This is a genomic window from Streptomyces sp. NPDC031474 (assembly GCF_055581185.1).
Window position 1 is genome coordinate 1 of the sequence record NZ_JBVIJX010000013.1, and the last position, 230686, is coordinate 230686.

The window sequence follows — 230686 nt, forward strand, 5'->3', positions numbered from 1 at the left end:
ACGCCCGGTTACATTCCGAACCCGGAAGCTAAGCCTTACAGCGCCGATGGTACTGCAGGGGGGACCCTGTGGGAGAGTAGGACACCGCCGAACAATCATTCAAAAGGGTTGGGCTCTGAACTTCGGTTCGGTGCCCAACCCTTTTTTGTTTGTGGTCACTTGAAGTTCATGTTGCGCCCCCAGCATCCACGGCATGGGTACTGCTGCAATGCTCAGGGCTGCAGGCGTCGGAGTCGGTGACGAGGTCATCGTGCCGGCCTTCGGGAATGTGGAACTCGCCGGAGCGGTAACCCTGGCGGGTGCGTTGCCGGTGTTCGCCGACGTAGATCCGGTGACGTACTGCCTGGACCCCGTTGCCGTCGAAGCAGTCGTAACTCCGCGGACCGCGGCCGTCGTTGTCGTGCACCGCTTCGGTCGGCCGGCGGATGTCGGGCGGTTGCATGCCCTCGGGGAGCGGCACGGGCTGTTGGTGTTGGAGCAGGGAGAGTCCGAGGCCCCCTACGACGAGATCGCTCAGCGGCGGGAGCGGGCCGCTTATCTGGACGGGCGGTTGCGTGGGGTGCGGATGCCCGACGGTGGAGACGGACACACCTATCAGCAGTACGTCGTGCGGGTGCCGGGGAACGGCCGGCCCGATCGGGACGCGTTCGCACGCGCCTTGCGGGGCAGGGGAGTCGAGTGCCGGGTACCGGTGAAGACTCCGTTGCACCGGTTGCCCGAATTCAGGCGGTGTGTGTTCCTGCCGGAGACCGAACTGGCGTCGGACGAGACCCTCGCGTTGCCCGTGGACGCCTCGTTGACGAAGCGGGACATGCAACGGATCGTGTCGGCATGCAACACGCTCGGCGGACTGCTCCAGCCCGCCTTCTGAACGAGTTTGGGAACACCGGCTTGTTCGGGGTATGATCTATTCTGTTGCCGCGAGGGAAACCTCGAAAAGTAACTGGCCCCCTTAGCTCAGTCGGCAGAGCGTCTCCATGGTAAGGAGAAGGTCAACGGTTCGATTCCGTTAGGGGGCTCCGCAAAAAGAAAGCCTCCGCCCTCCGGGCGGGGGCTTTCTTCGTGTCCTGCTTCCCCTCACGCCATCCGCATCGCCAGGATCGCCATGTCGTCCGAGGGGGCGTCCGACGCGAAGCGTTCGACCGCGCGCATGATGCGGGCCGCGACCGCACCGGCGGTGAGGCCGGTACAGGTGGAGAGGACGTCGGCGAGACCGTCGTCGCCCAGCATGCGGGTGCCCTCACGGCGCTCCGTCACGCCGTCCGTGACGCAGAGCAGGACGTCGCCCCGGTCGAGGGTGACCGTCTGCTCGTAGAGCTCCAGGTCCTCCATGACGCCCAGGAGCGGCTGGGGTTCGGCTGCCGCCTCGACCGTGCCGTCCTGACGCAGACGCAGGGGGAGCGGGTGGCCGGCGCAGACCACCTTCAGCTCGGCGCTGCCGTCCTCCTGTGGGCGCATCTCGCCGTAGAGGAGGGTCAGGAAGCGGCTGCGGGCGCCCTCGTCGAGGATCGCCGAGTTCAGGCGTTCCAGGACGGCGGGGCCGCTGAGGCCCTCGCGGGCCAGCAACCGCAGCGCGTGGCGGGCCAGGCCCGTCACCGCCGCCGCGTTCGGGCCCGTGCCGCAGACGTCGCCGATGGCGAAGCCGTACGCGCCGTCGCTGATCGGGAAGACGTCGTAGAAGTCGCCGCCAACCTCGTTGCCCTCGCCGGCCGCGCGGTAGATGACCTCGACCTCGACGCCGTCGATCTTGGGGGTCTCCGGGGGCAGCAGGCTGCGCTGGAGGGACTGGCTGATGGCGGTGCGCTCGGAGTAGAGGCGGGCGTTGTCGAGGGCGAGCGCGGCGCGTCGGGACAGGTCCTCGGCCAGTTCCAGGATCTCCTGGCGGAAGTGTTCGTCGGTGGGCTTGCCCAGGGTCAGCATGCCGATGACGCGGTTGCGGGCGACCAGGGGGAGGACGACGGTCTCGCCGCCCACCGCCGACGCCGTCGCCAGGGTGGGGCCGATGCCCGAGGAGACCTGGTGGGTCGGGCCGCCGGTCAGGCCCAGGCTGCGCATGGAACTGCGCAGAGCCGCGTCGTGCGCGGCCTCCGCGGGGGCCGCCCAGACCCGGGCGCCGGGGGTGGGGACCGGGTCCGGCGGGGCGATCTTCGACAGCAACGACTTGATGCCGTCGATGAGTTCCTCGTCCTCGTGCAGGACGTACGACAGGTACGGGTCGGAGGCCTGATCGGCGATCGTGTAGACCGCGCACCAGGTCGCCAGGGTCGGGACCGTCATCTGGGCCATCAGGGCCAGGGTCTGGTCGCGGTCCAGGGTGCCCGCGAGGAGGTCGGAGGCCTCGACGAGGAAGCTCAGGGAGCCCCGGCGCAGTCGCTCCAACTCGCCCAGCCGGGCCGACTCCACGGCCAGCGCGATGCGGTCGGCCGCGAACTGAAGGCGCAGAGCCTCCTCGTTGGAGTAGCGGCCGGGAGCCTCGGCCGCGACGCCCAGGGAGCCCGTCAGACGGCCCTCGACCTTCAGCGGGACCGTGACGACCGAGCGCATGCCCGTGCCGCTCAGCAGGGGGAGGGCGCCGGGGACGGCCAGGAGGTCCTCGTGGACGGCCGGCATGCGGGCCGAGCCGTAGCGGCCGGGGCCCGCCTCCACGGGCACGCGCGCGAAGCGCTGGCGGGCGGAGGGCAGGCCGGTGGAGGCGCGGACCTCCAACTCCGTCTCGTCGTCGGTGGCCAGGAGGAGGAACGCGGAGTCGGCGTCGAGCATGTCGCGGGCGCGTTCCACCGTGCGCTGGAGGAGGCCGTCGAGGTCGTCCGGGGCCGGGGAGCCGATGAACACCTCGAAGGGGTCGGTGCTCTGGCCGTCGGAGCCGGTGGTCGTGTCGGAGGCCGGGACGCGCAACGGGGTCTGCAGGACCGCGCGTTCGTGGTCGCGGACGAGGAGACAGACCGTGGAGGGCTCGCCGTCGGTGTCGCGGACACGGAGATGTGAGGCGTAGACGGGCGTGACGCGGCCGTTGGCGCCGCGGATGCCGTAGCTGCCCTCCCAGCGGGAGAGTTGGAGGGCTTCCACGATGCCGGTGCTGGTGCCGGGGGTGTGCGGCCAGGCGGCGAGGTCGGTGAGGGGTTTGCCGATGACCTGGTCGGCCGGATAGCCGAAGAGTTCCTCGGCGTCCTCGTTCCACGCGGAGATGGCGCCCGCGCGGTCGATCTGGACGACCGCCACCCGCACCCGGCTGTCGGCGAGCGGGAGAAGGTCGGCCGGGAGGGACGGGCCGGCCGCGCGGGTGCCCACCGGGCGGTCCGGGAGCTCGAGTTGGAACCAGACCTGCTTGTGGGTGGGTGTGTACTCGACGCCCCAGCGGCCGGCGATGGCCGCGCACAGCTGGAGGCCGCGGCCGCCTTCGCGGTCGGGGCTGCCCATGGTGGCGAGGGATCCCTGGAGGGGGATCTCACGTTCGGGATACCGGTCGGCCACCTCGATGCGTACGCCGTCGTCGCTGCGCAGGCACAGGACGTCGGCGTGGGTGCCCGCGTGGACGACGGCGTTCGTCACCAGCTCACTGGTGAGAACCACGGCGTCGTCGACGATGTCGGCGAAGCCCCACCCCTGGAGGGTGTCGCGGACGAAGGAGCGGGCGGTCGCTACCGATCGCCCGACGGGCTCGAAGCTGGCGGCCGCGCGCGCGGTGATCACAGAACTCCTCGACCGGTTGTCGACGTGCGGGGATCCCTGGCCGCCCTGGTCGCACCGCTGCTGCGGTGGACGCATGCCTGAAGGCCGGGGGTCCGGGGGCTGTCCCCCCGGGATCAGTCCGGTGGTCATGTGTGCGGCCGCCCCTCCGATGCCCGCTCGTGCTCGTGCCACCGCCCAGGCCGGACGGACCGGCGCGGCTGGACAGCCGCATGCAAGGTTACTTACCTTCCCGGTCCCCGCGGATGCCGGTCACCAGTGTTTCCGCCCGAGCGTGTGCGGACGATGTGCGAAGCTGCCGAACTGTTATGGCCGGGTTCGGCAAGGGTGAAACACTGGGCAAGCTTCTTGTGAAGGTCCGGGCAGACTGGGTGTCTTCTGCGCACAGGGGGCAGCAGCCCCCGGGGCCCGCCTGGTTTCATCAGGCGGAAAACCCCAGCGGCGTGACGTATGGCGAGCAGCAGTACCCATGTACAGAGGTAACGGTCGACCCCTGCGGGAGGGACAAGTGGAGTCTGGTGCAGCGACGCGGGGCACTAAGACGCGCGCGAAAGGCGGACAGTCCCTGAGCAGGCAGCGCACACCACGCGGCGGGACCACCGTCGTGGACACGGCGGCCCTGGACCGGCTGCTGGTCGCTCTCGGGTCCATGCGGGACGGCAATTTCCGCAAGCGGCTCACGGTGTCCGGCGACGGCGTGATGTCGGAGATCGCGGCCGTGTTCAACGAGGTCGCGGATCGAAATCTCCACCTCACGGGTGAGTTGTCGCGGGTGCGACGCATGGTGGGACGTGAGGGAAAGCTCACCGAGCGGCTGGAGACGGGCGCCTGCGAAGGGTCCTGGGCGACCGCCATCGACAACTCGAACGCGCTGGTCGACGACCTCGTACGGCCTGTCTCCGAGGTCGGGCGGGTGCTGTCGGCGGTGGCGGAGGGTGATCTGTCGCCGCGGATGGAGCTTCGGACGCAGACGCCGGAGGGGACCGGGCATCCGCTGCGCGGGGAGTTCCTGAAGGTCGGGCGGACGGTGAACAACCTGGTCGACCAGTTGTCGACGTTCACCGACGAGGTCACCCGCGTGGCCAGCGAGGTCGGTACCGAGGGCAAGCTGGGCGGGCAGGCCCAGGTGCGCGGTATGTCGGGTTCGTGGAAGGACCTCACGGAGTCCGTCAACACGATGGCCTACCGGCTGACGGCGCAGGTGCGGGACATCGCGCTGGTGACGACGGCCGTGGCCAAGGGTGATCTGTCACGGAAGGTGACAGTTCACGTCGAGGGCGAGATGCTCGAGCTGAAGAACACCGTCAACACGATGGTGGACCAGCTCTCCGCGTTCTCCGTCGAGGTGACCCGGGTCGCGCGCGAGGTGGGGACCGAGGGCATCCTGGGCGGTCAGGCGCAGGTGTCCGGCGTGGACGGGGTGTGGAAAGAGCTCACCGATTCGGTGAACACCATGGCCGGCAACCTGACGGCCCAGGTGCGCGGGATCGCGGAGGTGACGACGGCGGTCGCCAACGGCGATCTGTCGCAGAAGGTGACGGTGTCGGCGCGCGGCGAGATCGCGCAGCTCGCCGACACGATCAACCAGATGACCGAGACGCTGCGGACCCTCGCGGACGAGGTCACTCGCGTGGCCAACGAGGTCGGCGCGGCGGGGCAGCTCGGCGGCCAGGCGAACGTGCCGGGTGCGGCGGGGACGTGGAAGGACCTGACGGACTCCGTCAACACGGTGTTCCGCAACCTCACCACTCAGGTACGGGACATCGCCGCGGTGACGACGGCCGTGGCCAGCGGCGATCTGTCGCAGAAGGTCACCGTGGACGTGGCCGGCGAGATGCTGGAGATGAAGAACACCGTCAACGGGATGGTCGACCAGCTGTCGGCCTTCGGTGCCGAGGTCACGCGCGTGGCGCGGGAGATCGGGGTCGAGGGTGAGCTGGGCGGTCAGGCCCAGGTGTCGGGTGTGGCCGGGACGTGGAAGGACCTGACGGATTCCGTCAACACGGCGTTCAGGAATCTCACCGGACAGGTGAGGAACATCGCGCAGGTCACCACGGCCGTGGCCAACGGCGACCTCTCGCAGAAGGTCACCGTCGACGTGTCCGGCGAGATGGCGCAGCTGAAGAACACCGTGAACACGATGGTGGACCAGCTGTCGTCGTTCGCCGACCAGGTGACGCGGATGGCCCGGGACGTGGGCACCGAGGGCAGGCTGGGCGGGCAGGCCCGGGTGGACGGTGTGTCGGGTACGTGGAAGGAACTCACCGACTCCGTCAACTTCATGGCCGGCAACCTCACCTCTCAGGTGAGGCAGATCGCCCAGGTGACGACCGCGGTGGCCCGGGGTGACCTCTCGCAGAAGATCGACGTCGACGCGCGCGGGGAGATCCTGGAGCTGAAGAACACCATCAACACGATGGTGGATCAGCTGTCCGCCTTCGCCGACCAGGTGACCCGGGTCGCCCGTGAGGTGGGCACGGACGGGCGGCTCGGCGGGCAGGCGCAGGTGCCCGGTGTGGCCGGTGTGTGGCGCGACCTGACCGACTCGGTGAACGGCATGGCCGGCAACCTCACCGCCCAGGTGCGCAACATCGCGCAGGTCGCCACCGCCGTGGCCCGCGGTGACCTGTCCCAGAAGATCACCGTGGACGCGCGCGGGGAGATCCTCGAGCTGAAGAACACGCTGAACACGATGGTGGACCAGCTGTCGTCGTTCGCCCAGGAGGTCACGCGAGTGGCCCGTGAGGTGGGTACGGAGGGGCAGCTCGGCGGCCAGGCCGAGGTGCAGGGCGTCTCCGGCACCTGGAAGGACCTCACGCAGTCCGTGAACTTCATGGCGAACAACCTGACCATCCAGGTGCGCCAGATCGCGGAGGTCACGACCGCCGTCGCCAAGGGCGACCTGTCGAAGAAGATCACGGTCGACGCCAAGGGCGAGATCCTGGAGCTCGTCACCACCGTGAACACGATGGTCGACCAGTTGTCGTCGTTCGCCGAGCAGGTGACCCGGGTGGCCCGTGAGGTGGGCACCGAGGGCATCCTGGGCGGCCAGGCGCACGTGCCGGGTATCACGGGCATCTGGAAGGACCTCAGCGGCAACGTCAACCTGATGGCCAAGAACCTGACCACGCAGGTGCGCAACATCTCGCAGGTCGCGGCGGCGGTGGCCAACGGCGATCTGACGCGGCAGGTGACGATCGAGGCGCGCGGTGAGGTCGCGCAGCTCGCCGACACCATCAACACCATGGTGAAGACGCTGAGTTCGTTCGCCGAGCAGGTCACCAAGGTGGCCCGTGAGGTGGGCACGGACGGCATCCTCGGCGGGCAGGCGCATGTGCCGGGTGTGGCGGGCACGTGGAAGGACCTCACCGAGTCGGTGAACCAGATGGCGTCCAACCTGACCGGCCAGGTGCGCAACATCGCCATGGTCACGACGGCCATCGCCAAGGGTGACCTGACGAAGAAGATCGACATCGACGCGCGCGGGGAGATCCTCGAACTGAAGACGACCATCAACACGATGGTCGACCAGCTGTCGTCATTCGCCGAGGAGGTCACGCGCGTTGCCCGCGAGGTGGGTACGGAGGGGCAGCTGGGCGGTCAGGCACGCGTGCGTGACGTCGACGGCACCTGGCGTGACCTGACCGAGTCCGTCAACGAGATGGCCGGGAACCTCACCCGTCAGGTGCGTGCCATCGCGCGCGTGGCGACCGCGGTGACCCGTGGCGACCTGAACCTGAAGATCGACGTGGACGCGTCCGGGGAGATCCAGGAACTCCAGGACTACATCAACAAGATGATCACCAACCTGCGCGACACCACGATCGCCAACAAGGAGCAGGACTGGCTCAAGGGCAACCTCGCGCGTGTGTCCGCTCTGATGCAGGGGCGGCGTGACCTGGCGGACGTGGCCTCGCTGATCATGAGCGAGCTGCCGCCTCTGGTGGCCGCGCAGCACGGCGCCTTCTTCCTGGCCATGCCGCCGACCGACGGCGACGCCGACCAGTACGAGCTGCGGATGCTGGGCTCGTACGGGTACTCGATGGGCTCCATGCCGACGTCGTTCCGGCCGGGTGAGGCGCTGGTCGGGACGGCCGCGGAGGAGAAGCGCACGATCCTCGTCGCGAACGCCCCGAGCGGCTATCTGAAGATCTCCTCGGGGCTCGGTGAGGCGCCGCCCGCACAGGTGATCGTGCTGCCGGTGCTGTTCGAGGGCAAGGTGCTCGGCGTGATCGAGCTGGCGTCGTTCACGAAGTTCACACAGATCCAGAAGGACTTCCTCAACCAGCTCGCCGAGATGATCGCGACGAGCGTCAACACCATCTCCGTCAACACCAAGACCGAGCTGCTGCTGAAGCAGTCGCAGGAGCTGACCGAGCAACTGCGGGAGCGGTCGGCCGAGTTGGAGCAGCGGCAGAAGGCCCTGCAGGCGTCCAACGCCGAACTGGAGGAGAAGGCCGAGCTGCTGGCGCAGCAGAACCGCGACATCGAGGTGAAGAACACCGAGATCGAGGAGGCGCGGCAGGTCCTGGAGGAGCGCGCCGAGCAACTCGCGGTGTCGATGCGCTACAAGAGCGAGTTCCTCGCCAACATGTCGCACGAGCTGCGTACGCCGCTCAACTCGCTGCTGATCCTGGCCAAGCTGCTCGCCGACAACGCGGAAGGCAACCTGTCGCCGAAGCAGGTCGAGTTCGCCGAGACGATCCACGGGGCGGGTTCCGATCTGCTCCAGCTGATCAACGACATCCTGGACCTGTCGAAGGTCGAGGCGGGCAAGATGGACGTGTCGCCGACGCGGATCGCACTGGTCCAGCTCGTCGACTACGTGGAGGCCACGTTCCGGCCGCTGACCGCGGAGAAGGGCCTTGATCTGTCGGTGCGGGTGTCGCCGGAGCTGCCCGCCACGCTGCACACCGACGAGCAGCGGCTGCTGCAGGTGCTGCGCAACCTGCTGTCCAACGCGGTGAAGTTCACCGACTCCGGGTCGGTGGAGCTGGTCATCCGGCCGGCCGGGGCGGATGTGCCGGTGGCGATCAAGGAGCAGCTGCTGGAGGCCGGTTCGCTCACCGATCCGGACGCCGCTCTGATCGCGTTCTCGGTGACGGACACCGGCATCGGGATCGCGGCCAGCAAGATGCGGGTGATCTTCGAGGCGTTCAAGCAGGCGGACGGCACCACCAGCCGCAAGTACGGCGGCACGGGCCTGGGGCTGTCCATCTCGCGGGAGATCGCACAGTTGCTCGGCGGTGAGATCTACGCACAGAGTGAGACGGGCCGTGGTTCGACGTTCACGCTGTATCTGCCGCTGCACCCGAGTGAGCTGCCGCCGCAGGGCTACCAGCAGGTCGTGCCGGCGCTGGAGGCCGGCGATCTGGTGGCCTCGGAGAACGGGGCGCTGGAGCTGTCGGAGCTGTCCGGCGTGGAGATCGAGACGCCGGCCGAGGTGAGGTCGTACCAGGACGCGCAGAACGGTCCGGCGGCCCTCTTCAGGCGTCGGCGCCGTCTGGTGAGCGGCGGCGAGCAGGTGGGGCGTCCTGAGCAGTGGCCGGCCCGCGGGCAGGAGGCGGGGGCCCGCGCGCGCGTGGGCATCCGGTTCGGCGGTGAGAAGGTGCTGATCGTCGACGACGACATCCGCAACGTGTTCGCGCTGACCAGCGTTCTGGAACAGCACGGCCTGTCGGTGCTGTACGCGGAGAACGGCCGGGAGGGCATCGAGGTCCTGGAGCAGCATGACGACGTGGCGGTCGTCCTGATGGACATCATGATGCCCGAGATGGACGGTTACGCGACGACGACGGCGATCCGGCGGATGCCGCAGTTCTCCGGGCTGCCGATCATCGCGCTGACGGCGAAGGCGATGAAGGGCGACCGGGAGAAGGCGATCGAGTCGGGTGCCTCCGACTACGTGACGAAGCCGGTCGACCCCGATCACCTGCTGTCGGTGATGCAGCAGTGGATGCGGGACGCGTGAGGGGAACCACGGCGTGACGGGAACCTTCGGCGTGCGCCCCGAGTCGCTGACTCAGGGTGGCGGTCGCCGTGTAGCGAGGCGGAATTCGGGGAACCTTCTGGTCTCCTGCTGCGTTCCTGCTACGTGCACAGTGACATCACGGTGACAGGGTGTGGCGACGGTCGGGGTGCGGCTACCATGACCGGCACAGGGAAGGGCGGCGCAAAGGAGTCGTCCCCAGGGGCGGCGCCCGGTGCACTGCCGGGGCGAGGAGGGCGGGCCATGGTGCAGAAGGCCAAGATCCTCCTGGTCGATGACCGGCCGGAGAATCTGCTGGCGCTGGAGGCGATCCTCTCTGCGCTCGATCAGACGCTGGTGCGGGCATCGTCCGGGGAAGAGGCGCTCAAAGCACTGCTGACGGACGACTTCGCGGTCATTCTGCTGGACGTCCAGATGCCGGGAATGGACGGCTTCGAGACGGCCGCGCACATCAAGCGGCGGGAGCGGACGAGGGACATCCCGATCATCTTCCTCACCGCGATCAACCACGGGCCGCACCACACCTTCCGCGGGTACGCGGCGGGCGCGGTGGACTACATCTCCAAGCCGTTCGACCCGTGGGTGCTGCGCGCGAAGGTTTCGGTGTTCGTCGAGCTGTACATGAAGAACTGCCAGCTGCGTGAGCAGGCGGCGCTGTTGCGGCTGCAGTTGGAGGGCGGTGGCGGCAAGAGCGCTGCGGGCGGCGCCAAGGAGCCGGCGGGGCTGCTCGCCGAGCTCTCCGCGCGGCTCGCGGCCGTCGAGGAGCAGGCGGAGGCGCTGTCCAAGCAGCTCGACGACGAGTCTGCGGACGCGGCGGCGGTGGCCACGGCGGCGCACCTGGAGCGCAAACTCACCGGTCTGCGCCGGGCGCTGGACGCCCTGGAGCCGGGCGCCGGCAGCGGTGCGGCCTCGGTGCCGTCCCAGAACTGAGCGGAACCGACGCAATCGACCGGCACCACGGAACGGAACTGGCGCGTGCGGCACATGGAGTTGTGCATGAGGACGCGTCAGTTCCCCTTCCGGCACAGTGGACGCGTCAGTTCCGTGCCCGCACGGGGGCGACACGAACGGGTGAAGCGGTAGGCACACGTGTCCGCTGTGGTCTCCACCGGTAACCTCACACCCATGGCCTCACGTCCCTCCGCAGCCAAGAAGCAGCCCGCCAAGAAGGCGGCTGCTCCCGCGAAGGCTCCGGCGAAGAAGGCCGCTGCGAAAAAGGCCCCGGCGAAGAAGGCGCCCGCCAAGAAAGCCGCGGCCAAGAAGCCCGCGCCCGCACCGGCTCCCAATCCCACCGGGGGCATCTACAGACTCGTACGCGCCATCTGGCTCGGGCTGGCGCACGCCGTCGGCGCCGTGTTCCGCGGCATAGGGAACGGTGCGAAGAACCTCGACCCGGCCCACCGCAAGGACGGCGTCGCGCTGCTGCTGTTCGGCGTCGCGCTGATCGTCGCCGCGGGCACCTGGGCCGATCTGCGTGGACCGGTCGGCGACCTCGTCGAGATCCTGGTGACCGGTGCCTTCGGCCGGCTCGACCTGCTGGTGCCGATCCTGCTGGCCGTCATCGCCGTGCGCTTCATCCGGCACCCCGAGAAGCCCGAGGCCAACGGCCGCATCGTGATCGGCCTGTCCGCGCTCGTCATCGGCGTGCTCGGCCAGGTCCACATCGCCTGCGGCGCGCCCGCCCGCAGCGACGGCATGCAGGCGATAAGGGACGCCGGCGGTCTCATCGGCTGGAGCGCGGCGACCCCGCTGACGTACACCATGGGCGAGGTCCTCGCCGTACCGCTGCTGGTGCTGCTCACGATCTTCGGGCTGCTGGTCGTCACGGCGACCCCGGTCAACGCCATCCCGCAGCGGCTGCGGCAGCTCGGGGTGCGGCTCGGCGTACTGCACGACCCGGCGGCCGACGAGTACGACGAGTTCGGCGACGACGACGCGCGCTACGACGAGCAGTGGCGCGAGGCGCTGCCCGGGCGCCCCCGGCGGCGCTCGAGCGCCCCCCAGTCCCCCGAACCCGACGACGCCGAGCAGGAGGCGCTCTCCCGGCGGCGCGGCCGCCCCCGGCGCTCCGCGGTGCCGCAGCCGGCCATGGACCGGCAGCTGGACGCCGTGGACATCGCCGCGGCGGCCGCGGCCGACCTCGACGGCGCCGTTCTGCACGGCATGCCGCCCTCGCCGATCGTCGCCGACCTCACCCAGGGCGTGAGCATCGGCGACCGGGAGCCGACGACGCCGACGCCCGTCCCGGCGCCGGCCTCCCGTCCCCGGCAGGAGAGGCTCAAGGTCGGCGGGGCGGTCCCCGACCTGACCAAGTCGGCACCGGAGGAGATGCGCGAGCTGCCGCCGCGCGCCGAGCAGCTCCAGCTCTCCGGCGACATCACCTACTCCCTGCCCTCGCTCGACCTCCTGGAGCGCGGCGGCCCCGGCAAGGCGCGCAGCGCCGCGAACGACGCAGTCGTCGCCTCGCTGACGAACGTCTTCACCGAGTTCAAGGTCGACGCCGCCGTGACCGGCTTCACCCGCGGGCCGACGGTCACGCGCTACGAGGTCGAGCTCGGCCCCGCCGTGAAGGTCGAGCGGATCACCGCGCTGGCGAAGAACATCGCGTACGCCGTCGCCAGTCCCGATGTGCGGATCATCAGCCCGATCCCGGGCAAGTCCGCCGTCGGCATCGAGATCCCGAACACCGACCGGGAGATGGTCAACCTGGGGGACGTGCTGCGGCTCGCGGACGCGGCCGAGGATGACCACCCGATGCTGGTGGCGCTCGGCAAGGACGTCGAGGGCGGCTACGTGATGGCCAACATGGCGAAGATGCCGCACGTCCTGGTCGCCGGAGCCACTGGTTCCGGCAAGTCGTCCTGCATCAACTGCCTGATCACGTCGATCATGGTCCGCGCGACCCCCGAGGACGTGCGGCTGGTACTGATCGACCCCAAGCGCGTCGAACTGACCGCCTACGAGGGCATCCCTCACCTGATCACGCCGATCATCACCAATCCGAAGCGGGCCGCCGAGGCGCTTCAGTGGGTCGTACGGGAGATGGATCTGCGGTACGACGACCTGGCGGCGTTCGGCTTCCGGCACATCGACGACTTCAACGAGGCCATAAGGAACGGCAAGGTCAAGCTGCCCGAGGGCAGTGAGCGCGAGCTTCAGCCGTACCCGTATCTGCTGGTGATCGTGGACGAGCTCGCCGACCTGATGATGGTCGCGCCGCGTGACGTCGAGGACTCGATCGTGCGCATCACACAACTCGCGCGCGCGGCCGGCATCCATCTGGTGCTCGCCACGCAGCGGCCGTCGGTCGACGTCGTCACCGGCCTGATCAAGGCGAACGTGCCGTCGCGGCTCGCCTTCGCCACCTCCTCGCTCGCCGACTCGCGGGTCATCCTGGACCAGCCGGGCGCCGAGAAGCTGATCGGCAAGGGCGACGGGCTGTTCCTGCCGATGGGCGCGAACAAGCCGACCCGTATGCAGGGCGCCTTCGTGACCGAGGCCGAGGTCGCGGCCGTCGTCCAGCACTGCAAGGACCAGATGGCGCCGGTCTTCCGCGACGACGTCACCGTCGGCACCAAGCAGAAGAAGGAGATCGACGAGGACATCGGCGACGATCTCGACCTGCTGTGCCAGGCGGCCGAGCTGGTGGTCTCCACCCAGTTCGGGTCGACGTCCATGCTCCAGCGCAAGCTGCGCGTGGGCTTCGCCAAGGCCGGCCGGCTGATGGACCTCATGGAGTCGCGGAACATCGTCGGGCCCAGCGAGGGCTCCAAGGCGCGTGACGTTCTCGTGAAGCCGGACGAGCTGGACGGCGTGCTCGCGGTGATCCGGGGGGAGTCTCAGGGGTAGACGTCAACGCGGCGAGCGGGGGCCGGTCGTGACTCACCCGTTAGAGAGCGGAGAGCAACCGTTTCCCTTTGACGTACGTCAAGTTGAGCGAGAGGACAGGTGTGGCTCCCGCCGGGGCCGTAACCGGCCCGTCATCGGCGTGTCCGGCCATACCGATGGCGTACAAAGTCGTACCGCCCGGTTGCCCCTCCCTTTGGCACCCCCCCTAGACTGAACTTCCAGCACAGGTGGCTACACGCTCGAAAGGCGCCCCCGTGTCCATCGGCAACTCCCCTGAAGACGAGCGTCCGTTCGAAGACCCGTCCGAGGAAGCCCCCTTCTCCATCGGCCGTGCCCTGCAGCAGGCCCGCATCGCGGCCGGGCTGACCGTCGACGACGTCAGCAGCGCCACCCGGGTCCGCATCGTCATCGTGCACGCCATCGAGTCAGACGACTTCGCTCCCTGTGGCGGAGACGTCTACGCGCGCGGGCACATCAGGACCCTGGCCAGGGCCGTCCACCTCGACCCCGCCCCGCTGATCGACCGGTACGACGCCACCCACGGCGGCCGGCCCGCGCCGACCCCGGCCGCGCCGCTGTTCGAGGCGGAACGTATCCGCCCCGAGCGACGCGGGCCGAACTGGACCGCGGCCATGGTCGCCGCGATCGTCGCCGTCGTCGGCTTCGTCGGCTTCACCGCGTTCAGGGGCGGCGACGACGGCGGGTCGAAGGAGCAGGTCGCCGACGGCGCCACCCCGGCGACAGCGAAGACCGCCTCGCCCACGCCGAAGACCGACAAGCCCGCCGGCACCACGCCGGCGCCCTCCGACAGCGCCATCGCCGCGGCCCCCCAGGACAAGGTGACCGTCCAGGTCAGCGCCGCCGACGGGCGCAGCTGGATCTCCGCCAAGGACCACAACGGCCGGCTGATCTTCGACGGCTTCCTCAAGCAGGGCGACTCGAAGACCTTCCAGGACAGCGAGAAGATCAGCCTCATCCTCGGCGACGCCGGAGCGATCGATCTGTTCGTCAACGGCAAGAAGCTCAACGACGACTTCCGGCCCGGCGCGGTGGAGCGTCTGACCTACACGAAGGGCGACCCGCAGGTCGGATGAACCGGGCGGGGCCTGGCGCATACGGGGTTGGTGATCTTCACCAACCCCGTCGACGTTGGCTGTCGGTGCGACAAAGTAGTCTTGAGCCCATGCCTGAACGCCGTACCGTCGCACTCGTCACCCTTGGCTGCGCCCGTAACGAGGTGGACTCGGAGGAGCTCGCAGGCCGTTTGGAGGCGGACGGCTGGCAGCTCGTGGAGGACGCCGAGGACGCCGACGTGGCCGTCGTCAACACCTGCGGCTTCGTCGACGCCGCCAAGAAGGACTCCGTCGACGCCCTGCTGGAGGCCAACGACCTCAAGGGGCACGGCAGAACCCAGGCCGTCGTGGCGGTGGGCTGCATGGCCGAGCGGTACGGCAAGGAACTCGCCGACGCTCTGCCCGAGGCCGACGGTGTGCTCGGCTTCGACGACTACGCCGACATCTCCGACCGCCTCCAGACCATCCTGAACGGCGGCATCCACGCCTCCCACACCCCGCGCGACCGGCGCAAGCTGCTGCCCATCAGCCCGGCCGAGCGGCAGGAGTCGGCCGCTGCGGTCGCGCTCCCGGGGCACGGCCCGACCGACCTCCCGGAGGGGCTCGCTCCGGCCTCCGGCCCGCGCGCACCCCTGCGCCGCCGGCTGGACGGCGCGCCCGTCGCCTCGGTCAAGCTCGCCTCAGGCTGCGACCGGCGCTGCTCCTTCTGCGCCATCCCGTCCTTCCGCGGCTCCTTCATCTCCCGCCGGCCGAGCGACGTGCTGAATGAGACGCGGTGGCTGGCCGAGCAGGGCGTCAAGGAGATCATGCTGGTCTCCGAGAACAACACGTCCTACGGCAAGGACCTCGGTGACATCCGGCTGCTGGAGTCGCTGCTGCCCGAGCTCGCGGAGGTCGACGGCCTGGAGCGGGTGCGCGTCAGCTACCTCCAGCCGGCCGAGATGCGGCCCGGCCTGATCGACGTGCTGACCTCCACGCCCAAGATCGCGCCCTACTTCGACCTGTCCTTCCAGCACTCCGCGCCCGGCGTGCTGCGAGCGATGCGCCGCTTCGGCGACACCGACCGCTTCCTGGAACTGCTCGACACCATCCGCGGCAAGGCGCCCCAGGCGGGCGTGCGCTCCAACTTCATCGTGGGCTTCCCCGGCGAGTCCGAGGCCGACCTGGCCGAGCTGGAGCGCTTCCTGAACGGTGCGCGGCTGGACGCGATCGGCGTCTTCGGCTATTCCGACGAGGAAGGCACCGAGGCCGCGACGTACGACGACAAGCTCGACGCGGACGTGGTCGCCGAGCGGCTCGCCCGGGTCTCCCGGCTCGCCGAGGAACTCGTCTCGCAGCGCGCCGAGGAGCGGCTGGGCGAGACCGTGCACGTCCTCGTGGAGTCGGTGGACGAGGAGGGCGTGTACGGCCGGGGCGCGCACCAGGCGCCGGAGACGGACGGCCAGGTGCTGCTCACATCGGGCGAAAGTCTGAGCGTCGGCCGTATGGTCGAGGCGAAGGTGGTCGGTACGGAGGGTGTCGACCTGGTGGCCGAGCCTCTGCAGGGTTCGCTCGGGTGTAGTGAGGAGGCGGGCAGATGACGGGTGTTCCGGCATCGGCTGCGGGCGGCTCCTCGCAGGCCAAGAGCAGCGCCGTGCCCGCAGGCCCGGTCTCCGGCACGGCCTCCGACGCGTCCGATGCCTCCGACGTCCCCGTTGTCGCCGTCGACGGCCAGGAGGCGGGCAGGCCCCCGCGGGGTGCGAAGCTGGCGGCCGCCGCCGTCAACCAGGCGAGCGTCTGGAACATCGCCAATCTGCTGACGATGCTTCGGCTGGTCCTGGTCCCCGGCTTCGTCGCGCTGATGCTGGCCGACGGCGGCTACGACCCGGCGTGGCGTTCGCTCGCCTGGGCGGCCTTCGCCGTCGCCATGATCACCGACCTGTTCGACGGGCACCTGGCACGGACGTACGACCTCGTCACCGACTTCGGGAAGATCGCCGACCCCATCGCCGACAAGGCGATCATGGGAGCGGCGCTGATCTGTCTCTCCTCGCTCGGCGACCTGCCGTGGTGGGTGACGATCGTGATCCTCGGCCGGGAACTCGGGATCACGCTGCTGCGTTTCCTGGTCATCCGGTACGGCGTCATCCCGGCGAGCCGGGGCGGCAAGCTCAAGACGCTCACCCAGGGCGTGGCCGTCGGGATGTACGTCCTGGCGCTGACGGGGTGGCTGGCCACCCTGAGGTGGTGGGTGATGGCCGCGGCGGTCGTGCTGACCGTGGTGACCGGACTCGACTACGTAAGACAGGCCATTGTGCTGCGCAGGCAGGGGATCGCCGAGCGTCGGGCCGCGTCGGAGGAGACGGAAGCGTGAATTCCACGGCCACCGACGTGGTGCGACTACTCACGGTGAACGGAGAGACGCTCGCCGTGGCCGAGTCGCTGACCGGTGGTCTGGTGGCGGCGGAGATCACATCGGTTCCGGGGGCGTCCAAGGTCTTCCGTGGTTCGGTCACCGCCTACGCCACCGGACTCAAGCACGAGCTGCTCGGCGTCGACGCCGGTCTGCTGGCCGCTCGCGGAGCGGTGGACGCGCAGGTGGCGGCAGAGATGGCGGCCGGCGTGCGCAAGGCGCTGGGCGCCGACTGGGGCGTCGCTACGACCGGGGTGGCCGGTCCCGATCCTCAGGACGGGCAGCCGGTCGGAACGGTCTTCGTGGCCGTGGACGGTCCGTTCGGGGCGGATTCCGGTTCCGCCGCTGGCGGAAAAGTGGAGGCCCTGCGGTTGAACGGCGACCGGGCGGAAATTCGTAGAGAGAGTGTACGGAGCGTACTCGCACTGCTTCTGACAGAGCTGGCGGGCGAACACACCGGGAACGAGCGGGCACAGGATACGGAACAGAACGGGGGGTTTTGATGTTTGCAGCCCTGAGTGAACACGACATCGCTCCCCGCACGGCCGCAGCGCAAGGCGGTACGGTGGGGCGTGAAGGATGCGGCTACGCGGTCCGAGGAGGGAGCCACCGATGATTCTGCTCCGTCGCCTGCTGGGTGACGTGCTGCGTCGGCAGCGCCAGCGCCAGGGCCGTACTCTGCGCGAAGTCTCCTCGTCCGCCCGAGTCTCACTCGGCTATCTCTCCGAGGTGGAGCGGGGGCAGAAGGAGGCTTCCTCCGAGCTGCTCTCCGCCATCTGCGACGCGCTGGACGTACGGATGTCCGAGCTCATGCGGGAAGTGAGCGACGAGCTCGCTCTCGCCGAGCTGGCCCAGTCTGCAGCGGCAACCCCCAGCGAGCCTGTGCCCACGTCGGTTCGTCCGATGCTGGGTTCCGTGTCGGTGACCGGTGTGCCACCGGAGCGGGTGACCATCAAGGCGCCCGCCGAGGCGGTGGACGTGGTCGCCGCGTGAGATTCACCCGCGGGGGCGTGTGAAGCCACGCAGGCACCTGTAGGCACGCAGGCAGGAATGTGTGAGGCCCCGGCCGGGGCTTCTCCGGGAAGACCGGAGGAGTGCGGTCGGGGTTTTCGCGTCCGTTTGCCGGTGTCGGGCGCTGAGGTCATGGTGGAGGGGCGCGGGGGGAGCCGCGGACGCGTGGGAGCCGTGGGGAGCCACGGATGCCATGGGGGCCGACCACCGGAGGTACGGATGTACGTCGTGAAGAGTCCTCTGTCCGACGCCGATCTGAAGACCGTCTCCGAGGCCCTGCAGGGCGCGCTCGTCGATCTGGTCGACCTGTCCCTCGTCGCCAAACAGGTCCACTGGAACGTCGTGGGGCCTCGCTTCCGGTCCGTGCACCTTCAGCTCGACGAGGTCGTGGACGTCGCCCGTGTCCACTCCGACACGGTGGCCGAGCGGGCCTCGGCGCTGGGCGTCTCGCCGGACGGGCGGGCCGCGACGGTGGCGGCAGGCAGCGGGATCGGTGCCGTGTCGGACGGCTGGGTCAAGGACACCGATGCGATCGGGACGCTGGTCGCCGCGCTGGGCGCGGTCATCACCCGGATGCGGGAACGGGTGGCGGCCACGGCTGAACCGGATCCTGTGAGCCAGGACATCTTCATCGGGATCACCGCGGACCTGGAGAAGCATCACTGGATGTTCCAGGCGGAGAACGTGTGAGACGCCTGTGAGATGCCTGAGAGGTGTGGGACGGCGGACCGGGGCACTTCTGGTGGTGTGGTTGGCGTGACGGCCACGGCGGGGCGAACAGCGGGACGGGGTGTCGTTCTGGGACTCGCACTGGGACTGGGTGCGATGTGGTGGTGGGCCGTGGTGAGGCTCGCCGTGACGTCCGACGCCGGGGTGCTGGAGGGGGCGGTGGCCGCCGGGGGGTGGGGGCTGAGCCTGCTGCCGGTGCACTGCGTGACCAAGGCGCGGGCGGCGGGGGCCCTCGTAGAAGGTCGGTGGAGGAGTGCTTGGCGGGCGGTGCGGCAGGAGGGGATGCGAAAGCCCGGAGGCGGAGGAGAGGCGGCGGGCGGTGGTGCACCAGGGCCGGAGCGAGGCCGAGGGCGTCAAGGCCGCTGAGGGACTGTCCGCCGGGAAAGGAGCCTGGGTGGGTGGTGAACGGCGCCCGAGCGGGCTGTGAGGGAGGCGGCTACCACGGCATGGCCACTCCGCCGTTCGGGCGGAGGATCTGGCCCGTGGTGAACGACGAGGCGTCCGAGGCCAGATGGAGGACGGCGTGCGCGATGTCCTCCGGTTCGCCGACCCGGCCCAGGGGTGACATGCGCGACATGAGCGCCTCGGTGTGCGCCTGTGCGCCGGCGTCGTGGCGGTCGGTCATGGGGGTGCGGATCCAGCCCGGGGCGACGGCGTTGACGCGGATGCCGTACCGGCCGACCTCGGTTGCGAGCGTCTTCGTCAACTGGACCACGGCGGCCTTGGCGACGCCGTAGCAGAGCAGCCCGGGGCCGCCGGTGTCCACGGCGCCCGAGGCCATGGTGACGATGCTGCCGCCGCTCTCGCGTGCCAGCATCAGGCGGGCCGCCTCCTGGCAGGCGTACAGCACGCCCTTGAAGTTGACGGCCAGGACCCGGTCCAGGTCCTCGTCGCGGGTCTCCAGGACCGGGCTGCTGTGCATGATCCCGGCGACCGCCGCCATGACGTCCAGCCGCTCGCAGGACTCGACGGCCTGCCGGATCTGGACGCGGTCGGTGACGTCGAGGTGGTGGGTGTGTGCGGTTCCGCCCTGGTCCTTGATCAGGGTCGCCGTCTCGTGCAGGCCCTGCGCGTCGCGGTCCGCGCCGTGCACGGTGGCGCCCGCCTGGGCGAGCAGTACGGCGCAGGCGCGGCCGATCCCGCTTGCGGCGCCGGTGACGAATGCGGTGCGTCCGGTGAGGTCGTACGCCTTCACGGCCATGAAAGGACGGTACGAGCGTTTCTGACGGTCCGTCAATTGGTTGGCGGTCAGCGGGTGGTGCGAGGACGGATGCGGTGGGTCGGTGGGGGGCCCGGAGCGGGGGCGGGGCCTGTCTGGCAGGTGGGACACCAGTAGGTCGGGCGCTCGCGGGAACCGTCGCCCTGGTCGGCCGCGCGCACCGGTGTGCCGCAGCGCAGACAGGGGCGGGGCGCGCGGCCGTACACAAACAGGTCCTGGCCGCGGCGTCCCGTCGTGCTGCGGACCGGGCGGTCGCGGTTGGTCTCCAGCAGCCTCTTCGCGAGGCCGGGCAGTTTCGCGGCGCGGTCGGCGGGGAGCGCGCCGACGGGGAGCCACGGGGTGGCGCCGAGGAGGAAGCAGAGTTCGCTCTTGTAGACATTGCCGATGCCGGCGAGGTTGCGCTGGTCGAGGAGAGCCTCGCCGAGGGGACGGGCGGGGTTCGTGAGGAGGTTGGCGAGGGCGCGCTCGGGGTCCCAGTCGGGGCCCAGCAGGTCGGGGCCGAGGTGGCCGACGGCTCGTTGTTCGTCGGTGGTGCGCAGGAGGTCGAGGACGGGCAGGCGGTAGCCGACAGCGGTGCGGTCGTGGGTGCCGAGGATCACCCGGATCTGGTGCGCGGGGCCGCCGGTCCAGCGCTGGTCGTTCGCGTACACCTTCCAGGAGCCGTCCATCCGCAGATGCGAGTGGAGTGTCAGGCCGCCTTCGATGCGGGTGAGGAGGTGTTTGCCGCGTGGGGTGACGTCCAGGACGGTGCGGCCGGTGAGGTCGACGGTCGCGTACTTGGGGACGCGGAGGTCGGACCGGGTCAGCACCTTGCCGGCGAGGGCGTCGTGCAGTCGCCTCGCGGCCTGCCAGACCGTGTCACCTTCGGGCATGGGTCAAGGGTGACATGCGGGATGGAGACGGTGGGGCCGGTGATGGGACAGGCGGTTGTTGTCATGCGCGCAGCCGTAGGCCCCGTGGGGTCGCGATGAAGCCCGCTCCTTCCAGGAGGGCGCCGATGGGGGAGGTGAGAGCCGAGGCGCCGTTGACCCGCTCCACCGTGACCGTGCCGAGGGAGCCCGCGCGCGCCGCCTCGGCGAGGGCCTCGGCGGCGGCGTGCAGGCGGGGGTCGTGGGCGGGCGTGTCCTCGCCGTCCGGGGTGGCGGGCCAGGCCAGCAGGGTCTTGCCGCCGCGCTCCATGTAGAGCGTCAGCTCACCGTCGACGAGCACCACCAGGGAGCCGGCCTTGCGGCCCGGTTTGTGCCCGGCGCCGCTCGGCGGCTCGGGCCAGCCCAGGGCTGCGCCGTACGCGTTCGCCGGGTCCGCGGCGGCGAGGACGACGGCGCGGGAGGCCCGGGACGTGGTGCGGTGGGGGCCGCGGCCGTGGGGGGCCTGGCCGCGGTCGGGACGGCCGGGGAAGCCCGAGCCGTTCGGGAAGCCGCCACCCCGGGGGCCGCCGGCGCCCGGGGTGGCGAAGTCCCGGGGGGAGACGTACCCATCCGGCGCGGTGGGGGCGTTCGGGGCGTCGAAGGGGGACGAGAACGCGGTGTCGAGGTCGGGAAGGTCCCATGCGTCGTCGGACGGGAGGCCTTCGGGGAAGGCGAAGTCGTCGGGCGTGCCGGTGCCGGTGCCGGTGCCTGCGCCTGCGCCTGTCTTCGTGGCCGTGTTCGGGCCGGGCAGGGGCTCGCCGCGGTCCCGGGCGGCTGCTACCGCGCGCAGACGGTCCACGGCGCCGTCCATGGCGAACTGTGCGGCGCCGAGGCCTTCCACGACGTAGCCGCGTCGGGCCTGACCGCTCTCCTCGAAGACCGACAGGATGCGGTACGTCGCCGAGAAGCCGCCCTCGACGCCCTCGGCGGCGACCGCGCCCCGGGTCACCACGCCGTGCCGGTCGAGGAGTGTGCGGGCGAGGGCATGCGCGCGGACGGTGGGGTCGGGCTCGTGGGCGGGGAGCAGCGACCAGCGGCCGGCGACGGTCGGCGGGCCGCTGCGGGAGGCGGGGCGCGCCGCGGCCGTCAGCGAACCGTAGCGGCCGCGCGGGATGGTGCGTTTGGCGCGGTGGGCCGTGGAGCCGGCCGTGCGGCCCGAGCCCAGCAGGGAGCGCATGGGGGCGAGGGTGTCGTTGGTGAGCCGACCGGACCAGGCCAGGTCCCAGACGGTGTCGGCGAGCTGGGGGTCGGTGGCGTCGGGGTGGGTGGTGGCGCGGACCTGGTCGGCGATCTGGCGGAAGAACAGGCCGTAGCCCCCGGAGAGGGCGTCCAGGACGGACTGGTGCAGTGCCGTCAGCTCCAGGGGGTGGGGCGGGGGCAGCAGCAGGGGCGCCGCGTCCGCCACGTACAGGGAGACCCAGCCGTCCTTGCCGGGGAGGGCGCCCGCTCCGGCCCAGATCACCTCTCCGGCCGCGGTGAGCTCGTCGAGCATCGCCGGGGTGTAGTCCCGCACCCGGGACGGCAGGACGAGCTTCTCCAGGGCCGAGGCGGGAACGGAGGCGCCCTGGAGCTGCTCGACGGCGCGCACCAGTCCGTCGATGCCGCGCAGGGAGTGGCCCGTGCCGATGTGCTGCCACTGCGGAAGGAACTGGGCGAGCGCGGGCGGCGGAACCGGCTCCAGCTCGTGCCGCAGGGCGGCCAGGGAGCGGCGGCGCAGCCTGCGCAGGACCGTCGCGTCGCACCACTCCTGGCCCATGCCGGCCGGGTGGAACTCGCCCTGGACGACGCGCCCGCTCGCCGCGAGCCGCTGCAGGGCGCCCTCGGTCACCGCCACGCCGAGGCCGAAGCGGGCGGCCGCGGTGGTGGAGGTGAACGGGCCGTGGGTACGGGCGTGGCGCGCGAGGAGGTCGCCGAGGGGATCCTTGACCGGCTCCGTGAACGCTTCCGGCACGCCTACCGGCAGTGCCGTGCCGAGTGCGTCACGCAGCCGGCCCGCGTCCTCGATCGCGGCCCAGTGGTCGACGCCCGCGATGCGTACCCGGATCGCGCGGCGGGCGGCGGCCAGCTCCCGCGCCCAGTGCGGTTCGGCGCCACGCTCGGCCAGCTCGGCGTCGGTGAGCGGGCCGAGGAGACGCAGGAGGTCCGCGACACCTTCGATGTCCTTGGCCCGGCGGTCCTCGGTCAGCCACTGGAGTTCCCGTTCCAGTTCGGTGAGGACCTCGGCGTCGAGCAGTTCGCGCAGTTCCGCCTGGCCGAGCAGCTCGGCCAGCAGGCGGGAGTCGAGGGAGAGTGCGGCGGCACGGCGCTCGGCGAGCGGGGAGTCCCCCTCGTAGAGGAACTGCGCGACGTAGCCGAACAGGAGGGAGCGGGCGAACGGGGACGGCTCCGGGGTGGTGACCTCGACCAGGCGCACCTTGCGGGACTCCAGGTCGCCCATCAGCTCCACGAGCCCGGGGACGTCGAAGACGTCCTGGAGGCACTCGCGGACAGCTTCCAGGACGATCGGGAACGAACCGAACTCGCTCGCCACCTGAAGCAGTTGGGCGGCGCGTTGGCGCTGCTGCCACAGCGGGGTCCGCTTGCCGGGGTTGCGGCGCGGCAGGAGCAGCGCGCGGGCGGCGCACTCGCGGAAGCGGGCCGCGAACAGGGCCGAGCCGCCGACCTGGTCGGTGACGATCTGGTCGACCTCGCCCTTGTCGAAGACGACGTCCGCCGCGCCGACGGGCGCCTGTTCGGCGTCGTACTCCGTGCCGGCCTTCGTCGGCTCCTGGTCGAGGAGGTCCAGGCCCATGAGGTCGGCGTCGGGCAGCCGCAGGACGATGCCGTCGTCGGCGTGCATCACCTGGGCGTCCATGCCGTAGCGCTCGGAGAGCTTGGCTCCCAGGGCCAGAGCCCAGGGGGCGTGCACCTGGGCGCCGAAGGGCGAGTGGACGACGACCCGCCAGTCGCCCAGCTCGTCGCGGAAGCGTTCGACGACGATCGTGCGGTCGTCCGGGACATGGCCGCAGGCCTGGCGCTGTTCGTCCAGGTAGGAGAGCACGTTGTCGGCCGCCCACGCGTCCAGACCGGCGGTGAGCAGGCGGAGCCGGGCGTCCTCCTTGGGCAGGGAGCCGACCTCGCGCAGGAACGCGCCCACCGCACGGCCGAGTTCGAGCGGGCGGCCCAGCTGGTCGCCCTTCCAGAAGGGCAGCCGGCCCGGGACGCCCGGGGCGGGAGAGACCAGGACGCGGTCGCGGGTGATGTCCTCGATGCGCCAGGAGCTGGTGCCGAGCGTGAAGACGTCGCCGACGCGCGACTCGTAGACCATCTCCTCGTCGAGTTCGCCGACCCGGCCGCCGCCCTTCTTGGGGTCCGCGCCGGCGAGGAAGACGCCGAAGAGGCCGCGGTCCGGGATCGTGCCGCCGGAGGTGACGGCCAGGCGCTGGGCGCCCGGGCGGCCGGTGATCGTGCCGGCGACCCGGTCCCACACCACGCGCGGGCGCAGCTCGGCGAACGCGTCGGACGGATAGCGGCCCGCGAGCATGTCCAGGACGGCCGTGAACGCGGACTCGGGGAGGGCGGCGAAGGGGGCGGCCCGGCGGACCGTGGCCAGCAGGTCGTCCACCTGCCACGTGTCCAGCGCCGTCATGGCGACGAGCTGCTGGGCGAGGACGTCCAGCGGGTTGGCGGGCACCCTGAGGGACTCGATCGAGCCGGTGCGCATCCGCTCGGTGACCACCGCCGCCTGCACGAGGTCGCCGCGGTACTTGGGGAACACGACGCCCGTGGAGACCGCGCCCACCTGGTGTCCCGCGCGGCCGACGCGCTGGAGGCCGGAGGCCACCGAGGGCGGGGACTCGACCTGGACCACCAGGTCGACGGCGCCCATGTCGATGCCCAGTTCGAGGCTCGAGGTGGCGACCACCGCGGGGAGACGGCCCGCCTTGAGGTCCTCCTCCACCAGGGCACGCTGCTCCTTGGAGACCGAGCCGTGGTGGGCGCGCGCGATGACGGGCGGGGCGCCCTGGGCCGCGCCCGAGCCGCCCATCAGCTCGGCGGGGGCGTGATGCTCGTCCAGCGGCTCGCCGGTGGCCCGCTCGTAGGCGATCTCGTTCAGGCGGTTGCACAGGCGCTCGGCCAGGCGGCGGGAGTTGGCGAAGACGATCGTGGAGCGGTGGGCCTGGACCAGATCCGCGATGCGCTCTTCCACGTGCGGCCAGATCGACGGCCGCTCCGCACCCTCGGAGCCGTCGGCGACCGGGGAACCGCCCAGCTCGCCCAGGTCCTCCACGGGGACGACGACCGAGAGGTCGAACTCCTTGCCGGACTTCGGCTGGACGATCTCCACCTTGCGGTGCGGGGACAGGTAGCGGGCGACCTCGTCGACCGGACGGACCGTCGCCGAGAGGCCGATGCGGCGGGCCGGCTTCGGCAGCAGCTCGTCGAGCCGCTCCAGAGTGAGCGCGAGATGCGCGCCGCGCTTGGTGCCGGCGACCGCGTGCACCTCGTCGAGGATCACGGTCTCGATGCCGGTCAGTGCGTCGCGCGTGGCCGACGTCAGCATCAGGAACAGGGACTCGGGGGTCGTGATCAGAATGTCCGGAGGGCGCGTGGACAGCGCGCGGCGCTCGGCGGGCGGAGTGTCGCCCGAGCGGATGCCGACCTTGACCTCCGGCTCGGGCAGGCCAAGGCGCACAGACTCCTGGCGGATGCCGGTCAGGGGGCTGCGCAGGTTGCGCTCCACGTCGACCGCGAGGGCCTTGAGAGGAGAGACGTACAGGACGCGGCAGCGCTTCTTCGGGTCCGCGGGCGGGGGCGTCGAGGCGAGCTGGTCCAGGGCGGCGAGGAAGGCGGCCAGGGTCTTGCCGGAGCCGGTCGGGGCGACCACCAGCACGTCCGCACCTTCGCCGATGGCCTGCCACGCGCCCGCCTGGGCCGCGGTGGGCGCGGAGAACGCCCCCGTGAACCAGCCGCGGGTCGCGGGGGAGAAGCCGTCGAGCGCTCGGTGCGCGGAGCTGACCATGCGTCCATCCTGCACCCCGCCACTGACAATGGCTCTGACCTGCGGTCTTCGGCCGGTGGTGGGGTGCGGGGCGGGAGACGGGGACGGGGCGGGGTGAGCCGGTCGTCGCGGAGAGCGGGGGCACGGCGGGTTGGGGCGAGCCGGCGCGCCACCGGCGGTATGCGGAGCTGCCCGGTGTCGATCTGCGGCGCGCCCGGTACGTCCGCAAGACCTCCGTGCGGCACACCCACGAATACTTCCGCCGGCCGCCGACCCCCTGCTGCGGGGGCTGGGACACGGTTGCTGCGACTCGACGGCGGGGCGCTGCCACAGCGTGAGCTGCGGACGGCCGGGGCGTGGATCGCCGCACGCGCGCGTGCCGTGCCATGCCGTGCCGGAGGAGCGCCTGGCCGACCCGCCTACGCTGCGAACAACTGGCCGGGACCCTGCCGACCAGCCGTTCGCACCGGGTCTTCTCGAGGGGCCTCTGGGCAGGCGGTTCGCCGCCCTGCTTCCCGTCGCCCTGCTTCCGTCGCACCGCTCGCCGCCCTCACGGCACGGCAGAGTCCGGGTCAGCCGATGGTGCGGCCGTAGGCCCTCAGGGTGCGCAGCGCCTCGATCGTCACCATGGGACGTGCCTCCAGGGCGGTGCCCGGCGCCCAGCGGCGCCATCGGATCGGCCAGCCGCCGTCCTTCTGCTGCTCGTCGGCGAGATGGTCCAGGCAGCGTGTCATCTCGTCATCGGTGAACCACGCGCGCGCGAGCGAGTGCGGCGTCCGCGCGAAGTCGTACGGGAAGTGGTGCTCGCCCGGCGCGTAGCCGGGCGCGACCGGGTACGCGTCCAGCTGGTCCGGGTCCAGCGCGGCGAGCCGCTGCGTGCGCACCAGGCGGCCCAGACGGTCGGCGGCCGCCTCCGCGCGCGGGCGGTCGGGAGCGGAGTCCAGGAAGGCCACCGCGGCCTCGACCTCGTACGGATGGGACCGCTCCAGGGAGTCCACCGCCTGCCAGCAGAAGTCGGTGGCCCTGAACAGCCAGGCGTGCCACACCTCGTTGCGGTGCAGCAGCCCCACCACCGGCCCCGTGGACAGCAGTTCGCTGGGCGGATCGTCCACGATCGGGATGAAGGGGGCCGCCGGATAGCCGCGCTGGCTGGGATGGATCGCCGGCAGCGCGCCGTCGGACGCGGAGACGGACGTGAGATAACGGCACACCCGCTCCACGCGCCGCCCGCCGAGGCGCCCGATGGCGTCCAGGACGCGCAACGCGCGCACGGTGTGCAGGGGCTGGCTGACGGGACCGCGCAGATCGGGCTCCAGCGCGTGGCCGTATCCGCCGTCGTCGTTGCGGTAGGCGTCGAGAGCGGTCTCGACGGGGTCGGCGGAGCCGTGGAGGAAGTCGTGCGCGAAGAGCCGCTGCTCCAGCACGCGCGCGGTGAGCCACACGAAGTGCTCGGCGCGGAAGAGCGGGGAGTGCGCCGGGGGCGTCGGGGGGAGTGGGGATGCTCCAGTTTCGGCCATGGTCAGACCGTAGGGCGGAAAGCGGTCTCAGCAGGCGGTCCCGGCAGGGGGCACCCCCGGGCGCGGGATACTGGTGTCATGCGGTTGACGGTCTTCTGGCAGCGGATGGACGAGCACTTCGGCGCGGGATACGCCGACACCTTCGCCCGCGATCATGTGATGGCGGAACTCGGCGGACGCACGGTGCACGAGGCGCTGGCGCATGGCTGGGAAGCCAAGGACGTGTGGCGCGTGGTGTGCGTGGTGATGAACGTTCCGCAGGAGATGCGCTGATCAGCCACGGAGATCGCAGGCGGCTGTCCGGTTGTCAGTGGCGTAGGCGAGACTTGGTCCGTGGCACCCACTGACGAGACCGGGCAGGTCGCCCGGCACGAATCCCCGCTCGGCACGACGCCGCCCACCGGGCCGCCCCCGGCCGACGGCGGCGCTGCTCAGGGTGCCCGCATGCCGGGCTGGCTTCCGCGCGCCATGGTGCTCGCGCTCGCTCTCGTCGCGGCGTTCCAACTGGGCACCTGGGCCTTCCACCAGCTCATCGGCCTGCTGCTCAACATCTTGATCGCGTTCTTCCTGGCTCTCGCCATAGAACCCGCGGTCAGCCGGATGGCTGCCCGCGGGATGCGCAGGGGGCTCGCCACCTTCCTGGTCTTCTTCGGCCTGCTGATCGTGGTCGCCGGTTTCTTCACGCTCCTCGGCTCGATGCTCGCGGGGCAGATCATCAAGATGATCGAGGGCTTCCCGCAGTACCTGGACTCCGTGATCAACTGGGTCAACACCACGTTCCACACCGACCTCAGGCGCGTGGACATCCAGGAGGGGCTGCTGCACTCCGACTGGCTGAGGAAGTACGCCCAGAACAGTGCCGCGGGTGTGCTGGACGTCTCCACGCAGGTCCTCGGCGGTCTCTTCCGGCTGCTGACGATCGCCCTGTTCTCGTTCTACTTCGCCGCCGACGGCCCCCGCCTGCGCCGCGGACTGTGCTCCGTCCTGCCGCCCGCCAAGCAGGCAGAGGTGCTGCGCGCGTGGGAGATCGCCGTCGACAAGACCGGCGGATACCTGTACTCGCGCGGGCTGATGGCGTTGATCTCCGGCGTCGCGCACTACGTACTGCTGGAGGCCCTCGGGATTCCGTACGCGCCCGTGCTCGCCGTCTGGGTGGGCGTGGTCTCGCAGTTCATCCCGACCATCGGCACGTATCTCGCCGGTGCCCTGCCCATGCTGATCGCCTTCACCGTCTCGCCCCTGTACGCCCTGTGGGTGCTGATCTTCGTCGTGGTCTACCAGCAGTTCGAGAACTACATGCTGCAGCCCAAGCTGACCGCGAAGACCGTCGACATCCACCCTGCCGTCGCCTTCGGCTCGGTCATCGCCGGCACCGCACTCCTGGGTGCCGTCGGCGCGCTGATCGCCATCCCGGCGGTCGCCACGCTCCAGGCCTTCCTGGGCGCCTACGTGAAGCGCTACGACGTCACCGACGACCCCCGCGTCCACGGTCACCGGGGCCGCGGCGAGGGGCCGGGACCGCTCACCCGCGCGCGGTCGCTGTGGGCGCGTCTACGGGACCGGGCGGGCAGCGGGTCGCGGGAAGGGTCCGGCTGACGGCCGAAGCGGGCGTCAGTACGTGAGGACGGCCCACACCCCGGCCGCGGCGACCGCGGCCACGTAACACCCCACCGCCGCGGCCACGATCCGCCACCGCACGGCCTCGCTCCAGGGCGTGCGGGCCAGCAGCCGGGCCAGCGCGGGCAGCACCAGAACGGCATGCAGGCCGACTCCGTGCAGGGGCTTGAGCGGCGCCGTCGAGTGGTACGCCGCCTCCTGGTGCCCCGTGCGGGTGAGCACCACACCGCGCGCGATCATCGCCGCCCCCGAGGCGAGCGCGACCAGCAGGATCGCGAAACCGGCGCGAACCGCGAGGGCCATCCCGGCCGGGCCCGTCGGCCGGCGTCGGAAGGACGCCACGGCGAACACGGTGAGCAGTACCACGAGGACGCCGCCGCCCACCGCGAGCATCATGGACACCGCCGTGTCGAAGGGCGTCTCCATGTTCAGATGCGAGGGCACTCTCCGCCACGCCTGGAGGGTGATGCCCCCGACCTCCATGACGCAGTCGGCGGCGAACACCCCGAGCAGCGCGGTCCGCAACCGCGGTCCGACCCGCACGTACGACGTGACCCAGGTGATCGCGATCAGCGTCGCCCCGAAGGACAGCCCGAACGTGACGGGCTTGCGCCAGGAGACGGGTCCGTCCCAGGGGCCGCCGTCGACGGCGAACACCACCAGGTGGACGAGGCCGGAGAGGACCAGCAGGAGCGCTGTCGTCCGGTAGAGGCGGTACAGCCGAGGGCTCGGACGGGCGGGTTCGGCTGCGCGGAGGGGCGTCGTGGTCGTCTGCTCGTGCATGCACCGAGCGTCTCGGCTGCGTCGTACGCCGTCGTCGTCCGGGCGAAGACATCCGCCGTACGCCCGGCGCAGCAGCCGTGAGCGCGGACCGTGAACGTAGCCTCGGAAGTGCCGCGTGGTGCGCTTGACACGAAAATCGAACATCCGTTCTTATGAAGGCTCCGGTGGGGCTCCCTACAGGGATTTCATCCCGATTGGGACGGATAAGTGCCTGAGTTATCCACAGGCCGGACCGGCGTCGGGGCGCATTGTCAGTGGCAGGCGTTAGCGTCTTTGACGTGAAGCGATCGACTCAAGCAAATCGGGTGGAACCCATGGCAGGAACCGACCGCGAGAAGGCTCTTGATGCCGCACTCGCACAGATTGAACGGCAGTTCGGCAAGGGCGCCGTGATGCGCCTCGGCGAGCGGCCGAACGAGCCCATCGAGGTCATCCCCACCGGGTCGACCGCACTCGACGTCGCCCTCGGTGTCGGCGGCCTGCCGCGCGGCCGCGTGGTGGAGGTGTACGGCCCGGAGTCCTCCGGCAAGACGACGCTGACGCTGCACGCCGTGGCGAACGCGCAGAAGGCGGGCGGCCAGGTCGCCTTCGTGGACGCGGAGCACGCCCTCGACCCCGAGTACGCGAAGAAGCTCGGCGTCGACATCGACAACCTCATCCTCTCCCAGCCCGACAACGGCGAGCAGGCCCTGGAGATCGTGGACATGCTGGTCCGCTCCGGCGCCCTCGACCTGATCGTCATCGACTCGGTCGCCGCGCTCGTCCCGCGCGCGGAGATCGAGGGCGAGATGGGCGACAGCCACGTCGGTCTGCAGGCCCGTCTGATGAGCCAGGCACTGCGGAAGATCACCAGCGCGCTCAACCAGTCCAAGACCACCGCGATCTTCATCAACCAGCTCCGCGAGAAGATCGGCGTGATGTTCGGCTCCCCCGAGACCACGACCGGTGGCCGCGCGCTGAAGTTCTACGCGTCGGTGCGGCTCGACATCCGTCGCATCGAGACGCTGAAGGACGGCACCGACGCCGTCGGCAACCGCACCCGCGTCAAGGTCGTCAAGAACAAGGTCGCGCCGCCCTTCAAGCAGGCCGAGTTCGACATCCTCTACGGCCAGGGCATCAGCCGCGAGGGCGGCCTGATCGACATGGGCGTGGAGAACGGCTTCGTCCGCAAGGCCGGCGCCTGGTACACGTACGAGGGCGACCAGCTCGGCCAGGGTAAGGAGAACGCCCGCAACTTCCTGAAGGACAACCCCGACCTCGCCAACGAGATCGAGAAGAAGATCAAGGAGAAGCTGGGCGTCGGCGTACGCCCGGAGGAGCCCGCCGCAGAGCCGGGCGCGGACGCAGCGGGGGCCGCGGTGGCCGCGGGCACGCCTGTGGACGACCCCGCCAAGGCGGTTCCGGCTTCCGCCGCCAAGGCAGCCAAGACTAAGGCCGCGGCTGCCAAGGGCTGATCCGTGACGCGACGAACGGACTGGGCCGAGTACGCCCACCCCGACACCCCCCGGGGGGCGGGGGGCGGGGGCGGGGCCGACGGCGGCCCTGCCCAAGGCGGCGACGGCTGGCCGGACAGCTGGTCGGACGGTGGCTCGTACTCGCCTGAGGGGGCGGAGGGCGAAGCCCGCGAGGTCCGGCCCCGTGGCGGCCGGGCGCGACGCGGTGGCGAGGACGGCCCACGTGGCGGGCGTGGGCGCCGTCGGCGCGGCTTCGGAGAACCGTCCGCCGAGGACGGAGGCTCCCCCTCCTCGTCGAGGGCCGAGCAGGGGGAGCCTTCAGGGGACCCGGCTGAGCGGGCACGGGCGATCTGCCTGCGCCTGCTCACCGGGACCCCGCGCACACGCAAGCAACTCGCCGACGCACTGCGCAAACGAGAGATCCCGGACGACGCGGCGGAGGAGGTGCTCTCGCGGTTCGAGGAGGTCGGGCTGATCAACGACAGTGCCTTCGCGGACGCCTGGGTGGAGTCACGGCATCACGGCAGGGGGCTGGCCCGGCGTGCGCTCGCCCAGGAGCTGCGGACCAAGGGGGTCGACGCGGCGCTGATCGAGGACGCCGTCGCCCAACTCGACTCCGAGCAGGAAGAGGAGACGGCGCGCGAACTCGTCGCCCGCAAGCTGCGCTCGACCCGAGGCCTCGACCGCGACAAACGACTGCGCCGCCTCGCCGGCATGCTCGCACGCAAGGGCTACCCCGAGGGCATGGCCCTACGGGTGGTCCGGCAGGCGCTGGAGGAGGAGGGCGAGGACACGGAGTTCCTGGAGGGGGACGGGGGCTGAGCCCATCGCAGGGCAAGCGGGGGGAGGGGTGGGAAGGGGGGAGGGGAGGGGGATAGAGAAACCGGTGGCAGCGCCGACCTCCCCGTCGAGGGGCGGTAGGGATAACCCCCCACTGAGGACGCCGGACCACCGCAGTGCACAAGCATCTGTGCACAGGCGACTGTGTACGCATGTCCCAGGAACCCGGCGTTGACGAGCCCTCAGAAGCGGAACCAGAAGCGGAACTCGAGAGGCCGACAGAGCCGAAGAACCCGCCCGTTGCCCCTGCGGCCCCCGCGGCTCCCGTCGAACTCGGCGATCTCGCCGCGCTCAAGGCGCTGGCCCAGCCACGCCGTCAGCGCATGCTCGAACATCTCACCCTGCACGGCCCGGCCACCTCGGCGACTCTCGCCCGAGCCCTCGGCCTGAACACCGGAGCCACCAGCTACCACCTGCGTGAGCTGGCCCGGTACGGCTTCGTCGAGGAGATGGCCGAGGCCGGTCGGGCGGAGCTGTCCGCGCACCGGGAGCGCTGGTGGCGGGCGGTCCCGGGCGACCTCAGGTTCCCGCCGCGCAGCCTTCAGAGTCCCGAACTGCGGCACGTCATGGACGAGCTGAACCACCATGCCTACGCAGCCGACCTGGACCTCTTCGAGCGGCTTCAGCGGGACGCGGGCGACGGCGACCCGTGGGCGGACGCATTCCCCTACTCGCGCGGCACCATCCGGCTCACCCTGCCCGAACTCCGCGAGTTCTTCGAGGAGTACATCGCCCTCCTCAACCGCTACAAGCGATCCGACGCCGATACCCCACCGGGCGCACGCACCCTGCTCACCCGCTTCCTGGCCTTCCCCGCCCCCGCGAGAGAGACGGATCCCTCATGATGCTGCGCTACGCCCTGAAGACCGTCCGCGCCCGCAAAGCGGGTTTCTTGGGCGCCTTCCTCGCGCTGTTGTGCGCGGCCGCCCTGATCACCGCGTGCGGCACCCTCCTGGAGACGGGGCTGCGGGGCACCATTCGTACCGAGCGTTACGCGGCCGCCCCGGTCGTGGGGTCAGCCGACCAGAACGTCCACCGGACGACCGTCAAGCACAAGAAGGGCAAGACAAAGGTCAAGCACAAGGCCAAACCCATCGCCGAGCGTGCGTGGCTCCCGGCCGACCTGGAGCGCAGGCTCGTCTCCGCACCCGGTGTCGCCCGTGTGGTCCCCGAACTCACTTTCCTCGCCGAGCCGTTGACACCTGGCGGCGGCCCGGTCGCCGACGGCGTGCCCGCCTACGGGCATGCCTGGGAGTCCGCGGTGCTGACGCCGTACCGGCTCACGGCGGGCGCCGGTCCCGCAGCCGCCACCGATGTGGTCGTCGACGGCGACCTCGCCGCACGCGCCCGCCTCGTACCCGGCGACCGGCTCACCGTCCAGTCGACGCAGGCCCCGCGCACCTACCGCGTCTCCGGTATCGCCGCCCCCGCCACTGCCGTACGCCACCAGAGGGCCCTGTTCTTCTCGGCCGCCGAGGCCCGCCGGCTCGCCGCACACCCCGGGCAGGTCACCGCGTTCGGGGTGCTGCCGAAGACGGGCGTCGGGGCCGGGCCCGCTCCGGCAGGCCGTCTCCACGGCGCTGCACGGCACCGGCGCCCAGGTCAGCGCCGGCGACGACCGAGGGCCCGTCGAGTTCCTGGACGCCGCCGCGGCCCGCACCAAGCTGATCAGCATGGGCGGAGCGATGGGCGGCACCTCGCTGCTCGTGGCGGTCCTCGTGGTCGTCGGGACCTTCGCTCTCTCCGTACAGCAGCGCGAACGCGAACTGGCCCTGCTGCGTGCCGTCGCCGCGACCTCCGGACAGATCCGCCGGCTGCTCGGGCGGGAGGCCCTGATCGTCGCGCTGGCCGCGGGCACGGCCGGAGCTCTGCTGGGGCTTCCCCTGGGGGCCTGGCTCCACGGCAGGTTCGTCGCCCTGGGAGCTGTGCCCGCCACGCTCCAGCACACCGTGAGCGTCTTCCCGCCGCTCGCCGCCGTCGCCGCGACCCTGTTCGGCGCCTGGGCCTCCGCACGCATCGCCTCCCGCCGGGTGGCCCGGATCCGCCCGGCCGAGGCGCTCGCCGAGGCCCGCACCGAACGGACCCGGCCCGCCTGGGGTCGGCTCCTCGCAGGTGTGCTGCTGCTCGCCGGTGGCGCCGTCCTCGTGGCCCTGCTCACTGTCCTGCGCACCGAGCCCGCTTCGACGCCCGTGACGTTCCTCGCTGTCGTCGTGCTGTCCACCTCCGTCGCTCTGCTCGGGCCGCTCCTGGTCAAGGCGGCCGCTGTTCTCCTGGCCGGACCGCTGCGGCTGACCGGTCCCGGTGGCCGGCTCGCCACCGCCAACCTGCGTGGCAACGCCGTCCGTATGGCCTCCGTCGTCACCCCTCTCACTCTGCTCATCGGCATGACCTGCACGGTGCTGTTCGTGCAGCCCACCCTCGGCGACGCGGCCCGCGCCCAGGCCCGCGACGGTGTCCGCGCCGACTGGGTCGTCGCCTCCCAGGGTCCCGGCGTCCCGGGCGACGCGGCACGACGGCTCCGGGCGCAGGACGACGTCGTCACCGAAGTGGTCCGTACGACCGTCCGGGTCGGCCTCGACAAGTACGCGGCCCAGGGCGTCACCCCGGCCGGGCTCGCCCGCACCTGGGACCCGGACGTCACCGCCGGCTCCCTCGGCGAACTCGCCGAAGACACCGTCGCCGTAAGTGAACTGGCCGCGGACCAGCTTCACTTGACGCCCGGCAGCACCCTGAAGCTCACGCTCGGCGATGGCACGCCCGCCACACTCACCGTCGCCGCCGTCTACGCCAGGGGCCTCGGCTTCGGAGACCTCACCTTCGCGCACGACCTTCTCGCCCGCCACGTCGACAACCCGCTCTCCTCCTCCCTCCTCGTCAGCACGGCCCGTACACAGACACAACTCTCGACTACGCTGCGTGAGTTCCCGGGACTCGCGGTGATTTCTCCGGCCACGGCCGACTCGCTGCAGGCCGAGCGGCAGCAGGCGAACGCCGAGGTCAACTTCCTGGCCATGGGGCTCGTCCTGGCGTTCACCGCCATCGCCGTGGTCAACACGCTCGCCATGTCGGTCTCCGAACGCGTCCGGGAGTTCGCGCTGCTGCGTCTCGCGGGGGCGACCCGGCGTCAGGTGCTGCGCATGCTGCGCACCGAGGCCCTGTCGGTGCTCCTGCTCGCCGCGACCCTCGGCACTGCGGTCGCGCTGGCCGTCCTGACCGCGTTCAGCGTCGGCATGACCGGACGGGCGGCCCCGGCGGTCGTACCGCTCGTGTACGCCACGGTGGTCGCGGGAGCCGGGCTCCTCGCGCTCGTCGCCACCGCTCTGCCGGGACGGGTGGCGCTCAGGGTTCGCGCGGTGACGGTGGCGACGGCCAAGGAATGACCCCGGCTACGGGGTCACCGGGAGCCCCGCCGCCTTCCACGCCTGGAAACCGCCGACGAGATCGGTCGTCCGGTGCAGCCCCAGCTGGTGCAGGGACGCGACGGCCAGGCTCGACGCGTAACCCTCGTTGCAGATCACGACGGCGCGCACGTCGTGGCTCGTGGCCTCGGGGAGGCGATGGCTGCCCTGGGGGTCGAGCCGCCACTCCAGTTCGTTGCGCTCCACGACCAGCGCCCCGGGTATCAGCCCGTCCCGCTCGCGCAGGGCCGCGTACCGGATGTCGACGAGCAGCGCGTCACCCGCGCGGGCGGCCTCGTACGCCTCCCGTGCCTCCACGCGCGCGTACCCCGCGCGTACCCGATCGAGCAGCTCGTCTATGCCGAGTGGCCGTTCGCCGTCCGGCCGCTCCTCCTGAGGGGTGTTCGCGCCGCTCACTGCCAGTCCTCCGGCCTCTCGACCTGCTCAAGCCGCAGCACCTGCCCGGTACGGCTGTAGCGGCGGATGCGCGGCAGCGGCGGGTAGTAGGCGTGGACGGAGACGGCGTGTTCCTCGGTGGACTCGTTGAGGACCTCGTGGACGTGGTGACGTCCGAAGGAGCGGCCCCGCCCGGCCGACAGGGTGCGCTCGCGGTCGATGCCGTCCGTCAGCTCCAGGGTCGTCCAGCCGTCGGTGGGCAGCCGCGCGGTGAGCGAGTACTCCTTCAGCTCGCCCCGCGCGGTGAGGAAGGCGCCCACCGAGTCGGCGTGGTCGTGCCAGCCGGTGCCGGTGCCGGGCGGCCAGCCGATCAGCCAGGCCTCGCTGCCGCCGGGCCCCTCCAGGCGCACCCAGGTGCGGCCCTCCGGGTCGAGGGGCAGCGAGGAGATCAGCTCGGTGTCGGCGGCCGTACGTCGGACGAAGTCGAGGAGGTCGGCCTGCGTGGGCGCGGCGACGGCGGTGGGCAGGGAGGGGGAGACAGACACGGACACCGTCCTGAGAAGGTTCGCGGGGAGCGCGCGGCCAGGAGAGAGCGCGGGGGCGCAGCGGCGGCGCGCGCCGGTGGGGAAGGGGGATGCGAAGTCAGCAGGACGGACGACACACGCAGCCCGCATAGCGGACGAGGTCCATATGGACCCTCCGCCACAGGCGCACATCGGTGTCGGTCACGATCGGGAGTACACCACGCCGGTGCAACCCGGTCAACTCACTGTCACCATGTGGACCACACGGTGACGGTGAGTACGTTCACTTGGCCGCTGAGCCCGCGGTGGCTCCCGCCGGGGAGGCCTCCTGCGCCTCCGGCGGCCCGCCCACCGCCGCCTCCGCCGCCGCGTACAGGTCGGCCGCGCGTACCCCGTTGAGAGCGGTGACCAGATGGCCGTCGGGCCGGATCAGCAGGACGGTGTGGGCGGCCGCGCCCGGGTAGGTCTCGGCGACGAGCAGCTCGGCCGGGCTCGGCAGGGCCGTCACCGCGGCCGCGAGCCGGGGCATGATGCCGGCGCCGACCCAGTGCCTGCGCTCCCACACGCCCGTGCCCGGCGCGATCAGCAGGACGAGCAGCGCGCCCCGGCCGAGCCGCTCCCGCAGGCGTACGAACGAGCCGTCCTCCGCCGTCACGCGCACATCCTCGGCCGGTGCGCCGGGCGGCGTCGTCACCGGTACCTCGGCCTCCAGGTGGCGGGGGGCGAGCGGGGAGTCGTCGTACCTGCCCGGCGCGCCCAGCGGGCCGCGTCCCAGGTGGCCGTCGGTGAGCAGCACGTCGTGGCCGCGGGCCGCGCCGGGGACGTACGCCCTGATGCCCCCGCCGCCGCGCAGCAGCGGCAGCGCCTGGTCGGCGGCGCGCAGCCGGGCGGCGACGGCGGCGCGCCGCTCCGCCTGGTAGCTGTCGAGCAGCGCCTCGTGCGTCCCGTGGTGCCAGGCCAGGGCCAGTTTCCAGGCGAGGTTGTCGGCGTCGCGCAGGCCCTCGTCGAGGCCCTGGGTGCCGAGCGCGCCGAGCAGGTGGGCGGCGTCCCCGGCAAGGAAGACGCGCCCCACGCGCCAGCGGCGGGCGAGCCGGTGGTGCACGGTGTGGACGCCGGTGTCGAGCAGTTCGTACGCGGGTGTGGGGCCCTCGCTCCAGCCCGCGAGGGTCTCGCGGATGCGGGCCACGAGCAGTTCGGGCGTGACGAGGTCCTTGCCGGGCGGCAGCAGCCAGTCCAGACGCCAGACGCCGTCCGGCAGTGGGCGTCCGGTGATCTCCCCGGCGGAGGGACCGGTCGTCCGCCACGGGGGCGTCCGATGGAGCAACGCCTCGTCGGCCCATGGAAGTTCCGTGCGCAGCGCGGCCACGGCGTGTCGCTCCACCGCCGTACGGCCGGGGAAGCGGATGTCGAGGAGTTTGCGGACCGTGGAGCGCGGGCCGTCGCAGCCGACCAGGTGGCTGCCGCGCCACCAGGTGCCGCTGGGGCCGCGGGTGTGCGCCGTGACACCGGACGGTTCCTGCTCGATGGTGTCCAGACGGCTGTCCACGGCGATCTTCACCAGTCGCTCGCCCGCGAGGGCGGCGCGCAGGGCGCTCGTGAGCACATGCTGGGCGATGTGCAGGGGTGCGGGGTCGGTCGTGTCGTCGAAGGCGATCCGGCGGGTCACCTGCTTGCGCCGCATCGACCGCCATCCGGCCCAGTGGACCCCGGCCTCGCCGAGGGACGTCCCGGTCAGCCGCTCCATCAGCGCGGCGGTGTCCTCGCGCAGCACGACGGTGCGCGCGAGCCGCGGTTCGTCCTTTCCGGGGCCCTCGTCGAGGACCACGGACGGGACCTGCTGGCGCGCCAGCGCCAGGGCGAGCGTGAGCCCCACCGGCCCCGCTCCGACGATGATCACCGGGTCCACGGCGTGCCGCCCCCTGCCCGCGACGGTGTCCTCAGGGATGTGAGTGAACAAAAGGTTGGAGCAGGGTGCACGATCACAGAACGTATGCAACCCATTGTCGTTGTTTGCGTCAAGTGACGAAAGGCAGCGGCGCGCACGCCACTGCCTCCGTACAGGTCACCTCACCTGAGCGCGCGTCAGATCATGCCGAGGCCCCACTGCCGAATCCGCCGCCGACCTCGGCCGCGTTGAGGTCGTCCACCTTCTCGACGCCGAGAACCGCGCCCGTGCTGCGCTTGCTGCGCCGCAGCCTCTTCTCCAGCCAGCTCGCGAAGCTGGTCAGGATGAAGTTCAGCACGATGAACATCGCCGCGACCACGATGAAGCTCGGGATGACGTTGGCGTAGTTTGCGGCGAGGGTGCCGCGCGAGTTGAGCAGCTCGGTGAAGCCGATCATCACACCGCCCAGCGCGGTGTCCTTCACGATGACCACGAGCTGGCTGACGATCGCCGGGAGCATCGCCGTGACCGCCTGCGGGAGCAGGATGCTGCTCATCGTCTGGCCCTTGCGCAGGCCGATCGCGTACGCGGCCTCCGTCTGCCCCTTGGGCAGGGAGAGGATGCCGGCCCGGACGACCTCGGCGAGGACCGAGGCGTTGTAGAGCACCAGGCCCGTGACGACCGCGTAGAGCGGCCGGTCCTCGCTGGTGACGTTCGTGGAGCGGGAGTAGAACTCGTTGGCGAACAGCATCAGGAGCAGCACCGGGATCGAGCGGAAGAACTCGACCACCGTTCCGGCGACGACGCGCACCCACCGGTGGTCGGACAGGCGTGCGATACCGAAGACGGCGCCCAGGGGGAGGGCGATCACCATGGAGAGGGCCGCGGCCTTCAGAGTGTTGGCGAGACCGGGGAGCAGGTACGTCGTCCAGGCCTCGGATTCGGTGAACGGCTTCCACAGGGCCGAGGTGAGCTGTTCCTTCTCGTCCATCTTCTGCCACACCCACCACGCGAACAGCGCGAGGAGGACGACGAAGACCACCGAGAAGATGACGTTCCGCCGCTTGGCGCGGGGGCCGGGGGTGTCGTAGAGGACCGAACTCATCGCTTCACCGCCAGTCGCTTGCTGAGCCAGCCCAGGATGAGGCCGGTCGGCAGGGTCAGTACCACGAATCCGAACGCGAAGACCGCGCCGATGAGCAGCGTCTGCGCCTCGTTCTCGATCATGGTCTTCATCAGGTAGGCGGCCTCGGCGACGCCGATGGCGGCCGCCACCGTGGTGTTCTTGGTCAGGGCGATCAGGACGTTGGCCAGCGGTCCGATGACCGAACGGAAGGCCTGCGGCAGCACGATGAGCGTGAGGGTCTGGCTGAAACTCAGCCCGATGGCCCGGGCCGCCTCCGCCTGTCCCAAGGGCACCGTGTTGATGCCGGAGCGGATCGCCTCGCACACGAAGGCCGCGGTGTAGGCGACCAGACCGAGCACGGCGAGCCGGAAGCCCTGGACCTTGAAGTCCTCGGCCCCCAGGGTCATACCGAAGACGTCGGCGAGGCCGAGCGAGCTGAACAGGATGATGACCGTCAGGGGGATGTTCCGGACGATGTTGACGTAGGCGGCGGCGAACCCGCGCATCAGCGGGACCGGGCTGACCCGCATCGCGGCCAGCAGGGTGCCCCAGATCAAGGAGCCCACGGCGGAGAGGGCGGTGAGCTTCACCGTCATCCAGAACGCCCCTAGGACGTCGTAACCTTCAAGAAAGTCGAACACGATCTCCCGCGCTTCCGGGTGGGTGGCGTATGAGGAGGGCGGGGCGCGCCGCCGCCGTGATCGCGACGGACGGCGGCGCACCGCGGGAACCCCGCATGGCTGGGCCGCGGGAGGCGGTTACTTGACGATGACGCCGATCTTCGGGGCCGGCTCGTTCTTGTAGTTCGCCGGGCCGAAGTTGGCCTCGACGGCCTTCTGCCAGGAGCCGTCGCTGACCATCTTCTCCAGCGCCTTGTTGATCTTGTCCACGGTCGCGGTGTCGCCCTTCTTGACGCCGATGCCGTAGTTCTCGTTGCTCAGCTTCAGGCCCGCGAGCTTGAACTTGCCCTTGTACTGCTCCTGCGAGGCGAAGCCGGCGAGGATCGAGTCGTCGGTGGTGACCGCGTCCACGGAGCCGTTTTGCAGGCCGGCGATGCACTCCGAGTAGGAGCTGACTTCCTTCAGGTTCGCCTTCGGGGCGATCGTGTCATGGATGTTCTGCGCCGAGGTCGAGCCGGTCACGGAACACAGGTTCTTTCCGTTGAGGTCCTCGGCCTTGCTGATCTTCGAGTCCGTCTTGAGCAGCAGGTCCTGGTGGGCCAGCAGGTACGGGCCGGCGAAGTCGACCTTCGCCTTGCGCTTGTCGTTGATCGAGTAGGTGGCCGCGATGAACTTCACGTCACCGCGCTCGAGGGCGTTCTCACGGTCGGCGCTCTTGGTCTCGACGAACTCGATCTTGTCCTTGTCGTAGCCGAGCTGCTTGGCCACGTACGTCGCGACGTCCACGTCGAAGCCGGCGAAAGACCCGTCGGGCTTCTTCAGGCCGAGACCGGGCTGGTCGTACTTGATGCCGATCTTGATCTTTCCGCCGCCGCTGCCGCCGCTGGAGCCGCTGCTGGAGCTGTCGTCCTTGTTGTCACCGCCGCACGCGGTGGCGGTCAGGGCGAGGACGAGCGCTACGGTCGAGGCGGCGGTGACCTTGCGAAGCTTCATGGTGACTTCCTTGAGAAGAGTGGTGAAGTACTGCGAGCGGGGGCTGAGTTCCGTCAGTGGTGAAGGATCTTCGACAGGAAGTCCTTGGCGCGGTCGCTGCGCGGATTGCTGAAGAACTGGTCGGGCGCAGCCTCTTCGACGATGCGTCCGTCCGCCATGAACACCACGCGGTTCGCAGCCGATCGTGCGAAACCCATCTCGTGGGTGACGACGATCATGGTCATGCCGTCCCGGGCCAGCTGCTGCATGACCTCGAGGACCTCGTTGATCATCTCGGGGTCCAGGGCCGACGTCGGCTCGTCGAACAGCATGACCTTCGGGTCCATCGCCAGCGCCCGCGCAATGGCGACGCGCTGCTGCTGGCCGCCCGACAGCTGCGCCGGATACTTGTCGGCCTGGGTGCCCACGCCGACCCGGTCCAGGAGGGCGCGCGCCTTGTCCTCGGCCTTCTTCTTGTCGGCCTTGCGGACCTTGATCTGGCCGAGCATCACGTTCTCGAGCACCGTCTTGTGCGCGAACAGGTTGAACGACTGGAAGACCATGCCGACGTCGGCGCGCAGCCGGGCCAGCTCCTTGCCCTCCTGGGGCAGCGGCTTGCCGTCGACCGTGATCGTGCCCTCGTCGATCGTCTCCAGGCGGTTGATGGTGCGGCACAGGGTCGACTTACCGGACCCGGAGGGTCCGATGACCACGACGACCTCGCCGCGCGCGATCGTCAGATCGATGTCCTGGAGAACGTGCAACGCGCCGAAGTGCTTGTTGACGCTCTTCAGGACGACCAGTTCACCGCTCGCGACCATGTCTTCCTTGGCCACCGATACTTCGGTCATCGCTCTGGGGCTCCGTCCTCCTCGGTTTCGGAGGACAGTAGTGACCTGCTGCGATCAGCGTCATTACATCTGAGGGGAATCTGAGCATCACGATCCGATAGCAATCGGACACGTGTCGTAGCACTTGTGACCTGCGCCCGTATCGGCCGGATAACGGAAGCCGCATGCAACCGGAACTCACTTGACGGCGTCCTCGTCCATCAGCGTGACTGCCATGATGCACGCACGCGTGTGCCCCGTTTTTTCACTCACGAGAACCGTACGCCCGTTTTAGTGAGTCAGACCGTATGCCCGATGAACCGGAGGAGGACGGGATGAGACTGCTGCTCGTCGAGGACGACAACCATGTCGCCGCCGCCCTGTCCGCGGTCCTGAAACGGCACGGTTTCGAGGTCACACACGCGCGCAGTGGCGAGGAGGCGCTACAGGCGCTCGTGCCGGAGGGGCCCGGCTTCGGGGTCGTGCTGCTCGACCTGGGACTGCCCGACCAGGACGGGTACGAGGTCTGCGGCAAGATCCGCAAGCGCACCGCCACCCCGGTGATCATGGTGACCGCCCGCTCCGACGTGCGCTCCCGTATCCACGGCCTCAACCTGGGCGCCGACGACTACGTGGTGAAGCCCTACGACACCGGGGAACTGCTCGCCCGGATCCACGCCGTCAGCCGCCGCACGGTCCACGAGGACCCGGCCGCGGGCGGCGAGGACGCGCTGCGCCTGGGCCCCGTGCAGATCGAGCTGCCCACGCGACGCGTCACGGTGGACGGTTCGGTGATCCAACTGACCCGCAAGGAGTTCGACCTCCTGGCGCTGCTCGCCCAGCGCCCCGGCGTGGTCTTCCGCCGGGAGCAGATCATCAGCGAGGTGTGGCGCACCAGCTGGGAGGGAACCGGGCGCACCCTGGAGGTGCATGTGGCCTCCCTGCGCGCCAAGCTGCGCATGCCCGCGCTGATCGAGACCGTGCGCGGCGTCGGCTACCGGCTCGTCGCCCCGGCCGCGTAGCGGGGACCGCTGTTGCGTACACGTCTCCTGCCGCTGCTCATCGTCCTGATGGCGGCCGTGCTGCTGGCCCTGGGCGTGCCCTTGGCCGTCAGCGTGGCGGGCGCCCAGCAGCAGAAGGTGGTCGTCGACCGCATCGACGACACCGCGCGCTTCGCGGCGCTCGCCCAGTTCGTCACCGCCTCCTCGGGCACGAGCGATTCCGCGGTGACGCCCACGAACGAGCGACGCGAGACGCTCGGCCGGGAGCTCGACAGTTACTACGACGTCTACGGCATTCGTGCCGGCGTCTTCTACGGCACCGACACCCCCATGGCTCATGCCCCGAGGGACTGGTACCTCCCCGAAACGGGTGAGGTGCGGGAAGCCTTCGAGGAGGCGCTGCTCAGCCGTCGCAGCCATGACCCGCAGCAGGTGTGGCCATGGCAGCGCAATCGGCTCGTCGTGGCGTCGCCGGTCATCCGGGACGGCGACGTCGTCGCGGTCGTCGTCACCGACTCGCCCACCGGAGCCATGCGGTCGCGCATCCTGCACGGCTGGCTGGTCATCGGCGCGGGCGAGGCCGCCGCGATGCTGCTGGCCATCGGCGCCGCCCTGCGGCTGACCGGCTGGGTGCTCAAGCCCGTGCGCGTGCTGGACGCCACCACCCACTCGATCGCGAGCGGCCGCCTGAAATCCCGGGTGGCGGTGGCCGGCGGGCCGCCCGAACTCCGGCGGCTGGCTGGATCGTTCAACGAGATGGCGGACAACGTCGAGGACGTACTGGAGCAGCAGCGCGCCTTCGTCGCCGACGCATCGCACCAACTGCGCAATCCGCTCGCCGCCCTGCTGCTGCGCATCGAACTGCTGGCCTACGAGCTCCCGGAGGGCAACGAGGAGATCGCGTCCGTCCAGAGCGAGGGCAAGCGCCTGGCCCAGGTCCTGGACGACCTGCTCGACCTGGCGCTGGCCGAGCATGCCGAGGCCGACCTGCGGGTCACCGACATCGGCGCGCTGGCCGCCGAACGCGTCGCCGCCTGGGCGCCCACCGCCGAGGCCAAGGGCGTCCGCCTGGTGGGCGACTGCCCGCCCACCACCGCGTGGGCCGACCCGGTGACGCTGTCCAGCGCACTGGACGCCGTGATCGACAATGCGGTGAAGTTCACCCCCGAGGGCAAGAGCGTCGAGGTCACGGTCGCGGCCGACGGCGAGACCTCGACCGTCGTCATCACCGACAACGGGCCCGGGCTGACCGATGAGGAACTCGCGCGCGTGGGCGACCGCTTCTGGCGCAGCGGCCGCCACCAGAACATCAAGGGTTCGGGCCTGGGCCTGTCCATCTCCAAGGCCCTGCTCGCGGCGGGCGGCGGCGGCCTGTCCTACGCACACCACGAGCCCAGTGGCCTGACGGCGACGGTGTCGGTGCCCAGGTCGCCGACGTCGTAGCGACGGGGCTGCGGCGCGGAGACGGCCTACGGCTCGGAGACGGCCTACGGCTTGACCGAGCGGTAGTAGCGGCGGGCGCCCTCGTGCAGCTTGAGCGGGTCGGTGTAGATGGCCGTGCGCAGATCGACCAGCTGGGCGGAGTGCACATGCGCGCCGATGCCGTCCCGGCTCTTGATCACGGTCCGGGTCAGCCATTCCGTGAGCCGCGGAGCCATGTTCGTACGCGTCATCAGCAGGTTGGACACCGCGATCGTCGCCACGGTGGAGCCGTTCTGGATGGTGGGGTAGGCCGACTCGGGCATGTTCGTGGCGCGGTAGTAGCCGGTGGAGTCGTCCTGGTCGTGCATCCGGGCGACGAGCTCGGGGCCGATCGGCACGAACCGGAAGGTGAAGCTGTCGGCCAGCGTCTCCAGGCCGGCCGTCGGCACCCCGCCGGACCAGAAGAACGCGTCGATCTTGCCCTGCTGCAGCTTTTCGGGGCCGGTGTCGATGCCCTCCGACTCGGCCTTGATGTCCTTCGACGGGTCCAGGCCCGCCGCCTGAAGCACCCGCTCGGCGATCAGCCGAACACCCGAGCGGGGCAGCCCCGTCGCCACGGTCCTGCCCCGCAGGTCCGCGACGGACCGGATGGCCGAGTCGCGCGGCACCACCAGCTGGACGTAGTCGTCGTACAGGCGGGCCACCCCGCGCAGTCGGGCGGCCGAGCCGGGGTGCTGCCGCTCGTACGTCTCCACGGCGTCGGCCGCGGCGATGGTGAAATCGGCCTGGCCGGCCGCCACGCGCGCGACGTTCTCCTGCGACCCGTTGCTCGTCGTCAGCTTCACGTCCAGGTCGGGCATGTCTCTGGCGAGCTCGGCGCGCAACCGGGCGCCGTACTCGTAGTAGACGCCGCTCGTCGTGCCCGTGCTGAAGGTGATCGACCCGTGCGGCGGCTCCTCGCCCAGCGGCTGCAGCCACCACAGCAACAGCCCGAGGACGACGGCACCGACGGCCGCGCCCTGCAGGGCACGGCGCCTGCCGACACGCGAGAACACCTTGGACATGGGCGCGATCCTGCCAGTCGGCACACCGTGCTGACCAGCGCATGGCCCGCGGACCGGTCGTGGACGGCCCGGACGGGATTGTCAGTGGGCGTCGTTACAGTCGGTGCATGAGCTCTTCCTCGCCCGCCGACCTGGTCCGTGAGTTCCACCGCGCCTTCGGCCTCGACGCCCGCAGTACGCCCACGGAGGTGGCGCCCGGCCTCGCCGCGCACCGCGGGGAGCTGCTCGCCGAAGAGGCCGCGGAGGTCGCCGAGGTGTCGGTGAGCGGCCCGCTGGACCGGCTCGCGCACGAGCTGGCCGACGTCGTCTACGTCGCGTACGGCACGGCCCTGGTGCACGGCATCGATCTCGACGCGGTGCTCGCCGAGATCCACCGTTCCAACATGACCAAGCTGGGCCCCGACGGCCAGGTCGCCCGCCGTGCCGACGGCAAGGTCCTCAAGGGGGAGCACTACGAGGCGCCGGACGTGTCCGCGGTGCTGCGCCGCCAGGGCTGGATACCCGGCGGCGCGGCCTGAAGCGGGGGCGGCGGGCGCCGTCCGGTGGCGCGCGTCACGCTCCGCGGTCCGCGCCCTGCCTTCGACGGGACGTCAGTCGCCCACCGGGGTCTGGTGCCGGGCCTCGGGCAGCGGCTCCGCCGTGCCGCCGTCGCGGGGCCTGCGGCGTCGAGCCCACCGAGCCGCCAGTGGCTCGGTGTAGCGGGCGGTGAGCGGGCCGAGGACGACCAGGATCAGGACGTAAGCCGTCGCCAGCGGTCCCAGGGACGGCTCGATTCCGGCGGTGACAGCGAGTCCGGCGATGACGATCGAGAACTCCCCGCGCGCCACCAGCGCACCGCCCGCCCGCCAGCGCCCCTTGACCGAGATCCCGGCCCGCCGCGCCGCCCAGTAACCGGTGGCGATCTTCGTCGCGGCGGTGACAGCCGCCAGCGCGAGGGCGGGCAGGAGGACGGGAGGGATGCTCGCCGGGTCGGTGTGCAGTCCGAAGAAGACGAAGAAGATGGCCGCGAACAGATCCCGCAGCGGGCTCAGCAGGGTGTGCGCGCCCTCCGCGGCTTCCCCGGACAGCGCGATGCCCACCAGGAACGCACCCACGGCCGCCGACACCTGCAGCTGCTGCGCCACACCGGCGACCAGGATCGTCAGCCCCAGCACGACGAGGAGCAGCTTCTCCGGGTCGTCGCTCGACACGAAACGGGAGATGACCCGGCCGTACCGCACCGCCGCGAACAGCACCAGTCCCGCGACGCCCAGCGCGATCGCCAGGGTCACACTGCCGGCCGCCAGCCCGACGCCGGCCACCAGGGCGGTGACGATGGGCAGGTAGACCGCCATGGCCAGGTCCTCCAGGACCAGCACGCTGAGGATCACCGGCGTCTCCCGGTTGCCGACCCGGCCCAGGTCGCCCAGCACCTTAGCGATCACCCCGGACGACGAGATCCAGGTGACGCCCGCGAGCACCACGGCCGCCACCGGCCCCCAGCCCAGCAGCAGCGCGGCGGCCGCACCCGGCACGGCGTTCAGGGCGCAGTCCACGAGCCCGGCCGGATAGTGGGCCTTGAGGTTGGAGACCAGATCGCTCGCCGTGTACTCCAGGCCGAGCATCAGCAGCAAAAGGATCACGCCGATCTCGGCGCCGGTGGCGACGAACTCCTCGCTCGCGCCGAGCGGCAGCAGCCCGCCCTCGCCGAAGGCAAGGCCGGCCAGCAGGTACAGCGGGATCGGCGAGAAGCTGAAGCGGGCGGCGAACCGGCCGAGCAGGCCGAGGCCCAGGATGATGGAACCGAACTCGATCAGCAGGACGGCGGAGTGCACTCGATCACTCCCGCCCGAGTATCGCCGCGGCCGCGTCCACGCCCTCGCGGGTGCCGATGACGATGAGGGTGTCTCCGCCCGCGAGACGGAAGTCCGGCGCCGGGGACGGAATCGCCTCGGCCCGCCGCAGCACCGCCACGATCGACGCGCCGGTCTCCGTGCGCATCCGGGTGTCGCCCAGCAGCCGCCCGTTCCAGCGCGAGGTCGCCGCCACCTCGACGCGCTCGGCGACCAGCCCCAGGTCCGTGGTGTAGAGCAGGCTCGCGCTGTGATGGGACGGCATCAGCGCGTCGATCAGCGAGCCCGCCTCGGTGCCGGTCAGGCGCAGCGACTGCGCGCAGGAGTCGGGATCGTCGGCCCGGTACACGCTGACGGTTCGGGTGCCGTCGCGGTGCGCCACCACCGACAGGTGGCGCTGCTCCCGCGTCACGAGGTCGTACTGGACCCCGATTCCTGGCAGCGGTGTCGTCCGGAGGCGTGGCGCAGACACGTTTCTTCCCCTTGCTGGTCGGGTGCCGGGAGTCGCCATGCTGCCATCCACCCGTACGGTGACGACATGGGTGTCGTGACGGATGGACAGGGCGGGCGGCGGCCGGAGAGGCTGGTCACGGCGGTAGGAGCCGGCGTCGGAGCGGCCGGAGCGGCCGGAGCGGCCGGAGCGGCCGGAACACTCGGAACAACAGGAACAACAGGAACAACAGGAACAACCGGAGCGGCCGGTACTGGGGGGACGGGAGGAAGGGGAGGAGCCGCGCACGTGTCGCTGTTCTGGCGGATCTTCGTCCTCAACGCCGCCGCTCTGGTCGTGGCGGCCGCGCTGCTGCTGGGCCCGGTCACCGTCTCCACGCCGATACTTCCGGGCGAGGTGCTCGTCGTCGTGGCCGGACTGGTCGCGCTGCTGACCGTCAACGCGGTCGTGCTGCGCGTCGGCCTGGCCCCGCTGGGACGACTGGGCCGGGCCATGGCCGACGCCGACCTGCTGCGTCCCGGGGCCCGTGCCGTGGTCTGCGGACCGGTCGAGACGGCCGAGCTGATCACCACGTACAACGCCATGCTGGACCGGCTGGAGGCGGAACGGGCCGCCAGCGCGGCCGGGGCCCTGTCCGCCCAGGAACGCGAGCGCCACCGCATCGCCCGCGAACTCCACGACGAGGTCGGCCAGACCCTCACCGCCGTGTTGCTCCAGCTCAAACGGGTCGCCGACCGGGCCCCGGAGGACCTGCGCGAGGACCTGAGCCAGGCGCAGGAGGCCACCCGGGCGGGCCTCGACGAGATCCGCCGCATCGCCCGCCGACTGCGCCCCGGCGTCCTCGACGAGCTCGGCCTGCTCAGCGCGCTGCGCTCACTGGCCGCAGAGTTCACCACCCCGGGACTGACGGTGCGCCACGACCTGCGCACCGGTCTGCCCCCGCTGACCGAGGAGACGGAACTCGTGCTCTACCGCGTGGCCCAGGAAGCCCTCACCAACACCGCCCGGCACTCCGGCGCCGACCGTGCCGAACTCCGGCTGAGCCCGGTCGCCGACGGCGTCGAACTCCTCGTACGGGACAACGGCAGGGGCCTGGACGCGGCGGCCGGGAAGGGCGCCGGCATCCGGGGGATGCGCGAACGGGCCCTGTTGATCGGGGCGACCCTCAGCGTCTCGTCGAGGGCGGACGTCAGCGGGGTCGCGACGGCCCGCGGGACGGCAGCTGGGACGGACGGGGCGTCGGCAGGCGGCACGGACGTACGGCTGCGGGCGGCGACGGGCGCCGACCGGGCGGACGCCACGCTCCCGGCCCCTCCCGGAGACCACGGATGACGGACGGCACCGCACCGACCTCGCCCACCGCACCGACGTCAGCCACCGCAGGGGCCTCGCCCACCGCACCGGCCTCGCACGGGTCACCCGCCGCGCCGACCCGTGTCCTCCTCGCCGACGATCACACACTCGTTCGTCGGGGCGTGCGGCTCATCTTGGACGGCGAGCCCGATCTGACGGTGGTCGCCGAGGCCGGGGACGGGGCCGAGGCGGTCGAGCGCGCCCGGGCGGGGGACATCGACCTGGCCGTCCTCGACGTGGCCATGCCCCGGATGACCGGTCTGCAGGCGGCCCGTGAACTCTCCCGCCGCCTCCCGGAGCTGCCCCTCCTCATCCTCACGATGTACGACAACGAGCAGTACTTCTTCGAGGCCCTCAAGGCCGGAGCGGGCGGGTACGTCCTGAAGTCGGTCGCCGACCGGGACCTGGTCGAGGCCTGCCGGGCCGTGGTGCGCGACGAGCCGTTCATCTACCCGGGCGCCGAGCGGGCCCTCGTCCGCTCCTACCTGGACCGACTGCACCGAGGCGACGGTGTGGAGGGCCTGCCCGAGCGACCTGTCACCGAACGCGAAGAGGAGATCCTCAAGCTCGTGGCGGAGGGCCACACCTCCAGGGAGATCGGAGCGTTGCTGTTCATCAGCGCCAAGACCGTCGAACGGCACCGCGCCAACCTCCTGCACAAGCTCGGCATGCGCGACCGCCTGGAGCTCACCCGCTACGCGATCCGCGCCGGACTCATCGACCCCTGAGAACGAGCCCGCGAAGCCGGGCGTGCGCTGAGTTCCGGCTGTCGCCCCTCCCCGCGACGAAGGGGAGGCGGGCGGTCTCCGGGGAGCGCCTACCCTTGAGCCATGACCAGCAGCAGCGACCGGAGCCTCGCAGTGGACGTTCACGCACCCAAGAGCTATGAAATCCGCACTTACGGGTGCCAGATGAACGTCCATGACTCCGAGCGATTGTCCGGGCTGCTCGAAGAGGCCGGCTATGTGCGCGCCCCCGAGGGGTCGGACGGCGACGCCGACGTCGTCGTGTTCAACACCTGCGCGGTCCGCGAGAACGCCGACAACCGGCTCTACGGCAACCTCGGCCGGCTCGCGCCGATGAAGTCGAAGCGTCCCGGGATGCAGATCGCGGTCGGCGGCTGCCTCGCGCAGAAGGACCGCGACACCATCGTCAAGAAGGCGCCCTGGGTGGACGTCGTCTTCGGCACGCACAACATCGGCAAGCTCCCGGTCCTGCTGGAACGTGCGCGCGTGCAGGAAGAGGCGCAGGTCGAGATCGCCGAGTCCCTGGAGGCGTTCCCCTCCACGCTGCCGACGCGGCGCGAGAGCGCCTACGCGGCCTGGGTGTCGATCTCCGTCGGCTGCAACAACACCTGCACCTTCTGCATCGTCCCGGCCCTGCGCGGCAAGGAGAAGGACCGTCGCACCGGCGACATCCTCGCCGAGATCGAGGCGCTGGTCGGCGAGGGTGTCTCGGAGATCACGCTGCTCGGCCAGAACGTCAACGCCTACGGCTCCGACATCGGCGACCGTGAGGTCTTCAGCAAGCTGCTGCGCGCGTGCGGCGCGATCGAGGGCCTGGAGCGTGTCCGCTTCACCTCCCCGCACCCGCGCGACTTCACCGACGACGTCATCGCCGCCATGGCCGAGACGCCCAATGTCATGCCGCAGCTGCACATGCCCCTGCAGTCGGGTTCGGACACGGTCCTGAAGGCGATGCGCCGGTCGTACCGGCAGGAGCGCTACCTCGGGATCATCGAGAAGGTCCGCTCCGCCATCCCGCACGCGGCGATCACCACCGACATCATCGTGGGCTTCCCCGGCGAGACCGAGGAGGACTTCGAGCAGACCCTTCACACGGTCCGCGAGGCCCGCTTCGCACAGGCGTTCACGTTCCAGTACTCCAAGCGCCCCGGCACCCCGGCCGCGACCATGGAGAACCAGATCCCCAAGGAGGTCGTGCAGGCGCGCTACGAGCGCCTCGTCGCCCTCCAGGAGGAGATCTCCTGGGAGGAGAACAAGAAGCAGGTCGGCCGGACCCTGGAGCTGATGGTGGCCGAGGGCGAGGGCCGCAAGGACGGCGCCACCCACCGCCTCTCCGGCCGCGCCCCCGACAACCGCCTGGTCCACTTCACCAAGCCGGAGCAGGAGGTGCGCCCGGGTGACGTGGTGACGGTCGAGATCACCTACGCCGCCCCGCACCACCTCCTCGCCGAGGGCGCCGTCCTGGACGTGCGCCGCACGCGCGCGGGGGACGCGTGGGAGAAGCGCACCGCGGAGAAGGCGGCGAAGCCGGCCGGCGTCCTGCTGGGGCTGCCCAAGATCGGGGTGCCCGCCCCGCTCCCGGTGGCCACGGGCAGCGGCTGCGGCTGCGACTGACGGCCGGCGCGACACCCGTCGGGGTGCCCCGCCGATCACGTGCGGGGCTACCCTGCCGATCATGCTTGTCGCCGCCGCAGTCTGCCCTTGTCCGCCCCTCCTGGTGCCCGAGGTCGCCGCGGGCGCCGCTCCCGAGCTGGACGCGGCGCGTACCGCCTGCTCCGACGCGCTGTCCGTGCTGGCGGCCGCCCGGCCGGACCGTCTCGTCGTCGTCGGGCCCGCCGAGCAGGCCGGGCGCGGACCGTACCCGCAGGGTGCGCGGGGCTCGTTCCGCGGCTTCGGGGTGGACCTCGCTGTACGGCTGGGCTGTGACGGCGGTGACGCACAGCCCGGACGCGATCTGCCGCCGTCCCTCGCCGTCGGCGCCTGGCTGCTGGAGCGCGCCGGCTGGGCGGCCGCCCCCGTGGAGGGACTGGGCGTGGGGGAACCGCTCGTGGCCGAGCGGTGCGTCGAGGTCGGACGGGAGATCGGCGCGATGCCAGGGCGGGTCGCGCTGCTGGTGATGGGCGACTCCAGCGCGTGCCGGACGCTGAAGGCGCCGGGCTACCTCGACGAGCGCGCGGCCCCCTTCGACGCGGAGGTCGCACGGGCGCTCGCCACGGCGGACGTGACGGCTCTCCAGGCACTGGACGCGGAGCTGGCGTACGAGCTCAAGGCGTCGGGCCGGGCGCCCTGGCAGGTGCTCGCGGGCGCCGCCGAGGACGCCGGGCTGACGGGCGCTCTGCTGTACGAGGACGCGCCGTACGGCGTCGGATACGTGGTCGCGGCCTGGTCGTAGCGGACGGGCCGGAGGGCGTGAAACGGCGGACGGCCGCGAGCGTCTCCGCTCCGCGGCCGTCCGCCGTTTCACGCGCGGTCAGGAAGCCGGTGGGGGCGGGGTCGGCGGAGTGAACGTGTCCCCGCCGCCCGCTGGGGGCTCGTCCTTGTGCGCGATCCGGTCCATGGCGCCCTTGGCCTTGTCGGTGCCCGTATGGATCTTGTTGCTGTACTTGCCCTTGGTCTTCTCGTCGACGACGTGCGCGGCCTTGTCGAGACCGTGCTGGATCTTGCCCCCGTGCTGTTGCGCGAGGTCCGAGACCTTGCCCTTGGCCGGGGCGAGCTTGGCCTTCAAATTGTCCAAAAGACCCATGGGTCACCTTCCCTCGCGGGTTCCCTACGTGCGGGCGCCTTCGCCGGCCTCGCTGTCGGCCGCTTCCTCGGCGGACTGCTGCCGGGGAATCTCGACGCCGTCGTCGGCGGCGGCCGGCTCCGCTGCCGGTTCCGCCGGTGCCGCCGTTCCGTCATCCTTGGCTTCGGTCGCCTCCTGCGTGACCTCTGCAGCCGGTTCCCCGTCGGTGCCGTCCTGCGGCGTACCGGCCGGCGCCTCGGCGGCGGTCGTCGCCTCTTCGGCAGCCGCGTCCTCCGTGACCTTCGACCTCCGGAAAAGTCGCGCCAAAACGCCCATATCCACTCCATACGGTACTCGTGCGGGCGAAATCCCGCGTTGGCCGGTGCGTCCGATTGCGCCACCGGGGCCGCCGCCCCTGTGAAGGGCGACGGGAATCTCGCAACGGGCAACGACTCCGGGCCGGTGCCGTCACGTAACTCGTTCGAGGGCGGGGGTCGAGGTTTGCGAGACTGGTGCAGTGAGCAGCGCACCCCCCGCCCCCCGCGTCATCGCCGTCGTCGGACCGACCGCGGCCGGAAAGTCCGATCTGGGCGTCTTCCTGGCCCAGCGACTCGGCGGCGAGGTCGTCAACGCCGACTCCATGCAGCTCTACCGAGGGATGGACATCGGCACCGCCAAGCTGACGCCCGAGGAGCGCGGCGGCGTCCCGCACCACCTCCTCGACGTCTGGGACGTCACGGTCACCGCCTCCGTCGCCGAGTACCAGAGGCTGGCCCGCGCGCGGATCGACGCCCTGCTCGCCGAGGGCCGGTGGCCGATTCTCGTCGGCGGCTCCGGGCTGTACGTCCGTGGCGCCGTCGACAACCTGGAGTTCCCCGGTACCGACCCCGAGGTCCGCGCCCGCCTCGAGGAAGAGCTCACGCTGCGCGGCTCGGGAGCGCTGCACGCCCGGCTGGCCGCCGCCGACCCCGAGGCCGCGCACGCGATCCTGCCCGGCAACGGCCGCCGGATCGTGCGGGCCCTGGAGGTGATCGAGATCACCGGCAAGCCCTTCACCGCCAACCTGCCGGGGCATGACTCCGTCTACGACACCGTCCAGATCGGGGTCGACGTGGCGCGCCCCGAACTCGATGAGCGCATCGCCCGCCGCGTCGACCGCATGTGGGACGCGGGACTCGTGGACGAGGTCCGCGCGCTGGAGGCGCAGGGCCTGCGCGAGGGGCGTACGGCCTCGCGCGCGCTCGGCTACCAGCAGGTCCTCACGGCCCTGGCCGGCGAGTGCACCGAGGCCGAGGCGCGCACGGAGACCGTGCGTGCCACCAAGCGCTTCGCGCGCCGTCAGGATTCGTGGTTCAGGCGCGATCCGCGGGTGCACTGGTTGAGTGGGGCTGCGGCTGATCTCACAGAACTTCCGGAGCTCGCGCTGGCGTTGGTGGAACGACCGGTTACAGCCTGATCACGTCATGGCATCGGGACGCCCAGGCCGTCATCCGGGCCTCCGGTGCCGTGCCATCATCGAGCTTCGATCGACAAGTGGAGTCCGAGTTGGGAGGGCGCGTGGCGATGGAGGCCGGCCCTCGCGACACCGCAGAAGGCACCGAGCACCGCACCGTCGAGGGCGCTGAACCGGAGCCCGAGGAGGTCCGTCTGAGCCCCGACGGGCCGGACGAGGACGACACCCAGGGCGGCGTGAGCGACGACGGGCCCGAGCCCGAGGAGATGTTCGCGAGCGGCCCCGAGGTCGAGGTCGAGCTGCGCCCGCAGCGACGGCTGCGGATCTGGCAGCTCGCGCCCATCGTGGCCCTGGCCGCGATCGGCTCGTTGATGTTCGCCTTCCCGCTCGCGTTCGACTTCGGCGACAGCGGGGCCATGATCGCCATGCTCGGGCTGCTGATCTGCTCCTGCGCGGCCGGCTGGGGAACGACGGCTGCCCGCCGTGTCGGTTACACGTGGCCCGGCCTGCCCCAGCGCGGCTCCGGGCGCCGGCCCGACTGGCGGGTCGTCCTCGCCTACGTCGTGATGGTCGCGGCGGTGGTCGCCCTGGCCGTCTGGCGGGTCGCCCGGCTGCGCTGACCGTCCCGCTCGCCCACCCCGTACGATCGAGGAATGAGCACGCGGATCGCCTTCCTCAAGGGTCACGGCACCGAGAACGACTTCGTGATCGTTCCGGACGCCGAGAACGCCATCGACCTCACCCCGGCCGCCGTCGCCGCCCTGTGCGACCGTCGCGCGGGCATCGGCGGCGACGGAGTGCTGCACGTCGTGCGCTCCGCCGCACACCCCGAGGCGAAGGACATGGCGGCCGAGGCGGAGTGGTTCATGGACTACCGCAACGGCGACGGCTCCGTCGCCGAGATGTGCGGCAACGGAGTCCGCGTCTTCGCCCGCTATCTCCAGCGGGCCGGGCTCGTCCCCGAGGGCGACCTCGCGGTCGCCACGCGCGGGGGCGTCAAGAGCGTGCACATCGCCAAGGACGGGGACGTCACGGTCGGCATGGGCAGGGCGCGGCTCCCCGAAGGGGACGTCACGGTGAGCGTCGGCCCGCGCAGTTGGCCCGCGCGCAACGTCAACATGGGCAACCCGCACGCCGTCGCCTTCGTGGACGACCTCGCCCACGCCGGCGACCTGTTCTCCCCGCCGCCCTTCGGCCCCGCCTCCGCCTACCCGGACGGCGTCAACGTCGAGTTCGTCGTGGACCGCGGCCCGCGGCACGTCGCCCTGCGCGTGCACGAGCGCGGGTCCGGCGAGACCCGCTCGTGCGGCACGGGCGCGTGCGCCGTCGCCGTGGCGGCCGCGCGCAGGGACGGCATCGACCCGGCGACCACCGGGACGCCGGTCACGTACACCGTCGACCTCCCCGGCGGCCGTCTGCTGATCACCGAGCGACCCGACGGGGAGATCGAGATGACCGGGCCCGCAGTGATCGTCGCCACAGGAGAGATCGATCCCGAGTGGCTGGAAACAGCCGCCCGCTGATCCCGACACGGCTTGGTATCGGAGGCCGGGAGGCTCCGCTGGCAGGCGGGAGCACGCCCCGGGGGCCGGTCGTGGGTTCGAATGCGCGACCGCCCCTCGGTCGGGTGGCTCAAAATCGTAAACCTCTGATCCATCGCTCGAATGGGTGATCCGTTTCACGCTCGGCGAGAGGCGGTCAGTCGCGCGTGATGGGCTCGGTAGCATCAAGCACCGGCCCGGACGGGGGACCGTACGCCAGTCCCCTGAGCCGTGTCCGCCCTGGGACACCCCGTCCGCCGGTCCACGCAGCCGGAGGTGCCCATGAGTGCGGAGGCCACGAACCCTGCGACCCCAGGCCCGGTAGTACCGGCCACGCCTCGCAGGCGCAGCCGTCCCCGGATCGACCTGCGCCGCCTGGTCGGGGCCGCGCTGCTCGGGCCCGCCTCCCGCGGCCGACTGCCCGACGCGATCGGTCACGTGGTCGAGGTCCACCGCGCCCACCATCCGCAGGCCGACCTGGAACCGCTGCACCGCGCCTATGTGCTCGCCGAGTCCTCGCACCGCGGCCAGATGCGCAAGAGCGGCGAGCCCTACATCACCCACCCGCTCGCCGTGACCCTGATCCTCGCCGAACTCGGCGCGGAGACCACGACCCTGACGGCCTCGCTGCTCCACGACACCGTCGAGGACACCGATGTGACGCTCGATCAGGTCGGTGAGCAGTTCGGCGCCGAGGTGCGCTATCTCGTCGACGGCGTCACGAAGCTGGAGAAGGTGGACTACGGGGCGGCCGCCGAGCCCGAGACCTTCCGCAAGATGCTCGTCGCCACCGGCAACGACGTCCGCGTCATGTCGATCAAACTCGCCGACCGGCTGCACAACATGCGCACCCTGGGGGTGATGCGACCCGAGAAGCAGGCGCGCATCGCCAAAGTGACCCGCGACGTCCTCATCCCGCTCGCCGAACGCCTGGGCGTTCAGGCGCTCAAGACCGAACTGGAGGACCTGGTCTTCGCGATCCTCCACCCCGAGGAGTACGAGCACACCCGCGAGCTGATCGTCGACAACGCCTCCCGCGCGGACGACCCCCTCGCCGAGTTCGCCGACGCGATGCGCACGGTCCTGCGCGACGCCGGCATCCAGGCCGAAGTCCTCATCCGGCCACGGCACTTCGTCTCCGTGCACCGCGCGGCCCGCAAGCGCGGCCGGATGCGGGGCGCCGACTTCGGCCGCCTGCTGGTGCTGGTGAACGAGGACGCCGACTGTTACGCCGTCCTCGGCGAACTGCACACCTGTATGACGCCGGTCGTCTCGGAGTTCAAGGACTTCATCGCCGTCCCGAAGTTCAACCTGTACCAGTCGCTGCACACCGCCGTCGCCCGCGAGGACGGCCAGGTCGCCGAAGTCCTCATCCGTACGCATCAGATGCACAAGGTCGCGGAGGCCGGCGTCGTCGCGCTCGGCAATCCCTACACGGCTCCCGCCGAGGAGCAGGCCCGGGAGGGAGCCCCCGCCGACGGGGAACGCGTCGATCCCACCCGGCCCGGCTGGCTCTCCCGCCTCCTCGACTGGCAGGAGGCCGCACCCGATCCCGACACCTTCTGGTCCACCCTGCGCGAGGACCTCGCCCAGGACCGCGAGATCACCGTCTTCCGCCCCGACGGCGGCACGCTCGGCCTGCCCGAGGGGGCGACCTGTGTCGACGCCGCGTACGCGCAGTACGGCGAGGACGCCCACGCCTGCATCGGCGCCCGTGTGAACGGCCGCCTGGCGACCCTCAGCACGGTCCTGCGGGACGGCGACACCGTCCAACTCCTCATGGGCCAGGACCCCGCCTCGGAGCCCTCCAGGGAGTGGCTGGACCACGCCCACACCCCCGCCGCCCGGATCGCCATCCAACGGTGGCTGGCGACGCACCCGGCCCCGGCCGAACACGAGCACCCCGAACCCGCAGCGGGCTCCGGGGCAGTGAGCGCTCCGAAGGCGGCCGAGCCGACCCCGCGGAGCCCGGCCGACGCGCTCGCGGCCGACGCGTCCGCCGCGCTGCCCGGCGCCGCGATCACCGTCGTGGACCGGCCCGACGCGAGCGTCCGGCTCGCCGGATGCTGTACGCCTGTGCCGCTCGACGAGATCACCGGCTTCGCCGTGCGCGGGGGAGTGGTGACCGTGCACCGCACCGAGTGCACCGCCGTGGCGCGCATGGCGAACGCGGGGCGCGAAGAGGTCGACGTGCGCTGGGGCGACACCACCGGATGCCGGGTCACCCTGGTCGCCGAATCGTTCGGCCGCCCCCATCTGCTCGCGGACCTCACCGAGGCGATGGCCTCGGAAGGCGCCGAGATCGTCTCCGCGACCGTCGAGCCCCCGAGCCAGCAGCGGGTGCGCCACACCTACACCGTCCAACTCCCGGACGCGGCACACCTGCCCACCCTCATCCGCGCCATGCGCAACGTGCCCGGCGTGTACGACGTGGACCGCGCACAGCACCACGCCTCGTCCTCCTCCTCGGGGACGATGTAGGCATCCCCACGCGCGCGTGCATGTGCCCCGCCGGATCCGCTCGCCGGCGTCACGCACGCGCGCGTGAGCAACCCGTTCGGGTGGGGCGGGCGCGCGTCGCCGACGCGGCGACCGTGCGCGCTGGTAGCGGTGGTGCATGCTGCTCACCCCCCGCGCCCGGACCCCGCGAGCCCCGTCCGCCCGACCCGGACGCTCCCGTCGGCTGAAATCCGCGCTGCTCGCCTCGGCCGTCTCCGTCTGCCTGGTCGCCGCGAGCGCTCCGGCGACCCCGCTCGGCGTCGGCGACCGCCTCTTCCCGGACCTGGGCAACCCCGGGTACGACGTCGCGTCCTACGACCTGTCCTTCACCTATTCCGGCGCCAACGACAAGCCACTCCAGGCGGTCACCACCATCGACGCCTGGACCACGACCGCCCTGGACCGGATCAACCTCGACTTCGCCCACGGCAAGGTCGACTCGGTCGAGGTCGACGGCGAACCCGCCGCCTTCGCCGGCGCCGGCGACGACCTGGTGGTCACCCCCAAGGACGCGCTGCCCCCGGGCAGCTGGATGCGGATCACCGTGCGGCACACCAGCGACCCCGTGAGCCCCGCCGACCGGGACGGCGGCTGGATCAGGACCACGGACGGTCTCGCCATGGCCAACCAGGCGGACGCCGCCCACCTGGTCTTCCCGTGCAACGACCACCCCTCCGACAAGGCGATGTTCACCGTCCGGATCACGGCGCCCAACGGCTACACGGCGGTGGCCAACGGGCTGCCGACCGGCATGGACCGGGTCGGCGGGGCGACCACCTGGACGTACCGCACGCAGCACCCCATGGCCACCGAGCTCGCCCAGGTGTCCATCGGCCGGTCCACGGTCGTGCACCGCGCGGGGCCGCACGCCCTGCCCGTCCGGGACGTCGTGCCCACCAAGGACCGCACGCTCCTCGAACCCTGGCTGAAGAAGACCCCCGACCAGATCGCCTGGATGGAGGGCAAGGTCGGCCCCTACCCCTTCGAGGCGTACGGCGTGCTCCTGGCCGAGGCCTCCACCGGGTTCGAACTCGAGACGCAGACCCTCTCCCTCTTCGAGAGAGACCTCTTCACCGAGCCCGGCTACCCCCAGTGGTACCTCGAGTCGATCATGGTGCATGAGCTGTCCCACCAGTGGTTCGGCGACAGCGTCAGCCCGCGCACCTGGTCGGACCTGTGGCTCAACGAAGGACACGCCACCTGGTACGAGGCGCTGTACGCGGAGGAGAAGGCGGGCCGCACGCTCCAGGCGCGCATGAAGGCGGCATACGGCGCCTCCGACCGCTGGCGCGCCGCGGGCGGCCCACCGGCGCTGCCCAAGGCGCCCAAGCCCGGTCAGAAGATCAGCATCTTCCGCCCCAACGTCTACGACGGTGCGGCCCTCGTCCTCTACGCCCTGCGCCAGGAGATCGGCCGGCCCGCGTTCGAGCACCTGGAGCGGGCGTGGGTGCACGATCACCGGGACTCCACTGCGACCACGGCCGACTTCGAGGGCCTCGCCGAAAAGATCTCCGGACGCGATCTCGCCGGCTTCTTCAAGCAATGGCTGTACGGCGAGAAGACCCCGCCGATGCCCGGCCACCCGGACTGGAAGTCGGCGGCACCGCTCGCGAAGGCCGACCCGAAGGCGGACTTGAAGACCGACTCGAAGACCGTCCCGAAAGCCGGCCTGGAAACCGCGCCGCATGCGGTCCCGAAGGCCCCGCGTACCGCGGAATAAGGCCGTGACGAGACGGGCCGTACCGTGCGACCATCGTGAGGTCGGCGCGGCACGGGCCCGGGAATCTCCCGGGGCACTCGTGCGTTGAGATGCATGAAGGCCGCCGATCCGGCATCCCCAACGACGTAAGGACCCAATGACCTCCTCTTCTTCCCCTTCCCAGGACACCAAGCGCATGGCGCACGCCTACCCCGAAGGTCTTCGGGCCGATGCCCTGATGGAAGAGGACGTCGCCTGGAGCCACGAGATCGACGGAGACCGGGACGGCGACCAGTTCGACCGCACCGAGCGCGCGGCCCTGCGCCGCGTGGCCGGCCTCTCCACCGAACTCGAGGACGTCACCGAGGTCGAGTACCGCCAGCTCCGCCTGGAGCGGGTCGTGCTCGTCGGCGTCTGGACCACGGGGACCGCACAGGACGCGGACAACTCCCTCGCGGAGCTGGCCGCCCTCGCGGAGACCGCGGGCGCCCTCGTCCTCGACGGCGTCATCCAGCGCCGCGACAAGCCCGACGCGGCCACCTACATCGGTTCCGGCAAGGCCGACGAGCTGCGCGACATCGTCCTCGAAACGGGCGCGGACACCGTCATCTGCGACGGTGAGCTCAGCCCGGGGCAGCTGATCCACCTCGAGGACGTCGTCAAGGTCAAGGTCATCGACCGTACGGCCCTGATCCTCGACATCTTCGCCCAGCACGCCAAGTCCCGAGAGGGCAAGGCGCAGGTCGCGCTCGCGCAGATGCAGTACATGCTGCCGAGGCTGCGCGGCTGGGGTCAGTCGCTGTCCCGTCAGATGGGCGGCGGCAAGGGCGGCGGCCTCGCCACCCGTGGCCCCGGTGAGACCAAGATCGAGACGGACCGGCGGCGGATCCGCGAGAAGATGGCGAAGATGCGCCGGGAGATCGCGGAGATGAAGACCGGCCGCGAGATCAAGCGCCAGGAGCGCAAGCGCCACAAGGTGCCGTCCGTCGCCATCGCGGGCTACACCAACGCCGGTAAGTCGTCCCTGCTCAACCGCCTCACGGGCGCGGGCGTCCTGGTCGAGAACGCCCTGTTCGCGACCCTGGACCCGACCGTGCGCCGGGCGGAGACGCCCAGCGGCCGGCTGTACACGCTGGCGGACACGGTCGGCTTCGTCCGGCACCTGCCGCACCACCTGGTCGAGGCGTTCCGCTCCACCATGGAGGAGGTCGGCGAGTCCGACCTGATCCTGCACGTGGTGGACGGCTCGCACCCCAACCCGGAGGAGCAGCTGGCCGCCGTGCGCGAGGTGGTCCGGGACGTCGGCGCCACCGGGGTGCCCGAGATCGTCGTCATCAACAAGGCGGACGCGGCCGACCCGCTGACGCTCCAGCGGCTGATGCGGATCGAGAAGCGTTCCATCGCCGTCTCGGCCCGCACCGGCCAGGGCATCGACGAGCTGCTCGCGCTGATCGACAACGAGCTGCCGCGGCCCTCGGTCGAGATCGAGGCGCTCGTGCCGTACACCCACGGCAAGCTGGTCGCCCGCGCCCACACCGAGGGCGAGGTGATCTCCGCGGAGCACACGGCGGAGGGCACCCTGCTGAAGGTACGGGTGCATGAGGAACTGGCGGCGGACCTCGCGCCGTACGTTCCGGCGCCGGCCGCCTGAGTCGTCAGAAGGCCCAACGCCCGAAGGCCCGCCCTCTGCTGATCGCAGTGATCGCAGGGGGCGGGCCTTCGGCGTGCACGGCTCACTTGCCGCCGTAGGTCTTGCTCATGTTCTGGTAGAGCGCCTCGGCCTCCCGGCCGAGCTGCGGGCCCGCCAGCCAGGTGTTGTCGGCCGGGCCGATCGAGGTGTTGGAGACCAGCTCGGTCTTGCCGTTGACCACCCGGAACCAGCCGCCGCCGGAGGAACCGCCGGTCATCGTGCAGCCGATGCGGTACATCGCCGGCAGCGAGGTGCTCAGCGAGAACCGCCCGGGCCGGTCGAGGCACTTGAACATCTTCAGCCCGTTGTAGGGCGGCGCAGCCGGGTAGCCCCAGGCACCCATCGTGTTCACCTCGGTCGCGGACGGCGCGGAGAAGTCCACGTCCAGCGCCCCGCCGACCGTCTCCTCCAGCGACTTGGCGCCCTGCTCCGGCGTCACGTGCAAGACGGCGTAGTCGTAGGCGGCACCCGCGCCGCCCGTCTCCGAGCCGCCGGCGATCCACTCGTTCGAGGTCGACGCCCAGTCCGCCCACCAGTTGCCGTAGGGGGAGATCTCCGCCGCCGTGGCGTTGCCGAGCTGCGCCTCGCTCTTGCCGAGGTCGTTGTAGGCCGGGACGAACACGAGGTTGCGGTACCAGCCGCCGGCGCCGCCGGCGTGTACGCAGTGACCGGCTGTCCAGACGAGGTTGGACTTGCCCGGGTGGTTCACGTCCTTGATGACCGTGCCCGAGCAGACCATCGCCCCCTCGGGCGAGTCGAAGAAGACCTTGCCGACCGGGGCCGCGTTCTCGTGATACGGCGTCTTCTCGGCCGCCGCCTGGACGGCCGCCGGCTCGGGGTCGCTGACGCCCTGGTCGGCGGCGGCGTCCTTGGTCGTGACCGTCTTGTTCGCCTCCTTCGCGGACTGCATCCGCTCCGGCTTCCACAGGCCCTCGATCACCGGGTTGACGAAGTCCTTGGCGGCGCTGAGCCACTTGTCCTTGTCCCAGTCCTGCCAGCCGCCGTCGGCCCACTTGTCGACGTCGATGCCGTGCTGCTTGAGCTTGCCGGCGATGTCGGCGGGAACCTTGACCTTGCCGTCACCGGGGCCGGTGTCGGCGGTCCGGGAGGTTCCGGCGCCGGCCTTGTCCTCGTCCGAGCCGTTGCAGGCGGTCGCCGTCAGTGCCAGGGCGGTGACGAGCCCGGCGGCGAGCAGAGTGCGCCGCCGGCCGTGCCGGTGCGCGATGGGCGTACGTGTGGAACGCATGGTGCGATGTCCCCCGTTGAAGCATGTGGATCCGTTGAAGCGTGTGGATCGTCGGAGCGTGGGATTCGACAGGGCCCATGGGACCCTGCCCTGTCATGTCATGCGCCTGTCATGGGGTCGCTCGAGTTCGTACGGCGACCACGCGCAGGCGACACCCCACTATGCCCGGGGAATTCGGGACGAACGGCGGTGGGATGGTGAAGGTTCCCGACAGGCACCCCACCGCCGATCCGGCTACTGACCGGCGAACTTGTCGCTCACCGAGTCGTACACACCCTTGGCCACGTCACCCAGCCGCGGTCCTGCGAGCCAACCGGCCTTCGCCGGGCCGATCGAGGTGTTGGACACCAGCGCGGGCTTGCCGTCCGACCCGGCCGCGACCCAGCCGCCGCCCGACGAGCCGCCGGTCATCGTGCAGCCGATGCGGTACATCGTCGGGTCCGAGGAGCTGATCGAGAACCGCCCCGGCTTGTCCTGGCACTGGTACAGCTTCTGCCCGTCGTAGGGCGCCGCTGCCGGATAGCCGGTCGCCGTGATGCTGTCGATCTTCGGCACCGCTGGGGCCTTGAAGTCCACCGGCAGCGCCGAACCGACCGTCTCCTCCAGGGACTTGCCGGAACCGCCCTCCTCCGGCGTCACATGGATGACGGCGTAGTCGTACGAGGCGCCGTGGCCGCCCGTCTGTCCGCCCTGCGCGATCCACTGGTCCGAAGTCTTCGTCCAGTCGCCCCACCAGACCCCGTACGGAGCGGCCTGCTCCTTGGTGGCCGTCTGCAACTGCTCGGCCGACAGGCCCTTGTCGTTGTACGACGGCACGAACACGAGGTTGCGGTACCAGCCGCCGCCCTTGCCGGCGTGCACGCAGTGGCCCGCCGTCCACACCAGGTTGGACTTGCCGGGGTGCGCCGGGTCCTGGACTACCGTCGCCGAGCACACCATCGTGCCCTCGGGGGAGTCGAAGAACACCTTGCCCGCCTCGGGGGCGTTGGCGTGGTACGTCGTCGGCACGGCCTTCGCGTCCACCGCCGCCGGCGTCGGGTCGGTCACGCCCTGGTCACCGGAGAGGTCGCCGTCGTCGACGGCCCGGTCCGGGTCCTCGGCCTTCCGCATCCGGTCCGGGTCCCACAGCCCCTTGATGATCGGGTTGATGTAGTCCTGCGCCTCCCGCAGCCAGTCGTCCTTGTCCCAGTTCTTCCAGGCGCCGTTCTTCCACTTGTCGAGGTCGATCCCGTGCTCTTTGAGCTTGTCCTTGATGTCGTCCGGGATCGTGATCTTTCCGTCGCCGGCGGCCGACGCGGTCGCGCCGGCCCGGCCGTCCGCGTCGGTGCCGCCCGAGTCGCAGGCGGTCGCCGTGAGTGCGAGCACCGAGGCGAGGGCCACGGCGCCCAGCACGGGGGAGGTTCTGCGGCGCGCGTTCCTCCTCCGACGAGCGGCGAACGACGGCCGTATGGATCGCATGGTCTGACTCCCCCTGCTGTCAACGAACTTGAAACACCGGCCGTTCCGCCCGGGGCGGAACTCATGGTGATCTCATGACGAGTTCAGGCGGGTCTCACGGCCAGGTGCGATGCCACCACACGATATGCGGTCGCTGTGGGGGACATCCGACGGAACGGCAACTGTTCGGTCACAGCAAGGATCTTGAGGCAACCCGTAACCAGGAGGGCTGTCCGGGGTTGGTAGCGGTGGGGGGTCCGCTGTCCGCGCCCGGCCCCCTGAACTGCGGGAGGACAGGGAGCCGTGGCCGTGACCGAGCCAGTGCCCGAGGAGGTCCCCTCGGGACGTTCCACCGGAGCGTTTTCCGCCGGAGCGTTCCCCGCCGGGACGGCCACTGCCGAGACGGCCGTCGTCGCCGCACCGTCGGGCGCGCGACCGGCGCACGAGGGCATCCTGCGGCGCCAGTCGGCACGCGAGTCGGCGGCGCGCACGTACGCGCGTGCCCTACCCATCGTGCCGGTGCGGGCACGCGGGCTGACCATCGAAGGCGCGGACGGCCGCCGCTACCTCGACTGCCTCTCGGGCGCCGGCACCCTCGCGCTCGGCCACAACCACCCCGTCGTGCTGGAGGCGATCCGCAGGGTCCTCGACTCGGGCGCGCCCCTGCACGTCCTCGACCTCGCCACGCCCGTCAAGGACGCTTTCATCACCGAGCTGTTCCACACCCTGCCGGCCGGTCTCGCCGACCACGCGCGCGTGCAGTTCTGTGGACCGGCTGGCACGGACGCCGTGGAGGCCGCCCTCAAACTGGTCCGCGCCGCCACCGGCCGCACCGGCGTCCTCGCCTTCACCGGCGCCTACCACGGGATGACCGCCGGCTCCCTCGAAGCGTCCGGGGGCGCCTTCGACGTACGGGTGGCCAGGCTGCCCTATCCGCAGGACTATCGCTGTCCGTTCGGCGTCGGCGGCGAACGCGGCGCCGAACTCGCCGCCCGCTGGACCGAGTCCGTCCTCGACGATCCCAAGTCGGGTGTACGGCGGCCCGCCGGGATGATCCTCGAACCCGTTCAGGGCGAGGGCGGCGTGATTCCCGCGCCGGACGCCTGGATGCGCCGTATGCGGCAGATCACGGCCGACCGCTCGATCCCGCTGATCGCCGACGAGGTCCAGACGGGCGTCGGGCGGACCGGCGCCTTCTGGGCGGTGGAGCACAGCGGGGTCACCCCTGACGTGATGGTCCTGTCCAAAGCCATCGGCGGCAGCCTGCCCCTCGCCGTCATCGTCTACCGCGACGACCTCGACGTCTGGGAACCAGGCGCGCACGCGGGCACGTTTCGCGGCAACCAACTCGCCATGGCCGCCGGCACGGCCACCCTCGCCTACGTCCGCGAGAACGGCCTCGCCGAACGCGCGGCCACCCTGGGCGCCCGCATGCTGGACGGGCTCCGCAGCCTGGCCCGGGAGTTCCCCGGTATGGGCGACGTGCGCGGCCGGGGGCTGATGATCGGGGTCGAGATGGTGGACCCCGAGGGGGAATGCGGGCCCGGAGGGATTGGCTCCCCGCTGGTCGCCGCTCGCGCCGATGACGGACTCGACGCGTTCACCGAAGTCGACGGTGCCGGTGCCGGTGCCGGGGTGGGTGCCGGTGCTGGTGCTGCCGTGCCCAGCACACCATCAAGTTCGATCTCTGCGCAGGCCGTTTGTCCTGCCGCTCCCGCGCTGGCCCTCGCCGTCCGGCGAGAGTGCCTGCGGCGCGGCCTGATCGTCGAACTCGGTGGGCGGCACGCCAGCGTCGTACGCCTGCTTCCCCCCTTGACCATCACCGACGAGCAGGTCGCGGCGGTACTCGACCGGCTGGCGGACGCGATGGCGGCGGTCTCCCGCGGCCAGGCCCACGGCCAGATCCGCGATACGGGTCCCGGCGACCACGCTCAGGCGCACCGGCAAGGCTGGCCCCGGCGGCAGCCCGGGCAGGTCCCCCGACAGGGCGACCCAGCCGAATCGGCGCACCCTGCCTGACCGCGGCCGGCCCCACCACGTCACGAGGAACGACCTTGACCACCTCCCCGCAGCCCGTCGACTCCGACTCCTCCACACCTTCGCTCCCGGCCCCCCGGCTGCAGGAGGAGACCCCCCGCGCCGAACCGCCGCGCCTGCCCGCCGCCGACCTCCCGGCCGATCTCCTGGAACACCCCGATCCCCGTACGGCGGCCCAGGCCGCGGCCGTGGAGAACCTGCTGCGTTGCTGGGTACGCGAGGCGGGCCTGACCGCCCCCGAAGACGGCACCCTCCGTGTCCCGCTGCCCGCCAGCGGCGTCACTCTGCTCGCCGCCGTCCACTACTGGTCCCCCACGGGCTGGCATCGCTTCGGCCTCGCGCGCCTGGCCGGCGCACCCGAGCAGTCCCCGCCCGCGGACGCCGTGACTCTCGCGGCCCTCCTGGCCCGCGAGACGCCCACGGGCGGCGGACCGTCCGCCGCAACCGCCGAAGCCGCGACGGCCCACCAGGCCCACGAAGGAGCTCTCCCGGCACCCGCTCCCACCACCACCAGCGGTGCAGGCGACGACCTCGTCGCGCGTGTGGCCGACTCCGTGCGCCGCACCGCGGTCTTCATCGGCGAGCGTCGGGACCGCCCCGCCGGCGGCCCCGACCTGTTCCTGACCGCCGAACAGGCGCTGGTGCTCGGGCATCCGCTGCACCCGACTCCGAAGAGCCGCGAAGGCCTCTCGGACGGCGAAGCGCACCGGTACTCGCCCGAGTCGCGAGGCGCCTTCCCCCTTCACTGGCTCGCTGTCGCTCCGACCGCGCTCGCCACCGACTCCGCCTGGACCGAAGCCGGCCGTCCCGTCCCCGCCGCCCGGCTGACGGCCCGACTCGCGGGGGCCGGCCTGCCGTCGCTGCCCGAGGGCTTCGCCGTGCTGCCGGTGCACCCCTGGCAACTGCGTGAGGTCCGCCACCGTCCCGAGGTCGAGGCTCTGTTCGGCGCCGGACTGCTCCAGGACCTCGGCGCGCACGGCCTTCCGTGGCATCCGACCTCCTCCGTACGCACCGTCCACCGGTCCGACGCCCCCGCGATGCTCAAACTGTCGCTGGGCCTGCGCATCACCAACTCCCGTCGCGAGAACCTCCGTAAGGAACTCCACCGCGGGGTCGAAGTGCACCGCCTCCTGCGCGCCGGCCTGTCCAAGCGGTGGCTGGCGACCCACCCCGGCTTCGACATCGTCCGGGACCCGGCCTGGCTCGCCGTCGACGGAACGGATGGCCTTCCGCTGACGGGCCTCGACGTGATGATCCGCCACAACCCGTTCGCCCCGGCCGACGACGTCTCCTGCGTCGCCGGACTCGTCGCACCCAGGCCTTATGCCCGCGGCACCGCGGAATGGGACGCCTCGACACCCGAGGCCCGTGCGGCCTCCCCGGACCGGGCTCACGCCCACCGCTCCCGGCTGGCCTCGATCGTCACCCACCTCGCCGCACGGACCGGTCGACCGCTGGGAACCGTCGCCGCAGAGTGGTTCCTGCGCTACCTGGAGCAGGTCGTCCGTCCCGTCCTGTGGCTCGACGGCGAGGCGGGGATCGCCCTGGAGGCGCACCAGCAGAACACGCTTCTCCTCCTGGACCCCGACGGCTGGCCCATGGGTGGCCGCTACCGTGACAACCAGGGCTACTACTTCCGTGAGTCCGGCCGCGCGGACCTCGACGCCCTGCTGCCCGGCATCGGCGAGCGCAGCGACACCTTCGTCTCCGACGAGGTCACCGACGAGCGGTTCGCCTACTACCTGGGAATCAACAACGTGTTCGGACTCATCGGCGCGTTCGGCTCCCAGCGGCTCGCCGACGAGCAACTGCTGCTCGCCGCCTTCCGGCGATTCCTCGCCGACGCTGCCTCCGGCCCCGAACCGCTGCGCAGTTCGCTGCCGGCCCGACTCCTCGACTCGCCCTCCCTGCGCTGCAAGGCCAACCTGCTGACCCGCCTGCACGGCCTCGACGAACTCGTCGGCCCGGTGGACACCCAGTCCGTCTACGTCACCATCGCCAACCCCCTGCGTACCTGAGCCGTCCGAGAGGAGCCCGCCGTGCCTCCCGTCGAGACCGACGCCGACCCCTGCCCGGCCCCTGCCCTCGGCATCAGCGACTGGGGGCCCATCGCCACCCCTGTGGGGGCGTTCCGCCTCGTCCCCGTACGGATCGAGCGGGACCTCTCCCTCGTCGGCCGGTGGATGAACGACCCCGCTGTCGCGGCGTTCTGGGAACTGGCCGGACCCGAGCCCGTGACCCGGCGACACCTGTGCCGCCAGCTCGCCGACGCCGGGCGCAGTGTCCCGTGCCTCGGCGTGCTGGAGGGCCGGCCGATGAGCTACTGGGAGATCTACCGGGCCGACCTCGACCCGCTGGCCCGGCACTACCCGGCCCGGCCGCACGACACCGGGATCCACCTCCTCATCGGCGGCGTCGCCGACCGCGGGCGAGGGCTCGGCAGCCTTCTGCTCAGAGCCGTCGCCGACCTCGTCCTCGACAGGAGACCCGCGTGTGCCCGCGTCGTCGCCGAACCCGACCTTCGCAACATTCCGTCCATCGCCACCTTCCTGAGCGCAGGCTTCCGGTACTTCGCCGAGGTCGACCTGCCCACCAAACGGGCCGCCCTCATGGTCCGGGACCGAGAACCGCCCGAGCTTTCGTGACACTGTGTAATCGTGCCCTCACCGCTGGAACGTCTCTCGCGCCCCTCCGGTTCCCACTCACGTCCAGCTCTTTCACCTCCGCTTTCACCTCCGCGTTCACCTCCACCGAGGAACCCACCGACTTGATCCCTGCTCTCCCGTCCGCCTCGACGACACGTTTGTCAGTGCCGCGCCGTAGGGTGGTCGCGCTATGACGAAGCCCTCTCTCCCCGAACTCCTGCATGCCGCCGTCACCGCCGTCGGCGGCACGGAGCGCCCCGGCCAGGTGACCATGGCCGAAGCCGTCGCCGAGGCGATCGACGAAGGCTCCCACCTGCTGGTCCAGGCCGGCACCGGCACCGGTAAGTCCCTCGGCTACCTCGTGCCCGCTCTCGCGCACGGGGAGCGTGTCGTGGTGGCGACCGCCACGCTGGCCCTGCAGCGCCAGCTCGTGGAGCGGGACCTGCCCCGTACGGTCGACGCGCTGCATCCCCTGCTGCGCCGGCGCCCGGAGTTCGCGATGCTCAAGGGCAGGTCGAACTACCTGTGTCTGCACCGACTGCACGAAGGCGTCCCGCAGGACGAGGAGGAGGGCCTCTTCGACCAGTTCGAGGCGGCCGCCCCCACCAGCAAACTCGGCCAGGACCTGCTGCGGCTGCGCGACTGGGCGGACGAGACCGAGTCCGGTGACCGCGACGACCTCACGCCCGGCGTGTCCGACCGGGCCTGGGCCCAGGTGTCGGTGTCCTCCCGGGAGTGTCTGGGCGCCACCAAGTGCGCCTACGGGGCCGAGTGCTTCGCCGAGATGGCCCGTGAGCGCGCCAAGCTGGCCGAGGTGGTCGTCACCAACCACGCGCTGCTCGCCATCGACGCCATCGAGGGCGCTCCCGTCCTCCCGCAACACGAGGTGCTGATCGTCGACGAGGCGCACGAACTGGTCTCGCGGGTCACCGGCGTCGCCACCGGCGAGCTCACTCCCGGCCAGGTCAACCGTGCCGTGCGCCGGGCGGCGAAGCTGGTCAACGAGAAGGCGGCGGACCAGCTGCAGACCGCGGCCGAGGGCTTCGAGCGGCTCATGGAGCTGGCGCTGCCCGGCCGCCTGGAGGAGATCCCCGAGGACCTCGCCTACGCCCTGATGGCGCTGCGCGACGCCGCGCGGACGGTCATCTCGGGCATCGGCGCGACCCGTGACAAGTCCGTCCAGGACGAGGACGCGGTCCGCAAGCAGGCACTGGCCTCGGTGGAGACGGTGCACGACGTGGCGGAGCGGATCACGAACGGCTCCGAGTGGGACGTGGTCTGGTACGAGCGGCACGACCGCTTCGGCGCCTCCCTGCGCGTCGCCCCCATGTCCGTGTCGGGCCTGCTGCGGGAGAAGCTCTTCGCGGACCGCTCCGTGACCCTGGCCTCGGCGACCCTGAAGCTGGGCGGGGACTTCAACGGTGTGGGCGCCTCGATGGGGCTGGCCCCGGAGGGCACGCAGGGCGAGGACGTACCGCAGTGGAAGGGCATCGACGTCGGCTCGCCCTTCGACTACCGCAAGCAGGGCATCCTGTACGTGGCCAAACACCTTTCGCGTCCCGCGCGGGACGGCGACCGCGCCGACATGCTGGACGAGCTGACCGACCTGATCCAGTCGGCCGGCGGGCGCACTCTCGGGCTTTTCTCCTCCATGCGGGCCGCGCAGCTCGCCGCCGAGGAACTGCGCACGCGTATCCCCGAGTTCCCGATCCTCCTCCAGGGCGAGGAGACCCTCGGTGAGCTGATCAAGAACTTCTCGGCGGACCCGAAGACCTGCCTGTTCGGCACGCTGTCGCTGTGGCAGGGCGTCGACGTCCCCGGCCCCAGCTGTCAGCTGGTGGTGATGGACAAGATCCCGTTCCCGCGCCCGGACGACCCCCTGATGAGCGCCCGCCAGAAGGCGGTGGAGGACGCCGGCGGCAACGGCTTCATGGCCGTCGCCGCCACGCACGCGGCGCTCCTCATGGCACAGGGCGCGGGCCGCCTCGTACGGGCGTCGGGGGACCGCGGCGTGGTCGCCGTACTGGACCAGCGACTGGCGACGGCCCGTTACGGGAGCTACCTGAAGGCGTCCCTGCCGGACTTCTGGTACACCACGGACCGCGACCAGGTCCGCAGGTCGCTCGCGGCGATCGACGCGACGGCCAAGCAGACGGAGGGGCAGTGAAGGCAGGGCCGCAATGACGGCAAGCCGCAGTGACCTGTAGACGCAGCGAAGGCGGGTGTCGTCCCGGTCAAAGGGACGGCACCCGCCTCCTCACAGGTCCCCCAGCACAACACAGGGCCCCGGAACCGGCGCAGGGATCCCGGGGCCCAGTCACAGGGGTGGACGGGGCAGGCCCGTCCACCGCCGCACTCAGACGCGGCGGAGTACTGCCACCACCTTGCCGAGGATGGTCGCGTCGTCACCGGGAATCGGTTCGTACGCCGCGTTGTGCGGGAGCAGCCACACATGGCCGTCCTCGCGCTTGAAGCGCTTGACGGTGGCCTCGCCGTCGAGCATCGCGGCCACGATGTCGCCGTTCTCGGCGACGGGCTGGCGGCGGACGGTGACCCAGTCGCCGTCGCAGATCGCGGCCTCGATCATGGAGTCGCCGACGACCTTCAGTACGAACAGTTCGCCGTCACCGACCAGTTGCCTGGGGAGCGGGAAGACGTCCTCGACCGACTCCTCGGCGAGGATCGGGCCACCGGCGGCGATCCGGCCGACCAGCGGGACGTATGAAGCGGCGGGTTTGCCGGCGGTGTCCGTGGGCTGCACGGAGGCGGCCTGGTCGGAGCCGCGCACCTCGTACGCGCGCGGGCGGTGCGGGTCGCGGCGCAGGAAGCCCTTCCGCTCCAGTGCCATCAACTGGTGCGCGACCGAGGAGGTGCTGGACAGGCCGACCGCCTGACCGATCTCCCGCATCGACGGCGGGTAGCCGCGCCGCTGCACGGAGTCCCTGATGACCTCGATCACTCGGCGCTGGCGGTCCGTGAGCCCCGAGCTGTCCGCGCGGATGCCTGGAGGTCGCCCCGGCAGCGAGCGCTTGTGCGCCTCGGGATTCATGGCTTCGTTCATCGCATGCACCGGCTCGAGTCGGCCCTGGGAGCGGTCCTGGGCAGTGATGGTGGCACTGTCTGCGGTGGTGGTCACGTCGGCCCCTCTCGGTTGTCTCCCTGCTGCACAACGGTAGTTGCTTTCGAAAGGTTGCGCCAAACACACGTTCGAGTGAAAAAGCCTGGATAGCCTGACTTGATCATGTGTCTGGGTGTATGGCTAACGCGGTCCCCGGCGGACGAAAAGGCTCGTCGTTGTACTCTTCACCGCCGGGGTCGATGACCTTGTGAGGCGGGGCCCAGTCTGCCACCCGGTCTTCCGTCGGCCGGGAACCGGCCCCGCTCTGCGCGAGAGTCGCACCTCTCCTCCTTGCGGTGCCCACGGTATCGCCGTAATTGCCGGGGCGATACGGCCGTACGCGCGCGTGCAGGGGTGGATTTCGCGTGCTCGGCGTGACGGCGGGATCGCGTGGGGTGAGCTCGGCGGGAGCGACACGCGATACAGCCTGGATGTATGAGCCAAGCCCCACATCTAGTGGTTGGATTGCATCAGCGGCCCAGAAGTTGTGGTCCCCGGTGTCTTCAGATGCTCATGGATCGCCTATGCTGGGGGCTGCTTCGAGGGGCCCATGAGGCCCGGCGAGGCCATTGAGTCTGCTGTGAGGAGGGTTGGAGTTCATGCACTGCCCCTTCTGCAGGCACCCCGACAGCCGTGTCGTCGACAGCCGTACGACGGACGACGGCACGTCGATCCGCAGGCGCCGCCAGTGCCCTGACTGCTCCCGTCGGTTCACGACCGTGGAGACGTGCTCGCTCATGGTGGTGAAGCGGTCCGGAGTGACGGAGCCCTTCAGTCGCACCAAGGTCATCAACGGCGTGCGCAAGGCATGCCAGGGACGGCCGGTCACCGAGGACGCGCTGGCTCAACTCGGCCAGCGGGTCGAGGAGGCGGTGCGGGCCACCGGAAGCGCCGAGTTGACCACCCACGACGTGGGGCTGGCCATACTCGGCCCGTTGCAGGAGCTCGACCTCGTCGCCTATCTGCGATTCGCCTCCGTCTACCGGGCGTTCGACTCGCTCGAGGACTTCGAGGCCGCGATCACGGAACTCAGGGACCAGACGGCACGCCCCACCGCGGACGACGACGACCGCGAGGGCGACACGGAGGCTGCCGCGGGGAGCCGGGAAGACGACGGCGGACGCGGAGGGACCGTACAGGTCCCCGAGCCCGCCCACGCCGCCGACTGACCGACGGGCCGAACCCGGACCACAGGATCCGGGGACGGCCGGGCGGGGCGGCGGACCAAGACCTGTTGTGGGCGGTAGCGCGTGGGTGCCCACAGCACAAGACAGAACACCGTGTCACGGGAACAACGTGGCATTTCAGGGCGTTTATGCCCGTACCAGGGAGGCGGCATGACAGAGACGGCGAGCGGTCCGGCACGAGGTTCCCGCGCCAAGGGCGCCAAGACCACGAAGGGCCTGCGTATCGAGCGCATCCACACCACCCCCGGCGTGCACCCGTACGACGAGGTGGCCTGGGAGCGCCGTGACGTCGTCATGACCAACTGGCGCGACGGCTCGGTCAATTTCGAGCAGCGTGGCGTCGAGTTCCCCGACTTCTGGTCGGTGAACGCGGTCAACATCGTCACCAGCAAGTACTTCCGCGGTGCCGTCGGCACCCCGCAGCGCGAGACCGGCCTCAAGCAGCTGATCGACCGCATCGTGAAGACGTATCGGCAGGCCGGCGAGGACCACAAGTACTTCGCCTCGCCCGCCGACGCCGAGATCTTCGAGCACGAGCTGGCGTACGCCCTCCTGCACCAGATCTTCAGCTTCAACAGCCCCGTCTGGTTCAACGTCGGCACCCCGCAGCCCCAGCAGGTCTCCGCCTGCTTCATCCTGGCCGTCGACGACTCCATGGAGTCGATCCTCGACTGGTACAAGGAAGAGGGCATGATCTTCAAGGGCGGCTCGGGCGCCGGTCTGAACCTGTCCCGCATCCGCTCCTCCAAGGAGCTCCTGTCCTCCGGCGGCAACGCCTCCGGCCCGGTCTCGTTCATGCGTGGCGCCGATGCCTCCGCCGGCACCATCAAGTCCGGTGGCGCCACCCGTCGGGCCGCCAAGATGGTCGTGCTCGACGTGGACCACCCGGACGTCGAGGACTTCATTGCCACCAAGGTGAAGGAAGAGGAGAAGATCCGCGCTCTGCGCGACGCGGGCTTCGACATGGACCTGGGCGGTGACGACATCACGTCCGTCCAGTACCAGAACGCCAACAACAGCGTCCGGGTGAACGACGAGTTCATGACGGCCGTCGAGAACGGCACCGAGTTCGGCCTCCGCGCCCGGATGACCGGCGAGATCATCGAGAAGGTCGACGCCAAGGCGCTGTTCCGCAAGCTCGCCGAGGCCGCGTGGGCCTGTGCCGACCCGGGCATCCAGTACGACGGTGTGATCAACAACTGGCACACCTGCCCCGAGTCCGGCCGGATCACCGCGTCGAACCCGTGCAGCGAGTACATGCACCTGGACAACACGTCCTGCAACCTCGCCTCGCTCAACCTGATGAAGTTCCTCAAGGACGACAGCAAGGGCAACCAGTCCTTCGAGGCCGACCGCTTCCAGAAGGTCGTCGAGCTCGTCATCACCGCGATGGACATCTCCATCTGCTTCGCGGACTTCCCGACCCAGAAGATCGGTGAGAACACACGCGCGTTCCGCCAGCTCGGCATCGGCTACGCCAACCTCGGCGCCCTGCTGATGGCAACCGGCCACGCCTACGACTCCGAGGGCGGCCGCGCGCTGGCCGGCGCCATCACCTCCCTGATGACCAGCACGGCCTACCGCCGCTCCGCCGAGCTCGCCGCGGTCGTCGGCCCGTACGACGGCTACGCCCGCAACGCCGACGCCCACAACCGCGTCATGAAGCAGCACTCCGACGCCAACGGCACGGCCGTGCGCATGGACGACCTGGACACCCCGGTCTGGGCCGCCGCCACGGAGGCCTGGCAGGACGTGCTGCGCCTCGGCGAGAAGAACGGTTTCCGTAACTCCCAGGCGTCCGTGCTCGCCCCGACCGGCACCATCGGTCTGGCGATGTCCTGCGACACCACGGGCGTCGAGCCCGACCTCGCCCTGGTCAAGTTCAAGAAGCTGGTCGGCGGCGGCTCGATGCAGATCGTCAACGGCACCGTCCCGCAGGCCCTGCGCCGCCTGGGCTACCAGGAGGAGCAGATCGAGGCGATCGTCGCCCACATCGCCGACAACGGCAACGTGATCGACGCCCCCGGCCTCAAGCCCGAGCACTACGAGGTGTTCGACTGCGCCATGGGCGAGCGCGCCATCTCCCCGATGGGCCACGTCCGCATGATGGCCGCGATCCAGCCCTGGATCTCCGGCGCCATCTCCAAGACGGTCAACATGCCGGAGACGGCGACCGTCGAGGAGGTCGAGGAGATCTACTTCGAGGCCTGGAAGCTCGGCGTCAAGGCGCTCGCGATCTACCGCGACAACTGCAAGGTCGGCCAGCCCCTCTCCGCGAAGACCAAGGAGAAGGAGAAGACCGAGATCACCGAGAAGGCCGAGGACACGATCCGCACCGCGGTCGAGAAGGTCATCGAGTACCGCCCGGTCCGCAAGCGCCTGCCCAAGGGCCGTCCCGGCATCACGACCTCGTTCACGGTCGGCGGCGCCGAGGGCTACATGACCGCCAACTCCTACCCGGACGACGGTCTCGGCGAGGTCTTCCTGAAGATGTCCAAGCAGGGCTCGACCCTCGCCGGGATGATGGACGCCTTCTCCATCGCGGTCTCCGTCGGCCTCCAGTACGGCGTGCCGCTGGAGACGTACGTCTCGAAGTTCACCAACATGCGCTTCGAGCCGGCCGGCATGACCGACGACCCGGACGTGCGGATGGCGCAGTCGATCGTCGACTACATCTTCCGCCGCCTGGCGCTCGACTTCCTGCCGTTCGAGACGCGTTCCGCGCTCGGCATTCACTCCGCCGAGGAGCGTCAGCGCCACCTGGAGACCGGTTCGTACGAGCCGACCCTCGAGGAGGAGGACGTGGACGTGGAGGGCCTCGCCCAGTCCGCCCCGCGCCCGACGGACCTGAAGGCCGTCGCCACCCCGAAGGCCGAGGTCGAGGCGGCCAAGCCCGCCCCGACGCAGGCCCACACCAGCGCCGAACTGGTGGAGATGCAGCTGGGCATCCAGGCCGACGCCCCGCTGTGCTTCTCCTGCGGGACGAAGATGCAGCGGGCCGGTTCCTGCTACATCTGCGAGGGCTGCGGTTCGACCAGCGGCTGCAGCTGATGCCGGACACCTGCTGGGGTTGAACCAGTGGGCGAGGGCGGTGGAACCGGTTGTCGGCTCCACCGCCCTCGGCGTCCCTAGGCTTCTCCAGGCGTGCTTCTGCGGGCGCTGCCGTCAGGACTGGCGTACCTGGCCCATGATCCTCGTGAACGTCGCCGGGTCGTCCTCGAAGCCCTGGACGCCGGCGTGGAACGACCACCCGTCGGTCTCTCGCACGAACTCCCCGACCGTCGCCGCGGTCGCCCCGAGAACACCGGCGAAGTCGTCCTCGTCCAGGACGTTGTAGCCCTCTCGAATCCGGAAGGCGGGGTTGAGCACGCTGACGAAGGTCCGGTGCTCCGGGTTCTGCTGGATGACGACGCCGACGACCACGCGCGCGTACCGCGCGTCCAGCCGGTCGAGTTCCAGCGTCATGACCTCGTCCCAGCCGAAGCCCTTGCCGTCCTTGCTGTCCCGGTTGAGGTAGATCGTGCCGTCGGGCGAACGACTGTCGAAGTGCACGACATAGGCAGGGGCGCCGCTGGAATCGCCCGCCAGGTACGTCGCGGCCACGATGTCCAGATCCGTGGGGGGCTGCCCCGCCGGACTCGGGTCCCACTTCAGCGCCATCTCGATCTTGCGGATTCCCTTGTTGAGGCCGCTCACGGACTCCCCTCCCCGTTTCCCCGTCTGCCGTCGCCCCGAACTGCCGGACCATCAGGGCCGGTTGTCCATCCTGCCACGCGCGCGTGCGCCGTCGCAGCGCTGCACCGATCCCAAGCGTGACCGACGCCACGCCCGGTGGCCTTACCATGGCGCGGTGCTGGTCAAGTGGATTCGCTGCACCGTGGTGGACCGCCGCGGTTTCGAACGGGGACAGCGAAAGTGGGCGGGGCTTCTGGGGGAGCCGGGGTTTCGGGGACAGGGCGGGGGCTGGAGCAGGGGGCGGCCCTCGGTCGCGCATGTCTTCGCCTTCTGGGAGAGCCGAGCCTTCTACGACTCCTTCATGGCGCGCTCCCACGACCGGCTGGCGGCGACGCAGTCGGGCACCTTCAAGGACGCTCAGGTGCGGCTGTTCGACTACCGCTTCGACGTCAAGACGGGCTTCGAGCCCCGTTTCACCGACTCCGACCTGCTGCGGGTGGCCCTGTGCCGGGTCCACGAGGAACGCGCCGAGCACTTCACCCTGATGCAGGAGAAGGTGTGGAACCCCGCCATGGCCGGCTCGCCCGGCATGATCCGAGGGCTGTTCGCCGAGGCGCCCGGGCACGAGTTCCTGGTGCTGTCGATGTGGCGCTCGGCGGCCGAACACGGAAAGTACCGCACCGAGCGCGTGGAGCGGCTCGCGCTGCGCGCCCAGACGGAGGCGGACATCTCCTCCCTCACCGGTGACATCGTGGAGCTCGAGTCGACCTGGACGGTTTGAAAACCTGCGGTGTTTTGCGCCTTCTGGTGCGGGATCTGTGTGACCTGCGCTGTATGGAGGCCGTACGAGTGCTCGATCGGCCGTGATCCGATCTAGGGTTTTGGCATGGCACGACCACGGCGCATCGTCCTTGTCCGGCACGGGGAGTCAACGGGCAATGTTGATGACACCGTCTACGAGCGTGAACCCGACCATGCACTGGCCCTGACCGAGCGGGGCCGGCGGCAGGCAGAGGCGACGGGAAAGAACCTGCGGGAGGTGTTCGGCCGCGAGCGGGTCAGTGTGTACGTCTCCCCATACCGGCGCACGCACGAGACGCTCCGTGCCTTCCACCTCGATCCCGACCTCATACGGGTACGTGAGGAGCCGCGGCTGCGCGAGCAGGACTGGGGGAACTGGCAGGACCGCGACGACGTACGACTGCAGAAGACGTACCGGGACGCCTACGGGCACTTCTTCTACCGCTTCGCCCAGGGCGAGAGCGGAGCCGACGTCTACGACCGGGTCGGCGGCTTCCTGGAGAGCTTGTTCCGAAGCTTCGAGGCCCCCGACCACCCGCCGAACGTGCTCCTGGTGACCCATGGCCTGGCGATGCGGCTGTTCTGCATGCGCTGGTTCCATTGGACGGTCGCCGAGTTCGAGTCCCTCGCGAATCCGGGGAACGCCGAGATGCGGATGCTCGTTCTCGGAGACGACGGCAGGTACACGCTCGACCGGCCCTTCAACCGCTGGCGAGACCCGGAACCGTACGGGATCACGGATAGAGTGGCAGAGCGATGACCGCTGACTCCTCTCCCGACGGGCGCCTGGGGCGCGCCCTGGCCAGCCTGCGTGGCCTCGCCGTGGGCGACGCGCTGGGCTCACAGTTCTTCGTGCCGGTGAACTACCCCCTGCTGCAGCGCCGTGAGCTGCCTCCCGGCCCGTGGCAGTGGACCGACGACACCGAGATGGCCTGCTCTGTCGTGGCCGTCCTGGCCGCCCACCACCGCATCGATCAGGACGCTCTGGCCCACGCCTTCGCAGAGCACCATGACTTCGACCGCGGGTACGGTCCGGCCGTCAACCGGCTGCTGAGACTGGTCAGGGAGGGCGCCGACTGGCGCGAGCTGTCCGCCGCCCTGTTCAACGGGCAGGGGTCCTGGGGCAACGGCGCCGCGATGCGGATCGCCCCCTTGGGCGCCTGGTACGCGGACGATCCCGAGCAGGCGACCCATCAGGCGGAGATCTCCGCCTACCCCACACATCAGCACCGGGAGGCCGTGGTCGGGGCCATGGCCGTCGCCGCGGCCGCCTCGCTGGCCGGTGCCTCCGGAGGTCCGCCCAGCGCCGAGGCGCTGTTGGACGGTGTGATCGCCCTCGTCCCGAAGAGCGCCGTCGGCGCGGGTCTCAGGCGCGCCAGGGACATGCTCGACTACGCCGACGCGTCCACCGTCGCGGCTGTGCTGGGCTGCGGGAGGCGCACGTCGGCCCATGACACCGTCCCCTTCGCCATCTGGTCGGCCGCCCGGGCACTTGGTGACTACGAGGCCGCGTTCTGGACGACCGCGCAGGTCGGCGGGGACGTGGACACGACCTGCGCCATCGTGGGCGGCGTTCTGGCCTCCGGCAAGTCGGGGACGCCTCCCGCGGCATGGGCGCAGCAGGTGGAAGCGCTGCCTGGGTGGGTGCCGGCGTCTGCGTGACCCGTGGGATGCGGGACGCGAGGTGTGGCGTGTGAGATGCGGGGCGCGGGGTGGGCAGTTTCCTGCGCAACTCTCGGTGTTCGGCGGGAACTCTGCGTGACCGCTCGTGCGTTCTTCCGACATCCGCTGTGCGAAGTGTGCGTGCGGAGGACGGGTGACGGTGGGAGCGACCTAGGGGGCGTAGGGCTTGGGCATGCGGTTCGTCTTGTTCGTGATCATGCTGGTGCTGCACAGGTGCCGGGCAGGCCGACCGGGCCGACCGGGGAGCGGTGGACGCGCCTGTGTCGTGCCAGGCGGAGACACTCCGAGGTCGGCCCGTGGGGCTCGCCCGTCAGCCGGCCGTGGGGCCCGCCGTACCGGACAGCGCTTCCAGGTCGCTCTTGCGGACGCGGATCACGAACCAGGCCGTCACAAGGGCGAGCGCGGCCATGGCGGCGGCCGGGACGAACGCGGTGGAGATGCCTTGGGCGAGTACGTCATGCCCCCAGGGGGCGGGCAGTTGGTGCGTCTTGGTGAACTCGGCCTTCTGCTCCGCGGATCCGTCGGCGAGGAACTTCGGCAGTTGCTTCTCCGCCTCGTCCTTGCTGGCCGTGCCGAAGACGGTCGTCAGGATGGACAGTCCGAGCGAACCGCCCACCTGCTGCGTGGCGTTGAGCAGGCCGGATGCCGCGCCCGCTTCGTGCTGGGCGACACCCGCGACCGCGGTGACCGTCACCGTCACGAAGTTCAGACCCATGCCGAAGCCGAAGATCACCATCGGTCCGAGCACTCCGCCGGCGTAGGTGCTGTCCGGGCTGATGAAGGCCTGCCAGGTGAGGCCGACGACCACCAGCGAGGTCCCGGTGACCATGAACGGCTTGGGGCCCAGGACCGGCAGGAACCGCTGCGACAGACCCGCGCCCGTCGCGATGGCGACCGTGACGGGGAGGAAGGCGAGACCGGCCTTGATCGGGCTGTAGCCCAGTACGTTCTGTACGAACAGGACGATGTAGAAGAACATGCCGAACATGGCCGCAGCGAGGCTCAGCATGATCACGTACGTACCGGAGCGGTTGCGGTCGGCGAACATCTTCAGCGGGGTGATCGGTTCCTTGGCCCGCATTTCCGTGAACACGAAGGCGACGAGCAGGACCAGCGCGGCGCCGAAGGCGCCGAGGGTGAGGCTGTCCCGCCAGCCTTCCTCCGCGGCCCGGATGAAGGCGTAGACCAGGGAGGCCATGCCGGTCGTCGAGGTCAGCGCGCCGGCGATGTCGAAGCGCCCGGGGTGCCGTTCCGACTCGCTTATGTACAGCGGCGCGAGGGTCGCGATGAGCACTCCGATGGGCACATTGACGAACAGCACCCAGCGCCAGTCGAGCCACTCGGTGAGCATGCCGCCAGCGAGCAGGCCGATGGCGCCGCCGCCCGCGGAGACGGCGGCGAAGACACCGAAGGCCCGGTTCCGCTCCGGACCCTCGGGGAACGTGGTGGTGATGAGCGCCAGCGAGGTGGGCGACGCGATGGCGCCTCCCACCCCCTGCAGGGCGCGCGCGGCCAGCAACTGCCAGGGCTCCTGGGCCAGTCCGCCCAGCAGCGAGGCGAAGGTGAAGAGCAGGATGCCGGCCATGAACACCCGGCGTCGGCCGAGGATGTCGCCGGCTCGGGCGCCGAGCAGCAGCAGACCGCCGAAGGTGAGCGTGTAGGCGCTGACCACCCAGGTGAGGTCGGTAGTGCTGAACTTGAGCGCCTCTTGAATGTGCGGCAGCGCGATGTTCACAATCGTCGCGTCGAGTACCACCATGAGTTGGCAGGCCGCGATGACGGTGAGCGCGATGCCGGGATGGCCCTCCCTGCGGGCTGCACCCGGTTTCTGGTCTTGGATCAACTGAGAGGTTGTCACGATGGGTCCCCCACAAGAGCGTTAGTGAACGCTGGCGTTCACTGGCCCGTCAACCGTAGTGAGTCCCTCATAGTGAACGCAAGCGTTCACTTGCGGCGTCGCCTTTCGGCGTGTCCCCCGTCGCGGCCGTGCACTGCCCCGCTCCACCCCGTAATCCCCGCTCCCTCTGCTCGCTGGAGACACTCAGATGGTTACTTCGCGCTGGACGGCCGCCCCTGCTCAGGCGACCTCCCCCCGTCGGCGCGGCGCCGTGCTCGAACGTGCGATCCTCGATGCCGCACTGGAGCAGTTGGGCACCGTCGGCTGGAACGCGCTCACGATGGAAGGCGTCGCGGCCGGCGCCCAGACCGGCAAGGCCGCCGTCTATCGCCGCTGGCCGTCCAAGGAGGACCTGGTCGCGGACGCCTTGCGGGCCGGGCTGCCCCGGCTGGATGCCGCGCCCGATCTGGGGAGCGTGCGTGAGGACCTGGTGGCGCTGTGCCGCGAGGCGCGTGACGCGATGTTCTCCCGGCCCGGTTCCGCACTGCGCTCGGTGATTCACGAATGCGATCCGGTCCAGGCGGAGCGCTTCCACACCGTCATCTTCGAGGGAGTGGTGGAGCCGACGGTCAAGCTCCTTCATGAGGTCATCAGCCGGGGGATCGATAGGGGCGAGGTGCGGCCCGACGCGGCGAACGGCTTCGTCTTCGACGCCATTCCAGCCATGATGATGTATCGATCGAAGATGTGCGCATGCGAATGGAATGATCGCGATCTCGAGGAGATGATCGACGGATTCATGCTGCCGCTGCTCCGACCGGACGCCCCTTGAGCGACTTGGCGATGCCCGGGTCACCGGCCCGTGAGGGGTCGGCGCCTACCGGGGTGTCGCGACGGGATCCCGTCGGCGTAATCTAAGGGCGCCATGCCGTACGAACCACCTACTCACACTGTCGAGCGCTCCCTGCGCGCCACGACCGGAGCGAAGGTCATCGCCGGTGTCGACGAGGTGGGCCGCGGTGCGTGGGCCGGGCCTGTCACCGTCTGCGCGGCGGTCACCGGACTCCGTCGACCCCCCATGGGCCTCACCGACTCCAAGCTGCTCACCGTCAAGCGGCGCACCGAGCTTGCCGAGGAACTGCTGAAGTGGGTGACGTCGTACGCCCTCGGGCACGCCTCTCCGGAGGAGATCGACGACCTGGGGATGACCGCCGCGCTGCGGCTCGCCGCTGGGCGGGCGCTGGAGGCCCTCCCGATCCGCCCGGACGCCGTGATCCTCGACGGGAAGCACGACTATCTCGGAGCGCCGTGGCAGGTCCGCACGGTGATCAAGGGCGACCGTTCGTGCGTGGCGGTCGCGGCGGCCTCGGTGATCGCCAAGGTCCGGCGCGACAAAATGATGGCCGAACTGGGTATCGACCATGCAGACTTCGGTTTTGCGGACAATGCCGGGTATCCGTCGCCCGTGCACAAGGCCGCACTGGAGGAGCGGGGCCCCACCCCGTACCACCGCTTGTCGTGGGCGTATCTTGATGCGCTGCCCCAGTGGCGGCACCTCAAGAAGGCCCGCAGTTGGGCGAACGGAAGCACTGCGGAGATCGAAGGCCAGCTCGGCTTCGACTTCTGACGATTCCGGCCGCACCGATGTGCCACCCGCTGGCGCGTGCCGCACCAACGTTTGATAAATAACAGCTCATGCCTCTCATTCCCGAGGAGCCTCAGATTCACGAGAGTGCCCAGGGTCCCCGCGCGACTCCGGCCAGCGGCCGCACCGCGCCGACCCCTCGACCTGTACCCGGACCCCGTCCCGCGGCTCCGTCGCGTCCCGGTCGTCCCGGACCCCTCCGGCCCACGCCGCCGGTGCAACGCGCACCGCGTGACGTGGCCGCCCAGCCCGGGCCCTCGGCCCCGGCCGCTCCTGCCGCCGCCGCGCCCGCTTCGGCGACCGCTCAGGTCCAGTTGATCCCGGCCTCGGCCGAGGGCGCGCTGGACGCCGCCGAGGAGGCCGTGGACCTCCTCCTGGAATCGGGCCGTGCGCCGGGGGACGTGCTGGTGATCACCACCGGCGAACAGCACCCCTGGGCCGCCCACGAACTGTCCTTCGGCGAGGCGCCCTACTGGGCGCAGCACGACGTGGGAGACGACGTCTTCTACGCCGACGCCGCCGTGGCGGGCCGAGCGGGCGTGCGTCCCGTCGTCGTGGTCGCCGTCAACGGCGGTGCCGACACCGTGGCCGCCACCGCTCTGCCGCTGGCCCTCACTCGGGCCGCCGCGCTGCTGATCGTCTGCGGCGACCCGCAGCAGATCAACGCGGTGCTGGGCGCGGGCGTCTGAGCAGGTTCCGGTAGGCCGGGAGGCTCCGGGGCCGACGGAGGCGTCGCTGTTGCGACGCCTCTGCGGTGTGCTCCGGGGCGGCTCCACCGGGCTCCGTCCGACAGGGCCCGCCGCCCCCGATGGAAGCGCCCTCGGCGGTGGCTACAGGGAGCGTGTCACAGCCCCTGCCGGCAGCCACGACGTACACATTCGGCGAGGGCCGTTCGGTCCACCGCGTGACGATGTACATCGGGTCGACGCGCGTCGGGTCGAGCTCTGTGGGGCCGACGTGTGTCGGGCCCTGAGCGGCCGTGCTCGGCGGCTTCCCGCCTCGTCGGGGCGGGGTTCCGCGCTTCTGCGCGGCGCTCGGGCGTTCAGGGACGGCGTTCAGGGCCGGACGCCTTAGCGGGCGGCCGCGCGCCGCAGTACGTCCGAGGCGGCGCCACCGGTCCGGGGCAGCAGCGGCGGGGCCTCGGACAGGGCGAACGGCTCCGGAGTCGAATCCGCGTGCGGCCGACGGCCTCCGCGCCCCTCTCCCAGGACCTGCCAGCCGTCCCGGGTCAGGGTGATGTAGGCCCCACAGCGCAACCCGTGCAGCGTGCACGCGTCACGCAGGCCCCACATCCAGGCCCCGTCCTCCTCCGTCCAACGGGCGTCGCCCTCACGGCAGTAGAGCAGCACGGCGGTGCGCACCGGCGTGCGCAGCCGCAGGTCGTGCGGGATGACCCGACGCAGCTGGGCGAGCAGGGCGTTGCGGAACATCCAGCCGTCGCTCGAGGCCTGGCGCCGGGTGAACGAGGCGCTGGCCCGCACTCGCTCGTCGGGGTCGAGCACGGCCACGATCGCGGTGGCCGGCCGTGGCCGGTGCCGCGAGTGCAGCCCGCTGACCACTTCCCGAGGGTTGCGCAGCAGCGGTATGCCGGCCGCGGCCCATTCGGCAGGCTCGAGCAGTCGGCTGGCGGATGTGGCGGACGTGGACGTCGACAACGATGCCGCCGAGGACGGAGCGAATCCGAAGGTCACGATCCTCCCTTCGGCTACGGCCCACACAGCGGGCGGGTCGGATTCGGGGGAGCGCGCACCGCAACAAAGCCCTACCGGACTACGGACGAGCCGTGCGGGGAGCGGACCTCAATTCTTCCTGTCGAACTTGGATGCGGCAACGAGCAATTGGGGCCACCGACCGTTATATGGCGGTGAGTGTCTTATATCCCTACCCCATGATTCCTGGGACGACGCGTGCGTCCACAGTCAACGTCCCGCCCGTCACTCTGAGGCAAGGGTTCGACGACCGTTCGTGAGCCTGTCGTCGGGTTGATCGAATTGGCCGATTGTCCGTGCCGTCCTGTTGCATGGGGGCATGGACGATCTGGAACTCCGCGCCGAAGCCGATGCCATCCTCGCCGAGCTCGTCGGCGCCCCTGGGGGGTCGGCGCGGCTGCGGGAGGACCAGTGGCATGCGGTGGCGGCTCTGGTGCGGGAGCGTCGACGGGCACTGGTGGTGCAGCGCACCGGCTGGGGCAAGTCGGCGGTGTACTTCGTCGCCACCGCTCTGCTGCGTCGGCGTGGCTCCGGCCCCACGGTGATCATCTCGCCGTTGCTGGCGCTGATGCGCAACCAGGTCGAGTCGGCGGCCCGCGCCGGCATCCGGGCGCACACGATCAACTCGGCCAACCCGGAGGAGTGGGAGACCGTCTACGAGGAGGTCGAGCGCGGCGAGACCGATGTTCTCCTCGTCAGTCCGGAACGCCTCAACGCCGTGGATTTTCGCGATCAGGTGCTGCCCAGGCTCGCGGCCACGACCGGACTGCTGGTGGTGGACGAGGCGCACTGCATTTCCGACTGGGGCCACGATTTCCGCCCCGACTACCGTCGGCTGCGGGCGATGCTCACCGAGCTCCCCGCCGGTGTGCCGGTACTGGCCACCACCGCGACCGCCAACGCGCGGGTCACCGCCGATGTGGCCGAGCAGTTGGGCACCGGCGCCGGTGAGGCTCTGGTGCTGCGCGGCCCGCTGGAGCGGGAGAGCCTGCGGCTGGGCGTGGTGCGGCTGCCGGACGCCGCGCACCGCCTGGCCTGGCTCGCCGAGCACCTGGACGAGCTGCCGGGCTCCGGGATCATCTACACGCTGACGGTGGCCGCGGCCGAGGAGGCCACCGCCTTTCTGCGGCAGCGCGGCTTTCGGGTGGCCTCGTACACCGGGAAGACGGAGAACGCCGACCGGCTGCAGGCCGAGGAGGACCTGCGGGAGAACCGGGTCAAGGCGCTGGTCGCGACCTCGGCGCTGGGCATGGGCTACGACAAGCCGGACCTGGGCTTCGTCGTCCATCTCGGCTCGCCCTCCTCGCCGATCGCCTACTACCAGCAGGTGGGCCGTGCGGGCCGCGGGGTGGCCCACGCCGATGTGCTGCTGCTGCCGGGCAAGGAGGACGAGGCCATCTGGCGCTACTTCGCCGATACCGCCTTTCCGCCCGAGGCGCAGGTCCGCCAGACCCTCTCGGCTCTCGCCGGTGCGGGACGGCCGCTGTCCGTGCCGGCGCTGGAGGCGGCGGTGGATCTTCGGCGCAGCCGGCTGGAGTCGATGCTGAAGGTGCTGGACGTCGACGGCGCGGTGAAGCGGGTGAAGGGCGGCTGGACGGCTACGGGAGCGGAGTGGGTGTACGAGGCCGAGCGCTACACCTGGGTCGCCAAGCAGCGAGCGGCCGAGCAGCAGGCCATGCGCGAGTACGCGAGCACATCCCAGTGTCGGATGGAGTTCCTGCGCCAACAGCTGGACGACGAGGGCGCGGCTCCGTGCGGCCGTTGCGACAACTGCGCCGGGGCCTGGGTCGATTCCTCTGTCTCGGCGGAGACGCTGACCGGCGCGGCGAAGGAACTGGACCGCCCCGGCGTGGAGATCGAGCCGCGCCGCATGTGGCCGACGGGGATGCCCGCACTGGGCATCGACCTCAAGGGCCGTATTCCGGTCAAGGAGCAGTGTTCCACCGGGCGGGCCCTGGGGCGTCTCTCGGACATCGGCTGGGGCAACCGGCTGCGCCCGATGCTGGCGGAGAACGCGCCCGACGAGCCGGTCCCCGACGACGTCCTGCGGGCCGCGGTGGCGGTCCTCGCCGACTGGGCGCGCTCCCCGGGCGGATGGGCGTCCCATGCCCCGGACGCCTCCGCCCGACCGGTGGGAGTCGTCGCTGTGCCGTCCGTTTCCCGCCCACGGCTGGTCGGTTCGCTCGCCGAGGGAATCGCGGCCGTCGGCCACCTCCCCTTCCTGGGCACGCTGACGTACACCGGGCCGAGCGACGCCCACGTCACGCGCCGCAGCAACTCCGCCCAACGCCTCAGGGCGCTGTCCGGGGCTTTCACGGTCTCCGAGGAACTGGCCGGAGCTCTGGCCGGCTCGCCCGGCCCCGTTCTGCTCGTGGACGACTGCACCGAGTCCGGGTGGACCCTCGCAGTCGCCGCCCGCCTGCTCCGCCAGGCAGGTTGTGAGGAGGTCCTCCCGCTGGTCCTCGCCGCGGCAGGGTGAGCGTCCCTCGCGTGCGGGAGGGGGAGCGCGGGCGCGACCCCCGGTGCAGGGTCCGTCGACCGGGACGCCGGCACCGGGGGCCTGAGCCGGGCTACTCGGTCACATCGTGGCCGTTGGGCCTGCCGCCGACGCCGGCGCGCCGCCGTGACCGCTGCCTGTCCGCACCGTGGGAGCCGGGTTCCTCAGGGAGCTGAGATCGTGCGCGTACGTGCCCACGGCGTTGGCGATGACGTCGATGTTGATGCCGAACGCCGTCATGTTGACGTTCTTGATGGTGTCGCCGGCCGTTTGATAGTTCACGTCGAACGCGACGCCCGCCGTCCCTCCGAACTTCGCTGCCTCGGCAGGGGTCTTGATGGCCTCCGCGCCGCTGAACGTGCCACCCGAGGGGATGCCCGCGTCGACGAAGGCGCGGTAGTCGAAGCGGCTGACGAACGGCGTGCCCGCGTGCGGCAGCCCCCGACGGCCGAGGAACTCGGTGATGTCGTGCTCCAGGGGAGCCGAACCCTGTGGTACGTCCTGCGTGTTGGCGCCGTCCGAGCCGTCGCCGTCCAACACGAACAGGCCGTAGTTCGGTGAGGCGATCATTTCGAAGTGGAGGTAGAGCTTGAGCTGCTGCTTTTCGAGCGGCGTGAGGTGCGCGACGTAGTAGTCGGACCCGACCAGGCCGCTCTCCGTGGCCGACCACCAGGCGAAGCGCACCTTGTTGCGTGGGTGCTTCTCCTTCTCGGCCAGCTTCAGCGCGACGTCGAGCAGCCCGGCGGAGCCGGAGCCGTCGTCGTTGATGCCCGGACTCGCCGGCACCGTGTCCAGCTGAGCGCCGAGCATCACGGTGTCGGTGGCGTCGCCGCCGCGTGTCTCGGCGATGACGTTGTCGGTGGTGCGCCGCTCCTGGAACTGGCGGATCTCGAAGGAGATGGTCACAGGGCCCTCGGCGGCGTCCGCGGCGAGCCTCTCGCCGTCGGCCTTGCTGATCCCGCCGGTGGGGATCTTGGCGGCGGCCGGGTCACTGAGGGTGCCCGACAGCGGGCCGTACCCCGCGTCGATGTTGTTGTAGATGATGGCGCCGATCGCGCCCGCCGCGGCGGCCTGTTCCTGCTTGGCCGCGAACGAGCAGCCGCCCCGCCTGATCAGGGCGATCTTGCCGGTGTACGTGCCGGCGGCGTAGTCGCCGGCCTCGCAGCCGGTGGTGCCGTCGGCGTCGACCGGGACAGCGGCCAGGTCGGCCGTGATGCCGCCCACCGGCGTCGACTTGGTGTACGTCAGCGCCTTGATCTGAACGTCGCCGGGTGTGGGCGAGAGGACCGAGATCTTCTCGGCCTGCGTCTGCGTGTAGACGAACTCGAACTTCTGGTACGAGACGCGGTAGCCGGCCTTCCGTAGCAGCTTGTAGACGTAGGCGGCCGACGCGTCGTGTCCCGGTGAGCCGGCGACGCGATCGCCGCCGGCCGAGTCGGCTAACTGCTGGAACTTCTGAAGGTGCTTGTAGGCGTCCTTGGCGGACGCTTCACGAACGAGTGTCTTCGAGAGCTTGGCGGCCGCCTTGCCCGGGTCGTCCTTGCGGGCGTCGGCGGGTGAGGTGGAGGCGAGCAGCAGCGGGATCGAGAGTGCGGTTGCGGCCAGGGTGGCCGCGGCTCTTCGACGGGATGCGTTCACAGAAGCTCCTTCCCCGTGGGCACAAAGTCGAGAGGAAGCTAGCGATCATCAGTGCGTCATGTGAACAGATGTGTCATAACTACGTCTTTTGTCGCGCCATTGATCATCATTCCGCTGTAGGAGGCCAATGCGGCTGTCCAGGGCTCGTGCGGGCGATCCCGACCCGGTGGACGTCCCGCGAAGCCCGGGCGCGCCGCGGTGTTCGGCGGGATGTGCGCCCCTGCAATCACCCATTTGACGTGTCCCTGATCGGACTTATCCACAGGCCAAGCGGAGTCTTGGGATCCGCGAGATCGTCTCCGCATGACGAATCACAGCGAAACCACTGGATCCTCCGAAAACGGCGACATCACCGGACCCGAGGGAGATGACGGACACGCGGACGGAAACTCCGACGGACACACGGCATACGTGAGCCACACGAGGTACGAGGGGAACGCCGAGTACGGCGCAAGCCCCGCCGCCCACCAGGTGACCCTGCGAACCCCGGGCGAACTGGCCGACGCGTTGCCCTACCTGCTCGGGTACCGGCCGGAGGACAGCATCGTCCTGGTCGCCCTGCACGACCTGGGCGGACGGGGCCGGTTCGGTGGCCGGGCCCGCCTGGGCATTCCCGCGAACCCGGACGACTGGGGAGCGGTCGCGCGGCAGTTGGCGCAGGGTCTCGTGGCGGGCAGCGAACGCCGTGGCAACCGTCCCGCGCAGATGGTCGCCTACCTCTGCCAGGAACCGGCGAAGGGCGAGACGGGCCGACAGGTCATGGAACGGCTGCAGTCGCTGGCCCACCAACTCCGTCTCGAATGCGGCCGCCTCGACATCCCCGTGATCGAGGCACTCTGCATCTCCGACGGCCATTTCTGGTCGTACTGCTGCGGCGGCAAGGGCTGCTGCCCGGTCGAGGGCGTCCCGATGGGCCTGCCCGGGACCTCGGTACTGGCCGCAGCCGCGACCTATGCCGGGATCCAGGTCCGGGGGACCCTGCGCGAACTGCGAGCCCGACTGCTGCCCCTGGACACCGCTGCCGCAGTGGAGCAGGAAGTCGCCCTGGACACCGCCGGCATGGCCCTCATTCCGAGGATCCTGGACGAGTCGAGTCGCGCGGCGGTGGGCGAGGAGACGCTCGAACTCGCCGGACGGGTCATGCGACGCTTCGCCGAGTCGCCCATCGTGTCGGGGATGCTCATGGCGGACCACCGCGACGACGAACTGCTCGGATTCGACGAAGCGGCAGCTTTGATCCTCGGCCTTCAGGACCGGGTGACCCGCGACCGGGCCGCTGCGTGGATGGAGGGCGACGAGGCGGCTCCCGCCCTGCGTCTGTGGCGGGCACTGGCACGTCGCTGCGTCGGGCCCTACGGCGAACACGCGGCGGCGCCCCTCACTCTCGCGGGCTGGGTCGCCTGGTCCAGCGGTGACGAGCTCGAGGCGAGGGAGGCCCTTGCCATGGCCCTGGGCGCGGACCCGGCATATCTGTTCGCCCGCCTCCTCCACCAGGCCTGCAACGAAGGCCTCGACCCCGAGTCGGTACGACGCTGTCTGCGCGCCGAGCGCGAGGAACGCGGACGGGACACGGCAGCACAGAGTCCGGGCAAGGCGGCGACGGCCGAGGGGCCCGAGAGCTCCGAACGCTCCAAGGACGTCAAGGACCCCGACGGCCTTGACGGCACGGAGGATCGGCAAGCCGCCGAGGACACGCCCGGGGACACGGACACAGACGTGGACGTGGACGGCGACGGGGACGGGGACCTCGACATGGACGTCGATAGGGACCGTTCCGGCGAAGCCAGGGACCTGGACCGTCCCGATGAGGTCGAGGAGGCCCGGGGCTCGGGCCCTCACGGCCCGGCCGCATGCACATCGGGGCCCGCGTCGACGCCACCGCTCACGACCGCCCGCAGGCGCCGCCGTACCCGAGCCTCCGGTGTGGGCGTCGCCCATGAGCCGGCTGCGGCAGGCGCAGAGCAAGGGCTGGAACCGCTACGCCGAGCGCCGGGAAAGAACGGCCCTGGCTCGCATTCCCCGAGCATGCACACCGCTCACACCACGCACCCCACCCCGCCGAGCCGAGGAGGATCCCGCCCCCGCCCCGCCGGCAAGGCCTCCCCACGACGTCGTGGCGGCGGCGCGGAAGGTGCGCGGCCCGAAGGCGACGAAGCCACGGGGAAGGCGTGACACCCCCCGCGTCCCGGTGCACGACGCTCGTCTGCCGGTGAGCAACGGCGTGTCCGGGCGGCGTGTTCGCTACCCGCGGTTCCGGAGGCCATTCGGTGGGGCCTGAGCCGTGGGGGCGTGACCTGGGGGAGTGCCACCCCGTTCACCTGAGTGGCGGAACACCGGCACGGTCGTGCCGCCGCAGCGCACCCGCCCTGTCGGAGCCTTCCACCCGGCCTCGCACCTGCCCGAGGCGCCCAGAGAGCAGAGGAAGTCACCGCATGCATCAGCCGACTCCGCCCTCCGCCGCCGACGAACGCTTCACCCTCGACAACCCTGGGCTGGCCCATGGCGCCGGCGCCGGCCAATCTCCTTCCGGCAGGCCCGTTCCGCAAGAGGCCAGACCCTCCGAAGACGAGCGGCCACGTCGGCCGGTCGCCGGGCCCGGGGGCGTCTCCGGCCTGTCCGCGGACGGGCGGATCCGGGGCACGCCCACCGCCGAGCCCACCGGTGCGCCCCGCCGCACGCAGCCATCCCGCTTGTCGTCAGCACCCTCGTCCCGAGGGGTCGCTCCACCGCCCCGGTCGCCCGCCCCACCTCGTGCCACCGGCCTGCCGCCCGCCCACACGGCGATGATCTGCGTCGCCCTGCCGGGCCTCGCGATCTCGACGGAACAGGGGCAGCTGACCGGGCGTGGACTGGAGGGGTTCTACCGGGCGGGCCGGCGCATCCTCTCCCGTTGCCAGGTGCGGGTGGCGGGACGCGAACCGCTGGTGGTCCAGGCGAGGATGACGTCGGCCGACCGGGCCCGTTTCGTCGGCACCCTGCGCGTCACCCCGCACGGCGGCCCGGACCCGGACGTCGTCGTCGAGCGGACGCGCTGCGCGGACGGCACGGAGCGGATCACCCTGCACAGCGCGGCCGCACGGCCGCTGCGGCTTCCGGTCGAGTTGGCCCTCGGCGCCGACCTGGCCGACCTGGGGGCGATCGCGTCCGGCGCCGTGGGCCCCGAACTGCCGGCCAGCGTCCACGACTCCGGCCTGCGTTGGTCCTGTGCAACCGGAACCTCATGCGTCACAGCCGACCCACCGCCCGCCGACGCCATCGCCTCCGCCGGGCTGCTGCGCTGGGACTTCGAGGTCCCTCCCGGCGGCAGCGTCTGCGTGGAGCTGAGAGTTCGCCTGGACGGGGCGGGCCCGGTCCGGGCCGTGGGCCGGACGGCTACGAGCCCCTTGGCTGTGGCACGCGCGACGGGCGACGACCCACGCGTCCGGGCGCTCCTGGCGACGAGCCTCGATGATCTGCAGGCCCTGCTGGTGCGCGACCCCGCACACCCCGCCGACATCCACCTCGCCGCAGGGGCGCCGTGGCGCTGCGGTATGGCCCCGGCCGAGGCGCTGGCCGCGGCCCGTATGACGCTGCCCCTCGGCACCCGCCTCGCCGCGGGCACCCTGCGCACCCTGGCGCGCACCCAGGTCATGGGCCCAGGTCCGCGGTACGGCATGATCCCCGGCCCCCGGCGCGACGCGGGCGCCCATCTGCCGCCGGGGTGTACGGGGACGGAGGCCACGCTGCTCTTCCCGGTACTCCTCGCGGAGGCCCGCCGATGGGGCCTGCCGGACCAGGAGACGGAGGAACTGCTGCCGACGGCCGAGCGTTGCCTGACCTGGCTGCGCGCCACGGTCGGCGACGGGCCCTACCTGAGAGACCCCCAGCCCGGCGGGCCCGTCCGCTGCGAGACACAGGCCCATGCCCACCGAGCGGCACTGCTCGGCGCCGATCTGCTCGACGCCTGCGCCAGACCGGGCGCGGGCGGCCTGCGGGAGTGGGCACGGGCCGTGCGTGCCGTGTTCCGACGGGATTTCTGGATCGACGACCGGGGAGGTGGCCGACCCGCGGCCGCCCGCACCCCGGACGGGCGCCCGCTGCCCCACCTCGGCGCGACCGCCGTCCACCTCCTCGACACCGGACTGCTGGGCGGCGGCGCCCTCGCCCCCGGGCTGCTGGACAGGGTGCAGACCGAACAACTCGCCCGGCTGCTCGGCAGCCCCGTCATGGACTCGGGCTGGGGGCTGCGAGGTCTCGGCGTGAAGGAAGCCGGCTACAACCCCTTCGGCCACCGCAGCGGAGCCGTACGGGTCCACGAAACGGCGATCGCCGTCGCGGGCCTGGCCGCCGCGGGCTACGAGAAGGAGAGCGCCGGGCTGCTGCGAGGCGTACTGGCGGCGGCCGAGGCCTTCGGCCACCGCCTCCCGGAGATGTACGCGGGAGAGCAGCGCGGAGACGGCAGCGCTCCCCTTCCCCATCCGGCAGCCTGCCGTCCCGCCGCCACTGCTGCGGCGGCCGGGGTCCTGCTGCTGACCGCCCTGGCCGGCGTCCGGCCCGACGCCCCGGCCGGAACCGTCACACTGCGCCCTGTGCCCAGCGTGCCTCTGGGCGAGATCTCCCTGACCGGTCTACGGGTGGCGGGCGCCCCCTTCTCCGTACGGGTCAGTCGGCTCGGACTCGCCTTGGTGGAGGAAGCGGCCGACGGGTTGCAATTGGGGGTGTGACCTCGTGCGACGCGGCGCAGGACGGACGCCGGGGCGCATGCTGACGGCCGCGCGCGACCGTAGGGGATCAGCCATCCGGGCGGCCGACGAAGGGAGTGTTTATCGTCAGGAAGACGACTATGATCGCCGCATGCCCTACGACCCGTCAGCGTTTCCGCCCTTTGCCGTCACTGTGGACCTGGTCGTGCTGACCGTGCGCCGCCATGCCCTGTGCGCGCTGGCGGTGCGCAGGGGCGAGGCGCCGTTCCAGGGGCGGTGGGCGCTTCCGGGCGGCTTCGTGCGGGCCGACGAAGACCTCACCCAGGCGGCGGCTCGCGAACTGGCCGAGGAGACCGGACTGTGCGCCCACGACCCTTCGGTCCCGGCCCAGGACAACGGCGCCCACCTGGAGCAGCTCGCCACGTACGGCGATCCCAAGCGTGACCCCCGGATGCGCGTCGTGAGCGTCGCGCACCTGGCGCTGGCCCCGGACCTGCCGGCTCCGCGAGCGGGCGGCGACGCCAGTAACGCGCGCTGGGCGCCCGTCGAGGAACTCCTCCAGCACGGCGGTTACGGCCGGGACGGGGAACCGGTCGCGCCGCTCGCCTTCGACCACGCGCAGATCCTCGCGGACGGGGTGGAACGGGCCCGCTCCAAGATCGAGTACTCGTCTCTGGCGACCGCGTTCTGCCCCACCGAGTTCACGGTCGGCGAACTGCGCCGGGTCTACGAGGCGGTGTGGGGAGTGGCGCTCGACCCGCGCAACTTCCACCGAAAGGTGACGGGCACGCCCGGCTTCCTGGTACCCACCGGCGGCACCACCACCCGGCAAGGTGGCAGGCCTGCGCAGCTCTTCCGCGCGGGCGGTGCGACCTTGCTCAACCCGCCGATGCTGCGGCCCGAGGTGTGACACCGTCCTGCCGTGGCCGTTGAAGTGCGGACAGGAACCCGAACGAGTCGATCGCCTGCGCGGACGACCGTGCGGCACTCGGGTAAAACGGACATAACGCGCTATCTTGCTGCGGGTGATCCAGGCCTTCGGACTGACCAGCAACTCCCGTAAGGCGCTTCCGCCCGCCGTCGACGACGTCTCCTTCGAGGCGCGCGCGGGCCGCGTCACCGTACTGCTCGGAGCGCCGGGCGCGGGCAAGACCACGGCGTTGAGACTCCTGCTCGAACTCCAACAGGGCCGCGGCCTCGCCTACTTCAGAGGCCGCCCCCTGCATCGCATCGCCCACCCCTCCCGTGAGGTCGGCGTCCTCCTGGGCGATGTGCCCGGGCACCCGGCCCGCACGGTCCGCGGCCATCTGCGCATGCTGTGCGCGGCCGCCGGCGTTCCGGTCCGGCGGGCCGACGAAGTGCTCGAGGTGGTCGGCCTGGTCAGCCTGCGCGGCGAACGCCTCGGCACCCTCTCCCGCGGTATGGACCGTCGGCTCGGCCTGGCCTGCGCTCTCCTCGCGGACCCGCACACCCTCGTCCTCGACGACCCGGCCGACGGGCTCGCCGGGCGCGAGCACCGTTGGCTGCACGGCATGCTGCGCGCGCACGCGGACCAGGGCGGCACCGTTCTGATGACCACGGCCGATCCCAAGGAGGCCGCCCGCACCGCCGACCGCGTCGTCACCCTGGACCGGGGCAGACTCGTCGCCGATCAGGAGGCCGCCGACTTCGCCCGCACCCGGCTGCGCCCCCGGGTGGCCGTCCGCAGCCCACACGCCGTCCGCCTGGCCGGCCTGCTCGCCAAGGAGGCCCGGGCCGCGCAACGCTCCCTCGAAGTCGTGCAGGAGGACGGCAACCGGCTCTCGGTGTACGGCAGCAGTTGCGCCCATGTCGGCGAGACGGCGTTCCGGCACGGCATCCTCGTCCACCAACTCGCCGACGAGACAGGCGACATGGGGCCGGGGGCGGGAGCGCAGGTCCCGCGTCGGACGCGCCCCGAAGCAGGGTCGGCCTCCTCAGCGGGGGAGCCGGCCGCCGTCGGAGTCCCTGGGCCGGTCATGGCAGGCCCGAAGGCCTTCGGGGACGCACGGGCGGAGAACGGCGCCCAGGAGGCCGACGCCGCTGAAGCGCCGCGCCCGCCCGAGGACGAGCCATCGGCATCCCCCGCGCCAGGCCGCCCGACCGATGTGCCCCCTCGTGGTGCCCTTCCGGCGTCTGGCGGCGGTTCCGGGCCCGGTGCCGCCGCTAAGACTGTCGGCGGCACGGCCGAAACCATCCCGGGCGTGACCACGACCGCAACGGCGACCGAGGCAGCCGCCGTGGACCAGCGCCCCCCCAGCGCCGAGCCGGCCGCCGTGCCCCCCGCTCGGCACTCCCGGCGTCCCTCCGCCTCCCGTGCCTTCGACACCCTGCCCGCCCTGCCACCCCCCATCTCCGTGCGCTCCGCCCCCAGCCCCCTGCGGCCCCTCCGCTACGAACTCCGCCGAGCCGCCGGCATCGGCACCGGATTCCTCACCGGCGCGGCGGTACTGGTCGTCTCCGCCCTCGCCGCCGTACTCCTGGCCCGGGTGGGCCATACCTCGCAGGCGCGGCTGCTGGCCGCGTGGCCCGTGCAACTGCCGCTGCCGCCCGCCGCGCTCGGCGCGGGACTGCTCGGTGCGCTGGCCTTCGGAGACGAGTTCCGCCACCCCGCCCTGGCGGCGGACCGCGGCACCGTGCCCCGCAGGCTGGGGGTACTCACCGCCAAGCTCCTCGTCGCCGCTCTCACCGCCCTGATGCTGGCCTTCCTCACGGTGGGCTGCGATGCCGAAGTGCTCTATCTCGTCTACGGACGGGAGCTCGCGCAGGTTCCCGCGGAGTGGCTTGCGCTGAGCGCGAGTTGGCTCGGTCTCGTGGTCGGCTGCGCGTGGGCCGGTGTTCTGGCCGCCGGCGTCTTCCGGTCCACCACGGCCGGGCTGGCGGCAGTGGTCGCCGTGCCCGTCGTCGTCGTACCCCTCGTACAGAAGGCCGTGGAGAGCACGTCGGTGCGGGCGGCGGCCGGACTCTCGATGCGGTTGCGCGAGACGCTTTTGGTGCAATGGCCCTTCGGGGGAGAGCGCTATCTGTTCGCCGTGGCGCGCGTGCTCGCCCAACCCGTCGGTGGAGCGCTGACGTTGTCCCTGACGGCTCTGCTGTGCGCGTATGTGTTCACGACCCTGCGCAGCAGGGTCCGATGACGCCCCTCCGGGCCCATCCCGTCCGGGCCTGTGCGCAACTCCCCGGAGAAAGCCCATTTCTTTCCGATAAGGCGTCAATTGCGACGGGGTGAGCGATCACCCTTTCGTGTGCTTTTCACCAAAGACCTCAAGGGAGTTGGAGGCAGCGCCGACAAAGGATCCGTGAGTACCCTTGCGCACACCATGATGACCGCCGCCCGCTCCGCCGACTCCGGTCTGGCCGGCCCGGGCGAACTCGACCGCTACCCCTACGCCGAGGCCCCGTCCGCCGACCGCGTCGGAGCTCCCGTCTGGGAGAGCGCGGACCCCGAGCTGGGCCGCGTGGGCCGCCGCACCGCGGGCAGCCGCGGACGCGGACTGCACGGCCAACTCGTCCAGCAGCTGGGCCAGATGATCGTCTCGGGCGACCTGGGTGCCGACCGTCCGCTGGTGCCCGAGGAGATCGGCCAGCGGTTCGAGGTGTCCCGCACCGTCGTCCGCGAGTCGCTGCGCGTCCTCGAGGCCAAGGGCCTGGTCAGCGCCCGGCCGAACGTCGGCACGCGCGTGCGTCCCGTGAGCGACTGGAATCTCCTCGACCCGGACATCATCGAGTGGCGGGCCTTCGGTCCCCAGCGCGACGACCAGCGGCGCGAGCTCAGCGAACTGCGCTGGACGATCGAGCCGCTCGCCGCCCGCCTCGCCGCCGGGCACGGGCGCGCCGACATCCAGCAGCGCCTGTCCGACATGGTCGAGATCATGGCGCACGCCATGGGGCAGGGCGACGCGCTCACCTACTCCCGGGCCGACGCCGAGTTCCACTCGCTGCTCATCCAGGTCGCGAGCAACCGCATGCTGGAGCACCTTTCCGGGATCGTGTCGTCCGCCCTCCAGGTCTCCGGCGGCCCGGTCACAGGCTGCGACCGGCCGAACGATGCGTCGCTCGGGTGTCACGGCAGGATCGTCGGCGCCCTCGCCGCGGGCGACGGCGCCGCGGCCGAGACGGCCATGAGGCAGCTGCTCACCGTTCATCCCGAGGTGGAGCGCGTCGTGCCGGCGCCGCGCGAGCACTGACCGTACCCGACAGGTGGGAGCGGTCGGGGAGGTCTTCCCCTCCCGCGTCGTCCCCGGCCGGTTCACCCGCATTGCCGTCGGACCCCGCAGAACCCGAAACGGGGGCTGCGGGGTCCGACGGTCGATGTGGTGGGATTCGGTCACGGCGGCTCGGGTAGACACCACAGGTGACCGCTTCTGCCCGTGTCTGACCGTTTATGCACGCTTACGGGGTGTGACTCGGGCCACGAAGATTGGGCGTAACGCTTGTGGAAACAACGCGATGACCTAAGAGGTGGCAGCCGCGGAGGGAATACGGACGTCGTTGAAGGCGCTGTGCATCCTCCCGGCCCCCGCCCGCGCCGTCGGCCCACCCCCAGGCCGGTGGTCGGCTCCTGTCCATCGTGGACGGGGCCGGAAGCCGTTTTCCAACGTTCCGAGAGGTTGTTCGTGTCGGCCAGCACATCCCGTACGCTCCCGCCGGAGATCGCCGAGTCCGTCTCTGTCATGGCGCTCATTGAGCGGGGAAAGGCTGAGGGGCAGATCGCCGGCGACGATGTGCGTCGGGCCTTCGAAGCTGACCAGATTCCGGCCACTCAGTGGAAGAACGTACTGCGCAGCCTCAACCAGATCCTCGAGGAAGAGGGTGTGACGCTGATGGTCAGTGCCGCGGAGCCCAAGCGCACCCGAAAGAGCGTCGCAGCGAAGAGTCCGGCCAAGCGCACCGCCACCAAGACGGTCGCGGCGAAGACTGTGACCACGAGGAAGGCCACCGCCACCACCGCGGCCGCCCCGGTGGCACCCGCTGTGGACGACCCCGCAGAAGAAGCCGCCCCTGCCAAGAAGGCGGCCGCCAAGAAGACGACGACCGCCAAGAAGACGGTCGCGAAGAAGACCGTCGCCAAGAAGACGGTGGCCAAGAAGACCACCGCCAAGAAGGACGACGCCGAGCTGGTCGAGGAAGAGGTCCTCGAGGACGCTCCCAAGACCGGCGACGAGCCCGAGGGCACCGAGAGCGCCGGCTTCGTACTCTCCGACGAGGACGAGGACGACGCCCCCGCCCAGCAGGTCGCCGCGGCCGGCGCCACCGCCGACCCGGTCAAGGACTACCTCAAGCAGATCGGCAAGGTTCCCCTGCTCAACGCCGAGCAGGAGGTCGAGCTCGCCAAGCGCATCGAGGCCGGTCTGTTCGCCGAGGACAAGCTGGCCAACGCCGACAAGCTCGCCCCCAAGCTCAAGCGCGAGCTGGAGATCATCGCCGAGGACGGCCGGCGCGCCAAGAACCACCTCCTGGAGGCCAACCTCCGCCTGGTGGTCTCCCTGGCCAAGCGCTACACCGGCCGCGGCATGCTCTTCCTGGACCTCATCCAGGAGGGCAACCTCGGTCTGATCCGCGCGGTCGAGAAGTTCGACTACACCAAGGGCTACAAGTTCTCCACGTACGCCACCTGGTGGATCCGTCAGGCGATCACCCGCGCGATGGCCGACCAGGCCCGCACCATCCGTATCCCGGTGCACATGGTCGAGGTCATCAACAAGCTCGCGCGCGTGCAGCGCCAGATGCTCCAGGACCTGGGCCGCGAGCCCACCCCGGAGGAGCTGGCCAAGGAACTCGACATGACCCCCGAGAAGGTCATCGAGGTCCAGAAGTACGGCCGCGAGCCCATCTCGCTGCACACCCCGCTGGGCGAGGACGGCGACAGCGAGTTCGGTGACCTCATCGAGGACTCCGAGGCCGTCGTCCCGGCCGACGCCGTCAGCTTCACCCTCCTGCAGGAGCAGCTGCACTCCGTCCTCGACACCCTGTCGGAGCGCGAGGCAGGCGTCGTCTCCATGCGGTTCGGTCTCACCGACGGTCAGCCGAAGACCCTCGACGAGATCGGCAAGGTGTACGGCGTCACGCGCGAGCGCATCCGCCAGATCGAGTCCAAGACCATGTCGAAGCTGCGCCACCCGTCCCGTTCGCAGGTGCTGCGCGACTACCTCGACTAGGTCGTAGCCGTACGGCACGAAGGCCCGGTTCCCCTCGGGGAGCCGGGCCTTCGTCGTCGGCGCGCGGGTGCGGGGCGCCGCGCCCTGAATGACTCTGGGTGTTCATCGACCACTCCAGAGTGAGGAGCGCGCATGCGTCGTCCTTTTGTCCGGGGCTTGGCCCGGCCGTTGATCCTGGCGGCCATGGCCATGGCCATACCGTTGGCCTCCGCCGCCCCGGCGGCCTCCGACGGCGTCGTGCTGGGAGGCTATCCGATCGACGTCTCCCAGAGTCCGTGGACGGTCGCGCTGTCCAGCCGTGACCGGTTCGGAGGTATGCGCTCGGGGCAGTTCTGCGGAGGCGTGGCGGTCGGCCCGTCGACCGTGCTCACCGCGGCCCACTGTATGGGCGAGGATGTCCTGGGAGTGCCGCCGGCCAAGGCGACCGATCTGAAGGTCGTCGCGGGCCGTACGGACCTGTACGCGGACACGGGCCGGGAGGTCTCCGTACGCAGCGTCTGGGTGAACCCGGGCTACGACAGTTCCAGCAACGCCGGGGACTTCGCCGTGCTCACCCTGGCCGAGCCGCTCCCGGCGGCATCGATCATCGCCATGGCGGGCGAGGGCGACCCGGCATACGCGCCCGGCACGGACGCCGTCGTCTACGGCTGGGGTGACCTCACGGGGTTCGGTGCGTACGCGCACAGGCTGCGGGCGGCCAGTCTGCATGTGCTGTCCGACACACGCTGCGAAATGGCGTATCCGGGATCGGCCGACGGCACGTACGTCGCGCGGAGCATGGTCTGCGCCGGAGAGGTGCGGGGCGGCCGTGACGCCTGCCAGGGGGACAGCGGAGGTCCGCTGGTCGCGGGTGGCCGGCTCATCGGGCTCGTGTCGTGGGGCGACGGCTGTGGGCGGCCGGGAAGCCCGGGCGTCTACACACGGGTTTCCGACGCCGTACGGACACTGGGCTGGGGCGCGGGCACTCGGAGGCCCCACAAAGCTCCTGAGCGCGCCTGAGCGGGCCTCCCACGGCGAGGGCCGGGGATGCGCGACACGAGAACGGGCGGCCGCCCCTGGGACCAGGGACGGCCGCCCGCACACCGGCCTGTGCCGGTTCTCGCTCGTCGTGGACGCGCAGGATCAGCGCTCTTCTTCGGAGACGGACGCCGGAACGGTCGTCAGCCGCTCCGTCTCATCCTGTATCTCGGCGGCGATCTTCTTGAGTTCCGGCTCGAACTTGCGGCCGTGGTGGGCGCAGAAGAGCAGTTCTCCGCCGCTGAGCAGGACGACGCGCACGTACGCCTGGGCGCCGCAGCGGTCGCAGCGGTCAGCGGCCGTCAGCGGGCTCGCGGGGGTCAGAACAGTAGTCACGTCGCCTCTTCTCTAGCTCGACGAGCTGTCGTACCAGGGTCAACATCCAACCAGCCCCAAAACGTTCCCGCTCGTGGCTTCTCCTCGAAAAAATCTTTCCGAGGTGGCCGTCTGCTGCCGGTTTGGCGGCGAATGTGCCGTATTGCGTGGTCTGTAGTGCTTACGGTTTCGCGCTGTCGGTCATGGTTCGATCCTCCCGGCTGGCTTGCCGGTTTGTTCATGAGGACGTGCCCGGAGCCTAAATGGTTCATGCCTCGAAGGGAACGTGATATGTACTTCACTCCATCGAGGGATCGAACACGTATGCGACGCTGGACTAGTCTGAGTTTGACACGAGGGTGGCGTGACAACGGCTCTACCAGGCCTCGGTACCCTCTTGGCGGTGAACCAAGCCGCGCCCTTACCCAGAAGGGCCCCAACTGAAATTCAGCGAGGAGCGAACCGCGTGACCGCCGAAACGTCCGTGCCGTCCACAGCGCTGCTGGCAGGAGCAGACCGGGACGGTTCCAACTACACCGCGCGGCACCTGCTCGTCCTCGAGGGCCTCGAGGCCGTGCGGAAGCGCCCGGGTATGTACATCGGCTCGACCGACAGCCGTGGTCTGATGCACTGCCTTTGGGAGATCATCGACAATTCCGTCGACGAAGCCCTGGGCGGATACTGCGACAACATCGAGGTGATCCTTCACGACGACGCCTCGGTCGAGGTCCGTGACAACGGCCGTGGCATCCCGGTCGACGTCGAGCCCAAGACCGGCCTGTCCGGCGTCGAGGTCGTCATGACCAAGCTGCACGCCGGCGGCAAGTTCGGCGGCGGCTCCTACGCCGCCTCCGGCGGTCTGCACGGCGTCGGCGCCTCCGTGGTCAACGCCCTGTCCGCCCGACTCGACGTCGAGGTGGACCGGAGCGGCCACACGCACGCCATCAGCTTCCGCCGAGGAGTCCCGGGCGCCTTCGCCGCGGACGGCCCCGACGCCAAGTTCGAGACGGGCGGCCTGCGCAAGGTCAAGAGGATCGCCAAGAACCGCACCGGCACGCGGGTGCGGTACTGGGCCGACCGTCAGATCTTCCTCAAGGACGCCAAGCTCTCCCTGGAGACCCTCCACCAGCGGGCCCGCCAGACCGCGTTCCTGGTGCCCGGCCTGACCATCGTCGTGCGCGACGAGTACGGCCTCGGCGAGGGCGGCAGCAAGGGCGAGGAGTCCTTCCGCTTCGACGGCGGCATCAGCGAGTTCTGCGAGTACCTGGCCACCGACAAGCCCGTCTGCGACGTCCTGCGCTTCACGGGGCAGGGCACGTTCAAGGAGACGGTCCCGGTCCTGGACGAGCACGGGCAGATGACCCCGACGGAGGTCACCCGCGAGCTCGGCGTCGACGTGGCGCTGCGCTGGGGCACCGGCTACGACACGATGCTCCGGTCGTTCGTCAACATCATCGCCACGCCCAAGGGCGGCACTCACGTCGCCGGCTTCGAGCAGGCGGTCGCCAAGACGATGAACGAGGTGCTGCGGGCCAAGAAGCTGCTGCGTGTCGCCGAGGACGACATCGTCAAGGACGACGCCCTGGAGGGCCTGACCGCGGTCGTCACCGTCCGCCTCGCCGAGCCCCAGTTCGAGGGCCAGACCAAGGAGGTCCTCGGCACCTCGGCGGCCCGGCGCATCGTGAACACCGTGATCTCCAGGGAACTCAAGGCGTTCCTGACCTCCACCAAGCGCGATGCCGCAGCTCAGGCGCGGGTCGTCATGGAGAAGGCGGTCGCCGCGGCCCGGACGCGTATCGCGGCCCGGCAGCACAAGGACGCACAGCGCCGCAAGACGGCACTGGAGTCCTCGTCCCTGCCCGCGAAGCTGGCCGACTGCCGCAGCGACGACGTCGAGCGCAGCGAGCTGTTCATCGTCGAGGGAGACTCCGCGCTCGGTACGGCGAAGCTCGCCCGCAACTCCGAGTTCCAGGCGCTGCTGCCGATCCGGGGCAAGATCCTCAACGTTCAGAAGTCGTCCGTGACCGACATGCTCAAGAACGCGGAGTGCGGTGCGATCATCCAGGTCATAGGAGCGGGCTCCGGCCGCACCTTCGACATCGACGCGGCCCGTTACGGCAAGATCATCATGATGACCGACGCCGATGTCGACGGCTCCCACATCAGGACCCTCCTGCTGACCCTGTTCCACCGCTACATGCGGCCCATGGTCGAGGCCGGCCGGGTGTTCGCCGCGGTGCCGCCGCTGCACCGCATCGAACTCATCCAGCCCAAGAAGGGCCAGGACAAGTACGTGTACACGTACTCGGACCGCGAGCTGCGCGACAAGCTCATGGAGTTCCAGAGCAAGGGCGTCCGGTACAAGGACTCCATCCAGCGCTACAAGGGTCTCGGCGAGATGGACGCAGACCAGCTGGCCGAGACGACGATGGACCCCCGCCACCGCACCCTGCGGCGCATCAACCTCTCCGACCTCGATTCGGCGGAGCAGGTGTTCGACCTGCTCATGGGTAACGACGTGGCGCCGCGCAAGGAGTTCATCTCAAGCTCGGCGGCGACGCTGGACCGGTCCCGCATCGACGCGTAGCGGCCGGGCTCGGCTCGGCCTCGGCTCTGCGGCTCTCCGGCCGGGACGAGCGGGTCCGGGTTCTCCACCCGCGGGTGGAGAACCCGGACCTTCGCATATCCACCCATGATCCACCCCCGCTCCGATATGCGGAGCGTCGCGATTCCGTAGCGTCGAAGGCGTCGGCAGCACTCGCTGCCGGCATCCCCTTCCCGCTCACGGAGGCTGTGATGTCCGGGCTCCTCAACGCACTGGTGATCGTGGCCGTGGCCGTGCTGGTGATCGTGCGGCAGTTCCGCGCAAGCCGCATGGACACGGACCGGCGATGGTGGCTGCTGCCCGGGATCCTGGCCGTCATAGCGCTGCGCGAGCCCGGCCTCCTCGACGCCCGTCACCCCACCGAATCGGTCCTGGTGCTCGGCGCCGAAGTGGTCGTCAGCCTGGTCATGGGAGCCGCCTGGGCATGGACCACGCGCATCTGGGTGGAGCCGGACGGCGCGGTGTGGAGCAAGAGCACGAAGGCGAGCGCGGCCGTCTGGGCCGTCGGCATCGGTCTGCGGGCGGGCCTCTTCGCGGTCGGTGCGCTGATGGGCGTCCACCAGCACAGTTCGGACCTGATGCTGGGGCTCGCGGGCACCCTGCTGGTCCGCTCCGGGATACTGATCTGGCGCACACAGTCCCTGAGCCAGGTCACTGCGGCCACGGCATACGGTGACCACCTGCCCCGGTCCGCGTGGAAGGAGCGCGTGTGACGGAGAACGCCTGGACACGCTGGCCTTCTCGGGAGGCGCTGGGCCGCGAGGGGACGACGGGTTCCCGACGCCTGATCGCCTGGGGTGTACGGCTGCTGCTTCTCGGCATTCTCTTGTGGAGTGCCTTCCATGACAGCCGGGTCAACGGCTGGGTTACGGCGGCGGGCGCCGCGGGAGTCCTCCTGACGGCCGGGCTGGCCTGGTGTTTCTGGCGGGCCACGCTCCAGCACCGGCTCTGGCCGTCGCTGGCCCTCATCCTCCTCCTGCTCACGCTGGCCGTCGGCGCCCAGTTCGTGGGTTTCCGAGAACCCGCCCTCGTTCTGTGGTGCGGCTGCGGCGTCGCGGCACTGGAACGGATGCCCCTGGCGGTGGCGCTGCCCGTCGCCTCGGTCGCGCTCGCCTCGTATGCGGCCGTGAACAACGACGTGTGGCTGACCACAGCCGCCACGATCGGCGGGATGGCCCTCGCCGGGTACACGCTGCGCCTGGACGCCGAAGCCCGGGGCAACGCCCAGCGACTGCTCGCCCAGGAGCGTGCGGCGCGTGCGGCCGAGGCCGAGTCGGCCGCGCTCGCGGAGCGGGCCCGCATCGCCCGGGAGATCCACGATGTCCTGGCGCACAGTCTCTCGGCGCAGCTCGTGCACCTGGAAGCGGCCCGGCTGCTGATCGAGCGGGGCGCGGACCGCGAGCAGGTCCTCGACCGCGTGGTGGCGGCACGCGGGATGGCCCGCGACGGTCTCGAGGAGACCAGACAGTCGCTCTCCGCGCTGCGCGGCGATCTGACACCGCTGGAGAACTTCCTGACCGACCTCGTCCGCGCGTCGCACGGCGCCGAGGTCACCGTTGAGGGTGAACGCAGACACCTGCCGGCCGAGGCGTCACAAGCGGTGCGAAGGGTCGCCCAGGAAGCTCTGACGAACGTCCGCAAGCACGCTCCGGGCGCGAAAGTGCGGGTGCGGCTGGAGTACGGACCGCATGAAGTCACCCTGGACGTGCGGGACTCGGGGGGTTCGCCGGGCGAACTCGCCCAGGCGGGAGGCGGGTACGGTCTGCTGGGCATGCGGGAGCGCGCCGAACTGCTGGGCGGATCGCTCGCTGCCGGACCGGACGAGGAAGGTTTCGTGGTGACGCTGAAGGTGCCGGTATGACGGCGGAGGCGGAGAAGAAGCCCGCCAGGGTGGTGGTCGCGGACGATCAGACGGTCGTCCGGGAAGGCATCGTGATGCTGCTGGGGCTGTTGCCGGGGGTCGAGGTCGTGGGCGCCGCCGGGGACGGGGACGAGGCGGTGCGGCTCGTCGCCGAACTGGCTCCCGATGTGGTGCTGATGGACCTGCGGATGCCCCGCTGCGACGGAGTGGAGGCGACCCGGCGGATCCGGTCGGAGCATCCCGGAACCCAGGTCGTGGTGCTCACGACCTACGCGGACGACGACTCCCTGTTCCCGGCGCTGAAAGCGGGAGCCCGGGGGTACCTCACCAAGGACGCCGGTGGGGACGAGATCGTCCGGGCCGTGCACAGTGTGCTGTCCGGGGACGCGGGGCTGTCGCCGAGTGTGCAGCGGAGGCTGCTGGAGCGCCTGTCGGCGCCTGAACCGGAGCCGGCGGAGCCCGCTGCCGTGCCCGACGGGCTGACGACACGGGAGGCGGAGGTGCTGGTGCTGATCGCCGAGGGGCTGAGCAATCAGGAGATCGCGCGCAGGCTGAGCGTGTCCACCGCGACGGTGAAGACCCACATCAACAACATGTTCACCAAGACGGGCATCAAGGGCCGCGCCCAGGCGGTGCGTTATGCGTACCGGATGGGGCTGGTACGGCCGCCGACGGGATGAACGGCCCGTCGGTCACCTGATGGGGTGAAGTGTGCAGGGAAGAAGAGTCGCGGATCTTCCCGTTCTGTCCATCCTTGGGCATGCAGTCAAGCAACGGCCGTGCCCGCACCGACGGGGACGGCTCCGAGGTCGGCGGTCCCACGCCATACGGGGACGAGCACCATCAGCGTCAAGTCCGGGCATTCGCCGAAGCGCCAGGAGACATGCGCTACGAGGACCCGTGGTATGACGCGCTCGCCTCGGGCTGGGGCGAGTCGGCCGGCACGGTCACGGAGGCGGCCGAGGTCCCGGGGGCACGTCGGGAGCGGCGGACCGGAGCCGTCGCGGCGGCCCAGGTCTACCTCGAGGTGCAGCGCAGCGCGGCCTTCCAGGAGGTGCGCAGCAGGTACCGGCGGTTCGTGGTGCCGGCGGTCGCCGGTTTCTTCGTCTGGTACGTGGCGTACGTCGTGACCGCGACGACCGCGCCCGCGTTCATGGCGCGGCCGGTGGCCGGCGCGGTGAACGTGGCGTTGCTCGCGGGGCTCGGACAGTTCCTCAGCACATTCCTGCTCACCTGGGCCTACGCCCGGCACGCACGGCTGCACAGGGACCGTGCCGCGCTCGAACTGCGCTGGGACACTCAGGAACTGACGCGTGAAGCAAGGGGCGGTGCGTCGTGACCGGCAACCAACAAGCGCCGGCGTTGCTGCTGTTCAGCGCCTTCGTCGCGGTCACGCTGGGGATCACGACCTGGGTGGGCCGCAACCGGCAGGGTTCTCAGGAGGAGTTCTACGCGGGCGGGCGGTTGTTCTCCCCGATGGAGAATGGTTTTGCCATCGCCGGCGACTACATGTCGGCCGCCTCCTTCCTGGGCGCCACCGGACTGATCGCGCTGTACGGGTACGACGGTCTGCTGTACGTGGTGGGCTTCCTCGTGGCCTGGCTGGTGGTGCTGTTCCTCGTCGCCGAACTGGTGCGCAACTGCGGGCGGTTCACGCTCGCCGACGTGGTCGCCGCGCGCATGAGCGAGCGGCCGGTGCGGATCGCGGCGGGAACCTCCTCGGTCACCGTGTCCGTTCTCTATCTGGTGGCGCAGATGGTGGGTGCGGGCAGCCTGGTCGCGCTGCTCCTCGGGAACACCGGCGAGGCGGCCCGGTCCTGGGCCGTCATCGGCGTCGGTGCGCTCATGGTGATCTATGTGTCGTTGGGAGGGATGCGGGCCACCACGTGGATTCAGATCGTGAAGGCGGTCCTGCTGCTGGGCGGCACGGTCGTGCTCACCGCACTCGTCCTGGTGCGTTTCCACGGTGACTTCAACCAGTTGCTGCGTACGGCGGCCGAGCGCAGCGGCCACGGTTCCGCCTATCTGGCACCCGGGCTGAAGTACGGCGGGGACTGGACGGCGCGCTTCGACTTCATGAGCCTGGGGCTCGCGCTGGTGCTGGGCACGGCGGGGCTGCCGCACATCCTGTCCCGCTTCTACACCGTGCCGACCGCGCAGGCCGCCCGGCGGTCCGCGGTCTGGTCGATCGGGCTCATCGGCGGGTTCTACCTGATGACGATCGTCCTGGGCTTCGGAGCGGCGGCGATCGTCGGCCCGGAGGCCGTACGCGGCTCGAACGCATCCGGGAACACGGCCGTTCCCCTCCTCGCCCTCGATCTGGGCGGCGGCGCCGACTCCACGGGCGGCACGGTCCTGTTCGCGGTCGTGGCGGCCGTCGCCTTCGCCACGATCCTCGCCGTCGTCGCCGGGGTCACGCTCGCCTCCTCGGCGTCGGTGGCGCACGACCTGTACGCCTCCTTGCGCCGTCGGCGCGCCGAACCTCGCAGCGAGGTCGCGGTGGCACGGGCCGCCGCCGTGGGCATCGGCATCGTCGCGATCGCCCTCAGCCTGCTGGCCCGCGATCTCAACGTGGCCTTCCTGGTCGGGCTCGCCTTCGCCGTCGCGGCCTCCGCGAACCTGCCGGTCCTGCTGTACTCGCTGTTCTGGCGGGGCTTCACCACGCGGGGCGCCGTGTGGGCGGTGTACGGCGGGCTGGTGCCTGCCCTGGCGTTGGTCGTGCTGTCGCCGGTGGTGTCCGGCAGCCCGGAGTCGCTCTTCCCGACCGTGGACTTCCAGTACTTCCCCCTGCAGAACCCCGGCCTGGTCTCGATTCCGCTGGGCTTCCTGGCGGGCTGGCTGGGCACGGTCACCTCGGCCGAGATCGCGGACGAGGCCAAACACGCGGAGACCGAGGTGCGGTCACTGACGGGAGCGGGTGCCGCGTAGGCGGTTTCGTTCAGCCAGCGGCAGGCTCGGCCAGCGATCAGCCGATCTGAGCGGAACGGCCTGCCGGGCGGCTGCTCCACCGCCGTACCGCAACGGGATCACCGCTCACCCCTCACCGCTCACCCCTCAGCCCTCACCACTCGGCTCACGGCTCACGGCTACGGTGCCACCCACGCGTATCGGTGTTCCGGGCGGCCGGTGTCGCCGTACTTCAGGGAGAGGTGAAGGCGGCCGGCCTGTTCCAGGTGGCGGAGGTAACGCTGGGCGGTGGAGCGGCTCAGGCCCGTCTCGGCGGCGACCTCGTGGGCCGACAAGGGCTGGTTCGCGCGGTGCAGGACCGCGCAGATCAGGTCCGTGGTCGGCTCCGAGTGGCCGCTCGGCAGACCGGGCGAGGACGGCACGGGTGCGGTGCGCAGGGCGCCGAAGATCCGGTCGACCTGTTCCTGGCCGGCGATGCCGTGCCCGCCCACCCGGTCCACGGTGCGGCGCAGGGCGGCGTAGGAGTCGAGGCGGGTGCGCAGCGCGGCGAAGGTGAACGGTTTGACCAGGTAGTGCAGGGCGCCCAGGCGCATCGCGGTCTGCACCGTCGTGACGTCGCCGGCCGCCGTGATCATGATGACGTCGGTGCCGTGGCCCTGTTGCCGCATGCGGTGGACGAGCTGGAGACCGGTCTGGTCGGGCAGGTAGTGGTCGAGCAGCACGAGGTCGATGGTGCCGCGCTCGACGGCGGCCAGTGCCTGGGCGGCACTGTGCGCGCGGGCGGCCACCCGGAATCCGGGAACCTTTCCCACGTACTTGGCGTTGATCTCGGCGACACGGAAGTCGTCGTCCACGACCAGGACGTCAATCATCGGGCCTCTCTCCGTGCAGGCCAGGTGGGCGTTAAGCCCATGTTTCGGCTTCGCTGTTGTAGCGCGAGCAAAACGAGCACAACAGGCTACTGCAGGCAAAAGAAGCGCATGCGCCCAGAAGGCTGATGCTGTCTCGCCGGTCACCTCTACCGTCCCCGGCCATGAGCGCACACACCAGCCCCGCCATCGAGTTGCGGGGTGCGAGCAAGGTCTTCAGGACCCCGTCGGGTGCCCCGCACACGGCCGTGCGGGACCTCGACCTCACTGTCGGGCGCGGCGAGTTCGTGGCCATCGTCGGACCGACCGGCTGCGGCAAGTCGACCACGTTGACGCTGGTCAGCGGATTGGAAGAGCCCACTCAAGGCGAGGTACTGGTCGCCGGGCAGGCCGTGCAGGGCGTCGGCGACAAGGTCGGCTTCGTCTTCCAGCAGGACGCCACGTTCCCGTGGCGCACGGTCCTGTCCAACGTCATGGCCGGCCCCCGCTTCCGCGGAGTGCCCAAGGCGGAGGCGAAGCTGAAGGCGCGCGAGTGGTTGGCCCGGGTCGGGCTCGCCGCCTTCGAGGACCGCTACCCGCATCAGCTCTCCGGCGGTCAGCGCAAACGCGTCGCCCTCGCCGCGACCTTCGTCAACGACCCCGAGATCCTGCTCATGGACGAGCCGTTCTCGGCGCTCGACGTGCAGACCAGGGCCCTGATGTCGGACGAGCTCCTGGAGCTGTGGGAGGGCACCGGAGCGTCTGTGGTCTTCGTCACCCACGACCTCGAGGAGTCCATCGCGCTGGCCGACAAGGTCGTGGTCATGACCGCGGGGCCGGCCACCGTGAAGCACGTCTTCGACATCGACCTGCCGCGCCCGCGCAAGGTCGAGTCGGTGCGTCTTGAGCCGCGGTTCATCGAGATCTACCGCGAGATCTGGGAGTCCCTCGGTGAAGAGGTCCGCATCACCCGTGAAAGAGGTGCCGCCCATGTCGCCTGACGTGCTCAGCACTCCGGTCGTCGACACGGCCCAGGCGCCGGACCGCGCGCACTCACGCGCGCGTGCCGCCCGCAGACGCAGGATCGTCGTCGCGGCCGCCCGCGTCCTCCTCCTGGTGGCCGTCCTCGCCCTGTGGGAGGCGCTCTCGCGGGCCAAGACCATCGACCCGTTCAACTTCTCGATGCCCTCCAAGATCTGGGACCAGATCTGGACCTGGATCACGCACGGGACCGCGCTCGGCTCCCTCGGCGAGCAGATCTGGTACACGCTCAACGAGGCGCTGCTCGGCTGGATCATCGGCGTGGTCACCGGTGTCGTGTGCGGCATCGCGCTCGGGCGGATCACCTTTCTCGCCGATGTCCTCGGTCCCTACATCAAGGTGCTCAACTCCATACCCAGGATCGTCCTGGCCCCGATCTTCGTGATCTGGTTCGGCCTCGGCCCCGCCTCCAAGGTCGCCTCGGCCGTGGTCCTGGTGTTCTTCCCGGTCTTCTTCAACGCCTTCCAGGGTGCCCGCGAGGTCGACCGCAACCTTGTCGCCAACGCCCGCATCCTCGGCGCGAGCGACCGAAGGGTGACGCTTCAGGTGGTCATCCCGTCCGCCACCTCGTGGATCTTCACCAGCCTCCACGTCAGCTTCGGCTTCGCCCTCATCGGCGCCATCGTCGGCGAGTACATCGGCGCGACCAAGGGCATCGGCCTGCTCGTCGCACAGTCGCAGGGCACGTTCAACGCCGCCGGTGTGTACGCCGCGATGGTCATCCTCGCCGCCGTCGCCCTGGTCGCCGAGGGGCTGCTGACCTTCGCCGAGCGCCGCATCTTCCGGTGGAAGCCGTCGGGTTCCGACAGCTGACCCTTCGGCCGGCCGCAGCCGGCTCTTCCCGGAACGATCCGCATCCCCGCATCCCCGCATCCCCTCACCCCCGCATCCCCTCGTTGAACGATCCTCACCCCCGCACCGCCCTCTCACAAGGACGTGAAACCGCCATGCGCATGCGCACAACCGCCAGACACGCGGCCCTGGCCGCCGCCGGCCTGCTCGCCCTCTCCTCGCTCACCGCCTGCGCCAACGACGCGGCCAGTACCACGTCCAGCGGCTCGGGCAGCAAGGGGGACGGCAAGGGCACGAAGGTCAAGATCATGGTCGGCGGCCTGGACAAGGTCATCTATCTGCCCGCGATGCTCACCCAGCGGCTGGGCTACTTCGACGCCGAGGGGCTCGACGTCGAACTGCTGAGCGAGCCGGCCGGTGTGCAGGCCGAGACCGCGCTCGTCTCCGGCCAGGTCCAGGGCGCCGTCGGCTTCTACGACCACACGCTCGACCTCCAGGTGAAGGGCAAGGAGGTGGAGTCCGTCGTGCAGCTCTCGCAGGCCCCCGGCGAGGTGGAGATCGTCTCCACCAAGGCGGAGGGCGACATCGCCTCGCCCAAGGACTTCAAGGGGAAGAAGCTCGGCGTCACGGGCCTCGGCTCCTCGACGGACTTCCTCACCAAGTACCTCGCCGTCAAGAACGGCGTGAAGGTCAGCGAGTTCACCCCGGTCGCCGTGGGCGCGGGGCCGACCTTCATCGCGGCGCTTCAGCAGGGCGCCATCGACGGCGGTATGACGACCGACCCGACCGTGGCGAACGTCCTGGACAAGAAGGCCGGGAAGATTCTCCTCGACATGCGCACCCCGCAGGGCTCGCAGGAGGCGCTCGGCGGACCGTACCCGTCGTCAAGCCTGTACATGCAGACGGACTGGGTCAACGGTCACAAGGACACCGTCCAGAAGCTGGCCAACGCGTTCGTCAAGACGCTCAAGTGGATGTCCACACACAGCGCCGGCGAGATCGCCGAGAAGATGCCGGCCGACTACTCGCAGGGGAACAAGATGCTGTACTCGGTGGCCATCAAGAACTCGCTGCCCATGTTCACCAAGGACGGCGTGATGCCCAAGAACGGTCCCGAGACGGTCGAGAAGGTCCTCAAGGCGTTCAACACGAACATCCAGAACGCCGACGTCGACCTGAGCAAGACCTACACGACCGAGTTCGTCGACAAGGCGACGGGCTGACGGTCGAGCAGGCGGCGGGTCGGGATCCGTATCCCACGAGGGCACGGTTCCTTCCCCGCCCCCCCCCAAGAGCCGTGCCCTCAGGCGCGGGTCGCCCACACGTAACGGTGTTCCGGGCGGCCCGCGTCGCCGTACTTCAGGGTCAGCCGGGCCCGTCCCGTGCGCTCCAGAAGCTTCAGATAGCGCTGGGCGGTCTGGCGGCTCACTCCGGTCCGGTCGGCGATCTCCTGCGCCGACAGCGGCCCCTCGGCGTTCATCAGGGACTGGCGTACGAGTTCGGCGGTGGTGGGGGAGTGCCCTTTGGGCAGACCGGGCTCCGAGCGGGCGGACAGCGCACCGAAGATGCGGTCGACGTCGGCCTGTTCGGCCTCACCCCCGCCGTCGAGCGTGCGACGCAGGTCCGCGTACGCCTCCAGCTTGGCGCGCAGGCCCGCGAAGGCGAACGGTTTCACCAGGTACTGCAAAGCGCCCTGGCGCATCGCGGCCTGCACCGTCGAGACGTCCCGGGCGGCCGTCACCATGATCACGTCGGTCTGGTGGCCGCGCCGGCGCATCTCCTGCACGACCTCCAGACCCGTCTCGTCGGGCAGGTAGTGGTCCAGCAGAACGAGGTCCAGACGGGGCAGCAGCTCCAGCTGGCGCAGTGCGTCGGCCGCGCTGTGGGCCTCGCCGGCGACATGGAAGCCGGGGACCTTCCCGACGTAGGCGGCGTTGACCCGGGCGACCCGGGTGTCGTCGTCCACGACCAGGACCTCGATCATCGCGACTCCTCCTCGACAGCGCTCTTCGCCGGAGCGGCCCACGCGGGCTCCGGGCCGGACGCCGGGCCGGAGCCCAGGCCGAAACCCTGGTCGGATTCCAGACCGAAGTCCTGGGCGGATTCCGGGCCGGGCGCCGGTTCGGGCTCGGTCAGCGCGTCGGGCAGGACGACGGTGAACTCGGCGCCCCCGCCGGCCGCCTCGCCGGCCGCCGCGCTGCCGCCCTGCCGCTCGGCGAGCCTGCGCACCAGGGAGAGTCCGATGCCGCGCTTGCCGTGCGCCGGCGGCTTCTTCGTGGACCAGCCCTCGGTGAAGATCAACTCACGCTGCTCGGCCGGTATGCCGGGCCCCGTGTCCCGCACCCGCAGTACGGCGGCACGGCCCTGCGCACGCAATTCGACCTCCACGCGCGCGTGCGGCTTGCCCGCGACGGCGTCCAGCGCGTTGTCCACGAGGTTGCCGACGATCGTGACCAGCCCGCGCGGGTCGATCAGCCGGTCCGGCAGCCGGGTGCGGTCGGAGACCCACAGGGCGACACCGCGCTCGGCCGCGACGGTCGCCTTGCCGACCAGCAGGGCGGCGAGCAGCGGATCCTCGATCCGCTCGGTCACCTGCTCCGCGGTGGCCCGGTGATCGCCGACCACCTCCCCGACGAACTCCACGGCGTCGTCGTACATCTCCAGTTCGAGCAGCCCCAGCAGTGTGTGCATGCGGTTGGCGTGCTCGTGGTCCTGGGCGCGCAGCGCGTCGATCAGGCCGTGCGTCGAGTCCAGCTCGCGGCCGAGCTGCTCCAGCTCGGTGCGGTCGCGCAGGGTGGCCACCGCGCCGCCGTCGTCGGTGGGCATGCGGTTGACGACCAGGACCCGCTGGCCGCGGACGGAGATCAGGTCCGTGCCGGTCACCCGGCCGGACAGGACGTCGGCCGTACGTCCCTCGCCGAGCGCCTGGTCGGGCGATGCGCCCACCGCTTCGTCCCCGATGCCCAGGAGGCGCTGGGCCTCGTCGTTGAGCAGCCGGACGCGTCCGGCGCGGTCCAGGGCGACGACGCCCTCCCGGATGCCGTGCAGCATCGCCTCACGCTCGGCGAGCAGCGCCGAGATGTCCGAGAAGGCCAGGTCACGGGTCTGTCGCTGGACCCGTCGGGAGATCAGCCAGGCGGCCAGCGCACCCACGGCGAGGGCGCCTCCGGCGTAGGCGAACAGCCCGGGGATCGCATGGATCAGACGCGCCCGCACACTGTCGTACTCGATGCCGACCGAGACCGCTCCGATGATCTGGCCGTCGCTGTCGTGCAGCGGCACCTTGCCGCGGGCCGAGCGGCCCAGGGTGCCGCTGTCGATCTCCATGACGGTCCTGCCGGCCAGCGCCTTGCGCGGGGACGTCGAGACATGGCCGCCGACCTCCGCGGGCTCCGGGTGCGACCAGCGTGTGCCGTTGAGGTCCATCACCACGACATACTCGGCGCCGCTCGCCTTGCGGATCCGCTCGGCCTCCCGCTGCACCGGTCCGTCGACCGACGGCCGCGTGCGTTGCAGGTCCTCGGCGATCTGCGGCACCGCGGCGGTGGTCTGTGCGATGGCGAGGGCGCGGCGCATCGCCTGGTCGTCCAGCTGGTTGCTGAGCGGGGCGAGGAACAGCCCGGTGGCGAGCACCACGACTCCCGCGGCGATCGCCAGCTGCATGAGCAGAAGCTGCGAGAACATGCGCCGCGGCATTCCGAGGCGCAGGCGACGGGCGGGGGGAGTGGGGCTCATACCCAAGACGGTACGTGGGTGGGCCGGTGCAGCCGTAGGGGTGGGTGGTGCGGATCTCAGACGGCCAGTGCCGTCCCCACCGGTTCACGCACCGCGACCACGTCCATCCGCGCAGGTGAACCGAGGACCGAGGCACCGCAGGTTTCCGGCCGGGGCGGCTCCCCGCGGCTCTGGGCCACCTCGACCTGCCAGCGGCGTCCGTCGGTGTGTGCGACGGTCACCTCCCAGCGCGGTGCGCCGCCGAGGGTCCGCACGGCGCTGGTCCGCACGACGCTCAGCACCTCCGCCGCGTCTTCGCCGGTGGCCGCGCGCACCGCCAGCTCCGCCGCCTGGCCGGGCCGCTCCCAGGCCGAGCTCCCACGACACCCCTCCACGACGATCCGCCCCTCCTGGACGCCGTGCAGGACCTCCTTGACGGCGTGTGCCTCGGCGCGGCCGTACGCGTACCCGTGCGGCAGGACGAGCAGGGTGGGGGAGAAGCGATGACCTCCCAGATGGGTGACCTCCCAGGCGCCCCGCACCCCGGAGGCGGCGAGTTCCGCGGCCAGCGGACGGCCGAGGAGCGCGCAGCAGCGGTCGCGCTTGCCGTTGGTGCAGACGAGGGCGAGCGGGTCGCCGGTGTGGGGCCGGCCCCGCAGCGCCCGGTCGAAGGTGTGGTGCTCGCCCCGGCCGAGCGCGGCGAAGTCGAGGTCCAGCAGCTGCCGTGGGTCGTGGGTCGTGGCGCTGTGCAGCCACACCCTGCCGGGGACGGTGTGCGCCGCGTACACCTGCCGCAGCCGGGGGGCGCCGAGGTCCGCGTGGCGTCCGGGGCGCCGGATGAGCGCGACGCGTACGCCCGTGTCCTGCGCGGCGGCCTCCAGGGCCCGGCCAAGGACGGGGTCCAGGTGGCTCGAGACCAGCGCTTTCGCGCCCCAGGGCCCGGGCTGTTCCAGGAGGAGCCAGGTTGTCGCCGTGGCCGCGGTTCCGGAAATGGGCTCGTCGAGGTCCCGCGAGACGGTCGCGCACGTACTCACAGAGGTGAGCCTAACCTGACTTGACGCGGAGCGGCTTCCGGACCCCGCCCGAGCGGGGCGGGTGTCCAGGAGCGCGCGCACGCGTGCGCGTGCCCGAAGGCCCGCTCATGGCCGGGCCGCACCCCTGGAGGGCGGGCGCCGACGGCTGTCCGGCCGGCGCCGCTGACGATCCTTCACTTCGTGGGGGTTCTTCCGGCTCGTATTCTGGGGCCGCAGTCAGTCCTCGGACGTGCGCCGGGCCGCGGGCCGGCGCACGCGCAGGTGTCGGAGAGGTCGTACGTGTCGCAGAGTCGCAGTCCGCAGCAGATCCCGGTCGTCGTGCTCGCCGGATTCCTCGGCTCCGGCAAGACGACCCTGCTCAACCACCTCCTGCATCGCAGCGGCGGCAGCCGTATCGGCGCGATCGTGAACGACTTCGGCGCCATCGAGATCGACGCCATGGCGGTGGCCGGAGCGCTCGGCGACTCCACCGTCTCCCTCGGCAACGGCTGTCTGTGCTGTGCCGTCGACGCCGGTGAGCTCGACGTCTACCTCGAACGGCTCGCCGCGCCGGCCGCCGGCATCGACGTCATCGTCATCGAGGCCAGCGGTCTTGCCGAACCCCAGGAACTCGTGCGGATGGTGCTGGCCAGCGAGCATCCCGGCATCGTCTACGGCGGGCTCGTCGAGGTCGTCGACGCCGCCGAGTTCGACACGACCCGGGCCACGCATCCCGAGGTCGACCGGCATCTCGCCCTCGCCGACCTGGTCGTGGTGAACAAGCTCGACCGCGCGCCCGACGCCGACCGCGTCCTGGGGCTCGTCCGGTCCCTCACCGACCGTGCCGCCGTCGTCCCCGCCACCTACGGCCGCATCGACCCGGAGTTCCTCTTCGACTGCCGGCCGAGCGAGGAGCGCGTCGGACAGCTCTCCTTCGACGACCTGCACGACCACGACAGGCACGACCTGCACGACCACAGCGGAAGCGATCACGCCGGCCACCTTCACACCGCGTACGACAGCCTCTCCTTCACCTCCGAGGCCCCTCTCGACCCGCGCCGCCTGATGGGGTTCCTCGACAGCCGGCCCGAGGGGCTGTACCGGATCAAGGGGTACGTCGACTTCGGCCCGAACGACCCGGCCCACCGGTACGCCGTGCACGCCGTCGGCCGCTTCCTCCGCTTCTACCCGGAGCCCTGGCCCGCCGCGGAGGCCCGCCTCACCCGACTCGTCCTCATCGGTTCCGGCATCGACACCGCCGCCCTCGGCAAGGAGCTCGAGGCGTCGCAGAACGACGCCCCACACGCCGACGAGCACGGCATGTGGGGCGTCCTCCGCTACGTCCAGGCCGCCGACGACGAGCCCTTCCACGAGGCCGAGACAGAGACCGAGGTGGAGGCGGAGACCGAGGGCGGCGGCCGAGGCTGAGGTCAGCGGCTGAGGCCTAGACCGGCCCCGCCACCACCGACACCGTCTTCGACAGGGACACGCCCGAGCCGTCACGGCGCGGGTCCATCTCCGGCAGGTCGGCGGGCAGGCCGTTCTTCTGCGCCGCCTTGGCCGGGACGGGGCCCGCCCAGGCCAGCGACAGACAGTCCTCGCCCTTCAGGAACCGCTGGCAGCGCACACCGCCGGTGGCGCGGCCCTTGCGCGGATACTGGTCGAAGGGGGTGAGCTTGGCGGTCGTCTGCACGGAGTCGTCCAGCGTGCCGCGCGAGCCCGCGATGGTGAAGACCACCGCGTCCGCCGCGGGGTCAACGGCCGTGAACGAGATCACCTTCGCCCCCTCGGTGAGCTTGATGCCCGCCATACCGCCCGCCGCCCGGCCCTGCGGGCGCACCTGCGAGGCCTGGTAGCGCAGCAGTTGGGCGTCGTCGGTGATGAAGACGAGGTCCTCCTCGCCGGTGGTCAGCTCGACGGCGCCGACGATCCGGTCGCCGTCCTTCAGGGTGATGACCTCGAGCTCGTCCTTGTTGGTCGGGTAGTCGGGCACGACCCGCTTGACCACGCCCTGTTCCGTGCCGATCGCCAGGCCCGGGGACGACTCGTCGAGCGTGCTCAGGCAGACCACCGTCTCGTCGCCCTCCAGGGAGACGAACTCCGCCAGCGGGGCGCCGCCCGACAGGTTCGGCGCCGTCGCCGTGTCCGGCAGCTGCGGCAGGTCGACGACGTTGATCCGCAGCAGCCGGCCCGAGGAGGTGACCGCGCCGATCTCCCCGCGCGCGGTGGCCGGCACCGCAGAGACGATCACGTCGTGCTTGGTGCGCGGGGCGTCCCCGTCCTCGTTCTCCCCGAAGGGCTCGCCGTTCGCCGTGCGGGCCAGCAGGCCCGTGGACGACAGCAGGACGCGGCACGGGTCGTCCGCCACCTGGAGCGGTACGGCGGTGGCCGTGGTGCCCGACGACTCCAGCAGGACCGTACGGCGCTCGGTGCCGAACTTCTTCGCCACCGCGGCCAGTTCGGCCGAGACCAGCTTGCGCAGCTCCGCGTCCGAGTCCAGGATCCGGGTCAGCTCGGCGATCTCCGCGTTGAGCCTCTCCTTCTCCGCCTCCAGCTCGATGCGGTCGAACTTGGTGAGCCGGCGCAGCGGGGTGTCCAGGATGTACTGGGTCTGGATCTCCGAGAGCGAGAAACGCTCCATCAGGCGCTGCTTCGCCTCCGCGCTGTTCTCGCTGGAGCGGATCAGCCGGATGACCTCGTCGATGTCGACGAGGGCGGTGAGCAGGCCCTCCACCAGGTGCAGCCGGTCACGGCGCTTGCCGCGGCGGAACTCGCTGCGCCGCCGCACGACGTTGAACCGGTGGTCGAGGTAGACCTCCAGGAGCTCCTTGAGGCCCAGCGTGAGCGGCTGGCCGTCGACCAGCGCCACGTTGTTGATGCCGAAGGACTCCTCCATCGGGGTCAGCTTGTAGAGCTGCTCCAGCACCGCCTCCGGCACGAAACCGTTCTTGATCTCGATGACCAGACGCAAACCGTGCGCGCGGTCGGTGAGGTCCTTGACGTCGGCGATGCCCTGGATCTTCTTCGAGCCGACCAGGTCCTTGATCTTGGCGATGACCTTCTCGGGGCCGACGGTGAAGGGCAGTTCGGTGATGACCAGGCCCTTGCGGCGCGCCGTCACCGTCTCCACCGAGACCGTGGCGCGGATCTTGAAGGTGCCGCGGCCGCTCTCGTAGGCGTCCCGGATGCCGGCAAGGCCGACGATCCGGCCGCCGGTGGGCAGGTCGGGGCCCGGGACGTACTTCATCAGGGCGTCCAGGTCGGCGCCCGGGTAGCGGATCAGGTGGCGGGCGGCCGCGATGACCTCGCCCAGGTTGTGCGGCGGCATGTTCGTGGCCATGCCGACGGCGATCCCGGAGGCGCCGTTGACCAGCAGGTTCGGGAACGCGGCGGGAAGCGCCACCGGCTCCTGTTCCTGGCCGTCGTAGTTCGGCGCGAAATCGACCGTGTCCTCGTCGATCGACTCGGTCATCAGGCTCGTCGCCTCGGCCTGGCGGCACTCGGTGTACCGCATGGCGGCCGGCGGGTCGTCGTTGCCCAGCGAGCCGAAGTTGCCGTGGCCGTCGACCAGCGGCACGCGCATGGAGAACGGCTGGGCCATGCGCACCAGGGCGTCGTAGATCGACGCGTCGCCGTGCGGGTGCAGCTTGCCCATGACCTCGCCGACGACCCGGGCGCACTTGACGTAACCGCGCTCGGGGCGCAGGCCCATCTCGTTCATCTGGTAGACGATGCGGCGGTGCACCGGCTTCAGGCCGTCGCGGGCGTCCGGCAGGGCGCGGGAGTAGATGACCGAGTACGCGTACTCGAGGAAGGAGCCCTGCATCTCGTCGACGACGTCGATGTCGAGGATCCGCTCCTCGTACGAGTCGTCGGGCGGCGGGGTCTTCGTGCTGCGGCGGGCCATCGCTGCCGGCTCCTTGCTGGGGCGTGTGACGGGATCTGACGCGGACCATTGTGGACCGTGCCACTGACAGCGCGGGCGAGGACCCGGCGTCGGCCGTGGGACCCCGCACGCAGAGGCACCTCCTCCACGGCTGTCCGCAGGCTACGCGATCTCGCTCTCGGCGTATGTCCCGCGGGAACTTCGCCGACCGTCCACACGCTTGCATACAGTGGCAGGACCGGCAGGAAAACCGCGGTTTCGACGACCGCGTCCGCGATCGGAAGGGACGTACATGCCCATGGGTCACACGGCCACAGCCCAGGCAGGCTCCGGGGGCCTGACAGCGACCGAGCACCGCCTGGCCAACGGCCTGCGCGTGGTGCTCTCGGAGGACCACCTGACCCCCGTCGCGGCGGTGTGCCTCTGGTACGACGTCGGTTCACGACACGAAGTCAAGGGTCGCACCGGCCTTGCTCACCTTTTCGAGCACCTGATGTTCCAGGGCTCCGGACAGGTCAAGGGCAACGGCCACTTCGAGCTGGTCCAGGGAGCGGGCGGTTCGCTCAACGGCACCACCAGCTTCGAGCGCACCAACTACTTCGAGACCATGCCCGCCCACCAGCTGGAGCTCGCCCTCTGGCTGGAGGCCGACCGCATGGGCTCGCTGCTCGCGGCGCTCGACGACGAGTCGATGGAGAACCAGCGCGACGTCGTCAAGAACGAGCGTCGCCAGCGCTACGACAACGTCCCCTACGGCACGGCCTTCGAGAAGCTGACGGCCCTCGCCTACCCGGACGGCCACCCCTACCACCACACGCCGATCGGCTCGATGGCCGACCTGGACGCGGCGACCCTGGAGGACGCGCGCGCGTTCTTCCGGACGTACTACGCGCCCAACAACGCGGTCCTGTCCGTGGTCGGCGACATCGACCCCGAGGAGACCCTCGCCTGGGTCGAGAAGTACTTCGGCTCCATCCCCGGCCACGACGGCAAGCCCGAGCCTCGCGACGGCTCGCTGCCCGACGTCATCGGCGAGCAGTTGCGCGAGATCGTCGAGGAGGAGGTGCCGGCCCGCGCCCTGATGGCCGCCTACCGCCTGCCCGAGGACGGCACGCGCGCGTGCGACGCCGTCGACCTGGCGCTCACCATCCTGGGCGGCGGCGAGTCCTCCCGCCTGTACAACCGGCTCGTGCGGCGCGACCGTACGGCCGTGGCGGCCGGCTTCGGCCTGCTGCGGCTCGCCGGCGCGCCCTCCCTGGGCTGGCTGGACGTGAAGACGTCCGGTGACGTCGAGGTGCCCGTCATCGAGACCGCCATCGACGAGGAGCTCGCCCGGTTCGCCGAGGAGGGCCCCACGGCCGAGGAGATGGAGCGCGCCCAGGCCCAGTTGGAGCGCGAGTGGCTCGACCGGCTCGGCACGGTGGCCGGCCGCGCCGACGAACTGTGCCGCTACGCCGTCCTGTTCGGCGACCCGCAGCTCGCCCTGACCGCCGTCCAGCGGGTGCTGGACGTGACGCCCGAGGAGGTGCAGGAGGTCGCCAAGGCCCGACTGCGCCCCGACAACCGCGCGGTGCTCGTCTACGAGCCGACCGCCGCCGAAGCCCCCGCCGACCAGGACGAGAACGAGGAGGCGGCCCGGTGACCGAGCTCGCCACGATGGACTTCCACCCCCAGCCCGCGGCGGGCGAGGCCAAGCCGTGGGCGTTCCCGGCGCCCGACCGCGCAGCGCTGGCCAACGGCCTGACCGTGCTGCACTGCCACCGCCCCGGCCAGCAGGTCGTCGCCGTCGAGATCCTCCTCGACGCGCCCCTGGACGCCGAACCGGCCGGCCTCGACGGCGTCGCCACGATCATGGCGCGCGCCTTCTCCGAGGGCACCGACAAGCACTCCGCCGAGGAGTTCGCCGCCGAACTGGAGCGCTGCGGCGCCACCCTGGACGCGCACGCCGACCACCCCGGCGTCCGCCTCAGCCTCGAAGTGCCGGCCTCGCGGCTGCCCAAGGGCCTCGGTCTGCTCGCCGACGCCCTCAGGGCGCCCGCGTTCGCCGACAGCGAGGTCGAGCGCCTCGTCCGCAACCGCCTGGACGAGATCCCGCACGAGCTCGCCAACCCCTCGCGGCGTGCCGCCAAGGAGCTCTCCAAGGAGCTGTTCCCGGCCACCGCGCGCATGTCGCGCCCGCGCCAGGGCACCGCGGAGACCGTCGAGAAGATCGACTCCGCCGCCGTGCGCGCGTTCTACGACAGGCATGTGCGCCCCGCCACGGCCACCGCCGTGGTCGTCGGCGACCTCACCGGCACCGACCTGGACGCCCTCCTCGGCGACACCCTGGGCGCGTGGACGGGCTCCTCGGCCCAGCCGCGGCCCGTGCCGCCGGTCACCGCCGACGACACCGGCAGGGTCGTCATCGTGGACCGTCCCGGCGCCGTGCAGACGCAGCTGCTGATCGGTCGGATCGGCGCCGACCGGCACGACCGCGTGTGGCCCGCGCAGGTGCTCGGCACGTACTGCCTCGGCGGCACCCTCACCTCCCGCCTGGACCGCGTCCTGCGCGAGGAGAAGGGTTACACCTACGGTGTCCGCGCCTTCGGGCAGGTCCTGCGGTCCGCGCCGGACGGCTCGGGCGCCGCGATGCTCGCCATCAGCGGCTCCGTGGACACCCCGAACACCGGTCCCGCCCTGGAGGACCTCTGGAAGGTGCTGCGCACCCTCGCCGAGGGCGGCCTGACCGACGCCGAGCGTGATGTCGCCGTGCAGAACCTGGTCGGGGTGGCGCCGCTGAAGTTCGAGACCGCCGCGGCCGTCGCGGGCACGCTGGCCGACCAGGTCGAGCAGCACCTGCCCGACGACTACCAGGCGACGCTGTACCAGCAGCTCGCCGCGACCGGCACCGTGGAGGCCACCGCGGCGGCCGTGAACGCCTTCCCGGTGGACCGGCTGGTGACCGTCCTCGTCGGCGACGCGGCCCGGATCAAGGAGCCGGTGGAGGCCCTCGGCATCGGCGAGGTGAAGGTCGTGTCCGCCGAGTAGACGGACCGGCGGGCGCGGTGGCCGCGCCAACGGCACGCGCGCGCAGGGGCCCTGGCCGACGGAAACGTCACCAGGGCCTCTGCGTGTCCGAATTGAGGCGGAGGTTGCCTGTCTGCCCTGTGGCATGCGCTACAAAAACCGGGATTCGTTTGAGGATTGAAACCCGTCCCGCTTAGCTTCGTCCGGGCTGTTCGTCAGGCAGTGCGCCGCAGCCGCGGCAGCGGACAGTCATCGCCGAGTCCCCGTACGGCGCGAGCCAGGGGAGCCGGGGACCCATGTGAAGTCCCTGGGGTGAATCGGACGCCCGCGCGAGCCGCGAGGGGGTCCGTAGGAGACCTTCCTGCTCCGAACCCGTCAGCTAACCCGGTAGGCGAGAGGGAAGGAAAGGACACCCCCCACTTCATGGCGTTCACCTGCGCCACCGGGAAGCACCGTCGGCCCAGCCGGATGCAGCGCACCACCGCGCGCGCCGCGGGCGTCGCGGCGCTCACCACCACCGGTGTCATGGCCACCGTGGCCTCCGCCCCGGCCTTCGCCGCCGAGCCCACCCCCGAGCAGACCGGGCTGATCCCCGTCGTCACCGCCGGCGAGGCCGTCGCCGACCAGATCGACGACCAGGTCGCCGTGCAGAAGAAGGCCGCCTACGAGCAGGCCGCGCGCGAGGCGGCCGCCAAGAAGGCCGTCGAGGAGCGCGAGGCACGCGTGCGTGCCGCCCGTGAGGCCGAGCGCAAGCGGCTCAACGCCTTCGTGCCGCCGATCACGGGTTCCTACGTCTCCACCGGCTACCACGCCAGCAGTTCGCTGTGGTCCTCCGGCAGTCACACCGGCATCGACTTCCACGCCGCGACCGGCACCACGGTGCACGCGGTCGGCCTGGGCACCGTCGTCGAGGCCGGCTGGGGCGGGTCGTACGGCAACCAGGTGGTCATCAAGATGAACGACGGCACGTACACCCAGTACGGGCACCTGTCGTCCATCGGCGTCTCGGTGGGCCAGCAGGTCACTCCCGGCCAGCAGATCGGCCTGTCCGGCGCGACCGGCAACGTCACCGGTCCGCATCTGCACTTCGAGGCCCGCACCACGGCGGAGTACGGCTCGGACATCGACCCGGTCGCCTACCTCCGCCAGCACGGTGTGAACGTCTGACGGCGCACGGCGACAGATCGTCCAGCCCCGGCCCCCTCGGCCGGGGCTTTTGCCGTTTTCGATGCACTGCTGTCCAAAAAATATCCATGGATTCCGGCCCGCCATCGGAAATTCCCGCTCATTGCAATAGAGTCACGGAACACACGTCAATCGTCGACGTTTCACGGGGATTAAGGCGGAGGTCCGTCATGCGTATTCCGGCGCACTCGGTGTGCACGGCCGTCCGGGACGACATCGTCTCGGGTGTCTACGAGCGCGGCAGCCGCCTCACCGAGGAACTCCTCGCCCGCCGCTACGGCGTTTCCCGCGTCCCCGTCCGGGAGGCGCTGCGCACGCTGGAGGCCGAGGGCTTCGTCGTGACGCGGCGGCACGCGGGCGCGTGCGTCGCGGAGCCGACCGAGCAGGAGGCCGCGGACGTGCTGGAGATGCGCATGCTCCTGGAGCCGCTCGGCGCCGCCCGGGCCGCCCAGCGGCGCACGGAGGCCCACCTGAAGGTGCTGCGCGGCCTCGTCCGGCTGGGCCAGGAGCGGGCCAGGAGGGGCAGCAGCGAGGATCTGCGCTCCCTGGGCGGCTGGTTCCACGAGACGCTCGCCCAGTCCTCCGGAAGCCATGCCCTGACGTCGATGCTCACCCAGCTCCGTCACAAGATCGCCTGGATGTACACGGTGGAGGCGCCGGCCAACCCGGTGGAGTCCTGGGCGGAGCACGGCGCGATCGTGGACGCGGTGGCGCGCGGCGACCAGGAGCGCGCGCGGGCGATCACGGCGCTGCACACCGAGCGCACGACGGCCGCGCACCGACTGCGCTTTTCCGGCGGACCGGAGCGCATCGACCGCGTGAGGACTTCGCAACCTCCCGTAAACATGACGAGCGTGCGGCATTAACACGGGAGCCGTATACAAAGAGGAGATAATTCGCGGGGGATTATTTCTGCTGCCCGGGAACGGGAAATGCGAAGGGCTCGCCCGATAATTCGGGCGAGCCCTGCAACCCTCAATTACCAGGGGTTGATCAGACGGTCTCGGGGAGTTCCTCGAGACCCTCGGCGACCAGCTTCGCGAGACGGTCGAGAGCGACGTCCGCCCCCTCGGCCTCGGAGGCGAGGACGATCTCCTCGCCGCCCTGGGCGCCCAGGCCGAGCACGGCCAGCATGGAGGCCGCGTTGACGGGGTTGCCGTCGGCCTTGGCGATCGTCACCGGGATGCCTGCGGCCGTGGCGGCCCGGACGAAGATGGAAGCGGGGCGGGCGTGAAGGCCCTCGGCCCAGCCGACGTTGACGCGGCGCTCAGCCATGTGATGCTGCCCTTCAGGTTCAGGTTGTCTAGACCAGTGTTCCACACGTGAAGCGTGTGAGGGACGGGTCCTGGACGACCCGTCCCGCGCGGTCGCCGGATCGCGGCCTCGATCCGGCATCCGTCCTCCACAGACTGCCTCGCGCCGTTGTCGGACGCGAGCCGTACTCTGGGCCCCATGCAGAGCGCGTCGGACCGGCACGAGTACCCCGCCCACTGGGAGGCCGACGTGGTGCTGCGCGACGGCGGCACCGCACGCATCCGCCCCATCACCGTCGATGACGCCGAGCGCCTGGTCAGCTTCTACGAGCAGGTTTCGGACGAGTCGAAGTACTACCGCTTCTTCGCGCCCTACCCGCGCCTGTCCGCGAAGGACGTCCACCGCTTCACGCACCACGACTTTGTGGACCGGGTGGGACTCGCGGCCACCGTCGGCGGCGAGTTCATCGCAACCGTACGCTATGACCGCATTGGTGCCGACGGCATGGCCGCCTCCGCGCCCGCCGACGAGGCCGAGGTCGCCTTCCTCGTGCAGGACGCCCACCAGGGCCGCGGCGTCGCCTCCGCGCTCCTCGAACACATCGCGGCCGTCGCGCGCGAGCGCGACATCCGCCGCTTCGCCGCCGAGGTGCTCCCCGCCAACACCAAGATGATCAAGGTGTTCACGGACGCCGGCTACACCCAGAAGCGCAGCTTCGAGGACGGCGTCGTCCGCCTGGAGTTCGACCTCGAACCCACCGAGCGCTCCCTCGCCGTGCAGCGCGCGCGGGAGCAACGCGCGGAGGCGCACTCCGTACGGCGGCTGCTGGCGCCCGGCTCGGTCGCCGTCGTCGGCGCCGGCCGCACGCCCGGCGGCGTCGGCCGAAGCGTCCTCGGCAACCTCCGGGAGGCCGGCTTCACCGGCCGCCTGTACGCCGTGAACAAGGCCTTCCCCGAGGACCTGAAGGAGCTCGACGGCGTGCCCGCCCGCCGCTCGGTGCGCGACATAGCGGGGCCCGTCGACCTCGCGGTCCTCGCCGTCCCGGCCGAGCACGTGCCCGAGGCCGTCGCCGAGTGCGGCGAGCACGGCGTGCAGGGACTCGTGGTCCTCTCCGCCGGGTACGCCGAGAGCGGCCCCGACGGCCGCGAGCGCCAGCGCGAACTCGTCCGCCACGCGCGCGCGTACGGCATGCGGATCATCGGCCCCAACGCCTTCGGGGTCATCAACACCTCCCCGCAGGTGCGGCTCAACGCATCCCTCGCCCCTCAGATGCCGAGGCCCGGCAGGATCGGGCTCTTCGCCCAGTCCGGCGCCATCGGCATCGCCCTGCTGTCCCGCCTCCACCGGCGCGGCGCAGGCGTCACCGGCGTCACCGGCGTGTCCACCTTCGTCTCCTCCGGCAACCGCGCGGACGTCTCCGGCAACGACGTCCTGCAGTACTGGTACGACGACCCCGACACCGACGTCGCCCTGATGTACCTGGAGTCCATCGGCAACCCGCGCAAGTTCACCCGCCTCGCTCGGCGCACGGCGGCCGCCAAGCCGCTGGTCGTCGTCCAGGGCGCCGGTTCCGCCCCGCAGGGGCACGCCGTGCGGGCGACGCGGCTGCCCCACGCGACGGTGTCGGCGCTCCTGCGGCAGGCCGGCGTGATCCGCGTGGACACCATCACCGAGCTGGTCGACGCGGGCCTGCTGCTCGCCCGCCAACCGCTGCCGACGGGACCGCGGGTGGCGATCCTCGGCAACTCCGAGTCTCTGGGCCTGCTGACGTACGACGCCTGCCTCTCCGAAGGCCTGCGCCCGCTGCCCCCGCTGGACCTGACGACGGAGGCGTCCGCGGAGGACTTCCACGCGGCCCTCGCGCGGGCGCTGGCCGACGAGACCTGCGACGCGGTGGTCGTGACGGCGATCCCGGCGATCGGGGAGGCGTCGCCCGGGGACGCGGCACTCGCGCAGGCCCTGCGCTCGGCCGCGGCCGCCGCTCCCGCCAAGCCGGTGCTCGTCGTCCACGTGGAACTCGGCGGGCTCGCCGCGGCCCTGTCCGCCGCGGCGAGCACCGCGCCGCGCGCCGAAGCGACCCCCCACGCGCGCGGCGCGGCGGAAGCCACCGGAACCCGATGGCCGGCCCCCGTGGAAGCGCCCGAGGGAGCACACCTCATCCCCGCCTTCCCCGCCGCCGAACGCGCCGTCCGCGCCCTCGCCGAGGCCGTGAAGTACGCCCAGTGGCGGCGCGAGGCGGCCGACCCCGGCAAGGTCCCCGAGTACGAGGACATCGACGAGAAGGGGGCCGCCGCACAGATCGGCGGGCTCCTCGCGCGCGGACAGGGCCTCACCCTCGGCGCCGACGAGACCTGCGAGCTGCTCGGCCGTTACGGCATCCGCACCCGCCGGGCGATCCCCGCACCCACCCCGGACGAGGCCGCACGGGCCGCGGGCGCCCTCGGCTACCCCGTCGCCCTCAAGGCCACCGCCCCGCATCTGCGCCACCGCGCCGACCTGGGCGGCGTCCGCCTCGATCTGGCCGACGAGGAGCAACTGCGCCGGGCGTACGCCGAGTTGACCGAACTCTTCGGCAAGCCGGAGGAGCTCCGCCCGGTCGTGCAGTCGATGGCCCCGCGCGGCGTCGACACCGTCGTCCGCGCGGTCATCGACCCGGCGGCCGGCGCCGTGCTGTCCTTCGGACTCGCCGGGGCCGCCTCGCAACTGCTCGGCGACATGGCGCACCGACTCGTGCCGGTCACCGACCGCGACGCGACCTCGCTGATCCGCTCCATCCGCACCGCCCCCCTCCTCTTCGGCTGGCGCGGCTCGACCCCCGTCGACACCCCCGCCCTGGAGGAGCTGCTGCTGCGCGTGTCCCGGCTGGTCGACGACCACCCCGAGGTCGTCGCGGTCACCCTGGAGCCGGTCGTCGTCGCCCCGCACGGCCTGAGCGTCCTCGGCGCCTCCGTACGCCTCGCGCCTCCGCCCGCGCGCGACGACCTCGGACCGAGGACCCTGCCGACGTACTGAGCCTGCCGACGTACCGAGCAGAGCGTGCCGCAGGCGGACGTCGCCGACCGACGGAAGCAGTCGCGAGCGGTGCCTCGCAGTCAGTGGGTCCCCGTAGGATGGAGGGCATGGCCAAGACCAGTACGACGACCCAGGGGCTGCGCGCGGCGATCGAGCGCAGCGGCTACTACCCGGCCCTCGTGGCCGAGGCGGTGGAGGCCGCTGTGGGCGGCGAGCCGATCCGGTCGTTCCTGGTCCACCAGGAGACCACGTTCGACCAGAACGAGGTGCGCCGGCACGTGACCGTGCTGGTGCTCACCGGTAACCGCTTCATCGTCAGCCACACCGACGAGCAGGCCGCCGACACCACCTCCCCGACGCCGTACGCCACGACGTCGACGGAGTCCGTGAAGCTCGGCCGGATCTCCTCGGTCGTGCTCAGCCGAGTGGTCGCCAACCCGGAGTCGTACGCGCCGGGCACGCTGCCGCGCGAGGTCGTGCTGACCATCGGCTGGGGCGCCGTCTCCCGCATCGACCTGGAACCGGCTGCCTGCGGCGACCCCAACTGCGACGCCGACCACGGCTACACCGGCAATTCCACGGCGGACGACCTGAGCCTGCGCGTCAGCGAGGCCGGGGACGGCCCGGAGACGGTGCGCCAGGCGCTCGCCTTCGCGCAGTCGCTCTCCGAGGCCACCGCGGACGTCACCCGCTGATGGCTCAGTTCGCCCCCTGGGACTACCCCGAACCGCTGGCCGTCGGCTCCGCCCCCGTCCCCGAGTACGGCTCCGGCTCCCTCGCCGACCTGCTGCCCACCCTGGCGGCGGGCATGGGCGTGCCCGGCACGAGCGCGGCGATCCCGGAACTGACCCCGGCCGACCGCAACTGCGTCTTCCTGATCGACGGCCTCGGCTGGGAGCAGATCAAGGACCACGCCGACGAGGCGCCCTATCTGCACGCTCTCCTCGCCGGCTCGCGCGGCGGCACCGGACGCCCGCTCACCGCCGGCTACCCGGCGACCACCGCGACCTCCCTCGCCTCCGTCGGCACCGGCCTGCCGCCGGGCGCCCACGGCCTGCCCGGCTACACCGTGCGCAACCCGGCCACCGGCGAGCTGATGAACCAGCTCCGCTGGCAGCCGTGGACCGCGCCGGCCGCCTGGCAGCCCTACCCCACGGTCTTCCAGCTCGCCCACGAGGCGGGCGTGCACGCCGCCCAGGTGTCGTCCCCGGCGTTCCAGAACACCCCGCTGACCAAGGTCGCGCTCAGCGGCGGAACGTTTCACGGGCGTCTCACCGGCGAGGAGCGGATGGACCTCGCCGCCGAGCAACTCGCCGCCGGTGACCGCTCCCTCGTCTACACGTACTACGCCGAACTGGACGGCGCAGGGCACCGCTACGGCGTCGCCTCCGACACCTGGCGCGGCCAGCTCATGTACGTCGACCGGCTCGTCCAGCGCCTGGCCGAGCAACTCCCGCCGCGCAGCGCGCTCTACGTCACCGCCGACCACGGCATGGTCGACGTGCCCTTCGACGAGGAGCACCGCATCGACTTCGACGCGGACTGGGAGCTGCGCGCCGGGGTCGCCCTGCTGGGCGGCGAGGGCCGCGCCCGTCACGTCTACGCCGTACCGGGCGCCGAGGACGACGTCCTGACCTGCTGGCGCGAGGTGCTCGGCGAGCAGTTCTGGGTGGCCTCCCGGGAGGAGGCGATCGCCGCGGGCTGGTTCGGGCCGCGGATCGACGAGCGGGTGTACGCGCGCCTCGGCGATGTGGTCGCGGCCGCCCGGGATGACGTGCTGATCATCGCCTCCGAGCGGGAGCCCAAGGAGTCGGCGATGGTCGGCAACCACGGCTCGATGACCCCTGCCGAGCAGTTGGTCCCCCTGCTCGAAGTACGCTCCTGACGCCCCGGAACCGTTTCTCCCGCCCGGCTTCACCTTCACCTTCGCCGTCACCGTCACCGTCACCGAAAGGCGCTCGACTCCCCATGCCCGAGCTGGTGTTCTTCTCCGGAACCATGGACTGCGGGAAGTCGACGCTGGCCCTGCAGTTCGCGCACAACCGGTCGGCGAGGGGACTGCAGGGCTTGATCTTCACCCGGGACGACCGCGCGGGGGAGGGGAAGCTCTCTTCACGGCTGGGGCTGGTGACCGACGCGGTCGAGGCGGTGCCGGGGATGGACCTGTATGCCTATGTGGTCGACCGGGTGTCTCAGGGCGGCAAGGTCGACTACTTGATCGTGGACGAGGCGCAGTTCCTGGCGCCGGAGCAGATCGATCAGTTGGCACGGGTCGTGGACGACCTGAACCTTGATGTCTTCGCCTTCGGTATCACCACCGACTTCCGCACCAAGCTCTTCCCGGGCTCGCGGCGGCTGATCGAGCTGGCGGACCGCCTGGAGACCCTCCAGGTGGAGGCGATGTGCTGGTGCGGGGCGCGGGCCACGCACAATGCCCGCACCGTGGACGGTGAGATGGTGGTGGAAGGCGAACAGGTCGTCGTCGGTGACGTGAACGGCCTGACCGCGGAGGTCGGCTACGAGGTGTTGTGCCGGCGGCACCATCTGCGCCGTATGACGAGCGCTTCGGCCCATGCCGGCGCGCTCTCACCGGACGTCCTGCCGATGACCTCCGACTGAGCGCGCACTCGGCTCACGCAGGAGACCTGAAACCCGCAACTGTCGCCGCCTGCACGGGGGTTCAGTGAGGTGTCACTGCTCCTCGTGGTCGTATCCGCTGAGGAGTTCGACGCCGCGGAGCAGGGCGCAGTGGTCGAGGTCCGCCTCTCCGCGGGCCACGGCCGATGCCACGAACTGGGCGGCGACGCTGCCCAGGGGGATGGCGGCGCCGATCGCGCGGGCGGTGTCGGTGGCGATGCCCAGGTCCTTGTGGTGCAGGCCCATCCGGAAGCTGGGTGTGTAGTCGCGCTTGAGGAAGTTGGCCTTCTTGCGGGCGAGGGCGGTGGAGCCCGCCATGCCGCCGCCGATGACGTCGAGGGCGGCTTCGAGGTCCACCCCCGACTTCTCGAGGAAGACCACCGCTTCCGCGCACGCCTGGAGGTTGATCGCGAGGACCAGCTGGCTGGCGGCCTTCACCGTCTGGCCGCGGCCGTTCGGACCGCAGTGCGTGACGGTCCTGCCGAGGGCCTCGAAGACGGGTTTCGCCGCCGCGAAGTCCTCCGCGTCCCCGCCGACCATGATCGACAGGATGCCGTCGACCGCACCGGTCTCCCCGCCCGCCACGGGCGCGTCCAGAACCCGGATCCGGTGCTCGGCGGCTTTGCCCGCCAGTGTGATCGCGTGCTGCGGGGCGATGGTGGACATGTCGATCAGCAGCGTCCCCGGGCGGGCGTTGGCCAGGATTCCGTCGGGGCCGAGAGCGACCTCCTCGACCTGCGGAGCGTCCGGCAGCATGGTGATCACCACGTCGGCCTCGCGGACCGCCTCGCGGATCGACGCCATGGGCCGCCCGCCCGCCGCCCGCAGCGGCCCGTCCCTGCCGTCGCTGCGGTTCCATCCGTACACGGTGTGGCCGGCTCGGCACAGGTTGACAGCCATCGGGCTGCCCATGGTGCCAAGACCGAGGAAAGCGATCGTCTTCAACGTGAACTCCTTGGTGACAGCGGGTGAGGGGGTGGCGGAGCGGGTTTCAGGGCAGGAGCAGCCGCTCCAGGTCGGCGGGCGGCCTGCGGCCCACGAGGGAACGGAGCGCCGTCCAGGAGCCGGTGTCGCCGGCGAGGATCCCGCCCAGCAGATCACCGCTGTCCTGGCGGAGCAGGATCTTGGCGTAGCGGTCGGTGTCCTCGGCGAAGACCGCTTCGAGCGTCTGCCCGTGGTCGTAACGCGTGGCGCCGAAGGTGGCGATCCGCACGCCGAGCAGCTTGAGCGCGGTCGATGTGTCGGTGCCGTCGAACGGCTCCGGGGTCCGCCCCGTCAGCTGGCGCGCGACGCTGTCGGCCATGCGGTACCCGGGAGCGACCAGGCCGTGGCAGCGTCCTCGCACGCAGGCGCACTCGCCGACGGCCCACACCCGCCCGTCGGCGGTGCGGCAGAGATCGTCGACGACGAAGCCACCCCGCTCGCCCCGCTCGAGTCCGGCGGCGTCGGCCAGTTCGTCACGCGGCCGGACGCCCGCGGCGAACACCACCACGTCGGCTTCCAGCACGGTCCCGTCCGAGAGCGTCACCGCCCGCACCGCCCCGTCCGTCCCGGCCTCGATCGACGCCGTGGCCGTGGCGCAGTGCACCCGCAGGCCGAGCTCGGCGACCCGCCGGTGCAGCACGCGCGCGGCGCCCGCGTCGAGCTGTGCCGGCATCAGATGCGGGGCCGTCTCGACGACATGGGGGCGCATTCCCAGCAGGCGCAGGGCGTTCGCCGCCTCCAGACCGAGCAGCCCGCCTCCCACGACGACGCCCGGCCGCCCGGGGGAGGCGGCGGCGCGCAGGGCGTCGAGGTCGTCGAAGGTGCGGTAGGTGAAACAACCCGGCAGGTCGTGGCCGGGAACCGGCGGGACGAACGGGCGTGAACCGGTGGCCAGGACCAGCGCGTCGTAGAAGATCCGCTCGCCGTGGGCCGTCTCGACGCTGCGGGCGGTCCGGTCCACCGAGACGACGGGGCAGCCCAGAAAAAGGTCCGTCCGAGGGTCGCTCAGGAAGTCCGCTCCCACCAGAGTGAGATCGGACTTGCTCTTGCCCTCCAGGTACGAGGACAGGCCGACGCGGTCGTAAGCGGGATGATGCTCTTCGCCTACGACGACGACGCGCCAGGTCCGCTCGGTGTCCAGGGCCCTGAGCTGCTCGACGAGCCGGTGGCCGACCATGCCGTGTCCGACGACGAGGAGTGTCCGCGTCATGATGCCTTCTCCCTTTCCTGCCGTGACGCGCGCGCCCAGACGCGGCACAGTTCCTCCACCGGCCCCGTGCAGCCGCCGCAGCCCGTGGTGGCCCGGGTCGTCTTCGCGAGCTCCGTGACGGTGCGGGAGCCCGCCCGCCACGCCTTCAGCAGCGTCTGCTCCGAGACGTTGCCGCACAGGCAGACCGGAGCGTTCCCGCCGCCCGCGGCACTGCCCGACGCCGGGCCGGGAGGCAGGTCCAGCAGCAGCCCCAGCCGGTCGGAGGGAAGCCGCTGTCCGCGTCTGTGGAGGAACCCGATGGTCGCGATGGCCTGCGGCAGGCCGAACAGCACGGCGGCCACGACACGTTCGTCCCGCAGGGCGAGACGGACGTACCGCCGGTTGGCCCGGTCGGTGAGGCCGATCCGCCGGGTGCCGGGCCGGTGCAGATCGGCGGGCGAGCCGATGGCGGCCACGTCCGCGACATCGGTGCGCAGCCGCAGCGCGGACGGGCGCGGCCGATAGGTCACAGCGTGTCCGGCGAGGATCTCGGCGAGGGCCTCGGCCTGCTCCCAGGCGACCTGGGGACCGTCGGCGAGCCGGCCGTCGTAGGCGGTGCTGTCACCGATGGCGTGCACATGGGGGTCGCTGGTGCGCAGCCTGTCGTCGACCACGGTGCCGACGCGGACGTCCAGACCGCAGGCGCGGGCGAGCCGGGTGTCGGGGGCGGTCCCGGCGCACAGGACGACCGTGTCGGCGCGCAGCGTCGTTCCGTCGTCCAGCCGCAGTCGGCCCGGCAGACGGCCGACGGCCGTTCTCCCGCCGAGCACGGTGACCCCGGCCCGCTCCAGTCGCTCGGAGAGCATGCCGCTGCACGTCTCGCCCAGCCGCGTGTACAGGGGATGCGGGGTGGCGCAGACCAGGGTGGCGCCGACGCCGCGAGCGGCGAGCGAGGCCGCGGTCTCCACCGCGAGGGGGCCCTCACCGAGGACGACCGCGCTCTCTGCGGTGACCGGCGGTGTGCCCGAGGCCGGACCCGGGGCGACGACCCCCTCCGTCAGACGTCCCTCGCAGTCCAGCAGACCGGGAATGCCGGGGATCAGGGGGCGGGCTTCGACAGCGAGGACGAGGGCGTCGTAGGAATAGGTGGCGGGCGCGCCGTTCACCTGCGCGAGGACCCTGCGTCGTGCCCGGTCGACGGCCGTCACCACCGTGGCCGGTCCGGCCCCCAGCACGGTGACGGCGCCCTCGAAACCGTGGTGCCGCATGCGGTCCACGAGCCGCTGGGCTGCCGGACCGTCGCCGACGACAAGTACGTTGCTCAACGTGTCACTCCTGGTAGGGGGCTATCCGCACGGCGCACACCTTGAACTCGGGCATGCCGCTGCGCGGGTCCAGAGCCGGGTGGGTGAACAGGTTGGCCCGGCCCGCGGCCGGGAAGTGGAAGGGCACGAACACGGTGTCCAGGCGCATCGTCGCGTCCAGCCGGACCCGGGCCGTCATGCTGCCGCGCGCGGAGACGACCACCGCGAGGCCGTGCTCGGCCAGCCCGCAGCGGGCCGCGGTGTCGGGGTGGACTTCGAGGAACGGCTCGGGAACCGCCTCGCGCAGCTCCGCGACGCGACGGGTCTGGGAACCCGACTGATAGTGCGCCAGAACCCGGCCGGTCGTGGCGTAGAGGGGGTAGGCGGAACTGATCTCCTCGGCCGGCCCCTGATGGTCCACGTCCGCGAACCGGGCCCTGCCGTCGGGGTGCGCGAACCGGTCCAGGAAGAGCCTCGGCGTCCCCGGGTGAGCGCCCTCGGTGTCGGGGCAGGGCCAGTGCAGGCTCTCCCCGGCGTCCAGCCGCTCGTAGGAGATGCCGGAGTAGTCGGCCCTGCCGCCACGGGATGCGGCACGCAACTCCTCGAACACCTCTCGGGGCTCGGTCGGGTAACGGCCCGCCGGTTCGCCCAGCCGTACGGCGAGATCGTGCAGGACCCGAAGGTCACTGCGCACCTGCGGCGGGGGCGGCAGCAGCGAACGGCGGCGCAGTACCCGGCCTTCGAGGTTGGTCAGGGTCCCCTCCTCCTCGGCCCACTGCGTGACCGGCAGCACCACGTCGGCCATACGGGCCGTCTCCGAGGGGACGAAGTCGGCCACGACAAGGAGATCCAGTGCCGCGAGCCGTTCGGTCACGTGCGAGGCGTGCGGGGCCGAGACCGCCGGGTTGGAGCCGAAGACCAGCAGCGCCCGTGGCCCGTGCTCGCCGCCCAGCGCGTCCAGCAGTTCGTAGGCGCTGCGCCCGGGGCCCGGCAGCTCGTCCGGCGCCACCCCCCACACCCCGGCGACATGGGCGCGCGCGGCCGGATCGGTGAGGGCGCGGTAGCCGGGCAACTGGTCGGCCTTCTGACCGTGTTCCCGGCCGCCCTGGCCGTTGCCCTGCCCGGTCAGACACCCGTAACCGCTGCCCGGCCGCCCCGGCAGGCCGAGGGCGAGCGCCAGGTTGACGAACCCCGCGACGGTGTCGGCGCCGTTGCTGTGCTGCTCGACGCCCCGACCGGTCAGGACGTAGGCGCCGGCGGCCTCGGCGAGCATCCGGACCGCCCGGCGCTGCGCGCTCGCCGGCACACCGGTGACCTCCTCGACCCGTTCCGGCCACCATGCCATGGCCCGTCGTGCCGCCCAGTCGAAGCCCTGGGTGCGCTCGCGGACGTAGTCCTGGTCGACCAGCCCCTCCGCCACCGCGACGTGCAGGAGACCGAGGGCCAGCGCGAGGTCGGTGCCGGGCGTCGGCTGAAGGTGCAGTGCCGCGCGCCGGGCCGTGGCGGTGCGCCGGGGATCCATGACGATCAGCCGCGCCCGGTCGAGATGCTGCATCAGGGGCGGCATGGTCTCGGCGACGTTCGCCCCCGCCAGCAGTACGGTCTGCGCGCCCCTGAGGTCGGTGACGGGGAAGGGCAGGCCCCGGTCCAGCCCGAACGCCGCGTTGCCGGCGGCCGCCGCGGACGACATGCAGAAGCGGCCGTTGTAGTCGATCTGGCTGGTGCGCAGGGCGAGGCGGGCGAACTTGCCCAGCAGGTACGCCTTCTCGTTGGTCAGGCCACCGCCGCCGAACACCGCCACGGCGTCCGGGCCGTGCTGGGCGCGAATGCCGCGCAGACCCCGCGCCACGGTGTCCAGCGCCCTCTCCCAGGAGACCTCCCGGAGACGGCCGTCCGCGCCGCGCACGAGGGGCCGGGTCAGCCGGTCGGCGGTGTGCAGGACCTCGGTGGCCGTCCAGCCCTTCTGGCACAGCCGGCCCTGGTTGACGGGGAAGTCCCGCGGCCGCACCTTGACCCCGACGTCGGGGTCACCGTGCAGTTGGGTGGCGCACTGCAGCGCGCAGTACGGGCAGTGGGTGTTCGCCTCGGGTATCGGCGCGGGCAGGTCAGACACGGCTGGCTTCCTTCACTGCGCCCGTCGCCCGCCTGCGTGCGCCCGGGACGCGGCGGAGGTAGACGGACCTGAGCACGGCCAGGCACAGCGCGTAGTAGGCGAGGAAGGCGACGAAGGCGGGGATGCCGGAGCCGGATCCGTCGGTGTAGGACAGTTTGAACGCGAGGTTGATGGCGGCCCCGCCGAGCGCGCCGACGGCGCCGGCGATGGCGATGACCGCGCCGGACAGGCGCCGCGCCCGGGCGAAGGCGTCACGAGCGTCGCGGCCGGAGGTGACCTCGTCCTCGGCCTTCTTCGCGAACAGCGCCGGGATCATCTTGTACGTCGAGCCGTTGCCGAGGCCGCTGAGGACGAACAGGGCGGTGAAGCCGGCGACGAACAGTGCGAAGGAGTTCGCCTGGGCTGCCACGATGAGCAAGGCGGTGGCGGCGCCCATGCCGAGGAAGTTCCAGAAGGTCACCCGCGCACCACCCACGCGGTCGGCCAGCAGGCCGCCCAGCGGACGGGCGAAGGATCCCAGCAGCGGCCCGAGGAAGGTGTAGCCGACGGCCTCCCGTGGCGAGGCGCCGAACTCGTTCTGCAGGACCAGGCCGAAGGCGAAGCCGTAGCCGATGAACGAGCCGAACGTGCCGATGTAGAGCAGCGAGATCAACCAGGTGTCGCGGTCTCGCGCGGCCTCGCGCCGGGTGCCGGGCTCGGCGCGCACGGCGTCGACGTTGTCCATCTTCCACGCTGCCAGCAGCGCGACCAGCACGATCACCGGCAGGTACACGGCCGCGACATAGGAGGGGTGGGTGTCGCCCGCGACGGAGATCACCAGCAGTCCGATGAGCTGGACCGCCGCCACGCCGAGGTTTCCGCCGCCCGCGTTGAGGCCGAGGGCCCAGCCCTGGTGGCGCCGCGGGTAGAAGGCGGTGATGTTGGTCATCGAGGAGGCGAAGTTGCCGCCTCCCACTCCCGCCAGGGCGCCGACCAGCAGGAACACCCACAGCGGGGTGCCGGGCCGTTGCACGAAGTACAGGGCCGAGAACGCCGGCACCAGCAGGATGCTCGTCGCGAACACCGTCCAGTTCCGGCCGCCGAACCGGGTCACGGCACGGCTGTAGGGCAGCCTCAGCAGGGCTCCGACCACGGTCGGCGTGGCCACCAGGAGGAACTTCTCGCCGGAGCCGAAACCGAGACCGATCTCGGGGGACATGAACAGGACGAGGACGGACCACAGGGTCCACACCGAGAATCCGACGTGCTCGGACAGGACGGACAGGACGAGGTTGCGGCGGGCGATCAGACGGCCTCCCGCATGCCAGGCGTCCTCGTCCTCGGGATCCCAGCCGATGAGCCAACTGCCCGGTCGGGCAGATGTGTGAGCCATGTTCACTCCGAGTGCGTGACGGGCTTCGTGGGCACGGACAGGCCCCGGCGAGGGTTGCTCGCCGGGGCCCGGCGTTTCGGCTTGCATGGTGGTGCGGTGGTGATGCGGTCGTGCGGTGTGACGGGGCAAAGGCCTCAGAAGCTGAGGTCCAGCGCCTTCACCTGGTCCCGCTCACGGTCCGGGTGGCTGTCGGGGAAGACGAAACAACGGGTGTTCTTGAGCTTGTTGTTCTCGACCTTGGCCGTGGAGAAGATCACCACCGGGACCCGCTCGCCCTTGTTGAGGAAGTCCGCGCGGAAGTCGATGATCGGTGCGTCCTCGCCCCAGCGGCCCAGGAAGTCGTCCACGACGTCCTGGTCGGCGTAGATGTGCCGGATGTGGTGACCGACGTAGGTGTCCGGCTGCTCGCTCGCCCCGACGATCGCGATGTCCTTCCAGTTCGCGTGGGCGACCGTGCCGTCCTCCTCGATGAGGTGGATGGCGACGGGGCAGTTGTCGTAGTAGGCCTGGATGAACGCGACGGCGTCCGCACCGGCCGGCGTGTAGGACTCGCTGGACCGGTCGACCTGGTCGATCCACGCCTGGGCGGTGGAGGAGCCCTCGCCCGGGGCGGGAGAGGGGCTCGGGTGGGTGGTGACCGGGCGCAGGGCCCAGAAGCCGTAGGTCGCGCCGTCGACCGTCCCGAAGCCGACGTTGGCGTACCCGGAGGGGAACTCGGGGTTGGTGAAGGCAGCCTCCAGGTTCTCCACCGGCGTCCCGGCCTTCACCAAGGCGTCGTGGCCGTCGATGCCCAGGACGTCGGCGAGCCTGCTGCCCGCCGCGGCCCCGTCCCGCAGAAGCTCCGTGGCGGCCTTGTTGGCCAGCACCACCGCGCCGTCGGCGTCGGTGACCAGCATGCCGGGAGAGGCCCAGTTGAACAGGTCGAGAAGCTGCTCGGAAGAAGGGTGCTTCGACATGGTGTATGTCTGCCTTTCTCTGGGTTACAGAACCTTGCGGCTGTAGTTGAAGACCTGACCGGTGGGTCCGTTCGACGGGAACTCGGCGATGGCGACGATCCACTCCGCCACGGTGCGCGACGACTTGAGCCAGTCCGTTCCGAATCCCGCGTTGATGGCGCGGATGATCTGGTCGTTCATCTCGCCGTCCAGCCCGGCCATCGTCATGGCGGTGGCCACGGGGCCGGGGCGTACTTCGTTCGACACGACACCGTCGTCGGCGAACTCGACCGAGCACGCTCGCATCAGGGTGGTCATCGCGGCCTTGCTGGCCGCGTACGCCCAGCGTTCGGGCCGGTAGCCGTTGGCCAGACTCGCCCCGACGAACGTCAGGGAGCCGCCGCCGGCCTGCTTGAGCAGCGGAGCCGTCGCCTGTACGAGGTTCAGCGCCGTGCGTACGTTCGTCTCGTAGGTGTCCGCCGCCACCTGCCACTCGACCTTGACGAGGTCGACCGGATCCGGTGAGAGGCCGGCGTTGAGCACCACCGCCCCGACCCCCTCGGCGAGGGCGGCGCCCGTCGAGGCGAGAGCGGCGCGCACTGCCTCGCCGTCCCGCACATCGGCGACGAGGTCGACATATCCGCTCTCCTCGGCGAGGGCGGGGTTGCCACGCCGGGACAGCCCGACGACGGTGTACCGCCTGCGCAGGAACTCCGTCGCCACGGCCGCGCCGATCCCGGACGAGGTGCCGGAGACCACCGCCACCCGGGAGGCGTCCTGCCCCATCAGGCGGCCTGGAAGACGGTCGTGTCGATGGCCTTCAGGGTGCGCATCGACTCGATGGTGATGACGCCCGGGTCCAGCTTCCGGCCGTGCAGGCGCTCGATCTCGATGACCATCTGGACGAACTGGAGACTTGTCACCGCGCCCGACTGGATGAGGTCGGTGTCTTCCTGGATGTCGAGCGGCTTCTCGTGGAGGCCGTCGAGCCACTTGCGCAGCGAGGTTATCTTGCTTTCCACTGTGCCCTCTTCCTCTTACTTTGTCCTGAACTCCACAGAGAAGTCGGTGGGGTGGGAGAACGACTGGCTCTCCATGCCGAGGCGGTCCCGGGTGACGACCACGTCCGAGCAGCGCCGGACGATCTCCTCGATGAGCAGCGAGAACTCGGTTTTGGCGAGCATGGCCCCCGGGCAGGCGTGCGCTCCGACGGCGAACGGGATCGAGCCCTTGCGGCTCCTGCCGGTCTCGAACCGGTCGGGGTGGTCGAAGACCCGCGGGTCACGGTTGGCTCCGGCGACCGAGGCCAGTACCGCCGAGTGCCGCGGCACCCGCACGCCCTGAACGGTCAGGTCCTCGGCGGCGAACCGGACGATCGTCTGGACGGGCGGGTACAGCCTGAGGGTCTCTTCGATGTAGTCGTCCCGGACCGCCTCGTCGCGAAGCTCGTCCAGGTCGAAGACGCCGCGTCCCATGCAGTACACGAGCGAGGTGATGAACGCGCTGCTGGTCTCCGTACCGGCCAGGAAGAACAGCAGCGCCGTGGAGCGCACTTCGCTGTCGGTCAGCGAGATCCCCTTGCGGTCCCGGGTCCGCTCGATCGTCTCCAGCAGGGACCGCGCGCCGGCGGTCCTGGCGGGCCGCTGTTCCTCGATCAGCCGCAGCAGCTCGCTGACGTTGGCGTGGGTCTCGTCGGTTTCCTCGGTGGGATAGTCCAGAAGCCGAGCCAGCGGACGGGTCAGGCGGTGGAACCGACTCTCCAGCGAGGTGTCGACACCGAGGATCGTGCACACGATGCCGTACGGCACCCGATGCGCGAAGGAGTTGTAGAAGTCGTCGGTCTCGATGCCCGCGATGCTGTCGACCAGGCTGTGGATCAGCCCCGGCATCAGCGCCTGTTTGTACTCGGCGATGCGGCCGGCGGACAGGATCGGCGCCAACAGGGCACGGAAGGCCCGGTGACTGGGTCCGTCGGCGTCGAGCACGTTGGGGCCGAAGGCGCGCGCGCTGGCCTTGAGCGGATGGTCGGCCACCATCGCGGGATGGGCGAGAGCCTCCTGCACCGCCGCGTTGCCGGTCACCGCGAACAGTCCCTCGTCCAGCCGGTGCACGTCCGCCTGCGCCCTGAGACGCCGGTACCAGTAGGGCCGTGCGAGCAGGCTCGCCGGAGACTCCGCGGTCGCTACGAAGGGCATGTCGCATGCCCCCCGACGCCCAGACCGGCGATGCCGGCCAGCAGTCGCATCGCCGCGAGCCATTCGGCCTCGGTCAGGCCCAGAGACCCGGGTTCCGTGTAGAACGCGGTGAGCGATCCGGTCTCTCCACCAGGTACATCTAATTTGCAGTAGAAAACTGTCCGGCCGCGAATTTCTCCGTTGGAGGCGGTAGGGGCGGGAGGTACGGCCTCCGGTCCGGCGACGCCGACCAGTCCGTCGGTGCCCAGGGAAAAGCCGCCGAAGGTGATGGCTGTTTCCGGTGTGAAGTTTCGCCGGACGAGCTCGAAGACGAGCCTGAGACGTTCTTTGGGATCGTGCTGGGTCGCATACCTCTCAAGGAGAGCGTTCGCCGCTTCCAGCACTCGTTCTATTCGGCGTTTGCCTTGGATTGATTCTAGGGCGAGGGAGAATTTTTCTTCGGTGTTCTGTGTACTCAAGTGTCGAGTCCTTGCCTGTTGCACGGGGTCTGGCACTTGTGGAGCAGAAATTCGTGCGGGCATTCAGGAGGTGTAGCCGAAGCGCGCCGACAGTTCCCGCTTGTTGATTTTCGTGTTCTCCAGGAGCGGCATCGAGGAGACGAAGTGCACCTTGGAGGGCACCATGTAGGCCGGAAGCCGCTCCCTGAGGTGTCCCTGCATTTCCTGTTCGGTCATGGCCTTGTAGGGCTGCTCGGCGAACAGGATGATGCGGGGTGTTCCGGTGCGATCGGGGATCGGCATGACGACCGATCGCGTACTGCCCAGGGTTCGGGCGGCCGACTCGATCTCCGCCGGTTCGATTCGATGGCCGGCGATTTTGATCTGGGCGTCCTTGCGGCCCACGAAATGCAGGACGCCGCATTCGTCCAGCCGGCCCTGGTCACCGGTGAGATAGACCGGGATCCGCTTCCCGTCGGCCGTGACGTGCTGGAACACGGCGGCGGTCTGGGCGGGGGCGTTCAGATAGCCGAGAGCGAGTCCTGTCCCGCCGATGGCGACCTCGCCCGTCTCACCCGGCCGGACGGGGATGCCGTCGCGGACGATGTACATCTGCGTGCCGGGCACGGGAAGGCCGGCCGGGATGCCGGTCGCCGCCGCGGTGTCGTCCTCGGTGATGCGATGGACCGTGGCGAACACACAGGACTCGACGGGCCCGTAGCCGTTGTACAGCTCGATGCCGGGGTGGGCGTCGAAAAGTTTCCGGCAGTTCGCCGGAGACGGTTTGTCCCCGCCCAGGAGTACGGCCCGCAGACCGCCCAGGCACTCGATGTCGCCGCCCGCGATCACGTCGAAGAGCGAGGGCGTGAGGAAGAGATGGGTGGCGCCCAGGTCGTGGACGTAGGAGCGGATCGCGGGTGGCAGCAGCAGGTCGTCCTCGTGCACGACCACGGTGCCGCGGCTGAGCAGGGTGCCCCACAGCTCCAGAGTGAAGGCGTCCCAGGCGACGGCCGCCGCGTGGATCATCACCGGGTGCTCGCCGAAGTCCATGAAGCCCTTCGGGGCGAACAGTCTTGTGGTGGCTCGGTGCGGGGACAGCACCCCCTTGGGGCTGCCGGTGCTCCCCGACGTCCAGAACAGGGTTGCGCAGGCGTCCGGCGGTACGTCCGGCAGGCCGGCCGGCGCCTCAGCTGCCGGGTCCGTCCGCAGCAGGTCGTCGAAGGTGGTGTGGCCGGTCCCTGCCTGGTCGAGCCGGGTGGAACCCGCGGCATCCGCCAGGACGACGGGGGAGCGCATGGTGCCCAGCAGTTCGGCGATGCGGGGGGCCGGCCAGCGCACGTCCAGGACGCCGTAGGCGCCGCCGGCCATCAGGACGCCGAGAAGGACTGCGGCCAGGTCCGGTGATCTGCGGGCCAGAACGGGAACGATACTGCCGGGCCGTACACCGTGCCCGATCAGCCGGTGAGCGATTCGGCGGGACCTGGCCGCCAGCTCCGCATAGGTCACCGCCTCCCCGGCGGTGACGATGGCATTGCGGTCCGGAAATTCCCGGGCGACGCGCTCGAATGCCTCGTGAATGGTTGACTCGAATTCTGCCCTGTCGTACATGGTGCTACGCACGATTGATCCCCCATCGGCGCGGTCGCTGACAAGCGGCGAGTCTTTCGGAGGATGTCAGTCGAATTTCATCGAGGAGGGGAGGATCGAGCCGGGTGCGAGGTCGAGCCGCGGGGGAGCGGAGAACTCCATGAGAACGGCGCCTTCCTTTCCCACGAAGGTCGCCGTGTGGCGCTGACGCGAGGGGATGTAGGCCACGTCACCGGCGTTGAGTTCGTATTCGGTGCCCTCGCAGACGAAGCGGATGGACCCCTCCGTGACCACGACCCACTGCTCGTTCTCGTGCCAGTGCGGAGGCATGTTCAGTTCTCCGGACTGATCGGCCACCACCTTGAGGCAGGACATCTCCTGGCCGAATGCGAAGCGACGCGACAGCGCGATCCCTTCGGCCTTCAGTTCCTCGTGGTCGTCCCAGTTTATCTTCATCGGATTTCTCCTGGTTGACATACATGGAGCACGGACAAGGACCTTTTGGGTCCATGGGGTTCGTTGCTTTGGTGGAACGCTTTGCGACCCAGACCAGACGGTACGTAACCGCGAAGTTACTTTCAATGGGCATCTCACATTCCGGATAGCTGGCCGAGGACGCAGAGAGTATTCCCTGTTGCAAAGTGGCTGAGATGTCTATTGCGCGCTGCCGGTCTTCGCCGCCTCGACGGACTCCGGGGACGGCGCGTCGGGCCGGTCCAGGACTCGGTCGGGCAGGCGCATCGCCAGGGCGACAGGGACGGCGAAGACGAAGAGCAGTGCGTAGAAGGTCGCGCGCAGACCGCGGGAATCGGCCAACCAGCCGAAGGCGGGAGAACACAGGCCGCCCGCCGCCATGGCCAGCCCCAGCGTCAGTCCGCTGGCCGTGCCGGGGCGGTGGGGCAGGTAGTCCTGTGCCAGCGTCACCTGGGCGGCGAAGGGCAGGAACATGGCGGCGCCGAACAGCGCGGCACTGGCGACCAGCACCCAGAACGCCGGGGCCCACGCGATGCCGAGCAGGGCCGGAAGCGCCGTCAGGTACCCGACGCGCAGCGAGGTCATCCGGCCGTACCGGTCACCGACCAGGCCGCCCAGCAGGGTGCCGACGGCGCCGGCCGCGGTGTAGACGGTGAGCGCGGCGGCGCCGGCCCCGGCGGATTGCCCCAGATCGCGCTGTGCGTGCAGGGACACCAGGGAGGTGACGGTGACGAAGGGGATGGACCAGCCGACGATGACGACCACCAGGCGGCCGAAGGCGCGCCAGTCGTCAGCCTGTGCCGTGCCGGCCCCGGACTTCGTCGCCGATGCGGCGGTCGCCGGCGAAGCCGTCTCCGCGTAACCCCGCCGGCGCATCCACGGCCCCTTGAGCCCCCACAGGATCGCCATGATCACGGCGGGGACGGCCAGCAGATAGCTCGCGTCGAATCCCGCCGACCCGATCACCAGGGTGACCAGCGACGGCGCGACGGCGCCGCCGACCGTCCCGCCGACGGAGAAGACACTCATCGCCTTCTGTGAGGAGCCGCCGGCGGCACGGGCCTGGCTGGTCGCGGGCGGGTGGTAGGCCGCGATGCCGATCCCGGCCACCGCGACGCACAGCCAGGTGAGCGCGTAGTTGCCGGCCAGTCCGGCCGCGACCACGCCCAGGGCGGCCGTGACGAACCCGGCAGGCACCAGCCAGCTCTGCGGCCTGCGGTCGGAGAGCACGCCGAACAGCGGCTGGAACAGGCTGGAGACGCCGCTCGCCGCGAACGCCAGGCCGGAGACCGCGGCATAGCTGTAGTGACGCTCGGACATCAGGAACGGCAGCATCGCGGGGATCGCGCCCTGATACAGGTCGTTGACCGCGTGCGTGCCGGTCAGAAAGCCGAGTTGCCCTTTTTTCATTGAAAAGTCTGTCCTGTTCGCCATGGGGTAAAGATCTATAATCATCAGGTTCTCAGGTCCTCAGGTCCTCTGAGGTGTTACCTTACCGAGTGCCGCGAGGCGCGAAAACCCCGCCCCGTCAAAGGTGTTGGCCTCGGAGTTCGTCCTGCCGGATGAGGCATTCACACACGAAGGAGCTTCAGATGAGCGCACAGACAGCTGTCCGGGTGTCGGAAGGACTCGTCGCACTGGAGGAGGAGCCGACCCGGCTCGCCGAGACGCTGGACGGCCTCTGCACCCGGTGGGCCAGGGCCTCGGGCGCCGCCGCCCTGACCGTGCCCGCGCTGCTGCCGGTCGCCGACCTCGCCGCGCTCGACGTCTACCGGAACTTCCCCCAGCTCGCCCTCGTCTCCTCACCCCTGGACGTTGCCGCGGCCGGCACCGGTCAGATCGAACAGCAGGCCTCCGCCGGGGAGTTCGGTCCCGGGGCGCTGCGCGGGGCGGGCCTCGCCCTCCCCTCCAGCGCCTGCTACGGCGTGTACCTCCACCACCGCGACCGACAGGTGTCCCCGGACGGAGAGCTGGTGACCGTGGTCGCGCAGTGCTTCCGCAACGAGGACCACTTCGACGGGCTCCGCCGCCTCAAGGCGTTCCGGATGCGCGAGGTCGTGGCGCTGGGAAGCCCGGACCAGGTCACGGACCACCTCGATCGCTCGGCGCGCTTCCTGGACGCCCTGGCCGGCGAGATCGGCCTGCCGCTGGAACGCCGGGCGGCCTCCGACCCCTTCTTCGACCAGTCCGGCGAGCGTGCCACGTTCCAGCAGCTGCTTCCGGTCAAGTACGAGTACGTCTACAAGGGCTTGGCGATCGCCTCGGTCAACACCCACTTCCTCTTCTTCGGTGAGCGGTGCGCCATCTCGCTGCCGACCGGCGAACCGGCGTCCACCAGCTGTGTCGGCTTCGGAGTCGAGCGCTGGCTGCACGCGCTGGCGGACCACTTCGGCGGCGACTGGGACCTGGCGCAGGACGCCGTGGAGAAGGCCGCCAAGTCGCTGGCCTGAGGGACGGTGGTCGCGGCGGCGCGCGCCGGTGGGTGCGGTGGTGCGCGCGGTGGGCGCGCACCACCGCACCCCGCCGCCTCAGCCGGCGGGCGGCCTGGGCGCGCGGCGGGCAGTTACGCTCCAGCGTCCGTCGGTGCGGGTGAGCCGGATGGGATGGTCGAAGCACTTGCTGACCTGGTCGCTGGTGAGGACCTCCTCGACGGGCCCGGAGGCCAGCGGGCGCCCGTCGCGCAGCAGCAGCACATGGGTCGTCCCCGGGGGAAGCTCTTCCAGATGATGGGTGACCAGGACCGAGGCGAGGTCCGGATAGGTGTGCTGCAACGTGTCGAGCCGTTCGATGAGCTGCTCGCGGCCTGCGACGTCCAGACCGGTCGCGGGTTCGTCGAGCAGCAGCAGCCGTGGACTGGGCATCAGCGCCCGGGCGATCAGCGCACGGCCCCGCTCGCCCTGGGACAGGGTCGGCCACCGTGCCTCGCGGCGGTCGCCGAGGCCGAGCAGCTCGATGAGGCGGTCGGCGAGGGCGACCTGTTCGGGGGCCGGAGTCCATCGGGGGATGCGTTCGAGGGAGTTGGTGACGCCGGTCAGCACCACGTCGTGGACCTTGAGAGCCGAGCGCAGGTCGTGGCGTGGGTTCACATGTCCGACGCAGGAGCGTAGTTGGCGCATGTCGACCCGTCCCAGCCGGTGGCCCAGTACTTCGACGGCGCCGCGCGTGGGGTGGGCGAGAGCCCCGAGGAGAGCGAGCAGGGTGGTCTTGCCCGCGCCGTTGGGGCCGAGCAGCGCCCAGTGCTCGCCTGCCCGTACGGTCAGCGACACATCACTCAGGATCGCGTTGCCGTCGCGGACGACCTCCACGTCCTGCGCGTGGAGTACCGGTGCTGTGGTCACGAGGAGGCCTGTTCGCAGCGGTTGACGGCGGCCATGACGGCGTGGACCGACGCGGTCAGGACGGAGGTGTCCCAGCCCGCGCCCCAGCGGGTCACGCCGTTCACCCGGCACTCGGCGTAGGCCACGGCGGGGCTGCCGGGCCCGGTGCTGGTGGAGTGCTCGGTGTAGCCGAGGATGTCGACGGTGATGCCCACGGTGCGCAGGGCGTCGGCGAGGGCGGACAGCGGTCCGTTGCCGGTGCCGTGGCAGGAGTGCTCCTGCCCACCGGTGCGCAGGGTGCAGGTGAACCGGTGTTCGCCGGGGGCGGGTTCCGTGGCGTTCCAGGAGGCCAGGGCGAGGGTGCCGTCCAGGGCCGGGGCGATGTAGGTGGTGCGGAAGAGCTCCCACAGCTCCTTGTGGCTCAGCTCCTGGCCGGTGGAGTCGGTGACGTGCTGCACCGCGCGGGAGAAGTCCGGGCGCATCGACTGGGGCAGGTCCAGCCCGTGGTGGGTGTGCAGGAGGTGGGCGATGCCTCCCTTGCCGGACTGGGAGTTGATGCGGATGACCTCCTCGTAGGTGCGGCCGATGTCACCCGGGTCGATGGGCAGGTACGGCACCGCCCATGGCGCCTCCTCGGCGGCGAGGCCCTGCTCGGCGGCCTGCTTGGCGTGATGGGCCAGGCCCTTGGCGATGGCGTCCTGGTGGGTGCCGGAGAAGGCGGTGTGCACGAGGTCGCCGCCGTAGGGGTGGCGGGGGTGGACCGGCAGCCGGTTGCAGTGCTCCACCACCTCGCGCACCGCGTCGATGTCGGAGAAGTCGACCATCGGGTTCACGCCTTGCGCGTACAGATTGAGGGCCAGCGTCACCAGGTCGACGTTCCCGGTGCGCTCGCCGTTGCCGAACAGACAGCCCTCGACGCGCTGTGCCCCCGCCAGCACGGCGAGTTCGGCGCAGGCGACGCCGGTGCCGCGGTCGTTGTGCGGGTGGACGGAGAGGATCACCGAGTCGCGGCGCGCCAGGTGACGGTCCATGTACTCGATCTGGTCCGCGTACACGTTGGGCGTGGCGATCTCCACGGTCGCGGGCAGGTTGTGGATCACCGGCCGGTCGGGGCTCGCCTCCCACAGCTCGGTCACGCTGTTGCACACGTCCAGGACGAAGTCCGGCTCCGTGAGGTTGAAGACCTCCGGGGAGAACTCGAACCGGATGTCGGCGCCCGGCCGCTGTTCGGCCTTGCGCAGCAGGTAGCCGGCCGCGTCCAGGATCAGCCGGTGGACCTCGGCACGGGAGCGGGACAGGACCACGTTCCGCCAGGTGGGCGCGGTCGCGGTGTAGAGGTGCACGAGGGTGCGGGGGAGGCCTTCGACGGAGGCGATGGTCCGGTCGATCAGGTCTTCGCGGGCCGCGGTGAACACGGAGACGGTCACGTCGTCGGGGACGGTGCCGCTGTCGGCCAGGTGCCGTACGAAGTCGAAGTCGGTCTGGCTGGCGGACGGGTAGCCGACCTCGATCTCCTTGAAGCCCATGGTGACCAGGAGGTCGAACATCCGGCGCTTGCGCGCGGTGTCCATCGGCTCGGCCAGCGCCTGGTTGCCGTCGCGCAGGTCGACCGGCACCCACAGGGGGGCCCGCTCGAGCCGGCGCGAGGGCCAGGTGCGTTCTGTCAGGGGCAGGGCGACCCGCTGGTGCGCGGGCTGGTAACGGTGGTGCGGCATCGCGCTCGGACGCTGGGGGTTCCAGCGCGGCGCGTCCGCCGGGACGTCACCGGCGGGAGTGCGCAGGGTGGGAAACGCCGTGCTCTGAGAGGGAGCAGCCATGGTGTGCTGAACTTCTTTCGGTCGGCCATCGTGCGACCGGCGCAGCCCCGAACCCCGCTGCGGGGTGCCGGTCGTGTCAGGCCCCGCAGCGGCAGCCGAGGAGAAGGAGCTCGTGCAGCAGCATGCGAGGTACAGTAACGACAACTCAGCTCCTCAGACAACCCGAGAGGTGTGGAAAGGTGAACCTCACATGTCACTAGGTGCCTTGCGGCCGTCCCCCTTGGTCGAACAGGCCACGGAACACCTGCGCGAGCAGATCACCGGCGGTGAGTGGGCCGTGGGGACGAAGCTCCCCGGCGAGACCGCCCTCGCCAAGTCTCTCGGCGTGGGACGCTCCACCGTCCGCGAGGCCCTGCGCGCACTGGCCGGCGCGGGACTGGTCCAGGCGCGCCAGGGCGCCGGAGTCTTCGTCATCGCGACCAAGCCCAAGGAGGACTGGTCCACCCAGCTCCGCCAAGCGGTCATCACGGACGTCTACGAGGTGCGGATGCTCCTCGAGGTGGAGGCCGCGCAGCTGGCCGCGCAGCGCCGGACCGAGGACGACATCGCCGCCCTCCACGATGCCCTGGCCAGGCGCCGTGACGCCGCGAACGCCGGCAACGCCGAGTTCGTCGAGGCCGACATCGCCCTGCACCGGGTCATGGTCGCCGCGGCCCACAACCCGGTCCTCACCAGCCTGTTCACCGAGTTCGTGCCGGTGCTCCAGAGACGTCTGCTCGATCTCGTCGAGTTGCTCAGCCTGCGCTCCGACAATCCCAACCACGGCGACGCGGGACACGCCGTCCTGGTGAACGCCGTTGTGCAGGGAGATGCCGAGGCGGCCGGACGGGCGCTGCGGGACGAGCTCCAGCAGACCCTCGCCCTGCTCCACTCCCTCTGATCCGCGTCGTCGTCCGTCGTCCTCCCAGAGAGCGGTAGCCGTGCTCGATGCCGAACCGTGGATACGGTCCTTTCCCTCCGCCGCGTCACCCGCCACGTCCTGGACGGTCCTCTTCTTCCCGCACTCGGGTGGCTCCGCCGACTCCTACCGGGACCTGGCGGCGCGGCTGGCCGGCACCGCCCGGACGGCGTGCGTGCGCTACCCGGGGCGTGCGGAACGAGGGCGCGAGCCTCTCTTCACCGATGTGCACGTCCTCGCGGACCAGGTGGCCGAAGCGCTCGCCCCGGTCCGCGGAGACGGACCGCTGCTCCTCTTCGGCCACAGCCTGGGGGCGGCGGTGGCCTACGAGGTCGTCCGGCGCATGCCGGACCAGCGGCGGCTCGTCCTGGTGGCGTCCGGGCATCCCGCCCCTTCGCGCATCAGGCTGCCCGTCCTGGACGACCCCGTCGGCGACGGCTCCGGCGACCCGGACGGGCCGCTGGCCGAACTGATCGGATCGCTGGGAGGCGCGGACGCCGGGCTGCTGGAGCACCCGGTGCTGCGCCGGATATTCCTGCCGGTCATCCGCGGTGACCTCATGGCGCACAGCCGCTACCGAGCGGCGCCCGGCTCGGCCGTCGACTGTCCGGTCGTCGCGCTGACGGGAACCACGGACCCCCTCACCGACCCGCCCGGCGTCCGGGCGTGGGAGCGGCACACCACCTCGACCCTGCGCGTGCACGAGCTGCCCGGGGGGCACTTCTTCACCAACGAGCGTGCCGAGGACGTGGCGGACATCCTCCGCGGTGTCATGACGAACGAGTGGGCGCTCGACGCGCGTCCATGACCCGGCGGACGGCACAAGCCTTACGACCTCAGCCGGTCCGTGCCGGTGCTCAGGCGCCGGGCTCAACCTTCCGCCGGCCCGCGTTCGCGGGTTTCCGGCAGGCCCAGCAGACAGCCCAACGACACGAGGGCCATGAAGCTGACGTACCACCCGACCGACGCCGAGCCGAACGCGGACTGCAGGCGGGTCGCCACCAGCGGAGCGACCGCGCCGCCCGCCACACCGCCCAGGCTGTAGGCGAGACCGGCGCCGGAATACCGCAGCTCCGCCGGGAACAGCTCCGGCAGGAACGCCCCCATGGGTCCGTAGATCACGCCCATGAGCAGCAGGGCCCCACCCAGCCCGACGACGATCAACGGCAGCCGGCCGGTGTCCAGCAGCGGGAAGAGCAGCGGGCCCCACACCGCCGCCCCGATCGTGCCCGTCAGTGCCGTGCGCCGCCGGCCGAGCCGGTCGGACCGCGTCGCCGCGAGCCATGTTCCGGCGGCGAGGAAGACGACGGCCCCCATGGAGGCGAGCAGCATGCTGGTCCGGCCGACACCGAGCGTCTTCGTTCCGTACGACAGGCAGTACGTGGTGGCCGTGTAGAACAGGCCGTACGCCACGATCATCGCGCCGGAGCCGAGCAGCAGCTCCCGCGGACACCGGCGTACGACGTCGGCGAACGGGCTCCGGCTCGCCTGCCGGTCCGCCAGCACCTTCTGGAAGACCGGAGTCTCGCTGATCCGGATCCGGACGAACAGGCCCACGGCCACCAGGACGAGGGACAGCAGGAACGGCACCCGCCACGCCCACCCCCTGAACGCCTCGTCACTGACCGCGGTGGACAGCAGCAGAAAGACGCCGGTCGCCGCGAAGAAGCCGACGGACGGGCCGAGTTGGGGGTAGGCGGCGTACCGGCCCCGGCGGCCGGACGGCGCGTGCTCCACCGCCAGCAGGGCCGCACCGCCCCATTCCCCGCCGAGCCCGAGGCCCTGCAGAAAGCGCAGCAGCACCAGCAGCGCCGGCGCCCAGGCTCCCCAGGTGCCGTACGTCGGGAGGAAACCGACCGCCGCCGTCGACAGGCCCATCAGCAGCAGGGAGGTGACGAGTACGGACTTGCGGCCCACCCGGTCCCCGAAGTGGCCGAACAGGACCGAGCCGAGGGGCCGGGCCACGAAGGCCACCGCATAGGTGGAGAAGGCGGCGAGCACGCCGCTGACCGGAGAGAGGTTGGGGAAGAACGCCTCGTCGACGACGAGCGCGGCGGCGGTGCCGTAGATGTAGAAGTCGTAGAACTCGATGGCCGTGCCGATGAAGCTGGCCACCGCCACCCGCCGCCGCGATGCCGCCCCCGAGGACCCGTCGGGTACGCCGGCCCCTTCGTCCGTTTTCCGAAGCGAAGCCTCGCGTCCGGGCTGCATCAGACCCCCTCTGGTGTCGGACGGCTACGGTCGGCACGGGCCTGTCTCGATATCCGAGAAACAACCGGCTGGACGGCGGGTGGGTGGCCCGTGGCCACCCGCATGCTTCGGCCAATGGTCGCTACAGCCATTGATGGGAGCCATGACCGCGCCCTACTGTCCCTGGCAGCCGCTCCGTGTCCGCTCCGTGTTTGCCGGTGCTGTGTAGACAGAAGTGCACGGTCCAGGGACGGCCCTTCACCGCGGCATCTGGATCAGCGAGAAATGGGCGCCCTCGGGGTCGGCCACGGTCGCCACGCGGCCGTGCGCGCTGTCCTCGGCGGGTCCGAGGACCTGCCCGCCGAGGTCGGCGACGCGGGCGAGCGCCGCGTCCGTGTCGGCCACTTCGAAGTACGTCGTCCAGTGCGGCCCCAGGTCCCGCGGCAGCGCGCCGCCCACGCCGTGGATGCCGGCGACGGCGCGGCCCGCCACATGCAGGGTCAGATAGTCGAAGTCGGCGGACACCACCATCGCCTCCTCGGCGTAGCCGAACACCGTCTCGTAGAACTTGCGGACGCTCGCGGTCTCGTACGTCGCCAGTTCGTACCAGACGGGCGTGCCGGGCACACCGGTAACGGCCGTGCCGACGTGCGCCGCCGCCTGCCAGATGCCGAAGACGGCGCCGGAGGGATCGGAGCCGATCGCCAGACGGCCGTCGTCGGCAGCGTCCAGGGGGCCCACCCCGATCGTGCCGCCGCACAGCCGGACCGTTTCGGCGGTCGTGTCCACGTCGTCCGAGGCGAGATACGGCGTCCAGGCCACGGGGAGATGGCGGTCCGGGGGCAGTTGGCCGATGCCGGCCACCTCACGGCCGTCGAGCAGCGCCCGCGCGTAGGGACCGAGCTGCGGCGGACCGGGTTGGAATTCCCAACCGAACAGCTCACCGTAGAACTCCTGCGTCGTGGTCAACCCGTGCGCCATCAGACTCACCCAGCAGGGTGTGCCGGGCGCATACCGAGTGTGTGCTGCACCGGTCGGGCCGGCCGACCCACCTGCCTCGGTCATCGTCACTCTCTCCTCGGCCCCTCGTGGGGGCCGCGTCGCTTCCGCCCTCGGAGAATGCCTGATGGGGGGTTTCTCATCGGTTTACGGGCGGTTGTCGCCGTATGTCGATCGCCTGTACGGCATGTGCTCGATCCCGCACGCCTCGTGATCGAGCCTGCCCGGCCGAGCAGAGTAGCCGGACATGAGCGACGGGGCCACTCCGTGCGCGAGGATGGTGGCCATGAACGCCATCATCACCGCATCGGAACTGGCCGGCGACCTGGCGGGGGAGAATCCGCCCGTCGTCCTCGACGTCCGCTGGCAGCTCAGCGTGGCGAAGGCGGCCGGTGAGCCGTCCTTCGACGGCCGGGCCGCGTACGAGGCCGGGCATGTGCCCGGCGCGGTCTACGTCGACCTGGACCGGGAGCTCACGGGAGCGCCGGGCGGTCGCGGCCGTCATCCGCTGCCCGACCTCGCGGAGTTCGGCGCAGCGATGCGCCGTGCGGGTGTCTTCGCCGGCCGACCGGTGGTCGTGTACGACGGCGGGCAGGGCTGGGCGGCGGCACGCGCGTGGTGGCTGCTGCGCTGGACGGGGCACCCGGACGTGCGGGTCCTGGACGGCGGGTTGCCGTCGTGGCAGGGGGACCTCTCCGTCGACGTCCCCGCGCGCGTGCAGGGCGACTTCGAGCCCGAGCCGGGCGCCGACGGCCTGCTCGACGCGGACGGGGCCGCGGCGCTCGCCCGCTCCGGAGTGCTGTTCGACGCCCGCGCGGGGGAGCGGTACCGCGGTGAGGTCGAGCCGATCGACCGGGTCGGCGGACACATCCCGGGCGCCGTGTCCGCGCCCACGAACGACAACGTGGCCCCGGACGGCCGTTTCCTGAGCGCCGAGGAGCTGAAGGCCCGGTTCAAGGCGCTGGGAGCGCAGGACGGCGCCGAGGTGGGCGTGTACTGCGGCTCGGGCGTCTCGGGGGCGCACGAGGTGCTGGCGCTGGCGGTCGCCGGGATTCCGGCGGCTCTGTACGTCGGGTCGTGGTCGGAGTGGTCCGCGGACCCGGCCCGGCCGGTCGCGGTGGGCCCCGACCCCCAGTGACCGGCCGCGGGCACACGCCGGGGGAGGGTTGCTCCGAACAGGAGCGGCCCTCCCCCACGTATGTACCTCTGTGCGAACCGGCATCGGCGAAGAGACGGACGCCCCGGGCGAGTTGCCCGGGGGCCGCTTACTCCTGCTTCTTGCGCCGCGTCCCGAACACGATCTCGTCCCAGCTCGGCACGGCGGCCCGGCGGCCCGGACGGACGCCGTCCGCCTCGGCCTGCCGGTCGGTGGCGCCGACGAGACGGTCGCGGTGGCTGCCCACGGAACGCGGCATGAGGACGTCCGCGTAGGCGGAACCGGCGGAGGCGGCCGGCGCCGGGGGTTCCTCGGCGACGGGCTCCTGCTCGTCGGGCTCCTCCGTGGCGGGTTCCGCCGGGCGCTCCGGGACGACCATGTCGCCACGGAAGCTCGGCACCGCCTCCAACAGGCTGGTCAGCGAGTCCCGTTCGCGCTCGCCGGTGGTCTCCTCGGCCGGCTCCGACGGCTGGGCCGGCAGGCTCGGCCGGTCGAGGGCGCGGTCCAGCGGCCGGTCGCGCGGCAGCCGGGCGATACGCGGGACGAACGGAAAGCTGGGCTCCGGAGCGGCCAGGTCGTCGGACTCGCCGATCAGCGAACGCGCCTCGTCGTCGACGGCCTGGACGAGCCGCCGGGGCGGGTCGTACGTCCAGCTCGCCGAGTGCGGTTCGCCCGCGACCCGGTAGACCAGCAGGACCTCCCAGGTGCCGTCGTCGCGGCGCCAGGAGTCCCACTGGACGGTGTCCTTCTCGGCGCCGCGCAGCAACAGCCGTTCCTGGACCGCCTCGCCGAGCTGGGGCCCGGCGTTCTCACCGGGCCGACGGACCGGAGTCTTCCGGGCCCGCTCGGCCATGAAGGCACGCTCGGCCAGCACGGGGCCTTCGAAGCGGCGCACACGGTCGACAGGGATGCCGGCCATCTGCGCGACTTCTTCCGCGGTCGCACCGGCACGTATACGCGCCTGGATGTCGCGGGGGCGGAGATGGCTCTCCACCTCGATCTCGATCTGGCCGAGGCGGGGACGGTCGCCGCGTACGGCGGCGCGCAGACGCTCGTCGATCGGAAGCGTGTACTCCGTGCTGTCCGCAGCCTTCAGCACCAGCCGTGTGCCGTCATTCGAGACGGCCACGACACGCAGTTCGGGCATGGGGACCTCCCGGGTGGTGCCTGCCGACGTCACGTGCGTCGCTGCTTCCGCTAGTCGAGTGTGGCCTGCCCGGGTGCAGCCTGCCACAACCTTGCCGAGTTGCCCGGCGTGTCGGGCACAGGCCCTGCGCCGCCGTTATGGCACGGTTACCCATTCGCCACGCTGAGTGACCAACGCCGTCACCCTGTGCAACTAGCCCCCTCCAGGCGGTCCAGCGAGGCCCCGGACATCCTGGCGGGAGACCGGGCCCAGGGCTCGCAACAGTACTCCATTTGGGCCACGTGCGTGGATTGGCACGCCAGCCAACTTCTCGCGAGAAGTGGGACTTGACCCTCCGTGGCGGCCTTTTCGCGATCTTGGGCGCGGCACATTTCACGCAATCTCCCGAAACGGAGGCGACTGTTTCGCTCTCGTGCCCCCGCCGGCTCCGACGGAGCCCGCTACGGCCCCAGAACCCTCCGCAAGTAGTCGTTCTGGAACCGACGGTCGGGATCCAGCCGGTCCCGCAAGGCCGTGAACTCGGCGAAGCGCGGATACACACCGGCGAAGTACTCGGCGTCCCGCGTGTGCACCTTGCCCCAGTGCGGCCGGCCCTCGTGGGCGGTGAAGATGGGCTCGGCGGCGGTGAAGTACCTCTGGTACGGCGTGCCCTTGACCATGTGGACGGCGATGTACGCGCTGTCGCGGCCGGAGGCGGTGGACAGGGTGATGTCGTCGGCGGGCGCGGTGCGCACCTCCACCGGGAAGCTGATCCTGAGGTCGGAGCGCTCGATCATGGTCTTCAGCTCGCGCAGCGTCTCGGTCACGGCCGCGCGCGGGACGGCGTACTCCATCTCCACGAACCGCACCCGGCGCGGGGACGTGAAGACCTTGTAGGGGATGTCCGTGTAGGTGCGCGCGGACAGGGCCCTGCTGGAGACCTGGGCGATCGTCGGGATCGTGGCGGGCGCCGCCCGGCCCACCCACTGGGCCGCCTGGAAGACGCCGTTGGAGAGGAACTCGTCCTCGATCCAGCCCGCGACCGGGCTCACCGGCTTGCGCGGGCCGGCGCTGCGGTTGTTGCGCTTGGTGTTGGTGCTGCCGGTGTGCGGGAACCAGTAGAACTCGAAGTGCTCGTTCTCGGCCCACAGTTCGTCGAACTCGGCGAGGACCCTGTCGAGGGGCATCGGCTCCTCGCGCGCGGTGAGCAGGAAGATCGGCTCCACGGCGAAAGTGATCGCGGTGACGATGCCGAGGGCGCCCAGGCCGATCCGGGCGGCGGCGAAGAGCGCGCGCTCCTCGTCGGTCCCCTTCTCGGAGCAGGTGAGCACCGAGCCGTCCGCGGTGACGAGTTCGAGCCCCTTGATCTGGGCGGCGATCGAGGCGGACTCGCGGCCGGTGCCGTGCGTGCCGGTGCTGATGGCCCCCGAGACGGTCTGTTCCATGATGTCGCCCATGTTCGTGAGCGACAGCCCCTCGCGCGCGAGGGCCAGGTTGAGTCTCTTGAGCGGTGTGCCGGCCTCGACCGTGACGGTCATGTCGTCGCGATCGATCTTGCGGATGCCGGTCAGGAGCTGAGGGCGGATCAGCACACCGTCCGTGGCGGCGATCGACGTGAAGGAGTGGCCGGTGCCGACCGCCTTCACCTTCAGCCCGTCCTCGGCGGCCCGGCGCACGGCCGCCGCCAACTCGTCGACGGACGCGGGTGTGACCTCACGCGCGGGGCGTGCGGCGACATTGCTGCCCCAGTTACGCCACGTGCCGTTCTTCCCGCTCGCTGTGCTGCTCAACGGTGCCTCCCCGACCCGGCGCCGGTCTGCTCAGCCGGCGGTACCCCAGGAAACCGACCGCGACCGCGACGGCTCCGGACACCGCCGGAACCCCGTACCCGGCCCGCGCCCCGGCCGCGTCGATGACCCAGCCGGCGAGAGAGGAGCCGAGCGCGACCCCGACCGCGAGCCCGGTGCTGATCCAGGTCATGCCCTCGGTCAGATGTGCGCGTGGTACGTGCTCTTCGATGAGGGACATCGTGGTGATCATCGTGGGAGCGATGGCCAGGCCCGCAAAGAACAGCGCCACGGCCAGAAACGGCAAGTTTCCGACCAGTAGGAGGGGGATCATACTCACGGCCATCATGAACACGCCCAGCAGCCAGCGCCGCTCCGGCGCCCCCTTGAGGCGCAGCAGGCCGAACACGAGCCCGGCCGCGCACGAACCGGTCGCGTAGATCGCGAGGACGAGGCTGGCGGCGCCCTTGTGGCCCTGCTCGTCGGCGAAGGCGACCGTGACCACGTCGACCGCCCCGAAGATCGCTCCGGTCGCCACGAAGGTGGCCACCAGGACCTGCAGTCCGGGCGAGCGCAGTGCCGATCCGCCGCCGCGCTGCCCGCGCGGGTGCGGCTTCGGCTCGGTGGCCCGCTGGGCGGTCAGCCAGAAGACCCCGACGGCGAGGAAGCAGGCCGCCAGCAGTGGTCCCGCCTCCGGGAACCAGACGGTGGACAGGCCGATGGAGATGATCGGCCCGAAGATGAAGCACACCTCGTCCACCACGGACTCGAACGAGTACGCCGTGTGCAGTTGGGGGGTGTCCCGGTACAGGGCCGCCCAGCGGGCCCGGATCATCGCGCCCAGGCTCGGCACGGACCCGATGCCCGCGGCGCACACGAACAACACCCAGTCCGGCCACTCGAAGTGCGCGGCCAGCAGCAGCCCGGCCGACGCGGCGAGCGCGACCACCGTCGCCGGACGCAGCACCCGGCGCTGCCCGTGCAGGTCCACCAGCCGCGAGATCTGCGGCCCGAAGACCGCGGCCGCCAGCGCGATGGTCGCCGACAGCGCGCCAGCGAGCCCATAACGCCCGGTGAGCTGGGAGATCATCGTGACCACGCCGATGCCCATCATCGACAGCGGCATCCTGCCGAGGAACCCCGCGGCGGAGAAGGCCTTGGAGCCGGGGGCGGCGAACAGGGCGCGATACGGGCTGGGCACGGCGGTCTCCGGTGGTCCGGTCACGCGCGGTAAGGCGTGAATACAGCTCGTACAGCTTACGAGTTAGGTAACCCTAACGTATGGGCGGCGCTCCCGGGCCGCACGGGTGGCACGTCCCCGTCCGTCACCCCGCCGTTTCCCGGCTGTCAGAGGCGGGTGGCAGGATCGACCCATGCGAGACGCGCTCGATGCAACCCCCTACGACGCCCTGCTCCTGCTCTCCTTCGGCGGCCCGGAGGGCCCTCAGGACGTGATTCCGTTCCTGGAGAACGTGACGCGCGGGCGAGGCATCCCCAAGGAACGCCTCAAGGAAGTCGGTCAGCACTACTTCCTGTTCGGCGGGGTCAGCCCCATCAACGACCAGAACCGCGCCCTGCTGGACGCCCTGCGCAAGGACTTCGCCGACCACGGCCTGGACCTGCCGATCTACTGGGGCAACCGCAACTGGTCCCCATACCTCACGGACACCCTGCGCGAGATGGCCGCCGACGGCCGCCGCCGCATCCTCGTCCTCGCCACCAGCGCCTACGCCTCCTACTCGGGCTGCCGCCAGTACCGTGAGAACCTCGCCGACTCGCTGGCCGCGCTGGAGGCCGAGGGCCTCCAGCCGCCGAGGGTCGACAAGCTGCGGCACTACTTCAACCACCCGGGCTTCCTGGAGCCCATGATCGACGGCGTCGTGGCGTCCCTCGCCGACCTGCCCGACGACGTCCGTGCGGGCGCCCACCTCGCCTTCACCACCCACTCGATCCCGACGGCCTCGGCCGACACCTCCGGCCCGGTCGAGGACCACGGCGACGGTGGCGCGTACGTGGCGCAGCACCTGGACGTCGCACAGCTGATCGCCGACGCCGTCCGCGAGCGCACCGGTGTGGACCACCCCTGGCAGCTCGTCTACCAGTCGCGCTCCGGCGCCCCGCACATCCCGTGGCTGGAGCCCGACATCTGCGACCACCTGGAGGAGCGGCACGCGGCCGGCGCCCCCGCGGTCGTGATGGCCCCCATCGGCTTCGTCTCCGACCACATGGAGGTCCTCTACGACCTCGACACCGAGGCGAAGGCCAAGGCGCAGGACCTCGGCCTGCCGGTACGCCGCTCGGCCACCGTGGGCGCCGACCCGCGCTTCGCTGCCGCGATCCGCGAGCTCGTCCTGGAGCGCGCCGGACAGGAGAACGGCCGGGAGATCACCCCGTGCGCCCTGGGGGCGCTCGGCGCGAGCCACAACGTGTGCCCGGTCGGCTGCTGCCCCGCCCGCGCCCCCAAGCCCGCCGCCGCGGGCGCCGACAGCCCCTACGCGTGAGGAGCGGCGTGACCGACCCCCTGCACACCGAACTGCTGGAGCTCGCCCAGGACGCCGCCCGCCGGGCCGGTGAGCTGCTGCGGGACGGCCGCCCGGCCGACCTCGCGGTCGCCGCCACCAAGTCGAGCCCGATCGACGTGGTCACCGAGATGGACATCGCCGCCGAGAAGCTCATCACCGGCTTCATCTCCGAGCACCGCCCCGACGACGGCTTCCTCGGCGAGGAGGGCGCCTCCAGCGAGGGCAGCAGTGGCATCCGCTGGGTGATCGACCCGCTGGACGGCACGGTCAACTACCTCTACGGGCTGCCCACCTGGGCCGTCTCCATCGCCGCCGAGCAAGGCGGCGAGACGGTCGTGGGAGTCGTCGAGATCCCGATGCGCGGCGAGACGTACCACGCCGTGCGCGGCGCAGGGGCCCGCGGGAAGGGCGCCTGGGAGGGCGAGCGCGTGCTGTCCTGCCGTCCGACGGCGCCGCTGGACCAGGCCCTGGTCTCCACCGGCTTCAACTACGTCACCGAGGTCCGCGCCCACCAGGCCGACGTCGCGCAGCGGCTCATCCCGCTGCTGCGGGACATCCGGCGCGGCGGCTCGGCCGCGGTCGACCTGTGCGACGTGGCCGTCGGCCGCCTCGACGGCTACTACGAGCGCGGGCTGCACCCCTGGGACCTCGCCGCAGGCGACCTGATCGCCCGGGAAGCGGGCGCGCTGACCGGTGGACGGCCCGGAGAGCGCCCGGCACGTGATCTGGCGGTCGCGGCCACGCCCGGCGTCTTCGAGCCCCTCCAGCGGCTTCTGGAGGACTTCGGCGCCTGGCACGACTGAGCCGCGTGACGCGGACACGCGAAGGGGCCCCGGCGCTGGATTCGCCGGGGCCCCTTCGTCGTGCTCGGGAACTGCGCAGAACTGCTCAGACGCTCGTCGCGCCGACCTCCACACCGTGTTCGGCGGCGAGGCGACGCAGGTCGTCGAGTTCGGCCTGCTCCACCTCGGCAAGGAAGTCGTCGCCCTCGTCGCGAGCCCTCGTCAGGTCGGACTCGGTCGCCCTTATGCGCTGCAGAAGTCCTGTGGTGAATGCGTCCATGCTGCGCCCCCTCGTCCTGGGTCGTGGGTCGGTGGCACGGGGGTGTGCCGGTTGGGAAGGGGCGATCACGTCTGCAAGCAGGTGCCCAGCGCTGCCCTGCTGGGCGGCGACGGTGCCGGACACCCACGCCCACTCTGCGGGAAGCGGAACGCGGTGTACCACATGGTGCTGCGGCACATGCAGAGCGTGATCGCGGGGTGTAAAGCCGTCCTCCCCCCGCTCCCCTCCACGGAAACCTCAACCCGACGAGAAAATCTCGCATTCCCGGGCTTCACACCGCTCCTTCATCTGTCACGCACCCGCCTTACCGCCGACTTATGGCCGAAAAGGGCAGGATGGAAGCACACACTCACCAAGGCCCCCGCCCGCGTGCGCTCACGGAGCGCTACGCGGGTGGACAGAGGAAGGACAAGCGACGTGCGCGTACTCGTCGTCGAGGACGAGCAGCTGCTCGCCGATGCGGTGGCCACCGGACTGCGCCGGGAGGCCATGGCCGTCGACGTCGTGTACGACGGTGCGGCCGCCCTGGAGCGCATCGGCGTCAACGACTACGACGTGGTCGTCCTCGACCGCGACCTCCCCCTCGTGCACGGCGACGACGTCTGCCGCAAGATCGTCGAGCTCGGCATGCCCACGCGCGTGCTGATGCTCACGGCGTCCGGCGACGTCAGCGACCGCGTCGAGGGCCTGGAGATCGGCGCCGACGACTACCTCCCCAAGCCCTTCGCCTTCAGCGAGCTGATCGCACGCGTGCGTGCCCTCGGCCGGCGCACCAGCGTGCCGCTGCCGCCGGTCCTGGAGCGCGCCGGCATCAAGCTCGACCCCAACCGCCGCGAGGTCTTCCGTGACGGCAAGGAGGTCCAGCTCGCGCCCAAGGAGTTCGCCGTCCTGGAGGTCCTGATGCGCAGCGAGGGAGCGGTGGTCTCCGCGGAGCAGCTCCTCGAGAAGGCCTGGGACGAGAACACCGATCCGTTCACCAACGTCGTGCGGGTGACCGTCATGACGCTGCGCCGCAAACTGGGCGAACCTCCGGTGATCGTCACCGTCCCCGGTTCCGGCTACCGGATCTGATCCGCCGTGGCATCGACGCCCGCGCCGCCCCAGGCGCCCCCGAAGCCCACCTGGGACCCCAGGAGGCCGCAGGCCGCCCTGCCCTGGCTGCGCCCCACCATCCGCATACGCCTCACGCTGCTGTACGGCGGCATGTTCCTGATCGCCGGCATCCTGCTGCTGTCGATCATCTATCTGCTCGCGGCGAACGCGCTGAACGTGGGCAGCGACCTGCCCTTCAAGATCCTCTCGGGCCAGGTCGGCAGCGACACCTGCAACTTCCCGGTCCAGCCGACCGCCACCGAGCTCAACCACGCCATGAACGAGTGCGTGAACGAGCAGCGCCAGCACGCCCTCGACAACCTCCTCAGCCGCTCCCTGCTCGCCCTTCTCGGCCTGGCGATCATCGCCTTCGCCTTCGGCTACGCCATGGCCGGACGCGTTCTTTCCCCGCTGGGGCGGATCACCCGCACGGCGCGCGCGGTGGCGGGCTCGGACCTGTCCCGCCGGATCGAGCTGGACGGCCCGGACGACGAGCTGAAGGAGCTCGCCGACACCTTCGACGACATGCTGGAGCGCCTGCAGCGGGCCTTCACGGCCCAGCAGCGCTTCGTCGGCAACGCCTCGCACGAGCTGAGAACACCGCTGGCGATCAACCGCACCCTGCTCGAAGTGCACCTCTCCGACCCGGGCGCCCCGGTGGAGCTGCAACAGCTCGGCAAGACGCTGCTGGCCACCAACGAGCGCAGCGAGCAGCTCGTCGAGGGCCTGCTGCTGCTCGCCCGCAGCGACAACCAGATCGTCGAGCGCAAGCCGGTGGACCTTGCGGAGGTCGCCGAGCAGGCCATCGACCAGGTCCACGGTGAGGCGGCGGCCAAGGGCGTGGTGATCCGGGGCGAGCAGAAACCCGCGGTCGTCCAGGGCAACGGAGTCCTGCTGGAGCGGATCGCCCTGAACCTCGTACAGAACGCCGTACGGTACAACGTGCCCGAGGGCGGCTGGGTCGAGGTGTTCACCGAGATCCAGCACGGCCAGGCGGTCCTGGTGGTGTCGAACACCGGGCCGGTCGTGCCGGCGTACGAGATCGACAACCTGTTCGAGCCCTTCCGTCGGCTGCGTACGGAGCGGACGGGCAGCGACAAGGGCGTCGGGCTCGGCCTGTCCATCGTGCGGTCCGTGGCCCGCGCGCACGGCGGTCATATCGCGGCCCAGCCGCGCGAGGGGGGTGGGCTGGTGATGCGAGTTACCTTGCCTGTCTGAGACCATGTCGCCGACACACGCGGGGATGTTCGCTTTGCGCGGAATTTTCTGGGTCTCGACCCGGCCTGGCCGTGTGTGATCGATCACAAGGGCGAATTTCCGGCCATCTACTCTCCGTGATCATGAATGCTGTCGTAAGGCCCGGAAAATCCGGGTTTTCGGGGGTCCTGATCACGGGAAGTACACGGTGAGACGCCTTTGAAGTGCGGCAATCGGACCGTGTACGGTCCCGATCGCCATCCATGCCGATCACTCGTGAGGAGTTCGGTTGGGTGTCGATTGAGTAACAGACCTTGATGTGAGGCAAAATCTCCGCCTCGAGGCGGGCACAAGTCCGGCCTCTCACGCGTTACGTGCGCTGGAGACACCGCAGACACCCAGAGGGGGAGAGGCGAAATGGCTACCGATTACGACACCCCACGCAAGACCGACGACGACGTCGATTCCGACAGCCTTGAAGAGCTCAAGGCACGGAGGAACGACAAGTCCGCCTCGGCAGTGGACGTTGATGAGTTCGAGGCCGCGGAGGGCCTTGAACTGCCCGGCGCAGACCTCTCGAACGAGGAGCTGGCTGTCCGGGTGCTGCCGAAGCAGCAGGACGAGTTCACCTGCATGAGCTGCTTCCTGGTGCACCACCGCAGCCAGCTGGCCCGGGAGAAGAACGGCCAGCCGATCTGCCGCGACTGCGACTGAGGCGGGGTCGGCCGTGACTGGCTCGACCCCTCCTCGGAAGCGCCGCTTCCCCCTGCGGGGAACGGACAAAGGGCCCTCCCGGGGCCCTCACGGCGTGCGTGACGACGAGCGAGGCTCATCCGGCAAGGGAGCGGTCCCTGCAGGATCGGCCTCGCTCGAACCCGCGGCTGACCGGAGTGACCTCCCGGCGCCGACACCGAGCGCCGCCCCCGCCTCCGGGACGGGGGTCCCCCCGCTCGAGCGCAGTCGAGAGTGGGGGAGGGCGGCGGTCATCCGGGCGAAGGCCACAGAGCTGGCCCGAGAAGGCGTCCGCAAGGGCGGGAGCCGCGCCAGGGCGGGGCTGGCGCACCTCGCCGACCGGATCATCGAGATCGCCCCGAGGATCCCCGTACGGGACCTCCGGACGCTCCGCAGACAGTTCCCGGGCCTTGGGCCCGAGCAGCTCGCGGACAAGCTCGTGGCGGGCGCGGCGAACGCCACGTCCACCGTCGGGGCGGGCATCGGGGCGGCGGCCATGCTCCCCGTACCGCCCGCGATGCCGACCGAACTGGCCGCGGAGATCACCGGGGTCGCCGCGATCGAGCTCAAGCTGATCGCCGAACTCCATGAGGTCTACGGCGTGCGGCCGGCGGGCAACCTGAAGGACCGCAGTACCGCGTATCTGCGCTCGTGGTCGGGCGAACGCGGGGTCGACGTCCTCAAGCCGTCCTCGATCGACTCGGCGTTGGGCGGCCGGATGAAGCGCGAGCTGCGTCAGCAGATCATGAAGCGCATGGTCCGGGACCTGCCGAACCTCATGCCCTTCATGGTGGGCGCCGCCGTCGGCGCGGTCATGAACCGGCGCGACACCAGGAAACTGGCCGCGAAGGTCCGGGCCGACCTGCGCAGGATGCAGGTGCCGTGGGACTCGTTGCCGGAACTGCCGCCGCTGGAGAAACCCGCCGATCCACTGGCCATGGGCGAGATCTCCGCGAATCCGCTGAGCCTCCAGGGACTCGAAAACCCCGAGAAATCCGAGAGCCCCAAGAACCCTGAGAACCCCCAGAAGTCCGAGAACCCCGAGAAGTCCGAAAATCCTGGGGATCTCGGGCGCTGAGTCTGTCGAGGTCGTCGGCTACGCCGCCGCCTCCCGCGCCGCCTTGAGAGCCTGGGCCAGGCGGTCCGGCTCCCGCGTCGACAGGTACAGGTACGGCGTGGGGTCGTCCGGGTCGGTGACCTCCACCCGCAGCGCCGTGGGGATGTACGCGCGCAGCAGCAGGAAGGCCCGGGTGTCGGCCTTGAACGTGCGCCAGGCGCGCGCCTCCTCCGCGTCCAGGATCTCCGCCTCGCCCAGGGCCGTGACCGGGATCTTCGCCTCACCCGCGATCAGGGAGTCGCCCACCACACGGATGCGCAGGGATCCGTAGGAACTGGCCATGACGGCCGCCACGGCGGTGCCGCCGACCAGACCGCCGAGCAACGGCAGGGTGCCGAAGGGGAGCAGGATCAGGGCGAAGGAGACGCCCACGAGGAACGAGATGAACCACCACGAGCGGGGGGCGGTGAGTCGTTCGTCGTAGGGGGTGGTGGGGAGCTGCATGGAGCCAAGCTTGGCACGGTGTCCGGATTCCACGGACGCGCGGGTAAGGTCTGCGGCTGTGAGTGGTACTTCCGCAGCTCTCGAGCCTCCGGCCGATGCCGTGAAACCCGTCCGGCACCCCGATGCTCCCGTGCCCGGCGAGCTTCTCGGCGCCCACTACGAACACTGTTTCGGATGCGGCGGCGAGCAGGCCCACGGGCTGCACCTGGAGGCGCGGGCCGGCGAGGGAGTGACCGTCACCGCCGAGTTCACCGTGCGATCCGCCCACCAGGGCGCGCCGGGCCTCGCCCACGGCGGGATCCTGGCCTCGGCCCTCGACGAGACGCTCGGCTCGCTCAACTGGCTGCTGCGGACCATCGCCGTGACCGGACGGCTGGACACCGAGTTCGTACGGCCCGTGCCCGTGGGCGTCACGCTGCACCTGGCGGCCGAGGTGAGGGCCGTGGCCGGGCGCAAGATCTACTCGACCGCCACCGGCCGGATCGGCGGCCCCGACGGGCCTGTCGCCGTCCGCGCCGACGCGCTCTTCGTGGAGGTCGCGGTCGAGCACTTCGTGAACCACGGCCGCCAGGAGGAGATCCGGGCCGCCATGAGCGACCCGGACCAGGTCCGGCGCGCCCGTGCCTTCGAGGTGAACCCGTGAGCCGCGAGACCCTGAACGTCCTGATCCGGCGCGTCGACCCCGACGTACCGCTTCCGACGTACGAGCATCCGGGGGACGCGGGCGCCGATCTGCGCACCACCCAGAGCCGTGAACTGGCGCCGGGGGAGCGGGCCGTGCTGCCCACGGGGGTTTCCATCGCCCTGCCCGAGGGGTACGCGGCGTTCGTGCACCCGCGGTCGGGGCTCGCCGCCCGGTGCGGTGTCGCCCTCGTGAATGCCCCGGGGACGGTTGATGCCGGGTACCGTGGGGAGATCAAGGTGATCGTGGTGAATCTCGACCCGCGCGAGAGCGTGCGGTTCGAGCGCTTCGACCGGATTGCCCAACTGGTCGTCCAGCAGGTCGAGAGGGTCCGCTTCCAGGAGGTCGCGGAGCTTCCCGAATCGGCACGGGCCGCAGGGGGCTTCGGGTCCACCGGCGGGCATGCCGCTGTGGGCGGCGCAGGCGGTACAAGCGGTCAGGCCGCCGAAGGCGGCGCGACGGGTGGGAATCGATACGCTTCGGTCGTATCCGACCGGGAAGGACAGTGACGTGTTCGGACGTCGCAAGAAGAAGGGTGCCGCCGAGGACGCGGCCGGCGAGGCCGAGCAGGTCGTCGACAGTGTCGACACTGAGGCGGACGACGTAGAGGGCGAGCGCGAGCGTGTGCGGCTCGAGCCCGAACCGCGGCCCGACGGGCCCTGGGACGACTCCGAGGTGCGCGACCCGGCCGAGGGCCGTGTGGACCTCGGCGGGATCTTCGTGCCGGGGGTCGACGGCATGGAGCTGCGGGTCGAGGTCGCCGGTGACGCGATCGTCGCGGCGACCGTCGTGCTGCGCGACAGCGCCATCCAGCTCCAGGCCTTCGCCGCTCCCAAGCGCGAGGGCATCTGGGGCGAGGTGCGCGAGGAGATCGGCTCCGGCATCACCCAGCAGGGCGGCATCATCGACGAGGTCGAGGGCCCGCTGGGCTGGGAGCTGCGGGCTCAGGTGCCGGTGCAGCTGCCGGACGGGACAGGCGGCTTCCATGTCGTGCGCTTCGTCGGCGTGGACGGCCCCCGCTGGTTCCTGCGTGGCGTGATCTCGGGCCAGGGCGCGGTGCAGCCGCAGGCGGCCGGGCTGCTCGAGCAGATCTTCCGGGACACGGTCGTGGTCCGCGGCGAGGGCCCGATGGCGCCGCGCGACCCGATCGTCCTGAAACTGCCGAACGACGCGCAGATGGTGCCCGAAGGCATCCAGCAGCAGGAGGAGGGCTCCCGCTTCTCCGGCGGCATGGGCCAGTTGCAGCGCGGACCGGAGATCACTGAGGTCCGCTAGAGGCACGACAGAACGTACGGCTGAAAGGGCCGCATCCCGTCCAGGGGTGCGGCCCTTCGGCGTGCCGCACAACCGACGCGGCAGCGCGATGGCGAACACGCAGACGCCGACCCACGGGGACAACCCGGCGTGAACCGATTCGGGGGGCTCATCCGATGAAGGGTTGAGGGGCGCCGGTGTTCGTCTTCACCGCGTCAGGGTTGCGTCAAAGGCGTCCCTCGCGGTTCAGCTCGTCCCTTATGTCAGAACTGTTGGCCGTAAGGTCGACGCTGCGTACGCAGCAGTTACTGGAAGACAATGAGGCCATGGCACGCGGCAAGCTTCGGATCTATCTCGGTGCGGCACCGGGCGTGGGCAAGACATACGCGATGCTGTCCGAGGCGCACCGGCGGGTGGAGCGCGGCACGGACTGCGTGGTGGCGTTCGTGGAGCACCACGGGCGTCGGCGCACCGAGGTGATGCTGCACGGACTGGAGCAGGTCACGCGCCGCGAGCTGGAGTACCGCGGCGGCGTCTTCACCGAGATGGACGTGGACGCGGTTCTGGCCCGCCACCCACAGGTCGCCCTGGTGGACGAACTCGCCCACACCAACATCCCGGGCTCGCGCAACGCCAAGCGCTGGCAGGACGTGGAGGAACTGCTCGCCGCCGGCGTCGACGTGGTCTCGACGGTGAACATCCAGCACCTGGAATCCCTCGGCGACGTCGTGGAGTCGATCACGGGGGTACGGCAGCAGGAGACCGTGCCCGACGAGTTCGTCCGGCGTGCCGACCAGGTCGAGCTGGTGGACATGTCACCCCAGGCACTGCGCCGGCGGATGGCGCACGGCAACATCTACACACCGGACAAGGTCGACGCCGCCCTGTCCAACTACTTCCGGCCCGGAAACCTCACCGCGCTGCGGGAGCTGGCCCTGCTCTGGGTGGCCGACCGGGTCGACGCGTACCTGAAGCAGTACCGCAGCGAGCACCAGGTGTCGGCGATCTGGGGTTCGCGCGAGCGGATCGTGGTCGGGCTGACCGGCGGCCCGGAGGGACGCACCCTGATCCGGCGGGCGGCGCGACTGGCGGAGAAGGGCGCCGGCGGCGAGGTGCTGGCCGTGTACATCGCGCGCAGCGACGGTCTGACGTCGGCCTCGCCCAAGGAGCTGGCGGTCCAGCGCACCCTCGTGGAGGACCTGGGCGGCACCTTCCACCACGTGGTCGGTGACGACATACCGGCCGCGCTGCTCGACTTCGCCCGCGGGGTCAACGCCACGCAGATCGTGCTCGGCTCCTCGCGCCGCAAGGCGTGGCAGTACGTCTTCGGACCCGGGGTCGGCGCGACGGTCGCCCGCGAGTCGGGGTCCGACCTCGACGTGCACATCGTCACCCACGACGAGGTCGCCAAGGGACGCGGGCTGCCGGTGGCCCGGGGCGCCCGGCTCGGGCGGTCCCGGATCATCTGGGGCTGGCTGGTCGGGGTGGCGGGTCCGGCGCTGCTGGCGCTGTTGCTGAACACCGTCCACCTCGGCCTCGCCAACGACATGCTGCTGTTCCTGGCGGTGACGGTGGCGGCGGCGCTGCTCGGCGGGCTGCTGCCCGCGCTGGCCTCGGCGGCCGTGGGCTCGCTCCTGCTGAACTACTTCTACACACCGCCCCTGCACAGATGGACGATCGCCGACCCGAAGAACATCGTCGCCATCGTGATATTCGTCGGGGTGGGGGTGTCGGTGGCGTCGGTGGTGGACCTGGCCGCCCGGCGTACGCACCAGGCGGCCCGACTGCGGGCCGAGTCGGAGATCCTGTCCTACCTGGCGGGCAACGTGCTGCGGGGCGAGACCAGCCTTGAGGCGCTGCTGGAACGGGTGCGGGAGACCTTCGGGATGGAGTCGGCGGCGCTGCTGGAGCGGGCGGACGGCATAGCGCCGTGGACCCGTGCGGGCCATGTCGGATTCGGGCGCCCGGTCGCGCGGCCCGAGGACGCCGACGTGGACGTGCCGGTCGGCGACCACCTGGCGCTGGCCCTCACCGGGCGGGTGCTGCCCGCGGAGGACCGGCGGGTGCTGGCAGCGTTCGCCGCGCAGGCGGTCGTGGTGCTGGACCGGCGGCGCCTTCAGGAGGAGGCCGACCAGGCTCGCGCGCTGGCCGAGGGCAACCGCATCCGCACGGCCCTGCTGGCCGCCGTCAGCCACGACCTGCGCACGCCGCTGGCCGGGATCAAGGCCGCGGTGTCGAGCCTGAGGTCCGACGACGTGGCCTGGTCCGAGGAGGACCGGGCGGAGCTGCTGGAGGGCATCGAGGAGGGCGCCGACCGCCTCGACCACCTGGTGGGCAACCTGCTGGACATGTCCCGCCTCCAGACCGGTACGGTCACGCCGATCATCCGGGAGATCGACCTCGACGAGGTGGTGCCGATGGCGCTCGGCGGGGTCCCGGATCCTCAGGAGAGCGTGGAGCTGGACATCCCGGAGACGCTGCCCATGGTCGCCGTGGACGCCGGGCTGCTGGAGCGGTCGGTCGCCAACCTCGTGGAGAACGCGGTCAAGTACAGTCCGGCCGGCGAGCCCGTGCTGGTCTCGGCGAGCGCGATGTCCGACCGGGTCGAGGTACGGGTCGTGGACCGTGGGCCGGGCGTCCCCGACGAGGCCAAGGAGCGGATATTCGCGCCCTTCCAGCGGTACGGTGACGCCCCGCGCGGAGTCGGCGTGGGCCTCGGCCTGGCGGTCGCGCGCGGCTTCGCCGAGGCCATGGGCGGCACCCTCAACGCCGAGGACACCCCCGGCGGCGGCCTCACCATGGTCCTCACCGTCCGCGCGGCCGGACCCCGCCCCGAGCCGCAGCCCGCACGACCCGCACGACCCGAAAGGCAGGCCTCATGCTGAGCCCGGCAGGGGGGACACCCCAGGCTCCGACGAGGGTGCTCGTGATCGACGACGAGCCGCAGATCGTGCGCGCCCTCGTGATCAACCTCAAGGCCCGCAAGTACGAGGTCGACGCCGCCCACGACGGTGCCACCGCTCTGCGGCTCGCCGCCGCCCGCCACCCGGACGTGATCGTCCTCGACCTGGGGCTGCCCGACATGGACGGCGTCGAGGTGATCAAGGGCCTGCGGGGCTGGACCAGGGTGCCGATCCTGGTGCTGTCCGCCCGGCACTCCTCGGACGAGAAGGTGGAGGCGCTCGACGCCGGCGCCGACGACTACGTCACGAAGCCCTTCGGCATGGACGAGCTGCTGGCCCGGCTGCGGGCCGCCGTCCGCCGGGCCGAACCCGCCGGCGGCGAGGACGAGGTGCTGGTGGAGACCGACGAGTTCACCGTCGATCTGGCCGCGAAGAAGGTCAACCGGGCCGGGAAGGACGTGCGGCTGACGCCCACGGAGTGGCATCTGCTGGAGGTGCTGGTACGCAATTCGGGCCGTCTCGTCAGCCAGAAACAGCTGCTGCAGGAGGTGTGGGGGCCGTCGTACGGGACGGAGACGAACTATCTGCGGGTGTACATGGCGCAACTGAGACGCAAGCTCGAGGCGGACCCCTCGCATCCCAAGCACTTCGTCACGGAACCCGGGATGGGGTACCGGTTCGAGCGCTAGCGGGGAGGGCGGAGCAGCCGGGACGGCCGGTGTGGCGGCGGCTACGGCTCTGTCGGTGCACCCCGGTACGCTTCAGATATGAGTGCTGTTCCTCGTTCCGAAAAGCCGGTGGGCCGGTTCCGGCGCATGCTCGACCGGCTCTCCTCGTCGCAGGAGGACCTGGAGTCCGAGGAGCTGCGCGAGGACGCCGAGACGGCCGGTTGTACACGCATCGGAGACTGTCAGGACCGCCAGATAGTCACCGTTACTGGTACCTTGCGCACGGTCACCCTGCGGCCGCGCGCCGGAGTCCCGGCCCTGGAGGCCGAGCTGTTCGACGGCAGCGCCGCGTTGGACGTGGTGTGGCTGGGCAGGCGTTCCATCGTGGGGATAGAACCGGGGCGCAGGCTCATCGCATCGGGCCGGGTCTCCATGAGCCGGGGCCGCCGGGTGCTGTTCAACCCCAAGTACGAACTGAGACCCCTGGGTAGGGAGTAGCCGGTGACGTCGCTCGACAAGCCGACCGAAGACACGACTGCGGAAGACACCGCCGCGGCCGACGCCCGGGCGGTGACCGAGGCCGCGCTGTTCGAGGCGTTCGGCGGCGTGCGGGGCATGGTCGAGACGGTGGTGCCCGGCCTGCTCTTCGTCACGATCTTCACGATCAACAAGGACCTGCACATGTCCGCGATCGCCGCGCTCGCGGTGTCGCTGGTCCTGGTCGTGGTCCGCCTGGCGATGAAGGACACCGTCAAGCACGCGTTCAGCGGAGTCTTCGGCGTGGCGTTCGGCGTCGTCTTCGCGATGATGACCGGCAACGCCAAGGACTTCTATCTGCCGGGCATGCTCTACACGCTGGGTCTGGCGCTGGCGTACATCGTCACGACACTGTGCGGGGTGCCGCTGATCGGGCTGATCCTCGGGCCGGTCTTCAAGGAGAACCTCTCCTGGCGCACCCGCAACCCCGGCCGCAAGACGGCGTACGCCAAGGCCAGTTGGGCCTGGGGGCTGATCCTGCTCGCCAAGTGCGCGATCCTCTTCCCGCTGTACTGGTGGGCGAACACCGCGCAGCTGGGGTGGGTGCTGGTGGCGCTGAAGATTCCGCCGTTCCTGCTGGCCGTGTGGCTGACGTGGGTCTTCCTCGCGAAGGCGCCCGCGCCGATCGACGTGTTCGCGGAGATGGAGGCGGAGGAGAAGGCCGCTGCCGCGGAGGCGGAGGCTGCCGCCGGGGCCTCGGAGGTTGGTGGGCGGCACCGTCGGGAGGGGTAGTGCCGGCGTTTCGGTGACCGTCCCTGGGGGCTGCCGCCCCCCAGACGCCCGCTTCGGCCCTGAACGGGCCTCGTCCTCAAGCGCCGGACGGGCTGGTAGCAAAGGGCGCCCGGAGATTTCCGGGCGCCCTTTGCCGTCGTCTCAGCCGGACGTCAGCTGCCGGTGTCGTCCTTGCGGACCGACAGCAGGTCCTCCAGCTGTTCCTCTCTCGCCTGGGCGGCGACGAAGAGGAGTTCGTCACCGGGTTCCAGGGAGTCCTCGCGGGACGGGGTCAGGACCCGGGTGCCCCGGATGATGGTGACCAGCGAGGTGTCCTCGGGCCATTCCACGTCGCCGACCTGGGTGCCGGCCAGGGCCGACTCCTCGGGGAGGGTCAGTTCGACGAGGTTGGCGTCGCCGTGGCTGAAGCGGAGCAGCCGGACCAGGTCACCGACGCTCACCGCCTCCTCGACCAGGGCGGACATCAGACGCGGCGTGGAGACGGCGACGTCGACACCCCAGGACTCGTTGAAGAGCCACTCGTTCTTGGGGTTGTTGACGCGGGCCACGACGCGCGGGACGCCGTACTCCGTCTTCGCCAGCAGCGAGACGACCAGGTTGACCTTGTCGTCGCCGGTCGCGGCGATGACGACGTTGCAGCGCTGCAACGCCGCCTCGTCCAGTGACGTGATCTCGCAGGCGTCGGCCAGCAGCCACTCCGCCTGGGGGACGCGCTCGACCGAGATGGCGGTCGGCGCCTTGTCGACGAGCAGGACCTCGTGGCCGTTCTCCAGCAGCTCGCCCGCGATCGAGCGGCCGACGGCCCCGGCTCCGGCAATGGCGACCCTCATCAGTGACCGCCTTCCTTCGGGCCTTCGGCGAACGACGCCTCGACCTTCTCGACCTCGTCGGTGCGCAGCATCACATGCACCAGGTCACCCTCCTGCAACACCGTCTGCGAGGTGGGCAGGATCGCCTCGCCGAGGCGGGTCAGGAACGCCACGCGGACGCCCGTCTCCTCCTGCAGCGTGCTGATCTTGTGTCCGACCCAGGACGGGGCGGCGTGCACCTCGGCGAGCTGGACGCCGCCGGTCGGGTCCCGCCACAGCGGCTCGGCCCCCGAGGGGAGCAGCCGGCGCAGCATCTGGTCGGCCGTCCAGCGGACGGTGGCGACGGTCGGGATGCCCAGGCGCTGGTAGACCTCGGCGCGCCGCGGGTCGTAGATTCGGGCGGCGACGTTCTCGATGCCGAACATCTCGCGGGCGACGCGGGCGGCGATGATGTTGGAGTTGTCACCGCTGGAGACCGCGGCGAACGCGCCGGCCTCCTCGATGCCCGCCTCGCGCAGGGTGTCCTGGTCGAAGCCGACCCCGGTGACACGACGGCCGCCGAAACCGGAGCCCAGTCGTCGGAAGGCGGTGGGGTCCTGGTCGATCACTGCGACCGTGTGCCCCTGTTGCTCCAGGGTCTGGGCGAGAGCGGAACCCACTCTGCCGCAGCCCATGATGACGATGTGCACGACCGTCCTTCCGAGGTCAAGAAGTTCAAGAAGTCAATAAGTTTCTGGTCCGGGCATGGAGCTCGGCCTTGACCAGGGTCTCAGACCGTCGCCCAAGCTACACACGCGCGGTCCTGGCGGGGACCCCTGTGCACACTCCGCGCACGGTCGAGCGATCAGCGGCGACTGATGCTCCAGAGGCTGAGGAAGGTAAGGATTCCGAGGCCGACGAGGCTGCCGATGGCGCCGATGAGCTCCGCGGTCGTATGCATGGACCCTCCGAAGGACGGCAGCGGGCGGGGGATTGTCATATAGACATGACGACCGGCATGGCCGCGGAATCCGCTGCGCGGGCCCGGCCGAATTCACCCGGGAGGCAGACGAGGCGGCCCATCACCCGGCCGGCCCGGGGGAGGGTGGGCGGTCCCGTGTTCGAAGGCTTACGATTCTCTGTTGTGTCCAAACTGACCGACGTGCCCAAACGAATTCTGATCGGGCGCGCACTGCGCAGTGATCGGCTGGGGGAAACGCTCCTGTCGAAGCGCATCGCCCTACCCGTCTTCGCTTCCGACCCGCTCTCCTCCGTGGCCTACGCGCCCGGGGAGGTGCTGCTGGTCCTGTCCATCGCGGGCGTGTCGGCCTACCACTTCAGCCCGTGGATCGCCCTCGCGGTCGTGGTGCTGATGTTCACGGTGGTCGCCTCCTACCGGCAGAACGTCCACGCCTACCCCAGTGGCGGTGGCGACTACGAGGTGGCCACCACCAACCTCGGCCCCCGGGCCGGCCTGACCGTCGCGAGCGCGCTGCTCGTCGACTACGTCCTGACCGTCGCCGTCTCCATCTCCTCCGGCATCGAGAACCTCGGCTCCGCGATCCCGTTCGTCGTCGAGCACAAGGTGGCCTGCGCGGTCGCCGTGATCGTCCTCCTGACGCTGATGAACCTGCGCGGCGTCAAGGAGTCCGGCAAGCTCTTCGCGATCCCGACGTATGTGTTCGTCGCGGGCGTCTTCATCATGATCGCGTGGGGCGCCTTCCGCGGGCTGGTCCTCGACGACACGATGCGGGCGCCGACGGCCGACTACACGATCAGGGCCGAACACCAGGGCCTGGCGGGCTTCGCGCTCGTCTTCCTGCTGCTGCGCGCCTTCTCCTCCGGCTGTGCAGCGCTCACCGGCGTCGAGGCGATCTCCAACGGCGTCCCGGCCTTTCGTAAGCCCAAGTCCAAGAACGCGGCGACCACGCTGGCGGCGATGGGCCTGCTGGCCGTCACCATGTTCTGCGGGATCATCGTCCTGGCCCTGGTGACCAAGGTCCGGATGGCCGAGAACCCGGCCGCCGACCTGCTCAAGAACGGCGTCGGCGTCGGCTCCGGATACGTCCAGAACCCGGTGATCACCCAGGTCGCCGAGGCCGTCTTCGGCAAGGGCAGCTTCTTCTTCATCGTGCTCGCCGCGGCCACGGCCCTGGTGCTGTTCCTCGCCGCCAACACGGCGTACAACGGCTTCCCCGTGCTCGGCTCGATCCTCGCGCAGGACCGCTACCTGCCCCGCCAGCTGCACACCCGCGGCGACCGGCTGGCGTTCTCGAACGGCATCGTGCTGCTCGCCGGCGCGGCCACCCTGCTGGTCGTCATCTACGGCGCCGACTCCACCCGGCTGATCCAGCTGTACATCGTCGGCGTGTTCGTGTCCTTCACGCTCAGCCAGACCGGCATGGTCCGGCACTGGAACCGGCACCTGGCCACCGAGACCGACCCGGCCAAGCGCCGCCACATGGTGCGCTCCCGCGCGATCAACACCTTCGGCGCCTTCTTCACCGGCCTGGTCCTGGTCGTCGTCCTGGTCACCAAGTTCACACACGGCGCCTGGGTCGCCCTGCTCGGCATGGTGATCTTCTACGCGACGATGACCGCGATCCGCCGCCACTACGACGGCGTCGCCGCGGAACTCGTCGCCCCTGAGGGTCCCAGCGACGACAGCGTCCGGCCCTCGCGCGTGCACTCGGTGCTGCTGATCTCCAAGATCCACCGCCCGACCCTGCGCGCCCTCGCCTACGCCAAACTCATGCGCTCCGACACCCTGGAGGCGCTCACCGTCAACGTCGACCCGGCCGAGACGAAGGCACTGCGCGAGGAGTGGGAACGGCGCGGGATCGACGTACCGCTGAAGGTTCTGGACTCGCCGTACCGGGAGGTCACGCGGCCGGTCATCGAGTACGTCAAGAGCCTGCGCCGGGAGTCGCCGCGCGACGCGGTGTCGGTGATCATCCCCGAGTACGTGGTCGGCCACTGGTACGAGCATCTGCTGCACAACCAGAGCGCGCTGCGGCTGAAGGGCCGGCTGCTGTTCACGCCGGGCGTGATGGTCACGTCGGTCCCGTACCAGCTGCAGTCCTCCGAGGCGGCGAAGAACCGGGCCCGCAAGCGTCAGGAGTGGAACGCTCCGGGTTCGGTACGGCGCGGTCCCCTGCAGGAGGGGCGGCCGAAGGAGCCGTCGGGCACCGGCGGCGCGAAGACCGGCGGTGCGACCGGCGGCGGTTCGACGGCCGGTGGTTCGACGGCCGGTGGTTCGACGGGCGCTTCGGGGCCGGACGCGAAGAGCTGACCCGGGCGCCGGGCTCCGCACCCGGCGTCCCGCGTCCCGGCTCGTCCCGCGTCCCGGCTCGTCCCGCGTCCCGGCTCGTCCCGCGTCCCGGCTCGTCCCGCGTCCCGGCTCGTGGTGAACGGCCGGACGACAGCCACGTAGACTGGTGGGCTGTTGTCCGGCCGTTCCTCGTTCGACGTTGTGGAGTCACCCCGCCATGCAGGCAGAACCGAAGAAGTCGCAGGCGGTATCCCTGGTCGGCGAGGAGTACGAGGTCGAGATCGGCCCCGTCGCCCACGGCGGTCACTGCATCGCCCGTACCGAATCCGGCCAGGTGCTGTTCGTCCGGCACACGCTGCCCGGCGAGCGGGTCGTGGCCCGGGTGACCGAGGGCGAGGAGGGCGCGCGATACCTGCGGGCGGACGCCGTACGGATCCTGGAGGCGTCCAAGGACCGCGTCGAGGCCCCCTGCCCGTACGCCGGCCCCGGCCGCTGCGGCGGCTGCGACTGGCAGCACGCCAAGCCGGGCGCGCAGCGCCGCCTCAAGGGCGAGGTGATCGCCGAACAGCTCCAGCGGCTGGCGGGCCTCACGCCCGAGGAGGCCGGCTGGGACGGCACCGTGATGCCGGCCGAGGGCGACAAGCTTCCGGCGGGCCAGGTGCCCCAGTGGCGCACGCGCGTGCAGTACGCGGTGGACGCCGACGGCAACGCCGGTCTGCGCCGCCACCGCTCGCACGAGGTCGAGCCCGTCGAGCACTGCATGATCGCGGCGCCGGGCGTGAGCGAGCTGGGCATCGAGGAGCGCGACTGGTCCGGCATGGCGTCGGTGGACGCGATCGCCGCGACCGGCTCCCAGGACCGCATGGTGATCCTGGAGCCGCAGCCGGGCGCCCGGCTCCCCCTGGTCGAGCTCGACAGGCCCGTCTCCGTGATGCGCGTCGAGGAGAAGGACGGCGGCATCCACCGCGTGCACGGCCGCGCCTTCGTCCGCGAGCGGGCCGACGGCCGTACGTACCGGGTCGGCAGCGGCGGCTTCTGGCAGGTCCACCCGCAGGCCGCCGACACCCTCGTCAAGGCCGTCATGCAGGGCCTGCTGCCGCGCAAGGGCGACATGGCGCTCGACCTGTACTGCGGTGTGGGCCTGTTCGCCGGCGCGCTGGCCGACCGACTCGGCGAGAAGGGCGCGGTCCTCGGCATCGAGTCCGGCAAGCGCGCGGTCGAGGACGCCCGCCACAACCTCGCCGACTTCGACCGGGTGCGCATCGAACAGGGCAAGGTGGAGAGCGTCCTGCCGCGCACCGGCATCACCGAGGTCGACCTGATCGTCCTGGACCCGCCGCGGGCAGGGGCGGGCAAGAAGACGGTGGAGCACCTGGCGTCGCTCGGCGCCCGGAAGATCGCATACGTGGCATGCGACCCGGCCGCACTGGCACGGGACCTGGCGTACTTCCGGGACGGCGGATACCGGGTGCGGACGCTGCGGGCGTTCGATCTGTTTCCGATGACGCACCACGTGGAGTGCGTGGCGATCCTGGAGCCTGCGGCAAAGGGTTCCTGAGCTGCGGTTTTGTGCGTGCGCATTACGCGCGGTGTGGGCGTTACGGGCGATATCCTGACGCTGATCTCCTCCCCGCGGGGAACCCCGAGCCGTAGGGCGTGCCAGGAACCTGCCTGTCGCGCGGGACCGGGCTTCGGGTAGCCGGGCGGTCGCGGGATGTCAGCGCTCGCACCGCCTGACAGCCCCTTCCAGCCGCCTTCATGGCGGCGGCCCGTCGCGGTCAGCTGACGGGGGAGGAGGCCGGCAGGTCCTGGTCGGAGGCCCAGGAGGCCAGGATGCGCAGCCGTTCGTGCGTGGGGGAGCCGGGCTCGGCGGTCCAGACGGTCAGATGCTGGTCGGGATCGGTGTTGGCGGTGAGGGTGTCCCAGTCCAGGACGAGTTCGCCGACGACCGGATGGTTGAGGGTCTTCGTGCCCACGGTGCGGGCGGCGACGTGATGATCGCCCCACCAGCGGGCGAACTGCTTGTCGCGCATGGACAGTTCACCGACCAGCTCGATCAGGCGCGGGTCTTCGGGATACTTCGCGGCCTCCATGCGCAGTTGGGCGACGGCGATGTGCGCGGAGCTCTCCCAGTCGGCGTACAGGGTGCGCATGGCGGGGTCGGTGAAGATGATCCGCGGGTAGTTGCGGTGCCTTTCCGCGAAGCGGGAGAAGTCGGTGACCAGTGCGGCGGCCAGCGCGTTCCAGGCCAGAATGTCCCCGCGCCGGCCCTGCACGATGGCCGGAGTGGCGGTGAGGTCGTCCAGGACCCGCTGCAACTGTGGCTGGACCTTCTGCCGGCCGCGGTGCCGGGTGCGGGTGGTGGTCTTGCCCGCGAGCTGGAAAAGGTAGCCGCGCTCGTCGTCGTCCAGGTGGAGGACCCGGGCGAGGACGTCCAGCACGGGCGCCGACGCCTGCATACGGCCCTGTTCGAGGCGGGTGTAGTAGTCGGTGCTGATGCTGGCGAGCTGGGCGACCTCCTCGCGGCGCAGCCCCTCCACCCGGCGGGGCCTGTCGGTCTCGGGCAGTCCGACCGTGCGCGGGCTCAGCTCGGAGCGGCGCTTCTTGAGGAATTCTCCCAGCTCATTGAGGGGAACGTTGGCGGTCATGCTTCCCAGGATGACATCGATCGCACCTGCGGAAGGGGGGACAATTTCCTCCCCGGATGTGTCCCTCCTGGGATATTTCTCTCCGCTTTTCGCGCCTGCCCTCGCGTGTGAGGCTCGACCGTGAGCAGTCGTTCCTCACGACGGCTGCGGCTCACCGATCCCCGCACCGAAGGAAGCATCCCCATGCGCGGAGCAGTCATCCACGCCCCCGGCGACGTCCGCTTCGAGAACCTCGACGACCCGAAGGTCATCGAGCCGACCGACGCGGTGATCCGTACGGTCGCCACCTGTGTGTGCGGCTCCGACCTGTGGCCGTATCGCGGTCTCGAGCCGGTCGGCGACCCGCACCCGATGGGGCACGAGTACGTCGGCATCGTCGAGGAGGTCGGCAGCGAGGTCGCGGGCGTCAGGCCGGGCCAGTTCGTGGTCGGTTCCTTCGCCACCTCGGACAACACCTGCGTGAACTGCCTGAACGGCTGGCAGTCCTCCTGTCTGAACCGCGAATTCATGAGCACCTGCCAGGCGGACTACGTGCGCATCCCCAACGCCCACGGCACCCTGGTCGCCACGGACGAGCACCCGGACGCCGAGATGGTGCCCAGCCTGCTCGCCGTGTCCGACGTGATGGGCACCGGCTGGTACGCCGCCCTCGCCGCCGAGGTGAAGCCCGGCTCGACGGCGGTCGTGGTCGGCGACGGAGCGGTCGGCCTGTGCGGTGTCATCGCCGCGAAGGAACTGGGCGCGGAGCGGATCATCGCCATGTCCCGGCACGAGCCCCGGCAGAAGCTGGCCCTGGAGTTCGGCGCCACCGACATCGTGGCCGAGCGCGGCGACGAAGGCATCGCCCGCGTCAAGGACCTCACCGGCGGCATCGGCGCCGACAGCGTGCTGGAGTGCGTCGGCACCGCGGATTCGATGCGGCAGGCCCTGCATTCCACCCGGCCCGGCGGCAACGTCGGCTTCGTCGGCGTACCGCACGAGGTGGCGGTCGACGGCCAGGAGCTGTTCTTCTCCCATGTCGGCCTGCGCGGCGGCCCCGCCCCCGTGCGCCGCTTCCTGCCCGACCTGATCGACCGCGTGCTGACCGGCCGCATCAATCCGGGAAAGGTCTTCGACCTCAGCCTGCCCCTGGACCAGGTCGCCGAGGGCTACAAGGCGATGGACGAACGCCGCGCCGTCAAGGCCCTGCTCAAGCCCTGAGCACAGACGCGTCCACATCCGGGGCCGTATCCAGGCGGTGCGGCCTCAGGACCGGCAATCACCCCCGCTCACGCAAGGACTGCCCATGACGACCTTCGCCCTCGTCGGCGCCGGCCCCGGTCTCGGGCTGGCTACCGCCCGCCGCTTCGGAGCCGCCGGCCACACCGTCGCCCTCATCGCCCGCGACGCGGAGAAGCTGGCCGGCCTGACGGCCGACCTCGCCCGTGACGGCATCCAGGCGCGCGGCTACCCGGCCGACGTCCTCGACATCGAGTCCCTGACCGCAGCCCTGTACGCAGCCGCGGCCGACCTGGGGCCCATCGAGATCCTCCAGTACAGCCCCGTGCCCCAGGCCCACTTCATGAAGCCGGTCCTCGGCACCAGCGCCGACGACCTCGACGCCCCGCTCGGCTTCTCCGTCAAGGGTCCTGTCGCCGGCGTGCACGCCGTCCTGCCCGGGATGCGCGAACTCGGCCGCGGCACCCTGCTGTTCGTCAACGGCTCCAGCGCCGTACGACCCAACCCGAAGGTCGCCGGCACCTCGATCGCCTTCGCCGCCGAGAGCGCCTACGCCCGCATGCTCCACGACGCGCTCGCCCCGGAGAACATCCACGCCGCCCAGCTGATCATCCCCGGAGCGATCCGGCCCGACGCCGAGCACAGCAGCCCCGACGTGCTGGCCGAGCGCCTGTACGACATCCACGTCAAGCGGGACGGCTTCCGCCACTACGCCGAGCCCCTGCCCGACTAGCCACTGGACGACCTTGTGAACCCCGCCCCTCTTCGGGCTCTCGCCCGCGTGGGCCCGGCCGCCGCCCTGCTCCTGGTCATGACCGCCTGCACCGACGACTCCCCGCCCTCCTCCGTCTCCGGGGCCGCGCCCGCGTCCGCGCAGGCTTCGACGGCCCCGGCGGCCACCACACCGACCGGCAGGACCACCGCGATGAACATCCGGCTCACCCTCGACGGCCACCCCGTCGCCGCCACCCTGAACGACAGCCCCACCGCCCGCGACCTCGCCGCACAGCTCCCCCTGACCCTCTCCCTGCGCGACCTCAACCAGGCAGAGAAGACCGCCGATCTGCCCCGGAAGCTGTCCACCTCCGGCGCCCCGGAAGGCGCCGATCCCGAGGTCGGTGACCTGGCGTACTACGCACCCTGGAACCAGCTCGCCGCCTACTACCGCGACGCCCCGTACGCGACCGGCCTGGTCATCCTCGGGCATATGGCCGACGGCGGCGCCGAGCAACTCGCCACCGCCGACGAGATCACCCTCGAAGCCGCGCCCTGACCCGGCCCACCGCTCGCCCTTACACAAAGGGGGAGGAGACCCTCCCCTTTTCGTCCGGTTCGCTGCAGGGGACCTTCGAAGACGTGGTCGCGCCGTCCACTGTCCGCCGCGACGGCTTCAGCCGCCACCAAGATCCGATTTCCACGCAAGGAGAGACCACACGTATGCCTTCCGCGTCCGGGACCACCCCCGGCAAGCTCCCCCTCGTCGTCTGGGTGCTCGCCGCCGGCACGTTCCTGATGGGGACCACCGAGTTCGTCGTCGCCGGCCTGCTGCCGGAGCTGGCCGGTGACCTCGGCGTCAGCGTCTCCCACGCCGGCCTGCTGATCACCGCCTTCGCCATCGGCATGATCATCGGTGCGCCGACCATGGCCATGGCGACCCTGCGCCTTCCCCAGCGCCGGACGCTGATCCTGGCCCTGTCCGTGTTCTGCCTCGGACACCTCGTCGCCGCCCTCAGCACGTCCTTCACGATCGTCCTGGCCGCCCGGGTCGTCACCGCCCTGGCCACCGGAGCGTTCTGGTCCGTCGGCTTCGTCGTCGCCACCACCGCCGCCGGGCCGCACAACGCCACCCGCGCCACGGGCGTCATGATCGGCGGGCTGACCCTGGCCAACGTCGTCGGCGTGCCGGTCGGCTCCTTCGCCGGTCAGTTCACCGGCTGGCGCGGCCCCTTCTGGGCCCTGGCCGTCCTCTCCGGGCTCGCCGCCGTGTTCATCGGCCGCTTCATCCCGGCCCGGGAGCAGCGCGTCGAGGTGTCCCTCCAGGCCGAGGTCCGGGCTCTGCGGCAGGGCCGGCTGTGGCTGGCGCTCGGCGCCGCGATGCTGATCATGGGCGGAGTCCTGGCGACGTACACCTATGTCACGCCCCTGCTGACCGACCGCGCGGGCATCCCCGCAGGCGCCGTACCGCTCGTCCTCATCGCCTTCGGCGTCGGCGCGCTGGGGGGCACCACCATCGGAGGCCGCCTGGGCGACCGGCGTCCGATGGTCACCACCATCACGGCCGCCGCGGCCACCGCTCTGGTCCTGCTCCTGATGATCCCGCTGTCCGGCAATCCGGTGACGGCCACGCTCCTCGTCTTCCTGATGGGCCTGACCGGCTTCACGGTCAACCCGGTCGTCACCGCCCTCGCCATGCGCTTCGCGGGCGACGCCCCCACGCTCACCTCGGCGCTGACCACCTCCGCCTTCAACACCGGCATCGCCGCCGGATCGGCGATCGCCGGTAGGGCCCTGGACTCCTCCCTGGGCCTGACCGGCCCGCCGCTGGTGGGCACCGTCATCGCCGCCCTCACGCTGCTGCCCCTGATCGCCCTCGCCGTCCACGGCCCGTCCCACAAGGGCCGGATCGTGGCCCGGAGCGGCGCTCCCACGCAACGGCGACGCGACGAACCCGCGCAGGTCTCGTCGCAGCACTGACTCAAGCCTGGAGCCGCGTACGGCCGACGACGTACCAGCAAGAGAGGACTCCGCACATGACTGTGAGCAGCACGGGCCTCACCGGGAAGGTGGTCTTCGTGACCGGAGCCGGCTCCGGCATCGGCCGCATGACTGCCGTCGCCTTCGCCCGCGAGGGCGCCCGCATCTGACGGCGTCGCGGCAAGGCGTCGTGCCGCCGCGGTTCATCCAGGCACTGCGGACACCGGCCGTACCGCCACATCTCTCCACCTGAAGGGACAACTCCCCGTGAATCCCACCTACGACTTCACCGGCCAGGTCGCTCTCGTCACCGGGGCCGGCGCCGGTATGGGGCTGGCGACCGCCCGCGCGTTCGCCCGGTCCGGAGCCGCCGTCGCCCTCACCGACATCGACGCAGCGGCCCTGAACGCCGCCGCGAAGGAACTCACCGACGCCGGCCATCAAGCCCTCGCCCTCACCTGCGACGTCAGCGACGAGGACCAGGTCGCCGCCGCCGTCGACCGCACGGTCGAGACCTTCGGCCGCCTCGACATGGCCTACAACAACGCCGGCATCCAGATCCCGCCCAGCGACGCCGCCGACGAGCCCGCCGAACGATTCGACCGCGTCAACGCGGTCAACCTGCGCGGCGTGTGGGCCTGCATGAAGCACGAGCTGCGGCACATGCGTGCCCAGGGCAGCGGCGCGATCGTCAACTGCTCCTCCCTGGGCGGCCTGGTCGGCCTGCCCGGCCGCGCCTCCTACCACGCCTCCAAGCACGGCGTGATCGGCCTGACGAGCAGCGCGGCACTCGAATACGCCCCCCGAGGCATCCGTATCAACGCCGTCTGCCCCGGCACCATCGACACCCCCATGGTCAGCGACATGATCGCCAAGGGGGAACTCGACCGTGCCGAGGCCGAGGCCAACCAGCCCATCAACCGGCTCGGCACCGCGGATGAGATCGCCCAGGCCGTCCTGTGGCTGTGCAGCCCCGGAGCGGGTTTCGTCATCGGCGTCGCCCTCCCCGTGGACGGCGGCTACGTCGCCCGCTAGGGACGGCCCACCCCGCAACGAGAGTTGAGACATCATGGAATTCATCAAGCCGCAGCCCAGCAGCAAGGCCCCGGCCAACTGGTTCACCGGCGACGTGTGGTGGGACGTCATCGTGGCCGGCCAGGCCCCGTCCGCGATGCGCGCCAACCTGGTCCGCTTCTCGCCGGGCGCCCGCACCAACTGGCACTCCCACGCCGTGGGCCAGACCCTGCACGTCGTTTCCGGCATCGCACTGATCGGCACCCGGGACGGCACCGTCTTCGAGGCCCACCCCGGCGAGACCGTCGCGTGTCCGCCGAACGAGGAACACTGGCACGGCGCCGTCCCCGACCGGTTCATGGAGCACATCGCCCTGTGGGAGGCCACGGGCGACGGCACCCCCGAGACCACGTGGGCCGAACCGGTCACCGACCAGCAGTACAACGGCCGCCGCACCCGCGCCCACTAGCCCCGGCCCCTCCCACGCGCATCCGGGGCTCAGTCACTTCTGACGGAGCCTCAAGGGGGGAGGAAAGTCTCCCTGCCACGGGCGTCACCGGTGGTGCAAGACTCCCCAAGTGACCGGCAGCCGCTGCCAGAGCGCGCGGTTGCCGGCTTCCCCGCGGTGACGACGATCCACTCTCGCGTCCCGCCGATGTGTACGGCCGATCCGTCATCAGCGATACGAAGGCGTACGTATGTCAACTGAACTCCCCGAACCCGCCGCTCCACCCCCGACCGGAGCCGGCGACTCCTCCCCGGCGCCCACTCGGCGCACCTTCATCGCCACGAGCACCGCGGTCGGCGGCGCGGTCGTCGCGGGGAGCGTCGTCGGAGGGACCTCCCTCATCGGCGGGGAAGAGGCGGCAGCCGCCGAGAGGCCGCCGTCCAGCCGTGTCTCCCTGACGGTCAACGGCACCCGCCGGACCGTGACGGTAGACAACCGCACCTCGCTGCTCGACCTGCTGCGCGAGCATCTCGGACTGACGGGCTCGAAGAAGGGCTGCAACGCCGGGGCCTGCGGGGCGTGCACGGTGCTGGTCGACGGCCACCGGGTCAACGCCTGTCTGACGCTGGCGGTGCGTCTGGAGGGGGCCGAGGTCACCACGATCGAGGGCCTGGCCGAGGGCGATCAACTCCACCCGTTGCAGCAGGCGTTCATCGACGAGGACGCCTTCCAGTGCGGCTACTGCACACCGGGGCAGATCGTCTCCGGGGTGGGTTGCATCCAGGAGGGGCACACCGGTTCGCCGGAGGAGATCCGGGAGTGGATGAGCGGCAACATCTGCCGCTGCGGCTGTTACGTCAAGATCGTGCGCGCGGTGGAGCAGACCGCGGGCCGGAAGTGAGGATCGGCCGCCATGCATCCCTTCTCCTACACCCGTGTCTCCGACACCCGTGAAGCCCTCAACGCCGGTCGCGGCGGCGGGCGTTACATCGCCGGGGGCACCACCCTGGTCGACCTCATGCGGGAGACCGTCGAACGCCCCGAGACCCTCGTCGACATCACCCGCCTGCCGCTGGGCGAGGTCACCGTCACCGAACGCGGGGGCCTGCGTATCGGCGCCCTGGTGACCATGTCCGAGGCCGCCGCCCACGCCAAGGTGCGCACGCTGTATCCCGTCGTCTCCGAGGCGCTGGAGCTGAGCGCCTCTGCCCAGCTGCGGAACATGGCGACCATCGGCGGCAACATCATGCAGCGCACCCGGTGCACCTACTTCCGGGACGTGACAGCCGACTGCAACAAGCGCGAGCCCGGCTCCGGTTGCGCCGCCCTGCACGGTGTCAACCGCACCCATGCCATCCTCGGGACCTCTGACGCCTGCGTGGCCACGCACCCCTCCGATGCCGCCGTGGCCTTCGCCGCCCTGGAGGCACGGGTGCATCTGCTGGGCCCGGACGGGGCACGGCACGTCCCCTTCGCCGATTTCCTGCTGCGGCCCGGCAGCACCCCGCAGCGCGAACAGGCTCTGCGCAGAGGTGAGTTGATCACGGCCGTGGAGATCCCCGCTCTTCCGCGCCCGCTCAGGTCCGGCTATCTGAAGGTGCGTGACCGGCAGTCCTACGAGTTCGCCCTGACGTCGGCGGCCGTCGCGCTGCACGTACGCGGTGGGGTGATCCGCGAGGCCAGGGTCGCCGCCGGGGGCGTGGGCACGGTGCCCTGGAAGCTGCCCGCCGTCGAACAGCACCTCGTCGGTGAACGCCCCTCGGGGGCTCTGTGGTCGGCCGCTGCCGCGAAGGCGGCGGACGGCGCCCGCCCTCTTCAGCACAACCATTTCAAGGTCGAGCTGCTCAAGCGCACGGTCGAACGCCAGCTGCGCGTCGTAGGAGGTACCAAGTGAGCCCCCAGCCGCCGGCAGCCGTGGGTGCGCCGCTGTCCCGGGTGGACGGCCGGCTCAAGGTCACGGGCAAGGCGCTGTACGCCGCCGAGCACGAGGTCGAGGGGTCCGTTCACGCCGTCATCGTCGACGCGAGCATCGGCCGCGGTCGCATCACGTCGATCGACGGCGCCGCCGCCGAAGCCCTTCCGGGCGTACTGACGGTGCTCCACCACCGCAACGCGCCGACGCTGCCGTACCGCGACAACGCCGGGTCGAACAACCCGCCCGGCCGGCGACTGCGCGTCTTCCAGGACGACCGCGTCCGCTTCCACGGCCAGCCGGTCGCCGTCGTGGTGGCCACCACCCTGGAGGCCGCACAGCACGGCGCGAGCCTGGTCAAGGTCGGCTACGACGCCGAACAGCCCTCGACCGACCTCACCGAGGCCGAGCCGGACGAGCCGACCCGTTACGCGCGCGGCGACGCCGAAGCCGCCCTGCGCGCGGCGGCCGTACGACTGGACCTGACGTATCGCACGGCGCGCAACCACCACAACCCGATGGAGCCGCACGCCACCATCGCCCGCTGGGACGGCGACCAGCTCACCGTGTGGGACAAGACCCAGTGGGTGGTGGGCACGCAGACCGAACTCGCCGCGGTGTTCGGCCTGGAGACGGACGCGGTGCGCGTCATCTCACCGTTCGTCGGCGGCGGTTTCGGCACGGCGCTGCGCTGCTGGCCGCACGTGGTGGTAGCCGCGCTGGCCGCCCGCGAGACGAAGCGCCCGGTCAAGCTGGTCCTCAGTCGCAAGCAGATGTACCTCGGTACCGGTTTCCGGCCCTCGTACGAGTACCACCTGCGCCTCGGCAGTGACCGGCGCGGCCGGCTGTCCGCCGCGGTGCACGAGCTGGACGCCGAGACGTCCTCGTACGAGACGTTCACCGAGTCCATCCTGGCGGCCGGGCAGATGCTCTACAGCATGCCCAACGTGACCCAGAGGTACCGGACGGTGCCGCTGGATCTGCCCACGCCGCTGTACATGCGAGGCCCCGGCTTCCAGACGGCCTCCTTCGTCATCGAGTCGGCCATGGACGAACTCGCCCACCAGCTCGGCGTCGACCCGATCGAGCTGCGCCGGCGCAACGAGCCGAACGAGGACGAGTCGTCCGGGCTGCCGTTCTCCACCCGTCGGCTGCGCGAGTGCTATGCGGTCGGCGCGCGCGAGTTCGGCTGGGATCGCCGCAACCCCAGGCCCCGCGCGACGCGTGAGGGGGACTGGCTGATCGGCAGGGGCATGGCCGCCGGCGTCTACGACACCGCGCGCATGCCCGCCCAGGCCCGCGCCCGCCTGGACGCCGACGGCACCGCGCTGGTCGAGGCCGCCGCCACCGACATGGGACCGGGCACGTACACCTCCCAGACCCAGGTGGCCGCCGACGCCCTCGGGTTGACCGTGCGCTCGGTCACCTTCCGGCTGGGGGACTCCCTCTACCCGCCGACCCCGCCGCACGGCGGGTCGATGACCATGGCCAGCGTCGGCTCCGCCACCCTCGACGCCTGCGACAAGGTCCGCCGTCAGGCGATCGAATTGGCCGTCGGGGACCGTGAGTCGCCGCTGTACCGCGTGGCGGCCGACGATGTCGTCGTACGCAACGGCCGCCTGCACGTGGAGAACGATCCCACGCGCGGGGAGACCTACCGGCGGCTGCTGGCCCGCAACGACCGCACCCACCTGGAGGCGGACGGCTCCTTCGCCCCGCCGTCGGGGCCGGAGCGGCACTCCTTCTACGGCTACAACGCCACCTTCGCCGAAGTGGCCGTCGACGCGACCCTGGGCCTGGTGCGGGTGCGGCGCGTACTCGGCGTGTACGACGCGGGCCGCATCATCAGCCCCAAGCTCGCCGACAGCCAGGCCCTCGGCGGCATGGTCGGCGGCATCGGCACAGCCCTGCTGGAGCACACCGTCACCGACCACCGCGACGGACGCATCGTCAACGCTAACCTCGCCGACTACCTCGTCCCCGTCAACGCCGACATCCCCGACCTCAAGGCGATCTACCTGGACGGCGAGGACCGTGAGGCCGACCCGCTCGGCGTCAAGGGTCTCGGCGAGCTCGTGATGATCGGGGTGGCGCCCGCCATCGCCAACGCGGTCTTCAACGCCACCGGCCGCCGCGTCCGCGAACTGCCCATCACCGCAGAGGCGTTGCTCTGATCCATGCCATCGGGCCGACGGTGCGCACACCGCTCGTCCGGCAGCCTGCCCCGTCCTGCTGCCGGACTTTCGAGGGCCGCCGCCGCGTGACGTTTCCCCGGCGTCGGGGCGGCGGCGGCCCGCTCACTTTCCGACCCTGGTCCCGCCGTGGAGAACTGCCATGCTGAACATCGCGGACACCCTGCGCCGCTGGTGCCGCGAGGCACGCCCCTTCGCCCTGGCCACCGTCGTCGGCGTGCACGGCAGCGCCCCGCTGCCGGTCGGCACGTCGGTCGCGGTGGACGCGGACGGCAACGCCGTCGGCAGCATCTCCGGCGGCTGCGTCGAGGGAGCGGTCTACGAGGAGTGCCGGCAGGTGCTCCGTGACCGGGGCACTCCGCGGCGGGCCTGGTTCGGCTATTCCGACGACGACGCCTTCGCCGTCGGTCTGACCTGCGGCGGCGAACTCGACGTCTTCGTCCAGCGCATCGATCCCGCAGCCCAGCCGCACCTGTCCACGGCCCTTGCCGCGATCGCTCAAGGGCGACCGGTCGCCGTGGCACAGGTCGTGGACGGCCCGGAGCGCCTCCTCGGCTCCACGCTGAGCGTGCTCGGCGGCGGCCGTGTCGCCTACGGGAGCGTGGACGGCGGCCCGGCGGACCGGGCAGTGGCCGACCGGGCCAGGGCCCTGCTGCGGGCGGGCCGCACCGTCCGCATCGACATCGGCGGGCAGGCCGACGAATGCCCCGAACGGCTGTCCGTCCTCGTTCATGTCCATGCGTCCCCGCCGCGCCTGCTGGTCTTCGGTGCCGTCGACTTCGCCGCGGCCCTCAGCCAGGCCGGCCGTTTCCTGGGCTACCACGTCACCGTCTGCGACGCCCGCTCCGTCTTCGCCACTCCCGCCCGCTTCCCGCACGCGGACGAAGTGGTGGTCGACTGGCCCCACCGGTACCTGGAAAGCACCGAGGTGGACGAACGCACCGCCGTATGCGTCCTCACCCACGACGCCAAGTTCGACATCCCCCTGCTGCGCCTGGCACTCGACCTGCCCGTCGCCTACGTCGGGGCCATGGGCTCCCGGCGCACCCATGACGAGCGCATGCGCCGCCTGCGCGAGCAGGGCGTCACGGAGAAGCAGTTGGCCCGGCTGCGTTCCCCCATCGGCCTCGACCTCGGAGCCTCCACACCCGAGGAGACGGCCGTCTCCATCACCGCGGAGATCATCGCCCAGGCCCACCACGGCACGGGCCGGTCACTGACCCAGATCACCGGCCCGATCCACCGGCCGTCGGAATCGGCGAGCTACCGGTAGGCCGGCCTCACGAACCGACAAGGTTTCATCGTTCCTCTGCAAGCAGCCGTCAGCCTGGAAGAACCGAGGCCCTGGCGTTCTCGATGGAGTGCAGAAGGCACGGCTTGATCGGGTGTGCCGGCCGGTCAGCCCGAAAGCCCCCTCAGGGTGCGGGTGACGCCGATCAGGGCGCATTCGGCGATGTGGGGATGCTGACAGGGCTTCTTCCGTGATGCCGGTGGGCAGCCGGTGTCCGGCGAGGCGCTGACCGCTGAGTCGGCTCTGCAGCGCACGGCAGTCAGGACTCCGGCGCAGGACGTTTGGTGCGGGTCTGCGGGCGTGTCCGGGCGAGTCCGGCTTCCACGGAGGCGAGAAGCGTGAGTGTTGCGTCGAGGTGCGTGGTGTCGTGGTCGGCGGCCGCCGAGACGGCGGTGGCCCATTCGCGGCGGACGAGGGCGTAGTTGGTGCGTCCGAGTTCGGTGATGTGGACGGTCACCCCGCGGCCGTCACCGGGGTCGGTGCGTCGCTCGATGAGGTCCTTCTGTTCCAGGCCGCGCAGGACGGTGGAGAGGTTGGTGCGCTGCAGCCCGGTCGCATCCGCGATGCGGCTGGGCGGGGCGGCGGGTGTGTGCTGGAGGTAGCGCATCACCATGCCCTCCGACGGTGACAGCGGAATGGCCCGTTCGTCGGTGTAGCCGCGGAACTGGATCTCCCGGCTGACGATCAGCACGAGGTCGGCCAGTTCGGCCCACCGCTGCTCGTCGTGGGGCGCGATGGTCGGGGCCGTCCGGTGCGCATGGTCCTTCGTCACGGCACCAGAGTACGGGCTTGCCGGGAAGTGGTTATGGGCACATACTCGTTATGGGTTCATAGTTATGACTTCATAACATCAGTCCTGGAGCTGTCGTGACGACAACAACATCCTCACAGGCGGGGACGACCGCGCTCTCGCCCCGTTCCACGGCCCGCGCGGGCGGACTGCACCCCGCCGGGGTGTTCATCCTGCTGGCCGGCGCGTTCCTGCCGATCATGGACTTCTTCATCACCAACGTCGCCCTGCCCAGCATCGACGCCTCGCTGCACGCCTCCGCGTCGTCGCTGGAGCTGGTGATCGCCGGCTACGGCGTCGCGTACGCCACCCTGCTGGTCCTGGGCGGCCGACTCGGCGACCGCTACGGCCGCCGCCGCATCTTCCTCGGCGCACTCGTGGGTTTCGTCCTGGCCTCGCTGGCCTGCGGCGTCGCCCCGAGCGTGGGTGCGCTGATCGCGGCCCGCATCGTCCAGGGCGCCACCGCGGCCCTCCTCATCCCGCAGGTACTGGCGACCTTCCACCACGTCCTCGAAGGAGAACGCAAGTCCCGTGCCGTCGCCCTGTACGGGGCCACCTCAGGCATCGCCGCAGTGGTCGGACAGCTGGTGGGCGGCCTGCTGGTCGGCGCCGACGTCGCCGGCACCTCCTGGCGGCCGATCTTCCTGGTCAACGTGCCCATAGGCGTGGTCGTGTGGTTCGTGGCGGCCCGGATCGTGCCCGACACCCGCTCGCCCCACCCGGTCGGCATCGATCTCCCGGGCACCGTGCTGTTCGCCGCCACCCTGACCGCCCTGCTCGTCCCCCTCGCTGAGGGCCACTCGCTGGACTGGCCGTGGTGGACCTGGCTGCTGCTCGGCGCCGCGATCGGCCTCGGCGCCGCCACCTACGTCGTCGAGAAGCGCGCCGAGCGGCGCGGTGACGTTCCGCTGCTGCCGCCGTCCCTGCTGCGCCTGCCGTCGATGTCCCGTGGCCTGGTCATGGTGTTCGCCTTCAGCATCGGCTTCGGCGCGTTCATGTTCGTCTTCGCGCTCACCGTCCAGAACGGCCTGCACGCCGACGCCCTCCACGGCGGCCTGGCAATCCTGCCCATGGCCCTGTTCTTCTTCGCCGGTTCCCTGGTCGCACCCCGTTTCATCAGCCGCTTCGGCCGGGCCACGCTGTCGGCCGGCGCTGTCGTCCAGCTCGCCGGCCTGATCGCCCTGGTGACGGTCCTGGTCACGAACTGGCCGCACGTCAGCCTCTGGGCCACGGCCCTGCCGCTCGCCCTGGTCGGCGCCGGGCAGTCGATGCTGTTCGCCGGCCTGTTCCGCAGCGTCCTCGCCGACGTCCCCACCCACCTCGGCGGCGTCGGCAGCGGCGTACTGATCACCCTCCAGCAGAGCGGACTCGCCCTCGGCGTCGCCACCCTCGGCACCCTCTACCTGGTCCTGGAACCGCACGGCGTCCCGCACGCCTTCGCCACTGTCGAGTACGTCCAGATGGGCATCGTCGCCCTCCTCGCCGTCGGCGCCGCCGCCCTCCCGCGCCTCACCGCCGCCGAACCGGCCATGCCGGTCGCCGACGCGTGAAACCCGCCCCTTTACCAAAGGTCACCTGGAGCAGCGATCGCCTGCCAGGGCGGTTTGTTCAGCAGGCCGAGCGGGTGGCGCGCAGGATCAGTTCGGTGACGGGGGCCGGGTCGCTCACGGCGACCGCGTGGGGTGCGCGGACCCTGACGGTGTGGGCGTGGGCGCGTTCGGCCATCCACTGCTCGGCGGCCGGAGGGATGTTGCGGTCCTCGGTGGCGACGAGGCGCCAACTGGGGAGCGAAGCACCAGGCGCCGATCACGGTCCGGGCGCGCTGCGGCAGGGTGCGCCGTACCTTCATCGCCCGCGGGCCGCCGAGGAGGACGTCCCGTGGGGCGAGTACGTCGATGTGCGGGACTCCCGTGCCCCGTTCGCCGTCGGCAGGTGTTGCCCTGTGCCGCTCGCCGGTCTCTGTTTCGACGGCGCTCACTGGGCAGCGCCTCCTTTGTCTTCCGGGACAACCGGTCCCGAGGACGTGTCGAAGGCATGGGTGACCGCCGGCCGGGTGCCGGGGACGAGGAGGCGGCGTGCCCGCTCCTCGTGGCGGCGGTCGGTGAGGGTGAGCCGGTCGCTGTGCTGCGCGAGATGCTCGGCCCAGGAGGCGACGAGGTAGTTCTCGACGAAGTGCTCGGGATCCTGTCCGTCCTGGTACAGCCCCCAGGTGAGGGCTCCGGTTCGCCGCCGGGAACGTGCGACGTGACTCATGCAGTCGCTGAAGGCGGACGCCTTCCCCGGGGCTACCCGGTAGGAGACGGTGACCAGTACCGGGCCGTCGGCCGGCCCGGGCTCGAACACCAGGGGCGGGACCGGCCAGTGCTCGGACGGGGAGGGGTCGACGCCCTCCGCCCCGTACAGCGGCCAGCGACGCAGGCTGATGGCACTGACGAGCAGCAACGCGCCGCCGGCCAGGAGGGGGACGGCGAGCCCCAGCCGGTCGGCGAGGGCACCCCACAGTGGTGCCACCAGCGCCTGGCCGCCTTGGAAGACAAGGAGATAGACGGCGAGGCCACGGGCCCTGACCCAGCCCGGGAGCCGCGTCTGCATGGCCGTGTTGAGGGTGGACAGCACCCCGATCCACGCCAGACCCGCGAACAGCAGTGCCACCGTCACCAGCCACGTGATGTGCACGGTGGCCAGCACCGCCAGGACACTGGCGAAGACCAGGGCGCCGCCGCCCAGAGTGCCGTTGGCGCCGAGCAGTCGGTTGCTGTGGGGCAGTACGAAGGCTCCCGCCACCGCTCCGACGCCGACCGCGCCCAGCAGCAGCCCGTAGCCGCCGGAGCTCAGGTGCAGGGAGCGGCTCGCCACGAGCGGGAGCAGCGCCCACAGGGCGGCGCCACCCGGGATGAACAGGACCATGCGCAGCAGGACCCGCCGGATGCCGGGTGCGTACCGGACGTAGCGGCGGCCTGCGTCCAGGGCGGTCAGCAGCTTCTCGCCCGCGGGGCGCGGGACGACCGTCCGCGGCCGCCGCCAGAGCAGCAGGACGGCGGCGATACCGAGGTAGGAAGCGGCGTTGAAGGCGAAAACCCACCCCGCGCCCGCAGTCGCTACGACCACTCCGCCCACGGCCGGACCGACGGCGCGGGCCAGATTCATGTTCACGCCGCCGAGCGCGGCAGCCTGTCCCAGCTGGCGGCGTTCCACCAACTCCGGCTGGATCGCCTGCCAGGCCGGGCCCATCAAGGCGGTGCCGCATCCCAGGAGGAAGGTGAGGACGAGCAGCAGTACGGGAGTGAGAGCGTTCGCGAACGCCAGCGCGGTCAGCGCGCCGGAGACCGCGAGCATGGCCAACTGCGCGGCCAGCAGCACCCCGCGACGGTCGTAGCGGTCGGCGACCACCCCCGAGGGCAGAGCCAGGAGCACGACGGGCAGGCTGGAGGCCGTCTGGACGAGCGTCACCAGTGCCGCGTCGTGCCCGATCAGCAGCCACTGGGCACCCACCATCTGCATCCAGCTGCCGATGTTGGAGACCAACTGGGCGATCCACAGCGCCCGGAAGACACGCGCCGCGAGCGGCGCCCACGCCGATTCCGGCTTCGGGAGCTGTGTCGCTGTGAACGGCGGTGCGGTGCTCATGCTGGTCCATGCGGGGTGAGTGGGGACGTGTCGACTCCGGCGGATGTCGCGTATGCCCGGCGGCTGTTGTCGTGGCCAAGTTAGGACCGGCCCACCGGTGGCGGTTGTCCCTCGGCGCACCGGTTCTTGCCCGTCGGTGCAGCCACCGGTGGGCCGTTGTGTGGTTCAGGGCCGCGGCCGGACCCAGGTCGCGTCGGCCGTCGAGAGGCGATGGGTGGTCACGGAGATGACCGCGAGCAGCACCAGTGCCAGGCCCAGGGTGAGCACGAGATGGCCGTGCAGGACCAGTTGGGCTCCGACGAGGGCGCCGAGGAACATGGCGAGCACGGAGAGGATCCGGCGGCCGGGGCGCGGCGCCTCGCCGCCGGCCGGGGTGGAGTCCGCGGCCAGGCCCGTCAGGGTCAGGGTCAGCACGGTGGTGGTGAGGTCCGGGACGCCGAGGCGCCGGGCGACCGCGTTCTGCAGGCCCATGGCGAGCCCCAGGAACACGATCAGGGTGTACCGGACGCCGGTGCCGACCTGCCCGTCCGATACGGCGGCGACCGTCACGGCGACCGCGACCAGGATCGTCTGTACGGCCGTCGCCGTGCGCAGCAGGTGCCCGCGGTGGGTGGCGAACCGTGTGCCGAGCCTGCCCCCTGCGAGCGCACCGAGCAGGAATGCGGCCAACGACACGACGGACGCGAGCGCGGACAGGCCCTTGGCGCCCGCGAGGGCGAACCCGAGGAAGACCGCGTTGCCGGTCATGTTGGCGACGAAGACATGCCCCAGCGCCAGATAGCTCACGGCGTCGACCAGCCCGGTGACCACCGTCAGCGTCAGCATCAGGGGAGGCAGCGGGCCGTGACGTTCCTCTCCGCGCGGCACCAGGGTACGGGCCGCGTCACTCAGCAGCCTGCGCATACCGTGTCCCTTTCGTTGCGGTGGCCGGCCGGTGCAGCATCACGCGGGTGAGCAGTGCGCTCGCCGGTCCGATCACGATCGTGGCGACGGCGACCCACGCCGGCCAGGGGGTGATGCCCAGCGCGTGGTCCACGGACCACCGTCCGGGCCCGGTCAGGGCCAGTGCGGCGGAGACGACGACGAGGACGAGGGGGTATTCGTAGCCGTCGTTCTGGACCCATAGTCCCTTGGGCCGCTTGACGGTGCCCGCGACCGTCATCACGCCCATCGCGGCCATGGCGGCCAGGGGCGTGAGCAGGCCGGTCGCCAGGAACAGGCCGGCACCGATCTGACTGGCTCCCGCGGCGAGCGCGGTCAGCCGACCGCCGCGGAAGCCGTCACGGCGGAACTCCTCGGTTCCGCCCGCCAATCCGTTGCCCCCGAGCCGGAAGGTCACCTTCTGCACTCCGTGCCCGGCGATGAGCAACCCCACCACCAGCCGGAGGACCAACAGTCCAGCGTCCATCGTGTTCCTGCCTGTTCCTGCCTGTTCCTGACGTTCCTGTTCCGCGCGGGGATCAGCCGGCGGCGTGGGCGCCGATGACGGCCTGCGCGTAGACCATGCCGAGGCCGTAGGCGCCGCCGTGTTCCTTGACCACGTCGCCGACGGCGGCGTACGTCTCGGTGCGCGCCCAGTCCCGCTGGAGCTCCAGGAGCACCTGGACCCAGGTCACCGGGACCGCGCCGCCCTGCACCATGCGCTGGATCGCGTGCTCGTGGGCCTGTGGGCTGACACCGCCGGACGCGTCGGTGACCACGTAGACCTCGTAGCCCTGGGCGATGGCGGACAGCGCGGGCAGGACGACGCAGACCTCGGTCCACAGGCCGGCGATGACGAGCTTCCGGCGTCCGGTGGCCTTGACCGCCTCGACGAAGCCGAGGTCCTCCCAGGCGTTCATCGTGCTGCGGTCGATGATCTTCTGCTCGGGGAAGACGGCTGCCACTTGCGGCATGATCGGGCCGGAGAACGACTCGGCGGCCACCGTGCTCAGCACGACGGGGACGTCGAAGGCCTTGGCGGACTTGGCCAGGCCCACAGTGGAGTTGATGATCGCGGTGCGGTCGCCGCTGCCGGTGCCGAAGAACATCTGCGGCTGGTGGTCCACGAACAGCACCGCGCAGTTGTCCGGGGTGAGCAGGTCGGGGCTGGGGGCGGCGGTGACGTCGGCGATGTTGACCATGAGAGTGGAGCCCTTCTCGGTAGGCGGTGGCGCGGACTGCTGTCCGTGCCGTGGGAGGAACCGTCCAGTTCGGACGAAGCGGGTGGGGGGTGGCCCGGAAGGGGCGGCGCAAGGGCCAGGCTCCTTCCGGGAGTTCAGAGGACGAAGCAGGGATCGAAGGGCGTGCTCGCGGCATCCGGGGCGAGGCCGCGCGCGATGCGCCACTGGCGGTGCTGCTCCGACTCGGCGACGGCCTCGCCGAGCAGCTCCGCTTGACGGGCGCCGGGAAGGGGCGCGCGGCGGGACACCTGGTAGCCGCCGAAGTGCGCCACCGGGCTCCAGGCCGGGCTGACGGGAGGAAGTTCCTCGTCGAGCCCCTCGTACTCGCCGGTGGCGTAGACGATCCGGCCGCCGGTCACCGTCAGCAGCGACTCGATGTGCGCGATGTCCGGCTCGGGCACGGCGAAGTAGTCCTCGGACAGGACCGCCAGGTCCGCGTAACATCCCGGCCGGAGCACGCCCTTGACCTCGTCCTCGCCGGTCAGCGCGGCGCCGGCGCGCGTGAACATCGCCAGCGCCGTCTGCCGGTCGACGCGGTTCGTCGGCGGGCGCAGCGCCAGATCGCCGACGGTGCGGCCGCTGACGAGCCAGTGCAGGGCGACCCAGGGGTTGTAGGTGGAGACCCGGGTGGCATCGGTGCCGGCGCCCACGGTCAGGCCGCGGTCCAGCATGGCCCGGATGGGCGGGGCGTCCGCGGCGGCTCCGGGGCCGTAACGGCGGACGAACGCATCGCCCTGGAAGGACAGGCGGTTCTGCACGGACATCGCGCCGCCGAGGGCGGCGATGCGGTCGAGGCTGTCCGGGGAGACGGTCTCCGCGTGATCGAACAGCCACCGGTTCCCTGCCGGGAAGAGCCCTTCCGCGGCGAGCTTCTCGAACACCGCCAGATCGCGGCGGATGGTCTCGTCATACGTGGCGTGCAGCCGGAAACCCCACCCGTTCTCCATCAGCAGGCGCACCGCCTTCTCGAACTCCACCTCGTAGTCAGGTGTGTGTTCCGGACGCGGCTGGGCGAAGTTCTCGAAATCCGCCGCCGCCCAGGTGAGGTTCTCACCCGCGCCGTTGAGACGCAGCCATTCGTCCCCGTCCTCGGGGCGGGCCATTTCGATCCAGCGGGCGAGGTCGTCGATCTCCTGACCAGCGGTCTGCGGAAAAAGGTGATAGGCGATACGCAGTGACAACTGTCCGGCCTTGGCCAGCTCGATGACGGTGCTGTAGTTGTCGGGGAAGTTCTGGAAGCCGCCGGCGGCGTCGATCGCCGAGGTCAGTCCGAATCTGTTCAACTCCCGCAGGAAATGCCGGGTCGAGGTCTTCTTGTCCTCGCCCTCCAGTACCGGCGCCTTGGCCAGGGTCGAGTAGAGGATGAGGGCGCTGGGGGCGGCCAGCAGCATGCCGGTCGGTTCCCCGTCCCGGCCCCGCATGATCTGGCCGCCCTTGGGGTCGGGTGTGTCCCGGGTGAAGCCCGCGGCCTTGAGCGCCGCCCGGTTCAGCACGGCCGACTGGTACAGGTGCAGGACGAACACCGGGGTGTCCGGGGCGGCGGCGTTCAGTTCGGCGACGGTCGGCAGCCGGCGTTCGGCGAACTGCTCGGCCGACCACCCGCCCACCACCCGCACCCACTGGCCCTTCGGGGTACGAGCGGCCTGCTCACGCAGCATCGCCAGACCCTGACGCAGGCTGCGCACGCCGTCCCAGCGCAGCTCCAGTACGTAGTTGAGACCCCCGCGAATCACGTGCAGATGGGCGTCGTTGAGGCCGGGGATCACCCGTCGCCCGAGCGCGTCGACCACCTTCGTGGCCACGCCGACGTGGGGAGCCACGTCCTTGTCGTCACCGGCGACCGTGATGACGCCGTCGTGGACGGCGAGCGCCTCCGCATGCGGGCGGGCCGGGTCCCCGGTGTGGATCTTCGCGTTGCGGACGATCAGGTCCGCGGCATCGTCGACGGCACGCGGAACCAGTCCGCCGACAGGCATGGGTGACATCTCTTGAAACCCCCTCCGGGGAAACGACTTCGATTCAAGTCATGGCCGCCGGCGGCGGAATTCGGTGATTCCGTAGTGCCCGAATTCCCTTTTGCTCGAATCGAAACGAGTGAATTCCATCGAAACTCGTCGTGCCCTGAGAACGAGGGCAGGCCCTGTGGATGAGGGGCCGCGGTTGCACGGTCATCACCATAGACACGCCGACGTGCCCATCATGTCCTGTCAGTGCACAGGACTTGGCCCAACAGTGCACCGGCTCATCCATGTTCTCCATGTCATTCGAAAGGCCCGAAGGAAACTGTGCACGGTGAGGACAGTGGCGGTGCACCCACGGGCAATTGCCGCGCGGCCCCGCGGTTTAGCGTGGCGAACAGCGGCTCCGGGACGTCCTTCGTGGGTTCCTGGCCGTCTTGCCGGAAGGGCCGGCGCCCCCACGAACAATTCAGGAGATTCCCATGTCCGACACCGTCAAGCCGGTTCAGCCGGTGCTGGAGCCCGCGGCAGCGGCGTTCGCGGAGGCCACCGCCAATCCGCCGTATCTGTTCGACCTGTCGCCGGCGGAAGGGCGCAAGGCCGTCGACGAGGTGCAGTCCGGGGAGATCGGGAAGCCCGCGGTCGACGAGGAGTGGATCACCGTCTCGGGCGGTCCGACGGGCAGCGTACGGGCCCGCATCGTCAAGCCCGCGGGCGCCGAGGGGACCCTGCCGGTGATCCTCTACATCCACGGCGCGGGCTGGGTCTTCGGCAACGCCCACACCCATGACCGCCTGGTGCGTGAACTCGCCGTCGGCGCGGGCGCCGCCGTGGTCTTCCCCGAGTACGACCTGTCGCCCGAGGCCCGCTACCCGGTCGCCATCGAGCAGAACTACGCGGTCGCCCAGTGGGTCGTCCAGCAGGGCGCCTCCAAGGGCCTGGACGGTACGCGGCTGGCCGTGGCCGGGGACTCCGTCGGCGGCAACATGACCGCCGCGCTGACCCTGATGGCCAAGGAGCGCGGCGACGTCCCCCTGACCCATCAGGTGCTGTTCTACCCGGTCACCGACGCGAGCTTCGACACCGGTTCGTACCACCAGTTCGCCACCGGCTACTTCCTGCGCCGTGACGGCATGCAGTGGTTCTGGGACCAGTACACGACCGACGAGGCCGAGCGCTCCCAGATCACCGCCTCGCCGCTGCGCGCCAGCACCGAGCAGCTCACCGGCCTGCCCCCGGCCCTGGTCATCACCGGCGAGGCCGACGTGCTGCGGGATGAGGGCGAGGCGTACGCCAACAAGCTGCGCGAGGCGGGCGTCCCGGTCACCGCGGTCCGCTTCCAGGGCATCATCCACGACTTCGTGATGCTCAACGCCCTGCGCGAAACCCACGCCGCCGAGGCCGCCATCACGCTGGCCACCGGCACCCTGCACGCCGCCCTTCACTCCGCCTGAACCCAAGAGGGAACCCTGACATGACTACCTCCACTCCCACCGTCGTCCTCGTCCACGGCGCCTTCGCCGACGCGGCCAGCTGGTCCGGGGTCATCGCCGAGCTGCAAAGTCACGGCATCCCGGTGATCGCCCCGCCCAACCCGCTGCGCGGCCTCGCCGCCGACGCCGCGTACATCGCATCCGTGGCCGCCCAGATCGACGGCCCGGTCATCCTGGTCGGACACTCCTACGGCGGCGCGCTCATCACCGTGGCCGGCACCACCGAGAACGTCGTCGGGCTCGTCTACGTCGCCGCCTACGTCCTCGAAGAGGGCGAGAGCCTCGGCGAACTGCAGGGTCGCTTCCCCGCCTCTCCGCTGGTGAGCAACCTCAAGCAGTGGACGTACCCCGTCGAGGGCGGTGACCCCGCGGTCGAGGTCACCATCGCCGCCGACGCCTTCCCGTCCGTCTTCGCCGCCGACGTGCCCGCCGACGTCACCAAGGTCCTGGCCGTGGCCCAACGGCCGCTGGCCGCCGGGGCGTTCGAGGAGACCGCCGCCGCGGCCGCGTGGAAGACCAAGCCGTCCTGGGCCCTGGTCGCCGGCGCGGACGAGGCGATCAACCCGGAGGTCGAGCGGTTCGGCGCCAAGCGCGCCGGGGCGACCGTCGTCGAGATCGCGGGGGCGTCGCACGCGGTCGCCGTCTCCCAGCCGAAGGAGGTCGCCGACCTGATCCGCGACGCGGTGCGGGCGACGAGCTGACCAGGGGAAACCAGCTGCGCGGACGAACTCGTTTCGTCCGCGCAGCTGTGTTTCCAGGCCGAAGCGGAGTTCCAGCGACGTGGCGCTCCTGCTGTTCGCCGGGGTCCCGGCCCGGCATGGTGCCGCCGGATCCCCCGTGCCGTCGTCCGGACGGGTCCCTCGCTTTGTGCGCTGGCGAGCATCGCCGCATGCACTCCTGGGCAACGAGGCCGCCGCGCGGGTACGTAGCGTCGTTGCTGCAACAGAGCCCAGTTCGCAGGAGGCGGATCATGACCACCAGTTCCCAGCACGTGAGCAGCCAGCCGCGGCTGCATCAGAAGGGCGAGATCATCCAGGAGTTCGGGACCGTCAAACAGTTCCCCCTCGGTCTGTCCTACGAAGCCCGCATGTACTCCTGCCAGCGGCTCAACAAAGTCCTGGCCGACACGCAGATCCTCTACGGCCTCTACAAGAAGCACCACTGGCTGATGCGCGGCGCGACCTTCTACCAACTGCACCTGGTGCTGGACAAGCACGCGGGAGAACAGCTCGAGCTCGTCGACGCCCTCGCCGAACGGGTCCAGACCCTGGGCGGTGTCGCGGTGGGGGACCCCCGGCACGTCGCCGAGATCACCTCGATCCCGCGCCCGCCGGACGGTGTGGAGGAGGTGCCGGCCATGCTGTCGCGGTTGCTGGAGGCCCACGAGACCATCCTGACCGAGGCCCACGACGCGGCGGCACGTACAGGGGAGTTGGGCGACGACGGCACCAACGACCTGCTGGTCTCACAGGTGATCCGGGCCGGCGAACTCCAGGCGTGGTTCCTGGCCGAGCACCTGGTGGAAACCCCTCTGGTCCGCGCCTGAACGCGCAGAAAGTGCCTTCCCGCTGTGATGACAGAGACCTTCGACAAGCCTCATCTTCCCAACTTGGAAGGATCTGTTGGGTGGCCGCGGTCTGGATGTCCTTGAGCTGGGCGAGGGTGAACCGAGGGCTCTTGGCAGTGTCGCCGGTGTAGTCCGACGGGAAGATGATGACGGGCCCGATGTTGGGGTCGTCGAAGGAGTCGATCGCACCGTTGTAGGACGCCAGGGCCTTCCGCTGCTCCCACTGCTGCTCGGTCCCGCTGGCGACGGACTGCACTTCGGAGGAGGACAGTGCCCGGTTGTAGACGCGGAAATCTCGCATCCGGCCTTTGAAGTACAGGTCGTTGGCGTACAGCGAACGGCTGAGGTAGTCCGCGGTCGTCGTTCCGCCGCCGATCGCGCCAGGGGTGATCGTCACGTTGGTTTTGCGGGCCTGCTCCACGCCGTTCTCGTTCAGGATGCCGGTGGTGCCCGTCTGGGTGTACGTCACGTGCTTCCACATGCCGCGCGCCAGCTGGTACGACGTGTTCGACGGAGTGATGTCCTGCTTGGCGGTGTGGTCGGTCATCGAGACCGAGGTGCGGAACGTGTTCCCGGTGGTGAACAGGTAGCCGTTGCCGTTGCTGCCGCTGGTGTTTCCGAAGCCGTAGAAGAAGTACGGCTTCCCCATGGCCGGGTCGATCCACAGGTCGAAGTCGACGGTGATCGAACTGAGCCCGGCCATGAGGTTGTCGGGGGCTTTGACGTAGGTGTTGGTGCCGTTGAAGCCCAGCCCGGTCGCGCCCTTCCAGTCGGCGGCGCCGTTGACGGTGCCGTCGCGCTCGTTGCCGGAGGAGTCGTGGGCGACCGTGCCGGAGGTCTCGTCCAGCTTGTAGCGCAACAGCAGGCCGTCGGTGACGTCTGCCTGCGTCGGCCCGGCGGCCATCAGCGTCCCCCCGCCGACCAGCGCCAGCGAGACGGCGGCGATCAGACCGGCCGACATCCGTCGTCGTCTCCAAGCCACCGCCCGCCGACGGCAGGAACATGAGTCGACCATCGAGAGCCGGCAGCTGACGAGTCGAGGTCAGCGGCCGAGTTCGCGGTAGCGGCTGGGGGTGGTGCCGTAGGTGGAGGTGAAGGCTCGGCTGAAGACCGCCAGGTTGGTGAATCCGTGACGGGCCGCGATGTCGGTCAGCGAGCGGTGGGCGTTACGTGGCGAGAGCAACGCCTGTCGGCAGGATTCCAGACGGCGGGTTCTGATCGCGGTGGCCACCGTGGTGTCGAAACGGGCGAAGACCCGGTGGAGCGTGCGGGTGGAGATGTAGAAGGTGTTCGCGATCTGCAGGGGGGACAGGCTCGGGTCGTCGAGGTGAGCGTTGATGTGGTGCAGTACAGCGGTGTACAGCTGACGTGCCTGGCCATCGGGGTCCTCCGGCTCGACCTCCTCGAGCGCGGCTGTGATCGCCAGTTCGGCGATTTCGTCGGCGAGCCGGATCGCGCCCGCGGAGGACACCTCGCAGCCGGGGTCCAGCAGATTCGACAGGACCGGTGACAACAGCCGTCCCAGCGCCGAATCCGCGCGCACCGCCGTCGCGGTCAGCGCTTGCGATCCCGACTCCGCCAGTGGAATGGACCCGCGCGGCCAGGTGTACACGCACAGCTTCCAGTCAGGGCTCAGGTTCCAGGTGAACGGCCGGGAGGTTTCGTAGAGGGCGAAATCTCCCGGTCTCAGCGCGCAGGTCCGCCCGTCCTGGGAGAGAAGTCCCTCGCCCGCGACCGGCATGCCGATTTGCAGAAGGTCACAGGGGCGGCGGGCGGTCAGGCGGGGGGTGCGCTCGAAGGTCTGCGAGGTGGCGGCGACATCTGCGGCCATCAGGTGCGCCAGCTGCCGGGTGTACACCGACCCGGAGAACCGGGTCGGGTCGGCGGGCGTGATGTCGAGCGCGACGAAGGTGTCGCGGATCATCTCGATCCAGGTATCGACCGCGGTGGTCTGAGCCGTCGCCGAGGCACAGTCCGGGGCATCAGGCCGATCGGCGGGTGCGGGTCGCAACGGCATCGACGGCCCCTCCTCTCGGAGTGAACTTCCACCCCCACGAGACGGACAATGGCATGTGTTGCGGCCGTACGATACGCCGCCGCACTCCTCGCGGAAACCCACCGTCCCACGAGTCACAGCACCGTTCCGGGACTGGCAGTTGAGACCCAGCGGGACCACGGTGTTCGGCCCACGGCAGGCCGACCACCACGATGGCGCTGACGGTCAAGCCGGCTGTCTCTGGGTGACAAGCACGACGCCGCAGCGACTCGTACGGTCGTGGTTACTCGCAGAACCCCCTGAGGGACGCTCCGAGTCCCGTTTCGACATGCGGTTTCTTCCTACGCGTCAACGAGTCCTGACATCCAGGAGGATTGGTATGGAGCTTCCCTCGCCGAGGGCCGTCGAGGACCTGGCGGACGAGTTGCGGCTCGGCGTTCCCACGAACGAACTGGCCGTGTACCACGCGGCGGCAACGGGCTTGCTCGGCTCCTGGGCGGTCGTCGACGAGCTGTATGACCGCGAGGCGGCGCCGACCGCCCCGGTGCGTAAGTGGTCCGAGCCGGCCGACAACCCCCTCGGCGCGTGGTACGTGACCACCGAGTTGCGCGAACGCACCGATGGCCCGTTGGGCGGTCGCCGTGTCGCGATCAAGGACAACGTCGCGGTTGCCGGCGTGCCCATGATGAACGGGTCGGAGACTCTTCGCGGCTTCGTCCCGAGCGTGGACGCGACCGTGGTGACGCGCCTTCTCCAGGCAGGCGGGACCATCGCCGGCAAGGCGGTGTGTGAGGACCTCTGTTTCTCCGGGGCCTCGCACACCTCCAGGACCGGCCCGGTCCGCAATCCCTGGGATCGTGACCGCACGTCCGGCGGCTCGTCCAGCGGCAGCGCTGCCCTGGTCGCCTCAGGTGAGGTGGACCTCGCGCTCGGTGGCGACCAGGGCGGGTCGATCCGTATCCCGGCCGCTTTCTGCGGTGTCGTCGGCTTCAAGCCCACCTTCGGCCTGGTGCCGTACACCGGGGCGTTCCCCATCGAGCAGTCGCTGGACCACCTGGGCCCGATCGCGCCGACCGTCGCCGATGCTGCCGCGATGCTGACGGTGATCGCGGGTGCGGACGGCAAGGACCCCCGTCAGCCCGCCGGCGTCGCCGGTCAGGACTATCTCGCCGGGCTGCGGAACCTGGGACGTGGCCTGCGCATCGGTGTCGTCACCGAGGGATTCGACCAGGCCAACTCCGACCCCGCTGTCAACGCGGCCGTCAGGCGGGCCGTCGAAAAGCTGACGGCAGCGGGCCACGTCGCTGAAGAGGTGTCCATTCCGTGGCACAAGCACGGCGCTGCGCTCTGGGATGTCATCTCTGTCGAGGGCGCGACCTGGCAGATGGTGCAGGGCAACGCCTACGGCATGAACTGGAAGGGTTCCTACGACCCGGCGCAGATCGCGTTCTTCGGCGAGCGGTGGCGCCGCGATCCATCGGCGTTCTCCGAGACGGTCAAGCTGGTCGCGCTCGGCGGCACCTACGCGCTCCGCAACGGCTACGGCGCCGGCTACGCCAAGGCGCGAAACCTCGAAGGCGTCCTGGCCGCCGCCTACGACAGCGTGCTCGACACCCATGACGTACTGGTCATGCCGACGCTGCCCATCACCGCGAGCCTCATCCCGCCTGCGGACGCTCCTGTCGAGGAGGTCCTCGGACGGGCCCTGGAAATGGTCTCCAACACCGCACCGCTCGACGTGACGGGTCACCCCGCATGCACCATCCCGGCCGGCCTGGCCGATGGCCTGCCGGTCGGGCTGATGGTCATCGGCAAGCGGTTCGACGACGCCGACGTGCTGCGCGCAGCCCACGCCTTCGAGCAGACGCTCGGAACGCTCACCGCCCCCGACAGGAAGAAGGAGTTCACCGCATGAACGGTGTGTTCGACCTCGCCGGCACCGATGGTGTCGGAGCGGTCATCGTCCCCGACGAGGAGCCGGTCTTCCGCGCGGCATGGGAGAAGGCCGTCTTCCCGATGTTCGCCATGTGCTTCCGCGCAGGCTTCTTCGGCGTCGACCAGTTCCGTCACGGCATCGAGCTGATCGATCCGGCCGTCTACCTGAAGTCGCCCTACTACGAGCACTGGGTCCACACCGTCGAGCACTTCGGTGAGAAGCTCGGCAAGCTCGACACGGCCGAACTCGACCGCCGCACCGAGCACTACCTCGCGAACCCGGATGCTCCGCTTCCGGAGCACGCCGACGACCCCGCGCTGCTCGCCTTCGTCGAGGCCGTGGTTCCGGCCGGCGCGCCGGCCAAGCGGCCCTCGGACAAGCCAGCCCGTTTCAAGGTCGGCGACATCGTCCGAGTCGACCGCTCGGCTCCCAAGGGCCACACCCGCCGTGCCCGCTACATCCGTGGCGCGATCGGCGAGGTAGTGCTCCACCACGGGCCGATGATCTATCCCGACACCGCCGGGAACGGGCTCGGCGAGAACCCGGAGCACGTCTACACGCTCCGGTTCACCAACGAAGAACTGTGGGGCGCCGAGCACGCCGAGCCCAACGGCTCGGTCTGCTTCGACGTCTGGGACCCCTACATCGAACTCGTCACCCCCGTGTCCGCCGGCACCGAAGGAGCAGTCGCGTGAGCGCGAAGATCCGGACCCAGGAGGAGATCGCCGCTCGGGTCAAGGCACTTGAGTCCATGTTGATCGAGCAGGGCATCATGACCACCCGGGCCATCGACCGCATGGTCGAGATCTACGAGCACGAGGTCGGCCCGCAACTGGGCGCGCGGGTCGTCGCCAAGGCCTGGAGCGATCCGGAGTTCAGGGCCCGCCTCGTCGAGGACGCCTCCGAGGCCTGCAAGGAGCTCGGCATCGGCGGCCTGCAGGGTGAGGACATGGTCGTGGTGGAGAACACCGACACCGTCCACAACATCATCGTCTGCACGCTCTGCTCCTGCTACCCGTGGCCGGTGCTCGGCCTCCCGCCCAACTGGTACAAGGACCCGCAGTACCGTGCCGCCATCACCCGTGAGCCGCGCAAGGTGCTCAGCGACTCCTTCGACTTCACCGTGCCCGAGGACGTCGAGGTGCGCGTATGGGACTCCAGCAGCGAGATGCGCTACTGGGTTCTGCCGCAGCGCCCCGCCGGCACGGACGGCTGGACCGAGGAGCAACTCGCCGAGCTGGTCACCCGGGACTCGATGATCGGCGTCGGTCCCGTCGCCACGGCCGCGTCATGACCGGCGCGGACACCTTCCCGGGCCCGTACGCCTCCCCGGAGGCGCTCGGCGAGTCCCGGCGCCAGGTCGAGGAGCTCGTCTGCGGTCTGCCGGGCGCCGACCCGAGCCGGATGGGCTTCCAGTTCCCGTGGGAGATCCGTGCCTTCGCCATGGCGGTCGCGGCCCACCAGGCGCTGGCGTTCGACTGGGCGCAGTTCCAGGGCGCGCTCATCGCCTCCATCCAGGACTGGGAGAACAGCGACATCCAGACCGGCGAGGTTCCGTGGTCGTACTACGAGCACTGGCTCGCCGCGCTCGAGACCGTCATGGCCACCCAGTGCGCCCTGGCGCCGGACGCGCTCGACGAGAACGTCCGGCGAGTCCTCGCCGAGCCGCCGAACCGTAACCACCACAAGGCCCGCACCGAGCCCATAGCAATCGATCCGGCCCGTGGCCGGCCGGGGCACGGCGCGTGAACGCACCGGCCGCCCCGGCGCCGTCGATGCCGACGCGTGCCGGCCCGCGGATCCGCATGTGCCGGGGCTGCTGTTGCGGCACCACCCGTAAACATCCCGACGTGGATCACGAAGGCATCGCCGAGATCCTCACCCACCACAGCGGTCCCGACACCGCGTTGGTGCGCACCGAGTGCCTGTGGGCATGCGAGCTCTCCAACGTGGTCGTCGTCAACCCGTCCACCGAAGCACGGCACGCGGGAACCAGGCCCGCCTGGATCACCCAGGTGAACACCGTCGAACGTGCCGAGGCACTGGCCGCCTGGCTGCGTGACGGCGGCCCCGGAATCGCCGAGCCGCCGCCGGAGCTCGGTCGCATTCGCACCGGGGCGGAGATCGCACGCACCGGCACCTCCCCTTGGTGACGGCACCATCGCCCGACCTCACAGAAGGAACCGCTCATGGAATCCGCAATCGACACGCACCTGAAGTGCCCGCGCACGCTGTCACGGCGGGTGTCCGACGACTACGCGCCGCCGTTCCCGATGTTCGTCGCCCGCGGCGACAAGGCGTTGCGGCAGGCCGTGATGGGCTACTTCGGTGTCCAGTACGCCGAGGAGGGCAGGCGTCCGCAGGCTCTGGCCACGCTGCGGCACCTCGTCGACAGCTTCGGCCTCGCTGACGGCCCGGTGCGCCACGACCTGACGCACCACGTCGACGACCAGGACCACCACAACCTGATGGCTGTCGGCTACTGGGCCGACCCGGCCGCGTACTGCCGCTGGCTGCGCTCGGAGGAGGTCAGGAGTTGGTGGGCCTCCGAGGAGCGTCTCAGCGAGGGCCTCGGCCACTTCCGCGAGATCGTGGCTCCGCGCGTGGAACAGTTCGAGACCCTGTACGCCTTCACCGAGGACTTCCCGGGCATCGGCGGCGTCATGGGTGAGTGCAGTGGCGAGATCGAGGAGCACGGCTACTGGGGCTCGATGCGTGACCGCATCCCCCTCTCGCAGACCGACTGGCTCAAGGCCGACGGCGAGCTCACCGTCGTCTCCGGTGACCCTGCCAAGGGCGGCCGCGTGATCGTCCGCGGCCACGACAACATCGCGCTCATCCGCTCCGGCCAGGACTGGATGGCAGCAGGAGAGGACGAGCGCGCCCTCTACCTCGACGAGATCCTGCCCGGTCTTCAGGACGGCATGGACTTCCTGCGCGACAACGGCGACACGCTCGGCTGCTACAGCAATCGTTTCGTGCGCAGCATCGACATCGACGGCAACGAGCTAGACGAGAGCTACGACATCGGCCACTGGCGGTCGCTCGACCTGCTCGAGCGGTGGGCCGAATCGCACCCGACGCACCTGCGGATCTTCGTCACCTTCTTCCGTGTGGTGACCGGTCTGGAGAAGCTCCGGCTCTACCACGAGGTCTCGGTCTCCGACGGCAAGGACCAGATGTTCGAGTACATCAACTGCCACCCGCGCACCGGGATGATGCGCGACGCCGTGGTTCCGGCGCAAGCGCTGACAACCATCAGACGAATGTCAAGGAGCGAACGAGATGGCCGACATCGACGTCTCCGTAATTCGAGAGGGCATCGCGCCGCCGTCGACCCTCACACGGCGGCGTGAGGACATGTGGCGGACCGCAGGACTCCTGGCCGTGATTTTGGCCCTCCATGTCGTCGGGTTCGGAATCCTCGCGGCATTGGTGATGCCGCGTCACTTCCAGGTCGGCTCACAGGCGTTCAGTCTGGGCCTGGGCATCACCGCCTACACCCTGGGGATGCGACACGCCTTCGACGCGGACCACATCGCGGCGATCGACAACACCACCCGCAAACTGATGTCGGACGGCAAGCGACCCGTCTCGGTGGGATTCTGGTTCGCGCTGGGCCACTCCACGATCGTGATCCTCCTGGCAGCAGGCATCGCTGCCGGAGTGAGGTTCACGACCACGCTGACCGACGACGGCGGCACCGCGCGCCATGATCTGGGCATCGTCTCCACCCTCGCATCAGGCGGATTCCTCTACCTCATTGCGGCAATGAACCTCGTTGCACTGTTCGGAATCCGGGGCGCCTTCCGACAGATGCGGGCGGGGGAATTCGACGAGAACGAACTCGAGAAGCACCTGGACAGTCGCGGATTCATGAACAGGATCCTCGGTCGGCTGACCCGTTCCATACGGCGTCCTGGCCAGATGTACTTCGTCGGGTGTCTGTTCGGCGTCGGATTCGACACCGCCACCGAGGTCAGCCTGATGGTGATGGCCGGATCCGGTGCCGCCGCGGGCCTTCCTTGGTATGCCGTCGTGTGCCTTCCGCTGCTTTTCGCCGCCGGCATGAGCCTGTTCGACACGCTGGACGGAACGTTCATGAACTTCGCCTACCAGTGGGCGTTCTCCAACCCGATCCGTAAGGTGTACTACAACCTCAGTATCACCGGTCTCTCTGTCGCCGTCGCCTTTCTCATCGGCAGCGTCGAACTCATCGGCCTCATACACGAACAGGGCAACCTGACTGATCCGGTCACCGGCTGGATCTCCGGAATCAGCCTCAACAACGTGGGCTTCGTCATCGTCGCGTTGTTCGTCGCAGCATGGGCGATCGCCGTCGGCTACTGGCGGATCGCAAAGGTCGACCAGCGCCGGCCCCTGGCCGGTCAGCGGTAGGTGTTGTTGCTGGTGTGCTCGCCCGCGAGCCAGGAGGCGAGCTCGGCGTGGGCGGTGCGCCGGCGTTCGGCGTCGCTCTCGTTGATGCCGGGCGCGTCCAGGGTGAACTCGAGGAGCAGGCCGTTGGGGTCGCTGGTGTAGAGGGAACGGCAGTAGCCGTGCTCCAGCACATACGTCTCGTCGGGCCGCCAGCCGGCCTTCTCCAGCCGTTCGGCGATCGCGCTCTGCACCTCCTCGGTGACCTTGAGCGCGATGTGCTGGAACGGTGAGTGCGGCATCTCGGGGCCGAACTGCTTCTGGTCCTCGGGGTCGGCGAACTGGAAGAAGGCGAGGGCGCTGCCGTCGCCGAGGCCGTAGAAGGTGTGGCAGTACGTGCGGACCGCGCCGAAGAGTTCGTCGGACTCCTTCCAGGTGGCGACGAGGGGCAGGCCGATGAGGTCCTCGTAGAAGGCCCGGGTCGCCTCCTGGTCGCGGGTGACGTAGGCGTTGTGGTGCAGCCGTGACGGCAGGGCCGCAGTGCTGGACGCGACGGAGGGCGCGGGGGAAGCCTGGGTCATCGTCGACTCTCCTTTGAGGTTCCATGACCAGCCGGACGACATCGCGACGGACATCTGTCCGCCAGACGGTCGCTGCTCGCTACCTTCATGCGCCCCGCCGTCGGCGTCAAGAGTGTTGCGGGACCGATGTGCCGGAGGTTGCTTTCTCCGCGGGCGGTAGACGGCATGCGGACAGGGGGCAGTAACCTGGAACGTCCAGTCGAGCACGTGTGAGGGGCCGCAGATGCCGCGTACGGGTACCGGGCCCGATTTCATCGAAGCGTTGGCCCGGGGGCTTGACGTGATCACCGCCTTCGCTCCGCATCAGTCGGCGATGTCGCTCTCGGAGGTGGCGGCGGCGACCGGTCTGGCCCGGCCGACGGTGCGGCGGATCCTGCTGACCCTCGAAGAGCTCGGTTACGTGCGCGCCTTGGACAAGGGCTTCGCGCTCACCCCGCGAGTGCTCGACCTGGGTGCCGCCTACGTCGGTTCGCTGGGGTTGTGGGACGTCGCCCGTCCGCACATGGAACGGTTGGTGGACCGGACGCGCGAGTCCTGCTCGATCGCGCAGCTCGACGGCAGCGACATCGTGTACGTCGCGAGGGTCGCCGTTCCGAAGATCGTGACGCTCTCCGTCCGGATCGGCACGCGGTTCCCGGCGCTGCAGACCTCCCTGGGCAAGGTGCTGCTGGCGGCGCTGGAGCCGGAACAGCTGGAGAAGACACTGGCGGAGCCGACCCGCTCCGGGCTCACCCCGCTGTGGCGGCCCGCCCGGGAGGAGCGGGACGAGGCCCTGCGCGAGGTGCGGGCCCGTGGCTGGGCCCTGGCCGACGAGGACCTGGCGTTGGGCATCCGCTCGGTCGCGGTGCCCCTGCGGGACGGCCGGGGCCGGGTGATCGCGGCCATCAACGTCAACGCCCATGCCGCCGAGACTTCGGTGCGCAAGCTGCGGGAGGAGCATCTGCCGCTCCTGCTGCAGACGGCGGGTGACATCAGCTGCGACTTCTCCAAGCTCGCCGCCCTCCCGCAGTCGGTGGTCGCTCCGAGACCCTGACCCCCTCCCCGACGGCCCGCACGCGGTCCGCCGGGCCATTTCCGTGTGCGGTGCCCCGCCCGCCGGCGTCGCCACCGCCGAGACCGCGCCGCGAACCCGCTCAGCGCATCCGCGCCGCGCCGCACCCCGGGCCGCTCGCCTGTCACCGCTCGCCGGCCTCGGCATCCGCGCCGGCACCGCGGGCCGAGCCCGCCGGCTCCTTCCGTACCGGCAGTGGGCACGCGACCGCGCTCGTTCCGGCCCGGAGAATCGCTCTCGACTCCTCGCGGCGCCACGGTCCGGCGTGTCACAATCCGATCGGCGGACGGATGTCCGCTGTGCGGTCGGAGGGATGGTTCATGGAGATGCCCACAGAGTCGGCAGCACCGGGCGGGGGTGGCGGGCCGCTGTCCGGTCTGCTGGTCGCCGACTTCTCCCGGGTGCTGGCGGGCCCGTACGCGACGATGCTGCTGGCGGATCTCGGGGCCGAGGTGGTCAAGGTCGAATCCCCCGGTGGCGACGAGACCCGGACGTGGATGCCGCCCACCCGCGGTGAGACGTCCACGTACTACCTGGGAGTCAACCGCAACAAGCGCTCCATCGCCCTTGACCTGCGCGCCGAGGACGATGCCCTCGCGGCGCGTGAACTGGCGCACCGGGCGGACGTAGTGATCGAGAACTTCAAGCCGGGCGCGCTCGCCAAGTACGGCCTGGACCACCGCAGCGTGGCGGCCCGGAACCCCGGCGTGGTCTATGCCTCGATCAGCGGATTCGGGCCCGGCGCGGGTCGTCACGTACCCGGTTACGACCTGATGGTGCAGGCGATCTCCGGTCTGATGAGCCTCACCGGCGACCCGGAGGGCGAGCCCTACCGGGCCGGCATCTCCGTCTTCGACGTGATGGCGGGCAACCACGCGACCATCGGCATCCTCGCCGCGCTCCGGCATCGCGACGCGACCGGCGAGGGCCAGCACGTCGAGGTGAATCTGCTGTCCTCGGCCCTGTCCGGCCTGGTCAACCACAGCTCCGCCTATGTGGCCGGCGGCACCGTGCCCTATCGGATGGGCAACGCCCACCCGAGCGTCTTCCCCTACGAGCCGTTCCCCACCGCCGACCGTGACCTGATCGTCGCCGCCGCCAACGACGGCCAGTTCCGGCGGCTGTGCGAGGTCCTCGGCATACCCGAGACGGCCGACGACCCGCGGTTCGCGCGCAATCAGGACCGCACCGCCCGCCGCGAGGAGCTCCGGCCGCTGCTGGTGGAGCAGCTGGCCGCGCAGGGCGCGGCCGAGTGGTTCGACGCCCTGGTCGCCGCAGGGGTACCGGCCGCCCCCATCAACACCATCGACCAAGGCTTCGCCACGGCCGAGCGCTTCGGACTCGACCCGGTCGTCGAGGTGGGCGAGGGGGAGCGGGCCGTTCCGATGGCACGGCACCCGATCACGTTCTCCGCGACACCGGCCCGCTACGAGCTGCCGCCCCCCGAACTCGACGAACACGGCCCCGAACTCCGCAAGTGGCTCACGGCCCCGCGAGCCCCGCGCACGACCGAGGAGGACGCCCGTGACTGACCGGCCCGCGTCCTACCCGACGGCGCTGGGCGCCTCCTCCCGCACCTCGATCACTCTTCTCGGCGAGGACCTCGCCCGTGACGTGATGGGCCAGGTCGGCTTCGGCGAACTCGCCTACTGGCTTGCCACCCAGCGCCGCCCCACCCCCGGCCAGGTCCGGGTCTTCGAGGCCGTCCTCGCGGCGCTGGCCGACCATGGCTTCACCCCGACCGCGATCGTCACACGCCTGACGTATCTGTCGGCGCCGGACTCGGTGCAGGGCGCGCTCGCGGCCGGGCTGCTGGGCGGCGGCTCCCGCTTCCTCGGGGTCACCGAGGACACCGGGACCTTTCTGCACGAGATCATCGAACGCCATCCCGGTACGGTGCCGGACGACGACGCGGGATGGGACGTCCTCGCCCTGGAAACCGTACGCGCGCGGCGGGCGGCCGGGCAGTTCGTGCCCGGTCTCGGCCATCACGTCCACAAGGACGGCGACCCGCGCACCCCCCGGCTCATGGAGATCGCCGCCGAGGAGGAGCAGTTCGGTCCCCACCTGTCGCTGTTCGCCGCGATCGGCCGGACCCACCCGCAGGTCCTGGGCAAGACCCTGCCGCTGAACGGCGCCGGGGTGTGCGGAGCCGCCCTGGCCGACCTCGGCCTGCCCATCCCGCTGCTGCGCGGCTTCGCGCTGCTGGCCCGTACCGCGGGGCTGATCGGCCAGCTCGCCGAGGAGATGCGGCATCCGGTCGCGAACAACGTCTTCCTCTCCGTCGACCTCAACAACCGGCCCGTCGCCCCTGACCCGTACCCCGGAGACCTGCCATGAGCCGGTCACCGGAGCGCGAGCCCTGCATCCTGCTCGTGCACGGCGCCCACCACGGCTCCTGGTGCTGGGAGGAGGTGACGGAACGGCTGCGCGCGGCCGGCGTCCGCAGCCACGCCATCGACCTCCCCTTCACCTCCTTCACCGACGACACCGAGGCGGTCCGCGCCGCCGTACGCGAGGCGGCACGACACGGCCCCGTGCTGCTGGTCGCGCACAGCTATGGCGGCCTGCCGATCTCGGCCGGCGGGCACGCGGCGGCACGCCTGGTCTACATCGCCGCACGGATGCCGCTGCCCGGCGAGTCCCCGGCACAGCTGACGCCCACCTGGAACGACCCCGCCTTCCACCGGTCCGTACGGACGGCCCCCGACGGCACGGTGACCCTGCTGCCCACCGCCCGCGAGGCGCTCTACTCCGCCACACCAGCGCGACACGCCGAGCGCGCGGCCGCCCTCTGGCGGCCGATGCGCAGCCGGGTGCCGGACACGCCCCTCGACGACCCGGCGTGGCTGACCGTCCCCAGCGCCTACGTCGTGTGCGCAGCGGACCGGACCGTACGCCCCGAGGCACAGCACACCTGTGCCGCACGTGCCGCCACCTACGTCGAACTCGACTGCGACCACTCGCCGTTCTACTCCGCGCCCGACCCGATGGCCCGGTTCCTTGCCGAGCAGGCCGCTCTCCTCGTGCTCCGGTGACGAGCTTGTTCCCCGCGTCGGCGTCATCGCAGCCGCGAGGCGAAGGGGGTGCGATGCCTCGCAGAGCCCGGGCGGTCGGCCCGGGGCCCCGCGCTCCGCCCGTCTCCGTAGGCCGTCAAGCGGGGTACGCGTGTGTCTGGGCCGCCTTGACCGTCGCCCACACCGCGGCACCCGGATACAGGTCGAGCTCCGCCGCCGCCACCGTCGTGAGGTCGGCGGCGAGGGGAAGCGCGCCGGTGAGGGCGGCGCGGATCTGGTCGCCGTGGGTCTCCAGGCCGGCGACCTCGCACTGCCAGAGGTTGCGGGCGCTGGAGCCGGTGGGGCGGTCCCGGTGCAGGGTGACCGCGCTGGGCGGGAAGGCGACGAAGACCGGGCCGGTGAGGTCCTCGGTGGTCGTGATCGAGGGCCCGCCGTCGACGCGGACCGTGTGGCCGTCGGCCGCGCCCTGGTAGAGGTTGAGGCCGACGAGGTGGGCGATGTAGTCGGTGCGCGGGTGGCGGGCGATGTCGGCGGGGCTGCCCTGCTGGACGATGTGGCCGTCCTCGATGACGACGAGGTGGTCGGCCAGGACCATCGCGTCCAGCGGATCGTGTGTGACGAGCACGGCGACCGCTTCGAACTCGGCCAGGTGGTGCCGGAGTTGGGCGCGGACGTCGAGGCGGGTGCGGGCGTCGAGGGCGGCGAGTGGCTCGTCGAGGAGCAGCAGACGCGGGTGGGTGGCCAGGGCGCGGGCGAGGGCGACGCGTTGCGCCTGGCCGCCGGAGAGCTTGCGGGGCTTGCTCCCGCCGTGGTCGGCGAGGCCCATGCGCTCCAGCCACTCGGCTGCCTGGGCGCGTGCCTCCGCCTTGGTCGCGCCGTGGCAGCGCGGCCCGAAGGCCACGTTGTCCAACGCGGTCAGGTGGGGGAAGAGCAGGTAGTCCTGGAAGACGACGCCGACCGGGCGGGACTCCGGCGGCGTGCGGTGCAACTCGGCGCCGTCCAGACGGAGGTGGCCGCCGGTGAGCGGGACGAGGCCGGCGAGGGCGCGCAGGGCGGTCGTCTTGCCGGCGCCGTTGGGACCGAGGAGCGCGACGACGTCACCCGGTGCCGCGGTCAGCGCCACATCGAGGCGGAAGGAGCCACGCTCGACCAGCAGCCGGGCGTCGAGCCCCTCTCCGGCCGGGGCGGGCGCGCCGAGCCGGTCCTGCGTGTTCTGCGTGTTCTGCGCGTTGCGTGTGGTCTTCTCGGCGTTGCTCATGAGGCGGTCATCCAACGCTCACGCAGCCCGGCCAGCACTGCGATCGAAACGGCCAGCAGGACCAGGCTCAGGGCGATCGCTGCCTCCGGGTCGCTCTGCAACGCCAGGTACACGGCGAGCGGCATGGTCTGCGTACGGCCGGGGAAGTTGCCGGCGAAGGTGATCGTCGCGCCGAACTCGCCGAGCGCCCGGGCCCACGCCAGCACGGCGCCGGCCGCGATGCCGGGAGCGATGAGCGGCAGCGTGACCCGGCGGAAGGCGGTGAAGCGGGACGCGCCGAGCGTCGTGGCCGCCTCCTCGTAGCGCGGGTCGGCGGCGCGCAGCGTGCCCTCGACGCTGATGACGAGGAACGGCATCGCCACGAACGCCTCGGCGACCACGACCCCGGCGGTGGTGAACGGCAGGGTGATGCCGAACCAGGAGTCCAGCCACCGGCCCATGACGCCGTTGCGGCCGAGCGCCATCAGCAGGGCGACGCCGCCCACCACCGGCGGCAGCACCAGCGGAAGGGTGACCATCGCCCGCAGAAGGCCGCGCCCCGGGAACTCGACCCGGGCCAGCAGCCAGGCCAGCGGCACCCCGAGCACCAGGCTCACCAAGGTGGCCGCTGTCGCACAGACCAGCGACAACTGGAGCGCCTGCCACACCTCGGTGCTGGTCAGCAGCTCGGGCATGCTGCGCCAGGGGGCCCGGATCAGCAGGGCGACGAGGGGGAGGACCAGGAACGCCAGCCCGATCAGCGCGGGCAGGAGAAGGGGCAGCGGGGCGCCCCTGCGGACGCCGCGGCCCCCCGGGGCCCCGCGGACGCGGCGGCGCCGCGGGCCGCCGGTCAGAGTGTCCGCGGCGCCGGCCCGGTCCAGGGACGGGGAGGTCATGGCTGGAGGAACCCGGCCTCGGTCAGGACCTTCCGGCCGTCGGCGGACTGCACCAGCGCGATGAACGCCTTGGCGGTCTCGGCGTTCTTCGAGTCCTTGAGCAGGGTGATCGGGTACTCGTTGACGGCCTGGGCCGACTCGGGGAAGTCCACGCCCTCCACCTTGTCACCCGCCGCCTTCACATCGGTCTTGTAGACCACCGCGGCGTCGGCCTCCTTCAGGACCACCTTGTTCAGGGCCGACTTGACGTCCTCCTCGTAGGAGACCGGCGTGAGCTTCAGCCTGCTCGCGTCCAGGGCCTTCTGGGCGGCGGCGCCGCACGGCACCGTCTTGTCGCACAGGACGACCTTCAGCGAGGACTTCGTGAGGTCCTTCAGGGACGCGACCTTGTCCGGGTTGCCGGGCAGTGTGGCGATCTCCAGCTGGTTGCGGACGAACGTGGCGGGCGTGCCCTCCGCGTCGCCCTTGTCCGTCACGATCGCCATCGTCTTGGGGCTGGCCGAGGCGAACACATCGGCGGGGGCGCCGGCGGTGATGCTCGCGGCGAGGGAGTCGCTGCCGCCGAAGCTGAAGGTGACCTTCGTGCCCGGGTGGGCCTGCTCGAACTCCTTGCCCAGCGTCGTGAAGCTCTCCTTCAGCGAGGCGGCGGCGAAGACCGTCACCGTGCCGGACAGCTTGTCCGACGCGGAGGCCGACGCGGAGGAGCCTGACGTCGCGGACGAGTCGGCGTCGGACGACGAGCAGGCGCTCAGGGCCAGCAGGGCGGCGGCGCCTGCGCCGGTCACCTGCAACATCCGACGGGTCCGGCGCGCGGAACGGGTCATCACGGGTGAACTCCCTCTGGTCCTGACGGACACGTCTACGGTCTCTCGACGGATCATAGTGCCGCAGATGCAAGGCAGAAGTCTCCTGGCGCTTTGCATGAGCGGGATCATGGATCTGATGGCATGGCATGTGCCGGTCGCGGACGACGTCGAAGGCGGGGTTCAGAGCAGTGCCACCACTCCCGTCACGGCCGTCGCCGCGAGCACGACGATCACCAGGACGTTGAACATCACGTCCTGACCCTCCGAGCGCTGCTCGGCCGTGCGGTCCAGTGTGAACTCGGCCGGGTCGGGCGGGCGTGTAGTGGACGGTGACATGACGGCCGTACGCGGCGGCGGGGTCCGGGTGTGGCCGTCGTCCTGGTCGATGCCGACGTCTTTCAGGACCGCGACGATCCGTCCCTGCACGCTGTCCATCGCGGCCGGCCTGCCGAGGCGGTCGTTCCTGGCCCGTACCGTCCCGGGCAGGTGAACGGCGGCGTAGACCGCCCACGGCCCGCCGAAGCCGATCAGCGCCCACGGCCACCCCCGGTCGACCGCGGCGAGGACCACCAGCCCGACGTAGACCAGGAAGAGCGCGCAGCTCGGCCGGCCCAGTCCGCGGCTGGGCTCCTCGGGGCGATTGGAGAACCGGTAGGCGTGCGGTCTGCCCCGCGGGTGGCTGACCCCGATCTCCCGGCCCTCCCACGCCGCGGTGATCATCTCGCCGCGCTCACCGTCGTTCGTCACCGTGACTTCCTGGCCCAAGGCGTGGTCGCGATAGGAGACGACCACCGATATCCCGCCGCTGCACGACCCGCCGTGCCGGGGCTCCCGCACCCGCTCGATCCGCCCCTTGAGCCGCACCGTCCGCTGCGCCTTGGTCACCCCGGCCAGCGACATGCCGTACCCGACCAGCGCCGCCACTCCCCACACCGCACACCACAGCAGCAGGAACCGGTGAGTCGATGCCGAGGGTGGCCCTGGCCTCCTCGACCAGCGGGGGGACGCGATCGTAGGGCAGGGAACGCGGGTCGAACCCGGGTGTCTTCACACCGGTGGGGGAGAAGACGACCGCCAGCGTGCGGTCCTGTACGACGACGGTGAGCGCCTGGCGCTTGCCCCCGTTCCGCGTCAACGACTCGACGGCCCTGCGGAGTTCGCCCTGGTCGAGCATCGACCGGCCCGGACCGAGGGTGACCGTGCCGGTGGCCGACGTCACGGTGGTCGTGGACGACGAGGAGGACACGGACGGCCGCGGCGAGGCGCCGCTTTCGTCCGGGCCGAACAGGTCGGCGCGGAACAGCAGGAGCACGGCGGCCGCGCCGAGCAGCAGGCCGAGGAGCGTGAGGAGACCGCCGACGCAGCCCCCCCGGGGGATCGCTCTTCATGGCCGGACCGGGCGCCGAGTCCAGGCGCGCCCCGGCCGCCCGGTCCTCCCACTCCGGCGTCGGGCGTTTCACGATCCGCACCTTCCACGGCCGGTCCGGCGGATACGCGACCACCACGATCCCGCGAGATCAGCGGGCGTGGCGTGCGTGGGCGGCGCGCCCGCGGTGATCGTCATGCGGCCGATCGTGCACGCCGGGGGTGACGGCCGACAGACCTCGCTCACGCCTGCCACGTGAGGCGTGCCGGGGAAACCCCGGGTCTACTCCAGTTCCGCCGCGCGCTTTTTTAGGTCTTCGGCGAAGGCGTCCCAGTCGGGGCCGAAGGACAGCAGGTCTGCGGCTGCTTCGCGCAGGAGCCGGGGGTCGTCGGGGCGTTGCAGACAGGCCAGGCGGTAGGCGAGGTTGCGGGCCCAGGGGGGCAGGGCCATCCAGTCCTCGGCGAGGACGTCCCGGAGCATGGCGAGGATCTCGTCGGCCGTCGCGAAGGTGAGTTTCTCGATGAAGTCACGGGCCGCTTCGTTGACGGCGCGGCTGTCGGCGGCGTCGATCGCCTGGCCGAGGCTCCTGGCGGCGGGGGTCGGGTCGGGCATCTCTCGCTTCTCCTGGGGATGGGGGAATCGGCGGGTTGTGTCCGCCTCTCGCGGATCGTCACCTGCCGCACCTGCCGCACCTGACGGTATCTCCTACGACGTGCCGGGCGGTACGTGTCGGCTGAGAGGGCGTCGGCTCACGGGTTGAGCCAGTACGTGGACAGTTGGTAGGCGCCGTCGGGGCGTTGGATGACCCGGTAGCCGATGTCGTGGCCGTCCATCTGGATCGACCGGTCGAGCGGGCCGGCGAAACCGGGGCTGCCGGCTCGGGGGACGACTCCGCCGTCCTTCATGTAGCCGTACACGTCGGAGACGATCGCCTGTTCGATCTGGTCGGGCTTCAGGTCGGTGGTGCGCAGGTCGTTCGTGGTTCCGCCCGGACCGGTGTGGGCCCGGTCGTAGCCGTGGCCGGTGTTGAAGTGCCACTGGTCGTCGCCCACCATCGCGGAGCGTTTGAGGTCCTGCCCCTCGCCCTTGGACGTGTACTCGCCGATGGTCGGGCCCTCGCCGTTCTTGTACGGCGAGAGGCCGAAGGGGTCGCAGAGGGTGTGCGGGTTGGGCACGTAGGCGACCGGGTTCGGCGCCGGCGAGAGCCCCAGCGGGTCCGGGGAGGCGTACCGGCCGGTCTGCGGGTCGTAGTGGCGGAAGAGGTTGTAGTGGAGGCCGGTCTCCGGGTCGTAGTACTGGCCGGGGAAGCGCAGCGGGGTGTAGGCCGTGCTGGAGCGGGACCAGGCGGTGGTTCCCCACAGCGTGGCGCGGGTGCGCCAGGCGATGTCGCCGGACTCGTCGATCAGCTCGGTGGGGGCGCCGATGAGGTCCGTCGCGATGGCGAAGAAACGGCGGTCGGTCTCCTGCTGACGGGCGTCGGCGGTGAGGATGCGTTCGGTCTGCGCGAGGGGCACGAGCCCGCGGTGCTCCCAGGTCAGCGCCACCGGACGGGGCAGGTCGCCGGAGACGGTGGTCTGTTCGCAGAGCGTCAGGCCGTCCCAGGTGAACCGGACCTCCTCCGTCACGGTCTCGCCGTCCGCCGCGAGGCGCTGCTTGGCGGTGCGCCGGCCCAGGGGGTCGTAGCGGTAGCGCCACCGGGTGCCGTCGGGGGTGACGACGCGGGTGAGGCGGTCCTCGGCGTCCCATGTGTAGCGCCAGGTGTCCGGTTTGCGGGAGAGGCGGGTCTTCTGACGCAGGGTGACACGGCCGAGGGCGTCGTGCTCGAAGCGGACGTCACCCGCCCGCGTGACGGTGGTGCCGGTGTAGGTGCGCGGGCCGGTGGCCTCGTGGCCGGGGTGCGAGTCGGGCCAGTGGGCCGAGGACTGGTTGCCGCTCGCGTCGTAGGCGTACCGCTCGCTCCAGCCGTGTGCGTGGACGGCGGTGACCCGGCCCGCCGGGTCCAGGTCGAAGGTGCGCGCCCCCGACAGCCGGTCGGCGGTCGCGGTGAGACGGCCGTCGGCGCGGTAGCCGTACGTGCGCTCGTTGAGGGTGCGTGAACCGGCGGTGAGGTGCTGCGCGGACAGCCGGCCGGCCTCGTCCCACGCGCAGGCCTGGGTGACGATGCCGGCGAAGACGCGTTCCACTTCGCGTCCGGCCGCGTCGTGCGCGAAGGCGATGTCGTGGCCCCCCGAGGTCAGCAGGGTGGGGCGGCCCGCGGCGTCGTAGGCGTAGCTCGTGACCAGCCCGGTGGGGGTGGTGCGACGGACGCGGCGGCCGGCCGCGTCGTAGGCGTGCTCCAGGGCGCGGCCGTCGACGAGTTCGGTCTTGAGCCGGCCGCACCGGTCGTAGCGGCGCACCAGTTCGCTGTCCGGACTCGACGCCTGGACCAGGCGTCCGGCGCGGTCGTAGGCGTGGACGGTGACCCGGCCCGCGACCTCCTTGCGCAGCACCCGGCCGAGCTCGTCGTAGGCGTAGGCGGCCACCCCGCCGAGGTGATCGGTCCGGGTGGTGAGCTGTCCGGCGGCGTCGAGGCCGTAGGCGACGGTGCGGCCGTCGAAGTCGGTCTCGCGGACCAGCCGGCCGGCCAGGTCGTAGCCGTACGTCCAGACGAGCCCCTGCGGGTCGGTGACCCGGGTGAGGCGCAGGCCGGCGTCGTGCTCGAACTCGTACCGGGCGCCGTCGGGGAGGGTGCGGGCGGCGAGCAGGTCGAAGTGGGTGTACTCGAAGCGGGACACTCCGCCCGCCGCGTCGGTGTGGGTGAGGCAGTTGCCCTCGCCGTCGTAGGTCCATGACTCGGTGGCGCCGTCGGGGCCGGTGCGCCGGGCGAGCCGGCCGTCGGCGTGCCACTGGAGGCGGGTGACGGCGCCCACCGGGTCGGTGATGCGGACCGGACGGCCGAAGGCGTCGCGTTCCAGGAGGGTGGTGCCGCCGACCGGGTCGGTCACGGCCACCGGCCGGCCGGCCCCGTCGCAGCGCACGACGGTCCTGGCCCCCAGGGCGTCCGTGACGGACGTCAGCAGCCCGGACGCGTCGTAGGCGTAGCGGGTGGTGCGGCCGGCCGGGTCGGTGACCGCCGTGCGGTTCCCTCGCTCGTCGAACTCCTGGAGCCACCGCGCGCCGTCCGGGTCGTGACGCTCCGTGGGCAGGCCCGACGGGCCGCGTACGACACGGAGTTCGGTGCCGTCGGGACGGGCGACCGCGACGAGCCGGCCCTCCTCGTCGTAGGAGAACACGGTGGTACGCCCGAGCGGGTCCACGCGGGTCAGGAGGTTGCCGCGCGGGTCGTAGGCGAACCGGGTGGTGTGGCCGAGCGGGTCGGTGGTGGCGAGGACGCGGCAGCCGGGGCCGATGAGATGGCGGGTGGTGCCGCCGTCGGGGGTGGTCAGGACCGTCGTGCGGTGGCCGGTCGCGGCGTCCGGTTCGGTGTAGGCCAGGCTGATCTGGACGTGCCCGGCCTCGCCGCCCTCGGCGACGACGCGGTCGCGGTCGTCGTACACGTAGTCGTAGCGGCGGCCGCCCGAGTCGATCCAGGCGATGACGCGGCGGCGTTCGTCGTAGCGGAACGTGGTGACGGCGCCGGACGGCCTGGTGACCGTGGTGAGGTTGCCGTCCTCGTAGCCGTAGCCCAGCACCGGCAGGTCCGTGCCGTCCTCGCCCGCGTCGGCCAGGGACAGGGCGGTGACCCGGCCGTCGGCGACGGACAGCCGCACCCGGTGGCCCGCCGAGTGGACGAGGGCCAGCGGCAGCCCGTCCTCGGCGCGGTCGATCATGATGGTGTGGCCGTTGCGTTCGGCGACGGCCGACAGCCAGGCCGTGCCGTCGCCGCCCGCCTCGCCGCCGGGCGGGGCGGTGAAGCGGCGGGTCAGACCGGTGTCGGGGTCGGTGACCGTGTAGTCGCCGTCGGCGTCCCGGGCCAGCAGGGTGCGGGAGCGGCCCGACCGCGGCCGGGTGGGCGCGCCGGGCACCGGGTGCGGGTACGGGACGAGCAGCCCGTCGGCGGTGACGTGGACGACGCCGATCGCGTCGATCTGCAGGCGTTCGTCGACGGTGGACGACCAGGCGGCTCCCAGGAAGCGGCCGGTCGCCGTGCCGGACTCGGTGCGGCGGGTGAAGAGCAGCGGCAGGATGCCGGGGATCTCCAGATCGGTCTGGGGCAGGAACATCCGGCCCGAGGCCAGGTCCACCGGGTCGGTGCCGTCGGTGGTGCGCTCGACGTCCGGACGGTGGTGGGTCCCCTCGGGGGCGTCGTCGAGCAGCCGGCGCAGCCGCGCCGCGTCGGCGGCGTCCTCGGCGATGCGCACGCCCTTCACCGCGGCGCCGCCGCCACCGGTGGCCACGGTCAGCGCCACGTCGGGCAGCAGCCGGCCGAAGCCCTCGGCCGGGTCCTTCATGAAGTCGCCGATCATCTGCTTGCCGGTGCCGACCGGGTCGTTGGCGGCGACCACCAGACCGGCGGCCAGACTGTTGAGGGACGTGGCGTACTCGGCGGGGTGCGTGATGTTGTACGGGTCCATCGGGTTGACGCTGCGGACGAAGTTGAGCAGCCCCGCCGTGCCCTTGATGAGACCGCCGCCGACGTGGTCGCCCATCAGCTGCAGCTCCTGGACGCCGTCGCCCAGCTGCTCGGCGTAGGACGGCTTCTGAGGGGCCATGTCGCGGGCGGCGCGGACCGCCGTGCGGGCGGTCTCCGCCGCCGAGTTGCGCTGTGTGCGGGCGTCGGCGAGAAGGTCCTGGGCCTCCTTCATCAGCTTCTTGCCGGGGTCGTCGAACGTCGCCGCGGGCCTGGGCGGGAGCGAGGCCGGGTCGCGTTCGTCCGCGGGCTGGGCGTTGTAGCGGTCGACGGCGCCGTTGTAGTCGTCGACCTTCTTGCGGTGGGCGTCGGCGGCGTCCTCGGAAGCCTTCGCGCCCTCCTTCCACTTGTCGATCGCCAGCTGCGCCTGTCCCTGCGCCCAGGTGACGGTGTCGGCGAACGCCTCCAGCGCGTCGACCGCCTTCGTGCAGGCGTCGGCGGCCGCGTACCACTTGGGCGGCTGGGTGCTGACCGCGGTGCGCAGCGCGTCGGCCGTCTCACCCTTCAGCCGGGACGAGTCGAGGCCCCTGAGACCGTCGCCCGCGCTGTCGAAGGACGACTGGAAGGCGCGCAGCTTCGCCGCGGTGGAGGTGATCTTGCCGGGGCTGCCGTAGATCAGCTTGGTCTTGTCCTCGGTCTGCCCGAGGTCCATCTCGTCGACCTCGGCGCCGAGCCGGTTGGCGACCGAACGGGACTGCTCGCGCACCCAGTCCGCGCCGGACTCCCAGCCGATGTCGTCCAGCCGGTCGGCGGTCCAGTTGCCCGCGTCCTCGACCCGGTTGCCGACCCATTCGACGCCGTCCTCGACCGCGTCCTCGACCGCGTCGGGCGTGATGTCACTGATGAAGTCGCCGATGCCCACCGTCAGTTCCCCCCGGAGCCGCCCTGCTGCCGTTCCTGCTGCGCGCGTTGCTCCGGCGACGGGCCGAAGGTGTCGTCCAGCGCCTGGTTCCACTGGTCGTCGGAGACGCCGAGCGCGTCGTTGAGGATCTGCGCCCGCATGCCGCCCTCGCCTTCGGTGAGAACGGTGCGGCCGGTGTCCTTCCAGGTCTGCGCCATGTCCTGACCGGCCTTGTCGAACGACTCCGCGCTCCAGTCCGGGTTCAGGTAGTCCGGGGTGAAGACGTCGCCCCAGTCCTGCCGGGCGATCTCCTCCTCACTGGCGTGCGGGTTCCCACCGAACGCGGAGTTGACGCCCACCTTGAGCGCCCCCGCGATGTACTGGTCGTGTTCCCACTGGGTGCCCGCCGCGAGGCCGAGACGGTTCGCGAGCTCGCTCGCGTCGTGCACCAGGGCGCGCACGCCCCACTCCCAGCGCTCGCAGAAGTCCTCGAAGTCGACCGAGAGGCCGTGGTGCCCGGCCTCCATCCCCGTCATCGCCAGCTCCGAGAAGCCCTTTCCCATCACCGAGCCCGTCGGCCCGCCGAGTTCGCCGAGCTGGTCGATGGTCGCGCCCACCCCCTGGGTGAACTTGGCGACGGACGCCTTGTCGAGCTTCAGGTCCGGTCCGTCACCGCTCATGACCGCGGCCCCTCTCCCGGCTCGCCGGCGTCGACGGCGACCGCGTCCGGCACGATGCCGACGACCGGCGGGAAGAACATCGACCCGTCCTCGGTGGCGATGTCGACGGCGAGACCGGCGGGCTCGCCCAGCGTGGGCACGATCTCGTCGACGATGCGCGCGCCCAGCAGCGCCGCGTACTCCAGGGGCTGGTCGGCGGGCCCGTGGCGGAGGGCGAACCGGGCCAGTGCGGCCTCGTCGGTGAATCCGCAGATCCACCGCACCCCGCCCGAACGCACCGACCACAGACCTCCGTCGGCCACCGGCACCAGAAGGACCGAGCGCCTCATCTCGCCGACCAGCGCACGGGGGTCGTCGCCCCCGTTTCTCCGCTCGGCTATCCGTTCGGCGAGTGCCGCCCTCGGCTGCTGCACGGTTCCTCCCCGGTCGTCGGTGACTCCTGGCACCGTAGAGCAGGACGCGCGCGAAGGAACGGGTGGTTCTCAACGGGCGCCCCCGTCGTTCGTGCCGAACCACCGAGATCTCCCGTGCACCACTCCGTGGCCCGCGAGCCGCAGCGACGCAACGCCTCCGGCCCCGTACGACGTACGCTCTTCGGGCACTTCCCGGGCGGGCCGCGCTGCTGGACGCGCTCGCGGACGCCGTCAGCCGCGCTTCCCCGGCCCGTCGACGATCTCGGTGGAGACACGGGTATCCGTGGCGATCACCGTGCCCTTCGCGACGAACGGGCCCCCGGAGGACTTGCCGCCCACGTAGTAGTCGAGGCCGGCCACCCACCGGACGCCTCGGTAGGCGTACGTCTCCGGGTCGAGCAGGACCTGGATGCCGTTGCGCTGGTAGGAGTAGTCACGGAAGTTGCCGTCGACGCCGATCGCGAGGACGGTCCGGTCCGCCCCGTCGGTCACCTTCACCGGCTTGGTCACTTCGTCCAGGCTCATGATGATCCGGTAGATCGTGCGCGCCTTGTCCGGCGGGAGGTCGGTGGATCCGGAGAGGACCTCCAGGATCTCGTCGAAGTCGCGCTGGGCCTGGGTCAGCCGCCCTGCGCTGGTCGACCGGCTGGGCACGGACTTCTTCAGGATCGTCCGCAGGGCGGCGTCGGGGTCGTCGGGGAGCGTGGCCACGAGGGCGTCCATGTCCTGCGGCGCGAGCATCCTCCTGGCGGGGGGACCGAGGGCGGCGGCAGTGCGCACATCGTCGGTTCCCTGCCCGCCCGAGCCCGGTCCGGCAAACACGTCGCCGTCGTACCGGACCCACCGGTCCGACGACCGGGACGTCGTCGGCGTGGCGTTGCAGGCCCGGCCGTGGCCGGGATACAGATCGAGCACGCCGATCTCGCTGTACTCGCCGCCGCTCTTGGCATAGGCGCACTGCCATCCGTCTACCCGGACATGCTGGTACACCCACTGGTTCGGCCGGGGCGCGGGCTTCGCCGGCGCCGAGTGGTCCGCTCGCAGCGTCACCGTGGACAGCGACGCCACGGCCACCACCGCGGCGACCGCGCCCAGGGTCTTGAGCCGCCAGCCGGAACGGTCGCGGCGTGGTCCGGCGATCTCGGCCAGCAGGCGCTGCCGGGCCGGGGTGAGCCGGGCGTGGTCGGGTACGGGAGCGTCGGCCCGCAGGCCGCGGACGGGCGTCATCTCATCCATGGCCGATCATCTCCGTGGCGTCGTGTACGAGGGTGGGGTCGACTCCCCCGAGGGCGTGGCGGACCTTCCTGCGGGCCCGGTTGAGGCGCGAGCGCACCGTGCCCACCGGGATGGACAGGGCCTCGGCGACCTCCTGGTAGCCGAGGTCGGCCCAGGCGACCAGCAGCAGGACGTCCCGGTCGCCCCGCGACAACCCGGCCAGCGCACCGGCCAGCGGCCCTTGGACGGCATGGGCGGTGACCCGGCTGTCACTGCGGTCGGTCCAGGACGCGGCCACCGGGTCGACTCCGGTGCGGGCGAGCGCGCGCAGCGCCCGGACCTCGGCACGGCGCTGCTTCCCGATGAGGTTGGCGGAGATGCCGTACAGCCAGGGGCGGGCATCGGGACGCGCCAGGTCGTAGCGCCTGCGCGTGCGGAACGCGCTCAGGAAGGTGTCGGCGGTGATGTCCTCGGCCGCCTCCTCGCCCAGCCGGCGGGCCGCGTACCGGTGGATCACGGCCGCGTGCCGCTGGTAGAGCTCGCCGAAGAGCTCGGGCTGGTCCAGGGAGTCGGCGATGACGCGGGCGTCGCCGTCGGGTCTGGCGGGTGGACTGTTCACACGGTCTCCGTGTCTGCGGTCGACGGGCCGTCACCTCATCGGTCGATGGGCGACACCCCTCATTACCCGCAGTCCCCGAAAGGGTTCACGGCCGGACTCGGTCGGAGGCCGCGGCGGGCTCCGGCTCCGCTGCTGTCCCCGCTGTCCCCGCCGTCTCCTGGCCGGCCGCGCCCGGAATCAGCCAGCTCAGCGCGGCGCACTGCTCGGGACCCATGACATGGGCCAGCGCCTCGGTGACCGTCTCGGCGAGCGTGTCGCCCGCCTCGCGCAGCAGCCGGCGGGCCTTGTCGGTGAGGGTGACCTCTATGCCGCGCTTGTCGCCGCAGACCGACTGACGGGACACCAGGCCGGCGTGCTGGAGGCAGGCGATCTGATACGTCAGCCGGGTTTTGGGGCGCCCCAGCAGCTCCGCGATCCGGGTCATCCGCAGGCCCTGCCGGGGCTGCTCCGCCAGCAGACACAGGACCAGGAACTCGTCGTGCGAGACGTCGAGCCGCTCCTTGACCACCGTCCGCAGACGCTGTTCCACCGCCCCCGTCGCGGCCAGCAGCAGCATCCAGCCGCGCAGCTCGGGTGGCAGCAGCCCGCTCCCGGCGTCCGGCGAGGACGGACAGGGGGGCAGGTCGACGGGGTGTTCAGCGGGCTCTGCCATGGTTTCGATTGTATCCGTAGTCCAAATTTGCACCACCTGGTTGTTCAGATTTGGATGACCGGCTACCGTGGTCGCACAGCATCATCCAAATTTGGATCACCAAGGAGAACGCCATGACCGTCGCCGTGGAAACCGGACTGTGGCAGCTCGACGCAGGCGCCTCCACCGTCGCCCTGAAGCACAAGACGATGTGGGGCCTGGTCACCGTCAAGGGCGTCTTCGCCGCCGTCACCGGCGGGGGCGAGGTGGGCGCCGACGGCGCCGCCACCGGCACCCTGACCCTGGACGCGGCCTCCCTCGACACGAAGAACGCCAAGCGGGACACGCACCTGCGCGGCGCGGACTTCTTCGACGTCGACAACCACCCCGAGATCACCTTCGCGGTGCGCTCCGCCACCCTCGGCGCCGACAGCTCGGTGAAGGTGTCCGGTCAGCTGACCGCGCGCGGCATCAGCCGTCCGCAGTCGTTCACCGCGCGACTGAGCCAGGCGGACGCCGACGCCGTCACCCTGGACGCCGAATTCACCGTGGACCGCAGCGAGTTCGGGCTCGGCTGGAACCAGATGGGCATGATCCGCGGCCTGACCACCGTCACCGCCACCCTCCGCTTCACCCGCACAGTGGCCTGACACTCCGTCAATTCAACGGTGTGCGAAGGGCTTTGGTCACGTCCCTGCTCGACAACGTCTGCGGCGCCCCCGTGAAGGCCCGCAGCCGGACCCGTACGCCGGCACGCGGGAAGCGGAACTTCCCTGACGGCGGCCGGATTTCGTAGACGGCCGTGGTGTGCGCGGACAGCGTGCGGGGGCCCTTCTCGATCGTCCAGTACGGCGAGAAGCCCTGCCCGGTGGTGAGCGTGAAGTGGGGCGCGAGGGCGTCGTCGCCGGTGTTCTCAACCCGAACTGCCAGCAGGGACACGGCAGTCGACGAGGCCCGCCGGACCGATGCGAGCCGCATGTCCAGCGGCGGACTCCCCGTCGCCCCCGCCGCCGCGCTCGCCAGAGCCGGGAGGACGACCAGCACGGCCGCGGCGATCCGGGCCGGCCGCCGCCGCGCTCCCGCCAGCGGGCGCGGACGCGGCTGCCACGCGCCGGCGAACTCCGACAGGGGCGCGGTGACCGCGGCCGCCAGCCACAGCGGCGTCATCAGCTGGTAGTAGCCGTCCTGGGAGCGCGTCGCCAGGAAGAAGGCGAACCAGGGCAGCACGGTCGCCGCCGGACCGAGCCGCCGCACGAACAGCACGTACAGCACCAGCAGCCCCGCCACGAGCAGCTTGCTCGCATGGCCGTACCAGGCGAGCCGGTCGCTGCCGTCCGTGTAGTACAGCGAGACGCCCACCAGGCCCTGCCCGTGGATGATCGCGTCCTGGGTGAGCGGCAGCACGATCCCGCCGAGCCAGTTCCGGGGCTCGCGCACGACGAAGTACGCGTTGATCAGCAGCCATACGGTGACGGCGACTCCGGCGACCCGCAGCAGCACGCCCGCCGCCGCTCGCGGACCCAGCTCGCCGCGGCGCACCGCGTAGAGCCCGGCCAGCAGGAACGGCGTGACGAACCACGGCAGTTGCTGCGCGGCGCACGCCGCGCCGAGGCACGCCGCCCGAGCGATCCCGGCCCCGCCGAGCCGACCGCCCCGCCCGATCCGCGGCCAGCGCACCACCACCGGGATCAGCAGCGCCAACGCCACGATCGCCGGGTAGCCCTGCCGCCCGAACATCGGCAGGAACGAGAACCCCAGGCACACCATCGTCGCCGCCGGCCGCCACGGCGTGGGCAGCATCCGCCACAGCACCACCGCGCCGACCACGAGCGCGCCGGTGCCCATGGCGGTCGCCGGGACGCCGTCGGGCCCGATCCACAGGAGCGGCGCGGTCAGCAGCGGGGCGAGCGGGGGATAGCCGTACGTGTAGTCGTAGCCGCCGTGCATCGTGGGGGTGAGCGAGATGCCGTGCCCGAAGAGCCAGGGCCACGGCTGTCCGTAGACGGGGTCGCCGTCGACGATCGCCCGGGCCGCCTGGGCGGTGAGCACCGCCTCGTCGTTGCCGTGCGGGTTCATCACCCACGCGCACAGCACGAGCGTCACCGCGGTCAGCAGCACGCACAGGTCGACGCGGGCCAGCGAACGGCCGCGCCGCACGGTCGTCGCGAGCACCCCGCAGACCAGGATCGACACGTAGCACAGCGAGATGACCGCGGCGACGACCAGCCGGTGACTGGCCGCCTGCGTCCAGATCGCGCGGGTGCCGATGAAGAGGCTGACGGCGCAGAGCAGGGTCAGCACGCGATGCCACTGCTCGGGCGGCTCCTGAACGGCGGGCGGCTCCTGAACGGCGGGCGGCTCCTGAACGGCGGGCGCCGCCGGATCTGGCGTGCGGCCGGGTGTCACCAGCGGGGTCTCTGCCAAGTACACGGTTCCGCAACGTAATCAGGGCTGGTGAACGGGGTGCACCTGGAGGTGGAGGTTCCGGTGTAGCGGGGGTGAGAAGCCGCTGTGCGCGGACCGGGGCGGTGGCGGTCCGTGTCGCTGTTGGGCCGAACGGGTGACTTGGCGTAAGAATTGGCTGGTGCACGCATTGAAGGCGAGTCAGTTCGGGGGGTACCGGTGAGCCGTTACGACGTCACCGATGAACAGTGGGAAGGGCTCGCTCAGGTCGTTCCGCTGCGCGGCCGGGACGCGTGGCCCTCGGCGGTGGACCATCGCGCGCTGCCCGACGCAGAGACGGAGACCCGGCGCCGCTTCGTCGTGCTGCGGGTCAACGTCTTCGCGGACGCCCGCGAGGTCGCCGAGACGCTGATGGCGGGCATCCCGGTCCTCCTCGACCTGACGGGCGCGGAGACCGACACCGCCAAGCGCGTCCTGGACTTCTCCACCGGCGTCGTCTTCGGCCTGGCCAGCGGCATGCACCGGGTCGACCGCAACGTCTTCCTCCTGACCCCACCGGGCACCGAGGTCAGCGGCATCATGGAGGGAGCGGGCAGCCCCGGCGCCTGACACTTCGGCGCCTGACATCCCGGCGCGGGGCGCGCCATGGCCGACGCCCGGGGCGCGCCCGCACAACCGGGTGCGCCCGCGCGGGCGCGCGTCGGCCTGCCCCGGCCGCCCGCCGCTTCGAGCCCGCCCCTCGCGGTCCCCCGATCGTAGGAAGCTTGTCGCGGCGGAACGGTTCGCCTGGTGGCGGAGTCCTACCGTCCGCATATGGCCTCGCCGTTCACCTCCTCCGCGCCCTCACCGCACGCCGCGTCCGACGGGCCGCCCGTCGGGGACGCCTCGCCCACCGTGCCCGCGCAGGGACCGCCCGCGGGGCCGCCCGCGAAGGAGCCGTCCACGGCCTCCGCGCCGGTGCGCCACGTCCGGCCCTGTGTCACCGAGCTGCGGCTCTCCGCCTTCGCGGGGCATCGCCGGGCCCGGTATCCGCTCGGGGCCGTCACGCTGTTCGTCGGGGCCAGCGGGAGCGGTAAGAGCAGTGCGCTGGGGGCGTACGAGGCGCTGGCGCGGCTCGGCGGCGGGGCCCGGCTGGCCGAGGTCTTCGCCGATCCGGCCGCGTGCGTGCCGCAGGGGGCCAGGCCCGACGCCCAGCACCGCCGGGGGTTCCGTATCGGATGCACGGCCGAGGGACCCGGCGGACCGGTCCGGCTCGACATCGCCGTGCAGGCCGAGCCCGATCTGCGCATCGTGGGGGAGCGGCTGAGCGCGGGCGGCGTCGTCCTGCTGGAGACGGCCCTGCGCGATCCCGGCCGCCGCACGGTGCAGGCCGCCTGGCACACCGGCGGCCCCGCGCCGGTGACGCGCGCCCCGCTGCCCGACGACAGCCTCGGCACCGCGCTGCTGCCGCTGCGCGTGGCCGGCAAGACCGACGGACAACGGCAGGTGCTCGCCGCCGCCGAACAGATGGTCGTCGCCCTGCGGTCCGTCTTCGCCTGCGATCCGCAGCCCGACTGGATGGGCTCCCCCGTCCCCACCGGCTCCGGCCGGCTCCTCGCGGGCTGCGACAACCTCGCCGACGTCCTGTGGCGCACCCGAGAGGAGTGCGGCCGGCGGCACGCGCAACTGGTGGCCGCGCTGTCCGCAGGAGCCGGCCGGGTCGCGGGACGAGCGGTCGTGGACCTGCGCGCCGAGCCGCTTG

The 230686-nt window shown here is 71.0% G+C and carries 189 protein-coding genes, 1 tRNA gene, 1 rRNA gene, 4 pseudogenes and 1 riboswitch (1 of these 196 cut by a window edge); of the genes and pseudogenes, 116 read left to right on the forward strand and 79 right to left on the reverse strand.

The features are described from left to right. The 3 genes from rrf to ACZ5SK_RS27105 all read left to right on the forward strand — a co-directional run. A 5S ribosomal RNA gene (gene rrf, locus ACZ5SK_RS27095) occupies positions 1-93 on the forward strand; the annotation flags it as partial. A 115-nt stretch (positions 94-208) separates the two neighbouring features. Further along, positions 209-871, forward strand: coding sequence for a DegT/DnrJ/EryC1/StrS family aminotransferase (locus tag ACZ5SK_RS27100; RefSeq protein ID WP_334581148.1), 663 nt, complete (start codon positions 209-211; stop codon positions 869-871). Positions 872-946: 75 nt separating this feature from the next. Then, positions 947-1019 (forward strand) — tRNA-Thr (locus tag ACZ5SK_RS27105). A 58-nt stretch (positions 1020-1077) separates the two neighbouring features. Here the strand turns inward: ACZ5SK_RS27105 and ACZ5SK_RS27110 are convergent. After that, the gene (locus ACZ5SK_RS27110; RefSeq protein WP_334576720.1) at positions 1078-3819 is read right to left on the reverse strand and encodes a SpoIIE family protein phosphatase; all 2742 of its coding nucleotides are present in this window, start codon (positions 3817-3819) and stop codon (positions 1078-1080) included. A gap of 376 nt (positions 3820-4195) precedes the next feature. Between ACZ5SK_RS27110 and ACZ5SK_RS27115 the strand changes: the two genes are divergently transcribed. From ACZ5SK_RS27115 to ACZ5SK_RS27155, 9 genes are all read left to right on the forward strand, one after another. Further along, the gene (locus ACZ5SK_RS27115) at positions 4196-9658 is read left to right on the forward strand and encodes a HAMP domain-containing protein (RefSeq protein ID WP_334576719.1); all 5463 of its coding nucleotides are present in this window, start codon (positions 4196-4198) and stop codon (positions 9656-9658) included. Between the two features lie 261 nt (positions 9659-9919). Beyond that, a complete protein-coding gene (locus tag ACZ5SK_RS27120) occupies positions 9920-10606 on the forward strand; it encodes a response regulator (RefSeq protein ID WP_079659117.1) in 687 nt (228 codons plus the stop codon). Between the two features lie 195 nt (positions 10607-10801). Further along, positions 10802-13525: a DNA translocase FtsK gene (locus ACZ5SK_RS27125; RefSeq protein WP_334576718.1), complete on the forward strand. Its 2724-nt coding sequence runs from the start codon at positions 10802-10804 to the stop codon at positions 13523-13525. A gap of 254 nt (positions 13526-13779) precedes the next feature. Further along, entirely contained in the window at positions 13780-14619 is an 840-nt protein-coding gene (locus ACZ5SK_RS27130) for a helix-turn-helix domain-containing protein (RefSeq protein WP_334576717.1), read from the forward strand. A gap of 89 nt (positions 14620-14708) precedes the next feature. Beyond that, entirely contained in the window at positions 14709-16178 is a 1470-nt protein-coding gene (gene rimO / locus ACZ5SK_RS27135; protein ID WP_079659114.1) for a 30S ribosomal protein S12 methylthiotransferase RimO, read from the forward strand. After that, the gene (pgsA, locus tag ACZ5SK_RS27140; protein ID WP_334576716.1) at positions 16175-16951 is read left to right on the forward strand and encodes a CDP-diacylglycerol--glycerol-3-phosphate 3-phosphatidyltransferase; all 777 of its coding nucleotides are present in this window, start codon (positions 16175-16177) and stop codon (positions 16949-16951) included. Before rimO ends, pgsA begins: the two co-directional genes overlap by 4 nt. Beyond that, the gene (locus ACZ5SK_RS27145) at positions 16948-17493 is read left to right on the forward strand and encodes a CinA family protein (protein WP_334576715.1); all 546 of its coding nucleotides are present in this window, start codon (positions 16948-16950) and stop codon (positions 17491-17493) included. The genes pgsA and ACZ5SK_RS27145 overlap by 4 nt, the downstream gene beginning before the upstream one ends. Positions 17494-17602: 109 nt before the next feature. Next, a complete protein-coding gene (locus ACZ5SK_RS27150) occupies positions 17603-17983 on the forward strand; it encodes a helix-turn-helix domain-containing protein (protein WP_015657463.1) in 381 nt (126 codons plus the stop codon). Between the two features lie 237 nt (positions 17984-18220). Beyond that, positions 18221-18691 (forward strand): Dps family protein, encoded by a 471-nt coding sequence (locus ACZ5SK_RS27155; protein ID WP_334576714.1) that lies wholly within the window; start codon positions 18221-18223, stop codon positions 18689-18691. 475 nt (positions 18692-19166) lie between these two features. Here ACZ5SK_RS27155 and ACZ5SK_RS27160 read toward each other — a convergent pair whose 3' ends face one another. From ACZ5SK_RS27160 to ACZ5SK_RS27175, 4 genes are all read right to left on the reverse strand, one after another. Beyond that, positions 19167-19931, reverse strand: coding sequence for an SDR family NAD(P)-dependent oxidoreductase (locus ACZ5SK_RS27160; RefSeq protein WP_334576713.1), 765 nt, complete (start codon positions 19929-19931; stop codon positions 19167-19169). Positions 19932-19978: 47 nt separating this feature from the next. Continuing rightward, positions 19979-20821 carry an Fpg/Nei family DNA glycosylase gene (locus ACZ5SK_RS27165; RefSeq protein WP_334576712.1) on the reverse strand — a complete coding sequence of 281 codons (843 nt, stop codon included), beginning with the start codon at positions 20819-20821 and terminating at the stop codon, positions 19979-19981. A gap of 61 nt (positions 20822-20882) precedes the next feature. Then, a complete protein-coding gene (locus ACZ5SK_RS27170) occupies positions 20883-25859 on the reverse strand; it encodes an ATP-dependent helicase (protein WP_334576711.1) in 4977 nt (1658 codons plus the stop codon). 551 nt (positions 25860-26410) lie between these two features. Further along, a complete protein-coding gene (locus ACZ5SK_RS27175) occupies positions 26411-27355 on the reverse strand; it encodes a hypothetical protein (RefSeq protein WP_334576710.1) in 945 nt (314 codons plus the stop codon). A gap of 78 nt (positions 27356-27433) precedes the next feature. Between ACZ5SK_RS27175 and ACZ5SK_RS27180 the strand changes: the two genes are divergently transcribed. Together ACZ5SK_RS27180 and ACZ5SK_RS27185 are read left to right on the forward strand one after the other, a co-directional pair. Further along, positions 27434-27628 (forward strand): DUF3046 domain-containing protein, encoded by a 195-nt coding sequence (locus tag ACZ5SK_RS27180; protein ID WP_319677303.1) that lies wholly within the window; start codon positions 27434-27436, stop codon positions 27626-27628. Between the two features lie 60 nt (positions 27629-27688). After that, entirely contained in the window at positions 27689-28951 is a 1263-nt protein-coding gene (locus ACZ5SK_RS27185; RefSeq protein ID WP_334576707.1) for an AI-2E family transporter, read from the forward strand. Positions 28952-28966: 15 nt separating this feature from the next. Here the strand turns inward: ACZ5SK_RS27185 and ACZ5SK_RS27190 are convergent, their stop codons facing one another. Beyond that, entirely contained in the window at positions 28967-29755 is a 789-nt protein-coding gene (locus ACZ5SK_RS27190; protein WP_334576705.1) for a hypothetical protein, read from the reverse strand. Positions 29756-30069: 314 nt separating this feature from the next. Here ACZ5SK_RS27190 and recA point away from each other — a divergent pair, with 314 nt between their 5' ends. From recA to ACZ5SK_RS27210, 4 genes and pseudogenes are all read left to right on the forward strand, one after another. Continuing rightward, on the forward strand, positions 30070-31209 hold the full coding sequence (recA, locus tag ACZ5SK_RS27195) for a recombinase RecA (protein ID WP_334576702.1): 1140 nt from the start codon (positions 30070-30072) through the stop codon (positions 31207-31209). 3 nt (positions 31210-31212) lie between these two features. Beyond that, positions 31213-32031 carry a recombination regulator RecX gene (gene recX / locus ACZ5SK_RS27200; protein ID WP_468576661.1) on the forward strand — a complete coding sequence of 273 codons (819 nt, stop codon included), beginning with the start codon at positions 31213-31215 and terminating at the stop codon, positions 32029-32031. Positions 32032-32201: 170 nt separating this feature from the next. After that, positions 32202-32894: an ArsR/SmtB family transcription factor gene (locus tag ACZ5SK_RS27205; RefSeq protein ID WP_334576700.1), complete on the forward strand. Its 693-nt coding sequence runs from the start codon at positions 32202-32204 to the stop codon at positions 32892-32894. Next, positions 32891-35429: pseudogene (locus tag ACZ5SK_RS27210) on the forward strand (ABC transporter permease). The gene ACZ5SK_RS27205 and the pseudogene ACZ5SK_RS27210 overlap by 4 nt, the downstream one beginning before the upstream one ends. 6 nt (positions 35430-35435) lie before the next feature. Here ACZ5SK_RS27210 and ACZ5SK_RS27215 read toward each other — a convergent pair. The 8 genes from ACZ5SK_RS27215 to ACZ5SK_RS27250 form a co-directional block, all read right to left on the reverse strand. Further along, entirely contained in the window at positions 35436-35864 is a 429-nt protein-coding gene (locus ACZ5SK_RS27215) for a rhodanese-like domain-containing protein (RefSeq protein ID WP_334576697.1), read from the reverse strand. Beyond that, positions 35861-36388 (reverse strand): cupin domain-containing protein, encoded by a 528-nt coding sequence (locus ACZ5SK_RS27220; protein ID WP_443031347.1) that lies wholly within the window; start codon positions 36386-36388, stop codon positions 35861-35863. Before ACZ5SK_RS27220 ends, ACZ5SK_RS27215 begins: the two co-directional genes overlap by 4 nt. Positions 36389-36485: 97 nt before the next feature. Then, positions 36486-36572, reverse strand: coding sequence for a putative leader peptide (locus ACZ5SK_RS27225; RefSeq protein WP_311605579.1), 87 nt, complete (start codon positions 36570-36572; stop codon positions 36486-36488). A 78-nt stretch (positions 36573-36650) separates the two neighbouring features. Beyond that, positions 36651-38273, reverse strand: a complete 1623-nt coding sequence (locus ACZ5SK_RS27230; protein ID WP_468157486.1) for an FAD-dependent monooxygenase — start codon at positions 38271-38273, stop codon at positions 36651-36653. A gap of 181 nt (positions 38274-38454) precedes the next feature. Then, a complete protein-coding gene (locus tag ACZ5SK_RS27235) occupies positions 38455-39357 on the reverse strand; it encodes an amino acid ABC transporter permease (protein ID WP_334576694.1) in 903 nt (300 codons plus the stop codon). Next, positions 39354-40019 (reverse strand): amino acid ABC transporter permease, encoded by a 666-nt coding sequence (locus tag ACZ5SK_RS27240; RefSeq protein ID WP_334576693.1) that lies wholly within the window; start codon positions 40017-40019, stop codon positions 39354-39356. The genes ACZ5SK_RS27235 and ACZ5SK_RS27240 overlap by 4 nt, the downstream gene beginning before the upstream one ends. Before the next feature lie 117 nt (positions 40020-40136). Then, positions 40137-40991, reverse strand: a complete 855-nt coding sequence (locus ACZ5SK_RS27245; RefSeq protein ID WP_334576692.1) for a glutamate ABC transporter substrate-binding protein — start codon at positions 40989-40991, stop codon at positions 40137-40139. Between the two features lie 53 nt (positions 40992-41044). Further along, positions 41045-41821: an amino acid ABC transporter ATP-binding protein gene (locus ACZ5SK_RS27250; protein ID WP_079659092.1), complete on the reverse strand. Its 777-nt coding sequence runs from the start codon at positions 41819-41821 to the stop codon at positions 41045-41047. A gap of 314 nt (positions 41822-42135) precedes the next feature. Here ACZ5SK_RS27250 and ACZ5SK_RS27255 point away from each other — a divergent pair, with 314 nt between their 5' ends. Continuing rightward, positions 42136-42822 carry a response regulator transcription factor gene (locus tag ACZ5SK_RS27255; protein WP_079664734.1) on the forward strand — a complete coding sequence of 229 codons (687 nt, stop codon included), beginning with the start codon at positions 42136-42138 and terminating at the stop codon, positions 42820-42822. A 12-nt stretch (positions 42823-42834) separates the two neighbouring features. Then, the gene (locus ACZ5SK_RS27260) at positions 42835-44244 is read left to right on the forward strand and encodes a sensor histidine kinase (RefSeq protein WP_334576690.1); all 1410 of its coding nucleotides are present in this window, start codon (positions 42835-42837) and stop codon (positions 44242-44244) included. Positions 44245-44288: 44 nt separating this feature from the next. Here ACZ5SK_RS27260 and ACZ5SK_RS27265 read toward each other — a convergent pair whose 3' ends face one another. After that, a complete protein-coding gene (locus tag ACZ5SK_RS27265) occupies positions 44289-45287 on the reverse strand; it encodes a TAXI family TRAP transporter solute-binding subunit (RefSeq protein WP_468576662.1) in 999 nt (332 codons plus the stop codon). Between the two features lie 107 nt (positions 45288-45394). Here ACZ5SK_RS27265 and ACZ5SK_RS27270 point away from each other — a divergent pair, with 107 nt between their 5' ends. Next, entirely contained in the window at positions 45395-45805 is a 411-nt protein-coding gene (locus ACZ5SK_RS27270; protein ID WP_334576688.1) for a pyrophosphohydrolase domain-containing protein, read from the forward strand. 72 nt (positions 45806-45877) lie between these two features. Here ACZ5SK_RS27270 and ACZ5SK_RS27275 read toward each other — a convergent pair whose 3' ends face one another. Both ACZ5SK_RS27275 and ACZ5SK_RS27280 read right to left on the reverse strand, forming a co-directional pair. Beyond that, a complete protein-coding gene (locus tag ACZ5SK_RS27275) occupies positions 45878-47101 on the reverse strand; it encodes a cation:proton antiporter (RefSeq protein ID WP_079659088.1) in 1224 nt (407 codons plus the stop codon). A gap of 4 nt (positions 47102-47105) precedes the next feature. Continuing rightward, positions 47106-47591: a cation:proton antiporter regulatory subunit gene (locus ACZ5SK_RS27280; RefSeq protein ID WP_334576686.1), complete on the reverse strand. Its 486-nt coding sequence runs from the start codon at positions 47589-47591 to the stop codon at positions 47106-47108. 267 nt (positions 47592-47858) lie between these two features. On the opposite strand from ACZ5SK_RS27280, the gene ACZ5SK_RS27285 reads away from it, so the two are divergent. The 4 genes from ACZ5SK_RS27285 to ACZ5SK_RS27300 all read left to right on the forward strand — a co-directional run bounded on the left by ACZ5SK_RS27285 (position 47859) and on the right by ACZ5SK_RS27300 (position 52061). Then, entirely contained in the window at positions 47859-48902 is a 1044-nt protein-coding gene (locus ACZ5SK_RS27285; RefSeq protein WP_334576685.1) for a sensor histidine kinase, read from the forward strand. After that, a complete protein-coding gene (locus tag ACZ5SK_RS27290) occupies positions 48899-49651 on the forward strand; it encodes a response regulator (RefSeq protein WP_468576663.1) in 753 nt (250 codons plus the stop codon). Before ACZ5SK_RS27285 ends, ACZ5SK_RS27290 begins: the two co-directional genes overlap by 4 nt. A 102-nt stretch (positions 49652-49753) precedes the next feature. Continuing rightward, the gene (gene miaB / locus ACZ5SK_RS27295; RefSeq protein ID WP_468576664.1) at positions 49754-51283 is read left to right on the forward strand and encodes a tRNA (N6-isopentenyl adenosine(37)-C2)-methylthiotransferase MiaB; all 1530 of its coding nucleotides are present in this window, start codon (positions 49754-49756) and stop codon (positions 51281-51283) included. A gap of 61 nt (positions 51284-51344) precedes the next feature. After that, positions 51345-52061 (forward strand): class III extradiol dioxygenase subunit B-like domain-containing protein, encoded by a 717-nt coding sequence (locus tag ACZ5SK_RS27300; protein WP_334576679.1) that lies wholly within the window; start codon positions 51345-51347, stop codon positions 52059-52061. Positions 52062-52139: 78 nt separating this feature from the next. Here the strand turns inward: ACZ5SK_RS27300 and ACZ5SK_RS27305 are convergent, their stop codons facing one another. Continuing rightward, entirely contained in the window at positions 52140-52412 is a 273-nt protein-coding gene (locus tag ACZ5SK_RS27305) for an antitoxin (RefSeq protein ID WP_334576677.1), read from the reverse strand. A gap of 24 nt (positions 52413-52436) precedes the next feature. After that, on the reverse strand, positions 52437-52727 hold the full coding sequence (locus ACZ5SK_RS27310) for a hypothetical protein (protein ID WP_334576675.1): 291 nt from the start codon (positions 52725-52727) through the stop codon (positions 52437-52439). Positions 52728-52908: 181 nt separating this feature from the next. Here ACZ5SK_RS27310 and miaA point away from each other — a divergent pair, with 181 nt between their 5' ends. The 6 genes from miaA to hflX all read left to right on the forward strand — a co-directional run bounded on the left by miaA (position 52909) and on the right by hflX (position 61234). Then, entirely contained in the window at positions 52909-53847 is a 939-nt protein-coding gene (gene miaA, locus ACZ5SK_RS27315; RefSeq protein ID WP_079659082.1) for a tRNA (adenosine(37)-N6)-dimethylallyltransferase MiaA, read from the forward strand. Between the two features lie 107 nt (positions 53848-53954). After that, a complete protein-coding gene (locus ACZ5SK_RS27320) occupies positions 53955-54464 on the forward strand; it encodes a hypothetical protein (protein WP_334581145.1) in 510 nt (169 codons plus the stop codon). Between the two features lie 33 nt (positions 54465-54497). Next, entirely contained in the window at positions 54498-55367 is an 870-nt protein-coding gene (gene dapF, locus ACZ5SK_RS27325) for a diaminopimelate epimerase (protein WP_334576672.1), read from the forward strand. Positions 55368-55667: 300 nt separating this feature from the next. Next, the gene (locus ACZ5SK_RS27330) at positions 55668-57866 is read left to right on the forward strand and encodes a RelA/SpoT family protein (protein WP_334576670.1); all 2199 of its coding nucleotides are present in this window, start codon (positions 55668-55670) and stop codon (positions 57864-57866) included. 136 nt (positions 57867-58002) lie between these two features. After that, a complete protein-coding gene (locus tag ACZ5SK_RS27335) occupies positions 58003-59604 on the forward strand; it encodes a M1 family metallopeptidase (protein WP_334576668.1) in 1602 nt (533 codons plus the stop codon). Positions 59605-59740: 136 nt separating this feature from the next. Next, positions 59741-61234: a GTPase HflX gene (hflX, locus tag ACZ5SK_RS27340; RefSeq protein ID WP_319343560.1), complete on the forward strand. Its 1494-nt coding sequence runs from the start codon at positions 59741-59743 to the stop codon at positions 61232-61234. Between the two features lie 82 nt (positions 61235-61316). Here the strand turns inward: hflX and ACZ5SK_RS27345 are convergent, their stop codons facing one another. Together ACZ5SK_RS27345 and ACZ5SK_RS27350 are read right to left on the reverse strand one after the other, a co-directional pair. After that, complete coding sequence (locus tag ACZ5SK_RS27345; protein WP_334576666.1) at positions 61317-62519, reverse strand: trypsin-like serine peptidase; 1203 nt, start codon at positions 62517-62519, stop codon at positions 61317-61319. 234 nt (positions 62520-62753) lie between these two features. Then, a complete protein-coding gene (locus ACZ5SK_RS27350) occupies positions 62754-63977 on the reverse strand; it encodes a trypsin-like serine peptidase (protein WP_334576664.1) in 1224 nt (407 codons plus the stop codon). A 429-nt stretch (positions 63978-64406) separates the two neighbouring features. Between ACZ5SK_RS27350 and ACZ5SK_RS27355 the strand changes: the two genes are divergently transcribed. From ACZ5SK_RS27355 to ACZ5SK_RS27370, 4 genes and pseudogenes are all read left to right on the forward strand, one after another. Further along, positions 64407-65975: a diaminobutyrate--2-oxoglutarate transaminase family protein gene (locus tag ACZ5SK_RS27355; RefSeq protein WP_457494457.1), complete on the forward strand. Its 1569-nt coding sequence runs from the start codon at positions 64407-64409 to the stop codon at positions 65973-65975. A gap of 35 nt (positions 65976-66010) precedes the next feature. Then, positions 66011-68011 (forward strand): IucA/IucC family protein, encoded by a 2001-nt coding sequence (locus ACZ5SK_RS27360; RefSeq protein ID WP_443041218.1) that lies wholly within the window; start codon positions 66011-66013, stop codon positions 68009-68011. A gap of 72 nt (positions 68012-68083) precedes the next feature. After that, a pseudogene (locus ACZ5SK_RS27365) lies at positions 68084-68638 on the forward strand (GNAT family N-acetyltransferase); the annotation flags it as partial. A 190-nt stretch (positions 68639-68828) separates the two neighbouring features. Beyond that, a complete protein-coding gene (locus ACZ5SK_RS27370; RefSeq protein ID WP_334576663.1) occupies positions 68829-70805 on the forward strand; it encodes an ATP-dependent DNA helicase in 1977 nt (658 codons plus the stop codon). Between the two features lie 189 nt (positions 70806-70994). Here the strand turns inward: ACZ5SK_RS27370 and lexA are convergent, their stop codons facing one another. Beyond that, the gene (lexA, locus tag ACZ5SK_RS27375) at positions 70995-71774 is read right to left on the reverse strand and encodes a transcriptional repressor LexA (protein WP_079659071.1); all 780 of its coding nucleotides are present in this window, start codon (positions 71772-71774) and stop codon (positions 70995-70997) included. Between the two features lie 581 nt (positions 71775-72355). On the opposite strand from lexA, the gene nrdR reads away from it, so the two are divergent. Continuing rightward, the gene (gene nrdR, locus ACZ5SK_RS27380) at positions 72356-72925 is read left to right on the forward strand and encodes a transcriptional regulator NrdR (protein ID WP_319676698.1); all 570 of its coding nucleotides are present in this window, start codon (positions 72356-72358) and stop codon (positions 72923-72925) included. A gap of 168 nt (positions 72926-73093) precedes the next feature. Then, complete coding sequence (locus ACZ5SK_RS27385) at positions 73094-75994, forward strand: vitamin B12-dependent ribonucleotide reductase (RefSeq protein ID WP_334576656.1); 2901 nt, start codon at positions 73094-73096, stop codon at positions 75992-75994. A gap of 114 nt (positions 75995-76108) precedes the next feature. On the opposite strand, the gene ACZ5SK_RS27390 is transcribed toward ACZ5SK_RS27385, so the two are convergent. Then, a complete protein-coding gene (locus ACZ5SK_RS27390; RefSeq protein ID WP_334576655.1) occupies positions 76109-76639 on the reverse strand; it encodes a TerD family protein in 531 nt (176 codons plus the stop codon). 154 nt (positions 76640-76793) lie between these two features. Between ACZ5SK_RS27390 and ACZ5SK_RS27395 the strand changes: the two genes are divergently transcribed. The 3 genes from ACZ5SK_RS27395 (at position 76794) to ACZ5SK_RS27405 (ending at position 79081) form a co-directional block, all read left to right on the forward strand. Further along, a complete protein-coding gene (locus tag ACZ5SK_RS27395; RefSeq protein ID WP_334576654.1) occupies positions 76794-77399 on the forward strand; it encodes a YdbC family protein in 606 nt (201 codons plus the stop codon). 105 nt (positions 77400-77504) lie between these two features. Continuing rightward, a complete protein-coding gene (locus ACZ5SK_RS27400) occupies positions 77505-78179 on the forward strand; it encodes a histidine phosphatase family protein (protein ID WP_334576652.1) in 675 nt (224 codons plus the stop codon). Further along, a complete protein-coding gene (locus ACZ5SK_RS27405; RefSeq protein WP_334576650.1) occupies positions 78176-79081 on the forward strand; it encodes an ADP-ribosylglycohydrolase family protein in 906 nt (301 codons plus the stop codon). Before ACZ5SK_RS27400 ends, ACZ5SK_RS27405 begins: the two co-directional genes overlap by 4 nt. 331 nt (positions 79082-79412) lie before the next feature. Here the strand turns inward: ACZ5SK_RS27405 and ACZ5SK_RS27410 are convergent, their stop codons facing one another. Next, positions 79413-80960, reverse strand: a complete 1548-nt coding sequence (locus ACZ5SK_RS27410) for an MFS transporter (RefSeq protein WP_457494419.1) — start codon at positions 80958-80960, stop codon at positions 79413-79415. 187 nt (positions 80961-81147) lie between these two features. Here ACZ5SK_RS27410 and ACZ5SK_RS27415 point away from each other — a divergent pair, with 187 nt between their 5' ends. The 3 genes from ACZ5SK_RS27415 (at position 81148) to ACZ5SK_RS27425 (ending at position 83273) form a co-directional block, all read left to right on the forward strand. Then, positions 81148-81771, forward strand: a complete 624-nt coding sequence (locus tag ACZ5SK_RS27415; RefSeq protein ID WP_334576647.1) for a TetR/AcrR family transcriptional regulator — start codon at positions 81148-81150, stop codon at positions 81769-81771. A gap of 93 nt (positions 81772-81864) precedes the next feature. Further along, positions 81865-82566, forward strand: a complete 702-nt coding sequence (locus tag ACZ5SK_RS27420) for a ribonuclease HII (protein WP_079659062.1) — start codon at positions 81865-81867, stop codon at positions 82564-82566. Positions 82567-82634: 68 nt separating this feature from the next. Next, positions 82635-83273, forward strand: a complete 639-nt coding sequence (locus ACZ5SK_RS27425) for a hypothetical protein (RefSeq protein WP_334576646.1) — start codon at positions 82635-82637, stop codon at positions 83271-83273. A gap of 381 nt (positions 83274-83654) precedes the next feature. Here ACZ5SK_RS27425 and ACZ5SK_RS27430 read toward each other — a convergent pair whose 3' ends face one another. Then, positions 83655-84275: a hypothetical protein gene (locus ACZ5SK_RS27430; RefSeq protein ID WP_079659060.1), complete on the reverse strand. Its 621-nt coding sequence runs from the start codon at positions 84273-84275 to the stop codon at positions 83655-83657. A 337-nt stretch (positions 84276-84612) separates the two neighbouring features. On the opposite strand from ACZ5SK_RS27430, the gene ACZ5SK_RS27435 reads away from it, so the two are divergent. Next, entirely contained in the window at positions 84613-86772 is a 2160-nt protein-coding gene (locus tag ACZ5SK_RS27435; protein WP_334576645.1) for a RecQ family ATP-dependent DNA helicase, read from the forward strand. A 99-nt stretch (positions 86773-86871) separates the two neighbouring features. Here ACZ5SK_RS27435 and ACZ5SK_RS27440 read toward each other — a convergent pair whose 3' ends face one another. After that, positions 86872-88428, reverse strand: a complete 1557-nt coding sequence (locus ACZ5SK_RS27440; RefSeq protein ID WP_334576644.1) for a M28 family peptidase — start codon at positions 88426-88428, stop codon at positions 86872-86874. A gap of 303 nt (positions 88429-88731) precedes the next feature. On the opposite strand from ACZ5SK_RS27440, the gene ACZ5SK_RS27445 reads away from it, so the two are divergent. The 7 genes from ACZ5SK_RS27445 (at position 88732) to ACZ5SK_RS27475 (ending at position 100285) form a co-directional block, all read left to right on the forward strand. Then, positions 88732-90600 (forward strand): DUF4192 domain-containing protein, encoded by a 1869-nt coding sequence (locus ACZ5SK_RS27445; RefSeq protein WP_468576665.1) that lies wholly within the window; start codon positions 88732-88734, stop codon positions 90598-90600. Positions 90601-91211: 611 nt separating this feature from the next. After that, positions 91212-93131 carry a glycogen debranching N-terminal domain-containing protein gene (locus tag ACZ5SK_RS27450; protein WP_468157476.1) on the forward strand — a complete coding sequence of 640 codons (1920 nt, stop codon included), beginning with the start codon at positions 91212-91214 and terminating at the stop codon, positions 93129-93131. Between the two features lie 130 nt (positions 93132-93261). After that, a complete protein-coding gene (locus ACZ5SK_RS27455) occupies positions 93262-94020 on the forward strand; it encodes an NUDIX hydrolase (RefSeq protein WP_334576642.1) in 759 nt (252 codons plus the stop codon). Between the two features lie 115 nt (positions 94021-94135). Further along, positions 94136-96265, forward strand: a complete 2130-nt coding sequence (locus ACZ5SK_RS27460; RefSeq protein ID WP_361705577.1) for an ABC transporter ATP-binding protein — start codon at positions 94136-94138, stop codon at positions 96263-96265. Between the two features lie 162 nt (positions 96266-96427). Then, entirely contained in the window at positions 96428-97315 is an 888-nt protein-coding gene (locus ACZ5SK_RS27465) for a FadR/GntR family transcriptional regulator (RefSeq protein WP_334576639.1), read from the forward strand. A gap of 429 nt (positions 97316-97744) precedes the next feature. Continuing rightward, on the forward strand, positions 97745-99286 hold the full coding sequence (locus tag ACZ5SK_RS27470; protein WP_334576637.1) for an RNA polymerase sigma factor: 1542 nt from the start codon (positions 97745-97747) through the stop codon (positions 99284-99286). Between the two features lie 132 nt (positions 99287-99418). Continuing rightward, positions 99419-100285, forward strand: coding sequence for a serine protease (locus ACZ5SK_RS27475; protein WP_457494423.1), 867 nt, complete (start codon positions 99419-99421; stop codon positions 100283-100285). A 123-nt stretch (positions 100286-100408) separates the two neighbouring features. Here the strand turns inward: ACZ5SK_RS27475 and ACZ5SK_RS27480 are convergent, their stop codons facing one another. Next, the gene (locus tag ACZ5SK_RS27480) at positions 100409-100639 is read right to left on the reverse strand and encodes a DUF7455 domain-containing protein (RefSeq protein WP_079659053.1); all 231 of its coding nucleotides are present in this window, start codon (positions 100637-100639) and stop codon (positions 100409-100411) included. Positions 100640-101084: 445 nt separating this feature from the next. Here ACZ5SK_RS27480 and ACZ5SK_RS27485 point away from each other — a divergent pair, with 445 nt between their 5' ends. The 6 genes from ACZ5SK_RS27485 (at position 101085) to ACZ5SK_RS27510 (ending at position 108012) form a co-directional block, all read left to right on the forward strand. Further along, positions 101085-103205, forward strand: a complete 2121-nt coding sequence (locus ACZ5SK_RS27485; protein WP_334576634.1) for a DNA gyrase/topoisomerase IV subunit B — start codon at positions 101085-101087, stop codon at positions 103203-103205. Between the two features lie 209 nt (positions 103206-103414). After that, a complete protein-coding gene (locus ACZ5SK_RS27490) occupies positions 103415-103936 on the forward strand; it encodes a DUF1453 domain-containing protein (protein WP_334576633.1) in 522 nt (173 codons plus the stop codon). Next, positions 103933-105084 carry a sensor histidine kinase gene (locus tag ACZ5SK_RS27495; protein ID WP_334576632.1) on the forward strand — a complete coding sequence of 384 codons (1152 nt, stop codon included), beginning with the start codon at positions 103933-103935 and terminating at the stop codon, positions 105082-105084. The genes ACZ5SK_RS27490 and ACZ5SK_RS27495 overlap by 4 nt, the downstream gene beginning before the upstream one ends. Next, positions 105081-105764: a response regulator transcription factor gene (locus ACZ5SK_RS27500; RefSeq protein WP_079659049.1), complete on the forward strand. Its 684-nt coding sequence runs from the start codon at positions 105081-105083 to the stop codon at positions 105762-105764. The genes ACZ5SK_RS27495 and ACZ5SK_RS27500 overlap by 4 nt, the downstream gene beginning before the upstream one ends. A gap of 80 nt (positions 105765-105844) precedes the next feature. Next, the gene (locus ACZ5SK_RS27505; protein WP_334576631.1) at positions 105845-106423 is read left to right on the forward strand and encodes a DUF485 domain-containing protein; all 579 of its coding nucleotides are present in this window, start codon (positions 105845-105847) and stop codon (positions 106421-106423) included. Then, the gene (locus ACZ5SK_RS27510; protein ID WP_334576630.1) at positions 106420-108012 is read left to right on the forward strand and encodes a solute symporter family protein; all 1593 of its coding nucleotides are present in this window, start codon (positions 106420-106422) and stop codon (positions 108010-108012) included. The genes ACZ5SK_RS27505 and ACZ5SK_RS27510 overlap by 4 nt, the downstream gene beginning before the upstream one ends. 158 nt (positions 108013-108170) lie before the next feature. On the opposite strand, the gene ACZ5SK_RS27515 is transcribed toward ACZ5SK_RS27510, so the two are convergent. Next, on the reverse strand, positions 108171-108863 hold the full coding sequence (locus ACZ5SK_RS27515) for a response regulator (RefSeq protein ID WP_319343504.1): 693 nt from the start codon (positions 108861-108863) through the stop codon (positions 108171-108173). Between the two features lie 161 nt (positions 108864-109024). Here ACZ5SK_RS27515 and ACZ5SK_RS27520 point away from each other — a divergent pair, with 161 nt between their 5' ends. From ACZ5SK_RS27520 to ACZ5SK_RS27530, 3 genes are all read left to right on the forward strand, one after another. Further along, positions 109025-109840 (forward strand): ABC transporter ATP-binding protein, encoded by an 816-nt coding sequence (locus tag ACZ5SK_RS27520; RefSeq protein WP_334576628.1) that lies wholly within the window; start codon positions 109025-109027, stop codon positions 109838-109840. After that, entirely contained in the window at positions 109830-110693 is an 864-nt protein-coding gene (locus ACZ5SK_RS27525) for an ABC transporter permease (RefSeq protein WP_334576626.1), read from the forward strand. The genes ACZ5SK_RS27520 and ACZ5SK_RS27525 overlap by 11 nt, the downstream gene beginning before the upstream one ends. 140 nt (positions 110694-110833) lie before the next feature. Further along, positions 110834-111895, forward strand: coding sequence for an ABC transporter substrate-binding protein (locus ACZ5SK_RS27530; RefSeq protein WP_334581141.1), 1062 nt, complete (start codon positions 110834-110836; stop codon positions 111893-111895). Between the two features lie 80 nt (positions 111896-111975). Here ACZ5SK_RS27530 and ACZ5SK_RS27535 read toward each other — a convergent pair whose 3' ends face one another. Genes ACZ5SK_RS27535 through ACZ5SK_RS27545 form a run of 3 tightly spaced genes read right to left on the reverse strand, consistent with a single transcriptional unit; the run spans position 111976 to position 115420 of the window. Beyond that, complete coding sequence (locus tag ACZ5SK_RS27535) at positions 111976-112656, reverse strand: response regulator (protein WP_079659044.1); 681 nt, start codon at positions 112654-112656, stop codon at positions 111976-111978. Then, positions 112653-114407, reverse strand: a complete 1755-nt coding sequence (locus ACZ5SK_RS27540; protein WP_334576625.1) for a sensor histidine kinase — start codon at positions 114405-114407, stop codon at positions 112653-112655. The genes ACZ5SK_RS27535 and ACZ5SK_RS27540 overlap by 4 nt, the downstream gene beginning before the upstream one ends. Positions 114408-114463: 56 nt before the next feature. Then, a complete protein-coding gene (locus ACZ5SK_RS27545) occupies positions 114464-115420 on the reverse strand; it encodes a sucrase ferredoxin (protein ID WP_334576624.1) in 957 nt (318 codons plus the stop codon). Between the two features lie 279 nt (positions 115421-115699). On the opposite strand from ACZ5SK_RS27545, the gene ACZ5SK_RS27550 reads away from it, so the two are divergent. Further along, entirely contained in the window at positions 115700-116827 is a 1128-nt protein-coding gene (locus tag ACZ5SK_RS27550; RefSeq protein WP_334576623.1) for a CobW family GTP-binding protein, read from the forward strand. A 16-nt stretch (positions 116828-116843) separates the two neighbouring features. Here ACZ5SK_RS27550 and ACZ5SK_RS27555 read toward each other — a convergent pair whose 3' ends face one another. Then, complete coding sequence (locus tag ACZ5SK_RS27555) at positions 116844-119306, reverse strand: DNA gyrase/topoisomerase IV subunit A (RefSeq protein WP_334576621.1); 2463 nt, start codon at positions 119304-119306, stop codon at positions 116844-116846. Between the two features lie 271 nt (positions 119307-119577). On the opposite strand from ACZ5SK_RS27555, the gene ACZ5SK_RS27560 reads away from it, so the two are divergent. From ACZ5SK_RS27560 to ACZ5SK_RS27575, 4 genes are all read left to right on the forward strand, one after another. After that, positions 119578-120927 (forward strand): M16 family metallopeptidase, encoded by a 1350-nt coding sequence (locus ACZ5SK_RS27560; protein ID WP_334576619.1) that lies wholly within the window; start codon positions 119578-119580, stop codon positions 120925-120927. Next, complete coding sequence (locus ACZ5SK_RS27565) at positions 120924-122312, forward strand: M16 family metallopeptidase (RefSeq protein WP_334576617.1); 1389 nt, start codon at positions 120924-120926, stop codon at positions 122310-122312. The genes ACZ5SK_RS27560 and ACZ5SK_RS27565 overlap by 4 nt, the downstream gene beginning before the upstream one ends. A gap of 222 nt (positions 122313-122534) precedes the next feature. Further along, positions 122535-122700: riboswitch (cyclic di-AMP (ydaO/yuaA leader) on the forward strand. Between the two features lie 14 nt (positions 122701-122714). Beyond that, positions 122715-123458 carry a M23 family metallopeptidase gene (locus ACZ5SK_RS27570; RefSeq protein WP_334576615.1) on the forward strand — a complete coding sequence of 248 codons (744 nt, stop codon included), beginning with the start codon at positions 122715-122717 and terminating at the stop codon, positions 123456-123458. A gap of 188 nt (positions 123459-123646) precedes the next feature. Then, the gene (locus tag ACZ5SK_RS27575) at positions 123647-124342 is read left to right on the forward strand and encodes a GntR family transcriptional regulator (protein WP_319672436.1); all 696 of its coding nucleotides are present in this window, start codon (positions 123647-123649) and stop codon (positions 124340-124342) included. A gap of 127 nt (positions 124343-124469) precedes the next feature. Here the strand turns inward: ACZ5SK_RS27575 and ACZ5SK_RS27580 are convergent, their stop codons facing one another. Then, a complete protein-coding gene (locus ACZ5SK_RS27580) occupies positions 124470-124751 on the reverse strand; it encodes an HPr family phosphocarrier protein (RefSeq protein WP_079659035.1) in 282 nt (93 codons plus the stop codon). A 177-nt stretch (positions 124752-124928) separates the two neighbouring features. On the opposite strand from ACZ5SK_RS27580, the gene ACZ5SK_RS27585 reads away from it, so the two are divergent. From ACZ5SK_RS27585 to ACZ5SK_RS27600, 4 genes are all read left to right on the forward strand, one after another. After that, positions 124929-127742, forward strand: coding sequence for a bifunctional acetate--CoA ligase family protein/GNAT family N-acetyltransferase (locus ACZ5SK_RS27585; RefSeq protein ID WP_334576611.1), 2814 nt, complete (start codon positions 124929-124931; stop codon positions 127740-127742). 98 nt (positions 127743-127840) lie between these two features. Further along, a complete protein-coding gene (locus ACZ5SK_RS27590) occupies positions 127841-128437 on the forward strand; it encodes a DUF5998 family protein (RefSeq protein ID WP_079659033.1) in 597 nt (198 codons plus the stop codon). Then, complete coding sequence (locus ACZ5SK_RS27595; RefSeq protein WP_319672434.1) at positions 128437-129627, forward strand: alkaline phosphatase family protein; 1191 nt, start codon at positions 128437-128439, stop codon at positions 129625-129627. The genes ACZ5SK_RS27590 and ACZ5SK_RS27595 overlap by 1 nt, the downstream gene beginning before the upstream one ends. A gap of 83 nt (positions 129628-129710) precedes the next feature. Next, positions 129711-130361: a thymidine kinase gene (locus ACZ5SK_RS27600; protein WP_334576606.1), complete on the forward strand. Its 651-nt coding sequence runs from the start codon at positions 129711-129713 to the stop codon at positions 130359-130361. A 72-nt stretch (positions 130362-130433) separates the two neighbouring features. Here the strand turns inward: ACZ5SK_RS27600 and ACZ5SK_RS27605 are convergent, their stop codons facing one another. The 13 genes from ACZ5SK_RS27605 to ACZ5SK_RS27665 form a co-directional block, all read right to left on the reverse strand. Continuing rightward, positions 130434-131480, reverse strand: a complete 1047-nt coding sequence (locus ACZ5SK_RS27605; protein WP_457494425.1) for a 2-hydroxy-3-oxopropionate reductase — start codon at positions 131478-131480, stop codon at positions 130434-130436. After that, entirely contained in the window at positions 131371-132573 is a 1203-nt protein-coding gene (locus ACZ5SK_RS27610; RefSeq protein WP_468576666.1) for an NAD(P)/FAD-dependent oxidoreductase, read from the reverse strand. Before ACZ5SK_RS27610 ends, ACZ5SK_RS27605 begins: the two co-directional genes overlap by 110 nt. Beyond that, complete coding sequence (locus ACZ5SK_RS27615; RefSeq protein WP_468576667.1) at positions 132570-133877, reverse strand: FAD-dependent oxidoreductase; 1308 nt, start codon at positions 133875-133877, stop codon at positions 132570-132572. The genes ACZ5SK_RS27610 and ACZ5SK_RS27615 overlap by 4 nt, the downstream gene beginning before the upstream one ends. A 4-nt stretch (positions 133878-133881) precedes the next feature. Continuing rightward, a complete protein-coding gene (locus ACZ5SK_RS27620; protein ID WP_334576602.1) occupies positions 133882-135969 on the reverse strand; it encodes a molybdopterin oxidoreductase family protein in 2088 nt (695 codons plus the stop codon). After that, the gene (locus tag ACZ5SK_RS27625; RefSeq protein ID WP_334576600.1) at positions 135962-137341 is read right to left on the reverse strand and encodes an MFS transporter; all 1380 of its coding nucleotides are present in this window, start codon (positions 137339-137341) and stop codon (positions 135962-135964) included. Before ACZ5SK_RS27625 ends, ACZ5SK_RS27620 begins: the two co-directional genes overlap by 8 nt. 134 nt (positions 137342-137475) lie before the next feature. Continuing rightward, the gene (locus tag ACZ5SK_RS27630; protein WP_334576599.1) at positions 137476-138297 is read right to left on the reverse strand and encodes a PAS domain-containing protein; all 822 of its coding nucleotides are present in this window, start codon (positions 138295-138297) and stop codon (positions 137476-137478) included. 24 nt (positions 138298-138321) lie between these two features. Next, positions 138322-139062: an SDR family NAD(P)-dependent oxidoreductase gene (locus ACZ5SK_RS27635; RefSeq protein ID WP_334576597.1), complete on the reverse strand. Its 741-nt coding sequence runs from the start codon at positions 139060-139062 to the stop codon at positions 138322-138324. Then, positions 139062-139298, reverse strand: a complete 237-nt coding sequence (locus ACZ5SK_RS27640; RefSeq protein WP_334576595.1) for a phosphopantetheine-binding protein — start codon at positions 139296-139298, stop codon at positions 139062-139064. The genes ACZ5SK_RS27635 and ACZ5SK_RS27640 overlap by 1 nt, the downstream gene beginning before the upstream one ends. A 15-nt stretch (positions 139299-139313) precedes the next feature. Next, entirely contained in the window at positions 139314-140471 is a 1158-nt protein-coding gene (locus ACZ5SK_RS27645) for a cytochrome P450 (protein ID WP_334576593.1), read from the reverse strand. Continuing rightward, a complete protein-coding gene (locus ACZ5SK_RS27650; protein WP_334576591.1) occupies positions 140459-140929 on the reverse strand; it encodes a hypothetical protein in 471 nt (156 codons plus the stop codon). Before ACZ5SK_RS27650 ends, ACZ5SK_RS27645 begins: the two co-directional genes overlap by 13 nt. Positions 140930-140992: 63 nt before the next feature. After that, positions 140993-142528 (reverse strand): amino acid adenylation domain-containing protein, encoded by a 1536-nt coding sequence (locus ACZ5SK_RS27655; protein WP_457494429.1) that lies wholly within the window; start codon positions 142526-142528, stop codon positions 140993-140995. A 54-nt stretch (positions 142529-142582) separates the two neighbouring features. Beyond that, positions 142583-142951 (reverse strand): cupin domain-containing protein, encoded by a 369-nt coding sequence (locus ACZ5SK_RS27660; protein ID WP_361705623.1) that lies wholly within the window; start codon positions 142949-142951, stop codon positions 142583-142585. Positions 142952-143149: 198 nt separating this feature from the next. After that, positions 143150-144379: an MFS transporter gene (locus tag ACZ5SK_RS27665; RefSeq protein ID WP_334576585.1), complete on the reverse strand. Its 1230-nt coding sequence runs from the start codon at positions 144377-144379 to the stop codon at positions 143150-143152. Between the two features lie 182 nt (positions 144380-144561). Between ACZ5SK_RS27665 and ACZ5SK_RS27670 the strand changes: the two genes are divergently transcribed. Further along, positions 144562-145419 carry a class-II aminoacyl-tRNA synthetase family protein gene (locus tag ACZ5SK_RS27670; protein WP_334576583.1) on the forward strand — a complete coding sequence of 286 codons (858 nt, stop codon included), beginning with the start codon at positions 144562-144564 and terminating at the stop codon, positions 145417-145419. 78 nt (positions 145420-145497) lie between these two features. Here ACZ5SK_RS27670 and ACZ5SK_RS27675 read toward each other — a convergent pair whose 3' ends face one another. Together ACZ5SK_RS27675 and leuA are read right to left on the reverse strand one after the other, a co-directional pair. Beyond that, positions 145498-146307, reverse strand: coding sequence for an ABC transporter ATP-binding protein (locus ACZ5SK_RS27675; RefSeq protein ID WP_334576581.1), 810 nt, complete (start codon positions 146305-146307; stop codon positions 145498-145500). Further along, a complete protein-coding gene (gene leuA, locus ACZ5SK_RS27680) occupies positions 146304-148103 on the reverse strand; it encodes a 2-isopropylmalate synthase (protein WP_334576579.1) in 1800 nt (599 codons plus the stop codon). Before leuA ends, ACZ5SK_RS27675 begins: the two co-directional genes overlap by 4 nt. Positions 148104-148293: 190 nt before the next feature. Here leuA and ACZ5SK_RS27685 point away from each other — a divergent pair, with 190 nt between their 5' ends. Together ACZ5SK_RS27685 and ACZ5SK_RS27690 are read left to right on the forward strand one after the other, a co-directional pair. Beyond that, the gene (locus ACZ5SK_RS27685) at positions 148294-148983 is read left to right on the forward strand and encodes a FadR/GntR family transcriptional regulator (RefSeq protein WP_334576577.1); all 690 of its coding nucleotides are present in this window, start codon (positions 148294-148296) and stop codon (positions 148981-148983) included. 40 nt (positions 148984-149023) lie between these two features. Further along, a complete protein-coding gene (locus ACZ5SK_RS27690; RefSeq protein WP_361705628.1) occupies positions 149024-149809 on the forward strand; it encodes a thioesterase II family protein in 786 nt (261 codons plus the stop codon). Between the two features lie 62 nt (positions 149810-149871). Here ACZ5SK_RS27690 and ACZ5SK_RS27695 read toward each other — a convergent pair whose 3' ends face one another. After that, positions 149872-151116: an MFS transporter gene (locus tag ACZ5SK_RS27695; protein WP_334576573.1), complete on the reverse strand. Its 1245-nt coding sequence runs from the start codon at positions 151114-151116 to the stop codon at positions 149872-149874. 333 nt (positions 151117-151449) lie between these two features. Beyond that, the gene (locus ACZ5SK_RS27700; protein WP_334576571.1) at positions 151450-152256 is read right to left on the reverse strand and encodes a VOC family protein; all 807 of its coding nucleotides are present in this window, start codon (positions 152254-152256) and stop codon (positions 151450-151452) included. Positions 152257-152476: 220 nt separating this feature from the next. On the opposite strand from ACZ5SK_RS27700, the gene ACZ5SK_RS27705 reads away from it, so the two are divergent. Continuing rightward, on the forward strand, positions 152477-153328 hold the full coding sequence (locus tag ACZ5SK_RS27705; RefSeq protein ID WP_334576569.1) for a sulfurtransferase: 852 nt from the start codon (positions 152477-152479) through the stop codon (positions 153326-153328). Between the two features lie 127 nt (positions 153329-153455). On the opposite strand, the gene sepH is transcribed toward ACZ5SK_RS27705, so the two are convergent. The 3 genes from sepH to ACZ5SK_RS27720 form a co-directional block, all read right to left on the reverse strand. Continuing rightward, positions 153456-154493, reverse strand: a complete 1038-nt coding sequence (gene sepH / locus ACZ5SK_RS27710; protein WP_334576567.1) for a septation protein SepH — start codon at positions 154491-154493, stop codon at positions 153456-153458. A 440-nt stretch (positions 154494-154933) separates the two neighbouring features. Continuing rightward, positions 154934-156262 (reverse strand): D-arabinono-1,4-lactone oxidase, encoded by a 1329-nt coding sequence (locus ACZ5SK_RS27715; RefSeq protein ID WP_334576566.1) that lies wholly within the window; start codon positions 156260-156262, stop codon positions 154934-154936. Then, entirely contained in the window at positions 156222-157460 is a 1239-nt protein-coding gene (locus tag ACZ5SK_RS27720; RefSeq protein ID WP_334581139.1) for an MFS transporter, read from the reverse strand. Before ACZ5SK_RS27720 ends, ACZ5SK_RS27715 begins: the two co-directional genes overlap by 41 nt. Before the next feature lie 172 nt (positions 157461-157632). On the opposite strand from ACZ5SK_RS27720, the gene ACZ5SK_RS27725 reads away from it, so the two are divergent. Together ACZ5SK_RS27725 and ACZ5SK_RS27730 are read left to right on the forward strand one after the other, a co-directional pair. Next, positions 157633-158760 carry a ferrochelatase gene (locus ACZ5SK_RS27725; RefSeq protein ID WP_334576565.1) on the forward strand — a complete coding sequence of 376 codons (1128 nt, stop codon included), beginning with the start codon at positions 157633-157635 and terminating at the stop codon, positions 158758-158760. An 8-nt stretch (positions 158761-158768) separates the two neighbouring features. Continuing rightward, positions 158769-159584, forward strand: a complete 816-nt coding sequence (locus ACZ5SK_RS27730; protein WP_334576563.1) for an inositol monophosphatase family protein — start codon at positions 158769-158771, stop codon at positions 159582-159584. An 85-nt stretch (positions 159585-159669) separates the two neighbouring features. On the opposite strand, the gene ACZ5SK_RS27735 is transcribed toward ACZ5SK_RS27730, so the two are convergent. Next, entirely contained in the window at positions 159670-159843 is a 174-nt protein-coding gene (locus ACZ5SK_RS27735; protein WP_173877665.1) for a hypothetical protein, read from the reverse strand. 417 nt (positions 159844-160260) lie between these two features. Between ACZ5SK_RS27735 and ACZ5SK_RS27740 the strand changes: the two genes are divergently transcribed. The 4 genes from ACZ5SK_RS27740 to ACZ5SK_RS27755 all read left to right on the forward strand — a co-directional run bounded on the left by ACZ5SK_RS27740 (position 160261) and on the right by ACZ5SK_RS27755 (position 163942). Further along, positions 160261-160914, forward strand: a complete 654-nt coding sequence (locus ACZ5SK_RS27740) for a response regulator transcription factor (protein ID WP_003993508.1) — start codon at positions 160261-160263, stop codon at positions 160912-160914. A 6-nt stretch (positions 160915-160920) separates the two neighbouring features. After that, entirely contained in the window at positions 160921-162153 is a 1233-nt protein-coding gene (locus tag ACZ5SK_RS27745; RefSeq protein WP_334576562.1) for a sensor histidine kinase, read from the forward strand. A gap of 396 nt (positions 162154-162549) precedes the next feature. After that, the gene (locus tag ACZ5SK_RS27750) at positions 162550-162846 is read left to right on the forward strand and encodes a DUF4193 domain-containing protein (protein WP_003993510.1); all 297 of its coding nucleotides are present in this window, start codon (positions 162550-162552) and stop codon (positions 162844-162846) included. A 13-nt stretch (positions 162847-162859) separates the two neighbouring features. After that, positions 162860-163942: a hypothetical protein gene (locus ACZ5SK_RS27755; RefSeq protein WP_334576560.1), complete on the forward strand. Its 1083-nt coding sequence runs from the start codon at positions 162860-162862 to the stop codon at positions 163940-163942. A gap of 18 nt (positions 163943-163960) precedes the next feature. Here the strand turns inward: ACZ5SK_RS27755 and ACZ5SK_RS27760 are convergent, their stop codons facing one another. Further along, a complete protein-coding gene (locus ACZ5SK_RS27760; protein WP_334576559.1) occupies positions 163961-164425 on the reverse strand; it encodes a DUF3093 domain-containing protein in 465 nt (154 codons plus the stop codon). Between the two features lie 58 nt (positions 164426-164483). Here ACZ5SK_RS27760 and ACZ5SK_RS27765 point away from each other — a divergent pair, with 58 nt between their 5' ends. The 7 genes from ACZ5SK_RS27765 (at position 164484) to ACZ5SK_RS27795 (ending at position 171201) form a co-directional block, all read left to right on the forward strand. Continuing rightward, a complete protein-coding gene (locus tag ACZ5SK_RS27765; RefSeq protein WP_334576558.1) occupies positions 164484-165068 on the forward strand; it encodes a PaaI family thioesterase in 585 nt (194 codons plus the stop codon). Then, on the forward strand, positions 165065-165616 hold the full coding sequence (gene dut, locus ACZ5SK_RS27770; RefSeq protein ID WP_079659016.1) for a dUTP diphosphatase: 552 nt from the start codon (positions 165065-165067) through the stop codon (positions 165614-165616). The genes ACZ5SK_RS27765 and dut overlap by 4 nt, the downstream gene beginning before the upstream one ends. Position 165617: 1 nt before the next feature. Further along, positions 165618-166382 carry a DUF3710 domain-containing protein gene (locus ACZ5SK_RS27775; RefSeq protein ID WP_079659015.1) on the forward strand — a complete coding sequence of 255 codons (765 nt, stop codon included), beginning with the start codon at positions 165618-165620 and terminating at the stop codon, positions 166380-166382. A 305-nt stretch (positions 166383-166687) separates the two neighbouring features. After that, complete coding sequence (locus ACZ5SK_RS27780) at positions 166688-169246, forward strand: DUF4118 domain-containing protein (protein ID WP_457494432.1); 2559 nt, start codon at positions 166688-166690, stop codon at positions 169244-169246. Beyond that, positions 169240-169953, forward strand: a complete 714-nt coding sequence (locus ACZ5SK_RS27785; RefSeq protein ID WP_334576554.1) for a response regulator — start codon at positions 169240-169242, stop codon at positions 169951-169953. Before ACZ5SK_RS27780 ends, ACZ5SK_RS27785 begins: the two co-directional genes overlap by 7 nt. Before the next feature lie 78 nt (positions 169954-170031). Next, complete coding sequence (locus ACZ5SK_RS27790) at positions 170032-170430, forward strand: OB-fold nucleic acid binding domain-containing protein (protein WP_078890401.1); 399 nt, start codon at positions 170032-170034, stop codon at positions 170428-170430. A 3-nt stretch (positions 170431-170433) separates the two neighbouring features. Then, positions 170434-171201 carry a DUF3159 domain-containing protein gene (locus ACZ5SK_RS27795; RefSeq protein WP_334576551.1) on the forward strand — a complete coding sequence of 256 codons (768 nt, stop codon included), beginning with the start codon at positions 170434-170436 and terminating at the stop codon, positions 171199-171201. A 152-nt stretch (positions 171202-171353) separates the two neighbouring features. Here ACZ5SK_RS27795 and ACZ5SK_RS27800 read toward each other — a convergent pair whose 3' ends face one another. Both ACZ5SK_RS27800 and ACZ5SK_RS27805 read right to left on the reverse strand, forming a co-directional pair. Further along, complete coding sequence (locus ACZ5SK_RS27800) at positions 171354-172031, reverse strand: potassium channel family protein (RefSeq protein WP_334576549.1); 678 nt, start codon at positions 172029-172031, stop codon at positions 171354-171356. Then, entirely contained in the window at positions 172031-172699 is a 669-nt protein-coding gene (locus ACZ5SK_RS27805) for a potassium channel family protein (RefSeq protein WP_334576548.1), read from the reverse strand. The genes ACZ5SK_RS27800 and ACZ5SK_RS27805 overlap by 1 nt, the downstream gene beginning before the upstream one ends. Positions 172700-173133: 434 nt before the next feature. Between ACZ5SK_RS27805 and ACZ5SK_RS27810 the strand changes: the two genes are divergently transcribed. Together ACZ5SK_RS27810 and ACZ5SK_RS27815 are read left to right on the forward strand one after the other, a co-directional pair. Then, positions 173134-175281, forward strand: coding sequence for an APC family permease (locus ACZ5SK_RS27810; protein ID WP_334576546.1), 2148 nt, complete (start codon positions 173134-173136; stop codon positions 175279-175281). Positions 175282-175477: 196 nt separating this feature from the next. Next, the gene (locus tag ACZ5SK_RS27815; protein WP_334576545.1) at positions 175478-176818 is read left to right on the forward strand and encodes a class I SAM-dependent RNA methyltransferase; all 1341 of its coding nucleotides are present in this window, start codon (positions 175478-175480) and stop codon (positions 176816-176818) included. A 220-nt stretch (positions 176819-177038) separates the two neighbouring features. On the opposite strand, the gene ACZ5SK_RS27820 is transcribed toward ACZ5SK_RS27815, so the two are convergent. Then, positions 177039-177908: a helix-turn-helix domain-containing protein gene (locus tag ACZ5SK_RS27820; protein WP_334576543.1), complete on the reverse strand. Its 870-nt coding sequence runs from the start codon at positions 177906-177908 to the stop codon at positions 177039-177041. A 183-nt stretch (positions 177909-178091) separates the two neighbouring features. On the opposite strand from ACZ5SK_RS27820, the gene ACZ5SK_RS27825 reads away from it, so the two are divergent. The 10 genes from ACZ5SK_RS27825 (at position 178092) to ACZ5SK_RS27870 (ending at position 188659) form a co-directional block, all read left to right on the forward strand. Then, on the forward strand, positions 178092-179108 hold the full coding sequence (locus ACZ5SK_RS27825) for a zinc-dependent alcohol dehydrogenase family protein (RefSeq protein WP_457494434.1): 1017 nt from the start codon (positions 178092-178094) through the stop codon (positions 179106-179108). Positions 179109-179193: 85 nt separating this feature from the next. Further along, positions 179194-179859, forward strand: a complete 666-nt coding sequence (locus ACZ5SK_RS27830) for an SDR family NAD(P)-dependent oxidoreductase (RefSeq protein ID WP_334576540.1) — start codon at positions 179194-179196, stop codon at positions 179857-179859. Between the two features lie 15 nt (positions 179860-179874). Then, positions 179875-180399, forward strand: a complete 525-nt coding sequence (locus ACZ5SK_RS27835; protein ID WP_334576539.1) for a cyclophilin-like fold protein — start codon at positions 179875-179877, stop codon at positions 180397-180399. A gap of 164 nt (positions 180400-180563) precedes the next feature. Then, on the forward strand, positions 180564-181820 hold the full coding sequence (locus ACZ5SK_RS27840) for an MFS transporter (RefSeq protein ID WP_361705641.1): 1257 nt from the start codon (positions 180564-180566) through the stop codon (positions 181818-181820). 267 nt (positions 181821-182087) lie between these two features. Then, positions 182088-182855 (forward strand): glucose 1-dehydrogenase, encoded by a 768-nt coding sequence (locus ACZ5SK_RS27845; RefSeq protein WP_334576536.1) that lies wholly within the window; start codon positions 182088-182090, stop codon positions 182853-182855. Positions 182856-182889: 34 nt separating this feature from the next. After that, on the forward strand, positions 182890-183303 hold the full coding sequence (locus ACZ5SK_RS27850) for a (R)-mandelonitrile lyase (protein ID WP_361705644.1): 414 nt from the start codon (positions 182890-182892) through the stop codon (positions 183301-183303). Positions 183304-183532: 229 nt separating this feature from the next. Then, the gene (locus ACZ5SK_RS27855) at positions 183533-184183 is read left to right on the forward strand and encodes a (2Fe-2S)-binding protein (protein ID WP_334576534.1); all 651 of its coding nucleotides are present in this window, start codon (positions 183533-183535) and stop codon (positions 184181-184183) included. Between the two features lie 12 nt (positions 184184-184195). Further along, on the forward strand, positions 184196-185176 hold the full coding sequence (locus ACZ5SK_RS27860) for an FAD binding domain-containing protein (RefSeq protein ID WP_361705649.1): 981 nt from the start codon (positions 184196-184198) through the stop codon (positions 185174-185176). After that, the gene (locus ACZ5SK_RS27865; RefSeq protein WP_334576530.1) at positions 185173-187368 is read left to right on the forward strand and encodes a xanthine dehydrogenase family protein molybdopterin-binding subunit; all 2196 of its coding nucleotides are present in this window, start codon (positions 185173-185175) and stop codon (positions 187366-187368) included. The genes ACZ5SK_RS27860 and ACZ5SK_RS27865 overlap by 4 nt, the downstream gene beginning before the upstream one ends. 160 nt (positions 187369-187528) lie before the next feature. Next, positions 187529-188659: an XdhC family protein gene (locus ACZ5SK_RS27870; protein WP_334576528.1), complete on the forward strand. Its 1131-nt coding sequence runs from the start codon at positions 187529-187531 to the stop codon at positions 188657-188659. Between the two features lie 277 nt (positions 188660-188936). On the opposite strand, the gene ACZ5SK_RS27875 is transcribed toward ACZ5SK_RS27870, so the two are convergent. Continuing rightward, the gene (locus ACZ5SK_RS27875) at positions 188937-189449 is read right to left on the reverse strand and encodes a MarR family winged helix-turn-helix transcriptional regulator (RefSeq protein ID WP_457494438.1); all 513 of its coding nucleotides are present in this window, start codon (positions 189447-189449) and stop codon (positions 188937-188939) included. 95 nt (positions 189450-189544) lie between these two features. On the opposite strand from ACZ5SK_RS27875, the gene ACZ5SK_RS27880 reads away from it, so the two are divergent. After that, a complete protein-coding gene (locus ACZ5SK_RS27880; protein WP_334576524.1) occupies positions 189545-191017 on the forward strand; it encodes an MFS transporter in 1473 nt (490 codons plus the stop codon). A 424-nt stretch (positions 191018-191441) separates the two neighbouring features. Here the strand turns inward: ACZ5SK_RS27880 and ACZ5SK_RS27885 are convergent, their stop codons facing one another. From ACZ5SK_RS27885 to ACZ5SK_RS27905, 5 genes are all read right to left on the reverse strand, one after another. Then, entirely contained in the window at positions 191442-193094 is a 1653-nt protein-coding gene (locus ACZ5SK_RS27885) for an MFS transporter (RefSeq protein ID WP_457494439.1), read from the reverse strand. A gap of 165 nt (positions 193095-193259) precedes the next feature. Further along, entirely contained in the window at positions 193260-193997 is a 738-nt protein-coding gene (locus ACZ5SK_RS27890; protein WP_361705657.1) for a YoaK family protein, read from the reverse strand. Further along, positions 193978-194502, reverse strand: a complete 525-nt coding sequence (locus tag ACZ5SK_RS27895; protein ID WP_457494441.1) for a DoxX family protein — start codon at positions 194500-194502, stop codon at positions 193978-193980. Before ACZ5SK_RS27895 ends, ACZ5SK_RS27890 begins: the two co-directional genes overlap by 20 nt. Positions 194503-194554: 52 nt before the next feature. Then, positions 194555-195217 carry a hydrolase gene (locus ACZ5SK_RS27900; protein ID WP_468157458.1) on the reverse strand — a complete coding sequence of 221 codons (663 nt, stop codon included), beginning with the start codon at positions 195215-195217 and terminating at the stop codon, positions 194555-194557. 134 nt (positions 195218-195351) lie between these two features. Then, on the reverse strand, positions 195352-197241 hold the full coding sequence (locus ACZ5SK_RS27905) for an amidohydrolase (RefSeq protein WP_457494443.1): 1890 nt from the start codon (positions 197239-197241) through the stop codon (positions 195352-195354). Between the two features lie 455 nt (positions 197242-197696). On the opposite strand from ACZ5SK_RS27905, the gene ACZ5SK_RS27910 reads away from it, so the two are divergent. From ACZ5SK_RS27910 to ACZ5SK_RS27920, 3 genes are all read left to right on the forward strand, one after another. Continuing rightward, positions 197697-198668: an alpha/beta hydrolase gene (locus ACZ5SK_RS27910; RefSeq protein WP_334576512.1), complete on the forward strand. Its 972-nt coding sequence runs from the start codon at positions 197697-197699 to the stop codon at positions 198666-198668. Positions 198669-198688: 20 nt separating this feature from the next. Beyond that, a complete protein-coding gene (locus tag ACZ5SK_RS27915) occupies positions 198689-199408 on the forward strand; it encodes an alpha/beta fold hydrolase (RefSeq protein WP_334576510.1) in 720 nt (239 codons plus the stop codon). A gap of 269 nt (positions 199409-199677) precedes the next feature. Continuing rightward, entirely contained in the window at positions 199678-200253 is a 576-nt protein-coding gene (locus tag ACZ5SK_RS27920; protein WP_468157456.1) for a Dps family protein, read from the forward strand. 331 nt (positions 200254-200584) lie between these two features. Here the strand turns inward: ACZ5SK_RS27920 and ACZ5SK_RS27925 are convergent. Both ACZ5SK_RS27925 and ACZ5SK_RS27930 read right to left on the reverse strand, forming a co-directional pair. Beyond that, positions 200585-201289, reverse strand: a pseudogene (locus ACZ5SK_RS27925) (LamG-like jellyroll fold domain-containing protein); the annotation flags it as partial. 27 nt (positions 201290-201316) lie between these two features. Next, positions 201317-202291, reverse strand: a complete 975-nt coding sequence (locus tag ACZ5SK_RS27930; protein WP_334576507.1) for an AraC-like ligand-binding domain-containing protein — start codon at positions 202289-202291, stop codon at positions 201317-201319. A gap of 358 nt (positions 202292-202649) precedes the next feature. Between ACZ5SK_RS27930 and ACZ5SK_RS27935 the strand changes: the two genes are divergently transcribed. The 7 genes from ACZ5SK_RS27935 (at position 202650) to nicT (ending at position 208604) form a co-directional block, all read left to right on the forward strand. Beyond that, positions 202650-204185, forward strand: a complete 1536-nt coding sequence (locus ACZ5SK_RS27935; protein ID WP_334576505.1) for an amidase — start codon at positions 202650-202652, stop codon at positions 204183-204185. Continuing rightward, positions 204182-204901, forward strand: coding sequence for a nitrile hydratase subunit beta (gene nthB, locus ACZ5SK_RS27940; protein WP_361705669.1), 720 nt, complete (start codon positions 204182-204184; stop codon positions 204899-204901). The genes ACZ5SK_RS27935 and nthB overlap by 4 nt, the downstream gene beginning before the upstream one ends. Next, positions 204898-205500 (forward strand): nitrile hydratase subunit alpha, encoded by a 603-nt coding sequence (gene nthA, locus ACZ5SK_RS27945; RefSeq protein ID WP_334576502.1) that lies wholly within the window; start codon positions 204898-204900, stop codon positions 205498-205500. The genes nthB and nthA overlap by 4 nt, the downstream gene beginning before the upstream one ends. Continuing rightward, positions 205497-205955, forward strand: coding sequence for a nitrile hydratase accessory protein (locus ACZ5SK_RS27950; RefSeq protein WP_334576500.1), 459 nt, complete (start codon positions 205497-205499; stop codon positions 205953-205955). Before nthA ends, ACZ5SK_RS27950 begins: the two co-directional genes overlap by 4 nt. Before the next feature lie 101 nt (positions 205956-206056). Then, positions 206057-206359: a (2Fe-2S) ferredoxin domain-containing protein gene (locus ACZ5SK_RS27955; protein WP_361705675.1), complete on the forward strand. Its 303-nt coding sequence runs from the start codon at positions 206057-206059 to the stop codon at positions 206357-206359. Between the two features lie 36 nt (positions 206360-206395). Beyond that, entirely contained in the window at positions 206396-207562 is a 1167-nt protein-coding gene (oxdA, locus tag ACZ5SK_RS27960) for an aliphatic aldoxime dehydratase (RefSeq protein ID WP_334576496.1), read from the forward strand. Then, on the forward strand, positions 207492-208604 hold the full coding sequence (gene nicT / locus ACZ5SK_RS27965) for a Nickel transporter NicT (RefSeq protein WP_334576494.1): 1113 nt from the start codon (positions 207492-207494) through the stop codon (positions 208602-208604). The genes oxdA and nicT overlap by 71 nt, the downstream gene beginning before the upstream one ends. On the opposite strand, the gene ACZ5SK_RS27970 is transcribed toward nicT, so the two are convergent. Beyond that, positions 208595-209161 (reverse strand): VOC family protein, encoded by a 567-nt coding sequence (locus tag ACZ5SK_RS27970; protein ID WP_334576492.1) that lies wholly within the window; start codon positions 209159-209161, stop codon positions 208595-208597. The genes nicT and ACZ5SK_RS27970 overlap by 10 nt on opposite strands. A 223-nt stretch (positions 209162-209384) precedes the next feature. Between ACZ5SK_RS27970 and ACZ5SK_RS27975 the strand changes: the two genes are divergently transcribed. The 4 genes from ACZ5SK_RS27975 (at position 209385) to ACZ5SK_RS27990 (ending at position 213250) form a co-directional block, all read left to right on the forward strand. After that, entirely contained in the window at positions 209385-210194 is an 810-nt protein-coding gene (locus ACZ5SK_RS27975) for an IclR family transcriptional regulator domain-containing protein (RefSeq protein WP_334576490.1), read from the forward strand. 338 nt (positions 210195-210532) lie between these two features. Further along, entirely contained in the window at positions 210533-211744 is a 1212-nt protein-coding gene (locus ACZ5SK_RS27980) for a CaiB/BaiF CoA transferase family protein (RefSeq protein WP_334576488.1), read from the forward strand. Beyond that, entirely contained in the window at positions 211737-212552 is an 816-nt protein-coding gene (locus ACZ5SK_RS27985; RefSeq protein ID WP_468576668.1) for a citryl-CoA lyase, read from the forward strand. The genes ACZ5SK_RS27980 and ACZ5SK_RS27985 overlap by 8 nt, the downstream gene beginning before the upstream one ends. Beyond that, entirely contained in the window at positions 212549-213250 is a 702-nt protein-coding gene (locus ACZ5SK_RS27990; protein ID WP_334576485.1) for an alpha/beta fold hydrolase, read from the forward strand. The genes ACZ5SK_RS27985 and ACZ5SK_RS27990 overlap by 4 nt, the downstream gene beginning before the upstream one ends. Positions 213251-213365: 115 nt before the next feature. On the opposite strand, the gene ACZ5SK_RS27995 is transcribed toward ACZ5SK_RS27990, so the two are convergent. The 11 genes and pseudogenes from ACZ5SK_RS27995 to ACZ5SK_RS28045 form a co-directional block, all read right to left on the reverse strand. Then, a complete protein-coding gene (locus ACZ5SK_RS27995) occupies positions 213366-214487 on the reverse strand; it encodes an ABC transporter ATP-binding protein (RefSeq protein ID WP_468576669.1) in 1122 nt (373 codons plus the stop codon). After that, complete coding sequence (modB, locus tag ACZ5SK_RS28000) at positions 214484-215362, reverse strand: molybdate ABC transporter permease subunit (protein WP_334576482.1); 879 nt, start codon at positions 215360-215362, stop codon at positions 214484-214486. The genes ACZ5SK_RS27995 and modB overlap by 4 nt, the downstream gene beginning before the upstream one ends. Next, complete coding sequence (gene modA, locus ACZ5SK_RS28005; protein ID WP_334576480.1) at positions 215359-216186, reverse strand: molybdate ABC transporter substrate-binding protein; 828 nt, start codon at positions 216184-216186, stop codon at positions 215359-215361. The genes modB and modA overlap by 4 nt, the downstream gene beginning before the upstream one ends. Before the next feature lie 162 nt (positions 216187-216348). Continuing rightward, positions 216349-217179, reverse strand: a pseudogene (locus ACZ5SK_RS28010) (DUF3592 domain-containing protein). Positions 217180-217816: 637 nt separating this feature from the next. After that, on the reverse strand, positions 217817-218146 hold the full coding sequence (locus ACZ5SK_RS28015) for a hypothetical protein (RefSeq protein WP_319670998.1): 330 nt from the start codon (positions 218144-218146) through the stop codon (positions 217817-217819). Positions 218147-218283: 137 nt separating this feature from the next. After that, on the reverse strand, positions 218284-223005 hold the full coding sequence (locus tag ACZ5SK_RS28020; RefSeq protein ID WP_468576670.1) for a putative T7SS-secreted protein: 4722 nt from the start codon (positions 223003-223005) through the stop codon (positions 218284-218286). A 2-nt stretch (positions 223006-223007) separates the two neighbouring features. Further along, entirely contained in the window at positions 223008-223664 is a 657-nt protein-coding gene (locus ACZ5SK_RS28025; RefSeq protein WP_334576474.1) for a hypothetical protein, read from the reverse strand. Continuing rightward, on the reverse strand, positions 223661-224077 hold the full coding sequence (locus tag ACZ5SK_RS28030) for an SseB family protein (RefSeq protein WP_334576472.1): 417 nt from the start codon (positions 224075-224077) through the stop codon (positions 223661-223663). The genes ACZ5SK_RS28025 and ACZ5SK_RS28030 overlap by 4 nt, the downstream gene beginning before the upstream one ends. Before the next feature lie 231 nt (positions 224078-224308). Beyond that, positions 224309-225313 (reverse strand): hypothetical protein, encoded by a 1005-nt coding sequence (locus ACZ5SK_RS28035; protein WP_334576470.1) that lies wholly within the window; start codon positions 225311-225313, stop codon positions 224309-224311. Beyond that, on the reverse strand, positions 225306-225911 hold the full coding sequence (locus ACZ5SK_RS28040) for an RNA polymerase sigma factor (RefSeq protein ID WP_334576468.1): 606 nt from the start codon (positions 225909-225911) through the stop codon (positions 225306-225308). The genes ACZ5SK_RS28035 and ACZ5SK_RS28040 overlap by 8 nt, the downstream gene beginning before the upstream one ends. Positions 225912-225996: 85 nt before the next feature. Next, a complete protein-coding gene (locus tag ACZ5SK_RS28045; RefSeq protein ID WP_334576467.1) occupies positions 225997-226563 on the reverse strand; it encodes a MarR family winged helix-turn-helix transcriptional regulator in 567 nt (188 codons plus the stop codon). A gap of 113 nt (positions 226564-226676) precedes the next feature. Between ACZ5SK_RS28045 and ACZ5SK_RS28050 the strand changes: the two genes are divergently transcribed. Then, positions 226677-227192 carry a YceI family protein gene (locus ACZ5SK_RS28050; protein WP_361705701.1) on the forward strand — a complete coding sequence of 172 codons (516 nt, stop codon included), beginning with the start codon at positions 226677-226679 and terminating at the stop codon, positions 227190-227192. Positions 227193-227199: 7 nt separating this feature from the next. Here ACZ5SK_RS28050 and ACZ5SK_RS28055 read toward each other — a convergent pair whose 3' ends face one another. Next, complete coding sequence (locus ACZ5SK_RS28055; RefSeq protein WP_468157443.1) at positions 227200-228972, reverse strand: hypothetical protein; 1773 nt, start codon at positions 228970-228972, stop codon at positions 227200-227202. Positions 228973-229164: 192 nt separating this feature from the next. Here ACZ5SK_RS28055 and ACZ5SK_RS28060 point away from each other — a divergent pair, with 192 nt between their 5' ends. After that, positions 229165-229554, forward strand: coding sequence for a cell division protein SepF (locus tag ACZ5SK_RS28060; RefSeq protein ID WP_334576464.1), 390 nt, complete (start codon positions 229165-229167; stop codon positions 229552-229554). 204 nt (positions 229555-229758) lie between these two features. Beyond that, on the forward strand, positions 229759-230686 hold the 5' portion of the coding sequence (locus ACZ5SK_RS28065; protein WP_468576671.1) for an AAA family ATPase. The gene runs 347 nt beyond the window's last position; 928 of the gene's 1275 nt are visible here — the first part of the coding sequence; its start codon is at positions 229759-229761; its stop codon lies off the right edge, out of view.

Coding starts and splice junctions, on each gene's coding strand:
- ACZ5SK_RS27100 (WP_334581148.1), top strand. CDS start 209: ATGCTCAGGGCTGCAGGCGTCGGAGTCGGTGACGAGGTCATCGTGCCG.
- ACZ5SK_RS27110 (WP_334576720.1), bottom strand. CDS start 3,819: ATGACCACCGGACTGATCCCGGGGGGACAGCCCCCGGACCCCCGGCCT.
- ACZ5SK_RS27120 (WP_079659117.1), top strand. CDS start 9,920: ATGGTGCAGAAGGCCAAGATCCTCCTGGTCGATGACCGGCCGGAGAAT.
- ACZ5SK_RS27125 (WP_334576718.1), top strand. CDS start 10,802: ATGGCCTCACGTCCCTCCGCAGCCAAGAAGCAGCCCGCCAAGAAGGCG.
- rimO (WP_079659114.1), top strand. CDS start 14,709: ATGCCTGAACGCCGTACCGTCGCACTCGTCACCCTTGGCTGCGCCCGT.
- pgsA (WP_334576716.1), top strand. CDS start 16,175: ATGACGGGTGTTCCGGCATCGGCTGCGGGCGGCTCCTCGCAGGCCAAG.
- ACZ5SK_RS27150 (WP_015657463.1), top strand. CDS start 17,603: ATGATTCTGCTCCGTCGCCTGCTGGGTGACGTGCTGCGTCGGCAGCGC.
- ACZ5SK_RS27155 (WP_334576714.1), top strand. CDS start 18,221: ATGTACGTCGTGAAGAGTCCTCTGTCCGACGCCGATCTGAAGACCGTC.
- ACZ5SK_RS27160 (WP_334576713.1), bottom strand. CDS start 19,931: ATGGCCGTGAAGGCGTACGACCTCACCGGACGCACCGCATTCGTCACC.
- ACZ5SK_RS27165 (WP_334576712.1), bottom strand. CDS start 20,821: ATGCCCGAAGGTGACACGGTCTGGCAGGCCGCGAGGCGACTGCACGAC.
- ACZ5SK_RS27170 (WP_334576711.1), bottom strand. CDS start 25,859: ATGGTCAGCTCCGCGCACCGAGCGCTCGACGGCTTCTCCCCCGCGACC.
- ACZ5SK_RS27175 (WP_334576710.1), bottom strand. CDS start 27,355: ATGGCCGAAACTGGAGCATCCCCACTCCCCCCGACGCCCCCGGCGCAC.
- ACZ5SK_RS27180 (WP_319677303.1), top strand. CDS start 27,434: ATGCGGTTGACGGTCTTCTGGCAGCGGATGGACGAGCACTTCGGCGCG.
- ACZ5SK_RS27190 (WP_334576705.1), bottom strand. CDS start 29,755: ATGCACGAGCAGACGACCACGACGCCCCTCCGCGCAGCCGAACCCGCC.
- recA (WP_334576702.1), top strand. CDS start 30,070: ATGGCAGGAACCGACCGCGAGAAGGCTCTTGATGCCGCACTCGCACAG.
- ACZ5SK_RS27205 (WP_334576700.1), top strand. CDS start 32,202: ATGTCCCAGGAACCCGGCGTTGACGAGCCCTCAGAAGCGGAACCAGAA.
- ACZ5SK_RS27235 (WP_334576694.1), bottom strand. CDS start 39,357: ATGAGTTCGGTCCTCTACGACACCCCCGGCCCCCGCGCCAAGCGGCGG.
- ACZ5SK_RS27245 (WP_334576692.1), bottom strand. CDS start 40,991: ATGAAGCTTCGCAAGGTCACCGCCGCCTCGACCGTAGCGCTCGTCCTC.
- ACZ5SK_RS27250 (WP_079659092.1), bottom strand. CDS start 41,821: ATGACCGAAGTATCGGTGGCCAAGGAAGACATGGTCGCGAGCGGTGAA.
- ACZ5SK_RS27255 (WP_079664734.1), top strand. CDS start 42,136: ATGAGACTGCTGCTCGTCGAGGACGACAACCATGTCGCCGCCGCCCTG.
- ACZ5SK_RS27265 (WP_468576662.1), bottom strand. CDS start 45,287: ATGTCCAAGGTGTTCTCGCGTGTCGGCAGGCGCCGTGCCCTGCAGGGC.
- ACZ5SK_RS27270 (WP_334576688.1), top strand. CDS start 45,395: ATGAGCTCTTCCTCGCCCGCCGACCTGGTCCGTGAGTTCCACCGCGCC.
- ACZ5SK_RS27290 (WP_468576663.1), top strand. CDS start 48,899: ATGACGGACGGCACCGCACCGACCTCGCCCACCGCACCGACGTCAGCC.
- miaB (WP_468576664.1), top strand. CDS start 49,754: ATGACCAGCAGCAGCGACCGGAGCCTCGCAGTGGACGTTCACGCACCC.
- ACZ5SK_RS27300 (WP_334576679.1), top strand. CDS start 51,345: ATGCTTGTCGCCGCCGCAGTCTGCCCTTGTCCGCCCCTCCTGGTGCCC.
- ACZ5SK_RS27305 (WP_334576677.1), bottom strand. CDS start 52,412: ATGGGTCTTTTGGACAATTTGAAGGCCAAGCTCGCCCCGGCCAAGGGC.
- ACZ5SK_RS27310 (WP_334576675.1), bottom strand. CDS start 52,727: ATGGGCGTTTTGGCGCGACTTTTCCGGAGGTCGAAGGTCACGGAGGAC.
- ACZ5SK_RS27320 (WP_334581145.1), top strand. CDS start 53,955: ATGGAGGCCGGCCCTCGCGACACCGCAGAAGGCACCGAGCACCGCACC.
- dapF (WP_334576672.1), top strand. CDS start 54,498: ATGAGCACGCGGATCGCCTTCCTCAAGGGTCACGGCACCGAGAACGAC.
- ACZ5SK_RS27330 (WP_334576670.1), top strand. CDS start 55,668: ATGAGTGCGGAGGCCACGAACCCTGCGACCCCAGGCCCGGTAGTACCG.
- ACZ5SK_RS27335 (WP_334576668.1), top strand. CDS start 58,003: ATGCTGCTCACCCCCCGCGCCCGGACCCCGCGAGCCCCGTCCGCCCGA.
- hflX (WP_319343560.1), top strand. CDS start 59,741: ATGACCTCCTCTTCTTCCCCTTCCCAGGACACCAAGCGCATGGCGCAC.
- ACZ5SK_RS27345 (WP_334576666.1), bottom strand. CDS start 62,519: ATGCGTTCCACACGTACGCCCATCGCGCACCGGCACGGCCGGCGGCGC.
- ACZ5SK_RS27350 (WP_334576664.1), bottom strand. CDS start 63,977: ATGCGATCCATACGGCCGTCGTTCGCCGCTCGTCGGAGGAGGAACGCG.
- ACZ5SK_RS27370 (WP_334576663.1), top strand. CDS start 68,829: ATGACGAAGCCCTCTCTCCCCGAACTCCTGCATGCCGCCGTCACCGCC.
- nrdR (WP_319676698.1), top strand. CDS start 72,356: ATGCACTGCCCCTTCTGCAGGCACCCCGACAGCCGTGTCGTCGACAGC.
- ACZ5SK_RS27385 (WP_334576656.1), top strand. CDS start 73,094: ATGACAGAGACGGCGAGCGGTCCGGCACGAGGTTCCCGCGCCAAGGGC.
- ACZ5SK_RS27400 (WP_334576652.1), top strand. CDS start 77,505: ATGGCACGACCACGGCGCATCGTCCTTGTCCGGCACGGGGAGTCAACG.
- ACZ5SK_RS27405 (WP_334576650.1), top strand. CDS start 78,176: ATGACCGCTGACTCCTCTCCCGACGGGCGCCTGGGGCGCGCCCTGGCC.
- ACZ5SK_RS27415 (WP_334576647.1), top strand. CDS start 81,148: ATGGTTACTTCGCGCTGGACGGCCGCCCCTGCTCAGGCGACCTCCCCC.
- ACZ5SK_RS27420 (WP_079659062.1), top strand. CDS start 81,865: ATGCCGTACGAACCACCTACTCACACTGTCGAGCGCTCCCTGCGCGCC.
- ACZ5SK_RS27425 (WP_334576646.1), top strand. CDS start 82,635: ATGCCTCTCATTCCCGAGGAGCCTCAGATTCACGAGAGTGCCCAGGGT.
- ACZ5SK_RS27435 (WP_334576645.1), top strand. CDS start 84,613: ATGGACGATCTGGAACTCCGCGCCGAAGCCGATGCCATCCTCGCCGAG.
- ACZ5SK_RS27445 (WP_468576665.1), top strand. CDS start 88,732: ATGACGAATCACAGCGAAACCACTGGATCCTCCGAAAACGGCGACATC.
- ACZ5SK_RS27450 (WP_468157476.1), top strand. CDS start 91,212: ATGATCTGCGTCGCCCTGCCGGGCCTCGCGATCTCGACGGAACAGGGG.
- ACZ5SK_RS27455 (WP_334576642.1), top strand. CDS start 93,262: ATGCCCTACGACCCGTCAGCGTTTCCGCCCTTTGCCGTCACTGTGGAC.
- ACZ5SK_RS27475 (WP_457494423.1), top strand. CDS start 99,419: ATGCGTCGTCCTTTTGTCCGGGGCTTGGCCCGGCCGTTGATCCTGGCG.
- ACZ5SK_RS27490 (WP_334576633.1), top strand. CDS start 103,415: ATGTCCGGGCTCCTCAACGCACTGGTGATCGTGGCCGTGGCCGTGCTG.
- ACZ5SK_RS27500 (WP_079659049.1), top strand. CDS start 105,081: ATGACGGCGGAGGCGGAGAAGAAGCCCGCCAGGGTGGTGGTCGCGGAC.
- ACZ5SK_RS27505 (WP_334576631.1), top strand. CDS start 105,845: ATGCAGTCAAGCAACGGCCGTGCCCGCACCGACGGGGACGGCTCCGAG.
- ACZ5SK_RS27515 (WP_319343504.1), bottom strand. CDS start 108,863: ATGATTGACGTCCTGGTCGTGGACGACGACTTCCGTGTCGCCGAGATC.
- ACZ5SK_RS27520 (WP_334576628.1), top strand. CDS start 109,025: ATGAGCGCACACACCAGCCCCGCCATCGAGTTGCGGGGTGCGAGCAAG.
- ACZ5SK_RS27525 (WP_334576626.1), top strand. CDS start 109,830: ATGTCGCCTGACGTGCTCAGCACTCCGGTCGTCGACACGGCCCAGGCG.
- ACZ5SK_RS27530 (WP_334581141.1), top strand. CDS start 110,834: ATGCGCACAACCGCCAGACACGCGGCCCTGGCCGCCGCCGGCCTGCTC.
- ACZ5SK_RS27535 (WP_079659044.1), bottom strand. CDS start 112,656: ATGATCGAGGTCCTGGTCGTGGACGACGACACCCGGGTCGCCCGGGTC.
- ACZ5SK_RS27540 (WP_334576625.1), bottom strand. CDS start 114,407: ATGAGCCCCACTCCCCCCGCCCGTCGCCTGCGCCTCGGAATGCCGCGG.
- ACZ5SK_RS27555 (WP_334576621.1), bottom strand. CDS start 119,306: ATGGCCCGCCGCAGCACGAAGACCCCGCCGCCCGACGACTCGTACGAG.
- ACZ5SK_RS27560 (WP_334576619.1), top strand. CDS start 119,578: ATGCCCATGGGTCACACGGCCACAGCCCAGGCAGGCTCCGGGGGCCTG.
- ACZ5SK_RS27570 (WP_334576615.1), top strand. CDS start 122,715: ATGGCGTTCACCTGCGCCACCGGGAAGCACCGTCGGCCCAGCCGGATG.
- ACZ5SK_RS27575 (WP_319672436.1), top strand. CDS start 123,647: ATGCGTATTCCGGCGCACTCGGTGTGCACGGCCGTCCGGGACGACATC.
- ACZ5SK_RS27580 (WP_079659035.1), bottom strand. CDS start 124,751: ATGGCTGAGCGCCGCGTCAACGTCGGCTGGGCCGAGGGCCTTCACGCC.
- ACZ5SK_RS27585 (WP_334576611.1), top strand. CDS start 124,929: ATGCAGAGCGCGTCGGACCGGCACGAGTACCCCGCCCACTGGGAGGCC.
- ACZ5SK_RS27590 (WP_079659033.1), top strand. CDS start 127,841: ATGGAGGGCATGGCCAAGACCAGTACGACGACCCAGGGGCTGCGCGCG.
- ACZ5SK_RS27595 (WP_319672434.1), top strand. CDS start 128,437: ATGGCTCAGTTCGCCCCCTGGGACTACCCCGAACCGCTGGCCGTCGGC.
- ACZ5SK_RS27600 (WP_334576606.1), top strand. CDS start 129,711: ATGCCCGAGCTGGTGTTCTTCTCCGGAACCATGGACTGCGGGAAGTCG.
- ACZ5SK_RS27610 (WP_468576666.1), bottom strand. CDS start 132,573: ATGACGCGGACACTCCTCGTCGTCGGACACGGCATGGTCGGCCACCGG.
- ACZ5SK_RS27625 (WP_334576600.1), bottom strand. CDS start 137,341: ATGGCTCACACATCTGCCCGACCGGGCAGTTGGCTCATCGGCTGGGAT.
- ACZ5SK_RS27630 (WP_334576599.1), bottom strand. CDS start 138,297: ATGTCGAAGCACCCTTCTTCCGAGCAGCTTCTCGACCTGTTCAACTGG.
- ACZ5SK_RS27635 (WP_334576597.1), bottom strand. CDS start 139,062: ATGGGGCAGGACGCCTCCCGGGTGGCGGTGGTCTCCGGCACCTCGTCC.
- ACZ5SK_RS27645 (WP_334576593.1), bottom strand. CDS start 140,471: ATGCCCTTCGTAGCGACCGCGGAGTCTCCGGCGAGCCTGCTCGCACGG.
- ACZ5SK_RS27660 (WP_361705623.1), bottom strand. CDS start 142,951: ATGAAGATAAACTGGGACGACCACGAGGAACTGAAGGCCGAAGGGATC.
- ACZ5SK_RS27665 (WP_334576585.1), bottom strand. CDS start 144,379: ATGAAAAAAGGGCAACTCGGCTTTCTGACCGGCACGCACGCGGTCAAC.
- ACZ5SK_RS27670 (WP_334576583.1), top strand. CDS start 144,562: ATGAGCGCACAGACAGCTGTCCGGGTGTCGGAAGGACTCGTCGCACTG.
- leuA (WP_334576579.1), bottom strand. CDS start 148,103: ATGGCTGCTCCCTCTCAGAGCACGGCGTTTCCCACCCTGCGCACTCCC.
- ACZ5SK_RS27685 (WP_334576577.1), top strand. CDS start 148,294: ATGTCACTAGGTGCCTTGCGGCCGTCCCCCTTGGTCGAACAGGCCACG.
- ACZ5SK_RS27700 (WP_334576571.1), bottom strand. CDS start 152,256: ATGACCGAGGCAGGTGGGTCGGCCGGCCCGACCGGTGCAGCACACACT.
- ACZ5SK_RS27705 (WP_334576569.1), top strand. CDS start 152,477: ATGAACGCCATCATCACCGCATCGGAACTGGCCGGCGACCTGGCGGGG.
- sepH (WP_334576567.1), bottom strand. CDS start 154,493: ATGCCCGAACTGCGTGTCGTGGCCGTCTCGAATGACGGCACACGGCTG.
- ACZ5SK_RS27725 (WP_334576565.1), top strand. CDS start 157,633: ATGCGAGACGCGCTCGATGCAACCCCCTACGACGCCCTGCTCCTGCTC.
- ACZ5SK_RS27735 (WP_173877665.1), bottom strand. CDS start 159,843: ATGGACGCATTCACCACAGGACTTCTGCAGCGCATAAGGGCGACCGAG.
- ACZ5SK_RS27750 (WP_003993510.1), top strand. CDS start 162,550: ATGGCTACCGATTACGACACCCCACGCAAGACCGACGACGACGTCGAT.
- ACZ5SK_RS27760 (WP_334576559.1), bottom strand. CDS start 164,425: ATGCAGCTCCCCACCACCCCCTACGACGAACGACTCACCGCCCCCCGC.
- ACZ5SK_RS27780 (WP_457494432.1), top strand. CDS start 166,688: ATGGCACGCGGCAAGCTTCGGATCTATCTCGGTGCGGCACCGGGCGTG.
- ACZ5SK_RS27785 (WP_334576554.1), top strand. CDS start 169,240: ATGCTGAGCCCGGCAGGGGGGACACCCCAGGCTCCGACGAGGGTGCTC.
- ACZ5SK_RS27790 (WP_078890401.1), top strand. CDS start 170,032: ATGAGTGCTGTTCCTCGTTCCGAAAAGCCGGTGGGCCGGTTCCGGCGC.
- ACZ5SK_RS27800 (WP_334576549.1), bottom strand. CDS start 172,031: ATGAGGGTCGCCATTGCCGGAGCCGGGGCCGTCGGCCGCTCGATCGCG.
- ACZ5SK_RS27815 (WP_334576545.1), top strand. CDS start 175,478: ATGCAGGCAGAACCGAAGAAGTCGCAGGCGGTATCCCTGGTCGGCGAG.
- ACZ5SK_RS27820 (WP_334576543.1), bottom strand. CDS start 177,908: ATGACCGCCAACGTTCCCCTCAATGAGCTGGGAGAATTCCTCAAGAAG.
- ACZ5SK_RS27825 (WP_457494434.1), top strand. CDS start 178,092: ATGCGCGGAGCAGTCATCCACGCCCCCGGCGACGTCCGCTTCGAGAAC.
- ACZ5SK_RS27830 (WP_334576540.1), top strand. CDS start 179,194: ATGACGACCTTCGCCCTCGTCGGCGCCGGCCCCGGTCTCGGGCTGGCT.
- ACZ5SK_RS27840 (WP_361705641.1), top strand. CDS start 180,564: ATGCCTTCCGCGTCCGGGACCACCCCCGGCAAGCTCCCCCTCGTCGTC.
- ACZ5SK_RS27850 (WP_361705644.1), top strand. CDS start 182,890: ATGGAATTCATCAAGCCGCAGCCCAGCAGCAAGGCCCCGGCCAACTGG.
- ACZ5SK_RS27855 (WP_334576534.1), top strand. CDS start 183,533: ATGTCAACTGAACTCCCCGAACCCGCCGCTCCACCCCCGACCGGAGCC.
- ACZ5SK_RS27860 (WP_361705649.1), top strand. CDS start 184,196: ATGCATCCCTTCTCCTACACCCGTGTCTCCGACACCCGTGAAGCCCTC.
- ACZ5SK_RS27870 (WP_334576528.1), top strand. CDS start 187,529: ATGCTGAACATCGCGGACACCCTGCGCCGCTGGTGCCGCGAGGCACGC.
- ACZ5SK_RS27885 (WP_457494439.1), bottom strand. CDS start 193,094: ATGAGCACCGCACCGCCGTTCACAGCGACACAGCTCCCGAAGCCGGAA.
- ACZ5SK_RS27890 (WP_361705657.1), bottom strand. CDS start 193,997: ATGCGCAGGCTGCTGAGTGACGCGGCCCGTACCCTGGTGCCGCGCGGA.
- ACZ5SK_RS27895 (WP_457494441.1), bottom strand. CDS start 194,502: ATGGACGCTGGACTGTTGGTCCTCCGGCTGGTGGTGGGGTTGCTCATC.
- ACZ5SK_RS27900 (WP_468157458.1), bottom strand. CDS start 195,217: ATGGTCAACATCGCCGACGTCACCGCCGCCCCCAGCCCCGACCTGCTC.
- ACZ5SK_RS27905 (WP_457494443.1), bottom strand. CDS start 197,241: ATGTCACCCATGCCTGTCGGCGGACTGGTTCCGCGTGCCGTCGACGAT.
- ACZ5SK_RS27910 (WP_334576512.1), top strand. CDS start 197,697: ATGTCCGACACCGTCAAGCCGGTTCAGCCGGTGCTGGAGCCCGCGGCA.
- ACZ5SK_RS27915 (WP_334576510.1), top strand. CDS start 198,689: ATGACTACCTCCACTCCCACCGTCGTCCTCGTCCACGGCGCCTTCGCC.
- ACZ5SK_RS27920 (WP_468157456.1), top strand. CDS start 199,678: ATGACCACCAGTTCCCAGCACGTGAGCAGCCAGCCGCGGCTGCATCAG.
- ACZ5SK_RS27930 (WP_334576507.1), bottom strand. CDS start 202,291: ATGCCGTTGCGACCCGCACCCGCCGATCGGCCTGATGCCCCGGACTGT.
- ACZ5SK_RS27935 (WP_334576505.1), top strand. CDS start 202,650: ATGGAGCTTCCCTCGCCGAGGGCCGTCGAGGACCTGGCGGACGAGTTG.
- nthB (WP_361705669.1), top strand. CDS start 204,182: ATGAACGGTGTGTTCGACCTCGCCGGCACCGATGGTGTCGGAGCGGTC.
- ACZ5SK_RS27950 (WP_334576500.1), top strand. CDS start 205,497: ATGACCGGCGCGGACACCTTCCCGGGCCCGTACGCCTCCCCGGAGGCG.
- oxdA (WP_334576496.1), top strand. CDS start 206,396: ATGGAATCCGCAATCGACACGCACCTGAAGTGCCCGCGCACGCTGTCA.
- nicT (WP_334576494.1), top strand. CDS start 207,492: ATGGCCGACATCGACGTCTCCGTAATTCGAGAGGGCATCGCGCCGCCG.
- ACZ5SK_RS27970 (WP_334576492.1), bottom strand. CDS start 209,161: ATGACCCAGGCTTCCCCCGCGCCCTCCGTCGCGTCCAGCACTGCGGCC.
- ACZ5SK_RS27975 (WP_334576490.1), top strand. CDS start 209,385: ATGCCGCGTACGGGTACCGGGCCCGATTTCATCGAAGCGTTGGCCCGG.
- ACZ5SK_RS27980 (WP_334576488.1), top strand. CDS start 210,533: ATGGAGATGCCCACAGAGTCGGCAGCACCGGGCGGGGGTGGCGGGCCG.
- ACZ5SK_RS27990 (WP_334576485.1), top strand. CDS start 212,549: ATGAGCCGGTCACCGGAGCGCGAGCCCTGCATCCTGCTCGTGCACGGC.
- ACZ5SK_RS27995 (WP_468576669.1), bottom strand. CDS start 214,487: ATGAGCAACGCCGAGAAGACCACACGCAACGCGCAGAACACGCAGAAC.
- modB (WP_334576482.1), bottom strand. CDS start 215,362: ATGACCTCCCCGTCCCTGGACCGGGCCGGCGCCGCGGACACTCTGACC.
- modA (WP_334576480.1), bottom strand. CDS start 216,186: ATGACCCGTTCCGCGCGCCGGACCCGTCGGATGTTGCAGGTGACCGGC.
- ACZ5SK_RS28015 (WP_319670998.1), bottom strand. CDS start 218,146: ATGCCCGACCCGACCCCCGCCGCCAGGAGCCTCGGCCAGGCGATCGAC.
- ACZ5SK_RS28025 (WP_334576474.1), bottom strand. CDS start 223,664: ATGAGCGGTGACGGACCGGACCTGAAGCTCGACAAGGCGTCCGTCGCC.
- ACZ5SK_RS28035 (WP_334576470.1), bottom strand. CDS start 225,313: ATGGATGAGATGACGCCCGTCCGCGGCCTGCGGGCCGACGCTCCCGTA.
- ACZ5SK_RS28045 (WP_334576467.1), bottom strand. CDS start 226,563: ATGGCAGAGCCCGCTGAACACCCCGTCGACCTGCCCCCCTGTCCGTCC.
- ACZ5SK_RS28050 (WP_361705701.1), top strand. CDS start 226,677: ATGACCGTCGCCGTGGAAACCGGACTGTGGCAGCTCGACGCAGGCGCC.